Here is a 230686-nt window from a genome sequence, read left to right as displayed (position 1 = left end):
GAAACAAAGCCCTTTGATTTCAAATTTTTGCGATATACGTCAAATTATGTCGGATATGGCAAATATTGAACAACTTGCTAAGATATCTGCTCTGTCCTCTAAAACTTACCAGGCTAATAATAAAATGACCGACCGTAGCGATACTGCCATGCCACCGGCCAAGGGCAGCGCGGTTAAAGGGACTGCATTCTCGATTCTCGGTGCCATCAGCGTCTCTCACCTGCTTAACGACATGATTCAATCGCTGATCCTGGCGATTTACCCGATCCTGCAGGCTGACTTCAGCCTGAGCTTCGTGCAGATCGGCATGATTACTCTGACCTATCAGCTCACGGCTTCCTTATTGCAACCGTTAATCGGTTACTACACGGATAAACACCCGCAGCCCTATTCGTTGCCGATCGGCATGGGCTTTACGCTGTGTGGGCTGCTGCTGCTGTCCGTCGCCAATACCTTCCCGCTGGTGCTGCTGGCGGCGGCGCTGGTCGGCACCGGTTCCTCGGTGTTCCACCCTGAGTCCTCCCGCGTTGCTCGCATGGCCTCCGGTGGCCGACATGGCCTGGCTCAATCGTTGTTCCAGGTCGGCGGTAACTTTGGCAGCTCTCTCGGCCCCCTGCTGGCCGCGCTGATTATTGCGCCTTATGGCAAAGGTAACGTGGCCTGGTTCTCACTGGCCGCGCTGTTGGCTATTGTGGTGCTGTTGCAAGTCAGCAAATGGTATCAACATCAGCACCGGGCAACAAAAGGTCAGCCAAAAGCGTCCTCGACGGTGAAACCGCTGCCAAAACGTACTGTCACCTATGCGCTGGGCATCCTGCTGGTGCTGATTTTCTCCAAATACTTCTACTTGGCCAGTATCAGCAGCTATTACACCTTTTATTTGATACATAAGTTCGGCGTTTCCGTGCAGAATGCGCAGTTTCACCTGTTTGCATTCCTGTTTGCCGTAGCAGCAGGAACCATAATTGGCGGGCCTCTCGGCGACAAGATAGGGCGTAAATATGTTATTTGGGGCTCAATACTGGGTGCGGCACCATTTACGCTGGCTTTACCCTATGCTTCTCTCTACTGGACCGGCATTTTAACCGTCATTATCGGGGTAATTCTCGCTTCGGCATTTTCGGCCATTCTGGTTTATGCACAGGAGCTGATCCCCGGGAAAGTGGGTATGGTTTCCGGTTTATTCTTCGGTTTTGCTTTTGGTATGGGGGGATTAGGCGCAGCCGTTCTTGGTTATGTCGCAGATTTGACCAGTATCGAATTGGTCTACCAAATCTGTGCTTTCTTGCCACTGATCGGCATTATCACCGCATTACTGCCTAATATAGACCATAACTCGTAATACCCCTGATAAAACCCGGCTGAATCATTGCGCTCAGTCGGGTTATCTCCCGAACAAACCAATGTTATTTGACTTATTTAGTGTTAAATCCCCTTACTGCCCTGCCCAAAGCGGAATCCTCTGCTTTTTCGCAAAAAAGCTCAATTTAGCTAAGCAAGACGCGAACAAATGCAATAAACTAAATGTATCTTTTCGTAACTTTGTTGCGTTTCCCCTCTGCTGCCATGCATAGCTAGAAGGAGTCTGGATGCATAATTCAACACCCTTAATCACCACCATTGTCGGAGGGTTAGTACTTGCCTTCCTCCTCGGAATGCTGGCGAATCGCCTGCGCATCTCCCCGCTGGTGGGGTATCTTGCCGCAGGCGTGCTCGCCGGCCCTTTTACCCCCGGTTTTGTTGCCGACACCTCGCTGGCACCGGAACTGGCGGAAATCGGCGTGATCCTGTTGATGTTCGGTGTTGGCCTCCATTTCTCGCTTAAAGACCTCCTGGCAGTTAAACATATCGCTATTCCCGGTGCCGTAGCACAGATTGCCGTCGCCACTCTGTTGGGTATGGGGCTATCAAAGTTGCTCGGCTGGGATTTGATTTCCGGCCTGGTGTTCGGTCTCTGTCTTTCTACCGCCAGTACCGTGGTGCTGCTGCGTGCGCTGGAAGAACGCCAGTTGATCGACAGCCAGCGCGGGCAAATCGCCATTGGCTGGCTGATCGTAGAAGACCTGGCGATGGTGCTGACGCTGGTATTGCTGCCTGCGTTCGGCAACATGCTGGGCAATGACAACGCCAGCAGCGGCCAGTTGCTGACTGAGCTGGCAATCACCATTGGTAAAGTCATCGCCTTTATTGCGCTGATGATTGTGGTGGGCCGCCGGCTGGTGCCGTGGATCCTGGCGAAAACCGCCAGCACCGGCTCGCGCGAGCTGTTTACCCTTGCCGTGTTGGCACTGGCGCTCGGCATTGCCTATGGCGCGGTGAAGCTGTTCGACGTTTCCTTTGCCCTGGGAGCCTTCTTCGCCGGCATGGTGCTGAACGAGTCGGAGCTGAGCCATCGCGCGGCCCACGATACCTTACCGTTGCGCGATGCCTTCGCCGTGCTGTTCTTTGTGTCGGTCGGCATGCTGTTTGATCCGATGATCCTGATCAACGAGCCGCTGGCGGTGCTGGCAACGCTGGCGATTATCGTGTTCGGGAAATCGGCGGCAGCGTTCCTGCTGGTGAAAATGTTCGGCCACTCCAAACGCACCGCGCTGACTATTTCTGCCAGCCTGGCGCAGATTGGCGAGTTCGCCTTCATTCTGGCCGGCCTTGGGATCACGCTGGGCATGATGTCGGAGCACGGCCGCAATCTGGTGCTGGCCGGGGCCATCTTGTCGATTATGTTGAATCCGTTGCTGTTCACGCTGCTTGAGCGTTATCTGGCCAAAACCGAAACCATGGAAGACCAGATAATGGAAGAAGCGGTGGAAGAAGAGAAGCAGATCCCGGTCGATATGTGCAACCATGCGCTGGTGGTCGGCTATGGCCGCGTCGGTAGTCTGCTGGGGGCAAAGTTGGCCGAAGCCGGTATTCCGCTGGTGGTGATCGAGAACTCCCGCCCACGGGTGGAAGCCCTGCGTGAACAAGGCATCAAAACGGTGCTGGGCAACGCCGCCAATCCTGAAGTAATGGATCTGGCGCGACTCGACTGTGCACGCTGGCTGTTGCTGACCATTCCCAACGGTTACGAGGCCGGTGAAATCGTGGCTTCGGCACGTACCAAGCGGCCGAACATCGAGATCATCGCCCGTGCGCACTACGATGACGAAGTATCTTATATCTCCGATCGCGGGGCGAATCAGGTGGTGATGGGCGAACGAGAAATCGCCAACAGCATGCTGAATATTCTCAAACTGGATACGCTGAGCGAAGAAGAGAAGATGGGCGGTTGCCCGATCTGATCGGCGATTCGATATAAAAAAGGTCCGGCTTGCCGGACCTTTTGCTTTTTAGCGTTCCCAGTAAGACTCTTCCAGACTGTCTTCCCGCTCCGGCAGGCCACGCGTCAGGCGCGGCGAATGCTGATTCAGTACCTGATAGCTGACACGGTTAGCGTATTTACACACCTGTGCCAGCGAGGAATAGGTCAGATAGCTGCGAACGTGCTTGCTGGAGTTAGGCACGTTATTGCGGTGATAACCGTTGGCGGCGATATCATGCAGCAACGCCGACAGTGCGCCATCACCGGCACCGTTGGTGTTCATGATTTTCTCCGGCCCGCCCATGTAAGGCGCGATGTGCGAATAGATGCGGAACGGATTTTCACAGCTTTCACGGCGCATAGCGCGGCTGAACTCATAGCGGTTGAATTCGGCAATATGCCCCGGCAGCAGCGGATGCTGGGTTTCCCGCTTATTCGACTCTTCGGTATAACCCGCCATATACAGACCGTTTGGCCCGGCGGTGCACAGCACCAGATCCACCCATTCAAGCGCCATGTCAGAGGCAGTCAATGGATCGCTCAACCCGGTCAACTCCAGCGCTTCATCTTCGTTCATCGCCAGGATCGACACGTGTTGTTGCAGGAAGTCGCGCCACCATTGCGGGTTATCGGCGATCACGTACTTGGTGCCCAGCGTCAGTACCACCGGCACATCGTGCTTTTTGGCAAATTCAATTGCCTGCATGGTGGCAGCCGGCATCGGCTCCCCTTCCTTGCAGCGCACCAAATATGACGTCAGCACCAGCGCCGAAGCACCGGCAATCACCTCTTCCTTCACGCTTTCCGGCCGCAGTTGATTCATCTGCCCGGGGCTGATGGCAAAGGTCCGTTCGCCGCTTTCGCCGATCAGCGTAAAGCAGCGGCCAATAGCACCGTCAACCGCCTGCAGGTGGTTAAGATCGGTACGGCTGGAGGTGTTGCACAGATAGCGATAGGCGTAGCTGCCAATCTTGATATTGCTGCACATCACGCCGAGCAGAACGGAACGGTCGTCCGCCAGCACGGAGTAGTTGTGCAGAGTATTGCCGATGGTGCCGCCGGCAAATTGGTGGGTGATCAGATTATTGTCGATCAGTTCCTGATACAGCGCCTCGGCGACGTCATCCTCAATCACCAGGGAGTGCCCCAGGCTCAGACCGTAACGCTGGACGAAGGCATCGTCCACTTTGGCTTCGATATCCACCAGCGTCTGATCGATACCGACGATATAGGAGGTGCTGATTTCATTTTCAGGCTGAGCTTGCTGCAAGAGCGGATCGCGGGCGTTCACCGGAAAATAGTGTTTGGACTTACGTTTACCAGGAAATTTCATTTATTTGGCGGCAGTGGCAGTTAACAGGCAGAGAATGTTAGCACATTCCTGCCCGATTGATGATGACTGTCACTATTTTGCGCTCTGGGGATCAGAGGTGCTGCGCCACCAGTTGCTGCATCATATCAATGTGCGCCGGTTCGTCGTTCAGCGCAGAAATGTACTCAAACTTCTCGCCGCCCGCCTCGAGGAAGATTTCGCGGTTTTGCTCTTTGATTTCTTCCAGCGTTTCCAGACAGTCCGCCGAAAAACCTGGGCAGATAAGCTGAATATGTTTAACGCCTTGTGCAGGCAGGCCCTTGAGGGTTTCATCGGTATACGGCGTCAACCAGGGTTCACGGCCAAAACGCGACTGGTAGGTCATCATGACCCGATCCGGCGCCAGCGGCAAAGTGTCAGTCAAGGCACGTAACGTGTCTTCGCAGCGCTGCGGATAATCGTCGCCGAGGCGTGCATAGCGCTTGGGAATGCCGTGGAATGACAGCACCAGCCGGTCCGGTTGGCCATGCTCGGCAAACGAACGCTCCACGCTTTGACGCAATGCGGCGATGTAGGCCGGGTGTTCGGCATAGTCGCGGATAAAGCTGATCGACGGCAGGCGGCGATAGCCTTTCAATATGCGCGCCACGCCGTCCCACACGGCTGCACTGGTTGAACAGGAGTATTGCGGGTACAACGGCAGTACTACCAGATTGGTCACGCCCTGTGCCAACAGCTTGTCTATCGCTTCGCCCAGGCTCGGTGAACCGTAGCTCATGCCCAATTCAACCGGCGTGTTCGGCATACGTGCGGCCAATGCGCGCTGCTGACGGCGGCTGTAGACCAGCAGTGGTGAGCCTTCGTCCATCCATACCGACTTATACAGCTTGGCAACGCGCGGCGAACGGATCGGCAGGATCGCACCGTTGAGGATCGGCCACCAGATCAATGGGGCTGTATCCACTACGCGGTCGTCACTGAGGAATTCCTTCAGATAGCGTTTTACCGCCGACGAGGTCGGAGCATCCGGCGTGCCCAGGTTCACCAGCAATACTCCGTGTTTCTCTTGCTTCATCTCAGTTCCCCTTGATTCCTTGCAAGCTAACCCCCTGTTCTGGGTCAGGGGGTTAACGTCGATTAATGGCGCCTATTGTAACGGAAAAGCGCCTCGTCGGAACCGATATCAGCAACAGGCGTTGCCCATGATAAAGGGGAATGATATTAACTCTGCGCCAGTCGCCAGACCGCCGCCACATTACGCGCCGTCACCTCCAGGTTATCGGCCGCTTCCGCCAACGCTTCCTCCAGAGAGACAACGCGATCGAGCACCGAAAAAGCGGCGTCAATGCCGTGCTGGTGCACCACCTGATAATCTTTCGACAGGCTGCCGGCAATGCCGATCACCGGCAAACCAAAGCGTTTAGCCACCCGCGCCACGCCAATCGGCGTTTTGCCGTGGATAGACTGACTGTCCAGTCGCCCTTCGCCGGTGATCACCAGGTCGGCATCGCGCAACGCCTCTTCCAATTGAAGGGTTTCGATCACGATCTCAATGCCGGGGCGCAATCGGGCGTTTAGCATGCCAAGCAATGCCGCACCCATTCCCCCTGCCGCTCCTGCACCGGGCGCGTTGATAACCTCACGACCGGTAGCCTGTTCCAGCAATGTGCCGTAATGGCGCAGCGCCGCATCCAACTGCGTGACCATTTCCGGCGTGGCTCCCTTCTGCGGGCCAAACACCGCGGAGGCTCCGTTAGCACCACACAAAGGATTATCCACGTCGCAGGCCGCCGTGATGCACACCTGCTGCAGACGCGGATCCACCCCGGAAAGATCGATATAGGCCAACTGCGCCAGCGCGGCCCCTCCAGGCGGCAAAGCCTGTCGATTATCGTCCAGCAGTCTGGCCCCAAGCGCCTGCATCATGCCGGCCCCGCCGTCATTGGTGGCGCTGCCGCCAATGCCAAGAATAATCGTCTTAACGCCGCGATCCAACGCAGCCTTGATCAGCTCACCGGTGCCATAACTGGTGGTCATGCGCGGATCTCGCTGCGCTTTGGGAGCCAGATGCAACCCGGAAGCCGCCGCCATCTCGATAACGGCAGTTTCTCCCTCTCCCAGCAAACCATAGAAGGCCTGTACCGGCTGGCCCAACGGCCCAGTGACCGCGACCGTGACGATTTCCCCGCCCGTAGCTGCCACCATCGAATCCACCGTGCCTTCGCCGCCGTCCGCCATGGGTAGCTTCACATACTGTACCTGCGGGAAGATCTGGCGGAAGCCGCGTTCGATGGCTTCCGCCACCTCCAACGCACTCAGGCTTTCTTTAAACGAATCCGGCGCAATCACCACTTTTTTCAGCGTTTTCATTACTCTTCCTTATCCCGCCAGATTAAATACGCCAAACATCAACGCTGAGACGGCCGCGATGGTAAAACCGACCAGTGTTTCATAAGGCAGTAGCTTCAACCGTTGATGCACGGCCATATTGACGCTGCCGCCGGTGGCATGGAAGAAGCTGCCGTGCGGCAGGTGATCCAGCACCGTCGCGCCGGCATGGATCATAGCCGCCCCCGCCAGCCCGCTGACGCCCAGCTCCAGCAGAGTGCTGCTGAAGACCCCGGATGCCACGGCGGTACCGGCGGTTGTCGAAGCGGTGGCCATCGACATTAATGCCCCGGAGAGTGGGGCCAGCAGCCAGGCCGGCATGCCGGTGCTGGTCAACCCGCTGATGAGCACGTCCTTCAGCGAAGAGTTGGCGATAATGCCTGCCAGCGTACCGGTGCCAAGCAGCATAATCGCCACCGGCGCCATACGGGACAGGCCGGAAACCATAAACTGGTTGCACTGGCGGATGCGGCCCATCAGCAATGCGCCCACCAGACCGCCCAGCGGCAGCGCTATCAGCGGATCGATGGCAATACCGGCGATCGGCCGCAGCGACAGCAGAACAATGGCAACCAAGGGTGCGCTGATCGCCGCCGCAAAGCCCGGACGAATGCCTTCGGCTTGCTGCGTCAGCTCTTCCGCCATCACCTTATCGCCCTTATCACTCAAACGGCGGGCCAGCAGATAGGCCACGATTAATCCGCACAATCCTGGCACGATACCGGCCATCATCACCGAGGTCAGCGGCACGTTGAAGTTGTCGGCTGCGGCAATGGTGTTGGGGTTTGGTGACATCACGTTACCGGCCTTGCCGCCGCCGATCATCGCCAGCAGGATCGCCGCACGCGAGATCCCGGCCTTCTGAGCGATGGAAAGGGCAATAGGCGCCACGGTGATCACCGCAACGTCGATAAATACGCCCACTGCCGTCAGGATCAGTGTAGCTACCGCAAGCGCTAACAGCGCACGGGTTTCCCCGACTTTGCGGACGATGGTTTCAGCGATGGTGTGCGCCGCGCCGGACTCGATCAACACCCCGGCCAGCACCCCCGCCGCCAAAATGCGCATCACGGCATTGGTAATGCCCTGCGCACCGGTGATCATCAGCGTCACGGTCTGCACCAGATCGGCGCCGCCGCATAATCCGCCCGCCAGCGCACCGGCAATCATGCCGTAGGCAGGCGGGACCTTGCGTAAAATCAGAACGATAGCGACGACCAATGCCACCAGCGCCCCAAGCGTGGATACCGTTGTCATTATTGTTTTCCCCGTTGTTGGTGTGGGGAAAACATATCCTGAGCGCCGGACATTGGCGTGAGAGAAAGCCACAAAAACATGCGCGCGCACACAGCGGAAAGTTGTGGTTTTACACAACTCAGCCGTGCATCAGCATGCCGATATACAGCTGCAAGGCGTCCGTTAACTGATTGATTTTTAATTCAGTAATGGCTTCAATACGCTGCAGGCGATAGCGCAAGGTATTGACGTGAATATGAAGCTCGGCGGCGGTCTGCGTCTGATCACAATTCCGCGAAAAATAGTGCCTCAGCGTGCTGCGTAATACCCCTTTTTCATCCTGTTCGCCCAAAACCTGCCAGGGGCGGGAAAGCTCTTGAGCCCGCCAGTCTTCACCCAGATCGCACAGCAGTGACGGTAGCGGATAATCTTGGTAAAACAGCGTCTTGTGCCGTAACTTCAAGCGTTTCGCCATCGCCTGGGTGGCGCGAGCCGTCAGGCTTGAACGGTGCAACCCCGCTTCGCCGCTAAAGAAACCACCGACAATCAACCGCAGGTTGAAACGCGACTGAAGCTGGCTCTGCAACTGCTGCGCCTGTTTGCGCTCCTGCTTCACATTCCACTCCCCCTGCACCAGACTGGCAGGACGCAGCAGGATCATTTCGTTGAACCCGGTGATGGCGATCAGCGCTTCGCGCTGAGTCTGCTCCAGCTCCGTCAGCAATTCACGCAGCAGGTGCGGCTGTGTGTCCTGTAATTCGGCGATCCAGACAATCCGTGGCTGTTGCAGATCTAACCCCAGGTAGGCAGCCATAGCCTCCAGCGAGCCTGATGCCGGCTGCGGTTGCAGCAACTGATTGGCCAGTTCCTCGCGGTAGCGTTTTTCCCACTGATGTTGATCCAGCAACGCCGCCTGCTCCACCATCATTTCGGCCGCCATTTTCACCAGTTCGGCATAAGCACGTACCTGCCCGGGTTCACCGGAAATACCGATCACCCCTACCTGTTGGCTGTGAAAACTGAAGGGCAAATTGATGCCGGGCCGCACTCCCTTGAGGTGCGCGGCAGTCACCGCATCGATTTCCACCACCCGGTTTTCGGTCAGCGCCAGAACAGCGCCTTCATGACGCTGAAACAGGCGTGAGGGGTTGCCGGAAGCGATGATGACGCCGTTGCTGTCCATCACATTGACAGAATGGCTGATGATGCTCATCGCCCGCTGCACGATCTGGCGCGCGGTGGATTCTGCCAGCAAATGGGTTGGTCTGAGCATGCGGATTGTCCCCGGGGATTAAGATGGGGGAGTTATACGCCATTTCTCTCGGTGGATTAAAGGGCACAGGCGCAACAAGCCACGGCGATCACAATTCGGCGGGTAAATAATAAAAAAAACGCCAGGCGGATGAGGCCTGGCGCTATGCACAGCAATGAAAAACCGATTAGCCGAGGATGTTCGCCAGTTCGGCGCTCACTTCGGTCACTTTGCGGGTGCCGTCGATTTTACGGTATTGGGTGTTACCTGCAGCAGCTTCTTTGCTGTAGTAGGAAATCAGCGGTGCAGTCATCTGATGGTATTCCACCAGACGTTTACGTACGGTTTCTTCCTGATCGTCTTTACGAGTTGTCAGTTCTTCACCGGTCGCGTCGTCTTTACCTTCCACCTTCGGTGGATTGAATTTAATGTGGTACACGCGGCCAGAAGGGGCATGTACGCGACGACCAACGATGCGATCGATAATCAGCTCGTCCGGTACGTCAAATTCCAGCACGTAATCCACATTGATGCCGGCTTCTTTCATCGCGTCAGCCTGTGGAATGGTGCGCGGGAAACCGTCCAGCAGAAAACCTTTACGGCAATCTTCCTGGGTGATGCGTTCTTTAACCAGTGCAATGACCAACTCATCGGTCACCAGCTTGCCGGCGTCCATGATTTCTTTCGCCTGCTTGCCCAATTCACTGCCGGCCTTCACGGCTGCGCGCAACATATCACCCGTGGAGATTTGCGGAATACCGTATTTCTCCATGATGAATTGAGCCTGAGTACCTTTACCAGCGCCCGGAGCGCCCAGCAGAATGATACGCATTGCGTAAATCCCCTTGCTATGTAGTTTTTATAAAATTGCGAAAACGCTCAACCATACCATTTCAGGGGGGGCTGGCTCAAGGTACGCGAGGAAATCGATTGCGGCGCCAAAGGGAGGAAACAGAGAATAAAGCGCGGAAAATCGGCAGGAAAAACAAAAAAATACGCCCAAAATTCGCGGATTTTGGGCGTATATACTCGGAATTATGCGGACAACAGTTTATTCATACGACGGATAAACTGATTTGGATCCTCCAGGGTGCCGCGTTCAGCCAGCAGTGCCTGATCCAATAACAGATCAATCCATTCGGCGAATTGTTCGTTATCGCCCACATCGGATGCGCGTTTGACCAACGCATGCTCCGGATTCAGTTCGAAAATGTACTTCACCGCCGGCGCTTCCTGGCCCGCAGCGGCAAACAGCTTCGCCATCTGGGTGCTCATTTCGTCGGCATCGGTGATAACGATAGCCGGCGTGTCGGTCAGACGGTGCGTCAGACGCACGTCCTTCACGCGATCGCCCAGCAGGGTTTTCACACGGTCAACAAAGGGCTCCAGCTGCTTCTCGGCGGCCTTCTGCTCTTCGGTTTCGTCTGCCAGCTTGTCCAACGCGTCATCTGCCTTGCTGACGGATTGGAACGGCTTGCCGTCGAACTCGGTCAGGTAGCTCATCATCCATTCGTCGATGCGGTCAGAAAGCAGCAGCACTTCGATGCCTTTCTTGCGGAACAGTTCCAGGTGCGGGCTGCTCTTGGCGGCGGCATAGCTGTCGGCGGTGATGTAATAAATCTTCTCCTGCCCTTCTGCCATGCGGCCCACGTACTCTTCCAGCGAGACGGTTTGCGCCGAGCTGTCATTGTGGGTGGAAGCAAAGCGCAGCAGCTTGGCAATGGCTTCTTTGTTGCCACCATCTTCCGCCGGGCCCTCTTTCAACACCAGACCAAACTGCTGCCAGAACTTCTGGTAGCCTTCCGCATCGTCTTTAGCCAGTTTCTCCAGCATCTGCAACACACGCTTGGTCAGCGCACCGCGCAGGTTCTGGGTCACACGGCTGTCTTGCAGGATCTCACGCGAAACGTTCAGCGGCAGATCGTTGGAATCTATCAGGCCACGCACGAAACGCAGGTAGTTCGGCATGAACTGTTCAGCGTCGTCCATGATGAACACGCGCTGCACGTACAGCTTCAGCCCGTGCTTGTGATCGCGGTTCCACATGTCCCATGGCGCCTGGGCAGGAATGTACAGCAGGCTGGTGTATTCCTGCTTGCCTTCCACCCGGTTGTGGCTCCAGCTCAGCGGATCGGTAAAGTCGTGCGCGATGTGCTTATAGAACTCTTTGTATTCTTCGTCGGTCACGTCAGCCTTGCTGCGGGTCCACAGGGCTTGCGCCTTGTTGATTTTTTCCCAGGTGACGGTACCGTCTTCTTCGTTTTTGCTTTCAATCTCAACCGGCAGTGCAATGTGGTCGGAGTATTTGCCGATCACGGAACGCAGACGCCAGGCATCGAGATACTCATCTTCGCCTTCGCGCAGATGCAGGGTAATTTCGGTACCGCGATCTTCTTTGCTGATATCGGCAATGGTGTAATCGCCTTCGCCGACAGATTCCCAGAACACGCCTTGATCGGCCGGAGCGCCCGCGGCACGAGTGCGCACGGTGACTTTATCCGCCACGATGAACGCGGAGTAGAAACCCACGCCGAACTGACCAATCAGCTGGCTGTCTTTGGCCTGATCGGAACCGATGGATTCCAGGAAGGCTTTGGTACCTGACTTGGCGATGGTACCCAGGTTTTCAATCACTTCCTCACGGCTCATGCCAATACCGTTGTCGGCAATGGTCAACGTGCGCTGTTCTTTATCGAAGGAAAGGCGCACACGCAGCTCGCCGTCACCTTCATACAGCTCAGGCGTCGACAGTGCGCGGAAACGCAGCTTGTCGGCGGCATCCGAGGCGTTGGAGATCAGCTCGCGCAGGAAAATTTCTTTATTGGAGTACAGCGAATGAATCATCAAATGAAGCAGTTGTTTTACTTCAGACTGGAAACCACGGGTTTCTTGACCTTTCATACTCATTGATTACCTCAAAGACAATAGCTACCAAAAGCGAACAATGAGGATTAAGTGGGGACAAGGGCGTTGTTTTTCAAGCGGCTGGCGGGAAATTTTTGCAGATAGCTGACGGGGCCAAATAGCCCCATCAGAGGAAAACATCAAAACTTGATAACGTGACGACCGGCCAATGAATGCGACAACGTGGTGCCGTCGACCATTTCCAGTTCACCGCCCACCGGCACGCCGTGGGCTATGCGGCTGGCGACCACGCCATACTGGCCGCACATCTCGGCGATATAGTTGGCGGTTGCCTCACCTTCCACCGTCGGGTTGGTGGCCAGGATCACTTCGGTGATGTTTTCTTTTTCCAGCCGTTGCTCCAGCCGATCCAGACCGATATCACCGGGCCCAATGCCGTCCATCGGCGACAGATGGCCCATCAGCACAAAGTAACGTCCGGCAAACTGGCCGGTCTGCTCGATGGCGTGAATATCCGCCGGACTTTCCACCACGCAGATCTGACCGTTTTGCTGACGGCGCGGATTGGCGCAGATGGTGCAAACGTCCTGCTCGGTGAACGTACGGCAATCGGCACAGTGGCCAATCTCTGACATGGCGCGGGTCAGCGCCTGCGCCAGACGCATCCCACCGCTGCGATCGCGCTGCAACAGCTGGAACGCCATACGCTGCGCCGACTTCGGGCCAACGCCCGGCAGGCAGCGCAACGCCTCCATCAGTGTTTCAAGGAGCGGGCTGGTCTGCATTAGAACGGCATCTTAAAGCCAGGTGGCAGTTGCATGCCGCTGGATACAGACGCCATCTTCTCTTTCTGGGTTTCGTCGATACGGCGCGCAGCATCGTTAATCGCAGCGGCGATCAGATCTTCCAGCATGTCTTTGTCGTCTTCCATCAGACTCTGATCGATCTCCACTCGACGGCAGTTGTGCGCACCGTTGATGGTGACTTTCACCAGACCGGCGCCAGATTCGCCAGTCACTTCCAATTTGGCGACTTCTTCCTGCATCTGCTGCATTTTTTCTTGCATTTGCTGGGCTTGCTTCATCAGGTTGCCCAGACCGCCTTTACCAAACATAGTCGTCTCTCGTCGCTAGGGCCGCGCACTTTACGCGGCGTTTAAATGGGGCGAATACTCTCTTCATCCAGGTCTGCGTCGAAGAACCGGCGCAGCGTTTGGATATTGGTATCCGCAACGATCGACTGGCGCGCCTGCGCCAGTTTTTCTTCATAAATGGCTTGGCGCCACTCCAGCGGAGTCCGCTCCGCCGGATTATCGTCTTCCACCACGGTCAGTTCAACCGGACTGCCGTACAGCTCGGTGAGTGCATCGGTCAACACCTTCTGCGCCGAAGGCGAGTTCAGATGGCGCTGCGACGACCGCAGATGGAGACAAATTTTACCTGGTTCCAGCACTTCTTTAACCGCGTTCAACGCCAGTTGCTGCACCAGTTTTGGAATTTTCAGCTTATCGATTTCTGCCGCCCAGGCATCGCGTTCCAGCGACTCCACCACCAGCTTGGCTGACAGTTCGGGCGTTTTTTCATGCTCAAGAGCCGTGCGCAGCGCTTTTGGCGTCGCCAGCGGTTCCGGCTCGGCCTCTGGCTCGGTCTGTGCACGCCAGCGATAAGCTTCCGGCTTGGCCGGTTTTTGCTGAACAAGTTTTTCCGCCTGGCGCTGCTGGCTGCGCTCAGTCACGGAAGCCAACCGCTCCAGTGCTGAGTTTGCCGGCCGCGCTTTTCCTGGCGCCGCCGGTTCACTCTTTTTTGGTGTGGATGCTCCCTGCCGCAACAGCTGGGTGCGCGCCTTTAATAATTGCGCGGTGGCATCCGGTAAATTAGCCTGCTGATTATTCTGTGGCGCAACCTGGCCTAACGGCGGTGGCGCGTCCTGAAACTGTGGTGGTTGAGCCACCTGCTGAGCCTGCGGTTGCGCCATCTGCGCCGGTGCGGTTTGCACCATCGCCACCGGCTCAGGGATCACCGCTTTCGGGTGAAATGCCAGCGCACGCAGCAGGGTCATCTCAACCCCCATACGGCGATCCGGGGCAAAGGCCAGCTCTTTACGGCCGACCAGCAGGGTTTGGTAATAAAGCTGTACGTCCGTCGGCGGCAAAGTACGCGCCAGCTCACGCAGCCGCTGTTCAATGGCGGCGTAATGATTGTCCAGTACCGATGGCAACAGTTGTACCATCGCAATCCGATGCAGCAAGGCCAGCGTTTCGATCAGCAGGTTTTCCCAGTCAACACCGCGTGAAGCGGCTTGCGCGACCTGCGCCATCACCTTTTCGCCATCTGCGCTGACCAAAGCCTCGAGGATTGCCAGCGGCTGTTCGTCGTCCAACGTACCGAGCATTTGGCTGACGGTGGTGGTGGTCACCTGCCCTTGCCCCATCGCGATAGCCTGGTCGGTAAGGCTCAACGCGTCACGCATACTGCCGTCGGCAGCACGTGCTATCAGCTGCAGCGCGCGCTGGTCGCTGGTGATTTGTTCTGCCTGCAGAACCGTTTCCAACTGGTTGCGGATCTGCTCGACATCCAGAGCCTTAAGATGGAATTGCAGGCAGCGCGACAGGATAGTGACCGGCAACTTTTGCGGATCGGTCGTCGCCAGCAGGAATTTGACGTGAGAAGGCGGCTCTTCCAGCGTTTTCAACAGCGCATTGAAGCTGTGACGCGAGAGCATGTGCACTTCGTCAATCAGGTAAACCTTGAAGCGGCCGCGGGCGGGTGCGTACTGGACGTTATCCAGCAGATCGCGGGTATCTTCCACCTTGGTTCTGGACGCGGCGTCGATCTCGATCAGATCAACAAAGCGCCCCTGCTCAATCTCGCGGCAGTTGTCGCATTGACCGCACGGCGTGGCGGTGATGCCGGTTTCACAGTTCAGGCCTTTGGCCAGCAAGCGCGCAATGGTGGTTTTACCCACGCCGCGCGTGCCCGAGAACAGATAGGCGTGATGAATCCGCCCCAGCGAGAGGCCGTTAGCCAGCGCAGTCAGGACATGTTCCTGTCCGACAACATCTGCAAACGTTTGAGGGCGCCACTTACGGGCAAGAACCTGATAGCTCATTAATACCGGAAAAGTCGAGTAATCTGGAGGGTCATGCTAACACAGCCCCGCGGCGATCCGCGAGGCCGTTGTGGTAATGCAGATCAGTGGCCGGCGAAGTTGACCAGGCAGTAGCATTCAATACCCAAAGAGTTCAAACGCGCTTCACCGCCGAGATCCGGCAGGTTGATAATGAAAGCGGCGTCTTTAACCTCACCGCCCAGACGGCGGATCAGTTTTGCGGTGGCTTCGATGGTGCCACCGGTTGCCAGCAGATCGTCCACCACCAGCACTTTATCACCGGCACTGATGGCATCGGTGTGTATTTCCAGTTGGTCAGTACCGTATTCCAGCTCATAGCTTTCGCTGAGCGTCGCGCGCGGCAGCTTGCCCGGTTTACGCACCGGAACAAAACCTACGCCCAGCGCCAATGCGACCGGTGCGCCAAACAGGAAACCACGCGCTTCGGTGCCAACCACTTTGGTCACGCCCGCTTCGCGAAAGCGCTCAACCAGCAATTCGATGCTGGCGGCATAAGCCAGCGGGTTTTCCAGCAGGCTGGTGACATCACGGAACAGTATGCCCGGCTTAGGGTAATCCGGAATGGTTTTGATACTGTCTTTAATAAACTGAAGCTGCTGTGCAGTAGCGGTCATAATTATTGCCTGATAAAACTGCCTGATGACTTGCGCGCCGATCGTCTGGAACCCGATCCCGGCATAAACAGGGAATGGGAGGCCACCCGCGCACGAAAACGCCCAAATCTATGCAAACTGACGGACAAATGCAACTCTCCCCTGCATCTTTCAAAACGCAGCCTGAAAGCTATTGGATATCATAAGCCACAATCAGCGCTGTTTTTGTTGCGATAAGTCAACAACCGGCAAGCGCAACATGAAGGTCAGCAAAATAGCCAGCATCAGCAACAGCACTCCACGCACCCACCAGATTTTCACTAACCACAACGAAAGTGCGAATGTCAGCACAATCACCACCACCGCCTTCCATTTAGCCCCTGGCGGTAAGGCGCGATGCTGCTGCCAATGGCGCAGATAAGGCCCGAACCAGGAGCGGTACAAAAGCCAACTGTGGAAGCGTGGTGACGAACGGGCGAAGCACCAGGCGGCCAACAGCAGAAACGGCGTCGTCGGCAGCAGTGGTAATACCACGCCCAACGTCGCCAACACCACCGCTAACCAACCGAGGATAATCAATAACCAACGCGTCATGCGAGCCCTTGTCCATCAACCTGTCTGGCGTTACTTTATCACCGCCTTCCCCCGTGCCACCAGCCGCAACGGGCGGAATTATGCACGGCGCTTGTTTCACGACGCGATCGCGGGCAAGCTGAGCCCACTATCCCCACAATGGAGCCGACGTGAGCACCCAGCGTCTTTTAGAAGCGTTAGAACAACAAATCAAGGTATTGGCCAGCGAGATCACGCCCCGCGGCGACGCGCCTATCCCTCAGGCACGCTTCGATACTGCGCTGTTTTCTAACCGCGGTACACGGCTGCGCGATTATCTGGCCGAAGTGCAAAAGAACTTCGCCCAGTTGCAGACGGCGGCCAACGACAATCGCACCACTCAGGTGGCCTTTCTGGCTGAAAAGTTGCTGGCACAGCTCACCGCCCTGCAACGCGAGCTGGCAACCCAGACGCTGCGCCGTAAGAATCAGCCCAAAGAGGTGGCAGCGGTCGATCTGTATCACAAGCTGGCCGAACATCAGGATTATGAACGTCGGATCATTGCAATGATTCAGGATAGGGAAAGCCTGCTGGGAAGGCAGACGACGCTGGCGGCACAGCAAAAGCTTCAACATGAGCTGGCTGCGTTAGAAGGCCGACTGACGCGTTGCCGTCAAGCGCTGACGCGCATTGAGCGCAGTATTGAACGTAAAGAAAACGGTTTTTGAAGATTTATCACAATATTTTAATGATTATTCCCCCCAATCGGGCTTGTTCACTATACTCAGCCGAACGAAGTATCATTCATCTCAATTAAAACGTGGGTTTTATGTCTCTAGAAAATGCCTCACCAGAATTGCAACTGGCGGTAGATCTGATTTACCTGCTGGAATGCAATGAGATCGATCCCGCCACCGCGCTGGCGGCGCTGGATATTGTCAAACGGGACTACCAGGAAAAGCTGCAGCGCAACGGCGTTACCTCCCCATATCTGCCTGTCGGGCAGTGAAAAGGGTTCAGCCTGCGCTGAACCCAGGATCCTCGTTCTACTCCCCTACCGATGAGCCGTCCTTATCCGACGATAGCGTCCGTTTTACTTCCTGCACCTCGTTGCCCTGCTGATTGTGCAAATAGACCTCGAGTTGGTTGAAAGCAATGTTGATGTCGTTTTCGCGACACAGGCGTTCGATAGAGCGATTCAGTTCGTCAACGGTATAGCTGCGGTCGCGTAGCTCACGCACGTAAAGGCGCAGTTCATGATCCAGCGTGCTGGCACCGAAATTCAGGAAGAACACCTGCGGCTCCGGATCGCTCATCACGCGTGGGTTATCATGCGCCGCCTTGAGCAGCACCGCTTTCACCTTATCCAAATCGGAGCCGTAGGCCACCCCTACCTTGATTAAAACGCGGGTGATGGTGTCTGACAGCGACCAGTTGATCAGCCGTTCGGTCACAAATGCCTTATTCGGAATGATCACCTCTTTGCGGTCAAAGTCAGTGATGGTGGTAGCGCGAATGCGGATTTTGCTGACCGAACCAGAGAAAGTGCCAATAGTAATGGTATCGCCAATACGAATCGGCCGTTCGAACAGAATGATCAGGCCGGACACAAAGTTAGCGAAAATCTCCTGCAGCCCGAACCCCAACCCGACGGTCAAACCGGCGGCCAACCACTGCAATTTATCCCAGGAGACACCCAGCGACCCCAGCGCGGTTACTGCACCCACAGTGGTAATCAGGTAGGTGAGTATGGTGGTGACGGCGTAAGACGTCCCCTGCCGCAGCTGCAGCCGCGACAGCACCACCACTTCCAGCAGACCGGGCAGGTTGCGTGTCATCACGTAAGCGACAATCACCGCCGCTATCGCCACCATCATGTTGCCCAGCGTCACCGCCTGCGCCACGCTGCTGCCAGCGACAGTGGTGGTGTAATGCCACAGCGTAATGCTGTCCAGGTACGAAATGACCGTCACCAAATCTGACCAAATGCCATACAGGGCGCTGGCGAAGATAATAAACAGCACCATGGTGGTCAGACGCAGCGACTGCTGGTTGATCTGATCGAGCGCCAAAGGCGGCTCCTCAACCGGTTCAACCCCTTCAGCCCCCTCTTTCTCCTTCGCCAGGCTCTGACGGCGAGCTATCGCGCGGCGATAAGCCAGACGGCGCGCCGCGACGCTCAGCCCGCGAATGGCGGTCAGATAGACGATATTCCACAGGAAGAACAGATACAGGCTGTCGATCCAGCGGCCGGCTAACCGCAACGTGGTATAGAAATAGCCGGCGAACATCAGCCCCAACAGGATCAGCGGCGTAGCGGCAATGGCGGTGACAATGATCAGCCTTACCGCGTGCGAGCCCTTTTCACGCCAGCTGTCGCGGCACAACGGAAACACCAGCACCGCCAGCAGTGCCAAGGTCAACATCACCACCACCTGACCGATAACGTCTTCCACCAGCCGCAGTGGCGCTTTCTCGCCCAGCACCGACCAGAAGATCAGCGGTAGCAGCGCCAGTCCGAGGCGTACCGTCTGACGACGATAATGCGCACAAAGCTCAGAGGCGAAGTTGAAATGCCGTTCGCAGATGCCGCCAGGTGCCAGCGTGCGGTAGGTAAAGCCGAATATCAGCCAGAACAGCGCCAACTGTTGCGACAACGCCCAGAGAAAGTCACTGAGACCGATTTCTGCACGGTAACACCAGAACCCCACTCCCAACAGCAATGCCGAACCGGGCAGAACCTTCAGCAGAGTCAACACAATGGCCCTGGGGGTGTGCATCTGGCTATCACGCTTTAACTGCCCCACGTCATTGGCCAGTTTCTGCAAATGGGTGTCTATCAGCTTGTAACGCCAGCGCAACAGGCCGATCAGCAACAGCAGCGGGATCAGCATGACCAGTGAATTCAGTCCGCCCTGCAATATTTTGCCGAAGTCGACTTTGAAATCGAGCGCAGCCAGTTGATCTCTAACCGCCCCTGGCAAAGCTTTCAGCCACGCAAGATCGACCGGTTTGTTGCTGTTTACCCAGAAAATCTGCTGAGTCAGGGTATCGCGCAGCGAACTGTTAACGCTGGTTAACTGCTGTTGGTTGATCTGCAGGCTGATCGATTGTGCCAACTGATTACTGAGCTGTTTGTTTAACTGATCCAACAGCTCACGGCGCATATCGACGATTTCATTCAGAGCATCCAGCACGTCGGCGCTGGCTTTTTCTTTGCTGTCGGCGACCAGTTTGTTGATGTAATCGTCACCCTTGAACAGGTCGTCGCGCTGCTGGTTGATATCAAACTGTTCCAGGCGCAGATCGGCAATACGCGTGCCCATATCCGCCACCAACGTGCCCTGCGGCAGGCTTTGTTGCTGCTGATACAGAATGCGCGACAGCACCAGACTGCCTTTCAGCACCTGGATCTGCTCTTTGAGATTACGCTCCGCCTGCAGGCCGCGATCCAGCCAGTTCTTCACCCGAATATTCTGCTGGAACAGTACGTTGCTCTCTTCCGTGGCGGCAATCAGCCGCTGGCTGAGCTGGCGGTTAACGTCCAGCTCTTTGCTGACCAACTGGTCGTGCTGGATATCCGTAGCGTCTTCCGGATTCTGCGCCTCTTTGGCGGTTTTTTCCGACAGCGTCAGGCGCTTGCTGTTGACCACTTCTTGCAACAGTTGCACGTTGTGGTCGAGCGCATCGATATGCCCGGTCGTATAATCGCGCTGCTTCTGCAGCAAATCTTGCAGGGTAGTGTTGGCTTCCAGACTTTTGCGTTGCAGATCTATCTGCGCGTTGAGTAGCGTTTGCTCGGTGGCCAGCATCACCAGTTGGCTGTCACGCAACGAGTTTTGTCCCGGCGTCTGATCGTTGATCTGGTTACGAATTTCCTGCAGCCGCTGAGACGCGGTATACATGCTGCTCTGCACCCGTTCCGGTTGAGTCTGTAGCGAAACCAGCTGGCTGTTATAGGTGGACAGGTTTTCCTGCGCCGTCTGTAGGTCATCGAGCGTCTGGTAAAGCCGGGTTTCCAATTGGCGCAGGGAAAGCTGCAGCAGTTCGGCCCGGGCGGCCGCACTGTCGACCGGCGTTTTGAGCGCCGCCAGATCGTCGGTGACCTGGCGCAATTTGCCCGGTGCCAGCTGCAGCTGTTGCTTAAGCTGCGCGCCATCCTGCCTGGTGCGATCGATGGCATCCAGCAGTTCTAGGGTTCGGGTAAGGTCTTGCTGCGTGAGTTTATTGACCGGCGTCAGCGTCTTTTGCTTATTCAGCGCATCAAGCTGGCTTTGTATTTCACTGCGTGACGGCACATCGCCATTGAGTGCCGCATAGGCTGCAGGTTGGCAAACCGCACAGAAAGCGATCAACAAAAACAGGGCGAAGGCGCGGGAGAACTCCACACCGAACAACGACACGAGCGGCAGAAAAAGGCGTTTGGCTAACCTGCGATGCATGATTTGGCTTCGAATCAATAAAGAAGCCTAAAGATTATCACGATCGCAGAGAGCCAAAGAATAAGAAAAGCGTTGCGGGTGATGTACAAATGTCGCGGGCTTAGAAGGTCAATACTTTCTCCGCCGCCAACGTCCACTGTGCCAGTTCCACCAGCGTTCCGATTTCCACCCCGTCTGCCAGCGGCAGCCGACTGACTCCGCGCGCATCGGCACAGGTTTTACACAATTTCACCGGCACCTGCTGTGCGGTAAGAATTTCCAGCATTTGCTGCAGGTGATAGCCTTCATGCGGCTGCTGCCCGGCAATGCCCGCGACCACCGCATCGGACATCAAAAACAGTTTCAGGTTGAGATCGGTCTGCTGCTCTTTCAGCGCAATCGCCAGACGCAGCGCGTTAAACAGCGATTCGTGACCATAAGCGGCGCCATTGGCGATCAAGACAACGGATGACATGGTATTTCTCCTATAAATGATGATGTTCTGCACTCAACGGCTGTGCCACCAGCTCCCCCTCCTCCGGTTTTATTCGCAAGGTGGGGCTGAATTGGGCCATTTCGATAAATGAGTCGATCAACACCGCCGCCTCGGCTTTCAGATCAAAACTTTCCGGCATAAAAAGCCAGTTTTCCATCAGGCCGGTAATGTAGGCGCGCAGAATGATAGAAGCGCGGCGGGTATGTAAATCAGCCGGCAGTTGGCCGTGGCGCATACTGTTGCGCAGCACGGACTCAATACGGTCGTAACCTTCCAGATAGAGGACTTTACGGGCATCTTGCAACGGGAGCATCTCACCGACAAATTCACACTTATGGAAAACGATCTCCATCAGGGCACGCCTGCGTGCGTCATCTACCGTAGCCGTCAGAATATAAATTAGAATTTCGCGTAAAATACGCAGTGGATTCTCAGGGTACTTTGCCTGATACTCTAGTTCGAGATCGCCTATTTTCGACTCTGATAACTCCCAAACTTCGTTAAACAGGTCTACCTTATTCTTGAAGTGCCAGTAAATTGCGCCACGCGTCACCCCAGCAGCGGTGGCTATATCGGTGAGGGACGTTGCAGAAACGCCACGTTCAGAGAATTCTCGCACCGCAGCGTCAAGAATGTGCTGTCGAGTTTCTTGCGCTTGCTGTTTGGTTTTTCGTGCCATGGCGTTGTTTTTTCGGGGAAGTGAGATTTACATACATTCGTGTATGTATGTACCATAGCACGCACTAATAATTAACGCAGCAATGGGTTTTAAAGCTTGTGATCCATTGATCATTTTGAAATCGGACACTTGAGGTTTTTCTATGAACAAAAACAGAGGGTTAACGCCTCTGGCGGCAGTTCTGATGCTTTCAGGCAGCTTAGTGCTAACAGGATGTAACGATAAAGAAACCCAACAGCAAGGCGCCCAGGCACCGGCTCCCGAAGTGGGTGTAGTGACATTGAAGGCAGAACCTCTCAACATCACCACCGATCTTCCTGGTCGTACCGCTGCGTATCGTATCGCCGAAGTTCGCCCTCAGGTTAGCGGCATTATCCTGAAACGTAACTTCGTAGAAGGCAGCGATATCAAGGCAGGTACTTCCCTGTATCAAATCGATCCTGCTACCTATCAGGCAGCCTATGACAGCGCTAAAGGCGATTTGGCGAAAGCCCAAGCCAGCGCGTCTATCGCACGCGTGACGGTTAACCGCTACAAACCATTGCTGGGTACCAGTTACATCAGTAAGCAAGATTACGACACCGCAGTCTCCAACCTGCAGCAGGCGGAAGCCGCTGTTGTGGCTGCCAAAGCCGCTGTGGAAACCGCGCGCATCAACCTGGCTTACACCAAGGTGACTTCACCAATCTCCGGCCGTATCGGCAAATCTGCCGTGACCGAAGGGGCACTGGTCACTAACGGCCAAGCCACTGCTCTGTCTACCGTGCAGCAGCTTGATCCGATGTACGTCGACGTGACTCAGTCGAGCAACGACTTCCTGCGTCTGAAACAAGAACTGGCAAGCGGTGCGCTGAAGCAAGAGAACGGCAAAGCCAAAGTGAAACTGCTGCTGGAAAACGGCGCGCAATACGCTCAGGAAGGCACGCTGGAATTCTCTGACGTCACCGTTGATGAAACCACCGGTTCCATCACCATTCGTGCGGTGTTCCCTAACCCGAACGATACGCTGTTGCCGGGCATGTTCGTTCGCGCCCGTCTGGACGAAGGTGTGCGCAGCGACGCATTGCTGGTACCGCAGCAGGGTGTGACGCGTAACCCACGTGGCGATGCTACTGCACTGGTGGTAGGTGCTGACGACAAAGTTGAATTGCGTACGCTGAAGGCCGATCAGGCTATCGGCGACAAATGGCTGGTTACCGACGGTTTGAAAGCCGGCGACCGCGTGATTGTCACCGGCTTGATGAAAGTCCGTCCGGGCGCTCAGGTAAAAGTGCAGGAAGTTGACACTCAGGCGCAAAAGCAGCCGCAGTCTGAAGCGCAGAAGTCATAAAAAGGAGCCGGTAAGACATGGCTAAGTTCTTTATAGATCGCCCGATTTTCGCCTGGGTAATCGCCATCATCATCATGTTGGCGGGTGTGTTGTCAATAATGAAACTGCCGATTGCGCAGTATCCAACTATTGCACCACCGGCGGTCAGTATTTCCGCAAACTATCCAGGCGCGGATGCCAAAACGGTGCAAGATACCGTCACTCAGATTATCGAACAGAACATGAACGGTATCGATAATCTGATGTACATGTCTTCCACCAGCGATTCCTCTGGTAGCGTCACCATTACATTGACGTTTGAATCCGGTACCGACCCTGACATTGCGCAGGTTCAGGTCCAGAACAAACTGTCGTTGGCCACCCCGTTACTGCCACAAGAAGTGCAGCAGCAGGGCCTGAAAGTAGAAAAATCCAGCAGCAGCTTCCTGATGGTGGCCGGTTTCGTTTCCGACGATCCGAACATGACCCAGGATGACATTGCGGACTACGTAGCTTCCAACATCAAAGATCCTATCAGCCGTTCATCCGGCGTGGGTGAAGTGCAACTGTTCGGTGCCCAGTACGCCATGCGTATCTGGCTGGATCCGAACAAACTGAATAATTTCCAGTTGACCACTTCGGATGTCACCTCATCCATTACCGAGCAAAACAACCAGATCGCCGCAGGGCAGCTGGGCGGTATGCCACCGGTACCGGGGCAACAGCTGAACGCCTCGATCATCGCGCAGACTCGCCTGACCTCTCCTGAAGAGTTCGGTAAAATTCTGCTGAAGGTGAATAGTGATGGTTCTCAGGTTCGCCTGAGTGATGTTGCGCACATTGAACGCGGTGCAGAAAGCTACGCGGTAACCGCACGCTATAACGGTAAACCGGCAGCAGGTTTGGGGATCAAACTCGCCACCGGCGCCAACGCCCTGAACACCGCTAAAGGCGTAAAAGATGCACTGACCAAAATGGAACCCTTCTTCCCGCAGGGGATGAAAGTGGTTTACCCGTACGACACCACGCCGTTCGTTAAAATCTCCATCAACGAAGTAGTAAAAACGCTGATGGAAGCGATCTTGCTGGTGTTCCTGGTCATGTACCTGTTCCTGCAGAACTTCCGTGCGACGTTGATCCCAACCATCGCGGTACCGGTAGTATTGCTGGGGACCTTTGCGATCCTGGCGGCGTTCGGCTTCTCGATCAACACCCTAACGATGTTCGGTATGGTGCTGGCGATAGGCCTGTTGGTGGATGACGCCATCGTGGTGGTGGAAAACGTCGAGCGTGTAATGTCCGAAGAGGGACTGTCGCCGAAAGAAGCCACCCGCAAATCGATGGGCCAAATCCAGGGTGCGTTGGTCGGTATCGCCATGGTGCTGTCAGCGGTATTCGTACCAATGGCGTTCTTCGGCGGTTCTACCGGTGCCATCTATCGTCAGTTCTCGATCACCATCGTTTCCGCGATGGCCCTGTCGGTTCTGGTAGCGATGATCCTGACACCGGCACTTTGCGCCACCATGCTCAAACCGGTTCCGAAAGGCGATCATGGGATTAAAACAGGCTTCTTCGGCTGGTTTAACCGCATGTTCGAAAAGAGCACCAACCACTACACCGACAGCGTAGCCAATATTCTGCGCAGTACCGGGCGTTATCTGGTGATCTACCTGCTGATCGTCGTTGGCATGGGCCTGTTGTTCCTGCGCCTGCCGTCCTCGTTCCTGCCGGAAGAAGACCAGGGCATCCTGTTAACCATGGTTCAGCTACCGGCGGGTGCGACTGAAGCGCGTACCGCTAAAGTACTGGAAGAAGTCACCGACTACTTCATGACCAAGGAAAAGGACAACGTGGTCTCGGTGTTTACCGTAGCGGGCTTCGGCTTCAACGGTAACGGCCAGAACAACGGTCTGTCATTCGTCAGCCTGAAAGACTGGTCCGAACGTTCCGGTGAGCACAATAAAGTGCCTGCGATTGCCGGCCGCGCGATGGGTGCGTTCTCTCAGATTAAAGAAGGCCTGGTATTCCCGTTCAACCTGCCGGCGATTATCGAACTCGGTACTGCGACAGGTTTCGACTTTGAACTGATCGATCAGGGTGGCTTAGGCCATGAAAAACTGACCGAAGCGCGTAACCAGTTGTTGGGCATGGCTGCCAAACATCCGGACCTGCTGGTGGGCATGCGTCCTAACGGCCTGGAAGATACGCCACAGTTCAAACTGATCATCGATCAGGAGAAAGCCAAGGCGCTGGGCGTGAGCATCACCACCATCAACAGTACGCTGACTACCGCGCTGGGTGGCACCTACGTTAACGACTTCATCGACCGCGGTCGTGTGAAGAAGGTCTACGTTCAGGCTGATGCGCCATTCCGTATGCTGCCAGAAGATATCAATAAATGGTTTGTTCGTGGCGGCACCGGCCAGATGGTTCCTTTCTCCGCGTTCTCTACGGCGAAATGGGAATACGGTTCTCCGCGTCTGGAACGTTATAACGGCCTGCCATCCATGGAAATTCTTGGACAAGCTGCACCGGGTAAGAGTACCGGTGAGGCGATGAACATGATGGAAGAGCTGGCGTCCAAACTGCCGAGCGGTATTGGTTACGATTGGACCGGTATGTCCTATCAGGAACGTCTGTCCGGTAACCAGGCGCCTGCGCTGTACGCCATTTCGATTCTGGTCGTATTCCTGTGTCTGGCAGCGCTGTATGAAAGCTGGTCGATTCCGTTCTCGGTCATGCTGGTACTGCCGCTAGGGGTTATCGGTGCTCTGCTGGCAGCAACCATGCGCGGCATGAACAACGACGTTTACTTCCAGGTGGGGCTGTTGACCACCATAGGTCTGTCGGCGAAGAACGCCATCCTGATAGTGGAATTCGCCAAGGATCTGATGGAGAAAGAGGGCAAGGGTTTGATCGAAGCGACGCTCGATGCGGTACGTATGCGTCTGCGTCCAATCCTGATGACCTCACTGGCCTTCATCCTCGGGGTACTGCCGTTGGTTATCAGTAACGGTGCAGGCTCCGGCGCACAGAACGCGGTAGGTACCGGCGTTATGGGCGGGATGATTACCGCCACCGTGCTGGCCCTGTTCTTTGTTCCGGTGTTCTTCGTGGTGGTTCGCCGCCGCTTCGGCAAGAAGTCTGAAGACATAGAACACAGCCATCCGGTCGAACATCACTGATAACTCAGTGCTGTTTCCCTCCTGAAAAAAGGCCGCTTATGCGGCCTTTTTCTTTTGCTTCATCTGCTTAATGAAAATCACTCTCATTAATTTAGCTGCGGATGCATTTTGTACTTGATCCGCTCTGCCGTGCAGCGCATAATTATTGTTATAGTATAACATTACATGAGGGTGCATCATGAAAGCAGGTATCCATCCAAATTATCGTACCGTGGTATTCCACGACCTGAGTGCCAATGCCTACTTTAAGGTGGGATCGACCATTCACACCGATCGCACCATTGAGTTGGACGGTGAAAACTGGCCGTATGTCACTATCGACGTCTCTTCCGCTTCGCATCCGTACTACACCGGCAAGCAGAAGGAGTTCTCCAAAGAGGGCAGCACTGCACGTTTCCAGCAGCGTTTTGGCCGTTTTCTTGGCAAGAAGTAAAAGGGAATCAACATGCAGGTTTTGAGTTCATTGCGTTCGGCGAAGAATCGCCATCCGGATTGCAAAGTCGTGCGCCGCAAAGGTCGCATCTATGTGATCTGTAAAACCAACCCGCGTTTTAAAGCGGTACAGGGACGTAAGAAAAAGCGTTAACTTCCGTAGTGTCATCTGTCGCAAAGCCCCGTTGCTGCTCAACGGGGCTTTTTTTATGGAGAAAGCCGAAGTGTCATCAGTGTCCCCGCCATCATAACGGGGACATGAGGGTTTATTTCATACTGCTCAGTAAGGTATCAACATTGTGTTTAAATGCCTGCACGTAGTTCGCTGCCGGCCCCTGCGGTTGGGATAACGCCTCAGGATACAGCTCACCACCGGCTTTTGCCCCGGTCGCCGCAGCAATCTGCTTCACCAGTCGCGGGTCGGTCTGGTTTTCAATAAAGTAGGCGGTCACCTTTTCCTGTTTGATCTGCTTGATCAAACCGGCCACGTCGCTGGCGCTGGCCTCTGCTTCGGTAGAGAAACCGACCGGGGCAAGGAAGGTGACGCCATATTCTTGCCCAAAGTAGCCAAAAGCATCGTGGCTGGTCAGCACCTTACGCTTTTGCTGTGGTACTGCGGCAAACTGCGTTTTGGCCCACAAATCCAGCTTCTGCAACTGTTGGATATACTCTGCGCCGCGCTGGCGGAAATAATTGGCGTCTTCAGGATCGGCGGCAATCAGCGCGTTCATCACGTTTGTGGCGTACTGCACACCATTTTTCATGCTGTTCCAGGCATGAGGATCGGTGATCTCTTTGCCATCGTCTTCCATCTGGCGCGAATTTATTCCCTGCGATGCGGTGATGACCTGCCCTTTATACCCCGAGGCGCTAACCAGCCGATCGATCCAACCTTCCAGGCCTAAACCACTGACGAACACCACGTCGGCCTGTGACAGCACCTTGCTGTCCTTAGGTGAAGGCTCAAAGCTGTGCGGATCGCCATCCGGCCCCACCAAGGTGGTGACCTTAACGTGCTCCCCCCCTACCTGCTTGACGATATCGCCCAGGATGGAAAAACTGGCAACGGCATCTACGGTTTTCGCCATCGCCAACGGGCTGGACAGCAGAGCAGCGACTGCCAGCGTAATAGGTAAACGTTTCATACTTTCTCCTTGCACATGACACTTCTCAACGGCGCGCCAGGGAAAAGATCCCCCCACGCGTCCCAAACAGAATCGACCCAAAAAAGATCACGCTGGCACTGAGCACAATAGCCGGGCCGGCAGGCAACGAGGCATAATACGACCACTCCAGGCCGATCAAACTCGATAGCATGCCGATGCCCATCGCCACCGCCAACGTATGTGGCAGATTACGGGCCCAAAAACGTGCGCTGGCGGCAGGCAGCATCATTAGCCCTACCGACATCAAGGTGCCGAGGATTTGGAAACCGGCCACCAAATTGATCACGACCAGCGCTAAAAATAACCCGTGGATTAGTGCTAACCAGCGCGGGGCGCTAACGCGTAAAAAGGTCGCGTCGAAAGACTCAATCACCAGTGCGCGATACAGCGCCGCCAGCGACAAAAGTGAAAAACTGGCTATCGCCCCGACCATGAAAATGGCGTGCGTATCCACAGCAAGGATCGAGCCGAACAGCACGTGCAGCAAATCGACACTAGAGCCACGCAAGGAGACAAGTGTGACTCCCAGCGCCAGGGATCCCAGATAGAAACCGGCAAAACTAGCATCCTCTTTCAACGGCGTTCGACGACTGACAAGCCCGGACAGCATGGCCACGGCGAGCCCGGCGATAAATCCCCCCACGCCCATCGCCACCAGAGACATACCGGAAATCAAATACCCTATCGCCGCACCCGGCAGCACCGCATGCGACAGTGCATCACCCACCAGGCTCATGCGCCGTAGCAGTAAAAAAACGCCCAAAGGCGCGGCGCTGATCGACAAGGCAAAACAGGCCACCAGTGCACGCCGCATAAAACCGAAGGAAGCAAAGGGATCAATTAATGTCTCAAGCAACATCACTGCGCCCTCCTCTGCTGCACAGCGGAGCGCTGGCAATATTTAACGCAGGAATATGTTCCAACACGCTGTCGGCTTTACCCCAGTGGCAACACTCTGGGGTCAGCAACAGCGCCTGTGGGAAGTGATTCGCCACCATCGACATATCGTGCAATACGGCAATTACCGTTTTTCGTTGCTGATGCAAACCTGCGATCACCTGAAGCAATAACTGAACGGTGGAACTATCGATGCCGGTAAAGGGTTCATCCAATAAAATAAGCGGTGCCTGTTGCACCAATAATCGGGCAAACAACACCCGCTGAAGTTGGCCACCGGATAACTCGCCGACGGGAGTGCGCGCCATAGCGGTCATGTTTACCCTGTCCAGCGCCTCGCTAATCTGCCGCTTCGCGTGCTTATTCAACCCACCGAACATCCCACTGGTCGGCCAGCTCCCCATCGCCACCAGATCGCTCACCAGGATCGGAAACAGGCGATCCAGTTCCGCCTGTTGGGGTAAATACGCCATACGCGGTAATTTGTTGCCGCTAAAACGTAAGTTCCCGCCCTGCAGCGGTAAAAGCCCAGCCAGTGTTTTCAGCAACGTAGACTTACCTGCGCCGTTAACGCCAACCACGGCGGTCAGCGATCCCACGGCGAAATGCCCGCTAAGTGGGGGAAACAACGGCGTTCCGCCATAGCCGATGACGGCTTTTTGTAACGTTATCATGGCAGCGCTACCGCCCAATGGATGCCCAACCAGAGTAAGCCGAGCAGCAAAGCGGCAATACCGCAGCGCAGGCCTGCGGAAGCGGTGAACAGCGAGTTCAATGACGGCAGATCGCCATCTTGTGGTGTGGATGTCAGTTTCATGGCCAAACGAGAGAGAATTGATTGTTACAATATAACATCACAATCACTTCTGTGACTCAAGCACCCTCTCGGTGATTAATGCAACCGAACGTAACAATAAAGTGATACCAACGTTGACCTGCGCCATTTTTGGAACAGCAGCGGAACTCTTTCAGGGATATACTGAGAAACGTCAGGGTTATTAACCGGTAAACAACGTTGAGTTACTGTAAAAAAGCATCTGGTTAACGAAAAGTTTACCGACGTATGGATGAAAAAGGAGTAAGATTAATAGATAGGATCGCTATACGGTCAGGCATTAAATGCAGGTAACTCTTAGCTACAGCACAATGATAGAAGCACTTTCTGTTAAAAAACTAAAGAAAGTGATTAACGATAGAATGTCAGAGTTGGTGCCGGCATTGACCAGCGGCTTGAGTTTTTATTCAGAAAGCGCACGGTATAGTGAAGGTTCATTAGAAATACTTGATATTCATAAATTGAGCGACCACGAGTATTCAATGAGTTACCGCTATAAATGGACAATTTTCAACGCCTGTCTGGATATCAACGCCGAGGAATACATCAACGAAAGCGTGTTTTTTAGCGTGACTGAATCGAGCTTGTGCTTTGACATCATTGATAACTCCCGTCCATCTACTGCAGATGAATTGTAAGTTTACGTAATAACAGCAGGCCAGACGTGGAGAAATGATTTATATTCATTATATAGGAAGTTTATTTTATCACCGTCATTAAGCTACCTCTGTCCATGATGTAAATCAGCTTACTCACAGAGTGTTATCAACACCGAAATTAAGACTTACGGAGGGGATGATATGGATGAGTATTCGCCTAAAAGGCACGATATTGCTCAGCTGAAATTCTTGTGCGAAAATTTGTATGATGAAGGCATAGCCACGCTGGGTGACAGCCACCACGGCTGGGTGAACGACCCAACGTCTTCCGTCAACCTCCAGCTTAATGAGTTGATTGAACATATTGCTTCGTTTGTGATGAGTTATAAAATTAAATACATGGACGAAAGTGATTTATCGGAGTTAGTCGAGGAATATCTCGATGATACCTACACGCTGTTCAGCAGTTACGGTATCAATGATTCCGATCTGCGTCGCTGGCAAAAAACCAAGGCGCGATTATTCAGAATGTTCTCAGGAGAGGGCATCTGTACGACAATGAAATCTTAGGGGATAATTATCCCTAAATTATTCTATTCTACGGTTTATAACACCAAAGGTTATCATGACTAAAACTGATTATCTGATGCGTTTACGTAAATGCACCACTATTGACACCCTTGAACGCGTTATTGAAAAAAATAAGTATGAGCTTTCGGATGACGAATTGGAGCTGTTTTACTCTGCAGCTGACCACCGTCTGGCTGAGCTCACCATGAATAAGCTCTACGATAAAATCCCAACGGCCGTTTGGAAGTTCGTACGTTAATCAAGGCTCGAGATGCGTTGAGCCGATAGACTATCGGCCTCAATGTCAGGCAAATTCTCGTATTTATCTCATTGACTTACTGCACTTTCATCCGCCGTTGAAAATCCTGTAATAACAATTGGAAACAATCCTCAATTAATGCCGGGTGATTTCTGTGTGCACTGCGCATTAATGCCACGGTACGGCTAAGCATCGGTTGCTGCAGTTGAACCACGGTTAATTCATCGTCTTTCAAATGGGTGGTGTAAAGCTGAGGTAAAATAGCGACCGCTAATTCCGAACGTACCAATCCGTATAACGTCTCCAGAAAATCGACCTGGTAGCGTGCGATTAAATTCAGACGGTGGCTTTCTGCCAATGCCAGTACCAGCCGGCTGATATTCCCCTTGGAAAAAACCGCAATATCACGCCGGGCTAATTGCCGCCACGGCAGATGATGTGATTCAGCCAAAGGGTCATCACGGCGCATAACCACCACAAAGGGATCTTCCTGCAGCGGATATATCTCCAACGACTCCGGCACGGAACTATCGAGCGCCCCAATACCAAAATCAATCATGCCGTTCTCTAATTGCAGCAGCAGAGAATCATTAGTTTGATCGTGAAATTCTACCCTCAGCCGTGGAAAGTTCGCAGCCAGCAACTGTGGCACGGCCGGAAACAACAGCCTGCTGACCGAAGGTACCAACCCGATGCGCAAGGTCCCGTCGCCCCCCGCCAACATAATGCGCTGCATATCGTCAAAGGACGCCTGCGCCACATTCAGCAGCCGCTCGGCATGCGGCAAAATTGCAGCCCCCTGTTCGGTCAACGTCACCGCGGAAGCCGTGCGATTCACCAATTTTCCACCCAGCACCAACTCTATCTGTCGCAGCGCGCTACTTAGTGCCGGTTGGCTGATCGCCAAACGGTTCGCGGTATCGGTAAAATGCCGTAGCCGCGCCAGAGTAACGAAATATTGAATCTGCTTCAGAGACAGCGCGGGCAAGCGGCGCCAGGGTTCAGACATGTCAGGTTTCCATTCGCCAACCAAGTAAACGTTTGCGACAGCATAAACGTTTCTTATCAGGCAATAAATTAAATCATCTGTGCAAAGCCTGCCCGCCCCCCTAGAGTAACAACCCTGTCATCATGCCGGGTAATTACCATGACCACTCATTACACCAGCGCGGGCGAACGCCAACGCGCGGTGAAGGCCGCATTAGGCCAACTTCCTTTTGATTTGCTGCTGATGAACGCTGCGCTGGTTGATATGGCCACCGGTGAAATCCGTAGCGCTGATGTCGGCATCGTCGGCGCACTGATTGCCAGCGTTCATCCCTGTGGCACTATGACCGAAGCCCTTCAAACGCAAGACTTGGCCGGCGCATATCTGAGCCCCGGCCTGATCGACACCCACGTACACGTTGAAAGCTCGCACCTGCCGCCGGAAAAATACGCCGAAATCGTCGTTGCCCAAGGCACCACTACCATTTTCTGGGATCCACACGAACTGGCCAACGTGCTCGGCGTTGAGGGTGTGCGTTACGCGGTCGACGCCAGCCGTGGTCTCCCGCTCAGGGTGATCTGTGCGGCACCGTCAAGCGTCCCTTCCACTCCAGGTTTGGAAATGTCCGGCGCTGATTTCGGCGGTCATGAAATGGAAACCATGTTGGCCTGGCCGGAAGTCGGCGGGGTTGCCGAAGTGATGGACATGCACGGCGTACTGAACGGCAGCGAACGCATGCTGGAGATCCTCAACGCCGGGCTGAACAGCGGCAAGTTGATCGAAGGTCACGCACGTGGGCTGAGCGGCGCTCAGCTTCAGGCCTATCTGGCCGCGGGCGTGACGTCCGACCATGAGCTGACCTCCGGAACCGACGCGCTGGAGAAACTACGCGCCGGACTGACGCTGGAGATCAGAGGATCTCACCCTTACCTGCTACCCGAGATCGTTGCGGCACTAAAAACGTTGCCACACCTGTCCTCGCAGGTCACCGTCTGCACCGACGATGTGCCGCCGGATATGCTGCTGCAAAAAGGCGGCATTGTGGCGTTACTCAATATGCTGATCGAACAGGGGATGTCGGGAACCGACGTATTGAGGATGGCGACGCTTAACGCCGCTATTCGCCTGCAACGCAACGATCTGGGCTTGATTGCCGCGGGCCGCATTGCCGATCTGGTGGTCTTTGATTCGCTCACTCAACTGAGTGCGCGGCAGGTCTACGTCGCAGGAAAGCTGCTGGCGCAGAACGGAAAAATGCTGACACCGCTCAGTGCAAACCCGAAAGTGACGGTGCCGCGCGATACGCTGCGGCTCCCGCCACTGACTCCCGCAGATTTCATATTGAAAGTCCCGGCGATCCGCCACGGTAAAGCCACCCTGCGCCACATTAAAGGCGCGCGTTTTACCCAGTGGAACGAAACCACCGTCGAGGTTCGCGACGGCGAAGTGCAGATACCGGATGGCTTTAGCCTGATCTGGGTGAAACATCGCCATGGTCGCCACCAGGCCACCCCGCAACTGGCACTGTTGGAAGGCTGGGGGGAACTGCGCGGTGCCATCGCCACCAGCTACTCACACGACTCGCATAACCTGGTGGTTCTTGGCCGTGACGCAACCGATATGGCGCTGGCGGCCAATGCCCTGATCGCCTGCGGTGGCGGCATGGCCCTAAGTCAAAACGGGGAAATTCTGGCTCAGGTGGCGATGCCGATTGCCGGCATGCTTTCAGATTTGCCTGCCGCGGAATTGGCACAACAATTTAAAAAACTGCGCGATCTGAGCGCACAAATCGCCGATTGGGAACCGCCCTACCGGGTTTTCAAGGCAATCGAGGGCACCTGTCTGGCGTGTAACGCCGGGCCGCACCTGACCGATCTCGGCCTGACCGACGGCACCACGCGCCAAATTGTCGAACCACTGATCGCCTGCTGGGAAACCCCGGCGTAAAAATAATCATAATAACAATATATACCCTATGGATTTCTAGTTGCAGCTAGACAGGCACGCTCACTCATCCTCAGGCGCTTACTCAAGTAAGTTACTGGGGTAAGTGAGTGTTGCCAACAACGCTGCGGCTTGAAATACGACGGGTAGCAACGGAGATTGTCTATATGGCTGAGAATTCAGTAAATGCTCCAACACCAGGGGGCTGGCTGCAACGGCGTTTTCAACTGCATGCGCGGCAAAGCAATGTCAAAACCGAATGCCTGGCCGGTATCACCGGTTTTCTGGCTGCGGCCTATTTGTTGGTGGTAATCCCCGGATTGCTGGCCATCGGCGGCATGGATAAGGGCGCGGTGACCACCGGCACCATTCTGGTGTTTGTGATCGGCAGCTTGCTTATGGCGTTTTACGGTAATCTGCCGTTTATCGTTGGCCCAGGGATCGGCGGTTCGGTGTTGGTCGGCGTGACGTTGGCGGGCAGCGAAGGCATAGGTTGGCAGATTGGGCTGGGTATCGCCTGCTGGTCCGGCATTTTGTTTTTTGCCCTGACTCGTCTTGGGCTGCGCGAGGTGGTTACCCGCTCGGTACCGCAGTCCATCAAGCTGGGGCTGACCGCATCTATCGGATTATTTGTTGCGGTGCTGGGGTTCCGTAACGCCGGGCTGGTACTGGCCAATGCCAAATCCAATGCGCTGATGCTGGGTGACTTCACGGCACCCGGTGCGTTGATCGCCCTGTGCGGTCTGTTTCTGGCCATTGGCCTGCAGGCTCGACGCATCCCGGGCGCGATTTTGTGGGCGATCCTGGTCGCGACGCTGGTGGGTATTCCATTCGGCGTCACGCACCTTCCAGCCAGTCTGATGGCAATGCCACACTCATTGGCCCCAGTGCTCGGCCACGTCGATATGATTGGTGCATTGAATATCGCCTTCCTGCCTTACCTGTTTGTCTTTTTCGCCTCGGAGTTTTTCTCCACCATGGGCACCACGCTCGCCGTCGGCGGTGAAGCCGGATTACTGGACGAGCACGGCAACATGCCGCACATCAACCGGCCGTTTATGGTGGACTCGATCGCAGCGGCTCTCGGGCCGTGGGTCGGCATTCCAGCCGCCACGGCGCTGATCGAATCGTCAGCCGCTGCCGAAGCCGGTGGCAAGACTGGATTAACGGCGCTGGCGGCAGCCATCATGTTCTTGCTGATGCTGCTGTTTACCCCCATTGCCCTGATGATCCCGAAAGAGGCTACCGCACCGGCATTGATCCTGATCGGCCTAAATATGTTCAGTGGATTGCGTAAAGTCGATTTGGCCAACTTTACCGACGGCCTGCCGGTGCTGATGATGGTGATGATCACGCTGATTGCCAACAGTTTCGGCACCGGTATCGCAGGTGGGCTGCTGTTTTATATCATCATCAAGGTGATTGCCGGCAAATGGCGTGAAGTCCCGGTCGGGCTTTACCTGTTGGCTATCCCGCTGGCGTACTATTTCGCTACGCTGGTGAAGCACTGAGGTGAATTGCTGGCGAGCAATCGGCGCCGGCAGTTTTCCTACAGCGAGATTTTTGGGGCGATAGTAAATACGAGAGAGTAGTGAAAGAATGATTCGGCGCTGAAATTGGTGGAGGCCCTGCCAGCTTGCGCTGAAAGATAAAAACCCTTTTGATTCAATGCACTGCACATAGGTGTCACACCATTATTGTGACACCTGTAGGGAGGGAAATCAACGTTGGTAACGCTACGTGAAATCTGCGAGGTAGCGTGACCTTTAAGAGAGGGAAATTTTACGAACTGATAGCCTAAACTTTCATCATCTTTCCATGCAACTGATACCAGCCAAGCTTTCAAACCATCTCACATCGTCAAAATTATCCAATAGATAGCTGTATATAAATACAGTATAATGAGCGAAGCATATGAGCATTGACTCACCATTTGCTATAATGTTGCGAGGATAAGGGGAGGAAAAATGAACCTTTCAGGAACGATAGACAAGATAGGCTTATACATTCTTTCGATGTCGCTTCTTTTTGTATTTATCATAATCTTAAGTGTGAACATCCCAACGTTAGACAGCACGTACACTACAGCTAAGATACTTAAAGTTATTATTAAATCCAATATAGTTTCAATTGTATCTTTTGTGTTTATATTAATTGGTATAATTTTTTTCTATAGATTTAAAAATCATGCTAGCTTCAGCTCGTTAGACACATTTAAGATAGAAAGTTGTCAAAGTGAGGACTATGAGCAATTAACATTTTTATCTACTTACATAGCGCCCTTTCTGGGTTTTACTTTTGACGATGCACAAAAAAATGCTGCTTACTTTGCATTGATAATAGTTATCGGACTAATCATAATTAAAACGGACAAATATTATGCAAACCCAACTCTATCTCTATTCAATTACAAGCTTTATCGGGTAAAATACTCACATGCAAGTGTGAATCAGCAAAAAGATGCAATCGTGATCTCAGTGGATAAGCTAGCTGTTGGTGATGTAGTAAATTACCGTTTTTTTGACGAAAGATTTTGTATTGTGAGGAAAGCACATGGCAGATGTTGAAAATCTAAAAAAGAAGATCTCAGATATTATTGATAATTTTTCTGGTGTTAAACTTTTTTTCTTTGTAAAAAAAGATAATCAGATCCAGACCTTAGAGTCTAAAGTTAAAAATGATGCTCTTACTAAATTAAAAGAAGGGATAATACTACGTTTAAAAGAAGATGTAATTGAAAATGAAGAGTTATCAACCCCTCTTCTTTCTAATGCTGACGAACGAAAAAATGCATTATATTTGTTTGATTATGATGAAAAAGATCATCCAGAGGAATTTGATTGGCTCAAGCAAGCCAAGTTAACCCCACCTGACAACCAGAAATTTTATAATGTAAGTGATGACTTCTCTGACATCCATGCAATGGCAATAGTTTTGTATGGTAATAACTCTTCGATTGCATTATATAAACACAAATATAACCTAACCATTCTCAAGCAAACGCCTAAGGCATTGAATTTATTTGGATATCGTGATGGCCTCGAAGAGATAAAATCTGATGTCTTAAAAATTGATTTCGGGTTTGAGCTATTACTTATTGATGATGAGTTTTACGTTAAAAACATAAGAACTTTAGAAACCAGCATGCGGTTCCATGAAGTTATTACTAAATCGTCAAATGCTGCAATAGAGCTTATTAAAGAAATTGATATTTTAGAAGACTGTCAATACATCGAAAAAAGATCTAAAGAAATTGCTTTCGCTAGGAAACTTGCAAAAATATCAAAACATTCGCCAGTATTGGGAAAGGTTGATGTTGCCGACATTATTAGATTCGCTGGTAAACATGAATATCTGTCTACGAAACTAATAACAAATGAAGATGGTGATAAGTTTATAGTAAAAACACGAGCAGAGCAAAAGTATTTCATAAAGCTGTTAAGTGATGACTATTTAGACTCGGAACTTACAGAGCTAAAATATGAAAGTTTGGCAAAAGATATTTTGGGGTAATAATTAGGGGGCGATAGATAACTATGCCCCCATTTACATTTCAATTCCAATTATTGCCAGTTGTGGCCTGCATATTCAAAACGGTGTTCCTCTCATACTGGGCAATAGCCGCATCAGCTTTTACATCGATGAGGTTACTAAATCCGTATCCATCTGGCGTAACACTGATATTAGGTGTGACGTTCAGTGTTGGATTGAAAACGAGCTGTTGAGCTGGGTTGGCATATTGCGCGCTTCCGAATGTCCCCATAACCAAATTTTCTTTATTAAACATGGTGCTTGCCGCAGAACTATTAGCACCAAATCCAAAGAGGTCTTGAACTTGAGCTGGTATCCAATCCTTCCATGAACCATCAGCCCGAACTGTAGAGCCATCAGCCATAGTTACACCACCAGTTTTTAATTGGTCCCGTATCTCGTTAACTTTGGTAGTGGGGAGCCAGTCGATCAGTTTCATAATGGCATTAAACAGGGTTCCCATTGCAGTACCGAGCTGTTCAACCTGTGGACGCATAACACGGAATGCTTCGTTTAAATCCTCCGTACCAGTGATGCTCTTAGCCATCCCAACAACGAAACGGTTTTGTAAACTCTCCGCCCCCTGTTGTAGGGCCTGATTGAACTTGTACATGCTCTCAAGAGAATCCATATCTCCCGTGCGATAACTCAAGCCAGCGGCATTGCGCTGCGCCATTGTATCGGTTAATCCCCTACCGTCATTTTTGAACATGTCGTAGAAGTACATACCATCATTGGCATTATTTTCAAGTAGATGCTTCACCTGTGTTTGTGTTAACCCTAGCTGATTACCACGGTTAACCAACATATTCATGAGTTCCATCGGGCGATTTTCAAACGTTTGGATATCAGCCTTAGACAGCTGTAACTGGTTAGCAGCTTCCGTTAACCTTCCGCCCCCCATCCATTCACCCTTTTTATTTCGGGTAGCATTTGCGGTGAAATCCCCTACATTCTCTTCAGTGTCTTTCAGTGCATCCTGAACACGTTCAATATTGGTTTCCAATCCGTTCTGCCTAGCCCATTGAACCATGGCGAGTACAGCGTTAGGGTCAGCACCGGTTTGCTTTTTGATAGCATTCAGTTGATGTGCTTTGGTAGATGCAGTATCAAGGTTTCTGTAGCTTGCGTACCCTGCACCCACCGCAACAGCTGCACCTGTAGAGGCCAGTCCCAAGCCTAATAAGTAGTTGGAGCTTCCTGCTTTGCGGGGTGTTCCCTGTCTGCGGGAGATGTTCCTAGCGTTGCGGGCTGCTGCTGACGAGTTGGCCCTGAGTTGACGCATAGCCTCATTCATTTCGACCAGTTCAATTCGCCCTTCACGGTAGGCTTTAGTGATATCCCTCGCAGCCTGAATGTTTTTATACCTTTCAGCCCCTGATTGCCCCTGTAGGCGGTTAAGGTCGAAAGCAGCCTTTCGCATCGCCATAGTTGCTTTTAAATCACGGTCCAGAGCTTCCTTACGCTTCTTGGCTGCTGCCTGTGCCTGTTTGGCCTGCTGCGCGGCTAACGCTTTCTCAGCTGCGGCACGGCTGTTGTACATTTGCTGTGTTTGCCTCGCATATGTGGCGCTGTCCTGTGCGTTCCACGTGGCATTACCTACCATGCCAGTACCACGGCCAGAACCTGACTGTTTGGGCATAGTGATTTTGTAAGCTTTCTGTTGTTTAGCGGCTTCTACTTGAACAGCTTTAGTAATCTTTTTAGCTTCTGCAATTGCTGCTTGAGCATTAACTAACGAGCCTTTACCCATTCCTTTAGCCATGCCCTCTCTTAGGCGTTTCATCTCAGCCATGGCTTTTTTGAAACTTTGGGCATCTGTGGTATATACAATTTTATTATATAGCGTTGCCGCATTCACTTTTACTGCCATTTATTCTCCTATTATTTCACTCGTTGGTCTTCAATAGTTAAGGCTGTTGCCAAATCCATGCCTTGCTCCATCCGAGAAATAACGGTACTACGAGCTATCCCAAAAGCCCGGCACAATGCATTCAAGTTAACAATCTTTTTATTTAATGCTTCATCTAAACTCAGATTCATGAATTTAATGTGATTACTTTTTTCTATTACAAATCTCATAATGATAATTACCCCTATCGATAAATATAACGAAAGTCATTAAAAAGAAAGGAGCAGTTACGCCCCTTATTTTCCTGCTCCGCAGGTTTCATTTTATGAAAGTCACCGCGTGACAATTCTTTCATCAATAAATTATGCTGCGGTAGCGAAGACAATAGCCTGCGGCAGTTGCACCAGTGGCAACACTGAAGATTCAAAAGCAACCGTTGGGAATGCCCACTTATCATCCTGCGTGACATATTGATGGGTCTCACCCAGTTCTTGCCCCAGAGTCGCGTGCTTGACACCAACACCTGTATGCAACGTATATACTCCAGCGGACTCAGCGAATTTCGGGATGAATACCGCACCATTCTCACCGATATAAGCCTCTAACGCTGCATCACCAGTGACATCAACAAATGAGAACCCCTTGAATTTCCATGTGGTATACCCCGGTAGGGCCTCAGCAAATTGGGTGTAGAAGTTGCTTGGGTCGTTGCTTCCCAAGACATAAAGCATGGCCTGCGTAATTGATGGGTGATAACGTAGCGCGTTCGCCATATCCCCAGTACATAGCACCACAACAGATTGTAGATTGCCTGCCTGTTCCAAAGATGCCCGGCGGATTACACGCCACACATTATCAAGTTGTGCTGGGATATTCGCTGTATCAGAAATATCAAGAGTTGTAGTGGTTTTGCTCTGACCGAATTCGGTATAAAAGTTTAAGTCGCCTTGGTCTGCATAATCAGAGTATGCCATTCCACCGAGAATAGCTTCTTGGAGATACTTTTCTTTGGTACGGTCGTATGCCTTCACCTGTTCAATTGCGAGGTCACTCAATACCTCACCAATCGCCTGCTGACGTGCCATAGACTTGCGGCTGACATATTGCTCAACGTCGTGACTCTCCACGCTGTTAATAGCGGAGAAATACTTCATATCATAAAGATATGCCGCGCCAAACGGACGACGCACAGCATTAAAATCGGGATGCACAGAACGTTTATTCTCAAGAAGCATTTGCGTTTGGTCTGAAACTAGACGTTGAATTGCAACACGGTTGACTGCGTGGTTTTCCTGGGTAAACAGGTTCAAACTTGAAATGACAAAGTTCTCTTTTGGAACTGCGTTGTAAATGTCACTTGATAAATCGTAGACGTAGCCGTTTTGAGGATTAAGAATACTCATAAATTTTTTCCTTTATTATTATAGTTGGTGGATATTACGATGTGTATACGCCGCAGGTAGCGAACGAGAAACCTTGTGCAGAGAGCACGGCTTTCAGGGCGTTAAGGTCTTCGGTAGCTCCAGCGATCATCGCGGCATCAATTAGCACCACGCCGAAGGGACGAGCAGCACAAACAAACTCCTGTCCAGAAAACACCTTCTCGAGTACGACAATGATATTTGCTGATGTACTGGAAGTGGTAGCGAATGCACCTGTTGATTTGTCCAGAATAGAGCCTGCGAGGAAATCGCGAGTTGCTGGAACATTCAATTCAACCTTAATATCAGCCAGAAGGCTATCTGCTGCGTATGAAATCACATCGGCCTTACATAGGTCAGATGTATTATTATAAAATAGTGTCATAGTTCTCCCTGATGATTATTTAATTTTAAGTTTTTTGTTTAATGATGACATAAAATTGTCTTCGGTTTCTTTATTCAGCATTTTTACTACATCCTCAGACATAGAGGCTTCGATATTCTCAGCTTTTGCTTTTAGATATAATTCGTTAGCGAGTTCGACATCATCGACTAACAGGGTCACTGCAATTCGATTATCTTTCGCCTTTTTAATTTCGATTGATTTCATTTTTCATATCCTTTTTGAATAACTTTCAAAGTCACTTTTAACTTTTATTTATTGATTTATATATATTTTCTCATTGTTAACTCTTACTTTAAATGTGACTTTCATTAAGTTTCGCGGATACAAATAAAAATATAGCCCCCTCGTGGGGGCATATATTAACTAAAAGCATCAACAAGGAGAGTTTATTGATTTAGGAAGGGAATAATAAATAGCGAGTTGTCAGGCTTCTATCTAAAATCCCTAATCTAGGTGCTCTCTATCTGGAATGTGTCATCAGACAAACAAGCTTGAATTAGGTTGGGTGGTCAATGCCAATATTCCACCCGGAGCGCAGCGCCTACGCTACATAACGGTGTCTTACTCATTTTTCAGTGATAAATCCGTCAGTAACAAATTCAACACTATACGTTTTAACACTCGCCCAGAACTGGTCAGAACATCAGCGGCGTTATTTAACGCGAGAGGGTAAATTATTTATCCCCTCTAATATTATTTTAACAGTTTTCATTGTTTTTGTCAATTAAACATATTGACTTGCAATTATTTACGTGATAATGACTCGACCAATTCGCCAGCACTTTCCATATATTTCATCACAGAGACAGAAAGGAATGATGGGGCGATAATGTCTTGGTGTTTTTCGAAATCCTCGTATATTTCAAGCAATATAGCGTTAGCTTCACAATATGTGTTAACCACTCCCTCTACCTGCTCGGGGTAGATTGCCGTCCTTCCTACCAATATAGAGATCTGTTGCTGGAGGTTCGTCAGGTAAATAGCTTGGAACTTTTGCAGTTTAGCTTGAAATAGATTATTTATTTTATCTGGTGTAGTTTTAGTATTTTTAAATGCAAATAGTTTAGTGCTGCTTTCAATGTTCTCCATTTTAATTCCCCTTTAAATTGCTTTGTAATTATTTTCTAATTTCTTTAATGCTGCGCCTGTCAGTGTTAAATCCTGAGGATACTCAATCGATAACCTTCTGACCAACTTTACCGCTGACCTAAACTCACCTATCGAGGTTAAGAGTTTAATCATTCGTTTCTCAAACGGTTTATCATTTGCATCATAAATTTTGTATAGATATTCGAGTTCTAGGATTATTTCCTCCAACCCGTTGAGGATAGCGATTCCGTTTTTCACCAGTTTCTTCCTCAACAAAACACTGAACATGGTTTCGAGATTGGATAATAGCTCATGGTTACTCATTGCCAACCTCCCCCCCCGATTTCTGGTGCAAAACGTCCACGCAATAACCTTCGTACATCTCATTTTGCAATCTGTTCATTTGCAACCAACCGTTGTACTCGAGTTCTGAATAAAAACCGATGCTCTCCCATTTTTCGAGGTGTTGTAGGTGGTCAATACCAATCAACCGAGGGCGCGGTTTGAACACAACACCATCCATGGATGCAATAATTTCTCTTTCTTCTTCTGATAGCACCGGGGATAGTTTATAGCGGGGTTTAGGCTCCCTGCGAGTAACAGTTTCCCTGTTGTTTTTTTTACCTATCGCCCTGCGCTTCTTTTTAACATTATTAAAAATTGCGTAATCTTCCAGTTGACTCGAATTTGAATGACCGAATAGCCCAATAGAAATAACACCTCCAATTATTTTTTAATTTTAAATTTGATATTGTGGATTGAAAAGCAAAGATACATTACTGCTAAAAAATTTAGATAAAGCATAAGCATAATACCCCCTCAAAACGCTATATCCCCGTCATCCCATCCAGAAAAATAATCAGGTTCAATAGGACTGCTCCCTGGGATTTCTGTGGGTTCGGGCGCTGCTTGAACGGCTAGATTTGGCGTAGCGCGATGAGTCGCCTCGTGGCGGGTGCCTTTCCATTGGCTCTCTGACGGGCTTCCCGTAGTCAGGGATAAAACATCATCAATAGGAAGCACAATGTAACTGTTAGAGTATCCGAGGTTTTTTATTTTTTGGAGTAACCCGAGTTTTTCCAGATTGGTTATGGATTTTTCCAAAGTTCCTTTAGATACACCTAAATCATCAACCATCCGTTTTAGGCTGGGGTGCGCTGCTTTATCTCTTCCGTATACCTGCCAATGCAATAAATAGGAGTAAACGGATTTATCTCGTAGGTTAAAGTCCTCTTTTTTTCCGTCAACATAAAAATGGCTTATCGCATAAATTGGGTTATAGCTGTTAAAACTGTGATGCTGGTGATTTTTCTCTTGGTTTTTCTTCTCGGTCATTGTCCCTCATACGTAGGTTATTTGCTAATTCTTTTAAAGTGTGGCGGATATAAGTACCTATTGCGATCCCGTTAGAATCCGCATCCGCCTTTAATGTTTCAAATGTCGCTTTGTCCAATTTAATGTCCATAGTCGCCTTCCTCTTTTTATGTTTTCTTCTTACTGACTCTGATAAATCTCAATCGCTCTATAGGCAGCTGAATGAGCATATTCTGGATATGTTGGAATCCGCGATAACATCTCATCAACAGTTAGGATTTTATCTTTAAGCACACCCAAGAAGATATCGCGGCGGGTAGGTAAGTAGTCGGATGGGTAAGGTATTGTAAAGTTATTTTCGTAGATATTTTCAGTTGTCATTAGTCCTCAATAGTTGAATTGTTAAATCGTTTTTTATGCCACTCAATAAAAATGGATATTTCTTTTTTTAATACATAAGTAACGAATTGATCAGTTGTCATGCCGGACATATCTGCCATGGCCTCTAATGCGTCTATCTGCCCCGTAGTGAGATTAATATTGAAACCCTGACTCATTCACCCTCTCCATTTTTCAACGCTTCTAATCGTCGTGCGCTTTCTTGTACCCTAAACAGCGCAATCCCGAGACGGATTAGATTTTTGTATTCGGGGGATGTTGCGCTCGTTGGAGATAATTTATTAATTAAACGCCGCAGATTCTGGCTTCCATTGTAAATAGCGTTAGCGACATCCTGAGCGGTTTTAAATTTTCTGCGATTTGTCATACTCCTCCTGTTTTGGATGTAGAAAGACCCACCGAAGTGAAACCCCGGCAGGCTATATATAAAAGTTAGTTTACTTGTTACCTAAAGTTAATATATCATGTATAAGTGACAATGTCAATATATTATAATAAATAATTAACCAATTTTATTATATTTTTTATTTATTAGAATTTCAATGTGAATTATCGATATCTCTAAAAGCTCCTATAAGCCACGGTAGGCGATTCTTAGTTCGTTGATATACATCGACCTACCTAATACAGTAAAAAACGCTTACAGAGGCGTACAGGTCGATATAAAAGCGCTGACGGATACTCTCGCAGTTTAATAATCACCCGCCGCGCAAAAGCTGAGGAGTTGGCTGGCGTCGCTATGCCGGAGACACATTAATTCTAGGTATAGAGTACCGATTTATCTGGTTTATGACCAAATGGTCAAGTACTGTTTATGACCATATGGTCCTACAAGACTAACTTAGATCTTATTTATACTAACTTATAATTAATTACTAATAACTATTAATTTATAATTATTAAAATAAAATATCTTGTTTTATGGTCGTACCGACCATAGGTTTTAGTGCACACTGTGCACTGATATTTATGCCTGCGGCACATGAGCACATCAAACACGAATCAATAATGAATGTAATGAATTATTGTTTATGAGTGTTAAGGTTAGCTGGTTGAGCTGTTAAGCGCTAGCCTGCTGAACCTGTTACATAGTCGTAGTGCAGCGCACAATAAAATACATCGGCATGATGCCAATGGTAAGCACATCAATACCAATATTGCCATGCCGATAGATAGCATGACCGGGACGGGCATAAAGAATATCCAAAGACCATGTTTATGGCTGATTTACTATTAACCCTCTATCAGCCAATAAAAAAATAACCTTTGTAAATAGTGTCCATGCCGCAGGCATAAAAATCATGGTCATACTGACCATATATAATAATTATTAGATTAATAGTAATAGATTAATAATAGATTAGTGGTTACATGGGTAGTCACCCCCTACACACCCATATAGTCACCCCCATGCATACATGGGTAGTCACCCCGTAAATATGTGGGGGTGGTCACAATGGATCACCTCCCCTTTACATATGTATATAATTAACAATGAGACCCTCTCTCCTCTTTTGGGTCAAATCTTAAATTTTGGAATTTCGTTATACAGTACACTTAAAAAATGATTTATAGAACTTTCGTCGTCTCTAAAGTCAGATGTAAATCCTATCCAGTAGCCTTCACCATCACTGAGTAACTTGTAAAATGGCTCGTCATACTCTTCATCCTCAGATAAATATTTATAGGTGCGGAACACTATTGCATAACTTGACAATTTATTTATGAAATCCACTCTTATTTTCACAGAATTGAATAAAGATACCACGAAATACTTGTCTTCTTTACATTCCAAACTCAATCCTAAAAAATTATCTTTATCCAAAGACTCAATCCAATAAGTGACATCTTCTTTATACTCTGACCATAGAGTAGAGTATAGATTCAAGTTCTTTTTTAGCCCTTCTAAAAAAGCATAAACTTTATGATTATCAATGCATTCGAAATCAGAGGTAACATCTTTTACGCCCATAGCTTTAGCTCCTAGATATAGTTTTTATAAAAATCATGTTCAAACTTCTCTTAAATACACTCTAAATTCCACCTTAATTACTACATATTAACTATCGGTTTGTCACTATGAAATGTTGCCCTTTTCACCCCACATGTTACTTTTTCCCTTACCTAATCAGTATCCATGAAATATGATGTCGGAATACCTACCAAGCAGAATTATCTCCTTTTGAATGATTCGATTTATTGTTAATTTTTAGCCTCATTTTGGTGCATTAATGAATGACATTCATTCTCATCCATGAACGGCATGTTAGCCGCCTAGTTGATATGGATTCTCATGTAGAATGGTCATGCTGACTGTTGGTGTGTTTTGTGACTGAAACGTCTGAAAGGAACAAGGTGCGTGTTTTGGGTGGGGAGTTATGACTAACTTGTTCAGTGAGATTGTTGGATCAAAAGAGGGAGTTTTCTATCGATTAAAACCATTCTAACTTTAACTTTTAATAGTTAATTTGGTGCCTACACCCTGCCAGAGGGTGGCTAGGGGTTATAACTGCAATATCCAATGTGTAACAAAGGTGCGCAAAACAGTCATTATGTTAAAAATTGATCATCTATACAGTATATATACACTGATTTATAAAAATTTTTCTTTTTACCCTTGAACTCTTTTCTTTTGTGATATTTCAAAATCATAAATGGTAATAATTATCACTTCAATTTTAGAGCTAAGCACCGCTATAGCTATCCCTGGGGATTTACACTACATTTTATTGAATAGGACAAGATATCAAAGGTAATGCCATGAAAAACGCACTATACGCCATTCTACTGGCCTTTAGTCTCCCAGCCACAGCTTCAATCACCTTGATATTGTCAGAAGAACAGGAGAGCGCTGGAGGGGGAAAAATCTGCATCTATGAGAATAGTCAAAGGACAGAAACGACTACGGTTAGCGCTGGTCGCTCCTGCCCTAATACAAAGACGTTTGATGATGAATAACTATTACTTTTCTTTTTCAGCAATTTCCCTTAATTCATCCTCAATCAGACTTAAACAAGTATCATAACGTTCCATTGTTTCTGTATGAATTTTCTTTAACCCTTCACCTACCTCTGTGCCCATAGCTATCAAACCGGAACACCTTGCTTTGTAAACCTCACTGCTGCTTTCAGATGCCTCGGTTGCGACCTGCTCTATTTTATTTAATAGGTCATTATTCATTTTATATGAATCCACTAGACTTTTAGCACTACCGTAGAACCGAACTGTCTCTCTTAACGTAGCTTCTGAAACACACGATATTGCAAGAGCATTCTGCTCGTAAAATATAAAGTTGTTTTGTGTTATTGGAAAAATCATATAAAAAGGCTGACCACCTTGATAAGCCTCTATATTATTATAAGCTCTCGCCTTATATACCTCAAAGAGAGTTGTAATTTCAGCCTTCACTCCAACAAGGACATGCTTTCTTTTCTCAAGTGCAGCAGATTGTTGTTGTCTCTTATGCCTATGCCCCTCAATAAGAGTACCACCTAAAGTGAACAATCCACCTATAACGGCACCAACAAGGCCAGAAATTAAATTAGAGTCCATATATTATCCTTGCTGTATATAAACACTTAAAAATAAATTTTTAGTAACACCATGATATGTGCACTTCCCTTTTTACTCCCCATCTACTTCTTTTCTTTTGGTGGAATACTGAAGTCACAATCACTCTTATCCATAAATTTAAATGACTTATAATCTTTTGTCACAAGCACTGCGTCCGCATACACTTCTAAAACATCAAAACCTTTATTACAAACCAATGTAACACGAGTTGCATGTGACACTAAGCCACCAATATTATATAGTAAAAAAGCAAGAGCCAAAAACCAACTAAAGTAGTAATAATACCAGTGAATCTTTAATTTCCCTGCCAATATACTCGTCCCTGTACTATTAATCTCTTTAAGTTTAAAACTAGGTATCCATTTTCTCCAATCAGTACCTTTACCTCCAAAACTTATAGCAATATCCTGACGTAAATAAATCCATAAAACCATATAAGCAGGAATAATTGAAAACCAGTCACCACGTGCAAATGCGTTAATTGAAAAAATAAAAATAGTTATTATGAAGATTAAGTTTTTAGTAAGGAATCTTTTTACCTTTTCATAAAGGATAGTTTTTTCATCCTCTTTTCTAACTAAAAAATCTATCAACATACTAACCATGCTAAAAATCAAACATGAAAAGAAACCAAACTTCAGCATAATAGCCACGTCGATATTTATAAATTCATGCGGTATTCCTTTTTCTTGGTAATACCCTAAATAAAATGAATATCCAAAAGTATAAAAACATGCGGTTATTAATAACACCAAAATCCCATCAGATAATTTCATAGAAACGCCAACCTGAAAATTTATATTTTTCGTCAAAAAAAATAATATGACTAATTTATACCTATAGCAATAGTAATTACGTCATCTGTTGATGGTAAAACAGATGGAGTCACAACATCTCGACCAACTCTACCAACTGGCCTACATCAACATTTTTCCCATAGCGGTTATAAGTAATCGTCCCGTTGCTATGTCCAAGAAGCTGACTGGCAAACTGCTCCGCCACACCTTGCTCCTTCAACCTAGAGGCCGCGTAATGCCTTAGGCTATGAAACTCCGGCAATCCATGAGGCTTACGGAAGCTTCCAAACCACTTACTAAATTGATGTGAAAAAAGACCAAGGTGGGGTGACAGTTTAGGGAACAATCGAATCTCCTGTTTTTCAACATAGGCCAGCAACCCCGCCTCCAACAGCTTCGAACTGATAGGAACGAAACGCCTCGAACTGGATGTTTTCAGACTCTGCCCCTCGTTCAGATCATCGATGCGGAAACACCACGTACCGTTAACCTGCATTACGTCGTTTTTGTAGAGTTGGCAAGCCTCGTTTTGCCTCATACCAGAGTAGCGACAGATGAGAATGATCCACCGCCGCCACTCAACCATATCCTGAATTGCACTGTGTAACTGTTTCAGGTCATACGCCGTGTAGGCAGGTCGCCTATCCATTGGCGCGGTCGAATCTTTAACATTCATCCCCTCAAATGGATTTTTAATCTCATCATCCGTTCGCATGTTAAGCCACCGGAAGAACCCTGCGTTTTTCTTGATATATCGGTTTCTAGTTGATGCTGAACCTTCTAACGTATCCACATAATCAGCCGCACACCGTTTGCTGAATGGTTGTACTGTAGTCGCCAGATAGGCGTTAACGCAGCGCTCTATGGTGAGCAACTCACGCTCCCCCACCGCATCTTTCTTTGATGCTATATAGGCTTGCAGCTCATTCTTGAGATTGATTTTGGGTTGTTGGAGTTGTTGTGGTGCAGTCGCAGCAGGTGACATGTGTGCCGGGATGCCCTCGCTGAGGGGGAAAGGACGGGAAGCAAGGTAGAGCTGAACGCGTTCCAAAGCTTCACGCTTTGAACGGGTGCGGAGTGATACGCGGGTTTCCCGACGTTTTCGAGCTGTCAGGTAAATTCGGCGGTAGTACCAAATGCCATGACGGGAGAGAACGAGGTGAGACATAGTTAGCATCCTAAGTGATACACAAAAAGTGTGACACCTACGAAATCAATGCACTAAATCTCAATTAATAACTGATAAATCAATCAGTTACTGAAATTGGTGGAGGCCCTGCCAGCTACATCCCGGCACACACGTCACCTGCTGCGGCTGCTTCCTTCCGGATCTGACCGAGTTCACAAGTTAGTGTTGCGGGAGAACCAACAGGGCCCCCATTGACGGCTTCTGGTACTGCGAAGCGGTGGGCATTATCGGTGATGACCAGCCAAATAGCAAGCCAACCGGGGCCAACCGCTGTTTTCTTACCCACCTCGGCTGTGGCACACTTTGATCTTGGGATTTCGCCGCAGCAGGAACACAGAAATGGAATCAGAAGACGCCTCATTCAGCCAGCGGGTGTTTCACATCGTGGCCGCCATTCCTTATGGCAAAGTGACGACCTACGGTGAGGTAGCGCGTCTGGCCGGTTCACCACGTGCGGCACGTCAGGTGGGCGGCGTATTGCGTCGCCTACCGGAAGGCAGCAGCCTGCCCTGGCATCGGGTGATTAACCGGCACGGGCAGATTTCGCAGCAGGGCGAGGACTTCCAACGCCAACGTCAGGCATTGCTTGGGGAAGGGATCGTTTTTGGCGCCCACAGCACGGTGGATCTGTTGGTTTACGGCTGGCGCTGGTGATAAAAAAACAGCCTTTGGCCGGAGCGCAAAGGCTGTTGATAGCTTACTGCTTCAGGACTACCGGATTACGGCATCGCCGTTGGCGTTGCCTGAACCGGTATGCCTTGCACCGGAACCAGCAGCAGGTCGGCACGGGTGCCGTTACGGTTCACCACTTCCTGGATTGTGTCGGTAATAAAGATCAGCTGCCCATTAACCGTGATTGCCGCGCTCAGGATAATACGCGCATTAGGCTGAATATCAGCCGGGTTGAACGGCAATACAAAATTAAACGGCGCCTGCTTGCCGTCGGTGCGTACCGCACGCTGGGCGATCACTTTAGACGGAGCGTCCGCCAGTGAAGCATCAGAGAGCGTGACGGTCAGTATCGCATCCGGCGGCAGCGCAATGCGCTGGCGAATGTTAACCGAACCAGTCACCGCCGGGCCCTGAATCTGCGTTTGTGCAATCGCCGCGCTTCCCGCCGTTGGAGTAGGCACATTGCCACTCTTCTGGGCACAACCAGCCAGAGTGAGGGTTAATGCTGCAGCTCCACCTACGATTTGCCAGAGTTTCATGGATCGGTCTCCTTTTTTATTATCAACACGTTGGTGGCTTCCACCACCCCATTCATTAAAGTTAGCACAAAACACTGAAAAATCCATTTAACACTGCCTATTAATCACTTACCCCCCTAATAACGTTCAGTATTCAGCCAATTTTCTCTGTGCCATAACGCAATATATTGACGTCTTACCGTGATATTCCGCACACTGAGCAAAATGATTATTATAAGGGTAGTAACTTTATGAGCCAGGCACTGCAAAACCTCCTTGATCTGCTGGATCTGGAGAAAATCGAAGAAGGGTTGTTCCGCGGCCAAAGCGAAGATCTGGGGCTACGTCAGGTATTTGGCGGTCAGGTGGTTGGTCAGGCACTTTATGCCGCCAAACAGACGGTTCCGGCAGAGCGGAGCGTACACTCGTTTCACAGCTATTTTCTGCGTCCAGGCGACAGCAGCAAGCCGATTATCTACGACGTGGAAATCCTGCGCGACGGTAACAGTTTTAGCGCCCGTCGCGTCAGCGCCATTCAACATGGCAAGCCGATTTTCTATATGACCGCCTCTTTCCAAAGCCCGGAAGAAGGGTTTGAACATCAGAACACCATGCCGGATGTGCCGCCGCCGGAAGGACTGATGTCCGAATCGGACATTGCCCAAAAGTTGTCGCACATGCTGCCGGATAAAGTGCGTGAAAAGTTTATCGGCCAGAAGCCGATCGAAATGCGCCCGGTCAAATTCCACAACCCACTGAAGGGCAGCGTGGAAGAGCCGCACCGCTACGTTTGGTTCCGCGCCAACGGCACCATGCCGGACGATCAGCGCATCCACCAATATTTGCTGGGTTACGCGTCAGATTTTAACTTCCTGCCGACGGCGTTGCAGCCTCATGGCGTAGGCTTCCTGGAGCCGGGCATGCAGGTGGCGACAATTGACCACTCAATGTGGTTCCACCGCCCTTTCCGCATGGATGACTGGCTGTTGTACGTGGTCGAAAGCACCTCCGCTTCCGGCGCCCGTGGATTTGTGCGCGGACAATTTTATACCCGTGACGGCGTTCTGGTTGCCACTACGGTGCAGGAAGGCGTCATCCGCCAGCGCGAAGCCTAAGCAATTAACCTTTCAATGGAATGCCAGTCAGGTTGGCTGGCATTTTTGCTTTGTGCCTTCACAAATGGGCGGGCCCAGCTCAGTCAAGGGTTCCCGGTGCCAAATCCGGATGGTCTCTCAGCCACCCGATGACCTCAGCGGCCGCTCTGTTCGCGGGGAAAACGGGATAGAACACATGTTCAATCGTGCCATCCCTGATGATCAGCGTTAAACGCTTAATCAGCCGCATGCCTTCCACGTTCATCGTGGGTAAACGCAAGGCGTCGACCAATGCAAATTCAGCATCGCTCAAGATGGGGAAAGTCAGCCTGAGACGGTCAGACAGCTCTCTCTGATAATCCGTGGTTTGCGTGCTCAACCCAAAGATCCTGATCCCGAAGGTGGTAAACGCCTCCTTTTCGGCCTGAAAAGATAAAGTTTGCGCTGTGCAGCCACGGGCTCCGGGGATAGCGTCCCAACCTGCCGGCAGATTGCCGTGGGGCTCGCCGGTCCTCGGATAGGCATAAACAACCGTTCGCCCCGGCAAGATAGACAAGTCTACCCTCTCACCAAACGTTGAGTGAAAACGCAGGGCCGGCATCGGCATGCCGACCAGATGATCGGCCGCACCGTCATCCACCGGGCATGGCAGGTCGTCTGGCAATAACGCGGGATTGCCCATGTGATGTGTATTCGCCATGCTCTGACTCCCTATTCAAATGAAAATACTTCCTCATCGTTCGGCGAAGAGTTAACGCTTACTTTTTCATCACGGTGACAAAAGCATCAGAAAACTCAACCCTATCCCCTTGATTTACACTACTGAAATCGAGATCCCAGCAGGAATCAAACAGAACTATGACTGTTGACCCCATAGTGAAATAACCTATCTCCTCGCCCTTCTTGTAAAACAAACAATCATTATAAAAAGACTCATGGGTGTAGAGCCGGTTATAGTTGACCTTTCCTCCCCAAGCAGTGACTATCCCCCCCACCATAAATGCGCCTACAAAAATAACGGACATCCTGCCATGCTCCGTCATAAACTCACAAATCAGCCGTTCATTACCCACATATAATTCTTTATCATTTTTTACATTCTTCTCCCTGACCGATTTAAAATCTCCGGGACAATAAATGGTATTAATCAAGAAACCGTCGAACGGCATATGTACCCTGTGATAATCCTCCGGCGCCAGGTATATATTCGCAAAACGGCCGCCATTGTAGCCCTGCGTCATTTCATTATTAAAACCAAAAAGCCTAAAGATGGAATACTCAACCCCCTTAGCTTGCAGTAACGTATTCTCTTTTATCTCGCCATGGGCCCCCATACGCCCATCACAAGGCATACAAAGCTCAGTTGAATTCAATAAATTGACTTTATTCTTTGTTTCTTCGCTGAGCTCTCTGCAAAAAAAATCCTGGAAACTGCTGTAATCCTTGATGTTCTTCTTCTGGTAACGTGACAAATCGATTGACTTTGCCTTGCACAGGATAAAAATAAAAATATAGTGAACGTTAAAAAAACTGGCTTCACTCATCCGCTTCCCAATTTTGAATAGGTTTGTACGTAGCAGCGATAAAAAATCAACGTACCCTTTCATTTTAATCCTTTTTTCCATGCAATCTTGGCGACCAATCTTCAACAGCCCCAGTGAGCAATCTTTTCATAAACAGTTTCCGCCAAGAGGCAACCAAGGGTAATTCCAACATACTGGTCAGGGTTTCTTCATCAAGAGATTTAGTAAAAATAACTTTCATTATCTCCTGCAAACTCCATTTATCATTGGTCCTGTTAATCAAGGTAATTTCATCGCCCAAACCGACATTTCCCTGCTGAATCACCCTGAAATACCAACCGGTGCGGTAGTTAATTTGTAGCATTTCCGAAAAATAGGGAATGTCGAATCTGTCATTTAACTTCCAACAGGGTAATCGACCTTGTGAAACCTCCACTACTGCCGTCCCTATGCTAAAAATGTCGCCGACAAAGACCTGACTTTCATCCAAACCGATAGTGCTAAAATTCTCGCCAAATGCGCCGGCATTCTCGAAAAAGGGACAGTCGGGAAATTCTGCCTTCCACTTTTTATAATGTTCCAATGGATAAACGTGTACCGCCTTTTCCGGTCCGCCATGTACCTTCAGGTCGCCGATCTCATCACCCTCAATGCCTTCATAACCTACTGAAACCAGATGATTAACCTCTTTTTTGAATATGCCGGTAAAGCTGTCAGGACGAGTGAAAGGAACCACTTTTCCTACGTAAACAGAATTCACTATTCCTTTCATCGTTATCTCCCACTTAATACGTATTAATACAAATAAATAAAACAAACAGTACAAACCAAGGCCATTATAGAAAAAGCACTTGATAATGCAATTAATATAAGGTCAATAAAAACAGTGCGTTACTTAAAAAGGGGGAATATCGTTAAAAAAGAAAAAGGGCGATGTCTCCATCGCCCTTTCTGCATCATCATTATTTTTCGAGTTATTTAGCGCACTGCCCTTCTTCAAGGCTTATTGGTTGTAGGCACTCTCACCATGACTGTTGACGTCCAGACCTTCGCGCTCCTGCTCTTCCGGTACGCGCAGCCCGACGATAGCACCTGCCACTTTGAAGGCAATGAAAGCGGCCACTCCAGACCATACCAGCGTGATCACCACGCTCAACAGTTGGATCCACACCTGATGCCCCATGGTAACGCCTTCTGCGTACCCGGTTCCGCCCAGCGAGGCGGAGGTGAACACGCCGGTCAGCAAGCATCCGACGATGCCGCATACGCCATGTACACCGAACACATCGCAGGTATCGTCCACTTTCAGCCATTTCTTCAGCGTGACCACGCCCCACAGACCAGCAATGCCACCGACCAGGCCGATAATCAACGCCCCGCCAACCCCTACGGTACCCGCAGCTGGCGTGATGGCAACCAGCCCGGCGATACAGCCGGAACAGGCCCCCAGCAGAGAAGGTTTACCGCGCACAATCCACTCGGCAAAAGTCCAGGAAAGAATAGCGCCTGCGGTTGCCACTACGGTGTTCAGGAAAGCCAGGGCCGCAATGCCGTTAGCCGCGCTGGCAGAACCGGCGTTAAAGCCGAACCAGCCGATATACAGGATAGAAGCGCCGGTAAATACCATCGGCAGGTTATGCGGTTTGAAAGCTTCCTTACCGAAACCAGCACGCTTGCCGAGCAGATAAGCGCCCACCAGGCCGGCACTTGCCGCATTGATATGCACCACGGTGCCGCCGGCAAAGTCCAACGCGCCATCAGCAGCCAGGAAGCCACCGCCCCACACCATGTGGGCAATCGGCAGGTAGGAAATGGTGAACCAGATAGCGGCGAAAATCACTACCGCCGAGAAGCGGATACGCTCGGCAAAGCCCCCCACCACCAGCGCGACGGTGATACAAGCGAATGAACACTGGAACGCTACGTGGATCATCTGGCTAAAGGTCCCGGTGACGCTGTCAATGCCAATGCCTTTCAGCATCGCTGTCTGGAAACCACCGAAGAAGGCATTACCTTCGCTGAACGCCAGACTGTAGCCATAAAGCACCCACAGAACACACACCAATGCGAAGGTGACGGTGACCTGGGTCAGCATGGAGAGCACGTTTTTGGAGCGCAGCAAACCACCGTAAAACAGAGCGACACCCGGCAAGGTCATGAACAGCACCAAAGCGGTGCAAATCATCATGAAGGCGTTGTCAGCCTTGTCTGCGACCGCCGGAGCGGCCAGGGCCAAAGAAGGAACCATGGTTACCGTACTCAGGCCCAACATGGATAAAAGTTTTTTCATTATCAATCCATCCCCATTACTTTACTGAGCCTGTGATTACAGTGCTGCTTCGTCTGTTTCGCCGGTGCGAATGCGAATGACACGTTGCAATTCGGCAACGAAAATTTTGCCGTCACCGATTTTGCCGGTGTACGCTGCTTTACTAATCACATCAACCACTTCATCCAACTGATCGTCGGCGATAGCGATGTCGATTTTTACTTTAGGTAAAAAGTTGACGCTGTATTCGGCTCCGCGATAGAGCTCAGCGTGCCCCTTCTGGCGACCAAAGCCTTTTACTTCGCTTACGGTCAGCCCCTGAATGCCTACAGAGGATAGGGCTTCACGCACGTCCTCCAGCTTGAATGGTTTAATCACCACGGTCACCAGCTTCATATTGCCCCTCCACGAATTAAGCCCAAACTCACCCCGGTACGAGACTTATAAAGCAAAGGCTATGCCACAAATGGTTTTGTACGCGGATTCAGCAAATTAACCGGCAGGATGGGGATCTGGCATGCGACGAGCGGCTAATAGCGCGCGACCAACTGATGGGCTGATTAAATATTGCGCACTAATTTGGTGCGTAGCGCGTCGAAAAAGTGCAGCGAGAGGGATTTTAAACGGACTTGTGCCTGTTTGTGGTGCGTGGCGACAAAAGAAAGGGGCCGTTAAAACGGCCCCCAGATCATGCGGGTTGTGTTTCTTCGCGATTGGCAGCGGCCAATTCTTCACCCACCAGTTGCAGCTGGTACATCTGGTAGTAACGCCCCTGCTGAGCCAACAGTTGCTGATGATTGCCCTGCTCGACCGCCTGACCCCGGTGCAGAACCAGAATTGAATCGGCATCGACAATGGTCGACAATCGGTGAGCGATCACCACCAGCGTGGTATGTTCACGAATCAAACGCAGTGCACGCTGAATCGCTTGCTCAGTGCCTGAATCGATATTGGCGGTCGCTTCGTCGAGGATCAGGATCTGCGGCGCCTGCACCAATACCCTGGCCATCGCCAATAGCTGTTTCTGGCCCACCGACAGGTTGTTACCCTGCTCGCCCAGCCGGGTGTGAATCCCCTGTGGGAAGCTGCGTACCAGCTCAGCCAATTGCACCGTTTCCAGCGCCTGCCACACTATCTCTTCACTGATGTTACGGCCCAGCGTAACGTTGGCCAGCACCGATTCGGCGATCACCACCGGATCCTGCTGCACCATTGCCACCCCCTGCCGCAACGTACGGTGCGACAGGCTGGCCAGCGGACGACCATCGAGACGGACTTCGCCCTGATTGACCGGGTAATACCCCATCAGCAGGTTGGCCAGCGTGCTCTTGCCGCTGCCGGTATGCCCCACCAACGCCACAAAGTCCCGCGACGGCACCGACAGCGAAATATGCTGCAGCACCTTTTTGTCATCGCGGTAGGCAAAGCTCAGGTCTTCAATATCAATGCGGCCACTCTCGAGCGGGCGATCGTCCGTCCCATAGCTCTGTTGACGGCGATCCATCAGTTCGAAAATACGCTCGCCGGCCACCACCGCCTGCTGCAGAATCGACTGCTGCGACGTCAGCTCGATCAACGGCTCATTCAGACGCCCGAGGTAGTTGATAAAGGCATAGAGCACGCCCACGCCAATGCTTCCCTCACCGCTGAAGCCAAACAACATCAGCAGGCCACACAGCACCAGCGCCGAAAACAGGCTGAGCAGCGGACGCAACAGGAAACCATCCAGCCGCAGTGTCTGCATACGCGCGGTGTAGTGCGAACGGCTGGCGGCGCTCATGCGTTCACCAAAGCGGATCTGTTGGCGGAACTGCTGGATCACGCCCATGCCGTTGATCACTTCGTTAAAGCCGTCGTTGATGTCTGCCAGATAGCTGCGCACCCGGCGCACAATCGGGATGCTGTAGTATTGGTAAATGCCCATCACCACAAACACCGCCGGGAAGATGCAGATCGCCACCAGCGCCATACGCCAGTCCAGGCTGAACATCGCCACCAGCATGGCGCCAATCAGCGCAGCGCTTTTCAATACGGTGGACACTACCATGACGTACAGATCTTTAATCACCTCGGTGTCATTGGTCACTCGCGAGATCAACTGCCCCACCGGCTGCGTATCAAAAGCGCTGAGCGGCTGACGCAACGCGGCGTCCATCACGTCGGTACGCAGGCGTTGAACCACCCCGACCGCGGCCTGATTGAACAACAACGCTTGAAAATAGTGCAGCGCCGCCGCCAACAGCTCCAGCAGAATATAGGCCGCCGCCAGCCCGCAGACGATCATCAGCGGCAACTGGCCCTTAGCCACATAGTTATCGATAAAATAACTGATCAGGATCGGCCCGGCGACTTCCGCTGCCGCCGCAACCCACAACATCAACACCGCCAGCCCCAGAGGTTTGCGGTATGGCGATCCATAAGCCAGCAACCGTTTCAGCGTCGGCCACAGCTTTTGCATCTTATTCATTGGCCAGTATCTCCTCGCCGCTTTCCGGTGCCTCATCCAGCGCCGCTTCCAGTTGCTGATAGCGGTACATATCGCGGTACCAGCCCGGTTGGGCCGCCAGGGACGCATGTTCGCCACGCTGAGCCACGCCGCCGTGTTGTATCACCAGAATTTCGCTGGCTTCGGTCAGTGCCGAAAGCCGGTGCGCGCTGATAATCACCGTCCGGTTTTGTCCCCAACTGCGCAAATTGTGCAGGATTTGGTGTTCGGTTCGACCATCTACCGCCGACAACGCATCGTCGAGGATCAAGATTTCTGCATCCAGTAACAATGCACGGGCAATAGAAATACGCTGTTTCTGGCCACCGGACAGCATCACGCCACGCTCGCCCACTTCAGTTTCATAGCCTTGCGGCAGGCGCATAATGTCTTCATGCACGCTGGCCAACTGGGCCGCACGCTCAATCTGTTCCTGCGTCGCACCCGGATTCCCCAGCGCAATATTGTTGGCCACGCTGTCCGAGAACAAGAATGGCGTCTGACTCACCACAGACAGTCGCGAGCGCCAGTCGTCGAGCTTCACCTGGGTCAGCGGCAATCCCTCATAGCTAATCTGACCATCATCCACATCAAACTGGCGCTGGATCAACGACAGTAACGTTGACTTACCGGCACCGGTCGGGCCACACAGGCCAAGCATCTGACCCGGCTCCAGCTTCAACGTGACATCGTGCAACGCCGGGTGATGGTTGCCAGGATAGTGGAAGGATCGGATATCGACGGCCAGGCTGCCACGCCCCGCCGGCAATGGATGCTCACCGTCGGTCACTGCCGGCGCTTCCTCCAGCAGGCTGCGAATGCGGCCGTATGCCGCACTGCCGCGTTCAACAATGTTGAACATCCAGGCCAGCGCCAGCATCGGCCAAATCATCAGGCCGAGGTACATCACGAAGCTGGTCAGTTGCCCAAGCGTCAGGGAGCCATTGACCACCATCCAGCTGCCACCGCCGATAGCCAACAGATTGGCGGTACCGATAGCGATGTAAATCGTCGGGTCAAAACGCGCATCTACCCGCGCTACGTGCATATTTTTGGCGCCGGTTTGGGCGGCCACTTCGGCAAATTGATTGGATTGGTGATCCTCCAGACCAAACGCCTTAATCATGCGGATGCTGGTCATGCTTTCCTGCGCCTGATCGTTCAGGCTGGAGAACGCCGCCTGCGCCGATTTAAAGCGCTGATGCAACTGATCGCCGTAATACTTGATAACGATCGCCATGATGGGCATAGGGATCAACGAAAGCAGGGTCAACTGCCAGCTAATTTGGGTGCTCATCACCACCAGCACCGCCAAGCCCATTACCAGCGAATCGACCAGCGTCAACACCCCTTCACCGGCAGCGAAAACGACCCGATCGACATCATTGGTGGCGCGTGCCATCAGATCGCCGGTACGGTGGCGCAGATAGAAAGCCGGGTTCTGGCGGCTAAGCTGGCGATAGAAATTTTCACGCAGTTCGACGGCAAGCTGATAAGACGCGCCAAACAGCAACACTCGCCATACGTAGCGCAGCAGGTAGACCACCACGGCGGTACCGAGCATCAGCCCCAGCCATGCCATCAGCACGCCGCTGGACATCTGTTTTTCGGTAATACCGTCGACAATGATCCCCACCAGCTTGGGTGGCAACAGCTGCAGAATGGCAATGATGATCAACAGCACCACTGCCCCCAGGTAGCGGCGCCACTCGCGGCGGAAGTACCAGCCGATTTGGGTAAATAGTCTCACGCAGTTTTATTCCAGGATGTAGATGTAATAGTTTTTTCTCTCGATCTGCCTCAGCAGAGTAGGATACCACCGTTACTTTGCCAATTTGGTGAACTTTTCACTCAGGAACCGGCAGGGCGGTGGTGTATTTGATTTTTTCCATCGCGAAGCTGGAAGTGACGTCGATCAGCCCAGGTACCCCGTTCACCAAACGCTTGTAAAAGCTGTCGTAGCTCTTCATATCTGCCACTTCGACCTGCATCAGGTAATCGTACTCCCCCGCCATGCGGTAAAATGCCAGCACCTCCGGCATCTGCTGGGTCAGTTGCACGAACGTCTGATACCACTCGCTGCTGTGCTGCTGGGTTTTGATCAGCACAAATGCCGTCAGGCCCAACCCGAGTTTTTCATTATCCAGCAGCGCGACCCGCCCACGGATATAGCCTTCCTCTTCCAGCCGTTTCAGCCTTTTCCAGCAAGGCGTCGACGTCAGATTGACCGCATCGGCCAGCGCCTGCAGCGGCTGGGTGCAGTCCTGTTGCAGCATGCACAGTAACTTACGGTCTGTTTTATCTAACATATCGTCAACCAGGAGAAAAATTTTCTCTCATTAAGCGATTAAACAGGAAAAATGGCAATCCTTTTTTCCCGGCGGCAGGCTATATTATGCAGCAAATAAGCCCCCTATTCTGAGGCCAGACGATGACAAACTCTTGGGTAAAATATGCTATCGGTGAAATAGAAGCGGATTTCCAACGCTCCGCCGACACGCACCTGATCCGCCTGAACCTGCCCGAATTTCCCGGTATCTGCCTGTACCTGAAAGATGAAAGCACTCACCCGACCGGCAGCCTGAAGCATCGGCTGGCGCGCTCGCTGTTCCTGTACGGCCTGTGCAACGGCTGGATCACCGAAAACACCACGATTATCGAAGCCTCTTCAGGTAGCACCGCCGTGTCCGAAGCTTACTTCGCCCGGCTGATTGGCCTGCCGTTTATTGCCGTGATGCCTTCCTGCACGGCGCGCCGCAAGGTTGAGCAAATTGCGTTTTACGGCGGCCGCTGCCATTTCGTCGATCACGCGGCACAGATTTACGCGGTCTCCGAGCAGTTGGCGCAAGAACTGAACGGCCACTATATGGATCAGTTCACCTACGCCGAACGCGCCACCGACTGGCGCGGCAATAACAATATCGCCGACAGCATCTTCCGCCAGATGGCGCGTGAACCCTTCCCTGTCCCTAAACATATCGTGATGAGCGCGGGCACCGGCGGTACATCTGCAACGCTGGGACGCTATATTCGCTATCAGGGGCACGACACCCGCTTGACGGTCGTCGATCCGGAAAACTCGGTATTCTATGATTGTTTCCACCAGCGCGATCGCACCTTGATCGGCAGTTGCGGCAGCAGGATCGAAGGTATTGGCCGCCCGCGCGCCGAACCCTCGTTTATCCCGTCGGTGGTCGACAGCATGCTGCGCGTTCCGGACGCGGCCAGCGTTGCTACCATTCATTGGCTGGAAACGGTACTGGGCCGTAAAGTGGGCGCCTCCACCGGCACTAATGTGTGGGGCGCGCTGCAATTGGCGAAACAGATGCGGGAAAATGGCGAACAGGGTTCTATCGTCACCCTGCTATGCGACAGCGGTGAGCGCTATCTGGATACCTACTACAACCCTGAATGGGTGAGAAACAATATCGGCGATCTGACCCCGTATCTGGCGCAACTGGCAGACTTGTAATCGCACCCGGCAGGCGAAAAAAAGCCGGGTAAGTCATACCCGGCCGGCTGCTAATAAAGCCTCATAATTCGGGGGAATAGGTGAGGTAAGGTGAACGCAGCCAATGTTGCAAATAGTGAGCCACCGCCTGCTGTTCGCAATGGCCGATAACCTGTAGTTGTGGCAGTGAAGACTTCAGCTGCGGCAGGGCATTGCCCATCACCACGCCGTGCCCTACCGTCGCCAGCATTTCCCTGTCGTTCATGGCATCGCCAAACGCCATGCAGTCCGCCATCTTCAGCCCCAGATGGCGGCTCAACGTATCCAGCGCGGTGCCTTTGTTACACCCCAACGGCAAGACCTCCAGGCATTCATAGGCAGAGAAACAGAGATCAACGCGTGTTCCAAACTGTTCCCGTAGCTGAATCTGCAGCTTAAGCAGTTCCACATGTGGTCCAACGAAGCACACCTTGCTGTTGCCGAATGCCGGTAAACGACGCACTTCGGTAAGCTGATAACGGAAGCCGCTCAGATGATGAGCCCGCAACATTTCTTCCGGTACCGCAAACTCGGTCATCCAGCCTTCGTCTCGGAAGACGTGCATGCTGGCAACCGTATGCCAATGGGTGTGCAGCACCTCTTCGGCTATGTCAGCAGGCAAATCGGTGGCGTGAAGTTGTTGCCCCAGATGATCGTAAACCCGCGTACCGTTGCCTGTAATCAGATAGCCTTGCAGACCCAGTTGCGCCATGATCGGCTGCGCGTCCAGGTAGTGACGCCCGGTAGCGAAGGTGACAACCATCTCCCGTTCAACCAGTTGCTTTAGCACCGCCAGAGTTTCCGGCCCGACCCGGTGATCCGGTGTCAACAATGTGCCATCCATATCAAAAGCCGCCAGGCGATACATAAAGACCTCATGAATGTGAACGCGATTACAGTCCCTGCAGTATGAGATGGTATTTACGGAAGTAATAGTGAACAATTCTGGAAAACTGTTCCGGATTTCCATCATGCGCCTGACCCATCGTCTCAGCCAGTATCAACGCCTGTATCAACAGCTCGGCGCTGCGCCGGTGGCCATCACCATCGGCGAACTCGCAGCCCTGTTCTATTGCAGCGAACGCCATGCTCGCACGCTGGTACAACAGCTACAGGATCAGGGCTGGCTAAGCTGGCATTCACAGCCCGGTCGCGGCAAGCGGGCTCGCCTGCAGTGTTTGAAAACCCCGGACGAGCTGCGCGCCGCACACTTGCAGCGCTTACTGCATGACGGCGACCACCAGGGCGCGTTGGAAATGGCGCAGTTGGCGCCGCAGCATTTGCAGGAGTTGCTCAGCCCGCATCTCGGCGGCCAGTGGCAAGCAGGCAGCCCAACGCTGCGTATCCCCTATTACCGCACGCTGGAATCTCTGGATCCACTGACCCTGACCGGCCGCGCCGAACAACATTTGGTTGCCACCCTGCATGCCGGGCTGACGCGCTTCATTACCGGCAATCCTGAACCGCAATCCGATCTGGCCCATCACTGGCAAATCAGCCATGACGGCCTGCGCTGGCAGTTCTTCCTGCGCAGTCAATTGCGCTGGCACAACGGTGAAATGCTGACCGGCCAGCAGCTGTTGCAAACGCTGGAAAAGCTGCAACGACACCCTCGCAGTCGCCCCAGCCTGGCCAACGTTACGGCCATCAGCCTGCCGCATGCGCTGTGTCTGCAGTTTGATTTACAGCATCCCGACTACTGGTTGGCGCATCGTCTTGCGGAATTGCCTTGCCTGCTAACCCACCCGGAGGCCGCAGGCATTGGCGCTGGCCCTTTCAAACTGACGCTAAACGAGGCGCATTTGGTACGGCTGGAACAGCATCCGTTTTACCATTTGCAGCATCCTTATCTTGAGAGCATCGAGTATTGGATCACCCCGGAGCTACAGGTCGACGCGGCTTACACCAGTTGCCAGCACCCGGTGCGCATAACCATCGGCCAGCAGGAAGAGATGGCGCTGGCACGGCCGGTGCAACGCAGCATGAGCCTGGGCTGGTGCTATCTGGCGGTCAATTTGAAACACGGCGTGCTCAACGAAGCCCAGGGCCAAAAACTGCTGATGTTGATCCAGCAATCTGGCCTGTTGGCCAATCTGCCGGTACCAAACAGCGTCATCACCCCCAGCCACGAAATGCTGCCAGGCTGGGCCATCCCTCGGCATCAGGTCGATGATGAGATAGCCCTTCCCGCCAACTTGACGCTGCTGTATCGGCCACCGGTAGAACTGGAAACGTTCACTGTGGCTCTGCAGCAGCTTTTGGCACGCCACGGTTGCGAGCTGGAACTGCGTTATTACGCGGGTAAACGCTGGCAAAGCGCCGAACAAATCGAACAGGCCGACCTGCTGCTGGCCGATAACCTGATCGGTGAGTCACCGGAAGCGACGCTGGAAAGCTGGCTGCGGCAAGATACGCTGTGGCGCGGCATTCTGCCCGACGATCGCTGGCGACATCAGCAGCAGACGCTGCAGCAGATCCAACAGTTACCTGCACAGCAACCGCGTTATGAGCAGTTGAAAGAGTATTATCAGCAGCTGATGAGGGTGGCGATCATCACGCCTTTGTTTCACTATCAGTATCAAATTAGCGCACCGCCGCGCATTCATGGGGTTACCCTGACCGCCCATGGCTGGTTCGATTTCTGCCAGGCCTGGCTGCCGCCGCCGCTGGACTCGACAGAGCCGCTTTCCCCAGACTTAATGGGCCCGGCCCAGCGGTAACCCGCTATTTCTGCTACCATTGCTGCCGCAACGCATTTTTATCCTACCGCCCGAGTGTTCATCGGGTAGGGTCTCAGCACTAAATTGAGGTAATTTTATGAAACGCGCGGTTGTCGTTTTCAGCGGTGGACAAGATTCCACGACCTGCTTGATTCAGGCATTGCAACAGTACGACGAAGTTCACTGCGTCACCTTCGATTACGGTCAGCGCCATCGCGCCGAGATTGAGGTGGCTCAAGCGCTGTCGGTGGCCCTTGGAGCCAAAGCGCATAAACTGCTGGACGTTGGCCTGCTCAATGAACTGGCGATCAGCAGCCTGACCCGTGACAATATCCCGGTTCCGGCTTACGGCAGCACCGAGGCCAATGGGTTGCCGAGCACTTTCGTGCCGGGCCGTAATATTCTGTTCCTGACGCTGGCGGCAATTTATGCCTACCAGGTCGAAGCCGAGGCGGTGATCACCGGCGTTTGCGAAACCGATTTTTCCGGTTATCCCGACTGCCGCGACGAATTTGTCAAAGCGCTGAACCAGGCAATAGTGCTGGGCATCGCACGCGATATCCGTTTTGAAACGCCACTGATGTGGCTGAACAAGGCTGAGACCTGGGCACTGGCAGATTACTACCATCAGTTGGATCTGGTTCGGCAGGAAACCCTGACCTGCTACAGCGGTATTAAAGGCGATGGCTGCGGTGAATGTGCCGCCTGTCACCTGCGCGCCAACGGCCTGACGCAATACCAAATCAACAAAGCGGAAGTGATGGCGAGCCTGAAACAGAAGACCGGCCTGGTCTGAGTGAATAACGGCGGCAAACATTGCCGCTCGTTGCTTTACCCTTCTTCCGACAGCGTGAGCACCTGAAGGTGTTCGCGCAGTTGCCCTTCAATCGGCAACGCCCGCTGAGTTTTCAAATCGACGCAGACAAAGGTCAGCATCGCATCCGCGACCGGCGCGCCCGTGGCATCCTGCGTCACTTTTTGGCTCAGCACACCGCTTTTACCGTTAAGCTGCACCATCTGACTGTCGATACGCAACTTGTCCCCCAGCACCGCCGGCGTGCGGTAATTGATATTGATATTAACCACGATAAAGGCGATGTTGTTTTCCGTCATCCAACGGAAGCCCTCCTGGTTCTCCAGCCAATCCCAGCGCGCCTCCTCGAGAAATTCGAGATAGCGTGCATTGTTAACATGTTGGTAAACATCGAGATGATAACCACGGACTTTGATAAAGGTCTGATGCATAGGGAACGGCCACTCCTGCCTGGTGATTAGAGAAAGAAGGAGCCACTGATGGCTCCTTCACCCGTTTGGTCAAGTCGCCAAACTGGTAAGACCTGTAAAATGTAGCAGAGGAAAAAGGGCTGCATCGGCACTTTGCCATGCAGCCGTGATAGATATCACATTTTGAGCCGCGCACGGTTCCGTTCAAACAGGGCGGGCCCAATACCCGGCACTTCCTGAAGCTGCTCAATCTGCGTAAAAGGACCATTCTGCTCACGGTAGCGCACGATGCTTTCCGCTTTCTTCAAACCCACCCCCTTCAGTACACTGGCCAACTGCTCGGCATCGGCCTGATTGATACTGACCGATGCCTCATCGCCGATGCCGACTGCGGCTTCAGTGCCTTGCCCTGCTTTCACCGCCGGTGCTGATAATACCGGCTGACCGGTCGCGCTCTTTTCCTCAGCGGCCATCGATGGCCCGGCCAAGCCTATCAGGGCCGCGGCCAGCAAAACTTTGAGGCTGAAACCATATCCATTAACCGCATTCATTTCTGCAAGTTGCATGCTGTATCCTCCTTGTGTTTAACAGCAAGCTCACCTTGCCGCAGCGGATGAACTTCAGCAATTGGCGGATAACAGATATGGAAAAGGCCGCGAAAGCGGCCTTTTGGAATTGCATTGCGTTGCAGAAAACTGCGGCGCGTTACTGAGGCTGTTGCTGCTCAGCGGCACCCATGGTGATTTTGGCTTCTTTACGCAAGCTGGCCAGCAGCGAGTCAAAGGAGACGCCGGTAGCGCCTTCTTCCATTTTGCTGACGAAGGTTTTCATTTCGTCTGCGGACAGGCTGCCTGGCGTCACGGCATCAAGTGCAATCAGCACCACGTTGTCCTGACGGTCTTGCGACATGCCGTATACCGGTTTGCCTTCCTGCGGGTGCGGCAGCGCGAACACGCTCTGCACCAGTTGGCTGTCTTCCGGCGCGCGTGCCATCTTCTGCACGCTGCCAAAGCTCAGGCCGGCCGCTTTCATCGCTTCGTCGCCCTTGCCCTGTTTCAGCTCAACCAACAGCTTTTCGCCCTGCAGTTTCGCTTCCTGTTCGGCTTTGTTGCGCTTGACCAATTCCGCCACGCGATCTTTTACCTGATCGAACGGCTCAATGCCTTCTGGCTTGTGGCCTGAAACGCGGATCACGAAGGCACGGTCGCCATCAACGGTGATTACATCGGAGTTGCTGCCCGGAGAGCCGCCTTCGCCAATCAGTGAACCGTCGAAAATCGACTGGACGACAGGTTTGAAGTTCAGCGCAGCCGGAATGTTGTCGCGGGTGAACCAATCGGTCTGAGTCGCTTTCACACCGGCGGCTTCTTCGGCTGAGGCCAGAGATTCGTTATCGCTGGTCGCCGCTTCACTCACCTTTTGCTGCAGCGCGTAATAGGCGTCTACCGCCTTCTCCTGCTTAACCTGCTTAGCGATGGCATCACGCACTTCGCTAAGCGGCTTCACTTTTTCCGGCTCGATGTCGTTCAGACGTACGACCAGATAGCCCACAGAGGACTTCACTGCACCGGAAAGCTGGCCTTTTTCGGTCAGGTTTGCCTGTTTCAGCTCGTCTGCCGTGGTGTCCGGTTCCAGCCAGCCCAGCTCGCCACCGGTACGGCGTGAGATGATGTCGGTGGATTTTTCTTTCGCCAGGGTGGCGAAATCGCCGCCTTTTTTCAGCTCGTCCAGCACCGCATTGGCTTCCGCCTCGGTTTTCAGCTGGATCACGCTGTAATTCTTGCGCTCAGGCTGGCCGTAGCTGCTTTTGTGCTGGTCGTAATAGGCGCTGATATCCGCATCGGCTACCGTCACCTTGTCCTGCATAGAGGCGGCGTCCATCGGAATGTAGCTTACTTTGACCTGCTCCGGCGCAATAAAGCTGTTCTTGTTCTGGCTGTAGTAGTCTTTCAGCTCGTCGTCGGTCACGGTCTGCTTGGCCTGCAACGCTTTCAGATCCAGCGTAGCCAGGCGCACATCGCGCTGCTGCAGCACCAGTGACGTCATCCCTTGCGCTTCGGTTGGCAGGATGAAACCTGACTCGCCGAAGGCCTGGATCACCTGCTGATTAACCAACTGCTGACGCATTGACTGCGCAAAGTTATCGGCGGTGTAACCCATGCGGCTAATCAGATCGAGATATTTAGCGTTATCGAACTGGCCGTTTGTCTGGAAGTAAGGCGCTTTACGGATGGCTTCTTTCACCTGATCGTCGCTGACGCTCAGGCCTAATTTCTTGGCATATTGGTCCAGCAGCATGTTGTCGATCAGCTGTGACAGTGCCTGATGGCGCATCTGCTGCATATAGCCTTCGTTGCCCGCCAGTACGGAGAACTGGTCACCCAACTGTTGCTGCATGCGGCTGCGTTCGCTTTGGAAAGCCTGTTCCAGCTGAGCACGCTCGATCACCTGGCCATTGACCTTCGCTGCATAATCACCGGCACTCCCCTGATAGCTGACCACCCCTGTCAAAAGAAATGACAAAATGATCAAGCCCAGGATGATTTTGAGCACGACGTGATTAGCTGCCGCGCGTAAATTGTCCATCATAGTGTGACAACACTCCGCTGTGATGTGGATTAAAAACACCCTTGTGCAGGCGCGTTCCCTGCGACAAAAATAAAAAAAGCGCATCAATCTGATGCGCCTTATATCTTACCTTACCAGCACCGTTGCGTCAGGTGATTGTTTATTGCTAAACCCTGCAACGCTAAACGGTTAGACGCAAACAATCAGTTTACTGCGTCTTTCAGCGCTTTCCCTGCACGGAAGGCCGGAACTTTGGCTGCCGCGATTTTGATCTCTTTACCGGTCTGTGGGTTACGGCCAGTACGGGCAGAACGCTCACGCACGGTGAAAGAACCGAAACCAACCAGCGCCACGTCATCCCCTTCCTTCAAGGATTCGGTAACAGATGCAATCACTGCATCTAAAGCACGCACAGCTGCCGCTTTGGAAATATCAGCACCTGCGGCAATTTTGTCGATCAGTTGTGACTTATTCACTCTATCATCCCCTCTAGAATTCAATCGTCGCACCGGAAAATCCCTACGGTTGCGACAGCGCAGCTGTTATATCAATCCCATCGAACCTTGGCAAGCCACCGAAAGCGTGACAAAACGCGGGCCGACAGCTTTCTAACTTAGCGGTACAAAAAAAGACTGGCAAGTCCGAAATGACTTGCCAGCATAAGTTTTATCAATGGTTTTTGCGATTCGTCACTATTTTGCCGCTACCGGCAGTGCGCCGAAGGCCGGATTCTCCAACGCAAGGTTCAAAACCTCATCGATTCGCTGCACCGGATGAATCTCCAGATCGGCGATAACATTGTCCGGAATTTCTTCCAAATCGCGCTTGTTCTCATACGGGATCAGCACGGTTTTGATGCCGCCGCGATGCGCAGCCAACAGTTTCTCTTTCAAGCCACCAATCGGCAGTACCTGACCACGCAAGGTGATCTCACCGGTCATTGCCACATCGGCACGAACCGGGTTACCGGTCAGGCAAGACACCAGCGCGGTACACATAGCGATACCGGCACTCGGGCCGTCTTTCGGCGTCGCACCTTCCGGTACGTGCACGTGAATATCGCGCTTCTCGTAGAAATCAGCGTTGATACCCAGTTTGTCTGCACGCGCACGGACCACGGTCAGCGCAGCCTGAATCGATTCCTGCATCACTTCACCGAGAGAACCGGTGTAGGTCAGTTTGCCTTTGCCCGGCACGCACGCGGTTTCGATAGTCAGCAGATCGCCGCCCACTTCCGTCCACGCCAGGCCGGTGACCTGACCCACTCGGTTTTCGGTATCGGCACGGCCATAGTCAACGCGTTGCACACCCAAATAATCTTTCAGGTTGTCGCCGTTGATCTCGATATGCTTGATCTTCTTGTCCATCAGCAGCGTTTTCACCGCTTTACGGCACAGCTTGGAGATTTCACGCTCCAGGCTACGCACCCCGGCTTCGCGGGTGTAATAGCGGATAATGCCAATGATGGCGCTGTCGTCGACCGTCAGCTCACCTTTTTTCAGGGCGTTACGCTCAAGCTGCTTCGGCAGCAGGTGCTGCTTGGCGATATTGAGCTTCTCGTCCTCGGTGTAGCCGGACAGGCGAATCACTTCCATACGGTCCAGCAACGGCGCAGGAATGTTCATCGAGTTCGAGGTAGCAACGAACATCACGTCGGACAGATCGTAATCCACTTCCAGGTAGTGATCGTTAAACGCCACGTTCTGTTCCGGATCCAGCACTTCAAGCAATGCCGAAGCCGGATCGCCACGCATGTCGGAAGACATCTTGTCGATTTCGTCCAGCAGGAACAGCGGGTTTTTCACCCCGACCTTGGCCATTTTCTGGATCAGTTTACCCGGCATCGAGCCGATGTAGGTACGACGGTGACCGCGAATTTCCGCTTCGTCACGCACGCCGCCCAGCGCCATACGCACGTACTGGCGACCGGTCGCTTTGGCGATCGACTGCCCCAACGAAGTTTTACCTACGCCAGGAGGCCCCACCAGACACAGGATAGGCCCTTTGATTTTGCTTACGCGGCTCTGTACTGCGAGATACTCAAGAATACGGTCCTTGACTCGCTCCAGGCCATAGTGATCGATATCGAGCACTTCTTGCGCTTTAACCAGGTCTTTTTTAACCTTGCTGCGCGCATTCCACGGCACCTGCAGCATCCAGTCGATGTAACCACGGACCACGGTCGCTTCCGCAGACATGGGTGACATCATTTTCAGCTTTTGCAGTTCCGCCTCGGTTTTTTCACGCGCGTCTTTCGGCATTTTCGCCGCTTCAATCTTGCGCTTCAGCGCTTCATGCTCGTCCGGCGCGTCATCCATCTCGCCCAGTTCTTTCTGAATCGCCTTCATCTGCTCATTCAGATAGTACTCGCGCTGACTTTTTTCCATCTGCTTTTTGACGCGGTTACGGATACGTTTTTCAACCTGAAGCAGGTCAATTTCCGATTCCATCATCGCCATCAGGTATTCCAGACGTTCGGTGATATCGAACATCTCCAGTACCGACTGCTTGTCGCTGAGTTTCAGCGGCATGTGCGCGGCGATGGTATCCGCCAGGCGTGCAGCATCGTCGATGCTGTTCAATGACGTCAGCACCTCCGGTGGAATTTTTTTGTTCAGTTTGATGTAGCCTTCAAACTGATTGATTGCGGTGCGCACCAGGACTTCTTGTTCACGTTCGTCAATCGCCGGTGACTCAAGATATTCTGCCTGGGCGGCAAAGTGCTCGCCGCTATCGGAAAGCGTAGTAATACGTGCCCGCTGCAGGCCTTCTACCAGCACTTTTACCGTGCCGTCTGGCAGTTTTAGCATCTGTAAAATCGACGCTACGGTGCCGACAGAGAACAAGTCATTAATGCCAGGTTCATCCGTTGAGGCCTCTTTCTGTGCCACCAGCATGATCTTTTTATCATGATCCATTGCTGCTTCGAGGCACCGAATCGATTTTTCCCGGCCAACAAATAACGGGATCACCATGTGCGGATAAACCACCACGTCGCGCAACGGCAAGACGGGGATTTCAATGCGTTCGGAACGCTCAGGGTTCATAGAGCTCTCTCTTAAGTTTAACTTCCGCCAGGTTGAGGGGAATCTCATGAGACGCAAGCATCAAACGTTTCATAAAATCTGGTTAATGAGTATATGGGGATGAATCTCTTACATTCAACGGCAAGAATGCAGGAAAAAGAAATGGGGGATAAAATCCCCCATTTTCGCATTAACTTTCTGGTTTGACTGGCGAATTATTCGCCTGAAGCCTGAGCTTCCGGTTTGCCGTAAATCAGCAAAGGCTTGGACTGGCCGGCGATAACCGATTCATCGATCACCACTTTATCGACGCTGTCCATAGATGGCAGGTCATACATGGTGTCCAGCAACGCGCCTTCTACAATGGAGCGCAGACCACGTGCACCGGTTTTACGCGTCATGGCCTTCTTGGCGATGGCGTTCAGCGCTTCTTCACGGAACTCCAGCTCCACGCCTTCCAGATTGAACAATGCCTGATACTGTTTGGTTAAGGCATTTTTCGGCTCTTTCAGGATCTGGATCAGCGCTTCTTCGCTCAGTTCGCTCAGAGTTGCCACGACTGGCAGACGACCGATGAACTCAGGAATCAGGCCAAACTTGATCAGATCTTCCGGCTCAGCCTGCAGCAGCAGTTCGCCTTCGGTCGCTTTCTCAGCTTCACCCTTCACGGTCGCGCCGAAGCCGATACCGGAACCGGTATTGACGCGCTGACCAATCACCTTATCCAGGCCGGCAAATGCGCCGCCGCAGATAAACAGGATTTTCGAGGTATCAACCTGCAGGAATTCCTGCTGAGGATGCTTACGGCCACCCTGCGGCGGAACCGCGGCAATGGTGCCTTCGATCAGCTTCAACAGGGCCTGCTGCACGCCTTCACCCGACACGTCACGGGTGATGGACGGATTGTCTGACTTACGGGAAATCTTGTCGATCTCATCGATGTAGACAATGCCGCGTTGTGCTTTCTGCACGTCGTAGTCGCACTTCTGCAGCAGCTTCTGGATGATGTTCTCCACGTCCTCACCCACATAACCGGCTTCGGTCAGCGTGGTGGCGTCGGCCATGGTGAAAGGCACGTCCAGGAAGCGCGCCAGCGTTTCTGCCAGCAGGGTTTTACCGCTACCGGTCGGGCCAATCAGCAGAATGTTGCTTTTGCCCAACTCGATACCGTTGCTGGTATCGCCGTTACGCAGGCGTTTGTAGTGGTTATACACCGCTACCGCCAGCACTTTTTTCGCCTGCTCCTGGCCAATGACATAGTCATCCAGGTGGTGGCGAATTTCGTGCGGCGTCGGCAGCGCACTGCGCTCACGATGCGGGGCAACTTCTTTAATCTCTTCGCGAATAATGTCGTTACACAGGTCAACACATTCATCGCAGATATACACTGACGGACCGGCAATCAGCTTACGCACTTCATGCTGGCTTTTGCCGCAGAAAGAGCAGTACAGCAGCTTTCCTGAACCGTCTTTGCGCTTATCTGTCATCAGTAAACCTCTTCTTTAGTCTTTGTCCCGCAGGAATATCACGGCGGCAGTGCGCCCAAAACGCATACCGGGAACGCCGATTATGCTCACCAGAGCGAGCTGCGCCCGCTCTGATTACTATAGCCTATCGGCTCGCACATATACCTCGCCAGCCGCGTGGTACTTACTTGCGGTGCGTCAGAATGCCGTCAACCAGACCGTATTCTACCGCTTCTTCCGCGGTCATAAAGCGATCGCGCTCGGTATCGCGTTCGATCTGCTCCAGTGACTGGCCGGTATGTTCTGCCATCAGCTCGTTCATGCGTGCCTTCACCTTCAGGATTTCACGCGCATGGATTTCAATATCCGTCGCCTGGCCCTGATAACCGCCCAGCGGCTGGTGGATCATCACGCGTGAGTTCGGCAAGCAGAAGCGTTTGCCCTTGGCACCTGCGGTCAGCAGGAAAGAGCCCATCGAGCACGCCTGGCCCATACAAATGGTGCTGACGTCCGGCTTGATGAACTTCATGGTGTCATAGATTGACATGCCGGCGGTGATCACGCCACCCGGGGAGTTAATGTACAGGTAAATGTCTTTTTCCGGGCTTTCCGCTTCGAGGAACAGCATCTGCGCCACAATCAGGTTGGCCATGTGATCTTCGACCTGGCCGGTCAGGAAAATAATGCGCTCTTTCAGCAGGCGGGAATAGATGTCGTAAGAACGCTCCCCGCGTGAAGTCTGCTCTACCACCATCGGCACCAGGGCCATGTTAGGTGCAAATTGATCTCGTTCGCCACTGTATGACATTACCGTCTCCTAATAGAAATTGCCTTGGCGGCCAGGGTTACACCCTATTACACCGATTCTACTTGAGAACGGTCATGATGACTATGCTCAAGCATTCGACCCGCGCCACACGTACCCGACGGTTTTTCTCATACCGCGCACTCTGGCAAACAGCCCATACCCATCATCTTTCAAGTCGCAGCGTTCAAATCTGTTCCCGACAGATTTGCCGCTCACCCCAGTGACTTACTCGAGTAAGCGCCTGAGGATGAGCAAGCTGGGCGGCAAGCTGGGCGCCTGACTGCGACTTGAAAGCTATAGGGTATATATACATTTTACAGATTGGGGCCGCTGACAGAATTTCAAGCCCAACTGCGTATTTTAACGCGGCCAGCATTGTCGACGATGACCATCATGCCAGACTGTCCCAAGAGCAACAGGGTAAATATAGTGCATATTGTCACGCTTAACCTGAGATTAATCAGCTACGTGGCAAAAAGAAAAGCCCGCAACCGAAGGTTACGGGCTTTTTTAACGCCGGGACCGGCAAGCCAGCCCCGAAGGCGCGTTAGATTGCGCCCTGGCGTACAGACATTACGCCTGTTGAGTCTGGTTCATCAGCTCGCTGAAGGTAGTGGCTTTTTCAGTCACTTTCGCTTTTGCCAGCAGGGCTTCAACCGCTTGTTCTTCCAGAGCAACGTTGCGCATGTTGTTCATCAGCTCTTTGTTTTTGCTGTAGAACTCAACAACTTCACTTGGATCTTCGTAAGCGGAGGCCATTTCTTCGATCAGCGTCTTAACGCGATCTTCGTCAGCTTTCAGATCGTTGGTGCTGATCACTTCGCCCAGCAGCAGGCCAACAACTACGCGACGCTTAGCCTGCTCTTCGAACAGTTCGCGTGGCAGTTCCAGCGCTTGCTTCTCGTTGCCGCCGAAACGCTGTGCAGCCTGACGGCGCAGAACGTCAACTTCGCCGTCGATCAGCGCAGCAGGAACGTCGATTTCGTTAGCGCTGACCAGGCCGTCGATTGCCTGAGTCTTGATGCGGTTACGCACTGCGCCTTTCAGCTCGCGCTCCATGTTTTTACGCACTTCAGCACGCAGGCCTTCGATAGAACCATCAGCCACGCCGAAACGTTTGATGAATTCTTCAGTCAGCTCTGGCAGCTCACGCTCTTCCACTTTCTTCAGAACGATAGCGAATTTAGCCGCTTTGCCCTTCAGGTTTTCAGCGTGGTAATCTTCTGGGAAGTTAACGTCGATAGTGAATTCTTCACCGGCTTTATGACCGACCAGACCTTCTTCGAAGCCTGGGATCATGCGGCCCTGGCCCATAGCCAGTACGAAGTCAGAGGCTTTGCCGCCTTCAAACTCTTCGCCATCGATAGAACCGGAGAAATCTACGGTTACGCGGTCTTCAGCTTGCGCTGCGCGATCGCTGTCTTTCCAGGTCGCCTGCTGCTTGCGCAGGGTGTCCAGCATGGTGTCAACGTCGGCGTCGTTAACTTCAACAACCGGCTTCTCAACTTCGATGCTGTCCAGGCCTTTCAGCTCAACTTCCGGATACACTTCGAATTCAACCGCGAAAGTGAAATCTTCACCTTCTTTGTACTCGCCCGGCACGTAGTTTGGTGCGCCGGCCGGATTGATCTTTTCTTTGATGATCGCATCAACAAAGCTGCGTTGCATCGCTTCGCCCAGCACATCTTGACGAACGGAAGCGCCATAACGTTGCTCAACGATGTTCATCGGTACATGGCCTTTACGGAAGCCATCGATACGAACGCTTTTTGCCGCGTTGATCAGCTCTTTTTTAATAGCCTGCTTGATAGTATCAGCGGGTACAGTAATAGAGAGACGGCGCCCAAGGCCTTGAGTGGTTTCTACTGAAACTTGCATCTTGTTACCTCAAAAAAATCACAGTGCTCGGTCAACTCCGTTCCAAGAACCAGGACGGCTACATTACAGAACCGAGTTTCCTGATGACAGAAGCGTCCCGAAACCATTCCGGAAAAATAAGACGCGACATTATAGCGGCGCAAGCGGAGCGAGTCGAGGAAAGCAAGGCGGCGGCGGCGCGCTAAAACTCACACTTTTGCCGATTTGATCGCCAAAAGGCCGCCGAAGCCGACCCGGCCTTCGCTGCATTACGCATCGGCTATGTCGTCGTCAAAAACAGAAACGGCCCGCAGGCCGTTCCAAAATTCGTCTGTAGTAATACCCCAAATCGTGGTCAAAGTTCCACTGATACCGCAAATTTAGCCGTCAGGCCAAGGTTCCGGCCCCACGACAAGGCGGAGACGCCGGCACGGTATCCTGCAACCCTTCCCACTCTTTCAGGGTGTAGGTGTGCAACGCCAGCGCATGTACGCCATCCGCCAACTCCTCTGACAGCACGCCGTAAATCGAACGATGCCGCGTCAGGAAGCGTTCGCCAACGAAGCGATCGCTAACCAATACCACCTTGAAATGGCTTTCTGAACCCGCCGGAACGTTATGACGATAACTTTCATCAACGACTTCCAGATACGCGGGCTCAAACGCCGCCCTTAACTTTGCTTCTATTTGCTCGCGAATCATAGGATCTCCTTACTACACCGGCAGAGGACCGCCCCCATCTATTTCAATCTTAGCCGCTTTCGTCCCTTTTAGACCATTCCTCAGGTAAATTTCTCTTTTTTGCGGACAAAAAACGGTCAACATCCGCCGTCGCTTGAGGTTTATCTGATTGAGACGGCCAAAAAAGCATGTTTTTATCAACGGCAGGTAAAAATTTGTCACTCCATTGCGTTCTGCGCTTCCTCCGGCCGGCGGCGATGCTATGATGTCGACAATTTGTTGTTGGCTATCCCGCTCTGATTATTACAGAAAGCTTGCTCAAACCCGCTTCGTTAATATCGGCAGTTTGCGGCGGCTTAAAATCCATCGAGAATGAGACAGTAACTATGTTAAAAAAACTTTGCCTTCCACTGTTGGCCGCACTGATGCTGGCCGGCTGTGCCACCAGCAGCAACACCCTGAACGTGACGCCGAAGATCGTCCTGCCGCAGCAGGATCCGACCCTGCAGGGCGTGACCATCAGCATTAACGGCGCGGATCAGCGTCAGGACCAGGCGCTGGCGAAAGTGAACCGCGACGGCCAGTTGGTCACGTTGACGCCATCACGCGATCTGCGCTTCTTGCTGCAGGAGGTGCTTGAGAAACAAATGGGCGCACGCGGCTACATGATTGGCGCTGACGGCGCAGTTGATCTGCAAATCGTGGTCAATAACCTGTATGCAGACGTCTCCGAAGGCAACCTGCGCTACAACATCACCACCAAGGCCGATATTTCTATTACCGCCCAGGCCAAAAACGGCAACAAGCAGGTGAAAAACTATCGTTCAACCTATAACGTTCAGGGTGCCTTCACGGCAACCAACGAGAAAATCACTAACGCGGTCAACACCGTGTTGGGCGACGTTATTGCCGATATGGCGCAAGACACCAGCGTCAACGACTTCATCAAGCAAAACGCGCGTTAATCCGCGAACGCCTTGTGCCGCCCGAACCATCGGGCGGTGCAGACAGGGAACTCATGTCGAAACAGTATCTGAATATCTTTACCCAGCGTAATTCCGCCATCCTCCTGCTGCTGGGCTTCGCGTCGGGTCTGCCCTTGGCACTGACCTCCGGCACGCTGCAAGCCTGGATGACCGTCGAAAACATCGATCTGAAAACCATCGGCATTTTTTCGCTGGTCGGTCAGGCCTATGTGTTCAAATTCCTCTGGTCGCCCTTTATGGATCGCTACACCCCGCCCTTTCTCGGGCGTCGGCGCGGCTGGCTACTGATCAGCCAGCTGTTGCTGGTGGTGTCAATTGTGGCGATGGGATTTATGCAGCCGGCACAGCACCTGTGGTGGCTGGCGGCATTGGCGGTACTGGTGGCGTTCTGTTCTGCGTCACAGGATATTGTTTTTGACGCCTATAAAACCGATCTGCTGAGCGCAGAAGAGCGCGGCACCGGTGCCGCCGTCTCGGTATTGGGTTACCGGCTGGCGATGCTGGTGTCCGGTGGGTTGGCGCTGTGGCTGGCGGACCGCTACTTAGGCTGGCAGTCGACCTATTGGTTGATGGCCGGTTTGATGTTGATCGGTATTGTTGCCACCCTGCTGGCGCCTGAACCCGACGACAGCATTCCGGCACCGCGCACCATGGAGCAGGCGGTAGTCGCTCCGCTGCGTGATTTCTTTGCGCGTAACAATGCCTGGCTGATTTTACTGCTGATCGTGATGTACAAGATGGGCGATGCCTTTGCCGGCAGCCTGAGCACCACCTTCCTGATCCGTGGCGTCGGCTTCGATGCCGGTGAAGTCGGTCTGGTCAACAAAACGCTCGGCCTGTTCGCCACCATCGTCGGCGCGCTGTTTGGCGGCGTGCTGATGCAACGCCTCAGCCTGTTCCGTGCCCTGATGCTGTTCGGCATTCTGCAGGCGGTTTCCAATCTCGGCTATTGGATACTGGCGGTCACCGATAAAAACATCATGACCATGGGCAGCGCCATCTTCCTGGAAAACCTGTGTGGCGGCATGGGCACCGCGGCCTTTGTCGCGCTGCTGATGACGCTATGCAACAAGTCATTTTCCGCCACCCAGTTTGCCCTGCTGTCGGCGTTATCTGCCGTCGGACGGGTATACGTCGGGCCGATTGCCGGATGGTTTGTTGAAGCACACGGCTGGCCACTGTTCTATTTATTCTCGATCGTTGCCGCGGTGCCTGGTCTGCTGCTGTTGCACCTGTGCCGTCAGACGCTGGAATATACTCAACGTACAGATAACTTCATGCCGCGTACCGAATTCCGCCAATTTTACCGCTGGGCATTGCGCCTGCTGACGGTTGGCTGCTCCTTGCTGGGCCTGTGGCTGCTCCTGCTTATCACCAATGCGCTCGACTGGACCCTCTTGCCGAACCTGGCCGATCGGTTACTGCAGATGGGCGCCGCGCTGAGTCTGGTAGGTATTGCGATGGGGAGCCTGCTGGACTATCTGGCACTGCGTCGAACCCGGCTGGCCTGATCGAGTCGACCGGCCATCGTGCCGGTCGACAAAAACGCATCAGAGTGATGTATTTATTTAGTTAAAAAATATAATTCCTGTCCAAATTATTTTTTTATCCGAGTACGGCGCTCGGAAATAAAATTAAATTCACCTTTAAGACACAATTATTTTACATTAAATAAACCTTTCATTCGTATTTCAAAAAAACGTTTTCACCTGCAAGATTCATCATACCTTTAGTTTTCCTTAACATACGAATTACCCGGAACGATTCAGCGCGCCAACGCGTTGTTGCCATTAGTAAATTGTCACGTAGCGTGACATCTGTGACACCCTTAACAGAAAGTGTCAACAAGGCGCTGACACTCCCTTAAGCATGTTTACAGTACTGCAACCTTCCCGTAAAATGCCCGCACACATGAAACGACAATAGAGCCTTTGTAATTGAGGTCGTTAGATGAGACTTAAGAAATACAATAAAAGTATTGGGATGTTGTCATTAATTGCCTCCACTGTAATGCTCAGTGGTTGCAATATGGTATTGATGAATCCCAAAGGAGCAATTGGTGTTGAGCAACGGACACTGATTATCACTGCAATCGCATTGATGTTGATCGTAGTGATACCAGTTATCTTTATGGCGTTCGCCTTTGCCTGGAAGTACCGTGCTTCCAACAAAGACGCCAAATACAGTCCGAACTGGTCACATTCCAACAAGATCGAAGCGGTCGTCTGGACCATTCCTATCATTATCATCGCCATCCTGGGCACCATTACCTGGAAGACTACCCACGAACTGGATCCGTTCAAGCCGATTGTCACTGACAAAAAGCCGATGACGATCGAAGTGGTGTCGCTCGACTGGAAATGGCTGTTTATCTACCCGGAACAAGGTATCGCGACGGTTAATGAGCTGGCCTTCCCTAAAGATGTTCCAGTCGAATTCAAGATCACCTCTAACTCGGTAATGAACTCGTTCTTTATTCCTCAGTTAGGTGGGCAGATTTATGCGATGGCCGGGATGCAGACCAAACTGCACCTGATCGGCAATGAAGCAGGCAAATACGACGGTATTTCTAGCAGCTTCAGCGGTCGCGGGTTCTCCGGCATGAAATTCACCGCCATTGTCACCCCAACCGAAGGCGACTTCGATCAATGGGTTGCCAAGGTGAAAGCATCGTCGAATAACCTAAACGCCACCAGCGACTTTAACAAACTGGCAGAGCCGAGTGAAAACAACCCGGTCGAGTACTTCTCCAGTGTCAAACCGAATTTGTTCAAAGAAACTATTGGCAAATTCATGGGTGATATGGACATGCACAAAGGCGCTACCGCGCACGAAGGTATGGACATGAGCCAGGGTATGGACATGGGTGAACATGCTCACGCCGGAGCCGAGGAATAAACTGATGTTGGGAAAATTAACGATTGATGCGGTTCCGTACCACGAACCGATCATCATGGTCACCGTTGCTGCAATTGTTATTGGGGGCCTGGCACTGCTGGCGCTGATAACCTATTTCGGCAAGTGGAAATGGCTATGGAGCGATTGGTTGACTTCGGTTGACCATAAAAAAATTGGTATCATGTACATCATCGTGGCAATGGTTATGCTGCTGCGTGGTTTTGCCGATGCCATCATGATGCGTAGTCAGCAGGCGCTTGCGTCCGCCGGCGAGGCCGGATTCCTGCCACCGCACCACTACGACCAAATCTTCACCGCCCACGGCGTCATCATGATCTTCTTCATGGCGATGCCTTTCGTGGTCGGTCTGATGAACGTAGTGGTACCTTTGCAAATCGGTGCGCGCGACGTTGCCTTCCCGTTCCTGAACTCCCTGAGCTTCTGGTTCTTCGTGGTGGGCGTAGTGCTGATCAACATCTCTCTGGGGGTTGGTGAGTTCGCGCAGACAGGTTGGCTGGCGTATCCGCCGCTGTCGGGCAAGGAATACAGTCCTGGCGTCGGGGTCGACTACTGGATCTGGAGTCTGCAGATTTCCGGTATTGGTACCCTGTTGACCGGTGTGAACTTCTTCGCCACCATTCTGAAGATGCGTGCTCCTGGCATGCCTCTGATGAAGATGCCGGTGTTCACCTGGGCAGCTCTGTGTACTAACGTCCTGATCATCGTTTCTTTCCCAATTCTGACCGTAACCATCGCGTTGCTGACCCTGGATCGCTATCTGGGCACCCATTTCTTTACCAATGATATGGGCGGCAACATGATGATGTACATCAACCTGATTTGGGCCTGGGGTCACCCAGAGGTGTATATCCTGGTTCTGCCGGTGTTCGGTGTGTTCTCCGAAGTCACCGCGACCTTCTCGAGAAAACGTCTGTTCGGCTATACCTCACTGGTATGGGCAACCATCGCGATTACCGTTCTGTCGTTCATCGTATGGCTGCACCACTTCTTTACCATGGGGTCCGGCGCGAACGTAAACGCCTTCTTCGGTATTGCCACCATGATCATTTCCATCCCTACCGGGGTGAAAATCTTCAACTGGCTGTTCACCATGTACCAAGGCCGCATTCAGCTCAACTCCGCTATGCTGTGGACCATCGGCTTCATCATCACCTTCTCCGTGGGTGGTATGACCGGTGTTCTGTTGGCCGTGCCGGGCGCGAACTTCGTGCTGCACAACAGTCTGTTCCTGATTGCCCACTTCCATAACGTTATCATTGGTGGTGTGGTGTTCGGTTGCTTCGCGGGCCTGACCTACTGGTTCCCTAAATCCTTCGGCTTCACGCTGAACGAAAAATGGGGTATCCGTGCGTTCTGGTTCTGGATCATCGGCTTCTTCGTGGCCTTTATGCCGCTGTATGCTCTGGGCTTTATGGGTATGACTCGTCGTATCAGCCAGAACATCAACCCAGAGTTCCACCCACTGCTGCTGGTAGCGGCTGGCGGCGCGGCTCTGATTGCCTGCGGTATCCTGTGCCAAGTGATTCAGGTGTTCGTCAGTGTGCGTGACCGTGAGCAGAACCGTGACCTGACCGGTGACCCATGGGGTGCTCGTACGCTGGAGTGGTCGACTTCGTCTCCACCGCCGTTCTATAACTTTGCCGTAGTGCCACAGATTCATGACCGTGATGAATTCTGGGACATGAAAGAAAAAGGCGTAGCTTATAAGAAACCGGCTAAATACGAACCGATTCATATGCCGAAGAATACCGGTGCCGGTGTGATTATTGCTGGCTTCAGCCTGGTATTTGGTTTCGCGATGATCTGGGACATCTGGTGGATGGCGATCGCTGCCTTCATAGGTATGATCGTGACCTGGATTGCCAAGAGCTTCGATGAAGATGTTGATTACTATGTGCAGGTTGATGAGATCGAGCGCATTGAAAACCAACACTATGAACAAATCAGCAAAGCAGGCGTGAAACATGTCAACTGATACTCTGACTAACCATAACGCAGCCCATGCAGAGCATGGGCACCACGACGCAGGAGAGACCAAAGTCTTCGGATTCTGGATCTACCTGATGAGCGACTGTATTTTGTTTGCGAGCTTGTTCGCGACTTATGCAGTACTGGTGAACGGGACCGCTGGCGGTCCCACTGGCAAAGAAATCTTCGATCTGAAGTTTGTCTTGGTTGAAACCTTCCTGCTGTTGTTCAGCTCCATCACCTACGGTATGGCGATGATCGGCATGAACAAAGGCAAGGTTAGCAGCGTTAACACCTGGCTGTTCCTGACCTTCCTGTTCGGTCTGGGCTTCGTCGCGATGGAAATCTACGAATTCCATCACCTGATCGTTGAAGGCAATGGCCCGGATCGCAGTGCGTTCCTGTCCAGCTTCTTCGCGCTGGTTGCGACCCACGGTCTGCACGTAACTACCGGTCTGGTTTGGATCGTCATCATGATGATTCAGGTCAGCAAGCGTGGCCTGACCGCAACCAACAAAACCCGTTTGATGTGCCTGAGCCTGTTCTGGCACTTCCTGGACGTGGTCTGGATCTGCGTCTTCACCGTTGTTTACCTGCTGGGGGTTATGTCATGAGTCATTCATCCCATGAAACTTCTCACGGCGGCGCAAGCCACGGTAGCGTCAAGACCTATCTGATCGGCTTTATTCTGTCGATCATCCTGACGGTGATTCCATTTGCGATGGTGATGAGCGGTACCGCCTCTCACTCAACCATCCTGGCGGTTGTTGTTGGTATGGCAGTGATTCAGGTCGTCGTTCACCTGATTTACTTCCTGCACATGAATACCTCATCGGAAGAGCGCTGGAACCTGGTGGCATTGCTGTTCACCGCTATGATCATCGGTATCGTTGTTGTGGGTTCACTCTGGATTATGTACAACCTCAACATCAATATGATGGTCAGTTAAGAGTCGAGCTGCACGTGATGATTAAGCAATACCTGCAAGTAACTAAACCAGGAATTATTTTCGGCAATTTAATTTCTGTCGTCGGGGGATTCCTGTTGGCTTCCAAAGGAAGCATCGACTATCCCCTGTTTCTCGCCACCCTGGTGGGTGTCTCGTTGGTTGTCGCTTCGGGCTGTGTGTTTAACAACTACATTGACCGCGACATCGACAAGAAAATGGAGAGAACGAAGAATCGGGTGCTGGTAAAAGGCCTGATCGCGCCGAGTGTAAGCCTGGTTTACGCTACCGCCCTGGGTATTGCGGGCTTTGCGTTGCTGTATATTGGCGCCAACCCGCTGGCCATGTGGCTGGCGGTGATGGGCTTTGTGGTTTATGTCGGCGTCTACAGCCTGTACATGAAACGCCACTCGGTATATGGCACGCTGATCGGCAGCTTGTCGGGCGCTGCACCACCGGTTATCGGTTACTGTGCAGTCACCAACGAGTTCGATGCCGGTGCGTTGATCCTGCTGGCTATCTTTAGCCTGTGGCAGATGCCGCATTCCTATGCGATTGCCATCTTCCGCTTTAAAGATTACCAGGCGGCCAACATTCCGGTACTGCCTGTCGTCAAAGGCATCTCGGTGGCGAAGAACCACATCACCGTCTACATCGTGGCATTTATGGTTGCTACGCTGATGCTGACTTTGGGCGGCTACGCCGGCTACAAATACCTGATCGTCGCTGCGGCGGTGAGCGTTTGGTGGCTGGGGATGGCGCTGCGTGGTTACAAAGCCGAAAATGACAGCGTTTGGGCACGCAAACTGTTTGTGTTCTCGATTGTTGCCATTACCTCGCTCAGCGTGATGATGTCTATCGACTTCAGCGCTTCGGCCTCGCCGGAAACCTTGATGACTTACGTCTGGTAAGCCAAATCGTCTGTGAATGGGCCGCTTAGCGGCCCATTTTATTTGTCTCGCAGAAAAACCGACGAACTGTAATATCTGCTAAACAACATTAGATTTACCCCCCCTGCCCTTCACACTAAAATGACGCAGTTTTAACAGAAGCTATCCCATCAGGCGTTATCACCGATAACCTGACGGAATGGCTTTTAATGAGGTTTTAATGAACGATAATGCAATGACCCCGCTGGAACGACGGGCGACCTGGGGATTAGGAACGGTATTCTCACTGCGCATGCTCGGCATGTTTATGGTGCTGCCGGTACTGACCACCTACGGTATGGCGTTGAACGGCGCCAGCGAAACGCTGATCGGTATCGCCATTGGCATTTACGGCCTGGCGCAAGCGGTGTTCCAAATTCCCTTCGGCCTGATTTCCGACCGCATCGGCCGCAAGCCGCTGATTGTCGGCGGGCTGTTGATCTTCGCGCTGGGTAGCGTGATCGCCGCCGCCACCGACTCCATCTGGGGGGTGATCCTCGGCCGGGCATTGCAAGGCTCAGGGGCTATCGCCGCAGCGGTAATGGCTCTGCTGTCTGATTTGACCCGGGAACAGAACCGTACCAAAGCGATGGCATTCATCGGCGTCAGCTTCGGTATTACCTTCGCCATCGCCATGGTGGTCGGCCCGATAGTCACCCACGCTTTTGGTCTGCATGCGCTGTTCTGGATGATTGCCGTGCTGGCATTGGCCGGTATCGTCATCACCCTGGCGGTCGTGCCTTCCGCCAGCAGCCACGTGCTGAACCGCGAATCCAGTATAGTCCGTGGCAGTTTCAGCAAGGTGTTGAGCAATTCCCGCCTGCTGAAACTGAATTTCGGCATCATGTGCCTGCATATCTTGTTGATGTCCAGCTTCGTGGCACTGCCATTAGCGATGGAAAAAGCCGGTTTGGCGCCCAGCGAACACTGGATTGTCTATCTGGTCACCATGCTGGTGTCTTTCGCCGCCGTAGTGCCGTTTATCATTTATGCCGAAAAGAAGCGCCGCATGAAGCAGGTGTTTATGGGCTGCGTGGCGGTATTGTTCTGTGCTGAAGTGCTGCTGTGGCTGTCTGGCACGCATCTTTGGGGCATTATTGCCGGCGTTCAGTTGTTCTTTATGGCGTTCAACGTGATGGAAGCGATCCTGCCTTCCCTGATCAGTAAAGAGTCGCCGGCGGGCTATAAAGGCACGGCCATGGGGGTTTACTCCACCAGCCAGTTTATCGGCGTGGCGATTGGCGGCAGCCTGGGAGGATTTCTGTACGGCCTACAGGGCGCGGGATTGGTCTTTATCGCCGGGGCAGTTTTAGCCGCCATCTGGTTTATGGTCAGCAGTACCATGCAGGAACCGCCGTACGTGAGCAGCCTGCGTATTACGCTGTCGGAACTGGCAGTGAAAGACTCGGCGTTGGAAAGCCGCCTGAAGGCCCAGCCGGGTGTAGCAGAAGCGATTGTGGTGCCGGAAGAGCGCAGCGCCTACGTAAAGGTCGATACCAAGCAAACCAACCGCGGTCAGTTGGAAGCGCTGGTGAATTCGCTGTAAAGAAAAGGGCCGGCAAGCCGGCCCCCAGATTACTGACAAAGTCCTTTGCAGTTAAAAGTCCTGACCTTGGGGCTAATAAAAACAAAGGATTATATCTTCTGATTTACCCCAAACATCCGAAAACCACGTTTTTCGGGTGTTTGTCATCAGACTAAGGGCCGGCAAGCCGGCCCCATCAATATATTGTTCTTGGCGAAAGGATCAGTCGCGGAAGTTTTTGAACTGGAAAGGCTGCCCCAGATCGGCACCGCGCACCAGCGCCATCACGCCCTGCAGGTCATCGCGTGATTTACCGGTTACCCGTACTTCATCCCCTTGGATCTGCACCTGAACTTTCAGCTTGCTGTCTTTGATCAGCTTGACGATTTTCTTCGCCTGGGCGGCTTCAATACCCTGCTTTAGCTTGGCTTCCACACTGTAGGTTTTGCCGCTGTGGGTCAGCTCCTCGGGGATCTCCAGCGCGCCGCCGTCAATGCTGCGCTTGCTGAGTTTTTCACGCAGAATATCGAGCAGTTGCTGCACCTGAAAATCAGATTCGCTGGCGACTTTAATGCTTTCGTTTTTTTCGTTCAGCTCAAAGCTGGCCGGTACGTTACGGAAATCCCAACGGGTGCCAAGATCGCGCGTGGCGTTCTCAACGGCGTTACGTACTTCTTGCATATCAATTTCGGAAACAATGTCGAAAGATGGCATACTTCTTCCTCCTGAATTAGAGCCTAATGCGATAGGCGATTTCGATGCCGAGCATGATAACCGCTTTAGCGCCTCAGACAAAATTTGCCGGCCCCGCCGCGCAGCAGAAAAGTCTATAATTATAGGATAGATACTGGGCGTTCTTCCCGTTACCCCAAGGAGTCTGGATGAAAATAACTGTTCTTGGTTGCGGCGCGCTCGGACAGCTGTGGCTCTCCCGGCTTTATCAGCAGGGCCATGACGTACAGGGATGGTTACGAGTACCGCAACCCTTTTGCGCAGTGAACGTCATTGAGCCTGAAGGCCGCTCGTTCAACCGTAATTTGCCCACCAACGATCCTGAACATCTGGCCCAGAGCGAACTGTTGCTGGTCACGCTAAAAGCCTGGCAAGTCTCTGGGGCGGTTAGCGCCCTGCTGCCGAAGCTGCACCCGCGTTGCGCCATCCTGCTGCTGCATAACGGCATGGGCACGCAGGACGAGCTGCCGCCGAACAACCAGCCGATACTGCAGGGTACCACCACCCATGCGGCACGCCATGACGGCAGCACTATTATCCATGTTGCCGGCGGCACCACCCATATCGGCCCGACATCTCCGGCGGCGACTTCGCTCAGCCACCTGGCGGAAGTGCTGCATCAGGCACTGCCTGACGTCGCCTGGCACAACAACATTGCCTCGGCGAACTGGCGTAAACTTGCGGTCAACTGTGTGATTAATCCGTTAACGGCCCTGTATAACTGCCGCAATGGCGATTTGCAGCGCTATCCGGAACAAATTGAGGCCATCTGCCGTGAAGTCGCCGGCGTGATGGCGATGGAGGGTTACCATACCTCCTGCGAAGGCTTACAGCAGTATGTGATGGAGGTGATCCAGAGCACTGCGGACAACGTCTCTTCGATGCTGCAAGATATCCGTACTCAGCGGCATACCGAGATCGACTACATTACCGGCTATCTGCTGCGTCGCGCACGCAGCCACGGCGTGACTCTGCCGGAGAACGCGCGACTGTTTGAATTGATTAAGCGAAAGGAAAATGAATATGAGCGTATCGGCGCTGGTCTGCCTGGCACCTGGTAGCGAAGAAATCGAAGCCGTCACCACGATAGATCTGTTGGTTCGGGCGGGCATCAAAGTCACTACCGCCAGCGTAGCCGGCGATGGCGACCTGACTATTGTCTGCTCACGCGGCGTCAAGCTGCTGGCAGATGCGGCGCTGGTGTCTATTGTCGATGATCCCTTCGACGCGATAGTGCTGCCCGGCGGTCTGAAAGGTGCCGAGTGTTTCCGCGACAGCCCGCTGCTGGTGGAGAAAGTGCGTCAGATGCATCTTCAGGGCAATATCGTCGCCGCCATTTGTGCCGCACCCGCGCTGGTGCTGCAACATCACGATCTGTTCCCCGTCGGCAATATGACCGGCTTCCCGGGGCTGAAAGAACAGATCCCGGCCGATAAATGGATGGAACGACGTGTGGTATACGACGCGCGCGTTAACCTGCTCACCAGCCAGGGGCCGGGAACTTCGATGGAGTTTGCGCTGAAGCTGATTGATCTACTGCTGGGGAAAGCCAAAGCGGCGGAGATTGCCGCTCAGTTGGTCTTGATTCCGGGGATGTACGACTTTCGCGATTAAATCACAGGGGCGGTTAACCCGCCCCTGGATTGATTACGGACGGTAGACCTTGACGTTGTTGTAGCCCTGCTCCAGCAAATACAGCGCCTGCAAGCGGCTCATTACGCCACGCTCACAGTACAGCAGGTAGGTTTTGCTCTGGTCCAAATCGCCAAACTGGGTGCTGAGTTTGTAGAACGGCAGCGGTTTCACCTCAACCTGATCCAGCTTCAGCGGCTTGTCTTCCTGCTCGTCATTAGAACGAATATCCAGAATCACCTCGTCAGCGCCAAACGCCGCCACGGTTTCCACTTCGGTAACCTGTTCCTGCGTCTGCTCGGCGATGGTGCGGATGTCCACGTTCTTGGCTTCGCTGACCACGCGATCGAGAATGCTGAAGTCAAAGTGAGCTTCTTCTTCTTCGATTTTGGCTTTGACCGCCTTCACCGTTGGGCTTTTCGAGATCACGCCGCAGTATTCCGGCATAGTCTTGGCGAAGTCTTCGGTGCCAATCTCACGCGCCACTTTGATGATGTGCTCTTTGTCGTGGGAGATCAGCGGACGCAGAATCAGCGTATCGGATGCGTTGTCGATCAAACGCAGGTTAGTCAGTGTTTGGCTGGAAACCTGACCCAGCGCCTCACCGGTCACCAGAGCCTGCACGCCATAACGCTCCGCTATCTGTGAAGCGGCGCGCACCATCATGCGCTTAAGCACCACGCCCATTTGACCGTCTTCGACCTTCTCGAGGATCTCGCCGACCACAGGTTCAAAATCGATGGCGATAAAGCGCACCTTGTGCGAACTGGCAAAACGGTTCCACAGGTAGTGAGCCACCTGCCGTACGCCAATTTCATGCGCGGCGCCGCCCAGATTGAAGAAGCAATAATGCACGCGGCAACCACGGCGCATCAGCATATAGCTGGAAACGCCCGAGTCGAAACCACCGGAAATCAGCGACAGCACGTCTTCCTGAGTGCCCACCGGATAACCGCCAATGCCTTCACGACGGGCTTTGACCAGCATCAGCTTGTCGTCTTCGATTTCCAGGTTAACCGTCACCTGCGGGTGCGACAGTTTAACGCGCGCGCTCTCAATGTGCTGGTTCAGACCGCCACCGACGTAACGCTCAACGTCTTGCGAATTGAAGTCCTGCTTGCCGCGGCGCTTTACGCGCACGCAGAAAGTTTTCCCCTGCAGTTGCTCGCGGTAGGCTTCCAGCGTCTGCTCGAAAATATGGTGGATATCGGTATATTCGCGGTCTTCCACTTCCAGAATGTGATGAATGCCGGGAATGCGCGTTAACGCGTCGGCAATTACCGGCCGCTGGTTTTCATCTTTGGCGCGAACTTCGATATGATCCCAGTGACGGACGACCGCCAGTGTTTCATCATACTGCTTCAGGACGTTACGGATACTGGTCGAGAGGATCTTGATAAAGCGCAAGCGCACAGATTGGCTCTTGATGGTGATTTCCGGGAACAATTTAATGATAAACTTCATGGCGGTCTTTATTGTCAGAATTACGAGGGAAAAGGATTTACAATGTATATGCGATTGATAAAACCCACGGGGTTGCCGAATGTTTTATCAATCGCATTTGCGGCGCAGAGTATATCACTATCTGGTGAGCCTCGGTGCACAAAACCACACATGCGCGCCATGATTTGCCAATCAAGATCCGCTAGGATAGGCTCTGGCGCCACTGTTCACATGATGATGTAAAAAGAAAATTATGCCGAAAAAACCTGCACAATCAGACAGTACAGAGCAAAACGTCAGCTTTGAGAGCTCCCTCAGCGAGCTGGAAAACATCGTGACGCGTCTGGAATCGGGTGAGTTACCGCTGGAAGACGCGCTGAATGAATTCGAACGCGGCGTGCAGTTGGCGCGTCAGGGCCAGCAGAAGCTGCAGCAGGCGGAGCAACGCGTGCAAATTTTGCTTAACGACAGCGCCGATGATGCTGCGCTGACGCCTTTCACACCGGATGCCGAGTAATCACCATGTCCGAAACTGTCCAACAGACCGCTTTTTCTGACCAGTTGCAGGCCTTGCGCCAGCGGGCCGACCGCACGCTGCTGGATTTTATCGCACCGTTGCCATTCAACGATGGCAATATGGTGGCGGCAATGCGTCACGGTGCACTGCTGGGCGGGAAACGCCTGCGTCCGTTTCTGGTGTACACTACCGGGCAGATGTTTGGCGTATCATTGAATAATTTGGATGCTCCCGCGGCTGCGGTAGAATGCATCCACGCCTACTCGCTGATTCACGACGACTTGCCGGCCATGGACGACGACGATTTGCGTCGCGGTCAGCCAACCTGCCACATCAAATTTGGCGAGGCCAATGCCATTCTGGCCGGAGATGCGCTTCAAACGCTAGCATTCACCATTCTGGCCGATGCCGACATGCCCGATGTGGCGCTGCGCGATCGGTTGGCGATGGTTTCCGAACTGGCCACCGCGAGCGGCGTTGCCGGCATGTGCGGTGGGCAATCGCTGGATCTGGAAGCCGAAGATAAACAGATAGGTCTGGAAGCGTTGGAACAGATCCATCGCCACAAAACCGGCGCGTTAATTCGCGCAGCAGTTCGCCTTGGGGCCTTGGCCGCCGGTGAACCTGGCCGTAAAGCGCTACCGCAGCTTGACCGATACGCCGCCGCGATAGGCCTGGCGTTTCAGGTGCAGGATGATATTTTGGACGTGGTCGGCGAAACCGAAAAAATCGGTAAACGCCAGGGGGCGGACCAGCAACACGGAAAGAGCACCTATCCAGCTTTGCTCGGGCTTGACAGCGCGAAAGCAAAAGCGTGGGATCTCTATCAGGAAGCTTTAGCTGCATTAGACACTTTGGCAGCACAATCTTATAACACAGCGCCATTGCGAGCGTTAGCCAGCTTCATTATTGAACGCGACAATTAACGTGTGACGTTAACTCCTCTGATATGAGTATCGAATGAGTCTTGATATAGCCAAATACCCGACCCTGGCGCTAGCGGAAAATCCCGATGAACTCCGTTCGCTGCCGAAAGAGAGCCTGCCGAAACTGTGTGATGAACTTCGGCAATACCTGCTGGACAGCGTCAGTCGTTCCAGCGGCCACTTTGCCTCCGGGCTGGGTACCGTCGAACTGACGGTGGCGTTGCACTACGTGTACCAAACCCCCTTCGATCATCTGGTGTGGGACGTGGGTCATCAGGCTTACCCGCATAAAATTTTGACCGGTCGCCGCGACAAGATCTCCACCATTCGCCAGAAAAATGGCCTGCACCCTTTCCCATGGCGTGCGGAAAGTGAGTATGACGTGTTGTCGGTTGGTCACTCCTCGACTTCGATCAGCGCCGGTCTCGGCATGGCGGTAGCTGCGGCTCGCGAAGGCAAAAACCGCCGTACGGTTTGCGTTATCGGCGATGGCGCCATCACCGCCGGTATGGCATTTGAAGCCATGAACCACGCCGGTGATATCGATCCGGATATGCTGGTGGTGCTTAACGACAATGAAATGTCGATTTCGGAAAACGTCGGTGCGCTGAACAATCATCTGGCGCAGCTGCTGTCCGGCAAGCTTTACTCCACCCTGCGTGAGGGCGGTAAAAAAGTGCTGTCCGGCCTGCCGCCAATCAAAGAGCTGGTCAAGCGTACCGAAGAACACTTGAAAGGCATGGTCGTGCCGGGCACGCTGTTTGAAGAGCTGGGCTTTAACTACATTGGCCCGGTCGACGGCCATGACGTTCAGGGACTGGTCGCTACGTTGAAGAACATGCGTGACCTGAAAGGCCCGCAACTGCTGCATATCATGACCAAAAAGGGCCGTGGATACGCACCGGCAGAAAAAGACCCGATCAGCTTCCACGCGGTACCCAAATTCGATCCTGCCAGCGGTACCCTGCCGAAAAGTGCCGGCGGCCTGCCGACCTATTCAAAAATCTTTGGCGATTGGCTGTGCGAAACCGCAGCCAAGGACAGCTCACTGATGGCGATTACCCCGGCAATGCGTGAAGGCTCGGGCATGGTGCAATTCTCCCGCGACTATCCGCAGCAATATTTTGACGTAGCGATCGCAGAACAACACGCGGTGACCTTCGCTGCCGGGTTGGCAATTGGCGGCTACAAGCCGGTGGTGGCGATTTACTCCACCTTCCTGCAGCGCGCTTACGATCAACTGATCCACGACGTCGCGATTCAAAATTTGCCGGTGATGTTTGCCATCGATCGCGGTGGTATTGTCGGCGCTGACGGCCAGACTCACCAGGGTGCGTTCGATCTGTCATTCATGCGCTGTATCCCGACCATGGTGATCATGACGCCAAGTGATGAGAACGAATGCCGCCAAATGCTCTACACCGGTTATCACTATAACGAAGGCCCAAGCGCCGTACGTTATCCTCGCGGTACGGGTACCGGCGCGCCGCTGGAACCTCTTAGCGCGCTGCCGATCGGCAAAGGCGTTGTCCGCCGTGAAGGTGAAAAACTGGCGATCTTGAACTTCGGCACCTTGCTGCCGGAAGCTGCGCAGGTGGCGGAAGCGCTCAATGCCACGCTGGTGGATATGCGCTTCGTAAAACCGCTGGACGAACAGCTGGTGCTGGAGCTGGCAGCCAGCCATGACGCGCTGGTCACGCTGGAAGAAAACGCCATTATGGGCGGTGCCGGTAGCGGTGTTAACGAGTTGCTGATGGCCAAGCGTCGCGCTATCCCGGTACTGAATATCGGCCTGCCGGACAGCTTTATCTCACAAGGCAGCCAGGAAGAGGTGCGTGTCGATCTGGGTCTGGATGCCGCAGGGATACAGCAGAAGATTGAGGTCTGGCTGGCGCAATAATTTTCGCGCCTGATTTGACCGACGCCTCCGCATTGCGGGGGCGTTTTCATTTGCGTCGCCCGAAAACCCGCTACAGTTATAGTTCTGTGCTGATACCGGGAGGAAAGCATGAAGTATCTGAAACTGGGCAATACCGACCTGAACGTTTCCCGCATCTGCCTCGGCTGCATGACCTACGGTGAACCCGACCGTGGCAACCATGCCTGGACGCTACCGGAAGAAAGCAGTCGCCCGCTGCTGAAACAGGCGCTGGATGCCGGCATCAACTTCTTCGATACCGCCAACAGTTACTCAGATGGCAGCAGCGAAGAGATCGTCGGCCGGGCGCTGCGCGATTACGCTCGCCGTGACGAAGTAGTGCTCGCCACCAAAGTCTATTTCCCGATGAGCAATCTCGAGTCTGGGCTATCGCGCGCTAAAATCATGCAGTCCATCGACGATAGCTTGCAGCGACTGGGCACCGACTACGTTGATCTGTTGCAGATCCACCGTTGGGACTATGAAACGCCGCTGGAAGAAACGCTGGAAGCGCTGCATGAGGTGGTGAAAGCCGGCAAGGCGCGTTATATCGGCGCGTCTTCGATGTACGCCTGGCAGTTCGCCAAGGCACTTTATACCGCCGATCTGCACGGCTGGACGCGTTTTGTCAGCATGCAGGATCAGTACAACCTGATCCAGCGGGAAGAAGAGCGAGAGATGCTGCCGCTGTGCGCCGCCGAGGGCATCGCGGTGCTGCCCTGGAGCCCGCTGGCACGTGGGCGCCTGACCCGCCCATGGGGTGAAACCACCGCGCGACTGGTGTCCGATCAGGTCGGCAAAAACTTGTACGATGAAACCGAAGGCATTGACGCCATCATCGCCGAACGCGTGGCAAGCATTGCGCAAGAACGCGGCGTATCTCGGGCGCAAATCGCTTTGGCATGGCTATTGAGCAAGCCGGTCGTCAGTGCGCCAATCATCGGCGCGTCACGTCATGAACACCTGGAAGACGCCGTCGCTGCCGTCGATCTTGAATTAACACCGGAAGAGATAGCCGAGCTGGAAACGGCTTATGTGCCGCATCATGTGACAGGATTTGAATAGTACAGTGAGTATCAAGGGCGCAGCATGATGAACTGCGCCCTTGTCATCAGAACAGCCCGGCAGGCCAGTGATGACCAATCAGGTAGATGATACCGGCGGAAATCACCCCGGCGACGATGTCGTCGATCATAATCCCCATGCCACCGTGCACGTTGCGATCGAACCAACGGATCGGCCACGGCTTCCACATATCCAGAATGCGGAAAATCACAAAGCCCGCGGCAACCCACTGCCAGTCGTTGACCGGCAGCGCCATCAGCGTGATCCACATCCCGACAAATTCGTCCCAGACGATGCTGCCGTGATCATGGACCTTCATATCTTTGGCCGTCTGGTGGCACAAATAAACGCCGATGCAGATGCTGAACATCACCAGCAGCGAATAGAGTTGCCACGGCAGTTGGATCAACAACAACCAGAACGGGATCGCCGCCAGCGACCCCATGGTGCCCGGTACCACCGGTGACAAACCGCTACCGAAGCCGGTTGCCAACAGGTGCCACGGATTGCTCATCCGCAAGCGACGTGTTGCTTCATCCATGTTACGCCTGCCCTTCGCTGAAATGATCGAAACCGTGCCATGGCAGCTCAACCGCTTCATCGTTGCGATAGAACTTGATGCCTTCCGAAAGCGGGCCAATCTGACCAATGCAGGTGTAATCCGCGCCCAAATGGCTCAACGCCACTTCCAACGCGCCGCGATTGATCTCCGGTACGGTGAAGCACAGCTCGTAATCCTCTCCGCCGGTCAACGCCCAGCGTAACGCCTGTTCAGCATCGGTGTGGCTGCTTAGCGCCTGCGACAGCGGCAGCTCATCCAAATTGATGCGCGCACCGCACTCGGAGGCTTTCAATATGTGCTTCAGATCGGAAATCAGACCGTCCGAAATATCAATCGCCGAGCTGGCCAGATCGCGCAGCGCCTGCCCTTGCAGCACCCGCGGCTGGGGTCGCAGATGGCGCCCAATCAGGTAATCGCGAGCGTCAGCGTCCGCCACCTGCAGGCGATCCTGCAAAACAGCCAACCCGGCGGCACTGTCACCCAGCGTACCGGTGGTGTAGATCCAATCGCCAATACGTGCGCCGCCACGGGTCAACGCCCGGCCGGCCGGGATCAGACCGTGGATCGTCAGCGTCATGCTCAATGGGCCGCGCGTGGTATCGCCGCCAATCAACTGCATGCCGTAATAATTAAGTTGTTCGAACAGACTGTCGCTGAACGCCTTCAACCAGGGCTCATTCACTTCCGGCAGGGTTAATGCCAGTGAAAGCCAGGCTGGATCCGCGCCCATAGCCGCCAGATCGCTCAGGTTAACTGCCAACGCTTTGTAGCCGAGATCGGCCGGATCGATGTCCGGCAGGAAGTGAACGCCCGAAACCAGGGTATCGGTACTGACGGCCAAAAGCTGTTTTTCTGCCACTGTCAGGAGTGCGCAGTCATCTCCAATGCCCAACTGTACGTCCCGGCGCAGACTCTTAAACCGGTCAAAATAGCGGGCAATGAGGTCAAATTCGCCACATGCCATGGTCGATGTTCCAATAGAAGAAATTAAGGCCGGGGATACCGGCCTTAATTTTTTATTTTTTCTTGCGGATGCTTGGTGCTGCTTTATCCAGCACGCCATTCACAAACTTGTGGCTGTCTTCAGCGCCGAAGGTTTTCGCCAGCTCGATCGCTTCATTGATAGCCACCTTGTACGGCACGTCCTCACGCATTTTCAGCTCAAACAGCGCAATGCGCAGAACGGCTCTTTCCACCTGGCCCAGCTCTTCGAGCTGACGCGACAGGTAAGGTGCCATCAGGCCATCCAGCAGACCTGCATTCACCGCCACGCCGGACAGCAGCTCCCGAAAATAGGCGATGTCCACATCTTTGACATCTTGCTCCGTCAGGAACTGGTGTTCAACATCGGCAATGTCATTTTTAGACAACTGCCAAGAGTAAAGCGCTTGAACAGCGCACTCACGAGCGCGGCGACGAGCAGCAGGTTTCACGGAATTCCCCTTAACTAAATTCAGGCTTTAATAGCTTTGATAACATTAATCATTTCAAGTGCGGTCAGAGCAGCTTCAGCACCCTTGTTGCCCGCTTTGGTGCCGGCACGTTCGATAGCCTGTTCGATGCTCTCGGTTGTCAGCACGCCAAAGGCAACCGGGATTTCAGTGTTCAAAGAAACACTGCCCAGGCCGGAGCTGGCTTCGCCCGCGACATATTCGAAGTGCGCGGTGCCCCCACGGATAACGGTGCCCAGTGCAATAACCGCATCGTATTTGCCGGTGTTAGCCAGCACGCGTGCAGTCAGCGGCAGCTCGTAAGCGCCCGGGACCCAGACAACGGTGATGTTGTCGTCAGCAACCTGGCCAATGCGCTTGAGTGCATCGATAGCACCTTGCAGCAGGCTGTCGTTGATGAAATTGTTAAAACGTGCAATTGCGATCGCCACACGGGCATTTGGAGTAGCAACAACACCTTCGATAACTTTCATGGGCTTTCCTTAAAAATGGGTTCAATACCCCGCAGGGGGGCGGATTCTATCACATTCTTTATCTGCCTGCGCGGGCGGTTTTGTAAAACGCTGACCGCCCCGGCTCGCGGGCATTAAATTCAGTATTTTGCCTTCAACCGCAGCCGCAAATCGGGGCCAATTTGCCGTACTTCGCTGAAAACAAACTCCGGCGCATCGGCCAGACGCTCAAGGCCCGGCAGTTGACACAGACCGCGGCCATTATCGCCCAACAGTTTTGGCGCGATGTACAAAATGAGCTCATCGACCAGCCCCGCCTGCAGCAAGGCACCGGCGAGCTGTGCACCGGCCTCTACCCAGATCGAGTTCACCTGGCGTTTCGCCAGTTGCATCATCATCACCACCAGATCGACTCCGCCGCCGTGCGCCGGAAACGTCAGTTGCTCGACGTCCTGCGGCCAGGTTTGAGCGTCCGCCTGCAGGCGTGCCAACCAGGTTGCACCCGGCTGATTAACCACCCGATGCTGAGGCGTGACGCGATTTTGGCTGTCGAGGATAATGCGCAACGGCTGGCGCAGGTTTTCACGCGGATAAATGCTTTGAGTTTCGGCGTCCAGCTCATCCCAACGAACCGTCAGTGACGGATCATCAGCCAGCACCGTAGCGCTGGTGCTGAGAATCGCGGCGCTTTGCGCCCGCAACCGCTGCACGTCCTGACGCGCCAGCTCAGAGGTGATCCATTGGCTTTCGCCAGAGGCCATTGCCGTGCGCCCATCCAGCGAGGCACCCAGCTTCAGTTGTACATAAGGGAAGCCGGTGCGCATGCGCTTGAGGAAGCCCAGATTCACCGCCTCGGCTTCGGCCAGCATCACACCGTGGCGTACGTCCAGCCCGGCCTGCTGCAGCTTATACAGACCACGACCGGCGACCTGCGGATTAGGATCTTGCATCGCCGCAACCACACGGGTAATGCCGGCGGCGACCAATGCATCGGCACAAGGCGGCGTGCGGCCATGGTGGCTACAAGGCTCCAACGTGACGTAAGCCGTGGCACCACGGGCTTTTTCGCCCGCCATGCGCAACGCATGCACTTCCGCATGGGGTTCACCGGCGCGCAAATGGTAGCCTTCGCCGACGATTTCGCCATCGCGCACAATCACGCAGCCGACGTTAGGGTTAGGTGCCGTAGTAAAACGCCCCAGCCGCGCCAGTTCGAAGGCGCGCGCCATATACAATTCGTCGTTATGCATCAAAGCTCCCTTAGTCCTGCAGACGGGCGATCTCTTCGCCGAATTCGCGGATATCCTCAAAGCTGCGATAAACCGAGGCAAAGCGAATATAGGCCACTTTATCCAGTTTTTTCAGCGCATCCATCACCAGGTTGCCCACCAGTTTAGTCGGCACTTCACGCTCGCCGGTGGCGCGCAGTTGGGATTTAATGTGGTTAATCGCGTTTTCCACGTCGTCGGAGCTGACCGGGCGCTTTTCCAACGCTTTCAGCATGCCGCGACGCAGTTTGTCTTCGTTGAAGGGCTCGCGAACTTCATCGCTTTTTATTACCCGCGGCATCACCAGTTCAGCCACTTCAAAGGTGGTGAAACGTTCATTACAAACCAGACATTGGCGGCGACGGCGCACCTGCGAACCATCACCCACCAGGCGAGAATCAATGACTTTGGTATCAACGGCGGCGCAGAAAGGGCAATGCATAACACGTCCTGATAAACGTTTTCATAGTTAAGAACAGTTTACCCCGAAGTACGGTCACAACAAAGGCCGCCGGTTATTTGTTGCGAGCCCCTCTTCGAAATAGCGGCCCAAAAGGCGACGAACATGACTTTCCCCATCAGGCGGGCTAAGCTGATATCAGGAGATGTTGAATAGGAAATACCCGCCATGACAACCCGTTACCCCAAAATTTGCCTGCTCAGCGCACTGGTTCTGCTGGCCGGATGCGCACAAACTCGCGAAGTGCCGAAGCTGCGTAACCAGGTGGTTGAACTGAATCAGAAACTCACCATCCTGACCAATCAGGCCACGGCGCTGGAACAGCAAAACCAGCTGAATCAGAACTCCACCAGCGGCGTCTATCTGGTGCCTGCAGCCAATAATGCCGCCCGTCTGCACAGCAATCTCGGCGAACTGAGCGTGTCACTTAGCCACGTAAAAACCGAGGCTAACGGCGCCCAGGCCTTGTTGCACGTTCGCACCCTGTCACAAGCCTCCTTGCCTGCGTTCAAGGCGGTAGTGGAATGGGGCCAGCTAGATGCGGCCACCGGTAAACCGCTGACGGCCGATGCGCTTTCACAACCTATCGCCACCGCGGACTCGCTGCTGCCAAAAACAGAATACAGCTTTGAGCTGCGTTTCAGCGGCCTGACGCCAGAGCAATTGGGCTATGTGCGACTGCACAGCGTAGAGCCCACTACGGCCGCCGTCCCTCAGCACTAAGCTTTTGAATGCCCACTCCCGGCCTTGACCGAGCGTGGGCCTACTGCTTAGCTCAACCGCTGCAGCCTTGCCGGCAACCCCTGGCGCACCGCCGCGCCGCTGACCCAATCCAGCCAGCTATTGCTGATTTCGCGGGTCGGATCGGGCAAACCGAGGTCGTTGAGATTAATGCCGGCGGCAATGCGTGCATCCGCGGCCAACGGTTGACCATCCAGTGTGTGTGTCCGCGCGCCCATCTCACGATGGCCATAACCATGCTCAATAGCAATTACGCCAGGCATCACACCATCCAGCAGGCTGATCTGGGCTTCGACGCTGCCTCCCGGAGTCTGCAACCTGACCCGATCGCCATGCCGCAGCGCATAGCGTCGCGCATCGGCCGGATTCAGCGCCACCAGATTGACCGGTTTCACCGCACGCAAGCGATCGATCGGTGCCGTAGAGCTGCTCATCAGATGCGATTTGAACGACATCAAACGGAACGGCCATGCCTCTGGCGGATAGTGCTCCCCGACATCAGAGCCGTCGGCAAAACGCGGCGGGTAATAGGTCGGACATCCGCTATAGCGCTCTCCCGTCATCGCATGGCGGTGGCGGGCCACCTCTTCGTTCCAGATATTCAATCCCTTTTTCCACTGCGGGCCGGTTTCATCGCCACGCCAGGCCTGCTCATAAGGCGCAAAACGCCCACCGCGCGCCAGCAGATAGCCCACACGCAGTCGCTCATCCGCTTTCAACACGCTATCCAGCGCCGGTTGCAGGCGATCGACCCCGGTCAATCGCAGCTCGCTTTCCGTCACCTCGGGCAGCGGTTCACCGGCAAAGGCCACGTTGGCCGCCGCCCGCAGATAATAATCTTCGGCATTGTGCAGCCCGAAGCGGTTGCCCTGTGGATCCTGCAATGCGCCGTCGCCAAAGCCCGGTAAATCCATAGCTTTAGACAGCGCAATGACAAAGCTCTCCAGCGCCACCGGCTGCCCATCGGCCGTTTTCGCCGTACGTGACGGCACCACCGGCCAACGTGCAGTGCTCGCCCGCACCATCACGCCGGACCAGGGGGCGGTAAAGCCCCAACTCTCGAAGTTATGCGTATCCGGGACGATATAGTCCGCCAGCGCATTAGTTTCGTTAATAAAAGCATCGATCGCAATAAACAGCGGTAGCTGCCGAGGGTCCTTCAGCCGACGCTCAACCACCTCACGCAGACCGGCCACGCCATACAACGGGTTGCCCATATGGCTGATCCAGGCTTTTAGCGGGTAGGGATATCCCATCAGCGCCGGTGCCAACTGTTCGGTGAACTGGCCGGCCACGAACGGGTACCAAGGCCCGCGCGCCGGGTAAGGTTTTTCCCCTTGCTCGAGCTTGCGGCGATATTCGTCGGATTGTTCATACGCCTGCTTGCTGCGTGATAGCACCAATCCTTTCGGTTTCACCATGCCGGGAAACGTCTTGAGGTTATAGCGTGGCCCGTCGGCAAACTCTTTGAATTTGCCGCCGCCCACCGAAACACCGCCCTTAAGGTTCAGGTTGCCGATCAGCGCGTTGAGCATCATCACCGCCCAACTGTTATAAAAGCCGTTGCCGCTCATCATGCCGCCGTGAGCAATCACCGCCGCTTGCCGTTGGTAAGAGGTAAACTCTTTGGCCAGTGCGGCAATGGTCTCGGCACTGACGCCACAGCGCGCGCTGTATTCAGCCAGCGTAAAGCGCTCAGCCGCCTGTTGCAGACACAGGAAGCTCGAACGCACCCGAACCTGCGAACCGTCGGCCAACTGTAATGGCTGATCCACCCGCAACGGCCCCTGCAGCGCCAGGTTGGCCGCTACCGGCTGACCGCGTTGCTCATCCCATACCAAAGGCGAACTCTCTGACTCTCCTGGCATGCTGCCGTCCAGATGTGTCTGGCGCAAAAACTGTCCGCACAAGGGGTGATCTTCATCGGTGACTACCAGGTGCGTGGCATTGGTCCAGCTTTTTTCACCGGCGGCCTGCATTGCCACCTCGCCTGGCAACGCCAGGTAGTCTGCGTTATAACGTTCCTGTTCGATAATCCAGCGGATCATCCCCATGACCAACGCAGAGTCTGTACCGGGCAACACCGGCACCCAACGGTTGTGATCGTTGGCCAGGGTCGTGGTCAACGGCAATGCCGGAGCCACGACCACGTAACGAAACTCGTCGCGCATGCGGGCATTGGCCAGTTGGCGCCCCTGGCGCTTGAACGGGTTGCCGGACTGCGCCGGTGAAGTGCCGAGAAACAGGCCAAAGCGCAAATTATCCCAGTCCGGTTTGACGTGGGCATTGGTTTCCAAATCGCCCATTAAAGCCCCGGAACCGGCACGATAGGCCAATCCACAATAGGCACCATGATGACCGAAGTTACGTGTCCCGAAGGCGTTTTGCGCGAAACGTTTGATGAACGCGTCCCGGCCTTCATCGCCGGCATTGGTGACCAACAGTTGATTGGCCTTGGGGCCCAACGAAGGCTGAGCCGGATCGAGCGGCGTGTCGAGATCGCGGATAGCCCGCAGCCCCTCGATCGGCCCTTCGCCAAACAGATCGCCGCCCTCTACCACTTCCTGAATCAACTGTTCAAAGCTGATGCGTTGCCACTGCCCGCTGCCGCGCGGCCCTACCCGCTTCATCGGCTCCAGCACGCGGTAAGGGCTGGTTAATCCCTCCAGCAAGGTCGCGCCCCTGGCGCAGGCCGTCGAGCGTTGTTCAAGGCCCTCATCGCCCCCCAGACGGTTGAGCGCGTCCGCCACCGGCAAAGCGTAGGGAAAGTGACGATCGTGAGACAGCGGATGGTAAGGATTACCGGCGATCCGCAAGATCTGGTGGTTCTGGCGATCCACCCTGACCCGCACCCCGCATAGCGTCCAGCAGCCAAAACACTGGGTCATCGATACTGCCTGCTGTGGGTTGGCCTGCCAGCCATCGGGGTGTCGACGCCCTTCGGTCGGCAAGGCGTTGGCGCTGATCCTGTCCAGCGTCAATTTACCGCTGCTGCCGTCGCGCAGCCCGGTAAACACCTTCTGCACCATCTCGCTGTAGCTGGCGCCGAACAGCGTCAAGCCGCCCAGGGCCAGGCCGCCTTTTAACCACTGACGCCGCGTTGACTTAGCCATAATGTTTTTTCTCCATCAACTGATGCTGTAATTCACGGATCCCAATGATTAACGCTATCCACAAACCCAAAGTGCCCAGAATCGCCAACAGCCCTTCACTGCCGAGTGGTAGCACATAGGGATTGGTTAATATGTTGAACTTAGGCAACGTCTGGGTTTGCATCAGCAGCAGCCAACGCACACCCCAGCAGAGCAACAGCGCGACCATGCACTGGCCCAGCAACCCTTTTGCCCCCAGCGCTTGGCTGCGAACTCGCCAGGCCAGCGCCAACAACAATAAGATCGAGACGACAACGGCGATGCCGGCCAAACGCCAAACCACGCCTTGACTTGCCAAGCGATGCAACGCGGCAGAGGACGTGCTGCCATCCAGCCACCAGCCAAGGCAAGAGAAGCACAGCAACAGCAAACTCACTGCCTGATAGCCAGCCAGACGTGGCTGCCACTGCGGTTCGTGCCGCAACCAACAGGCCAACAGCGGCGGAACGGCCTGCACAGCGGTAAGCAACAGCAACCAGGGCAACCACAGGCTGTACCACAGCGGCTGCGCCCTGAGGACGGATACCTCGCGCCCGGTATAGAGCAAGATGCTGGCTGCCGAAAGCAAGGTGGCCAGCGCCACCCAACGTAGCCATTTTTCCTCGCGCCAGGCCGGGAATATCTGCAACCAACGCGCCCAGAATGGCAAGGTTTCCGCTCTCAACCGGCTACGCATCAGCAGCGCGAAATAGCCCATCACTAGCAGGGTAAACAGCGGCAAGAACAGCGAGCCGAGCGACATCCACGACCAGGGCGTAAAGTGCGCGTAAAAATGCCAGATACGGGCGGGTTGGTGCAGATCGGCACTCAGAGCCAATGGCGCGACTGTGCCGCTCACGACTGCCAACGAGACGGCGGCCAGTTCCAGCCGGACCGTTTTATTGGGTTCACGCCAGCGCAGCCAGACGGCAATAACGACGCTGCCGCAGGCCAAACCGATGAAGAAGAAATACTGCACCGCCCAGGGCAGCCAGGCGATCTCCTGCGGACGGGCCATGATTTCGCGGATCATGCGTGCACCTCCTGCCACAACGCCGGTTGCCCCCGGACATGGCTGACGAAAGCCTCATCCAGCCCCAGATAGAAAACCTGCGGATGCGTGCCCTGCTCAGGCTTGAGTACCTTGAGCTGAGGCTGGTGCTGTTCCAAAGTGCGCCTCAACACTCCCTGACGATCGTTAAGATCGCCAATCATCCGTGCGCCCCCGACACAGGATTCGACACAGGCCGGTAGCAGTCCGGCATCCAGCCGATGCACACAGAACGTGCATTTGTCCGCGGTTTGAGTTTCATGGTTGATAAAGCGCGCCTCATAAGGGCAGGCCTGTACGCAATAGGCACAGCCAACGCAACGGGTGTTATCGATCACCACAATGCCGTCCTGCCGCTGGAAAGTGGCCTGTACCGGGCAAACCGGCACGCAGGGCGGGTTATCGCAGTGATTGCACAGCCGTGGCAACAGCACGTTGGTGGTCGATGCCTGGCCCTCCAGGGTGACCTGATATTGCAGTACACTGGTGCGAAATTGCCCCTGAGGCAGTTGGTTTTCCACCGCGCAACTGACCGTGCATGCCTGACAGCCAATGCAGCGACGCAAATCAATCAGCATCGCCATGCGTTTTTCACCGTTGCCTTCGCGACGGGCCGGCTGTAACTGCCAACCTGACTGCGCCAGCGGCACCAGCGCAGCGCCGGCGGTGAGCGCACCTAGCCGTTGTAAAAACTGACGTTTCCCACTGTCCATTGATTTCTCCCAATAAGTACCTGCCGGGGAACTGATACAAGGGAGTGTAAAAAGGGCAACCGGTCGCCAATATTGTGGTTTACCACATTACCGTCGACGGCTTGATCCAGGACAATTCAGACCGGTGATGGGGATCATAAAAGCGGAGATGATGTGAAAAGAGCAGCGCTACTTCTGTTGCTGGGCAGTTGGTTGAGCTCAGCCTGGGCGGAACAATGGACGATAGCGGTGCTGGCGCTGCGTGGCGATGCCCATGCGCTGGTCCAATGGCAGCCATTGGTCGATCATCTTAACCGCCAGTTTCCCGCAGACCATTTCCAACTGTCGCCAGTAAGCCTCAGCGGTATGAAAGAGGCCGTCCGCAGCGAGCGCGTCGATTTTCTGCTCACCAACCCGGCTCAATACGTTCAACTGGATAACCGCTATCCACTGCGCTGGCTGGTTTCACTGCGTTCAGCCCAACCCCCTCTGCAGGGCTCAAGCAACGTCGTCGGCAGCGTCATACTGGTGCGCAGCGACAGTCCAATAACCACGCCCCGCCAACTGACCGGAAAGAACGTTGGTGCCGTCGCTAGCGATGCTTTTGGCGGCTACCTGCTGGGTTACAAAGAACTGCTTTCCGCGGGCCTAAACCCGGAGAAAGATCTGCAGCTGCACTTCAGCGGTTACCCGGCGGATGCTCTACTGTATCAATTGCGCGATCGGGCATTGGATGCGGTGATTGTGCCGGTTTGCCTGTTGGAAAAAATGCAGGCGGAAGGATTACTGCGTGCCAGTGATTATCGCGCACTGCTGGCGAAGCAAAGCGACCAGCGCTGCCTGACCAGCACCGAACTGTACCCTAACTGGTCCTTTGCCGCCTTAAACCACGTGCCGGACCGGTTGGCAGACGAATTAACTCGCCAGTTGCTGCAGATGAACACCCCCGGCTTGCCGGTTTGGGGAGCCCCGGCGTCATCACGTCAGGTTAATCAGCTGCTGCAGGATCTGAATATCCACCCGACGCAGCGTTCTCTCTGGCAGGAACTGTACCTTTGGGCACAGCAGCATTGGCTGCTGCTCAGTGGCATTGTCGGGGTGATGGTATTGCTCGGCGCCAATCATCTGTGGGTAGGTTATCTGGTACGCCGCCGCGGGCGCCAACTCGAACAAATGCATCAGACGCTACGTGCCAGAGAAACTGCTCTGGCCCGGGCGCAGCGCCTCAGCGCCCTGGGCGAAATGGCCTCCGGTTTTGCCCATGAGCTTAACCAACCGCTGGCGGCGATCCGCCACTATGCGGAAGGGTGTCGTATCCGTCTGGAGCGCAGCGACAACCAACATGAACTGCTGCCAATCCTTGAACAGATTGGCCAGCAGGCACAGCGTGGTGCGGAGAGTATCGTTAACTTGCGACGCTGGGCCAGCAAAACACCCCATGACGAAAATGCACAATGGCTGTTACTGCGCCCGCTGGTGGAACACGTCATCCAATTGATGCAAATAAAACAACAGCATCCGCAGTGCCGATTAACCATTAACATCCCGTCGCAGAGTCAGCTGTACAGCCAGGCGACGTTATTAGAGCAAGTGCTCACCAATCTGTTGAGCAACAGCCTGCAGGCGGGTGCCCGACAAATCACACTGCGCCACGAAGCCGACACGCATCAGCACCGGTTGATCGTTGAAGACGATGGCGGCGGCCTCAGCGACGAACAACTGGCACTGCCGTTCGTGCCCTTCCGCAGTACCAAACAGGAAGGTCTCGGGTTAGGGTTGGTGATCTGCCAGCGGCTGTTGAAGGGCCAAGGTGCAGAGCTGACGCTGGAAAATTACTTAGCTTCCCCACAACGACAGGGGCTGCGCGTGATTCTGCACTTCCCTGTCATTCAAAAGGATCCCAGCCATGGCGCTGATACATCTGGTTGATGATGATTTTGCCGTTACCGACGCCTGCCGCTTTTTACTCGAAGGGCTGAATTATCGGGTACAAACCTGGCACGACAGTCAAAAATTCATCGACAGCACCGATCCCTATCAATGCGGCGTCGTCATGCTGGATATCCGGATGCCGGGGATTGATGGGCAACAGGTTCATCAACAGCTGCGGCGGCAAAACAGTACGCTGGCAGTGGTGATCGTCACCGGTCACGGCGATATTGCCATGGCCGTGGAGGAAATGAAGCTGGGAGCCGTCGATTTTCTACAAAAACCGATCGCCGCCGCGCCGCTGATTGAAGCACTGGAGCGCGGCATTATCCATTCGCAACGTCAGGTTGAGCAACGCCAACGGCAACAGCTTTTCGGTGCGCTGACACCGCGCGAACGCGATATTGCCCGTGCGGTAGCCGCAGGAATGACCAACAAACAGATCGCCGAACATCACTTTATCGCGGTACGCACCGTCGAAGTGCATCGGGCCAGAGTGATGGAAAAAATGCAGGCGAGTAGCCTGGCAGAACTGGTGAACACGCTTAACCGACTAACGCTAACCAGTCTGGATTAGCGATTTTCAGGCAAAAAAATGCCGGTCGGGATAAACCGGACCGGCATCGTATTTCAACTCACCGACAGATTACGGCAAGAGAGAAGGCTGATCTGCGCCCTCTTTCTCCACTTTCTGCTGCAGCATGTGTTCACGTTTCATACCCAGCTTCAACGCCAGCGCGGACGCCACGTAGATGGAGGATACGGTACCGATAGACACACCGATCAACATAGCCAGAGAGAAGCCGTGCAGCATCGCGCCGCCGAAGATGTACAGCATCAGCACCACCATCAGGGTGGTACCGGAGGTCATCAAAGTACGGCTCAGCGTCTGGGTCAGCGACACGTTCATGATTTCGTAAGGCGTCCCGCGGCGGATCTTGCGGAAGTTCTCACGAATACGGTCGGAAACCACGATGCTGTCGTTCAACGAGTAACCGATAACCGACATCAATGAAGCGACGATGGTCAGGTCAATCTCGATATGGAACAGCGACAGCACGCCCAAGGTGATGACCACGTCGTGTGCCAGCGCGATAACCGCCCCCAGCGCCAAACGCCATTCGAAGCGGAAACCGACGTAGATCAGGATACTGATCAACGCCACCAGCAGCGCCATGCCGCCGTTTTGCGCCAGTTCGGTGCCCACGCTCGGGCCGACGAACTCTATGCGTTTTACGCTAGCGTTTTTGTCGACCGAATCGTTGATCACGCCGATCACTTTGTTACCCAGTTCCTGGCCAGCGGTACCGGTCGCCGGTGGCATACGCACCATCACGTCACGGCTGCTGCCAAAGTTCTGAATAACCGGGTCCTGGAACCCGGCTTTTTCCAGCGTATCGCGCATCAAATCGAGGTTGGCCGGTTTTTCCAGGCTGATTTCAATCACCGTACCGCCGGTGAAATCCAGACCCCAGTTAAAACCGCGTACCGACATAACGGCGATTGACGCGATCAGCAGCACCAGCGAGATGCCGAAGGCCACGTAATCCCAGCGCATAAAGTCATAGACTCTACGGCCGTAGTTGAGTTGTTCAACAGTATAATCCTGTGCCACAACGCACTCCTCAGATAGACAGCTTGTTAATGCGTTTGCCGCCGTAAAGCAGGTTGACGATGGCACGGGTACCGACAATAGCGGTGAACATGGACGTCGCCACACCGATTGCGGTGGTAATCGCAAAGCCCTTGATCGAACCGGTACCTACTGCGTACAGAATGATCGCGGTGATCAGGGTGGTGATGTTGGCGTCAACGATACTGGAGAACGCGCCTTTATAGCCCTCATGGATCGCCTGCTGAACGGAACGTCCGTTCTTCAGCTCTTCCTTGATACGTTCGTTAATCAGTACGTTGGCGTCGACCGCCACCGCCAGCGTCAGCACGATACCGGCAATCCCCGGCATGGTCAGCGTCGCCCCCGGCAGCAGGGACATCACGCCGACAATCAGCACCAGGTTGGCGACCAGCGCCGTGGTGGCGATCATGCCGAACTTACGGTACCAAACCACCATAAACACGATGGATGCCACCAAGCCCCACAAGCAGGCTTCCAGACCTTGGGTGATGTTCTGTTGTCCCAGGGTCGGGCCGATTGTACGCTCTTCCACAATCTGGATTGGCGCAATCAGCGCACCGGCACGCAGCAGCAGCGAAAGCTGACGTGCTTCGTTCGGGTTGCCGATGCCGGTAATACGGAAGCTGTTGCCCAGACGTGACTGAATGTTCGCCACGTTGATCACTTCTTCCTGTTTCACCAGAATCGCACGGCCATTGGCGTCTTTCTTGCCGCTGTCCTTGTACTCCACAAACAGGGTCGCCATCGGCTTGCCGATATTGTCCTTGGTGAAGTTGGACATCGCAGTGCCGCCGGCACTGTCCAGCGAGATGTTCACCTGCGGTTGGTTATATTCGTCGGTGCTGGAAGTGGAGTCGGTGATATGGTCACCGGTCAGGATCACACGCTTGTACAGCACGACAGGCTGGCCTTCACGGGTGTCTTTCACTTCTGAGTCGCCTGGAACACGGCCATTTGCCGCAGCCGTGACGTCAGCATTGGTGTTAACCAGGCGGAATTCCAGCGTAGCGGTAGCGCCGAGGATCTCTTTGGCGCGAGCGGTATCCTGAATGCCCGGCAGCTCGACCACTATGCGGTCGGAGCCCTGACGCTGCACCAGCGGTTCGGCAACGCCGAGCTGGTTAACGCGGTTACGCAGGATAGTGATGTTCTGCTGTACCGCGTATTCGCGCGCTTCGCTCAGACGGGCATCCGTCAAGTTGGCTTTCAGGGTGTTGCTGCCGTTGGCAGAGAACACCATATCGCGCTGACGCGGACTGAGGTAGCTGATGGCCTGATCGCGGGCAGCATCGTCACGGAAACGTACTTCCACACCGTTGTTGTCCAGCTTGCGGATAGACGCATAAGGAATGCCCTTTTCACGCAGCTCGCTGCGCAGGGTATCCATGGTCTGTTCCTGTAGCTTGCTCAGGGCAGTGTCCATGTCGACTTCCATCAGGAAGTGCACGCCACCGCGCAGGTCCAGACCGAGTTTCATCGGTTCGGCGCCCAGCATGGCCAACCAGGCTGGTGTGGCCGGCGCCAGGTTCAGCGCAACCACGAACTTGTCACCCAGTTCCGCCATCAGGGCTTCACGGGCGCGCAGCTGAATATCAGGATTGCTAAAGCGAGCCAGGATGGCGCCATTTTCCAGCGCAATCGACTTGCTCGTAATCTTGTCTTTTTCTAATACGGTACGGACTTGGTCCAGTGTAGTTTCACTGGCGGCGACACCGCGCGCGCCAGTGATTTGTACAGCCGGATCCTCACCATAGATGTTGGGAAGCGCGTAAAGCAGACCGATGAAGATCACCACGATCAGCATCAGATACTTCCACAAAGGATAACGGTTTAGCACGGCAATTCCCTTCGGGAAAACAAAATTACAGGGCCTTCATGGTACCTTTCGGCAGAACGGCCGCCACGAAGTCACGCTTGATCATCACTTCCGTGGTGTCGTTCAGCGCAATGGCGATAATGCCGGTGTCAGCCACTTTGGTCACGCGGCCAATCAGGCCACCGGTGGTCAGCACTTCATCACCCTTGCCGATCGAGTCCATCAGCTTCTTGTGCTCTTTAGCGCGTTTCTGCTGTGGGCGCAGGATCATGAAATAGAAAATCAGACCGAACACCACCAGCATAATGATCAGAGAGTACGGGCTTCCCTGAGCCGGAGCCCCTGCGGATGCGACGGCGTCAGAAATGAAAAAGCTCATTGAAATTCCCTCATTAAGTTATCAATTATTAATTCAAGCGTTTAAAGGTGGAATCGGTTTACCGATCCGACCGTAGAAATCCGCAACAAACAGCTCTAATTTACCCTGTTCAATGGCCTCGCGTAAACCCGCCATCAGGCGTTGGTAGTGACGCAGGTTATGAATGGTGTTCAATCGGGCACCCAGTATTTCGTTGCAACGATCGAGATGATGCAAGTAGGCGCGGCTGTAATTGCGACACGTATAGCAATCACAGTCTTTATCCAGCGGAGAAGTATCATCCTTGTGCTTGGCATTACGGATTTTTACCACACCGTCAGTCACGAACAGATGGCCGTTACGGGCATTACGCGTTGGCATCACGCAGTCGAACATATCGATACCGCGACGCACGCCTTCAACCAGGTCTTCCGGCTTGCCGACGCCCATCAGGTAACGCGGCTTATCTTCCGGAATTTGCGGGCAAACATGTTCAAGAATGCGGTGCATATCCTCTTTTGGCTCACCGACCGCCAGGCCGCCCACAGCGTAACCATCAAAACCGATATCCACCAGCCCTTTTACTGAAACATCACGTAAATCTTCGTAAACACCGCCCTGAATAATGCCGAATAACGCATTTTTATTATTCAGTTCGTCAAAACGCTGGCGGCTGCGCTGCGCCCAGCGCAGTGACATCTCCATCGAACGCTTGGCGTAGTCCCAATCTGCTGGGTACGGCGTACATTCGTCGAAAATCATCACGATGTCGGACCCCAGGTCATACTGGATTTCCATCGATTTTTCCGGGCTGAGGAACACCTTGTCACCGTTGATCGGGTTACGGAAATGAACGCCTTCCTCTTTAATCTTGCGCATTGCGCCCAGGCTGAACACCTGGAAGCCGCCTGAATCGGTGAGGATCGGGCCATGCCACTGCATGAAATCATGCAGATCGCCATGCAGCTTCATGATTTCCTGGCCTGGGCGCAGCCACAGGTGGAAGGTGTTGCCCAGCAGGATCTGCGCGCCGGTCTCTTTCACTTCTTCCGGCGTCATGCCTTTTACCGTGCCGTAGGTGCCGACAGGCATAAAGGCCGGGGTTTCCACCACGCCGCGGTCAAAGATCAGGCGGCCACGGCGAGCGCGGCCATCGGTAGTGTCTAATTCGTACTTCACAAAGCCTCCAGCATCAGAGAAACAGTCTGATGTCGTTAAAACAGGGCCGCGCCAGATGCGCAGCCCAGAAAATCAGGCGCCGACGGACTCTTGCTCCGCCTGCGGGTTACGGCTGATGAACATCGCATCGCCATAGCTGAAGAATCGGTACTGCTCGGCCACCGCCTGCTGATAAGCATTCATGGTGTTTTTATAACCGGCAAAGGCGGAAACCAGCATAATCAGCGTGGACTCCGGCAGGTGGAAATTGGTCACCAGCGCGTCAACCACCTGATAATGGTAGCCGGGGAAGATAAAGATGCTGGTGTCGCCGAAGAACGGGGCAATTAACGCCTCCTTGCTGGCGTTGGCGGCGCTTTCCAGGGAACGCACCGAGGTCGTGCCTACCGCCACCACGCGCTTGCCGCGAGCTTTACAGGCCAATACCGCGTCAACCACGTCCTGCGGCACTTCCGCATATTCGGCGTGCATGACGTGTTCTTCGATGGTTTCCACCCGCACCGGTTGGAAGGTGCCGGCGCCCACATGCAGCGTGACAAAGGCCATCTCGATGCCCTTCTCGCGCAGCGCGGCCAGCAGCGGCTCATCGAAGTGCAGCCCGGCGGTCGGCGCAGCGACGGCACCCGGCTTCTCGCTGTAGACCGTCTGATAAAGCTCGCGGTCAGCGTCTTCGTCCGGGCGATCGATATAAGGTGGCAGCGGCATGTGGCCGACGGCATTGAGAATAGTGAACACGTCGCGCTCATCGTTGAAACGCAGTTCGAACAGCGTATCGTGACGCGCCACCATGGTGGCGGCGATGCTTTCATCGTCGCCCAGCAGCAGGTCGGCGCCCGGCTTAGGCGCTTTAGAGGCGCGAACGTGCGCCAGCACACGATGGTCATCCAGCACGCGTTCAACCAGGACTTCAATCTTGCCGCCGCTGACCTTGCGGCCAAACATGCGGGCCGGGATCACCCGGGTATTGTTGAACACCAGCAGATCGCCGGCTTCCAGATTATCCAGCAGATCGGTGAATACGCCGTGCGTCAGCGCCCCGCTCGGCCCGTCCAACTGCAGCAAGCGGCAACCGCTACGCTCAGATTGGGGATAGCGGGCAATCAGGGACTCGGGAAGTTCAAATGAAAAATCGGCGACGCGCATGGGTATTCACTTCTTCAATTGTATATACCCTATGCATTTCAAGTTGCAGTTAGGCGGCCAGCTTGCCCATCTCCGGGAGCTTACTTGAGTAAGTGACCGGAGTGGGCAAGTGCAGCCAACAACACTGCGGCTTGAAAGGCGACGGGTATGTTGGTCATAAAAAACAGGCGGCCTAGTCTAAAGCTGTGGGCGGTCAGCGGCAAGAAATAAGGAGGATTTGCATGACTTCAGGTATAGTTGCCGGATGAATTTTCTCGCTCATCTCCATTTGGCCCAGCTTGCGGAAAGCTCGTTACTGGGCAATCTGTTGGCCGACTTCGTGCGCGGCAACCCCGCAGGCGAGTACGATCCCGAGGTGGTGGCCGGCATTATGATGCACCGCCGCGTCGACGTATTGACCGACAGCCTGCCGCAGGTCAAAGCCTGCCGCGACTATTTCTCTGCAGAACACCGGCGCGTAGCGCCAATCACGCTCGACGTGGTGTGGGATCACTTTCTGGCTCGCCACTGGCAGCAACTGGAGCCGTCCCTCAGCCTGCACGGCTTTACCCAGCAAGCCCGCAGCCAGATCGTGCCGCATTTGCCACTGACGCCGGCGCGCTTTCAGAATTTGAACGGTTATCTCTGGCCGGAACGCTGGCTGGAGCGCTACGCCGAACTGCCGTTTATCGGCAACGTGCTGGCGGGCATGGCCAGCCGTCGTCCACGCCTGGCGGCGCTGGCGGGATCTTTCGCCGACGTAGAGCGCAATTATCATCAGCTTGAAACACAGTTCTGGCAGTTTTACCCCCAGATGATGCAGCAGGCAAAAGAGAAAAAGCTGTAAGGTCAAACCAAACCCATTGAAAATGCGACGCTTTACAAGAAATTGCTTTTTAAGCCTTGCCCTTTTACGGGAAAAGGTTATTTTTAAAGCTCGCTAAATTTAATCAACGACTTTGATAGGTAAAAGCTATCTCATTGATTGGTCTTTTACCCTTTATTCACCCAGTCGTGGCCCCTATACTGGCCCTTGTTTTTACATCAACCCCTTAACACCTATTACAGGAGTAATTATGGTCCTGGTAACTCGTCAAGCCCCTGACTTCACCGCAGCTGCCGTACTCGGCAATGGCGAAATCGTTGAAAACTTCAACTTCAAGAAGCACCTGAACGGCAAACCGGCCGTCCTGTTCTTCTGGCCGATGGACTTCACCTTCGTATGTCCTTCTGAGCTGATCGCTTTCGATCACCGCTATGAAGAGTTCCAGAAGCGTGGCGTTGAAGTGGTTGGCGTTTCATTCGACTCAGAATTTGTCCACAACGCATGGCGTAAAACCCCAGTCGAAAATGGCGGCATCGGGGAAGTGAAATACGCAATGGTTGCTGACATTAAGCGTGAAATTCAGAAAGCTTACGGCATCGAGCACCCAGAAGCAGGCGTTGCCCTGCGTGGTTCTTTCCTGATCGACAAAGACGGCGTGGTTCGCGCTCAGGTTGTTAACGACCTGCCAATCGGCCGTAACATCGACGAAATGATCCGTACCGTTGACGCATTGCAATTCCACGAGCAGCACGGCGAAGTGTGCCCGGCTCAATGGGAAAAAGGCAAAGCAGGTATGGGCGCTTCTCCAGACGGCGTAGCTAAATACCTGTCCGAAAACGCTTCCAAGCTGTAATTTCAGCCCGTTAGCGTATCAACCGGCCCTCGTGGCCGGTTTTTTTTGCGCCAAATTAGGGCGTACTGCCCAGTTATCGTGCTTCATTTCCTTGTTTCCGCTCACATTTCCCCGGCGGTTTTCCGCGCGTATCCCTATCAGCAGCTAGTATCAATAACGCTGGCCCACTCTTTGCACGACACCGGTGGCAAGCCAAACACAATAAGAAAACTGACAGGGTAGGAATAACTATGTTTTTACAGAAATGGAGCAAGCCGCTGACCATGGCGGCGCTGCTGGTCAGCAGCAGCCTGTATGCCGCATCCAATCCGGCGGTCGAAGCCAAAAACGGCATGGTGGTAACATCGCAACATCTGGCCTCTCAGGTCGGCGTCGATATCCTGAAGCTGGGCGGTAATGCCATAGACGCAGCCGTGGCAGTGGGTTACGCGCAGGCGGTGGTCAACCCGTGCTGCGGCAACATCGGCGGCGGGGGCTTTATGACGGTGCACCTGGCTGACGGCACCGATACCTTTATCAATTTCCGTGAAACCGCGCCGGCGGCGGCCAATGCCAACATGTATCTGGATGCCGAGGGCAACGTGAAGAAAGGTGCCAGCCTGTATGGCTATCTGGCGGCAGGCGTGCCGGGTACGGTACTGGGAATGGAAACTGCGCGCGTTAAATACGGCAAGCTGAGCCGCGAACAGGTCATGGCGCCGGCCATCAAACTGGCGCGCGAGGGCTTTATTTTGACCCGTGCCGACACCGATATTCTCGATACGACCATCGCGCGCTTTAAGCAAGATCCGGAATCCGCCAAAATCTTCCTGCGCGCTGACGGCACGCCACTGCAGCCGGGCGATCGCCTGGTGCAAAGCGATTTGGCCAACACCCTGACCGCTATCGCCAAAGAGGGGCCAGACGCCTTCTACAAAGGCAAAATTCCCCAAGCGGTAGAGGCAGCAGCCAAACAAGGTGGCGGTATCCTGACCGCGGCCGATTTCGCCAACTACAAAGTGACCGAAACCCCGCCGATCACCTGTAGCTATCGCGGCTATAAATTTGTATCGGCGCCCCCACCCAGCTCAGGCGGCGTGACGCTGTGCGAAATCCTCAACGTGGTTGAGGGTTATGACCTGAAAAGCATGGGCTTCAATTCTGCAGCGGCAATCCATACCATGACCGAAGCGATGCGCCACGCCTATATGGACCGCAACACCTACCTTGGCGACCCGGAGTTCATCAAGAATCCGATCGACAGGCTGGTCAGCAAGAGCTATGCCGAAGAAATCCGCAAGAAAATCGTCGCTGACAAAGCTACACCGTCGGAAAACGTACAGCCCGGCATGGAACCCCACGAGAAGCCGGAAACCACCCATTACTCGATTGTCGATCATGATGGCAACGCCGTCTCCACCACCTATACCGTTAACGGCCGCTTTGGCGCGGTGGTGATCGCACCGGGCACTGGCTTCTTCCTCAATGATGAAATGGATGACTTCACCGTCAAGGTCGGCGAGAAAAACCTCTATGGCCTGGTGCAGGGTACTGCCAACAGCATTGCCCCCGGTAAGCGCCCACTATCGTCGATGAGCCCGACGCTGGTGACCAAAGACAATAAAATCTTTATGGTACTCGGCTCGCCGGGCGGCTCCCGCATCATCACCATCACCCTGCAGACCGCGCTCAACGTGATTGACCACGGCATGGCGCCGCAAGAGGCGGTAGATGCGCCACGTATCCACCATCAGTGGTTGCCGGATGAGGTTTACTACGAGCAGCGCGGCGTTTCTGCCGATACGCTTAAAATCCTTGCGGGTATGGGTTACAAGATGGTTGAGCAAACGCCGTGGGGCGCGGCCGAGCTGATTCTGGTGGGCCTGCCGGGTGCCGCGGGAGTCAGCCCGGCCAACTCCGGCAACGATTCAGCAGTGTCCGGCAAGGTGCGCGAAGGCTACCTGTACGGTGCCAATGACGTTCGCCGCCCAGCCGGTTCTGCCGTGGGGTATTGATCGGCTCATTGGGCGTGTGAACGCCCACTCACTGAATTAAGGGCCGGGATACCGGCCCTTTTCTGTCTTAACCCAGCCGCCGCCACAGGGTCACGGACTCTTCACCCAACTGCAGCGCCATCGCGTTTTGCGTGTCTTCCATTTCGCCCTTTCCTTCCAGCCGCTGCCATTGGCCTGCGGCCAGCAACGGCGTGTACGGCAACGTCACTGCACCGCTGCCAGCACGCTGCAATGCCACCAACACCTGTTCTTGTTGATAGAGACGCACAAATACCAAGGTCTCTCCGACCGCGTGCAGCACCTGACAGCCACCGCGACGCAGCGCCAGGCTCTGTTTGCGTAGCGCCGCCATACGCTGGAACAAAGCCAGCAGGGGCCGATCCCAGTGGCTCTCATCCCACGGGAAGGGTTTACGACAGAACGGATCGTTGGCGCCATCCAGGCCAATTTCATCGCCATAATATAAACAGGGCACACCGATCCAACTCATCAGCCACACTGCCGCCATCTGCATCCGCGCCCGGTTGCCCTGCAATAGCGTCAGAAAGCGCGCGGTATCGTGGCTATCGAGTTGATTGAACTGAATCAACTGGCGGCCATGCGGCAAGCCTGCCCGGTAGCCGTCCATCCATTGTGCACACTCCGCCGCCGACATCCGCACCGGGTGATGCGCGACGTCCAATCCGGCGAGGAACCCCCTCACCGGCAGGGCAAAGCCCATGTAGTTCATTGCCGCATCTTCAACACCGGCATGCAGCCAGCGCCGCGCATCGCCAAAATGCTCGCCCAGTACATAGGCCTGCGGATTTTCCTGCTTAACCGCGTGATAAATGCCTGCCAGATGCCGCAGGTTGCCGGTGGCCCCGCCGTTTTCACCCAGCATATGCACCACGTCCAGCCGCCAGCCGTCAATGCTGTAGGGCGGGCGTAACCAATGGCGCACTACGCTGCCCTCACCGCGATAAATTGCCTCCGCCACCTGGGGTTCGGCAAAGTTGAGCTTCGGCAGGCTGGCGTTGCCCTTCCAGTCAAGCGCACGGCCATCCGGGTAGAAATTAAACCAGCCACGATAGGGAGAATCCGGGTGGTGGCAAGCGCCGCTGTCGCCTTGCTGGTGACGATCAAACCACGGGTGGGAATCGCCGGTATGGTTAAACACTCCGTCGAGTACCAGTTTCATCCCCACCTTGTGAGTGCTCACTCGCAAACGTTGCAAGGCGACGTTGCCGCCCAAATAGGGATCGACCTGATAATAGTCTTCGGTATCGTATTTATGCACGCTGGGTGCGGTAAAGATCGGGTTCAGATAGAGCGCCGTCACGCCAAGTTGCTGCAGGTAAGGCAATTTTTGGCTAATGCCGTCCAGGTCGCCGCCATAGAAGGTGGACGCGGCGTGTCGGTCCTCAAGCGGCTGCTGCCAGTCACAGCGAACGACATCGCAGCCGGCGGCATGGTGACGATAGCTGCCGCTCTGAATGCCGTGTTCGCCGCCGCTGCTGGCAAAGCGATCGGGAAAGATTTGATAGAAAATCTGGTCGGCCACCCATTGCGGGCTGCTGTCGGGCACGTCGACGGCAAATTGCGTCAATTGTCCCGGCGGCGTCAGAGACTCTCCCTGTGGACCGAACCATTGCTGGCGGTCGGCCCAGACCAGTTTGAAGCAGTAACGGCGGGTTGCCTCGCCCTCATTCAGGGTCAGGCTGGCCTGGTATCGCTGCAACCCGCCAACCTGCTGCCCTTTCATGATCAGCAGCCATTCTTCATTGTCCGGCTCGGCGCGTAAAAAAACCTGTTCAGGCAGTTCATTGCCCTGTAACCACAGCGTGATATCCAGGCGTTGTCCCTTCTTCACCACAAAAGGCGGGACCGGTTGATGCCAGGCGTTAAGCATGACTTTCCTCCAGCTGTACAAAACGAAATCGACGACGTTATTCAATGCCACGAACAATGCCACGTTGAGTGTCAGTCCCCCTCCTCTCTGGCCGGTAAACTCGGGGAGGAGCCGGGGGGTGGAGATAAGCAGTCAGCGCTAACCCTATGTAAAAAAGGGTAAACAGCCGCACATTATGACCCGTAACCATTAGGCTAACGTCTTTTGAGTGTATTGGATATTTTTTGCGCATTTTTTAAAGGAGCGGCAATGCAACAACAGATAACCCTGTGGCTGGAAAAATTCGGACTGGAATTTAGCGGAGTCATGTCCCTGCTGATGGTGCTGGGACTGATCGTCCTGATTTCGGTAGTGATCCACCTGGTGTTGCACCGCGTGGTGTTGGCAGCAATCCAACGCCGTGGCCAACGGTCGCAGCGTGTCTGGCAGCAGGCGATCACCCAGTACAAGCTGTTCCAGCGCATGGCGCTGTTGCTGCAAGGGGTGATCATTAATCTGCAGGCGGTGCTGTGGCTGCACGCCGGCAGTGAGACTCAGGCGATTATTGTCACCGCCGCTCAGGTGTGGATCATGGGCTTCGCCCTGCTGTCGCTGTTTTCCTTACTGGACACGCTGCTGGCAATGCTGCGCCAAAGCCCGATCTCCAATCAGTTGCCGCTGCGCGGTATTTTCCAGGGCCTGAAGCTGGTCGCGGCGATCCTGATCGGCATCATGATCGTTTCACTGCTGATGGGAAAATCACCCTTGCTGCTGCTCAGCGGCCTGGGGGCGATGACTGCGGTGCTGATGCTGGTCTTTAAGGACCCGATCCTCGGCCTGGTGGCCGGCATCCAGCTTTCCGCTAACGACATGCTGAGCATCGGCGACTGGCTGGAAATGCCGAAATACGGCGCCGATGGCGCGGTGACCGACATTGGCCTGACCACGGTGAAAGTGCGCAACTGGGACAATACCGTGACCACCATCCCGACTTACGCGCTGATCTCCGACTCCTTCAAAAACTGGCGCTCCATGTCGGAATCCGGTGGCCGCCGCATCAAGCGCAGTATCAATATCGACACCACCAGCGTGCATTTCCTGTCGGAGGAAGAACAACAGCGCCTGAACCGTAACCCGCTGCTGCAACGCTACCTGAACGATAAAACGCAGGAGCTGAGCCAGCATAATCAACAGACTGGCGTAGATCTCAGTTCACCGCTCAACGGCCGCCGCCTGACCAATCTTGGCACGCTGCGCGCTTACCTGGTGGCCTATCTGCGCGCTCACCCCGGCATTCACCAGAATATGACGCTGATGGTGCGCCAGTTGGCACCGCTGCCAGAAGGTTTACCGCTGGAGATTTACGCTTTCACCAACACTACGGTATGGGCTGAATACGAGAGCATTCAGTCGGATATCTTTGACCATATCCTGGCGGTGATTAACGAATTCGATTTGCGGGTGCACCAAACGCCGACCGGTAACGACATGCGCAGCATGCTGAACCCCCTGCGACAGGCGGCAGACATTTCCTGACGCAGGCTGACGTAACTGTTTCTGCTGGTAATTATTCTCCGCCAATTGCCAGCAGATATCTCCAGCCTCTTTTCTTGCTCACCTAAAGCGGTGTTAATACGCTCACCCAGCCACCGGAAAGAAGAGATGCCATTGCTGAAACAGGTAAAACATCGGCTGTTTACCCTGCTGGCCACGCTGTTGTTCATCGGCTGTCTGCACAGCGCTTCGCTGGATGAAAGCCGCATGAGCCGTACTCTGCAACCGTCGCTTAGCGCCCTGAGCAGCAACATGCAGGATATTCGCGAAGTGCTGGCACGCTGTGCCGGCGAGGGGAAAGAGGAAAGGCTGAGCGACAGCAGCCTGCGTATCGAAGCGCGCGCCTCCGGTGACGACGAACCTGAGGAAAAGCATTAAAAAAACACCGGCTCATGGCCGGTGTTTTCATCTTCAATCCTGTTGCTGCGCCAGCGTCGCCAGCTTCTTCTGGCGGTTGACCTTGAAGTAATACCCCGCCAGCAGCACCGCCACCCACACCAGCCCGGCGTACAGCGATACGCGAGTCGTTGGGAAGTAACCAATCAGACCGATGATAAACACCAGGAAGATGATCGCTACCACCGAGGTAAACACCCCGCCGCGCAGTGGGAACGCCAGGCCTTTCACCTGCTCTTTGCTCAGACTGCGACGGAAGGCAATCTGCGAGAACAGGATCATGATCCACACCCACACGGTGGCGAAGGTCGCCAGTGAAGCAATCACCAGGAACACGTTTTCCGGCATGATGTAGTTGAGATACACCGCCAGCAACAGCGCCAGCATCATCACCACCACTGTGACCCACGGGATCCCGCGTTTGGACACCTTGCTGAACATCTTCGGCGCATGGCCCTGCTCGGCCATGCCGTGCAGCATGCGGCCAACGCCAAACACATCGCTGTTAATCGCCGACAGCGACGCGGTGATCACCACAAAGTTAAGGATGCCCGCCGCCACGGTAATGCCCATATGCTGGAAAGTCAGCACGAACGGACTGCCGTTGGTACCCACCTGATTCCACGGGTAGATAGACATAATGACAAACAGCGTACCGACGTAGAACACCAGAATACGCCACGGTACCGAGTTGATGGCCTTGGGAATGGAGGTTTTCGGGTCCTTGGCTTCACCGGCAGTGATACCGATAATCTCGATACCGCCGTAGGCGAACATCACCAACTGTAGCGACAAGATCATGCCGATAAAGCCGTTGCTGAAGAAGCCGCCGTTAGACCACAGGTTATGGATGCCGGTCGGCTGCCCACCGTTGCCAATCCCCCAGATGATGATACCGATACCGGCGGCAATCATGATGATGATGGTGGCGACTTTAAAGAAGGAGAACCAAAACTCCAGCTCGCCGAACACCTTCACGCTCATCAGGTTGATGGCGCCTATCACCAGCACCACGCTCAGTACCCAAATCCAGTGCGGCACCTCGGGGAACCACACGCCCATATAGATGCCGAAAGCGGTCACGTCGGCAATCGCGACGATCAGGATTTCAAAACAGTAGGTCCAACCGGTGATATATCCGGCCATCGGGCCCAGGTAGTCCTGTGCATAACGCGAGAACGAACTGGCCTGCGGGTTGTTGACCGACATCTCGCCCAGCGCACGCATGATGATAAAAGCGACGATGCCGCCGATCAGGTACGCCAGCAAAACGCTAGGGCCGGCCATTTTAATCGCGTCCGCCGAACCGTAGAACAGGCCGGTGCCGATAGCCGAACCCAAAGCCATAAAGCGAATGTGACGGGTGCTGAGACCGCGTTTTAGCTTATTGGGCGTGGGAGCGGTGGGTGACTGTTGTTGCATGAAAATAACCCGTGTTTTTTAAACGTAAAAAAGCCACGGACAAGTCCGTGGCCCAAAATTTAGCCGGGGGATTAGGAGTGCGCGGTCACTTCGGAACGCGTACAAACCCGGTCATAAATCGCGACCAGCACCAGCATCAACAGCGAAGGCGACAACCATGCCAGACCCTGTTCTGCCAGCGGCAGGTGATTGGTCCAATCCGGCAGCACTTGCTGGAAGGCGGACGCTTTCACCGCGTCAAGGATACCAAACAACAGGCTGACTAACATCACCGGCGCGATAATACGCGGCGCGCTGTTCCACCAACGCAGGGTGAAGCTCAGCACCACCAGCACGATGCACGGCGGGTAAATCGCGGTCAGCACCGGAATGGAGATTTGGATCAGATGGCTCAGGCCCAGGTTGGACACCACCATCGAGAACAGCCCCAGAATAAACACCAGCGTCTTGTAGGAGAACGGCAGATATTGGGCAAAGAACTCGGCGCAAGCGCAGGTCAGGCCAACCGCAGTCACCATACAGGCGATGAAAATCAGCGCCGCCAGGAAGAAGCTGCCCAGCCCACCGAAGGTGTTTTGCACGTAAGCATGCAGGATCACCGCGCCGTTGGTCGCATCGGGTACCAACACGCCGCTGCCGGAGCCCAGTTTAAACAGGCTCAGATAAACCAGCGTCAGGCCCACACCGGCAATCAGCCCGGCCAGGATGGTGTAACGCGTCAGCAAACCGGCATCTTTGACGCCGCGGGAACGCGCAGCATTAACGATGACGATGCCGAATACCAGCGCGCCCAGCGTATCCATGGTCAGATAGCCGTTGACGAAGCCGGAAGAGAAAGGAACGTTCTGATAAATGTCTGTCGCCGGGATAGGCGTACCTGCCGGCCAAACCAGCGCGGCGATGCCGAGCGCGCCCAGCGCAACAATTTTCAACGGTGCCAGCACGTGACCCACGGTGTCGAGCAGGCGGCCCGGATACAGCGAGATGCCGATCACCAACGCGAAGTACACCAGGCTGTAAATAAACAGCGGCATGGCGCCATCACCGGTCAGCGGTGCAATGCCCACTTCAAAGGAGACGGTCGCGGTACGCGGCGTGGCGAACAGCGGGCCTACGGCCAGATAGCAGACGGTAGCCAGCAGCAGACCGGCGCGACGGCCAATCGGCGAGCTCAGGGCGTCAATGCCGCCACCGACGCGCGCCAGGGCGATCACGGTCATCACCGGCAGACCGACGGCGGTGATCAGAAAGCCGATAGCTGCGGTCCAGACGTGTTCACCGGACTGTAAACCGACCATCGGCGGGAAAATGATATTCCCGGCGCCGACGAATAAGGCAAAGGTCATAAAACCCAATGCGATAATATCTTTTGACGTTAAACGATGACTCATACGATGTCGTGTTGCCTGTTCAAATGAAAAAAAATGCCCGATATGGAGGTAGCGTTAAGCCCCATCCGGTTGCCGGCTTGCCATTTCATCGCGAGACCAATAAGAGCAGAAAACGCATAACGTCCGGCGTTTTGTCCTTATTCGAAAGTGACCACTCATGATGATGGGCAGAGTTTTAGGAGTTATAAATGGAGGTTTAGTCCGACAACGGAGGCTAAGTTAAACGTTTATAGCGTTGAAAGGCAAGTCGCATGACAAAAAGCAGAGCTATCGACCAGATTATCTTTCGACACCAGTCGATCATAGGGGCTATCAATAAATATACAATACATGATTTGTATCATTTTTGAGCAACGCATTCACAAAACGTGAAGAAGATGCCTCATGACCGCGCGAAACCGCCAATAAACCACCAGTTTCCGCGCGGTCTGAACCGATTTTTTGCCCTACCAAACCTGCTCGGCAATATTCACCACGCTTTGCAGCTTATTCCACTGCTGCTGCTCACTCAGGCTGTTGCCCTCTTCAGTCGAAGCGAAACCGCACTGGGTGCTGAGGCAAAGCTGTCGACGATCGACAAACTGCGCCGCCTCTTCAAGTCTTTGTTTCACCTGCTCGGGGTTTTCCAGTTCCCCGTTTTTGGTGGTAATCAGGCCCAGCACCACCTGCTGTTTGCCCGGCTTGATAAAACGCAGCGGCTCGAAACCACCGGAACGCTCATTGTCGTATTCCAGGAAGAAAGCGTCGATATTCACCTGACCAAACAGGATCTCCGCCACAGGCTCATAACCGCCCTCAGAGATCCAGGTGGAGCGGAAATTACCGCGGCAAACGTGCAACCCGATGATCAGATCCTCCGGCTTGTCGGCGATCGCCGCATTCAGCACATCCGCGTAAATGCGCGCCAGAAGATCCGGATCCTCTCCACGCTCGCGGATCTGTCGCCGTTGATCGTCAGAGCACAGGTAGGCCCACACGGTGTCATCCAGTTGCAGATAGCGGCAACCGGCATCATAAAACGCCTTGATCGCCTCGCGGTAGGTCTGCGCCAGATCGTCAAAATAGGCGTTCAGATCCGGGTAAACCTGGCTGTCGATGGCCTTACGCCCACCGCGAAAGTGCAGCACACTCGGGCTTGGAATGGTCATCTTCGGCACCGCATCACCGGCGATGGCCTTCAGAAAACGAAAGTCCTCCAGCATCGGATGCTGCGGGTTGAAGCCCAATTTGCCGACCACCTTGATACTGCGCGCCCGCGTCTGTACGCCGTTAAACTGGATCCCCTGCTCCGCGTCGTAACCTTCCACGCCATCCAACCCCTCCAAGAAGTCGAAGTGCCACCACGCTCGACGGAATTCTCCATCCGTCACGACTGCCAAACCGAGATCTTTCTGTTTTGCCACCGCCAGACGGATCTGTTGGTCTTCAACTTCCCGTAACTGAAGGGCATCAATCTCGCCCTGCAGAAACTGTTGGCGAGCGGTTTTCAGCGCCGCAGGGCGTAACAGACTGCCGACAACGTCAGCGTGAAAGGCAGAATTACAATCGCACATAATATGACTCCCGCTAGCCGGCAAAAGCTCGGGCCTTTGCCTCAGTGATTTACAGTGTGAACTATTACGCCGGGTTATTAAATGGACTTCCAGACGTCTAGATGACTTATAATCAGCATGCTGTCACGTCGACTGACGGGCGGCAACGGAAGAATTTTCACAGGGGATGAAAGAAATTCATGTTGGGCACTCAAGGTGCCCAGAGGCAGGCTTATTGCAGGCCCAGCGCCAGGCGGGTTTTCTGCAGAGTCTGCGGCGGCAGTGGCAGATAGCCGTCGTGATTGACCAGATTTTGCCCGGTGTCCGACAGCACGCGATCGAGAAATGCCGCCGTCAGCGGCTCCAGCGGCTGATTGGGCGCTTTATTAATGTAAATATACAGATAGCGCGACAACGGATAGCTGCCGTTACGCACGTTGGCGTCATTTGGCGTCACATAGTTTTGGCCGGTCTCCGCTAACGGCAACAGCCGTACGCCGCTGGCGCGAAAACCGATGCTGGCATAGCCGATACTGTTCAGCGAACCGGCCACCGCCTGCACGACTGAAGCCGAGCCCGGCAGCTCATTGACGCGCGGCATAAAATCGCCGCCACACAGCGCACGCAGTTTGAAATAGCCGTAGGTGCCGGAGGCCGAATTACGTCCAAAACGTTGCAGCGCACGCTGTTGCCAATCACCGGTCAGCCCCAGTTCCCCCCATCTCGTCAAAGGCTGGCTCTCGCCACAGCGCAGAGTCGCGGAGAAAATTCGGTCGAGCTGCTGCAGATTAAGGCCGCGCAGCGGATTGTCCTGATGCACCAGCACCACCAGCGCATCGACCGCGACCGGTACCGCCAACGGCGCATAACCGTAACGATGCTCGAATGCAGAGACTTCCGCGGCCTTCATCGGGCGACTCATCGGGCCAAGCTGCGCTGCACCAGCCGCCAATGCGGTTGGCGCCGTGGAGGAACCGGCGGCCTGGATTTGCAGATTAACGTTGGGATAATGCTGGCTGAAGTCCTGCGCCCACAGCGCCATCAGGTTCGCCAGCGTATCGGAGCCGACGCTAGACAGGTTGCCGGACAGCATGCCATCCGGCTGTGCCAGCGCGCCTCGGCTTGCCAACAGCGCCAGGCAAAGCAACAGCCCTCGGGTGATTCGGATCATGCCAGCCTCTCGCGTTAATTTTTCACCGCATTCTCTGACAAAGCTGCGGGAACAATCAACCGGTTAGGCAAGGTAAAGATAAATCGGGTGCCGATGCCCTGCTCGCTAAGGATCTCCAGCCGCGCATCGTGGTGACTGAGCGCATGCTTGACGATCGCCAACCCCAACCCGCTGCCACCGGTCTGGCGTGAACGGGCTTTGTCGACGCGGTAGAAGCGTTCGGTCAAACGGGGAATATGTTCGGCCGCGATACCCGGCCCATTATCACTGACCTGAAACTGCGCGCCGCTTGGCGTCTGCTGCCAGCTGACCTCAATATTGGTGCCTTTCGGCGTATGATTGACGGCGTTATACACCAGATTCGACACCGCACTGCGAAGTTGGTCATCGTTACCGAACACTTTCAGCTGCTCATTCACCCGGAAGGTGATCTCGTGGTTGCCGCCGCTCAGCGATTGCGCCTCACGTTGTAACACCCGCAACATCAGGGGGATATCAACCCGCTCGTTCATTTCAACGTTAGGCGCCGCCTCGATGCGCGACAGCGTCAGCAGTTGCTTGACCAGTCCGTCCATGCGGCGAGTCTGCTCCTGCATGGTGCCCAACGCCTTACCGCGCAGCGAACCATCCAGCTCTTCGTCGCTCATCATTTCCAGGTAACCCTGCAATACCGTCAGCGGCGTGCGCAGCTCGTGGCTGACGTTAGCGAAGAAGTTGCGCCGAGCCCCTTCCAGTTGACGCATCTGGGTCACATCGCGGGCTACCATCAATAATTGCCCTTCGGAGTAGGGCATCACACGAAACTCGACGTAATGCTCGTTATTCAGTTGCAGCGTCAAAGGGCGGGAGAACTCCTGCTGTTGCAGATAGTGACTGAACTCCGGATAACGCAACAGGTTGAGAATGTGCTGGCCATTGTCTTCCGGCCAGCGGAAACCCAGCAAATGCTGCGCCAGCCCGTTGCACCAAAAGATATTGCCTTCGACGGTAGTCATCACTACCGCATCGGGCAGCGATTCCGCTCCGCTACGGAAGCGTTTGATCAACAGCGCCAGCTCACGACGCCGACGACGGTTCCGTTGCTGCATCTGATACAAGCCGTAAAACAGCGGTTCCCAGCTCCAGCGGCCAGGCGGCGGCGTCATGCTGCGGTCAACCCACAGCCAGTGGGAAAGTTTGAGTTGATTGTAGAAATTCCATACCAACGCCGCCAGCACGGAGGCCAGCAGCAGCCAGGGCAGATAACCGAAAATCAGCCCCAACAATAAGGCAGGCAGGCAGAAAAGGGCCAGCTCCAGGGCCAGCCTCTTCCAGGATAGACGTTCTAACACGGCATATTCTCCAGCGCGGCGCGATCAGTAGCGCGTTGAGAATCGGTAGCCGGTGCCCCGAACGGTTTGAACCATTTTGTCATGACCACTGGTCTCTAACGCCTTACGGAGCCGACGGATGTGCACGTCAACGGTGCGGTCTTCCACATAAACGTTAGTGCCCCAGACGTGATTAAGCAACTGCTCACGGCTATAAACGCGTTCAGGATGGGTCATAAAGAAGTGCAACAGCTTGAACTCGGTCGGCCCCATATCCAGCGCTTGTTCGTTAGCCATCACGCGGTGTGAGGAAGGGTCCAGGCTCAGCCCTTGCATTTCAATCACTTCTTCCACCGCCATCGGTGAAATACGGCGCATTACCGCCTTGATGCGTGCCACCAGTTCCTTCGGTGAGAAGGGTTTGGTGATGTAATCATCCGCCCCGACTTCCAGGCCGCGCACCCGGTCTTCTTCTTCACCGCGCGCGGTCAACATCATCACCGGAATATCGCGGGTCAGCGCTTCACGTTTCATATGTTTAATAAACTGAATGCCGGATCCCCCGGGTAACATCCAGTCGAGCAACACTAAATCAGGGAACGGCTCAGACAGGCGCGTCACGGCGCTGTCATAATCCTCAGCTTCCAACGGTTGGTAACCATTCTGTTCCAACACAAAGCACACCATCTCACGGATCGGCGCTTCGTCTTCCACCACCAGTATGCGTCTTGCCATCGTCAATCCTGCCAATGTGTTAGCGATCACAGTTGATTGCGGGCGCCATTATGCGTCAGTTTTGTGACACTTTTATGAAAAAAGCGGGCTGTTATAGGCAGTAAGCATAGCGATTATTTCCAACGTCAAAGAAAAATCATTCAGTTGTCATAATGATTGCGTCACGACAGCCGCCGCAACGCCCTTTATAATCACCGCCATTACCCTATCGTCCCGGGAGTGTCATGCGCCTGATCCACACCTCTGACTGGCATCTTGGCCAGTACTTTTTCACCAAAAGCCGCGCCGCCGAGCATCAGGCCTTTCTGCGCTGGCTGATCGAACAGATAGAACAACACCAGGTGGATGCGCTGATCGTCGCCGGGGATCTGTTCGATACCGGCTCGCCGCCAAGCTACGCCCGCGAGCTGTATAACCGCTTCGTGGTGGAACTGCAGCGTACCGGCTGCCAGTTGGTGGTGTTGGGCGGCAATCACGACTCCGTGGCCACCTTAAATGAATCGCGTGAATTACTTTCCTGCCTGAATACCACCGTGATCGCCAATGCGCAGAGCGAAATCGAACAACAGGTGCTGGTGCTGAATCAACACGACGGCCAACCGGGTGCGGTATTGTGCGCCATTCCTTTTCTGCGCCCGCGCGATCTGCTCACCAGCCGCGCCGGTGAGTCCGGGGGGCAAAAACAGCAGGCGCTGCAAGAGTCTATCGCCGACCACTATCACACCCTGTACCAGGCCGCCTGTGCGCGCCGTGATGCGCTGGGCTTGCCACTGCCCATCGTCGCTACCGGCCATCTGACCACCGTCGGCGTCACCACGTCCGACTCGGTGCGCGACATCTATATTGGTACGCTGGACGCCTTCCCCGCACAGGCGTTCCCGCCGGCCGATTACATCGCGCTGGGGCATATTCATCGCGCGCAAAACGTCGCCAAATCTGAACATATTCGCTACAGCGGCTCCCCTATCCCGCTCAGTTTTGACGAGTTGGGCAAGGCCAAAAGCGTGTTTATGGTGGATTTCGCGGCGGGTGCCCTGCAACAGGTCAGCGCGTTGGAGATCCCAAGCTTCCAACCGATGCAGCTCATTAAGGGAGATTTGGCGCAGATCGAGCAGCAATTACGGCTGTTCGCCGATTATCAGGGTGAATTACCGGTATGGCTGGATATCGAAGTGGCGACCCAGGATTACCTTAGCGACATTCAACGTCGCATTCAGCTGCTGGCCGATCAACTACCAGTAGAGGTCGTGCTGCTGCGCCGCAGTAAGGAGCAGCGTCGCCAGGCCATTGAACAGCAAGACAAAGAAACGCTCAACGAACTGAGCGTCACCGAGGTCTTTGAGCGGCGGCTGGCGCAGGAACCCGAGATGGCCGAAGCGCGCAAACAGCGAATGAGTCAGATGTTCCAACAGGTGGTCGAAGCCGTACGGCACCAGGATCAGGAGCCGAACCAATGAAAATTCTCAGCCTGAGATTAAAAAACCTCAATTCGCTGCAGGGGGAATGGAAGATAGACTTCACCGCCGAGCCCTTCGCCAGCAACGGATTATTTGCCATCACCGGCCCCACCGGCGCGGGTAAAACCACCCTGCTGGACGCCATCTGTCTGGCACTGTACCACCAGACGCCGCGCCTGAATGTCACGCCAAGCCAAAATGAGCTGATGACCCGCCACACCGCCGAGTCGCTGGCGGAGGTCGAGTTTGAGGTTAAAGGCGTCGGTTACCGCGCGTTCTGGAGCCAGCGCCGTGCCAAAAACTCCCCGGACGGCAACCTGCAGGCGCCGAAGGTGGAGCTGGCGCTGCGCGATGACGGCAAAATCCTGGCCGATAAAGTCCGCGACAAGCTGGATCTTACCGCCGCGATCACCGGACTGGATTTCGGTCGTTTTACCAAATCGATGATGTTGTCTCAGGGGCAGTTCGCTGCCTTCCTGAATGCCGATGCCAATGATCGCGCCGAACTGCTGGAAGAGTTGACCGGCACCGAGATTTACGGCCAGCTTTCCGAGCGCGTTTTCGAGCAGCACAAGCAGGCCAAAACCGATCTGGACGCGTTGCATCAGCGCGCCAGCGGCATTGAGTTGCTGAACGAAGAACAGCGCCAACAGCTGGAAAGCCAGCTCGTGGAGCTCAGTTCGCAGGAAAATGCCCTCAGCGAACAGACCCAGCGTCAGCAACGGGCGTTAAACTGGCTACAGCAATGGCAGCAGACGCAGCAGAAACAGCAGGAATACCAGCGTCAGTTGAGCGCCGTACAACAGGAGCAGGCTGAGGCAGAACCGCAACTTCAGCAGTTGGCGCGCAGCGAGCCGGCAGAGAAACTGCGCCCACTGCTCAACGAACGCAACCGCTGCCGCAGCGATCAACAGGCGCTACAACAGCAGATTGCCCAGTTGACGCAGCAACAGGAGCAACAGCTTGCCCAGATGACCCCGTTGCAGCAGGCAGTGGAACAAGCACGTGCGCAACTGCAGGCGCATGTCGAACACCAGCAGATCCAACAACGGCTGATCGACGAGCAGATCGTCCCGCTCGACCACCAGATAACCCAGTTGCAAAAAACGCAGACAGAACTGCAACAGGCCTGCAATGCCGCCACGCAACAGTACGCTCAGCAACAAGCGGAGCTGGAACAACTTGAGGTTTTACGAGCCCGGCTCACCGCCCAGGCCGGACAGCAGCAGGAGCAGCTTAACGGCCTCACTGCCGCACTGGCAGCGCAGCAACAGCAGCAAAATGCGCTGGAAGCCCAAGCCCCCCTAACAGCGCTGCGCCAACGTCAGACCGAACTGGCCGAGCTGCGTCCGGTGCGCCAGAAATTATTTACCCTCTCCTCGCTGTTTGGCCAGGTCAGCGAACGTCTGGAACAACAACGCAAGGAGTTCACGGCCCGTCAGACCCAGCTCAGCGAGCTTGAAAAGCAGCTTGAAGAAACACGCCAGCAGTACAAACAGCAAAAAGCACATCAGACGGACGTAGAGAAAGCCCTTGAGCTGGAGCAACGCATCGTCAGCCTGGAGGCGGAACGCGCTCGCCTGCAAACTGGCGAACCTTGTCCACTGTGCGGCTCAGCCGAACATCCGGCCATCGAACAGTATCAGGCGGTAAAACCCTCTGAGACAGCACTGCGTCTGGCCGATATGCGCGTCAAAACCGAGGCTTTGTACACCCAGGGCACCGAGCTGCGCACCCGCTGCGAAAGCCTGAAAGAGCAACTGCAGCGCCAGCAACATCTTATCGGCCAAGATGAACAACAGCTGGCCGCTCATCGTCAGCAATGGCAAACCCTCAGCACGCCTCTGGCGTTTGATTTTGATCTGCAGGACACCGCTCGCCTTAGCCAGTGGTTAAGCGACTGCGACAATGAGGAGCGTCAGGCTCAGGCCGGTCTGCTGCAACACGAGCAGGCAGCCCAGGCGGTACAGCAGGCTAAAGACCGGTTGGCCGCACTGCAGACACAGCAGCAACAGGCGCAGCAAGAAAAGGCACTGCTGGACGAGCGTTTCAAACTGCTGGAAAAAAGCCACGCCGAGGCCCAATCGCAGCAGCAACGCCTGCAGCAACAGCGTCAAGAAGCAGAGCAAGCTCTGGGCGAACAACGTACGCAGCGGCTGGCGCTGTTTGGCGAACAGCAAATCGTGCAGGTGCGTGAACAGCTGCGTGCCCGGCAGACGGCCTGCGAACAGGCTATACAACTGGCCGCAGAGCACTGGCAGAAGGCGCAGGAACAACGCGATCGTCTTGGCGGGCAACTTACCGGGTTGCAGCAACAGCTGTTGCACCTGGCTGAACGGCTGCAACAGGCGGAGCAAGATTGGCTGCAAGCGTTGTCCACCAGCGAATTCGACGACGAGGCAGAGTTCAACGCAGCGCTATTGAATGACGACCAGCGCCAACAATTGCAACGGCGCAAAGAGCAGCTGCAGCAACGGCAGGTTGAAGCCAGCGCCCTGCTGACCCAGGCCGTAGACAATCTGGAACAGCAACGCCAACAGCGTCCGGAAGGGCTGGATGAAAGCCAGGCCGATCCCCAAACCCTGGGCCAGGATCTGGCCGCGCTGGCACAGCAGCTCAAAACTCTGCAGCTCCGACAGGGTGAAGTGCGCAACCAGTTGGAAAGTGATGCCGCGCGCCGTCTCAATCAGCAGTCGCTGTTTGAGCAAATCAGCCAAAGTCAGCAACAGTACGACGACTGGAGCTACCTCAATCAGCTCATCGGCTCCAAAGAGGGGGATAAATTCCGTAAGTTTGCCCAAGGACTGACGCTCGATCATCTGGTGTACCTGGCCAATAACCAGTTGGGCCGGTTGCACGGCCGCTATCTGCTGCAGCGCAAAACCAGTGATGCACTGGAATTACAGGTGGTGGACACCTGGCAGGCGGACGCACTGCGCGACACTCGAACCCTGTCCGGCGGTGAAAGCTTCCTGGTGAGCCTTGCGCTGGCGCTGGCGCTGTCCGATCTGGTCAGCCACAAGACCAGTATCGATTCATTGTTCCTTGACGAGGGCTTCGGTACGCTGGATGCGGAAACTCTGGACACCGCGCTGGACGCACTGGACAGCCTGAACGCCTCCGGCAAAACCATCGGCGTGATCAGCCACGTTGAAGCCATGAAAGACCGTATTCCAGTGCAGATTAAGGTGAAAAAGGTGAACGGCCTGGGTATCAGCCGGCTGGAGCCGCAGTTCCGGCTGGAATAACGTGACCCTGAGCTCGGAAATGTGACCGTGGCGTCACTCCCCGGTCAAAAACATTGAGCCGCCGCTGACAAGGTTTATGATGCTATCGATAACAGGATTGTTACTGTAAATATACAGGCAAAACCTGACGCACGGGATCGCTCCTGGACGTCAGGTTTTTTCGTTTTCAGCATGCTGAAACATCCGGGAAAAACCATGAAGATCGCAAAAATACTTAATAATAACGTGGTGATTACGCTGGACGACCGTCAGGAAGAGACGGTGGTTATGGGAAAAGGTATCGGCTTTAAAAAGAAGGCTGGCGATCTGCTGGACGAAAACCTGATCGAGAAGGTCTTCACCCTTAACGGCAGCGAAATGGCCGAGCGCTTTAAAACGCTGCTGTCGGAGATCCCCCTGGCCTGCGTGACCACGGCCGACAAAATCATCACCCTCGCCCGCCAGCGCTTGCCGGGCAAGCTGCATAACATCGTTTATATCACGCTGACCGATCACATCCACTTTGCGCTGCAGCGCCATGCCCAGGGGCTGGATATCAAAAACGTGCTGCTGTGGGAAATCAAGAAGCTCTACCCGGCCGAATTTGCCGTCGGGCTGGAGGCACTGACGCTGATCGCCGAACGGCTGGGCACCACGCTGCCGGAGGACGAGGCCGGGTTTATTGCCCTGCACCTGGTCAACGCCCAGTTGAACGATGAAATGCACAACACCCTGCATATCACTCGCGTCATGCAGGAAATCCTGAATATCGTCAAATACCATTTCCGTTTTGACTACAACGAAGAAGCCCTGAGCTATCACCGCTTTATCACTCATCTGAAGTTCTTCGCCCAGCGTCTTCTGGGTAAAAACTACGTCGACAGCGATGACGACTCACTCTATCTGGTGGTCAAAGAAAAGTACCCTGACTCCTTCGCCTGCGCAGGCAAGATCAATCAGCACATCGAAAAAAACTATCAGCATCAACTCACGCGGGAAGAGATGATGTTTCTGACCATTCATATCGAACGGGTGCGCAGCGAAAGCGAGGCAAGATAGGTTTAGCGACGGGCGTCAAACACACGAATGCCGTACGGCGGAAACCAGCGTCAACCCTTCGGCCTGTGCCTGGGCGAGCAGCATGCGATCGAAATCTCCCAAATGCTGGCCGCGCTGACAAACACCAGATTAGCGGGGTCGGCGATTTGCTTTCTGGCCTTTTCCCCAGGCAGGCATCGTCTGTCAGCCACCACAGCAGCGCATGGGTATCCAGCAGCAGACGCCTCATTCATCAGCTGAGTTAGCTAAAGCACAGAGGGCGGTCCGGTTTTTATACGGTGAATGGATTAAAGCGCGAGCAGGCCCGCGCTTTTTTGCAACAGTTACACTTGCGGCCACAGCCAGGCTGCACCGCGTACGCCGCTGGAGTCACCGTGAACGGCTTTACGGATCGGGGTTTCACACTCGCCACCGAAAACCCAGGATTTCACCAACTGCGGCACACGCTGATAAAGACGGTCCACATTGCTCATACCGCCGCCCAACACCACCACGTCCGGATCAAAAATATTGATCACGTGCGCCAGCGATTTGGCCAACCGCAGCTCATAGCGGCTAATGGCTTGCTCCGCCAGGGTATCTCCCTGCGCCACCAGCGCCATGATCTCATGCCCCTTTAGCGGATTACCGCTCAGGCGCGCATAATCGGTGGCAAAGCCGGTGCCGGAGATAAAGGTCTCGATACAGCCCTGTTTGCCGCAGTAGCAGGGAACCTCTGCACGAAAACGCAGTTCGTCATCGTCCAGCCACGGCAGCGGGTTATGCCCCCATTCGCCAGAGATGCCGTTACCGCCCGAATGCGCCTGGCCGTTGATTGCCACCCCTGCGCCGCAGCCGGTGCCAATAATCACCGCAAACACCGTTTGTTTGCCGGCGGCCGCGCCGTCGGTAGCCTCCGAAACCGCCAGGCAGTTGGCGTCGTTGGCGATACGGACTTCACGCGCCAGCATCGCCGACAGGTCTTTATCCAGAGGCTGGCCGTTGAGCCACACCGAGTTGGCGTTTTTTACCAAGCCGGTATAAGGCGACAGCGTACCGGGAATGCCCACCCCGACCGATCCCTGCTGCCCAGTATTTTCTTCCGCCAGTTTCACCAGACCGGTGATGGCCTCCAGCGTTTGCTGATAGTCATGGCGCGGCGTGGCAATACGATGGCGGAACAGTTCCCGTCCGTCGTTGGCCAACGCGATCACTTCAATTTTGGTGCCACCCAGGTCGATACCAATGCGCACGATTTTTCTCCTCAATGCACAACAACGTTGCTACAGCCTAATGTAACCGGCTTTCGGGATCACCCCATTAACGCCGAGTGTGACGGCGATGGCAATTTCCGCATCAGAACCGCACCGGCTGCCGCTTATTAATTAGCCATCGGGTACACTGGATTTTATCAGTTAACCTATTGATAACATTTTTACGCATCATAAAATTCGGAGAGCAGCGATGAAACCTGCCATATTGATCGTCGACGACGATCCCGCTATCTGTGATCTGCTTTGTGACGTGCTCAATGAGCACGTGTTTACCGTACATGCCTGCCACCGGGGCAGCGAGGCGCTGACGCTACTCAGCCAGCAGCCGGATATTGCGCTGGTGCTGCTGGATCTGATCCTGCCGGACACCAACGGCCTGCTGGTGTTACAGCAGATCCACCGCCTGCGTCCGGATCTGCCGGTGGTGATGCTGACCGGTCTCGGTGCCGAGTCCGACGTGGTGGTCGGCCTGGAAATGGGCGCCGACGATTATATCGCCAAACCCTTTAATCCACGCGTAGTGGTCGCTCGCGCCAAGGCGGTTTTGCGCCGTACCGGTGCGCTGGCGTTGGAACCTGCCGCTGTCGGCCAGACCAGAGCGGAGGGCTGGCAGTTCAACGGCTGGTGTCTCGACACCAACCGCTGCACGTTGCACAACCCCCAGCACCAGGCTGTCGATCTGACTCAGGGCGAATACGGCTTGTTGCTGGCGCTGGTACAACATGCGCGTAAAGTACTGACGCGCGATCGCCTGCTGGAGCTGACCCACGGCGAAACGCTGGAGGTCTTCGATCGCACTATCGACGTGCTGATCATGCGGCTGCGCCGCAAGATCGAAATCAATCCGCACCAGCCCGAACTGATCCGCACCATTCGCGGGCTGGGTTACGTCTTTGCCGCCGACGTCAGCCAGCCGGTGGCTGCCGCCTGATAAAATCCTGCAGCTCCGGCAGCGGCCGAGCACCGTCGATAGCATTGGCGCACAGCAGATTGAAACGCGCACAGGCATGCGCCAGCTGCAGTGTCTCCACCAAAGGCCAGTCTTCATGGCTGGCATACAGCACGCCGGCGCAGAACGCATCACCGGCGCCAACGCTGCCGACGATTTCAGTTTGCCTCACCCGCCACGAGGGTTGCCAACGCGCTTCGCCACCGCTCTCCAGCCCGTAGGCCCCTTCCGGGCAATGGATCACCACCCGCCGCCGCACACCGGCCTGCAATAATTGTTCTGCGGCCTGCGCCATCAGTGACTGCTGTAACGAGCCATTAGCCGTACGCAGCGCCAGTCCGGTAAACTCACCGGCCTCCAGCTCGTTGATCACCAGATAGTCCAGCCAGCGCAGCGCCGGCAACACCAAAGACCGATAGCGAGGATCGCCCTGGCGCGACACCAGATCCAACGAAGTCTGGTAACCGCGCTGCTGCATTTGCGCCAGCAGGCGTGCGCTACGGGTGCCGAATTCCTCGTCCGGACAATCCAGGCTGTCGAGCAGCAGCAGATAGCCCAGGTGGAAAATTTTATGATTGCTGTGCAGCGCGTCAAAATCGCCGAGGTCCAACAACCGATTCGCGCCCGGCGCATGGAAAAAGGTCCGCTGTCCACCCGGCTCGGTCATCACCTGCGACATCGAGGTCATCGCCGTTTCGCTGCGACGCACCCGGCCGCTGTCGACTTGGTACTGCGCCAGCATTTGCAAAATATAGTCACCATCGGCATCGCAGCCGATCAGCCCCAGCGCCGCCAGCGGCAACCCGGTTTCCATGCGCGCCAGCGTCAGCAATACATTAAGCGGCGCACCGCCGGTAGCACGCTGGCTATGTTCAATCTCCACCAGCCAGCCCGGCTGAGGCCAATGCGCAATTTGATGGACATGATCCACCAGCATGTTACCGGCAGAAACAATGCCACACCGGCTCATCACAACCGCCCGGCGCTGCCGAAAATATGCATCTGCTGCTGCACCACTTCGCTGATCGAGCGCTCCACTGCCAACAGCACTTCGGCAAACTCATCATAAATCGCGTGACGCTGCGTCATCCGCTGTTCAATCGCCCCCAGTGCCGCTTGCGACATGCCGGTATAGAAGTTGATTTTGTGAATGCCCAGGCCGATGGCCCGCTTGAAGTCTGCATCGCTGATGCCGGAACCGCCGTGCAGCACCAAAGGAATGCCTGCCTGCTGCTGGATAGCCGCCAGTCGTTCGAAATCGAGCTTAGGTTCGCCCTTGTATTTGCCGTGCGCGTTGCCGATCGCCACCGCCAGTGCATCGATGTCGGTCAATTCGACAAACTCGCGCGCCCGCTGCGGGTCGGTAAATTTATTGCTGTCGGCCTCACCATACAGAGCACCGCCTTCGTCACCGCCGACGGCACCCAGTTCAGCCTCCACCGAGACGCCCACCGCATGGCACATGCGCACCACTTCCTGCGTTTGACGCACATTTTCTTCATAACTCAGGCCGGAACCGTCGAACATCACCGAGCTGAATCCGAGACGCAATGCCTGCACCACCGCCTCAAAATGCAGACCGTGATCGAGGTTCAACACCACCGGAATGTCGTGCTGCGCCGCCTCACTTTTGATCGCCGCGACCAAAGACTCCAGCGACACGTACTTAAAGTGGACTTCGGCAATATTGATGATAAAGGGCGATCGCGCGGCCTGCGCCGCGGCAAACAACGCGCGCAGAAAATGGCTGTCGAGCACGTTGAACGCACCCAGCGCATAGCCGTGTTGACGCGCGTGCGCTAACCCCTGTGCCAGTGAAATCAATGCCATGGTGCATCTCCTTAATCGATAAAGCGCAAGTATTCGTTACACAGCAACCACTGGGGCGGCTGATCCTCTTCGATCTGGCTAAAGCGGCTGAGCGGCGTCAGGAAACGGTTATCGTTGTCATCGTCATTCACCGTCGAAACCTCACCCACCAACACGTCGCCGAAACCTTCCTCGCCCCAAAAGCTGTGATAGATGCCCGGCGTCAGGCAGATGCTTTCCCCCGGCGCCAGCCGCAGGCGTGAACCGGGGGCATGAGTCTGTCGGCAACCGTCCAGGGTCACGGTCACCGGGCTGTCGGCCAGCCCTTCCTGCGGATCGGCGTTATGCAGCTCGACGATCAGGTTGCCACCACCGCGATTGATGATGTCTTCCCGCTTGCGCCAGTGGAAATGCATCGGCGTCACCTGTGCTTCGCGGCAATGCATGATTTTCTCCGCATAGCATTTGGCATAAGGTTGACCGCCGGGCGAACCGTTTCGCAACGTGAACAGCGTCAGCCCCTTGTGAGCAAAATCCTCGCCGCCGAACGCCGTGACGTCCCAGCCCAGCTTCAGGTCGAATACCTCCTGCCACGGCTGACGATCGAGCTGACGCCAAACGGTTGGGCTAAAGTGCGCAAAGGGCGGCAGATGGACGTCGAAGCGGGCAAAAAAATGCTGGGTTTGTTGCAGAATCTGGTTCACGGCGGAACGGTTCATATCGCCTCCGAAAGTGGGGATGAAATGAGGGGTCTGAGTAGCAGACCCCGCCGATAGCAGGTTATTTCACCGTCCAGCCTTTGTAGCTGCCGATATTGTTTTTATCGATCATGGTGACCGGGATCAGCACCGGCCCGGTTGGTGCGGGTTTACCCTGCAGAATTTCGTAACCGATCTCGACCGCCTTGGCCGCCATCACCTGCGGATCCTGTGCAGGGGTTGCCACAAACAGCGAGTTGCCGCGCTTGAGCGCCTCTTCGCCATCTGGCGATCCGTCTACGCCAACGATGAAGAACTCGCTGCGCTGCGCCTGCTTGGCGGCCAGATCGGCACCGATCGCCGTAGGATCGTTAATCGCGAATACGCCGTCGATCTTCGGATTGGCCGCCAACAGCGCGGTCATGATCTCCAGTCCGCCTTCGCGGCTGCCCTTGGCGTTCTGGTTATAGGACAGCAGTTTGATCTCCGGGTGTTTCTTCAGTTCGGTCATGCAGCCTTCTACCCGGTTCTGTACCGCGGACACCGGTGGGCCGTTGATGATCACCACGTTGCCTTTCTCTTTCAGGCGATCGCTGATGTATTTACAGGCCATGGCGCCGGCCTGGGTGTTGTCCGAGGTGATGGTGGCATCGGCACCTTCGGCCGCTACGTCAACCGCCACCACCACGATGCCGGCGTCCTTGGCGCGTTTCACCGCCGGGCCGATACCCTTGGAATCTGCGGCGTTCAGGATGATCATATCGACCTTGGCGGCGATAAAGTTATCGATCTGCGCCACCTGTTGACCGAGATCGTAACCGCTCGACACCAGCGTCACGTTAACCTTGTCACCGGCCAGTTCGCGCGCTTTCAGTTCCGCACCTTTGGTGATCTGCACAAAGAACGGGTTGGCCAGATCGCCCACCGTCACCCCTATCGATTTCAACTCTTTCGCCTGCACCAACGAAGCACTGCCGAGCGCGGCGGTAACCAGCAAAGCGGTAATCAATGGTTTGAAACGCATAGTGTTTTCCTCATTATTTTCTGAGATACGAAAAACCTGCCCCGGTGGGCGCCAACCAACCTTTCTTTCTCACTCAACCTTGCCCTATGGATTTCCAGTGGCAGCGAGTGCAAGTCACAACGCTGCGGCTTGAAAGAGGACGGGTAGATCAGTGTTGATAATTGCGGGTGCGGTACTTGTCGATTAACACCGCGATGATGATCACCGCCCCTTTGATCACCAACTGCCAAAAATAAGAAACGCCCATTAACGTCATGCCGTTGTTCAGGGTGGCGATAATCAACGCCCCTACCAGCGTGCCGGTAATGGTACCGATGCCGCCGACGAAGCTGGTGCCGCCAAGAATGACTGCGGCGATCGCATCCAGCTCATAGCCCATACCGAGGTTGCCGTTGGCGCTGTAAAGCCGGGAGGCGCTCATCACCCCACCCAACCCGGACAGCAAGCCGCTCATGCCATAGACGAACAGCAGCACGGCACCGACCTTGATCCCGGTCAGGCGCGCCGCCTGCATGTTGCCGCCTACCGCGTAGATATGAACCCCCAGCGTGGTACGGCGCAGAATGAACCAGCACACGGCAATCACCGCAAAGGCAATAATCACCAACCAGGGGATAGGCCCCAGGTAGGCGTTGCCGATCCATTCAAAACTGATATTGGAATTGATGATGGTGGTGCCGTCCGCCAGCAGGTAAGCGGCACCGCGCAGTGCGGTGTAGGTACCGAGGGTGACGATAAACGGCGGCAGGCCAGCGTAGGCCACCAGAAAACCATTAAACAGCCCCATGCCCAAACCGGCCAACAGCGCCAGCGGGATCGACATTCCAGCCATGCCAGGCATCAGTGACACCGCCATCGCTACTACCGCGGTGGTGCCCAGCATCGAACCGACCGAAAGATCGATGCCGCCGGTCAGGATGATGAAGGTCATGCCCGCCGCCAACACGATGTTGATCGACGCCTGCCGGGCGATATTCAGCAGGTTGGCATCGGTAAAGAAATTCGGGGCAACAAAGCCAAAAACCGCGACGATCAGGATCAATATCGGCAAGATACCGACGGTTTGCATCATATCGCCCAACAGTGCCCGTTTCAGCGTCGGATTTTTTGCGCCTGGCGGCAATGGATTCGAAGTCATGGTCGGCTCCTTGAGCGTAGGGATGGAATTATTCATGCGGTAGTCGCCTGCGGTTGGGTGGTGTCAACGCCGGTGGCCAGCGTCATGATGTTTTCCTGGCTGATCTCACCGCCGCCCAGTTCCCCGACAATGCTGCCTTCGTGCATCACGTAAACCCGGTCACTCATGCCGACCACCTCAGGCAATTCACTGGAAATCATCAGGATCGCCACGCCCTGCTGTGCCATCTGGCTCATGATGCGATAGATCTCGCTCTTGGCCCCCACATCCACACCGCGTGTCGGTTCATCGAGGATCAGGATCCGTGGGCCAATGGCTACCCAGCGTGAAATCAGCAGCTTTTGCTGATTACCGCCGGACAGGCCGCCGGCCCGCACCTGAGCATGTGGCACGCGGATATTCAGCAGGCCGATAGCGTCACTGGAAATACGCTGCGCCTTGCGGCGATTGAGCAGGCCATAGCGACCGTCACGTTCCAGCGTCGCCATCACGATGTTTTCATGCGCGGCCAGATCGAGAAACAACCCCTGCTCCTTGCGGTTTTCGGTGAGAAAGCCGATGCCCAGAGCAATGGCATCGCGCGGCGAGTGGATACTGGCCGGCTTGCCGTCGACTTCCACCGTACCGCCACTGGACTTGCGCACGCCGAAAATCAACTGCGCCAGTTCGGAACGACCGGCGCCCACCAGCCCGGCAAGGCCGACAATTTCACCGGCGCGGACCTGAAGGCTGACCGGCTTCACCTTTTTGCCGTCAGTCAGGCCGTGCAGCGTCAGGCGAGGTTCCCCCACCGGGATGCCCTGTTCCTTATTGAACAAATCGCTCAGCGGGCGGCCCACCATCATGCGCACCAACTCGCTGGCGGACAGCTTGTCGCGCATCAGGCTGCCAACATACTGACCGTCGCGCAGCACGCTGACGCGATCCGACAGCTCGTACACCTCCGCCATGCGGTGGCTGATATAAATGATTGCCATGCCTTCATCGCGTAGCCGTTTGATCAGCTCGAACAGTCGATGCGTTTCGCGTGAAGAAAGCGCCGCCGTAGGTTCGTCCATCACCAGAATGCGGCTGTTACGGTGCAGCGCACGGGCGATTTCCACCTGTTGCTGCTCGGCGATGGTTAATTTCATCACGCGATCGCCGGCGCTGAACTGCGCCCCCAAACGATCGATCACCTTCTGCGCTTCCAGCAACATCTGCCCGCGCTTCACCAGGCCGCCACGCTGGATCTCGCTGCCCAGAAAAATGTTTTCCGCCACCGTCAGATTCGGAGCCAAGTTCATTTCCTGGTAAATCAGCGTGATGCCTGCAGCCAGGGCATCTTTTGGCCCCTTGATGGCGAACGGCTGCCCATCGATAAAAATTTCCCCGCTGCTGGCGATATAAGCGCCGGCCAATATTTTCATTAAGGTACTTTTACCCGCGCCGTTTTCACCCATTAGCGCGTGGATCTCACCGCGATACACCGTCAGGTTGACGCCTTTCAGCGCATAGAACTGACCAAAACTCTTGGCGATGTTGTGCATTTCCAGAATCGGGGTCGCGCTCATCGTCATACCTCAGGTTGCGGTTCGGATGGCATGCAGTTAACCACGCATAAATAAATGCAAAATGTCAGCGCTCGTTCATCTTTGTCATATTGTTAATGGGACGGGGATTTATACTGCGAACAGTCAGTTACGGGGGATTCGATGCGCAGACTGCCTTTCCTTGCCGGCGCGCGTGGGCGCCTGTTGATGTTCAATCTGCTGGTGGTGGCGGTGACGCTGATGGTCAGCGGCGTAGCGATCTTCGGTTTCTACCATGCGGGCAAGCTGCAGGAACAGATGCAGGCGCAAACCCTGGCAGAAATGAACGGCAGCATGGCGCTGAGCCGGGATACCTCCAACGTGGCGACCGCGGCTATTCGGCTCTCGCAAGTGGTGGGTGCGCTGGAATACCAGAGCGAATCCGCCCGGCTGAAGCAAACGCAACTGGTGCTGCAAACCTCACTCAGCCGGCTGGCAGACGCCCCGTTGGCCCACAGCGAACCGGCGCTGGTCAAGCGCATCATCAGCCGCAGCAACGCGCTGGAAAGCAGCGTAACGCGCATGCTGGATCTGGGACACCAACGGCATCTGCAGCGCAATATCCTGCTCAGCGGGCTGTATCAGTCGCAGAGCACGCTGCGGCATATCGCCACCCTCAATCAGCGCAATAACCTCAACCAGCCCTCGCAGCCGCTGCTTAGCCAGATCGACCGGTTGCTGGCGATCGCCATACAGACCCCTACTCCCAAGGCCGCAGCCCAGCAGCTCGACAATGTTATGGCCTACTGGCCGCAACACAGCCCGGATGTCCTGGTAGACGAGAAAATGCGGCAGTTTCGGCTCAGCGAACAGCGCCTGCTGCCCGAAACGCTGGAGCTGGAGCAAAGCGACCTGGCCCTGGCCTATTACACCTACCATATCAAAGCGTTAGTGGCGATGCTCAACGACGATATCAACCTTTACGTGCAAAAGGTGGCCAACGAGTCGGAGCTGCGCACCCACCAGACCCATCATGAGCTCAGTTCCATAAGCTGGTTTATCGGCCTGTTCGCGTTGCTGGCACTGGTGATTACCGGCTTCGCCGGACTGTATATCTACCGCAATCTCGGTTCCAACCTGACGGCGATCGCCGGAGCCATGACGAGGCTGGCGCGCGGCGAACGTGACGTCAGCGTACCGGCGCTGCAACGCCGCGACGAACTGGGCGAGCTGGCTCGGGCATTTAACGTCTTTGCCCGTAACACCGCCTCGCTGGAGCAGACCTCCCGCCTGCTGAAAGAAAAAAGCACCCAGTTGGAAACCACCTTTCTGGCGATGCGCGACGGTTTTGCGCTGTTTGATAACGACGGTCAACTGGTGGTGTGGAACCCGCAATACCCCTTGCTGCTGGGGCTCAACGAACACCAGCTGCACCGCGGCTTGCACTACCGCGAGCTACTGCAACAGGTTACGCCACCGGCGGGGCAACGTTGGGAAGCGGTGCTGGCCAATCTGTCTAGCGAACTGCCACAGCCGCAGGAACTGCGCCTGAGCGATGGTCGTACCGTAGAGCTACGCTTCAGTCCGGTACCGAACCGTGGCGTGGTTAACGTGGTGCTGGAACGCACCGAGCGCAAAGCGCTGGAAGAAGCGCTGCTGCACAGCCAGAAAATGAAGGCGGTCGGCCAGCTCACCGGCGGCCTGGCGCATGATTTCAACAACCTGCTGGCGGTGATTATCGGCAGCCTAGAACTGACCACTCAACAAACGCAGGACGCACAGACCGAACAGCGCATTATTCGGGCACTGAAGGCCGCCGAACGCGGCGCACAGCTTACCCAGCGGCTGCTGGCCTTTTCCCGAAAACAGGCGCTGCACCCGCAGGCCATCACGCTGCAATCGCTGGTGGAAAATTTGCAGGAGCTGTTGCGCCATTCACTGCCCAGCACGCTCTCGCTGAGCATCGAGGCACAGCGCCCTGGCTGGCCTGCCTGGATCGATGCCAATCAGTTGGAGAACGCGCTCATCAACCTGGTGGTCAACGCGCGGGATGCGATGGAAGGCCGCAGCGGCGTGGTGAATATTCGCATCTACAACCAACGGGTGGTGCGCAGCGGCGGCAAAAAGCAGGACATGGTGGCGCTGGAAGTGATTGATACCGGCTGCGGCATGTCGGAAGAGGTGAAGGCTCAGGTGTTCGAACCCTTCTTCACCACCAAGGCGGTAGGCAGCGGCAGTGGCCTGGGGCTGTCGATGGTTTACGGCTTTGTCCGCCAGTCCGGTGGACGGGTACAGATTGAAACCGCGCCGGGCAAAGGCACGTTGGTGCGCCTGCAGCTCCCACGAGCGCCTACGGCGGCGATAGAGGAAGTTCCCGCCCCGCAGCTCGAAGAATGCAAGAACACGGATAATCTGGTGCTGGTACTGGAAGATGAAAATGACGTTCGCCATACGCTGTGCGAACACTTGCACCAGCTCGGCTACCTGACGCTGGACAGCGCGGACAGTCAGGAAGCTTTGGCGCTGCTGCGCCAGACGCCGGATATAGACATACTGATCAGCGACCTGATGCTGCCGGGCGAACTGGACGGCGTGCAGGTGATTGGGCTGGCGCGAGAGATTAACTCACAGCTTACCGCCCTGCTGATCAGCGGCCAGGACATCCGCCGTCAGCACGAAGAAAATCTGCCAAACGTTGAACTGCTGCGTAAGCCTTTCAGCCAGCGGCAACTGGCGTTGGCGCTGCAACGAGCACGACGTTCAAACGCGGACGGCGACGCAATTCGGAGGGAATGAGGCGATTTTTCGCCTCTGATTCGTTATTATGCCGCCCTGCTTTTGATGAATAAGCGTGCCAGGTGCACGCCCAGCCAGGGATAACATTATGCTGTGGTTTAAGAATTTGATGGTTTACCGTTTGAGCCGCGAAGTTGCGCTAAACGCGGATGAAATGGAAAAACAGCTCAGCGCTTTTGCTTTCACCCCGTGCGGCAGCCAGGACATGGCGAAAACCGGCTGGGTCTCCCCGATGGGCTCCCACAGCGACGCATTGACGCATGCGGTTAACGGCCAGATCGTCATCTGCGCACGTAAGGAAGAAAAAATCCTGCCGTCGCCGGTCATCAAGCAAGAGCTGCAGGCCAAAATTGAACGCCTCGAAGGCGAGCAGCACCGTAAACTGAAGAAAACCGAAAAAGACGCGCTGAAAGACGAAGTGCTGCACAGCCTGCTGCCGCGCGCCTTTAGCCGTTTTAACCAAACCTTTATGTGGATCGACACCGTTAACGATCTGATCATGGTTGACGCCGCCAGCGCCAAGCGCGCGGAAGATACCCTGGCGCTGCTGCGCAAAAGCCTGGGCTCTCTGCCGGTAGTGCCATTGACCATGGAAAGCCCGATCGAGCTGACGCTGACCGAATGGGTGCGTTCAGGTGAACTGCCGGCCGGCTTTATTATTCAGGACGAGGCGGAACTGAAAGCGGTTCTGGAAGACGGCGGCGTGATCCGCTGCAAGAAGCAGAACCTGATCAGCGATGAAATTGCGGTACATATTGAAGCCGGCAAACTGGTAACCAAGCTGGCAGTGGACTGGCAAGAGCGCATTCAGCTGGTGCTGGCGGATGACGGCTCGTTGAAGCGTCTGAAGTTCGCCGATACGCTGCGTGAGCAGAATGACGATATCGATCGTGACGACTTCGCCCAGCGTTTTGATGCCGATTTCATCCTGATGACCAGCGAATTGGCGGCGTTAATCAAAAACACCATCGAAGCTCTGGGTGGCGAAGCCCAGCGTTAAGTACACAAAGGCGCAAATCGCTGCGCCTTTGTTCCACATGAGTAGCTTCGCAACACAGATAGCATACCCAAATTAATTGGAGCTGCAGCTAGGCGGCAAGTGCGGGAATCCCCAGGAGCTTACTCAAGTAAGTGACTGGGGTGAGCGCATGCAGCCAACAACGCAGCAGCTTCAAGTAAGAAGGGTATGAATTACTTGCTCAAATAACGACACAGATAAGCGGTTGCATCAGCAACCTGCAGGTTGAACTCACTGTGGCCCGGTACGAAGAACTTCTCACCCGGCATAAACACCTGCCAGTCCGGCGAGCCCGGCAGCAGGACTTTCAACGCCCCGGTAATCACGGTCATTTCTTCCGGCTGGGCGGTGGTGAAGGTGTACTCACCCTCTTCCATCACACCGACGCTGGTAAGGCCGATGCTGCTACTATCGAAACCGATAGACTTCACTTTTCCGGCAAAATACTCGTTCACTTTCAGCATAGACTGGCACCCGCGTAATCAACTTTATGGGAAATCCATATTGGGGGATTGTGGTTGATCTGTCACTGGTTTTTCACGCGAAATGCGATCGCGACGCAGAGTAAAATTCTGCCGGGCAATGGCTCCTCAGCCTGCCACTCTGGATCCGCTGATAAAAACGCGCCAGACAGCCGCTGTCATTCGCCAGGATAAGGATTTATTCTATATTAAATCAGTTAATTAGCTCAGCCGCCAACTTGGCGACCAGCACGTTGGACAGCAGCACCGGTATTTCAAGCCGCGCCTGCAGGAAATCGCGATGCTGGCGGTGATAGCCGATGCAATCCAGCACAACCACCTGCGCCCCTTGTCGCTGCAACTCACTTGCTGCCCGTTCCAGCACCGCGTCGTCCGCCAGATAGGGACTGGCCACGGCGAAACAGGGCGGCGTCGCCAGCCGTTGCCATTTGCCTGCTTGCTGGCTGATTTGCTCCGCTACCGGCACCACAATGCCGACCCGATGCTGGCTGACAATGGCGGAAATCAGCGGCGGAATAATGCGATCCGGCTCCAGCAACAGCGCGCGTTCGGCGTGCAGTCGGCCAAATTCTCCGGTGCATAGCAGCAGGATCACTTCACAGCCCTCGGTTTCCAGCTCACGGATTTTCTGCTGCAACCCCTTTTCGACCCGCGAGGCGCCCAGCCTCACCTGCGTACCGTCCAACAAGCGTGAAACCAGCACCTTCTCACCGGCCATGGCAGCGTAGCCTTGGTCAATCTGGCCGAAGCTCAGTCCATCCAACAGCCCGACATGCCTCACCTGAGCCGCGGGCAGAAAGGCCGACAGCAGCGGCATGATGTCGTTACGCGGCGCCTGGCCGATAGTCAGCGTGGCAAATGAGGCATTCATCCGGTTATTTCCTTTTTTGCAGGTGGCTGAGGCTGCCGTACAACGCCAGCAACTGCGCGTACTCATCGGCCTGGTAAAACTGGCAAGTACCGCGCCCGAACTCTTTCGCCACTTCCACCGCGAACTTCACGGTCAGCGCAATATCCACTTCATGGCTGGCACCGGTACCGCAGCCCGGCACCACCGACTCGGTACAGATCGCTACGCCAACCACCGGCGCAGAAGTCGCGGTGGAAGGTTGCAGGATGCTGTTCAGGTGATGCACCCCATTGCCGTACGGCATAATGTCCTGCGTGGTGATCGGGAACGTCACCGCCGGACGACCGCTGGTCATCTCCATAATCCGCAGCAAGTCTTCCGCCACCCGCAGGATGTAGCCTTCTTTCACCGTCGGCGACAGCGCGTAACCTTTGTGATTGATGATGCGGTTGCCTTTGGTAGTGTCGATAGACAAGATTGCATCGGCTTCCGCCACCACTTCATTGTCGTTCATCGTCACGTCGTCGATCGGCGAATCCATAAAATCGACCGGATCGTGCGGGCGGGTTGGCGCGTCAGGGCAAATATGGGTGGTGATAATGACATCCCCCGGCAACACGTCCCCTTTGCGCTGCATTTCTGCCAGCTTCAACGCGCTGGCAATCGCGGCAATTGCCCCGTCGCCGTCGGACACCAAACCGATGCGCGTAGGCCGCGCACCGATACCGCCCAACCGGCCGACAATGCCCAGGGTTGGCGCATCCCCACCCTGGTTTTTACCGGCGCTGCCGGGGATATCGATGCGCACGAAATCGGTGGCGCCTTTCGGTCCGCTGGCACGCAACGTACTGGTCCGGATGCCGGGATAAGACGCAAACAGATCGACGACGTCCTGACCGCTCACGTAGGCATTATCTATTAATTCAAAAACCTGCAGCGTTTGTTGCAAACTCATAATCGGCTGACCTCACAATTTAACCGGGGGGTTATTTCCCTTTGCTGGAAAAAATCGAATTGAAAAAGTTGTACAACGCGTCACCGGCAATAAAACCGGCCGCCATGATCTCCATCGGCGTGCGGCCCTTGTCGCCCCAGCGACGGATAATCAGGATGCGCAGCGCAATGCCAAGGAGCACCGCCCACCCCGCCAACGCGTTGTTGATCAGCAGGCCCGTAGCTAACAGCACGCCGAGCTGGCGTTTGGGCCCGCCAATCAGCTGCACGATGGCCCCGGGAATGGCCCAGATCAGCAAGCTGAAGGCAATGCCCGGCTGCGCGCCCGCCTCGATGGTTTTGGCGTACACCCGCGCTACCGGTGGGATCAGGTCCTGCAGGAAGTAGCTGCTGTAAGCGAAGTACACCACCGGGATGGCAATAACAAAGGCGATCAAGGCGGCAAACAGTTGAATGCGACGCCCCAACAGCTCCTGCTGCAAATCTTTGCCGTAGCCGCGCAGAATAAAGCCGGCTTTCAGATCAAACCCCATGTCGGCAAACGCCGGGCCAGTGGCGGCGGTAAACCCGGTCAGCACGCACAGTGCCACCGGCGGAAAACCAATCAAAATGCCGATGATCAGGGTGATCAGCGCCACCGCAAAGGCCGGGAACCAGCCAGAGTGCATGGCGGCGATACCGACGATCAACTCATGCACAAAGGCGGCGAACGCGGCATAAATCACAAACAACACCAGCATGGTCAGCGACATCTCGCTATACAGCCCGCCGGCCAACGCCAGCATTGCAGCGATGACGATATAGCCAACGGCTCCCAGTCCCAGCGCCTTGCTGACTTCGCTATCTGCCTGGCTGTAACCGGCGGCGTCGACGTTTTTGCTACGGATCACCTGCACCACCTGGATCAACGCCACCAATCCGGCGCCAACCATTACCCCATGAGGAATAAAATGCGCATTGATGTCGAAACCCGCCATAGGTTCTGCGTAGGCGCGCAGCAGCAGGCCGACGCCAAACATCCCCAAAGCCCAAATATTGCCGATAAATGCGGTACCGAAGGCCGCCATCGGGATTTTAAGCATCGACCCGGCGATCCCCACCGCCACGCCCACCACCAGCAACCAGGCCTGTTTGCCCCCCCGATCGCCGGCCTTGATGGCTTCCGCCGCCGCAACGCCTGGCGGCCAGGCGTTGGCGGCAGGAAAGATTTTGGTGTCAAACATGCGATACAGCAGGTAGGCGTCAAGCAACATTGCCACGGCCACACCGCAAAACATCGGCAGGATCAGCTGCGGCTGCCCCATCACATAAGGCACGGCAATGGGCATCAGCAATGAATTGGCAGCGCCAAAGGTGGCGGAGGAAATCACCGTTTGCGCCAGGTTTTGCGTATGTACCGATCGATAACGCTGGAACATTTGCAGCGGAATGCGCGCCAATAGCATCGCGAACAGCGCCCCGATGATCGACGTATTGGGGGTCACGCCCAACGTAGTGATTAGCTGCACACCGATGATCGCCCCAACGATGGACAGAATCACCATCACCAGCAGCGTACCGATATCTTTCAACGGATTTATGGTGGTATTGGATTTCATAGAGTCAATTTCCCTGAATATTCGCTGGCGCATGGCAAAGGTCATTTTTCGGCGTCAGGCTGCCGTCGTAGTTCCGGTATTTGGAACTACGATTTGAATTAATAATTTTTTGACCCGTAACCTTAAGTGAAATAACTAACGAATTCCCTGGTGTTGGCTTTCATTAATTACTCCGTGCTAGCAGAACTATTTCGATGCGTTATTTGATCTGTTGCCAATAATCATCACCGAACTTTTCCGCTAATTGCCGAGATACCGTCATCAACGCTTCTAATACGGCAGGAGAAAACGGTTGTTCGTCCGCTTGGGTGGCAAAGGATAAACAGAGCCCCACCGTCTCATTGCGGTGTTTATTGGTCACCGCCGTCGCCAGCGAACTGATCCCCTGCAAGGTTTCGTTACGCGCCAGGGACCAACCCTGCCGTCGAATTTGCGCCAGCTTGCTCAACAACGCATCCGGCGATTGCGGGGCATTGGGCGAAGCCACACGGTAACCCGCGGCATAGCGCGCAATAGCCTGTTCATCGCTAGCACGCGCTAAAATTGCCCTGCCCACCGACGTTTCCGCCGCCGGTGAACGGCTGCCCGCCGGCGTCACTACCTGGAGGAAGTGACGGCCCGGGAACATGCGCATCACCATGATCTCCTGCCCCTCGAGCACCGAAACATAACCCGTGCAGCAAGTCAGTTGACTGAGCTGCACCATGCTGGCCGCCACGCTGTCCACCAGCGGCGTCGACAAATAATGGCTGGAAACCGATAACAGCAAGCGACCGATTTTATACAGCTTGCTGTCGGGATCGCGCTCCAGCATGCCCTGTGTTTCCATGGTCTGCAGCAGGCGCGATACGGTACTTTTCGGCAGCGCCAGTTGGTTCACCACATCGCTGAATGAAATACCGGGTTGCCCGTGCATCATTCGTTGTTGTGAAAATAACTTTAATACCGCTGCGGCATTTTCCAGGGTTGTCATGGCACGCCTAGTTCCACTATATGGAACTTAGTTCCTGTTCGATAATTAGAAACTAAAACTCGCACAACTTATCGTCAAGCAGTTTATTTTTTACGCCGTGGAAAATTAAAGAGAATGATGCTTTTGAAAATAAAATAGCGGACAGATCGCCAAAGTCATGAGGGAAATTAATTTGCACATCTACTTAAGCTGGGGGAAATATCAGCACAAGCTGCTGAAAACGCCATTCACCTGAGCAAACAAAATACGCTTTGCCGCCCCAGAATCAGAAGCGAGCGTTATGCAGACTGAAATCGATCGGCACAATTAACTCCACCACACCGTTATAGAAAGTGTCGCCCGGCAGCGTAGGCAAAACGAAACGCGTCTTTGGGATAACGTTTAAGGCGGTTGAGACGACTACGCCTGCTGCAACAACATCAGCATATGGCGTTGAAACAACGCCTGTAACTCGGAATTGGACATCTCTTTTCCCAGAAGTGAAACACCCAATGAGCGCGATAAAAATCACACAAATGATGATCAATAAAAGACTGGAAAACAGAGGCTATAGCGGTAAAAACAAGAAACCGGCTTTACGCCGGTTTCTGAGGGATAACGATTAGTCTTCCAACGCAGGGTCCTCATAGCGGTGCTTGGCATCCAACGCTTCCTGCTCGGTTGCATGCTCGCTGAGCAGCGTGTTGGGTTCTATATCGTCGGTGCGTACCTCGAAACGGTGCATATGCAAGCTGGGATCGCCCCGGTCAACGGCGACCACTCGGGCGGTTCTCGGATAGCCTGGTCGGTTATTTTCGCGCATGTTGATCTCCCGTGTGATTCCACAGGATTAAGTATAGCAGCGCGATTTATACCGACATGCGTGACCCCAGATCGCGATCGGCGTGATCGCCTTCCAGCAGTTGCGTCAGTTCATCGCAGGCGCAGATTTTGCCGTCACGTACGGTGAAATGCGCCAGTAGCTTAACCAGACTAAGGCTGCCATCGCGCTTTTCCACCCGCACCCTATGATGCGTCAACACCGAATCGTCCTGCCCGGCAATGGCGACCATCTCCAGCGTCATGCTGCGAGTCAACTGCTTGAGCAACGCCATATGTTGCACAAACTGCATGTAGTCCAGCGTCTTGCCGTCCACCTGTTGACGGTAATCCGCACTGAAAAGCTCAGCGATCAGCGTCGGCTGATGTTGCGGGGCGGCGACAACCTTTTGCAAGGCATCGAGCACCACGGCTGTGGGGGTTTTCGGGGTCATGGTCGATCTCCAGAATTGAATGACGCGGAGATCATAAAACGAACAGAGCATGACATAATAACCACACTCGGACTTTTTATACTGCAAATCGGCCAACCATTATGATCCTGCAGAGCCAGCGACTTTGGCATGAGAAAAAACACCTGACGCCCTGGCACCAGCATGCCAGCGGACAGATCTACCTGTTGACCCATGGCATGATGGCGTTGGAAACCCGGGAGCGCCAATGGGCAATGACCGCCGGCAGCATCGGCTGGCTGCCACCCAACTGTGCGCACCAGGCACTGGCATGCGGCAACGTCATCGGCTGGAGTCTGTATCTGCCGGAGTCCTACTGTGCGACGCTGCCGGCGCAACCGCATCTGAGCCCTGCCTCCGCATTGATTCAGGCGTTAATGGAACGTATTGCTCCTTTTGCCGGACAAGAGCTGGATCCGGCGCAACAACGCCTATTGCGGGTCTTGTTGGATGAGATTTCTGTGGAAGAGAGCGTACCGCTGCAATTACCGCTACCGCAGGACGCCAGGCTATTGAAAATCGCCCGAGCCCTGCTGAATGAACCCGCCAGCGCGCGTACCCAGAGTGAATGGGCCACCTGGGCCGGGGTGAGCGTGCGCACCCTCAGCCGCCGTTTTATCAGCGAAACCGGTGTGACCTTTGCCCGTTGGCGCCAGCAAGCACGGGTGATTCGCTCGCTGGAGCCGCTGTCGCGTGGTGAATCGGTCGGTCGCATCGCCGGCGAATACGGTTATGACAATGTCAGCGCCTATATTGCCGCCTTCCGTCAGCGTTTTGGCACCACGCCGGGGCTGTATTTTAGTCGGCCTCAGCCGGTAACAGCGCCTGACGCGTCGCGTTAAGAAACTGTTCTGACAGCGCATCACCCTGCGTTGCCCTTGCCAACGTCAGTGCCCCCACCAGCATCGCCATCTGCACCAGCGCCTGCTGTTGTCGTTGGGGTTGTTGTTCATCTGGCGAAAGCGACTCCAGCCGCGCCAACATGGCTTTCACACCGCTCAGGTAAGCCTGATGCACGGGTTTATCCGCCTCTTCGCGCGCCACGTCACCGGCCAGAGCGGCAACCATGCAGCCTTCGCCCGGGCAGTCGCGGTGCCTGACGTTCAGATAAGCGTCAACCAGAGTCTGTAAATTGTGCTGGTCGGGCTGACGGCTGGCGGTTTCCCAGCGCTGAGCGGATTCCTCTACCGCCCTGCGGCTGGCCACCGCCGCCAGTTCGTCCTTGGAAGCAAAATGGCCATAGAAGCCACCGTGCGTCAGCCCCACGGCCGCCATCAGATCGTTAACGCTGACGCCATTCAGGCCGCGTTCGCGAAAAAGCTGTGAAGACACCTGCTCAATCGCCTCGCGATTGCGCTCCATCTGCTGCTTTGAAACCCGTGCCATGGCGTTTTCTCCTTATCAATCAGGCATCATCTTAGGCTATCCACCGACAGCGCTCAATAGATGATGCCTTTCATCCAAAGAGTCAGGCGCGCGGGGTGCGCGGCGCGGCAAAGCGGGAACTGTCACCGCCCTGCGCACGCGCCAGCGTGTCAGCAATCTGCCGGTGAGGCGTGCCCGGTTCAATCGCGCTGACCCGATCCAGACGCGCCATCTGCTGCTCGTCCAACGTCAAATCAAGCGCCGCCAGCGTATCCTCTAACTGGTCCAGCGTGCGCGAACCCAGAATAGGGATCAGACTGGTGCTGGAATGCGCAGCCCTGTTGCGCAGCCAGGCGATAGCAACGTGGGTCGGCAGGGCCTGGTGTTCTTGCGCAATCGCCAGCACTTCATCCAGCAACGCGGTGTCTTTTTCGCGATGCACCAGGCGCCCTAATTCACTCAATCGACCAGCATCGCTATGGCGATACTTCCCGGTCAACAAACCACCGCCTAGCGGCGACCACAGGGTGGCGGCCATCCCCAGCGCTTCGGCCATCGGCAGCAATTCACGTTCTGCGGTCCGCTCTACCAGGCTGTATTCCACCTGTATACCTGCAATGCGCGCCCAGCCACGCAATTCTGCCAGCGTATCTGCACGGGCAATGCGCCAGGCTGGGAAGTTGGACAACCCGGCATATTGGATCTTGCCGGCGCGGATCAGATCGTCAAAGCTGCGAACGATCTCTTCAAGCGGCGTCAGGTTGTCGGAAAAATGCGCCCACAGCAGATCGATACGATCGGTTTTCAGCCGCTTCAGGCTGTTCTCTACCGAGGCAATCATGTTTTTGCGGCTGTTGCCGGTATAGGCAATACCCGCGTCCGGCGCAGCACCCAAGGTGTATTTAGTGGCGACCACGAAACGGTCGCGTTCGGCGGCGATGAAATCCCCTACCATCTGTTCTGACTGGCCGAATTGGTAAGTATCAGCCGTGTCGATAAAGTTGCCGCCGGCGTCGACATAACGATCGAAAACCTGTTTGGCCTGTTCTTTTTCCGAACCGTAGCCCCAGCCGGTGCCAAAGTTGCCGGTTCCTAATGCCAGTTCAGAAACGCGCAGGCCGGTATTGCGGCCAAAGGTGGTGTATTTCATGGTAAAACCTCACGATTACGTTGCATTTATCAAAATAGATGATGGTCATCATTATTTTATATATGTCACTCATCATTTATAAAAGCAAGCGCAATCTGCGGCGAAGGCAAAAACCAAGGGAAGATACGAAGAGATCGGGCACGCAGCGCGGTGCCCGAAAATGTCAGAGGGGATTACTTTACCGTTTCCAATTGCAGTACGGCGAGGATCTTTTCAACCACCTGCTGTGGGTTACCGGTGCCGTCCATCACGTAGTGCGCGGTCTCCTGATACAAGGCCTCGCGTGCGGCCAGCACTTCCAGCATCTCCTCAGCGATCGGACGACCGGTCAACGTGGGGCGTTGCGCGTCTTGCGGGTACTCTTCCAGCCGCTGCGCCAACACCTCGGCCGGTGAGCGCAGATAAATGACGGTGCCGTGCTTACGCATAAATTGACGGTTCTCTTCCGCCAGGATCGCCCCGCCGCCGGTGGCAACTACAGTTGACGGTTGGGTGACGATTTGCAGAGCAATGCTTTCACGGCGGCGAAATCCCAGCCAGCCTTCATTTGCGACCATTTCCGCCACGCTCATTTGCGTGGTCTGTTGCATAAACAGATCGGTATCGGTGAATTGATAGCCCAGCGCCAACGCCAGTGCACTGCCCACCGTGGTTTTACCGGCGCCGCGCGCGCCCACCATGAAAATGGTTTGTGTCATTACGGGTTGTCCCTTATACGGTGACTTGAATGCGTTAGCACGCCAGAATCCAGCGTGCAGATCGTGCGATGGCGTAGTTGCTGCATCATACCGCCATCAGCCTGTATTTCAATATTTACGATAGTGTAAATTCCATGGCACAGCGGCTGCCTGCGGCAAAACCCTGCGCCACCTCTTCCGCCAACCTTGCCCTCAACGACGAGCTGAGCCGTTCGGCGGCTATCGGACTAAACCCCAGACGCCGGTAATAAGGCGCATTCCAGGGCACGTCAATAAAAGTGGTTAGCGTCAGGCGCTGCGCGCCCGATAACGCGGCCTGTGCCGCAACCTCAACGAGCAGGTGGCGCCCGATGCCCTGACGTTGCCAGTTGGCAGCCACAGACAGTTCGGCGATATGCCAATCCTGCTGTTGCGGCACTACGGCGATAAAGCCGACAACCTCCCCCGCCGCACCTTCCGCCAGCCATTCATTCTGTCGCTGAATAAAATCAGCATGCTGCTCTGCGCTCATCACCGGACCTTCAGCGATAAAACGCCAGGCCGGTTGTTGATGGAACAGCTGCGCCGCCGAGCGCTCAACGGCTATCAGTTGAGCGATATCCTGCGGCTGCGCCAAACGGATTTGCAGGCTCATCGGGTTCTCCTTAACAACGGGGCCGGCTATTTAACCAGATTTCCCCGACGGCAGATACCTGCTCGCCGGGACGTATTCCTGTACGAAAAATCAGAAGTCGACACTGGCGCGCAGCACCACTTCTCGCGGTTCCCCTACCGCCACGCGCAAATTGCCGCCGCTGGAAGGGTAATAGGTTTTGTCGAACAGATTCTTCACGTTCAATTGCCACTTCACCCGATAACCCTGCACCGGCATGGTGTAAGCGGCGAAGGCATCGGCAACGGTGTAATTATCAAGACTGAAACTGTTGGCAGCGTCGCCTGGACGACGGCCAACATAACGCGCCCCTGCGCCAATGCGTACGTTGTCGCCGCTATACAGCCCTGGGGAACCCAGATCCTGCGTCAGGAACAGCGAGGCGGTATGGCGCGCCACGTTGGTCATCTCCTTACCCTTGTTGTCCGGGTCATCTACCACCCGCGCATCGGTGTATGCGTAAGATCCGATCATGCTTAACGAATCAGTGATGTTGCCGGCAACATCCAATTCCACGCCCTGCGAGCGTACGCGTCCGGCGGTTCGGGTGACGGTTTCACCACCCACCAGTTCGCTGACCATCACGTTACGTTTGGTGATGTCGAACAACGCCAGGGTCCCGGTAACGCCGTTGGGCAATTCGACCTTGCTGCCGACTTCCCAGGCCTTACCCTGTTCCGGCGGCAATGAGCCAATCTGGCTGGCAATGGACGAGTTTGGCTTGAAAGACTCGGTGTAACTGCTGTACAGCGACACATAGGGCGTCAGTTTGTAGACCACCCCGGCGCGCGGCACCAATTTGCCGTCGGAGCTGTCGGTGTTGGTGACAAACGGCCGCCCTTTACCGGCAAAAACGTCAAAAGCGTCATAACGCAGCCCGCCCATCACCAACCATTTATCGGTCAATTGAACGGAATCCTGCATAAACCAGCCGTAGCTGGTGAGGTTTTCACGCTGATCGCTGTCTTTGGCACTGACGGCGTTCGAGGTTGGCATCAGGCCATACACCGGATCATAGATATTGAAATCGCTGTTCTTCTTGCCACGGATCATATCGCCGCGGTAGGTACGGTTATCTTCAAAATCAAAGCCAAACAGCATCTGGTGGTTGATGCTGCCCCAGTCAACGTCACCGTTGAGCGACAGCTGTACCGCGTTGGCATGGCTGACAGCATGGGCGGTGGAGTCGGCCTGGCGCGACAGCACGCCGGTTTCAGGATCCAAAGCCAGCGCGCGCGCCTGATTGTCACTGTAACTGTTACGGCTATAGGCGTAGGTCAGAGAGCTTTTCCAGCTTTCATTCAGCACCTGATCAACCTGCAGGGTGACGCTGTCCTGATCGCCCCGCGTGGCGTTATAACTTTCGTCGAAGCGGCGGTCGCGCGGCGTATTTACCGGTTTGCCGGTGCGCGAATCAATGATGGTGCCGCGGTCAAACGGCACCAGATATTCCATATGTTCGTAGGCAACGCGTACCGTGGTGCTCTCGCCGTACCACATCAGCGACGGCGCAATCACCGTTTGGCGGTTACGGCCAAAGTTACGCCAGTAATCGGTTTCATCGTGATCGACAATCATCCGGTAGGCGAACCCGGAGGTGCCAAGCGGACCGGTGACGTCCAACTGACCACCGCCGCCCTTGAAGCTGCTGCCCCAGCCTTCCACATGGGTGCGCTGCTGCAGCTGCGGCTTTTTGGTGATCATGTTGATCATCCCGCCCGGTTCCCCCATGCCGTAAAGCATCGAAGCTGGGCCTTTCAGCACCTCAACCCGCTCAGTGGTCGGGGTAAAATTACGCGCCTGCACCGAACGCACGCCGTCACGCAAAATGGAGCCGTCGCGGTTATCACCAAAACCGCGCTTCATCACCGCGTCCTGGGTACCGCCCAAGGTGTTCGCCTGGGTAATGCCACTGACGTTATACAGCGCTTCATCCAGGCTGCTGACCGCCTGATCGGTAATCACCTGCTGCGGCACCACGTCGATTGCCTGCGGCACGTTCAGCAGGCTGGTCTCGGTTCGGGTGCCGGTCACACTGGTCAGCGGCTGATAACTTTGCACGCCCTTCGCAGAGGCCTGGCCGACCACCACCAGCGTTTCCCCTGGTTCTTTTTCGGCGGTTTTGTCGGCGCCGATCGCCGGAGCAGAAGCACAGGCCGCCAGAGGCAGTGCGCACCACCAGCCGCGCTGGGTATTATTCATTTTGTAACTGACTCCAATAGGTCCCTGAAAAAGGTAACGGCAAAAATTGTTGATAGAGTTGCTTAAAGGTCTGTTGCGGGTTGATGTCAGCAAACAGATCCGGGTAAAACGCTTTGGCGAACATTTCGACCGCCACGACGTGGTACGGGCTGAGATAGAAGTTGTGCCAGATACTCCAGGCCTGATGATTTTTTATCGCTTTCAGGTTGGCGAGCATCGGCTGTTTTTGCATGATCTGACGGAAGCTTTCATCCGCTTCCTGCTGGGTAACCAGCGGCCCCAGACGCAAATCGGAAAAGCGCTTACCCTGTGGACCGGCCATGCCGGTGGCAATGTAAATATCAGGATTGGCGGTCAGAATGGTTTCGGGGTTCAGTTCGCCATAAACCCCTTTGATACTGGCGCTGGCGATATTGTCGCCGCCGGCAAAGGTCAGCAGATCGCCGAGATTGCCATGAGCCGCGGTGGTGCAGCAGGTTTCACGCCGCCCGAGGTGCAAATGCAGCATGACCTTGGGCTTTGGCCCCCGATAGCCAGCCAGGCGCTGCTGGATCACCGCCATATGCTGCTGGTAGAAGTCGATAAACTGCTCCGCACGCTGCTGACGGTTAAGCACCTCACCCAGCAGTCGAACGCTGGGTACGGTGTTATGCAGCAAGCCGACCCGTAAATCGACGTAGATAACGGCAATACCCGCCTTACTCAGCGCCGTTAGCAGCAAATCGCTGTCGCCCTCCTCCTTCGCATAGCGGGCAAGGATCACCAGATCCGGTTTCAACTGGATCAGATTTTCAATGTTAACCTGGCGGAAGTTGCCCTTGCTGATAGAGGGTATGGCTTTGATCTGAGGAAATTTCTGCGTATACAGCTGCCAGCTTTGCGCATCGAAACGCGCCATGTCTTCCGGCCAGCCGACAATTCGTTGCGCAGGATTACCCGGCTCCAGCAACGCCAGGGTATACAACATGCGGCTTTCGCCAACCACGATGCGCTGCGGATTATCCGGCACCTCAACCTGGCGACCAGTGATGTCGGTGACCATTTTCGCCTGAACGTTAAAAACGCCAAGCAGCAAGGAAAACAGCAGTAACATGAGGGAATTGCGCATGGGTAAGCCGGATCGGTAAAATATGCGCGCATGATAATCACTCTCATTAACACTTTCAATCACAACGCTTGGCGGATCGGTTAAATCCGCTGAATCACGCTATTTCGGCGCTGATACGTGAAAAATCGCTGTAAATGCCGTTTTATAAAGTTAAAAAATCGGTCGATAATGCGATCTGTGGCAAGCCAGATTGCAGATAATTCAGGAGGTACCGAGATGACCCAACGTATTATTCCATTGGCGGAGTGCCCACAGTTCAGCGACGTTTGCGCCGCATGGGCGTTTGGTCAATGGGGTTCGCAACGCGGCGGTTCACTGGAACGCACGCGCCAACGCTTTGCCCAGTGCGCGCAGCCGAGCGAAGATTACACCACCCTGCTGGCGATCGAGGACGAACGCCCGCTGGGCATGGCCAGCCTGTGGCCGAGCGACGATCATCATCGGATGGACCTTTCTCCCTGGCTGGCCGGCGTATTCGTCCACCCGGATCACCGTCGCCAGGGAATTGCGCAGCGGCTTGAGGCAGCCATCGTGTTGTTGGCACGCCAGCGCAATCACCCCGTATTGCACCTGATCACTGATAAATCCGAGGCGCTGTATGCGGGTTGGGGCTGGCAGACCATCGAACGCCGACGGCAATATGATGGCGAAGTGGTGGTGATGGAAAAAAAGCTAGGCTAACGCGGCGTGCAAATGTAAACCAACGCCGGCGGGAAGTTGCGCACCACCCGCAGCCGCTTCCAGTGAAAATAGCGGGACAGCAGCTTTTCCGACAGGTGGCTGTACTGAAACAGCACCAAGGTTCCGTTGCGCGCGAGCAAACGCTGCTGGGCCTGCTGCAAAATACGCATGCTGATTTTTAGCGGGATCGACAGCAACGGCAGGCAAGAGAACACCACGTCATAATCGCCGGCCATCTCTTCAGCCGAGCGATCCATCACTTGCAGGCGACGATCGTCAATTTTCCGCAGTTGATGAACAAAATGAGATTGGATTTCAAAGGCCTCGAGCGAAGCATCTGCACGCATCCGGCCTAATATCCGTTTGGTCAGCACGCCGTCCGCCGCGCCCAGTTCGGCGATCGACAGCGCCCCGGTCCATTCAACCTGATTCAACATCGCCTGACATAGCCAGGGGGAAGAAGGTGCCAGCGTACCAATGGTGCGCGGCGAAGCCATAAACTGCTGGAGGTAGGAAAAGTGGTTTTTCAGTTGCAGCCGTGTCGCGTTTAACATTGGGGCCTCCTTAGGTTGAGTAGTCACCAATCTGACCCCAATTCCTTAAGTATTCATTAACATGTTTCCTAAAACCGCCGACACAGTTGTAATAAAATGCAACCGAGCGCAGATAAAAAAAAGGTGCAGAAATCATCATCGGGTAATCAAGCAATTGCATTACCGGTCAGATTATTATCCACACCCGTTTATTTTATCGGCCACCTGTTACAGTGGCCGAATTTTATTTACTGCAGACGATTAACGATATATTTCTGCATTACCGCGCCAGTTGCTGGAATCCCCCGGGGTGTCCAGCCCGATAATACGAATGCTGCTGGCGCCGTCCGCCTGAGCTTTTTCTTTCAGTGCGTGAACCGCATCGCCCGGAGAACCGCTAACGCCGGAAACCGACACTACGCCAAGGGATTGCATACCGCTGGCCTGCTCTGTATTGATCTGTTTTACCGATGACAGCGGCGCTGCAAAGGAAGAGAATGAAGCGGCTGCCAAAAGAACTGCTGCGATGCCAGGTAATAGTTTCATAATGAACTCCAGATATTTTTGTTTATTTTCTCGTATCAGTGGAGTTAATTATCTACCAGGCAATGAAAGCAGACGTAATCCAATGTAAAGAACATCAATCATTGTGATGAAAATAAGGAGGAAGTACGTGCAGGTATGTCTCTGGCAGGACAAAGTGGGTCTATACCGTCACTCTACCCCTGACAGATGACAATTTAAAGTCCGTTTGGACAGGGAATATAAAAACCGCCTCTTTTAAGATTCTTCTCCCCGCAACCACGACTGAACTACGCTATTTCTGAAGGTTATCATTATGGAAGGACTCCCTATGTCGCAAACCTTACTGCGTGTTCGTGATGGTCATGGTGCTTCGGTTTCGTTTTCGGAACTGCTGTTCGATCTGATTTACGTTTTTGCCGTTACCCAACTTTCCCACTACCTGCTGCACCATCTGACGCTGACCGGCGCGGTGGAAACGCTGCTGCTGTGGTTCGCCGTTTGGCTGGCCTGGCAGTACACCGCCTGGGTCACCAACTGGTTTAACCCGGATACCCGTCCTATCCGTATTCTGCTGTTTGGCATCATGTTGTTGGGCCTGTTCGCTTCTTCTGCTCTGCCACAGGCCTTTGGCGAACGCGGGCTGACTTTTGCGCTGTTTTACGTGGCGATCCAGGTGGGCCGATCGTGCGTGGTGCTGAACCTGCTGCCCGTCGACCATCCACTGAAACAAAACTTCCGCCGTATTCTTGGCTGGATGTGTATTTCAGCGGTGTTCTGGATCCTTGGCGGCCTGGCGGAAGGTCATAACCGACTGGTGCTGTGGGCCCTGGCCGTATTGTGCGAATACGTTTCGCCGATGTTCGGTTTCCGCTTACCGGTGCTGGGTCGCTCCGACAGCAGCAGCGAATGGACTATCGAAGGCCATCATCTGGCAGAACGCTGCCAACTATTCGTGATCGTAGCGTTGGGGGAAACCATTCTGATTACCGGTTCGACCCTTAGCGAAATGGAGTCCTGGAGCGCACCGGTGCTGATTGCCTCACTGGTCGCGTTTCTCGGCAGCCTGGCGATGTGGTGGGTCTATTTTGATACCAGCAGCAAAGCCGGCAGCCATGCTATCAGCCAGGCGGAAAACCCCGGCCAGTTGGGCGCTAACTTCCATTACGTACACGTGGTGCTGGTTGGCGCGATCATCGTCTGCGCCGTTGCGAATGAACTGGTGATCGCCCACCCCGACGGCCATATCGACAATGTGACGGCAGCAGTGCTGCTGCTGGGCCCGGCGATTTACCTGCTCGCCAACGCACTTTACAAGCGGTTGGTGTATCGTCGGTTCCCGCTTTCGCACCTGGTGGGATTGATCGCTTTGGCGGTATTGGCGCCGATAGCCTACCTCACCGATTTACTGATGGTGAATGGCCTGACCACGCTGATTATGGTGGCCGTCGCGGTGTGGGAGAGTATTTCACGCGCAGAACGCCGCAGGCCGGCGGCGTTCACTGATAAACCAGAAAACAGGGGGCAGTGCGCTATTGAGACGTCGCCCCCTGTTGCCTTATTTACTTCAGCGGTTGCGGTAGCGTCAGCACCCACAGCTCGCTAAGCGATTCCGGTTTCTCCAGCGGTTGCAGCTCGATACGGGTGGATACCGCTTTGCCGTCCAGGCTCAGGCTGCCCTGTTTATCCAGCTGATAATCGCCGATTTTCTTGGCCTTGGGCTGTGCGTCCACCAGCTTGGCCTGCAGGCCAAAATCGTTATCGTTAATCACCGCCAGGGTGCGATCGTCAATTAGCGACAGGCCCTCTACCTTCTCCTGTTGCCAACCCAATTTACGCAGATCCACCACTTCACGTTTCTGCGCCAGCTTCACGCCGCGCTTGGCGAGGTCTTTGGCATCGTCAAACTCCAGCGCCTTGCCTTGGCCGTCAAAAGCCGTCAGATCGCTCGCCTGGCTGAGATCGACCAGATAGATCTTATTGATCATCTGCTTGTCTTTGTCGCTGCCCTGCTCAACCAGCAGGATATGTTGGTTGTCCACCGCCACGATGTCACCCACCTTGGCATCTTTGGCTTTTTTATAGCTGTCGATATCGATCGGATAGCCGTACATGGCCGTTTTGCCGCTGGCCGGATCAAAACTGACCAACCGCGTAAACTGCGCCTTGTTTTTACTCTTGCCGTCGACGTCGAGCGTACTCTGCACCGCAGCCAGAATACGGCCATCCGGCAAACGAGTGATCCCTTCGAAGCCCCGGTTCGGCTGGCGCCACTTGATGATATTCGGTAACCCGCTGGCCACCGCTTGCTCCCCCTGCTCCGGGGTCGGGCCGTATTTGGCGAGGATCTTGCCCTGATTGTCGATATGGATCAGGAATGGACCATATTCATCACACAGCCAATAGCCGCCTTTACCGTCCGGCGTGATACCTTCGGTATCCAGCCCACGTCGATCGCTTTCCAACGTTTTCAGCGTGTCGCTCAGCGCTACTTCATTGGTTGAACCAATCAACCCCGCCGGTAGCGGTAATCCGCTGATAGGGCCTTGCTGGTCATGCAGCGGACGCAAGTTGCTGGCGACCGCCTTGCCGTCGCCAACACGAATATCCATCAGCAACGGCACAAACTGCGGATTAGCGAAGATTTTCGCTTCCTGATCGCCTACCGCAGGCGCGTCGGCATTCGGGCCGCGATCGGTCAACGTCGTTAACAGCAAGTCCTTACCCTCACGCCCATTGAATACCAGGCCCGATCCGATACCCACCGGTAATCCTTGCGGGAAATTCTTGGCGAATGCTCCCTGATAACTCACATGCTCGCCCCCCGGAAAACTGACAATATAACGCGCCACTTCAACGTCGGTGGCAGCATAAGAAAACAGGGGGAACAACGCGCTGATTAACAGCGAAACTGATTTTATTTTCATGATGTTGGCTCAGTGTTATGGGGGTAGAGTTGGCAGCTTGCTAAGGTATTAGTCTTACATGACAGCCTGATGACAAACGGACCTAATGCTATGAATTGCAGCAATAATTAAATATGGCAAATAGGAATTAGCAATTAACGCAGACAATTCGAATGGAAAAAACAGATAGAAAATCAAATTTAACCATAGCTATTTTCCGCTAAAAATACCTATACCACCTAAGCTTAGGGTAAATTCTTATAACAGCGATAAAAAAAACAGCAAACGCACGAAAAACCTAAGAATAGGGATGAAGTCGCATAGACAAAATTAATTCCCGGGGATTTAATACCCGCTGTTACTCAAGGTGCATTAAGAAATTACTTATAGAAACCTGCATTAATTTAAAAAGGTGTTCTATAGTTTTTAGTGCTAACGCCCGTTAGTATTTTCCGTGGGATGGAATCTATGTCAAAGCGACTTTTTGCCGAATTTTTTGGCACATTTTGGTTGGTGTTCGGTGGTTGTGGTAGCGCAGTATTAGCAGCTGCATTCCCACAACTGGGTATTGGTTTTCTTGGTGTCGCACTCGCTTTTGGTCTGACTGTAGTCACTATGGCTTATGCCGTTGGCCATATTTCTGGCGGGCACTTTAACCCGGCCGTTACCGTAGGTTTATTTGCCGGTGGTCGCTTCGCCGCGAAAGACGTTATTCCCTACGTGATTGCTCAAGTGATTGGCGGGATTGCTGCAGCGGCGGTGTTGTATTTGATCGCCAGCGGCAAAGCAGGTTTTGATCCTACCGGCGGCGGCTTTGCTTCCAACGGTTACGGTGAACATTCACCGGGCGGTTATTCTCTGCAATCCGCGATTGTTATTGAATTGGTATTGACCGCATTCTTCCTGATCGTTATTCATGGTGTGACAGATAAACGTGCACCGGCAGGATTTGCTCCGCTGGCCATTGGTTTGACATTAACGCTGATCCACCTGATCAGTATTCCGGTAACCAATACTTCTGTTAACCCGGCACGCAGTACCGGTGTTGCAATATTCCAGGGAACCTGGGCATTGCAACAGCTTTGGGTATTCTGGCTGGTGCCATTAGTCGGTGGTGCTATCGGCGGCCTGATTTATCGCTGCCTGTTGGAAGACAAGAAGTAATTTATACCCGGTAATGTTCTGTCAGGGCAGCCGCTATATCCAATGGACTTCCGGTTATCGCTAATCACGCGGTAATCGTAAAGATAAAGGGTATATAGGCTGCCCTGAAATTATTTATCCTCTGACCGCCTCAAACATCATAATATCGCTGGTGAATGAGCCGTCCGGCTGAATGGCAAAATGCTGCAGCACCTCTTCAGAAACCCCCTTTTGCAACGCTCGGATCGCGGTAACGAAATGCTCCGGCGTACGCATACGCGCGACCCAACTGCTGAATTCCAGGTATAACCTGTCCGACGTCACTTCCCGTACCAGCAGCCCTGATTCAGTCAGTAACCCCAACCATTCGCCCGGCGCATAATTGCGGACATGCGAAGTGTCGCGCAGCACCTCAACGGTTTGCAGATAGATATCCAGCAGCGGATGCCCCGGTGAGACCACATCCATAAAGATCGCTCTGCCGCCCGGTTTCAACACCCGGCGCACTTCGCGCAGCGCCTGGCCGACATCATGCCAATGGTGGGCCGAATAACGGCTAATCACCAGATCGAAGCTGGCATCCTCAAACGGCAGTGATTCCGCGACGCCCTGCTGCACCTGAATATTATTGAAACCTTTCTCTACCGCGGCCTGGCTCACTACCGCCAGCATTTGCGCCGACAAATCGTAGGCCACAACCTGGGCCACTTTCGCTGCGGCGCTAAAGCTGGCATGCCCGGCCCCACACCCCAGATCCAGCAGCCTGGCATCGGGATAAGGCTCCAGCAACTGAGACAGTCGCTGCAGATCCTTCCCCTGTGCATGAACTGCGCTGGTCAGATAGGCGCTGGCCTGCTCACCAAATTGACGGTCGACCGCATTTTTATGGCTGTTGCTGTTGCTCATATGTGCTTCCTTTTTTGTCTGGCTTGCGCCGGTGCCGGATGGCTTTTTTATTACTATAATCAGCTTAATATACGGGTACAATATGAGCAGTTATCCTAGTATAAACAGGTACCAGCCTATGCAATCTGAAGCCTTATCCGGCCCCAAAGCCCTCGGCGCTTTCCTGCGTGCGCACCGTGAACGCATCACGCCGGAAATGCTGGGTTTACCCACCGCACCACGCCGCCGCACCAGCGGTCTGCGCCGTGAAGAGCTGGCGCAAATCAGCGGTATCAGCGCCACCTGGTATACCTGGATCGAGCAAGGCCGCGAGGTATCCATCTCGCCGCATACGCTGGCGCGCATCGCCAAAGCACTGCGGTTAGGGCATGCCGAGCGCCACTACCTGTTTACCCTGGCGCGAGTCGCAGACCCCGAACAGGAACAGCCTCACGAAGCCGACAACAGCGCGGTGCTGCAAAGCGTTAACCAGGTGACGGTGCCTTGCTACCTGCTGGATATCACCTGGAATGTCGTCGCCTGGAACCCGGCGGCGGAAAGCCTGTTCTGTGGTTGGCTGGGCCAAGCCGCTACGCCCAATCTGCTGCACTTTATGTTTTTCCACCCGTTAGCCAAAACGCTGGTCAGCGACTGGGAGGAACGGGCACGCCGCGTGGTCGCCGAGTTTCGTGCCGAAACCAGCCACCATCAAAATACCGAAGAGATGCGCGCTTTCGTGCGCAACATGACGCACAACAGCGAAGCCTTCCAGCACTGGTGGAAACAGCATGACGTACTGGCACGCGAGGGCGGCGAGCGTACCTTCTCTCATGTGCAACACGGGGAGCTGCGCTATCGTCAACTGACGTTTAACCCATCGGAAAATAGCGGTCTGAAACTGGTGATGCTGATCCCTCTGACGTAACGGGTAACAAATTCATAAACAGGTTTACCTGCCATTTATTTATTGGTTCATCTAAACGCGCTAGGGTGACAGTTACCGATGATATCTATCATCCAGTATCGTTATTCATCTCCTAGAGGTAATCCTATGCAATCCGAAGAACAACGTCTTATCGATGGTCTGTTTGGCCGCTTGAAAGAAGCCGAGACCAAGACGGGCCAGAGGGATCTCCAGGCAGAGCAGCAAATCAACCAACACATCCGCGAACAGCCTTCCGCGCCTTATTACATGGCTCAGGCGATGATCATTCAGGAAGCGGCGCTGAAACAGCTCGACCAGCGGGTGAAGGATCTGGAGAGCCAGATTGCCCAACAACAGCAAAATAACGCTAACCAACAAAACAGCGGCGGCTTTCTGGCCGGGCTGTTTGGTGGCGGTAATCGCAACGCGCCAAGCCCGAGCGAGCAGTATCAGGCGCAACAGCAGAATAACGCGGCATGGAACAACCAGCCCCAGGGAGGCTATGCTCAACAGCAGCAGCAACCAGCCTACAGCCAACCGCAGCAGGCAGCACCTTCACGTGCCGGCGGGTTCCTCGGCGGGGCATTGCAGACTGCCGCCGGCGTGGCGGGCGGTGTGGTGCTGGCCGACATGTTGACCGGTATGTTCCGCCATTCACAACCACAGGAAATTGTTAATATTATCGATGAAACGCCGGCAACACCGGTGGATGACAGCGCGATGAATAATTTCGACGCGTCCAACAATCTCGATACCTTTAACAACGGCGGTGATAGCCGCTTCCTCAACCAAGATAACGGCTTCCAGAACGCGGATTATCAAAACGACGATAACACCGATTTCGCCGACGACGACTACAGCGACGACGATTCGTTTATCTGATCCTTCCCCCCCCTTTCCACCCGGAGAGGGGGGGGCTGTTTCTTCTTCCGCACCGCTGGTCTACAGTTAAACCTGTCCAATCACAGCAGGTTACGCAAGCTATGCCGAAGATGAACCCTATCGCCCCCTATGCAAGCACTCGCCTGTTGATGCGTCCGCCGGTGGCCGACGATTTGCCGCGTTTTTACGCCATTTTTGGCGATCCCGACACCCAGCGTTTTAATCCCGCAGGCCCCATCGCCAGCGAAGAACAGGCACGATTGGCGCTGACGGGGCGGATCGAAAATTGGGCGCAACACGGCTATGGCTCCTGGGCAATTGCACTGCGTGAGCAGCCGGAGTGGGTCATTGGCTTTGGCGGGTTGTCCTGGCGGCCGTTAGGGGCTCAGCGCACGGTGAATTTGGGCTATCGTTTTGATACGCAGGTTTGGGGCAGCGGCTTGGCCACTGAGTTGGCGCAGGCCTCGCTGGAGTATGGTTTCAAGCATCTGCAGTTGACAGAAATTTCGGCTATTGTGCGCGAAAAAAATCTGGCCTCATGCCGCGTGCTGGAAAAAGCGGGGTTACGTGTGGTCGATACTCTGGATGACGTGCCCGGCGATACGCCAAGCCTGGTTTACAGCATTACGCGCAGTGAGTATCAGGGCTGCTGAACCGGCGGTTCATCATTGATCTTCGCCAGCGCCCGACGGTAGGACTTAACCTTTTGGCGCTTCTTCAACCAGGTGGTGGTTGAGACAATAAAAATTAGCCCGGACATGGTCAGCACGCCGATCGGGTGGCCGTAAAACACCATAAGGGCGAAATAAATAGCGGAGACAATCGCCACCCATTTTGCCGTATTTCCCACCGCATTCTTCTCCTGACTCAAACGGCGGATGTACTCTTCTTCACTGATCCCCATACGCGCTCCTTTTTAGCTGAACGTTCCACTATATTGGGGCGGAATGATGATAATTCAATCGATTAAAGGGTAAAGAAGCGTAAAGCTCAGCGAGATTGCTCACGACGATGACGCAGATAACGCCCCGGCAAAACCTCTCCAGGCAACGCCGTGCCAGCATTACGGCCAAATAACCTATAGCGATTGCTCGCCACTGCATTGTAAAACCTATCCGCCAGGCGCTGCGGCAAAAAGCGCGCCAGCGCCAACAGGCGAAATGGCCAGCCAAGCTGACGCAACGCCTGAAAAAACGCCGCCGAACGCAACCAATGTCGGCCCGGTTCAAGATAAACGATGGAGTCAAAACGATCGGTGGGCAAGGCCAGCCAATTCAGGATTGCCTGACCTTCTTCGGATTGCACCGTGGCCAACAGGATCTTGCCCTGTCGATCGGCACGAATCAAAAATCTCACCAGCCCGTGACACAAATTACATTCGCCATCGAATAACAGCACCCGGTCACCGGGCTGGAGATAAGGGGGGAGCGTTGACGGATTCATCCTGCCTCCTGAGGTTTACCCCAGACTAACGCGCATTCCCCTTCAGAACCAGCGGGGCCGCTTACGGCACTGGGGACGCAGGTGGTACATCCGGCAATGCCACTACCGAGATTCGTACTTCGTAATGCTTGGCGTTACCGGCGGGGATCACCGAAGTCAGCTTATTGATGGTTTCAGTGGGATTATCGCTGGCGGAAGTCGCACAGAACAGCTCACCGCCGTGGCAGAAGCCCGGTTTAGGCATATGCCCACCAGGGAAAGGAGGTAAGCGGAACTGCTGTTCTGCAGGGGGGACGTTTTTTTCTACCGGAGCCGGAGCGGAAAGTGCGCTAACGCTGAACAGCGTCACGGCAGCCAGCACAGGAAGCGTCAGTACTTTGATTGCATTTTTCATGTTGTCGATCTCATTTGCCGGGATTGGGCCTAACCTACCCCGCCCCCGGCCGATGAGAAAGCCGCTTTTCACGACCTTTGCATCCCGATGATCTTTGCTTACATCCCTCCGCTAACGTGATGAAAGCTTAAGGATTGTGTAAAGGTCGTTCGGCTTTTCTTTCTATTTTGATTACTTGCCTTTGGTCAGCGTGCTGTAGCTGGTCATCAGGTTGCGGTAATCAGGAATGTGGTTGGAGAACAAGGCCCCCAGCCCTTCGACATCGTTGCGCCAGTCACGGTGCAGCTCACAAGCGACGCCAAACCAGGTCATCAGTTGCGCGCCTTCGGCTTCCATACGGCTCCAGGCCGATTGACGCGTCAGCTCGTTGAAGGTGCCGGAAGCATCGGTGACTACGAACACTTCGAAACCTTCGCTCAGGGCAGACAACGCCGGGAAGGCCACGCACACTTCGGTGACGACACCGGCGATAATCAACTGTTTGCGGCCGGTGGCTTTCACTGCCTTGACGAAGTCGTCGTTATCCCAGGCATTTATCTGCCCAGGGCGTGGAATAAAGGGTGCATCGGGGAATTGAGCTTTGAGTTCAGGGACCAGCGGGCCGTTGGGGCCGTCTTCGAAGCTGGTGGTCAAAATAGTCGGCAGGTTAAAATACTTCGCTAAATCACCCAGTGCCAGTACGTTGTTTTTAAAACGATCGGGATCGATATCGCGTACCAGTGAAAGCAGCCCTGCCTGATGATCCACCAGCAAAACGGCAGCCTGATCCTTATCGAGGCGTTTGTAATTTGCAGTCATGGTTTACTCCTGTGGGGTGTTGATTATTACGGTTAAAGGTTGCCTTGGCCGAGAGGCCAAAGTGCAGAGGTTACCTAAGTGTAGAACCGGATCCGGAGGTGTTTTTCCGGATCGGCTCTAAGGTGTGCGGTGAGGGCTTAGCCGGCGTGCTTCTCTGCCGTCATGCTGCCGAACTTGCCGCCGTTGAAGTCACGGAAGGCCTGCTGGATTTCCGCGTCGCTGTTCATCACGAACGGGCCATAACCGACGATAGGCTCATCGATCGGCTCGCCGCTCAGTACCAGCAAGCTGACATCATTGTTGGCTTCGAGGGTGATTGAATCCCCTGCACGGTCAAACCTGACCATTTGGGTTTCGCGCACCACTTCCTCACCGTTTACATGAATCGCGCCATGCAGTATCACCAGCGCCAGCGTATGCCCTTCTTCCACTGTCAACGTGGTGGTGTGACCGGCATTCAGCTTCATGTCCCAGACATTAAGCGGGCTAAAAGTACGTGCCGGACCGGCGTGGCCGCCGAAGTTACCGGCAATCACCCGCACCTGGCCTGCGCCATCCGCCAGTGGAACCACCGGGATATCCGCATTCAGCAGCGTCTGATAACCCGGCTCAGCCATTTTGTCCTTGGCCGGCAAGTTCACCCACAGCTGAACCATTTCCATGGTGCCGCCGTTGCGCGAAAAATCCCGTGAATGGAACTCTTCGTGCAAAATACCCGAGGCGGCGGTCATCCACTGTACGTCACCGGGGCCAATCACCCCGCCGCTGCCGGTGGAATCACGGTGCTCCACTTCGCCTTGGTAGACGATGGTGACCGTTTCAAACCCGCGATGCGGATGCTGACCCACACCACGGGTGCCGGAGGCAGAGCGGAACTTGGTTGGCGCAGCGTGATCCAACAGCAGGAACGGGCTCATTTCCGCCCCCAAATCGTTGTAGGAGAACAGCGAATTCACCAGGAAACCGTTGCCGACCCAGTGGGCTTCAGGGCTGTTGTAAATACCGAGGATCTTTTTCATCTTGAACTCCTGTTTCAGGTCTCACGACCTTAAGTTGATGTCAGAAGTTTAATCCTGCGGCGTTTGCCGCAGTAGTAGGCAAGATGTACACTCAGTGTTCTAGATATAGAACGATGATAAGGACAGGCGATGTTCACCGATTTGAACGATCTGTTTTATTTCGCCAGCGTAGTCGACCATCAGGGCTTCGCCCCCGCCGGCCGGGCGTTGGGTATCCCCAAGTCCAAACTGAGTCGACGCATAGCGCTACTGGAAGAACGCCTGGGCGTACGCCTGATCCAACGCTCGACGCGACGGTTTTCCGTCACCGACGTCGGTCTGAATTACTATGCGCACTGCAAGGCCATGCTGGTAGAAGCCGATGCCGCACAGCAAGCCATCGAACAAACCCGCGCCGAACCCTGTGGCACGGTGCGCATGACTTGCCCGGTGGCTATTCTGCACACTCGGGTCGGTAGCATGGTGGCGGCTTTTATGGCCGATTACCCGAAGGTCACGGTGCATCTGGAAGCGACTAATCGCCGGGTGGACGTGGTGGGTGAAGGCCTGGATCTGGCCATCCGCGTGCGGCCACCGCCGCTGGAAGACAGCGATCTGGTGCTGAAAATTTTGGCGCAGCGTACCTGGTGCATCGCCGCCAGCCCGGCACTGGTTCGCACCCTGGGCCCAGTGGAAAAACCGGAAGAGCTGCATAAATACCCCACCCTGGATCTCGGTCCGGCACGCGCACAGCACCTGTGGCAGTTAACCGGGCCGCAGGGAGAAAAAATGGAGTGGGAACACAGGCCACGGCTGGTGACGGACGATATGCTGATGCTGCGAACTGCGGCGATTGCCGGTGCAGGCATCGTGCAATTGCCGTCAATGATGATGCGTGACGATATGCTGCGCGGTGAGTTGGTGCAGTTGCTGCCGGGTTGGCAACCGCAGGGCGGCGTGGTGCATGCGGTTTACCCGTCACGCCGCGGCCTGCTGCCGGCGGTACGGATGCTGCTTGACTATTTGGGGCAGCAGTTCGCCAGCATCGAAGAGGAGTGATCAGGCGGTGATTTCGATGGCGTTACCGTCCGGATCACGGATGATCGCCTCATAAAAACCGTCCCCTGTCCAGCGTGGCGCCGCCTGCAGGATCCCCTCCTGCTGCGCGCGCTGCGCCAACTGATCGACACGGCTTTCCTCTCCCACCGACAAAGCAATATGCGCCCAACCCACACGTTCACTGGCCTGCTCCGCTGACAGCAGATCCGGCAAACTCATGATCTCCAGCGTTGGCCCCGCCGCAAGGCTGACAAAGCGGGAAACAAACCCCGGACGGTTCCGGCTAACGTATTGTTCCCCGGCAACGCCGTCAAAATACCGCTGCCAGAACGTCACCTGGGCATCAATATCGCGGGTCCAGAGTGCAACATGGGCTATTTTCATCTCAGTCTCCAATGGGTGAATCGCTGTACAACACTTTGCCGCCACTGTGCGTGATCTGCTGTTCGAGCTGCGGATGACGGCCAGGTGGCGTGACTAAATAATCGACCCGATTGGCGGGCAAAAAGCTGTAGGGGGCATAGGTGTTGAGTTTGTCGCCGGTGCATAGCACCGCCAAGTTGCCTGACCGCGCCAGCAGACGCTTCTTGAACTGGGCATCCTGATAATTCAGCGCCGAGAAACCGCAGCCCGGGTCATAAGCACAAATGCCGACGAAAGCGAGGTCAAAGTAAAAATCGTCGATTTCCTGTACCGCCTTGGCGTCCACACAGCCGCCAATGTCGGCATCCAGCTCGCCGCCGATTAAAATCGTGCGGATCCCCGGCTGTTCCAGCATTTTGCCGGCAATAGTCAATGCGTTAGTCACCACCGTCAGCCGCAAATCACGCGGCAACAGCTCGGCCAAATAAAGGTGCGTACTGCCGGCATCGAGGAAAATAACCTGCCCTTCCTTGACCAATGCCAGCGCAGCCAGCGCCAGTGCCTGCTTCTCGTCACCGCTCAATTGCAGCCTTGCGCTGATAGGGCCGGTTGCCGGCGTGGGTGCCAGCGCACCGCCATAAATGCGTTTACACAGGTTTTGTGCCGCCAACTGGCGCAGATCGCGCCGAATGGTGGCTTCGGTGGTGTTCAGGCGTTCCGCCATTTCAACCGCCAGCACTCGCCCCTGCTGCTGCAAGGTAGCGAGGATCGCGTCGTGGCGCTGATTGGGCAACATTTTGGACATTCGGCTTCTCGATGGCGAACAAGTGATCACAAATGTACACAAACGTGCATAAACGTACAAATTTTTATGCAACGCTACGAAAGGGCAGCGCTGGGCTAGACTGAAACTTTACGTCTCAAATAAAGGACTATTGATGACCTCAGCCGTGCTTTATACCTTATTCCCCGCCGCAGCAACCGTCATTGGCGCCGCCATCGCGCTGTACCGCCGCCCTGGCGATGCCGCCATGCGCATCATTCATCACTTTACCGCTGGTATCGTCTTTGCCGCGGCCGCGACCGAAATTCTACCCGACCTCAAGCAACAATCGCCCTGGGCAGTGCTGCTCGGTGGTGCCGCAGGTGTGCTGATGATGCTGCTGGTCAGGCGTTTGGGCGAACGAGCTCAGGGGCCGGTGGGCTTTGTGGCAACCGTCGGCGTGGATATTTTTATCGATGGCCTGGTGCTGGGCATCGCCTTCGCTGCCGGTGCAAAAGCGGGCCTGTTATTGACGCTCGCGCTAACGTTGGAAGTGCTGTTTCTGGGGCTGTCGATCGTGGGCGATTTACGTGATTTTTTCGGCCGACGGATAAAAGCCATGCTGGCGATTGGCGGCCTGGCTCTGCTGTTGCCACTAGGCGGTATGCTGGGTGCGCCGATTGCCATGCTGGGGGCATTCTGGCTAACCGCGTTTCTGGCCTTCGGCCTGATTGCCTTGCTCTATCTGGTCACGGAGGAGTTGCTGGTTGAGGCGCATGAAGGAGGTAAAGATACCCCGCTCGCCACCGCGATGTTTTTTGTCGGTTTTTTACTGCTGTTGCTGCTGGAAGAAGGGATGGGGTAACACGCAGGAATTTTACGGGGCTATTACCTCACCCCAAGTGATTTGGCTATACTGAGGCGAGCAAGGTTACCGCAGAACGTAACGGCTTGGGCGCTAAGGGAAAAGGATGCTGTCAAAAATTGCGAAGTGGCTATTTCAATTGCCGGGCAGGCTGTTTGGGGGCATTTTCAGGAGCCGCCTGACGATTTTTATCTTCTTTATGCTGATTGCCGCTGGGGTTTTCAGCGCCAAACGCTATCTGCGAGCCGATCAAAATGACGATGAGTTTGTCGCGACGGCTACCACAGATTACAACCGGGCCATCCAGCGTGAAATGCCGATGCGCGAAGCTCGCGAACAGTGTGGTGGCCCGCTGCATGACAATGCCGGGCAACCCTGGCCTCTTTCGGCCGGCTACCTGCATCAGCCGGAAGGCAAAGCCGCCAACCCACAGCAACAACTGACGCTGGATAATCAAAACAACAATTTTGCGGTGTTGGTCAAACTGGAGACGCCGGGCGCGCCACAGCGTTTGGCGGAAGTTTTTATTCCCGCAGCCGGCAGTTTTAATATCAAAACCAACCCGGCCGGGGAATACGTGATGAAAATTAAAAACATCAAAACCGGCTGTAACTTCCGCTCCAAACCTTTCACCCTGAGTCGTCATCAGGATTGGCGGCTGTCGCTGAAACTGCAAACGGACGGCAGTGTGCAATACCAGCCGATCAGCGACCGCGAGTTTTAATCGCGAGGCTTATTTCTTCACCGGATGATCGCGGCGGAATAATTCCCAGCTTTCGATTTCCTGACCGTTCGGCAAGGTACAGGTGGAATACTGGCCGTCAGCATTTTGCTTGGCGTTCAGCTTGCCGCCGATCTTGGTGCAATACACGTCCGCCGGGTTCGCCATGCCAATTGGTTTTACCTGCGGCGGCGGTGGCGCATCGTTAGATTTCATGCTGCAGCCCTGTAATATCGCCATCCCTGCCAGCAGGGAAACCATCAGAATTTTTTTCATTTTTTCTCTTACCACTCCCGGTCTATTTCACGTCGCAGATAGCCGGCCCGTTTGAAATACGGCGGGGAAAGTTAAAAACGGCGGCAGCCTGAGCATACCGCCGTTCAGGCTATCAGGAAATAAAGGACGCGCCCTGTTTCAGGACCAAATCACAGGCTTTTTGCTTCACTTTTTCAGTGATTTGCGAAGTGCCCAGGCTGTTCAGATCCAGACTCTTGCCTTCGCCGGTTTTCAGCAGACCGCCCAGCCCTTGCTGGTAGTCCTGGCTTTTGGCGTTCTCCGTGCTGGTGATGCCCAATTTGCTCAGCAGTTGGTCTTTCACCGCTTCGGTGCCGTTGGCCGACAGGACGTTATTTTTCACGCAGTACTGCAAGATGCCGGCCGCGTTGGTCATGCTGCTGGAGCTCAGCGCTTTGTCGCCACCGTTCAGTAAACCGGTCAGGGAAGACAGTGAAGTGCCACTGGTGCTGCCACCCGATTTACTCAGTTCACCGGCCGCGCTGCTGAGGGAATCCATCAGGCCGGCTGCCTGAGCGGCGCCGCAAGTCATGGCGGAAGTCAATGTCAGCGCCAGCAGTAAACGATGCTTGGTGTTCATGGGGTAAAGCTCCTGTTTATCTCGCCATCCTTTCAGCATCCCCCCTTGCCATTGGCAACAGGAGAAAGCGGATGGGCGAATCGAGTGCAATCAGCGCAATGCGCCGGGTCACCTCTTGGGACGTCACCCACGGCGACAAGTTCCTTTTAGCCGGCAATACGGCGTTTTTTTCAGAATTCAGGTAATTTTTTGGGCGAGGAATGTACAGCTAGGCGCTATGGGCCGCCAAACTGGGCGACCCGCGGGGGATCAGAACTGCCAACGCAGCCAGGCGAAGAACACGTTGCCGTTATTATAGGTACCGGGAATATAAGTGGCCTGGAAGGTCAGGCGCTTATAACCGATAGAAGCCAAAGGCAGCGGGGCCGGGATAGGAATGTAATTCCAGTTATCTCGCGCAGTGACACTGGCGGTGAAGCCCAGACCCAGACGGAAGTCCTTGTCGTCCAAAGGACGCCAGATCTTCTCATAAGCGTAACCGCCGATCGGCTCCCACTTATTGAATGAATCTTTGAATGCCATCAGATAGATACCGTGCCAGTCACCGTCGCTGTCGTAACGCGAAATACCATAGCCGGCGCCCCAGGGGCGCTCGTTGTACTTATCGATATGTTCGTCGTCGTAAGTCCAGCGGTTATGCCAGGTGATGGCCGGCAGATAAATGTCTTTATTCGGCGAGTTGTTCCAGGTTTCCGCCACGTTATCGGTGAAACGCTGCCACAACCCCGGTTTTTCAGCCTGCGCCGCGCTGCCATTTTCTGCACCAACCTCAGCGTAAGAAGGTAGTGCAGGAAATAGCAGCGCCACTGAGCAAGCCAAAATTGTCCGTTTAAAAAACATCATCAAACTCCTGTAAAAAATAAGGCCGGCGATTCTTACCGATCGACCCATCAAGATCAAGCTGTATCTTATTTATCCAACTGCTTTCTCCTACCTCGTTGTCACTTGGTTAAGTTTAGCCGCAGGTAAAGGGAAGCGCGCCCGGCGGGTCGACTCCGGGCGCTCAGGCTACTGCGCTCCCTATGCACCGTCTGTCGGAATACTCCGCAATCATGCCGCTGCCGAAGTAAAACCCGGCGGCTCACCAGCCTGCTAGAGAACTTCTTTCCTGATCTGAACGTAGCGAAATCTTTACTGCCGCCCAAAGAGCAACTGTAATCGCCGTCACGCTTTTCGTGGGTTCTCTCCCCCCATTTTGCGGCAATCTCAATAAGCTCAAGGCCCTGTCAGGCGACACGACTGTAAATTTGCAGTTACAACGCTGTTTTAGAGACCTGCAACGGCAAAAACGGATGACTTCCCACCGTCATTTTTAGCGGCAGGCAAAAGTACCGATGATCATCCCGCGCGCCATGTTCCGGCCACAGCCGCCATATTTCACATATCTATTACATTTGGTGAAAAATACCACCCACAACATCGCTGCGGTTAATCCCCCTCACCCCCAACGTAAACCCGCAAATACAACAAACTACCCTCTCATGCGCCCCACTCAACTTGAACAAGCCGATAGTTTAAATAATTGTTAAAGCTAACGAGCATGACCCGGTCTGCAAGGGCTGAACGTTTATTGAATTGCTCATAACACAACATCGCCAGCAAGTTATTTGCTGCTCTCTGCCTGATAAAAGAAAGATAAAAAATCCGGAGAAACACATGAAAATCACTATCGGGGCATTCATCCTGCAACAGCTCCGCACCCTGAACATCGATCGTATTTATGGCGTACCCGGCGACTATAATCTGGCGCTGCTGGAATTGATCGAGCACGACAGCAATATTGAATTTATTGGCAACTGCAATGAGCTGAATGCGTCCTACGCGGCCGACGGTTATGCACGGTTAAAAGGGGCTGGGGCACTGATCACCACCTACGGCGTCGGCGATCTGGCCGCGCTGTCCGGTATTGCCGGGGCTTACGCCGAGTCCGCACCGGTTGTCTGTCTGGCCGGTACCCCGCCGCTGCACGCAATGAAAAATCATGAGCTGCTCCACCACACGCTGGCGGACGGCAATTTTGATAACGTCATGAACTGTTTTAAACAATTCACCGTCGCCCAAGCGTTGATCACGCCAGAAAATGCGGCGATGGAGATCCCTCGCGTTATTTCCCGTGCCTGGACGGAAAAGAAACCGGTTTATTTACAGTTACCTTCTGATATTTGTGATGTGGAAATTGAAATCACTCAGGCAATGGTCGCGCCGCAATTGCCAGCCAGCGACCAATATAATGTCCAGTTGGCGGCCATGGCATTGCTGGCGCGAATAAAACAGGCAAAGAAATCGATTATTCTGGTCGACCAAATGGTGGATCGCTTTCAACTGCAGCAATTAGTGATCGAGGTCGCACATAAATTTGCCATTCCCCTCACCAATATGCCGACGGCCAAATGCATCATTCCGGAAACCACGCCGGGTTGGATCGGCGTTTACAGCGGCAACCTTTCGCGCCCCGAACTCTATGAACATATGGCGCACGCCGACTGCGTGCTGAGCTTTGGCGTTCGCCTGGTGGACTCGACAACCGGGTATTTTTCGCACCAGATCCCGGCTGACGCGCAAATTGATATTCAGCCGTTCTCCGTGAAGCTGGGCACCACCTCTTACCCAGCAGTGGCGACCGCCGACCTGTTGCAGGCGCTGCTGGCACTGGGTGAAGAGGTAACAGGCCACCCGCCGACGCCCCTGCCTGAAGCGCGGCATCGGTTGGCAACCCCCAGCGATGCCCCTATCGATCAGGCTTACTTATGGCAACGCATACAACGCTTTATTCGCGCCGATGACGTAATTGTGGTGGAGAATGGCACCTCGGGCGCGGCGATTGGCGGCATGCGTATGCCGGACGGTGTTCAGGTGGTCAATCAACCGATCTGGGGCTCGATTGGCTATACCCTGCCGGCGCTGCTGGGGACCATGATGGCCGCACCGGATCGCCGGCATCTGCTGTTCATTGGCGACGGTTCTTTCCAACTGACCGCTCAGGAAGTTTCCACCCTGCTGCGCTACGATCAGAAGCCGATTATCTTCTTGATTAACAATGATGGTTACACCATCGAACGTTATATTCTTGGCGAGAACTCGTCGTACAACGATATCGGCCCCTGGGACTATGCCAAACTGCCGGCGGTGCTCAATACCCAGGCGAAGCCGTTCAGCGTGGCGGTAGAAACTACCCACCAGTTGGAATTGGCGCTGGAACACGCCTCGCGTCAGGATCGGCTGGCCTTTATCGAAGTTAAGGTGCCGATGATGGACACCCCGCCGGTGATGAAGGAATTCTGCAACCGCTGCAATAACTTTAACTTCGGCTTGACCAACCCGCGTCGCGCTTAACCCCGTCAAGATCCGCCGTAGCTCAATGCGCGGCGGATCCCTCCAGACCTTGCACCACCTGCCGCTGTAAACTTTGCAGCAGCGGGTGTTGCCGCCGGTGGCCCAAACGCAACGCATGTGCCACCTTCGGCAAGGGTAACTTACGCTCAAATACCGTCTCGATCTCCACCCGCCGATCGACAGATTGCTGATTAAGCAGGCCAATCCCCATACCGGCAGAAATCGCTGCCAACATGCCGGATATCGAAGGACACTCCACCGAGACCTTGTGGGCAATGCCCGCGGCACTCAGGCACTCTTCAGCCAGCCGGCGATAAAAGCAGTCTGGGCCGTAACTGACCAATTTCACACAGTCACCAGGCTGAAAACGCCATCCTGGCGGCGCACACCAGTGAATTTTTTCCGTTGCCAGCACCACATCTTCGGTGCTTAACGCATCGCAAAACTGCTGATGCAGTACCAGGTCCAACTCTCCCTGAGCCAAAGCGTTACGCAATACCTGGCTTTGATCGATGACCAACTGCACGTCAACCTGCGGATGTTGATGGGTAAAGGTCGCCAACAAGGTGGCCAACCGGGACAGCGACATCTGCTCTGTGGCGCCAAAACGTACTGTCCCCTGCAATAACGAGGGGGAAAAATGCGCCAATGCCCGATCGTGTGCCTGCAAAATCTGTCGTCCATGCATCAACAGCGCCTCACCATCCACGGTGGCGATCAAAGCGGCTCCCTGGCGATCGATCAGAGTGCGGCCCAGCTGTTCCTCCAACCGTTTGATTTTCCAACTCACTGCCGACTGACTGAGATTTAGCTGTTTCGCCGCACGCGTCATGCTGCCGGTGTCGATTACGCTCTGCAGCGCCCGCAATGCATCGATGGATAAACGCTGGTTCATAAACGCCCTCATGACAAAAGTTGGATTGAATCACCATAACTTGTCATTGGCGTCATGAAAAGACGAGGGGTAGGGTGATATTCAACACGGTAATGGGGAGAAATCATCATGAGCGGCTTAACTTCTCAGGTTAATCAGCAGGTCATTATTCAAGGGCATCGGATTGCCACTGGCGTACAAGGGACGGGTGTGCCACTGGTGTTGGTACACGGAACCCCCGCCCATTCGATCATCTGGCGAAATTTGCTGCCCCGCCTGACGGTGGCCGGCTTCCAGGTTTATTACTATGATCTGCTGGGCTACGGCGCATCGGAACGCCCATTGTCCGCAGAGACCTCGATTATCGCACAGGCGGATTTACTGATCGCCCTGCTGAACCACTGGCAACTGGATTCCGCCCACGTATTTGGCCACGATATTGGTGGCGCGTTATCACTGCGCGCGGCCTTCGGGAACGCTAATCGCTTTCGCTCGCTAACCATTGCGGACATTTGCAGCTACGATTCCTGGCCTTCACCCACCTGGCGCAGCATCCGCGATAATTATCGTCAGTACGCCATCATGGACCCCTTACAACATCAACAAACCCTAACGCGTCAGTTGCAAATGGCCGTGTTCAACAAATCGCTGATGATGGGAGAGCTGTTGCAGAGCTATCTGGCCCCGATCGTTGGCGTGCTCGGTCAACCGGCCTTTTATCAGCAACAGATCGCCCATTATGATGCACGCTATACTGATGATTTCGCGCAGCGTCTGCCAAAACTGCGCCTACCGGTGCAAATCCTGTGGGGAGAAAACGATGAATGGCAGCCGGTCAGTTACGCCTACCGTTTACAAGCTGACATTCCCGGCGCTAGGCTGCAGGTGATCCCGCAGGCGGGGCATTTTCTTATGGAAGATGCACCGGAAGCCGTATCCCAACAGCTGGAGACCTTTATTCATTCACTTTAAATCGGGCGAATGCGCTCAGGAGAACACAATGCAATTGATAGGCATGCTGGATTCACCCTATGTGCGCCGCGTCGCTATTTGTTTGAAATTGTTGGAGATAGAGTTTGAGCACCGGGCAATTTCAGTGTTCAGCGGTTTTGACCGGTTTAAAGCCATTAATCCGGTGGTAAAGGCCCCAACGCTGGTGCTGGCCGACGGCCAGATCTTGATGGATTCTTCGCTTATCCTGGAATATGCCGCAGGTATCGCCCCCTCCGGCAGAGCTTTACTGCCAAACCAGGGCGCGGCGAGACTGAACGCCCTGCAGTTGAACGGGCTGGCATTGGTCGCCTGCGAAAAAACGGTGCAAATCGTTTATGAACAGCAGTTGCGTCCGCAAGAAAAGCAGCATCAGCCCTGGCTGGATCGTGTCCAGGGCCAACTGCAGGCGGCCTACGCCGAACTGGAAAAACAGTTGCCGCAGTCCGCCGTGTCACCATTTATGGGCAGCGCAGAGGTCAGCGTGGCGGTGGCCTGGGGCTTCACCCAACTGATGCTGCCCGGGCAGATCAGCGACCAGCAACACCCGACTTTGGCGGCATTTGCTGCTCAGGCCGAACAACACCCGGCGTTTATCAGCACTCCGCAGATTTAACCTGCCGAAGCGCGCGTCATGCAGCGTTGGCGCCGCTCATCCACCCGTTTGGCAAACCAGGCGGTGGTCAGCTTACGGGTGATTTTTGGGCTTTCCAACTGAATACCTGGCAGCATTTCCCGCGGCAGTTTCTTGCCGGTGGTTTTCTCTGCCAGCACATACACCCGCTCATACAGGTCGGTATCGGCAAATTCGGGTAGGTCCCCCTTCTCCAGCGCCCGGCGAATTGCCGGGTCGCTCATATTGAGCCGCTTGCCGAGGGTACGCACCGCCAGCTCGGTGGTGCCGGGTTTGTCGGTGCCGTAGTTAATCAAGTCGCCATCCAATGCCAACGGAATGCCCGTCGTGCGGCTGACTGCACTTTGGAAAGCGGCGTTGCGGCTGGCGTACCAACCGGCATTGAAGTCGGCGAAACGGTAGATCGGCTGGCTGTAGTCAGCCGGGTAACCCAACAGGTGGGCAATGCCGAAATACATGCCGCCGCGGCGGCTGAACACTTCACGGCGGATCGAGCCGTCGATCGGATACGGATAACCTTTGGCATGCGCTTCGGCAAAGGCGATGCTGACCTGCATCGGCCCGGCGGTATGCACCGGGTTCAGGCTGCCAAACAGCTTTTGCCCCATCGGCACCGAATCAATCATATCGTCAAAGATATCGCTCAGGTCTTTTTCGGTGCGCACCTTATCCAAACGCTCGCTGTAGCTCTTGCCGTTCGATGATTTGATCAGCAAAGCGGTATGCACCAGAAAGTTGGGAATATGTAACTGATCAGCGCGGCGGTCGATCTCTTTCCAGGCGATTTTGGGCAGCCCCGGCACCGGCGGATTGGCCTGGAAGGTCGACTCCTGCTCGGTTACTGCCAGCACTGAACACAGGTTTTGGTCGCTGGGCTCGATACCCTGTGCGGCAAAAGCGGCGGTGATATCGGTGGCCCAGCCCTGGCGATCGGCGGTGTTAGCCGGCATCAAACGCACCAGTTGAGCTTTGACGTCAGCCGGGCGTTGCACCGGTGAAGTCGTGGTGGTTTTCGTGGTACAACCGGCCAGCACCAGCAGCGCGGCCAGGCTCAACGGACGCAAGGTCATCGGGTTGATAAAACGGCGAATTGGCATCTTTTCCCTGATCGTTTTGACATACACTGCAGTGACGTTAGCCCAGCAGCGGACCCCGATCCAGTCTAAATGTGTTGATCCGGAGCTGAGAGCAGGCGTTTGCCAGGAAATACACCTTAAAGGAATGACCGCATGATTGAACTCAGAGATATGAGCTCGCAAGAATTCGAGCGTTACCGCGCACATGGAATCGAGGAATATGCTCGAGATCTGGAGCGAGCTCTGCAGCTGAGCCGGGAGTTGGCGCGGGTGGAAGCCGTGGCCACCTACGACGCCTCACTGCCCCAGGGGTTGGCGACACCAAACCACCGGTTGGTTTGCGCCCAACTGGCGGGTTCAGAAGAAAATATCGGTATCGTCTGGTACACCCTCAAACAACGCACCTACGGTAAGCAGCTGTTTGTCTATGATTTTGAGGTGGATACAGCCTGGCGAGGCAAGGGCTACGGCGAGAAAATACTTTGCGCAGTGCTGAAAGCCGGACGGATTGCCGGTGCGGAATATGCCGAGTTGGCGGTGTTTAACGACAACCCGACGGCGGTCAGACTGTATAACCGGCTCGGCTTCAAGAGCGTCAATACCCGAATGCATCGAAAACTCTAAACCCGGCCTTTCATGATCGCGGGCATTTTCAATGAGCCGATAAAGATGTATTTTATATGCAACATATAAAATCATTTTATTCGCCCACACCGGGGCAACGCAAAATTTAAGGAGAGACGCATGAATGAGCTGCTTTGTTATAAAACCCTGCCGGTATGGAACAGCGTGACGCTGCCGGAGAGTTTCCAGCAAAAGCACAACACCCAAAGCGGCACCTGGGCCAAACTCACGCTGCTGAGCGGCACCCTGACCTTTGCGTTGATGACCGAAGAGGGCGAAACTACCGAAACCTGGCAGTTCAGCCCTGAGAGCCAGCCGCCGTTTATCGAACCACAGCAATGGCACCGCATCGTTTCATTTTCCGATGATATGACCTGCCAACTGGCTTTCTACTGTTCACCGGAAGATTACTACCACAAAAAGCACCAACTGACGCGCACCCATTCCGAGGTGATCGAAGCCGTGCAGCGCATAAAACCCGGCAAAGCGCTGGATCTGGGCTGCGGCGGCGGGCGCAACTCGCTCTATCTCAATCTGAAAGGCTTTGACGTCACCGCCTGGGACAAACATGGCCCGTCGATCGACAACCTCAATAGCATCATCGATAGCGAAGGACTGACGCACATTCGCGCCAGCGTGCAAGACCTCAATGCTCACACCTTCAACGGCGATTACGACTTTATTCTTTCCACCGTGGTGTTTATGTTCCTCAGCCGCGAGCGAATTCCAGGGCTGGTAAAAAACATGCAGGACAGCACCCTGAACGGCGGTTACAACCTGATTGTCGCCGCGATGGATACTCCGGATTACCCTTGCAGTCTGCCCTTCCCCTTCACCTTTAAACCGGGCGAGCTGAAGGACTATTACGCCGACTGGGAAATCCTGAAGTACAACGAGGATGTCGGCCAACTGCACAAAACCGACGCCGCCGGTAACCGCATTTCGCTGCGCTTTGCCACGCTGCTGGCGCGTAAACCCTAAAATCCCTTCAATTGGCGCCGCTCGATACAGTATTGACCGGCGCCGACCTGTAGGAAATACGGCAAACAACATGAAGTTTAATACGTTGCCAACCCGCCGCTGCGGCGTTAGGATCGCGCCCGGCTACGGGTGTAGCCAGTGTTATTGGCTGTCAGTTCCGCGCATGGAGAGGTTATTGTGTTAGAGAGTTTTGGCGTCCTGAATCTTTGGACCTATCTGGCCGGGGTGGTATTTATCATCATTCTGCCAGGCCCGAATACGCTGTACGTACTGAAGACCGGTGTGACACGTGGCGTACGTGCCGGTTATACCGCCGCGCTGGGCGTGTTTATCGGCGATGCGATCCTGATTTTCTGCGCCTATATTGGCGTGGCTTCGCTGATCCGTACCACGCCGTTCCTGTTTACCCTGGTGCGTTTTCTCGGCGCAATTTACCTGCTGTTCCTCGGTGCGAAAATTCTCTACGCCACCTTTATCCAGAAAAATGCGGCGCAGCAACAACAGATTGAAGGCGGCCACAGCATCCTGCGCAAATCGCTGACGCTCAGCCTGACCAACCCGAAAGCGATCCTGTTCTACGTGTCGTTCTTCGTGCAGTTTATCGACTTCAACTATGCGCACACCGGCCTGTCGTTCACCATTCTGGCGCTGATCCTCGAATCGGTCAGTTTTATCTACATGACCACGCTGATCTTCTCCGGCGCGATGCTGGCGCATTTCTTTAACCATAAGAAAGGCCTGGCAAAACTGGGTAATGGCCTGATCGGCCTGCTGTTCCTCGGCTTCGCCACTCGTTTGGCTACCCTCAGCTCCTAGTTCGCCGCATTAACGGCTGATCCCCTCAGCCGTTTTCTCTACTCTGTCACGCACGACAAACCGAATGTCAGACAGACAAAAGCCCTCCTTCTGTGCCTGCTATAGACTTTTAAGGTTAACGATAGCGACCTTTTTTGTCTGACAGGAGGGCGTATGCCTGACAATAACGTAGCAGTGATGGACAGCGTTTCACGTTTTCTCGATCGTCATCATGGGCTGTATATCGACGGCCAATGGTGTGGTTCCACCGCCGAAGGCCGGCTGGCGGTGTATAACCCCGCCAATGGACAACAAATTTCCTCCACCGCCGACGCCAACGCGCAAGACGTCGCACGCGCCGTACAATCGGCCCATCAGGCGTTTACATCTGGGGTCTGGGCGCAACGTTTACCTGCCGAGCGCGAGCGTATTTTATTGCGCTATGCCGATTTGGTTGAACAACACACCGAAGAACTTGCCCAGTTGGAAACGCTGGAACAGGGCAAGTCGATCAATATTGCCCGTATGTTCGAGGTAGGCTGCACGCTGAACTGGATGCGCTACACCGCCGGGCTGACCACCAAGATCACCGGCCAAACCCTGGACGTGTCGATCCCCATGCCGCCGGGGGCCAAATATCAGGTGTATACCCGTAAAGAGCCGATTGGCGTGGTGGCCGGCATTGTGCCGTGGAACTTCCCGCTGATGATCGGTATGTGGAAAGTGATGCCGGCGCTGGCCGCAGGTTGTTCCATCGTGATCAAACCCTCGGAGACCACGCCGCTCACCCTGCTGCGCATGGCCGAATTGGCGACCGAAGCCGGCATTCCACCGGGGGTATTCAACGTGGTGACGGGTAAAGGTACCGGCTGCGGCAAAGCGCTGACCGAACACCCGCTGATCGCCAAAGTGAGCTTCACCGGCTCCACGCCGGTCGGCAAAAGCATCGCCCGCGCGGCGGCGGACCGGCTGACACGCGTGACGCTGGAACTGGGCGGTAAAAACCCGGCCATCGTGCTGAAAGATGCCGACCCGCAGCAGGTTATCGAAGGCCTGATGGCGGGCAGCTTCCTGAACCAGGGACAGGTGTGCGCCGCCAGCTCGCGGATTTATATTGAAGCGCCCATCTACGACACCTTGGTGGCCGGGTTCGAGCAGGCGGTGAAATCCCTGTCCGTCGGACCGGGCATGGATGCCAGTGCGCAGATCAACCCACTGGTTTCCAGCGACCACCGCAATAAAGTGGCGGCCTATCTGGACGATGCCAGATCCAAGCACGCTGAGTTGATCAGCGGCGCGACCGGGCCGGACTCGCAAGGGTTCTATATTCCGCCGACGCTGGTAATTAACCCGGACGACAAGCTGAACCTGACGCGCGAAGAAGTGTTTGGCCCGGTGGTCAATCTGATCCGCGTGGCGGATGCTGAAGAAGCGTTGCGCAAAGCCAACGACACCGACTACGGCCTGACCGCCAGCCTGTGGACCACCAGCCTGCAAGCGGCGATGGCCTTCACGCCACGAATTCAGGCCGGCACGGTGTGGGTCAACACCCATACGCTGATCGACGCCAACATGCCTTTCGGCGGCTTCAAACAATCGGGTAGCGGCCGTGATTTCGGCCCGGACTGGCTGGATGCTTATACCGAATCCAAATCGGTGTGCATTCGTTACTGAACAGCGCCTTAATCGCCAGTAGCGCCCTCCAGGGCGCTACTGATACTGCTTACGGTATTCGCTGGGCGAAACGCCAAAACGGCTTTTGAAGGCGGTGGAGAAATGGCTGTGATCGGCAAAACCCCAGTCATGGCCGATAGTGACCAACTTTTGCCGCTCAGGCGCCGTGCGTAGCACCTGAGCGCACAAATCAAGACGGCGGTGCTTGATATATTGCGCCACCACCAGTCCCTGACGGGCAAACATCCGGTACAGGCTGCGTACCGAAACGCCCAGTTCAACGGCGATCCACTCAGGCCGCAACTGCGGCGACTGGATATGCGTATCGATAAACGCCAGCGTTCGGGTGAAAGCCTGCGGGAAAACCTCCGCTCCCACTTCAGGTTCCACCAGCGCCGGGCGCAACAGAGTTGCCACGGCACTCAGTATCGCCTCGCTCTCCGGTGCGCTCATCTGCGCGTCCTGCATGCAGCCCAAGACCAGTTGCCGACTGAGGCGCGCCATGCTGCTTTGCCCATCCAGCCGTCGTGCGAATTGCAGATCGCTAAAACGTGCCGACCGTTCGAAATAGCTGCGCGGCATCAGTAATGAGATTTGGCGGGAGTCCTGTTGAAAGGTAAAACTGCTGGTACGTGAAGCATCGATCAGCGTGACGTCACCGGCGGACAAGACTGCCTGTCGGTCACCCTGCTCCATCAATGAACTGCCGCGCAGTTGAAAGACCGTGAAAAAATGCGAGCCGTCGCTGCGGTTAATTTCTTTTTGGGTTCGATACAGGCGGGTTTGCGTCGCATCCACCACGCTCATACGTAACGCGTGGGCACGAAATTCCTGCATCGCGCCGCTAAATCCCGGCCCCAGAGTTCGGGCGCAGAACCGGCCGCAGGCGGAGTTGATTTTCGCCAACCACTCTTCGAAGCCAACCTCCCTGACCGGTACGGAAATTGCCATGGATCCCCCCTTCACACATCAGCGATGGACGCGTTCGAACCGCAAGCGGCAATGAACAGAAAATCAACATAACAACCCAGTAACATACAAGCAATGCCGACAGTGGGATCTGGCGCTGGGATCACAAATTGCGCCTTATGGCTCCAGACATGAAAAACCCGGCCGTAGCCGGGTTGATAAAAACGGGAAAATCGGGAGGATTAAGGCTGGCTATCCAGCAGATAACGCACCACGGCCGCGTATTCTTTTGCATAGCCGTCAACGCTTTGGCTCGCCATTCCGGCATTATCGATTTTGTACTTGCCGGAGACATAAAACGAGGGGGTTGCCCGTACGTCCAGCGCTTTCACCGCTTCATTCTGCTTGGCAATCAAGCCCTTCACCAACAGGCTATGGCGCGCATTTTCATAGGCCGCGGCATCTACGCCGGCGGCGGCAAACACCCGCTGAATATCCTCTTCACTGTTGATGGCGCGCTTTTTTTGCAGCTCGTCGAACAGCAGGCCTTCGATTTTATCCTCGATGCCCATCACCATCGCGATCGACCAGGCTTCAGTCAGCTCATTGCCCAATTTGCCCATCAGGCCGACGTGATATTTGGTCAGCTTGGTGCCCTCAGGCAGGGCCTGGCTGACGCTGCTGCCAACATGGTAGGTTTCTGCAAACTGATAACAAGGGCCGCAATAAAAAGAGAAAAACTCCACCACCGCAGGGGCTGACGCCACCGGTTTATCCAGGCGAGAATATTGCTCGCCAGCACGGTAATCCGCCGCCACGGCGACAGCAGGAAGCAATAGCGCCAGGAGCGCACCGGCGAACAGCCGATTAACTTTAGCCAACATAACTACTCCAATTCAGATGAGAACATTGTCCCTAACGGCGGTGTTTATAATCAAATTATCGGAACAAGACCAGTTTTTATTACCTTGTGTTTATGTGGGATTGGCTCACATCAAGGAGCCATGCGGGCCGTCAGTGGCGTTCTGCGCCCCAGACGTCATGATACACAACCGCCCCAGAAGAGGCGGCAGCGAAATAAGTATGCCACTAATTAATAACAACATTGGTGAGTATGGATTCACTGCGGACAAGAAGACTTATGCCAAGAATACGCTGCGTCAGCCTTCACTGACGCAGCGGGATCACACTCAGTTTTTTGGCAGTTGAATACGGACAACGCTTTCCGGTTTTCCGGCTTTGGTGCTGGCTCCGTCATTCTTCACCGTCACGAACAGCACGTTGTTGCTGGTGTCCAGCGCCAGGCTGTTAGGGTGCGGCGGCAGTTCTACGGTTTGCAGGCGCTTGAGGCTGTTTGAATCAAACACCGTCAACGTACCTGCGCCATGATCGACGCGGATCCCTTTGCGGTTGGCGACGTACACACGCTGGTTGCGATCGTCCAACAGCAGGCCAATTGGCACTTCATCGGTCAGTTCGCTGGCTAACACTTTGCCGCTGTCCGCATCCAGCGCAAACACCCGGTGACCGCTGCTGCGCTTCACGTAGTCGCGCTCAAGGTGGGTATTGCGGTAGTTGTCGCGGTCGATCCCCTGATCCACCCCTAACAGACGGTTATTCTTCCCGTCGTACACCAGGTTCAGCAGCTGATCCGCTTGAATCTCTTTGGTAGAGGTGATCGCCAGGGTATCGGCATTCAGGGTAATCAGTTGCCCCTGCATGTTAGAGACAAATACGCGCCGTCCTTTCTCATCCAGAGTGATGCCCACCGCGTTGTAGCCGAAACCGGGGATCATTTTCTCCAGCTTTTGAGTCCGGGTATTGACCACAAACAGCACGCTATCTACCCCAAAACCCAACCCCGGCAAGAACAGGCGGCCGCTCTTCGCGTCATACTTCATTTCGCGGATGCGGTACTGGTAGTCCTCGGTGATCTTGAAGCGCTTAAGCTCCTTGAGCAGGAACTCCAGGCGCTTGCCGCTGATGCCGGCCTCCTTGTAGGTCTGCTCCAGCATCGTTTTTTCGGTCACTGGAATGCTGTCCAGCGCACGGTTGGTGGTGGTATCCACCACGCCGACCGAGCCATTGAACCCTTGAGTCAGATACAGCCGGTGGCCGGCATCATCCAGGGCTACGCCGAACCCCTTCACCTGCAGAGGGATCTCCGCCTGCACCGCCAACGTGGTCGGATCCAGACGCAACACGCGGGATTTCGCCTCTTCCTTCCAGTCCGGTGCGCTGACGAACAGCGACTTCTGGCTTGGGCTGTAGGCCATTTCCACCAGCGCCGACGACAACGGCTGGCGCTTGATATCCTGCTGAGTGATCCCTGCGTCACGGGCCTGCGCTGCGCCGGCCACCACCAACGACGTTGCAATCAACAGCGACAGTAAAGCGCGGGGTGTTCCTATTGTTCCAGACATCCGTTTATCTCCATGAAAGTAATAAAGTCAGTTAGGGTGAACAACGTTATTGCTGTGGCGCCGGCGGCAAGGCCGACAGTGGCATGTCCCCACCGGCCTGTTGGGCAAAGTGAGAGAACACGTGCTGAATAGTTGCAGCGATCAACCCCGCCTGTTGCGCGGTGTAATGATCGGTACGGTAGGTCATCATCACGCGCAGGGATTTCACGCCGTCGAGGTTTTCTTCCATCACTTCAAACTGCAAACCGAGCAGCGATTCGGTTTTCTCCGGCTCCACCTGACGATAGGCCACCGTGCTGCCGTCCTGCAGGGTAAATGCCCCGTTCAGCTTGATACGGCTGTGGATCTGAATGAACACTTCGAACATGTGGTTCTTGCGGTCGGCATGAGCGCCAAACAGCCCTTCTTCCACCAGATCGATAGGAATATCGGTATAAGGCATAGAACCGTTGATGGTGTTTTTCACCTGGTCAATCAGCCCAGCGACCGTCAGCTGGTCGGCGAAGCGCACCCGGTGCACCACCACCGTGGTGAAGTAGCCGATGGTGTCAAAGAACTCGGCGTCGTTACGGCCGGAGGTGGAAGTCCCCACCAGCAGATCCGTCGGACCGCCCAACAGGCGCAGCGCCGTAGTGATACCGGCGTAGACCACGTTGAACAGTGAGGCGTTGTTCTTCCTGGCCTGCGCGTACAACCCCTCAGCCACCGTTGGTTCGACGTCAAATTCCAGCCATCCGCCGTTGACGTCTGCATCGGCCGGGACTGCAGGATGGTGCGAAGGTTCCTGCTGGAACAGCGGCTGACCGACCGGCGCATCGCGCAGGTTATCGAGCCAATAGTCCAGGTGTTGCTGTGCGACGCCGCCGGCCTGCTGCTGCCGGGCAAAGGCATAAAACTGCGGTACTTCACCTTTCCACTGCGGCTTCTGCCCCGCCACACGGTGGCTGTAGGCGATGCCCAGCTCGTCCATCATCAGGTTCAGCGACCATTCATCCAGCACCACATGGTGGAACAGCAGCGAAAGCAGTTGCCGGCCGGTTGCCGCGTCACGCAGGAAGGTAGCGCGCAGCGGCAGCTCGCGGGTCAGATCAAAGCGGTGGTCGCCGGCCTTGGCCAACAGTTCGCTGGCGTTACCGGCCGGTGTTTCATGAGAGAAGTGGAACCACTCGAAATCGAGCAGTTCAGCCGCAGGCACGACCTGTTGGCGAACCTCCCCCTGATGTTCGATAAACAGTGAACGCAATACGCTGTGGCGCGTCATGACGTCGATAAACGCCTGACGCAGGGCCATTTCATCCACCGGTTCGAGGAAATTGATGGCGAAAGGCAGATTGAAGATCTCGTCGTGACCGAAGGCCTCGTACACTTTCCACAGGGAGTGCTGGGCCAGCGACAGCGGTGCCTGGACCACCTCATCCCGCTGCTGCGTATTGGGCGCTTGTACCGCCGGTGCCGTAACCGCCTGACGTTTGGCGTAGGCCGACAGTCCTCGGGCCGTGGCGTGACTGAACAGGTCGTTAATGTTGAGTTCGATACGGTGCAGGCTTAACAAGCGACCGATGACGCGGGTCGCGACCAGCGAATGCCCGCCGCGATCGAAGAAATCTTCATCGACGGTCATGTCCGGCGCCACCAGGGCATCGCGGAATTCCGCCAGGATCAATTGAGCGATTTCATCATTTTCTTGTTGTTGTGCATCCTCTCCCGCCAGGACAGCTTCGGGCTGGGCCAACGGTTGCTCAGCGGCAGGCAGCAGGGCTGTCGTGATCGTCCGTCCGGCGAGATAAGCGACGAACTGCTCCAGCAGGAACGGCGCGACATGCGGGGTCAGGCGCGGATCCGCCACTAACTCCAACACCATCGAGTCCGGCTCGGGCAGGCTCAAAGCCAGCATCAGCTCAAAAGGCGTATGCAGCGGCGGTAACAGCAGGCGTTCAGCGTTAACCCCATCCAACTGCAGCGCCACCGAAGGATCCGCCAGCCAGCTCACCAGAAGCTGAGCTAATTCTGGGTTGGGCGCTTCCGCCGTTTGCTGCGCCAGCAGTCGGCTTTCCGCCTCCTGATCCGCAGGCTGCAAGGTCAGGCGTTTCAATCGGCTGGCGCCCTGCCAGCCGTCCATGCCGTTTGCCTGTTGTGCGTCGTCGAGCGGCACGCACAACTGCACCGGTTGCCCGCCGGACTGAGCGGCGATAAAGCGGCCAAAGCGAACGGCGATCGCCGCCAGTAAGGTGGTTGGGTTATCGGTTACGGGCAAAATCTTGCGCGCTACGCGGGTCGCTATACGTACCCCGGCCTGCGCCAGACGCTCGTCCTGTGCTGCCAATTGTCGGTAGTCCCGCAGCGCTGTCGCATGGCGTGGCCACGGCAGAACCAGCTCCGTCGCTTCCGGCAATGGCGTATTCAGTACAACCGGCGACAGAGTGTCCGGGACTGGCAGGGGATCATGGCGATTATACAGCGCCGACAGCATCGTCAATAATTGTCGACACGACAGCCTTTCAGCCAAAATATCGTGGGCAACGACGCCCAGCACCGAACCGGCACCGGTAAACAGCAGAAAACGAACTGGTGCTTCGCTTGCCAACTCAAGAGGCGTCGCCTGCGCCTGCAACAGACGGCTTACCGCCTGCTGTTCGTCCGCCACAGGTTGAATGCTCACCGGGTTCAGCGTTGCGTTGCTGCGCAGTTTGCGTAAGCCTTGCTCATCGTCGAAATCGTAACGAACGTCCAGTTCCGGCATCAGCCGGGTCAGGGCTTCCAGCGCGCTGGCCAGTCTGCCGATATCCGGCTCGCCGCCCAGTCGCCAGGCCATCGCCTGCTGGCAACCGCCGTCGCCGCGCTGCTGGTGCATGAACCACGCCAACTCTTCCGCTTCGCTCAATGGCTGTGAGGCATCCGCCGCCCGCTCGCCCAGCGTCTGAAACGCCAGGTCCAGACGCTGGGCCTCGTCATCGCTGAGAATATTGTCAAAATAACCGCTCACTGCTCTATCTCCTTGTGCCCGGCCATACCGGAACCTCGGGGGGAACGCGGGTCATAAACAGGGGCGTATCCACCACAGATCGCTGACAAACTCGCGCAAGCGCCAACAATCCAAGGCGTGAATACGCCCCTGCTGCAGACCGATTGCTATCGCATCAGAATGTCAGTTCCAGCGCCGCACCGATCATGCGTGGACGCTGCTGAGTCGCGGTGTAGACGTCGTTGCCGCTGACCATCACGCGACGTTCCGAGTCAAACAGGTTCTGCGCATACAGGGTGGCGCGGCCATAGGCGAAGGTGTACGCCAGTTGAGTATTCGCCGACCAGTAAGAACCGATGCGCCCGCGAGAGTCATTGTCGTACTGCGAGTAGTAGGAGTCCGAGAACGCCACGTTGCCGCTCAGTTCCAACCCGGCCATCAACTGGTACTTGGCGCCCATGTTGGCGGTATAAGCCGGCGCACGCGCCAGTTCATGCCCATCTACGCCGCTGCCCGAGAACTTCTTGATCTTGGTCTTCAACAGACCGACGTTCGTGAACAGTTCGAAGTCCCAACGCGGCTGCCAGGTCGCCCCCATTTCCGCGCCGTAGGTTTCTACCTTGTCGGCATTGCGGATCACCGAGGAGTTCGGCCCCAGGGAATACGGCAGCTGCATGTCCTTGTAGTCGTTGTAGAAGATGTTGCTGGTCAGGATGACGTTGGCATCTTTCAGGTGGTGACGGGTGTACAACTCATAGTTCCAGACATATTCCGAACCATAGGTGTAATTAACTACCGGCGTGCCGATGGTGATGCCTGCGCCACCGGCGTTATAGCCGCGCGCCACCTTGGCGCCGTAGGTCTGGGTATCCGTCGGTTTCCAGGCTAGATCCAGCTTCGGCAGGAATACGTCGTAGGTTTCATCGAAATCGATACGCACGGCCTTGCTGCCGCCGGTACGCTGACGGTGCTCGCGTTCTAAACGGCTGGCGGCGGTGATATCCACCTTCGGCGTGATGGCGTAGGTCAGCTCGGCAAAGGCCGAGTTGGTGTCGGTTTTATCCTTGAAGGTCGAACCGCCGAAAATGTTAACGAACTCATCCTGCTTGGAGTGGAAATAACGCAACCCTGCCAGCCCGCGCAGGCGGCTGTCTGGCCCACCAAAACGCGCCACTGGCTCCACGTGCACCTCTTTTCCGCCGATATCGGCGTACGGCAAGGCATAAGCCGTAGGACGGTTAATATTGAAGTCGGTATAAATAACGCGGTTTTCCAGCGTCAGGCTGTCGGATTGCTCCCAGGACAGATCCCAAACGCCGCTGTTGGTGTTGCTTTTAAACACCGCTCGGCGCGGATCGTGGCGCAGGCTGGTCGGGTGAACCAGCGGGTTGAGGCTCTCGTTTTGCGGCGAGGTGCTGCCAAAGTGGTTAAAGGTCAGCTTGGTGGTCAGCTCGCGCAGGCCTGCCGGGTTGAACAACAGTTTGGCACGTGCGGTAGTGGCTTCAACCTCACGCGGATCGCCCACCGGCTCATAAGCAGGAAGATCGACATCGCTGCGGCGACGCTGGCGATCGACGCTGACGCGGAACGCCAGTTGATCTTCCACCAGCGGGCCTGAAACCATAGCGGACAATTGCGAAGAGTGCTGGTTGCCCGCACCGCCCTTGAAGGCACTCTCCCAATCGAAAGTGGGATCCTTACTGGCCATCACGATCGCACCGGCAATGGCGTTACGCCCCTGAATATAGCTCTGCGGGCCGAGGAACACTTCGACGCGATCCAGATCCCACAGCGACTGCGGGCCATAGGCCTGCTCGTTATAGGTCAGGGAGCGACCATCCAGAGACAAATTGAGGCGCGGACGGGTGCCGCTGAGGAAGGCGTTGGCGCCGGTGTTCGGGCCGGAACCGTCGATACCGCGCACGGTGGGCAGATCGTTACCGATGCCGACATCCATGACGTTGGCCGTCATGCGTAATAAATCGGGGATCTGCAACGCATTGGGCATAGCGGCGATCCGCTCACTGTCGAACACCTGCACGCTGGAGCCGGTGTCGAAAATGCTGCGCTTTATCTTTTCGCCGGTCACCAGCAGGCTTTCGGAGTCCTGCCAATTATCGTTACGTTTGCTGTCGGCGGCTTCCTGCACCTTGTCGTCCACTGCGGCGGCGTTAACACTGCCCACAGATAAAGAACAAAGACCCAGAAAGAGTGAGGAAAATGCCCCAATGGCCTGCAAGCCTGCTTTTTCCTTGTTTCCTACGATTTTATGCCTTTGAGCCGCTGAATGCTTGCTCATAGATGTATTCTCCTTTCATCCCAGATGCACAAAAATATGTTTTATTTCACATAGGTAACGACGCTGATTCTCACACTGACAATGGCATTGCGGCCTTCCTGACCTTGCTATTGCATATCCCTGCCGCAGACAGCCGCCCCACCCCAGATAAACCGGGGGCGGACGCAGATTTTTTGTCTGGAAACGTAAAGAAATGTTAATAATGATAATATTTTACATTTTTTAATGCAAATCATTATCAACTAAACAAATAAACAGGATACGGAACGAGTAAAGTGCTGAACGATAAAACGCAGTTATTGTGGGTTCTTTAAAACCAATAATTTCAATTAAAATGAATATAAAACATAATTATATCGGTATTAATATTTTCTATAAGCGAGCGAGAACCTCCCCTTTCCACATTACCCTTACCTTTTATACCAACAAATAAAAATAGTAATAATTTTCATTCCCATTAACATTGCAATATATTCTTACAGTCTCTCAATACTGATGGAAACCCGATGAAAGCGTTGACCACGATGCAGGCCGCCTACTGGGTAGGTCGGCAATCCGAAGCGCCGCTGGGGGGCGTATCCGCCCACCTGTATGCGGAATTTAACTGCTGCGACCTGGACGTCGAACGACTGAGACAGGCCGTTGCCGCCCTTTACCTGCATCACCCTATGTTGCGCCTGCACATCACGGCCGATGGCCAGCAGACCATCAGCCCCTGCGGCCCTGAGCATGGCCTGCATCTGGACGATTTCAGCCAGTTCGATACCCCCGAAGCGAGCCACCGGCTCACAGCCAAACGGCAGCAAAAAAGCAGCCAAAAACTGCCGCTGGAACAAGGTATCCCCTGCGATATCAGCCTCAGCCTGCTGCCGGGCAGCCACAGCAGGCTGCATGTTGATCTGGATATGATCGCCGGCGATGCCATGGGTTTCCGCGTGTTGATGGAGGATTTGGCGCGGTTTTATCACCAATGTCCGGCATCCCCCGCCGACAATGGCGTACCCTACTTTGACTATCTGGATCGTCACTATGCCGATACCGCGCTGCAGGCACGTCGCACCCGCGCTCAGGCCTGGTGGCGTGAACGCCTGCCTCAGCTGCCGCCGGCACCGCACCTGTTGCGCACACCGGATATTTGCCGCAGCGATCGGCTGGCGCTGCAACTGAGCGCGAGCGAAACCAAAGCGCTGGAAGATGCCGCCAGAGCGCACGGCATCACGCTGTCATCCCTGTTTCTGGCGCTGTTTGCCGTTACCGTCGGCCATGGCTGGAACATGTCGCGCTTCAGGCTCAACGTGCCGCTGTTCCACCGGGATGAAGCCAACCTCGCCACGATCATTGGCGACTTCTCTAACCTGGTGCTGCTGGGCGTGGAGCTGAACCCGGCTGAAAACTTGCCGGCTTTCAGCCGCCGCCTGATGGCCCAGCTGGCGGAGTTAATAGCTCACGCCGATTACCCCGGCGTCAGCGTGATGCGCGATTTGTCGCGCCTGCAAGGCAGCATGCAGCCTTCACCCGTCGTGTTTACCGCCGGGTTTGGCATCCGTGGCAAAGCGTTGTTTTCTGACAACGTCACCCGCACCTTTGGCCCGCTGGAGTGGGTAATTTCCCAGGGGCCACAGGTGGCGCTGGACGCGCAGGTGGCACACGCCAACGGCGGCATTCTGATCAACTGGGACGTCCGCCTGGACGCCTTCCCTGATCGGCTGTTGCCGCAGCTGTTCGCCACTTACGGCGCCTTGCTGAAACGGGCCGCCAACCGGCCGGACAGCTTTAATCAGCCACTTTCGCAGTGGTTGGCGCAATGCTCCCCAGCGGGCCAGGCACGTCAGATGCCGGTTCGCCAACTGCTGCACCGGCTGCTGGCGCGGGTCGCGCCGGACGCCAGGCTGGGTGACGATGACGATATCCGTACCCTGCAACTGCCGCAGGACGCTCTGATGGCCCTATTGGCGGTACTTAACAAATACCTGCCGGTGGCGCTGGCGCCGAAGGATATAGAGGCGAACCCGACTCCGGCCGCTCTTGCCGCAGTGATCTGCGAGCGAGCCCCCAATGCCGCCGAGGGCGCTCAACTGTTATTGCAGGTGCTGGCACCCAAAGCCTGATACCGATCCGGGCGCGTGGTCTCATGCGCCCTGCTTTCTATTTCGTGGGTTAGTGACAATCAATAGGGAAATACCATGGAGACACCATTAAGCGCACTGCAGCAGGCTTACCTGCTCGGGCGCAGCGAACAATGGCCCCTCGGCGGCGTAGCGATGCACGACTTTCGCGAATATCGCGGTCTGGGACTGGATTTGGCCCGCCTGGAAAGCCGATTGAGCGAACTGGTGCAGCACTATGCGGCGCTGCGCACTTGCATCGATACCCAGCGTTTCACCCAACACGTGCGGGCAGAGGCCACGCTGAATCTGGATCGGCACGATCTGCGTGCGCTCGACCATCAGGCAGCGCAACGCCAATTGGCTGACTTGCGCGAGCAATATTCGCATCAGCGCCACGATCCCGCGCAGCCGTTGTGGCGTATTGCCGCCATTCAGCTCTCGGAGACGCAGGACGCCACCGGCAGCCCCTACGACACCGTGATTTTCACCAGCTTCGACGCGCTGATCCTTGACGGCCAGGGTATCTCCACCGTCATCGCCCGGCTGTTCGACTACGCCCCGCTGCCGCCAGTCGTGCCGCCAAGCCCACCGGCTGCAGCCACGGCGGAACAGCGTCAGATTGATGCCGCCTACTGGCAAGCCAAGCTACAGGACGTCACCACGCCGTCGGCGTTGCCGTGGCGCACCCCGCTGACCAATATCAAATCCTCTCGCTATCGCCGCGCCAACCTGACTTTGCCGCGCGAGGTTCTAAAACAGTTCTCGCGCCTGGGATCCTCCCATGCCCTGCTGCGCAACAGCAGCCTTTCGGCTCTTATCCTCGATACGCTGGCGCAGTGGACCACCGACGGCGAACTCTGCGTCGGCGTGCCGGTGGCGTTTCCTGCGGCAAATGGTGCGCTCAGCAACGCCTCTACCTTTGTGGCGGTACGCTATTCCCGCCTGGGGGGCACCTTTATCAGCCGCGCCCAGGCCTTGCAGGACGACGTGCTGGGGGCGCTCGACCATCTGGCATTTTCCGGCGTTGACCTGGCGCGGCAGTTGCTAAACCTCAGCCAGGGTTCCCCGGCGCTGCCGGTGATCCTCACCAACTGCCTGGGGTGGGAGACGCTGCCTGGCAACGCGCCGGTTCGCTACCATGACGGCGTGACCCAGACGCCGCAGGTGGCGATCGATATCCGCCTGATGCAGGACGCCGACAAGAACCTGCTGCTGTGCGTCGACTACGCCGAGCAGGCGTTGGATGGCGAGCAAGTACAGGCGATGCTGGACGCATTGCAACGTCGGGTAATGTTGATGTGCCGGGACGGCGATGTGGAAATTCCCCCCGCGCAATTTATCGATTACCAACATTACCGCCATAACCACAGCGAGACGTCATTCAGCGCTTACCCTTATCTTGCGCAGTTGGCCGACAGGTTGTTTAACGATCCGCAGCCGCGCCCCGCGTTGATCTGCGACCAACTAAGCCTGACGTACCCGGAATTGGGCCAACGGGTTAGCGCAGTGATGGCAAATCTGCAACAGCATGGCCTGAAGCCAGGCAGCGTGCTGGCCTTGTATCTGGCGCGCAGCCCGGAGCATGTAACCATCTCACTCGCCTGTGCGCTGTTGGGCATTATCTGGGTGCCGATCGACATCAACTCACCGCCGGAACGTACCGCCTATCTGCTGACCAACTGCCGGCCGGATCTGGTGGTACACAAGGGTGAGCTGGACACCTCGTTCGGGGTTACGCCAGAAGAACTGCTTGACCCGACAGCGGGCGCCGCCAAGCGGCCGGACAGCCAGACGCTGACCGAGCGCAGCGTCAGCACCGAAGCCAGTTATTATCTGTATACCTCCGGTACCACCGGCAAACCGAAATGCGTGGTGCTCAATAACCGCGCCACCGCCAACGTTATCGGCCAGACCCTGCAGCGCTGGGCAGTCACCGCCGACGACGTGATGATTTCGGTCACGCCGCCGCACCACGATATGTCGATGTTTGATCTGTTCGGCTCGCTCAGCGCCGGTGCCACGCTGGTGTTACCGGCACCACATCAGGAAAAGGACGCCATCAGTTGGAACCAGTTGGTTGAGCGCCATGGCGTCAGCCTGTGGTGTTCGGTCCCCGCCATTCTGGAAATGCTGCTTACCTGTAAAACCGACGACAGCCTGCGTTCGCTGCGACTGGTGGCTCAGGGGGGCGATTACATCAAACCGGCGACGGTACAGCAATTGCGAGGCCTGCGTCCGGACATCAGCCTGTTCTCGCTCGGTGGCCCGACCGAAACCACCATCTGGAGCATCTGGCACCCGATAGCGCCGCAGGACACCGGCACCGTGCCTTATGGTCAGCCGCTGCCGGCTAACCAATACTTTATCTGCCATGATGACGGTACCCACTGCCCGACCGGCGTGGTCGGCCGCATCCACACCTCCGGGGTGAATCTGGCGCTGGGGTATCTGGAGGACGGTGATTTAAAACAACATGATTTCGTTACGCTGGAGGGGCCCGACGGGCAACCGCTGCGGGCCTTCCGTACCGGCGATCAGGGGTACTATCGCCCGGACGGCAATATCCTTTTCGCCAGCCGGGTGAACGGCTACGTGAAAATCCGTGGCGTGCGCGTTTCGCTGCCGGAAATTGAAGATGTGTTGCGCGGACACGAGGCTATTGTCGATATCGTGGTAGTGGATTACCCTGGCGGTGACAATGGCGAAGCGACGCTCGGGGCGATGTACCTCACCCACGACGGCAAACCGCTGTCGCTGGCGGCGATCCGCGCTTTTTCGACCGGCTACCTTCCTTGTACCCATATCCCGACACGCTTTATTCATACCGAGTTGCTGCCGCTGTCGGGTAACGGCAAGACCGACCGTCACCGCATCCGCGCAGCCTTCAGCGCCGATCGTGCCGCTCCGGGCCTGAATGCCTGTGCGGCACCGCTGCCGAGCGCGCCACCGGCGCACAGCGGCAAGATTCTGTCGATCTATTTAAAGGCCATCGGCGCAACGCCGCGCCCGGAATGGGGAGAAGAAACGGCCTTTATCAGCATGGGGTTGAAGCTGCCGCACATTCGCCAGGTGGCGGCGCAGCTTAACCAGGCCTTTGGCACCCAACTGCCGCCAACGCTGTTAATCCCCTGCAAAAATGCGCGGGAAGTGGCGGCATTGTTGGCACGTTAAACGGTTCAAACTAAAAGGGGCTGCATGCAGCCCCCTATCACCTCATTCAAACTTATATCGGGTCGAGTATGGCCCCAACCATTACGCTGATCCTTCGACCATCAGGCGGGCACCGCCACCAGTTCGCCGAGCGCCGTCTCCAGCGCTTCTTCCCGCAACGCACGCAATAAAAACGCCTGCAGGTCACGCCCGTAGTCTTCGATCCCATCGCAGGCAAACTGCTGCACGTAAACATCGATATCCAGGTGCAGATCGCCAGCATCGGTGCGCCCGCGGAAGGTCAAGTTAGCGCCGTCGCCAGATCCTCCTGCCAGTACCCGTCGCGTACAGGTGCAGCCGCTGAAACCGGCGGGATCAAACGGCTGGACGTTGATAAACGGCGAGATAAACAAACGAGAGGCCGGCGTCACACCGCGATCTGCGGCAATGTGCCGCAGACGGTAACCTGCGTGGCTGCGCAGCTCACGCAGCATCTTCGCCATGCCCGACAGAAAATGGCCCAAAGTCTCTTCCGCACGCAGCGACACCAAAAGCGGCAGCGTATTGACCGCCAGCGCCGGCGTATTGGTGGCCTGGCTGCTGCGGCGGTTCATCACCGGCATCCACATGGTGCGCGAATCGCCCTTATCATGCGGCAACGGCGGCAAGGTAAAGAACAGCCAGGCGGCGGACAGGGAAAGCAACAGATCGGGCCAACCGATACCACTACGTTCCGACAGCCAACGCAACCGCTGCGGGATCTCCTCCGGCAACGGCGTGCTGGTACTCAGGGATTTCACGCCATATTCCCTGCCGCCTTTGCGCACCGTTGGCAAGGTCTGCGACGGCGGCAAATACCGCTGCCAAAAATACCGGTCTTTAGCGCAGCGTTCAGAAGCCACATAGGCCAGTTCATGGTGCTGAAAAGCATGAATCTCGCCCAATGCGTGCCCTGCCGCGCTGTCGTCGAGGAAATGCGTATACAGCGCGGCACAACGATGTTCAACCAACGCCATGCCAAAGCCATCAATCACAATATGGTGGGCGCGCACGTACCAAATAAAATGCGAAGGCCCCAGCCTGATCAACCACACCGCGGCCACCGGCTGGCTGCACAGATCCAGTGGTTGATCGACATCCGCCTGCATCAGCCGCATCGCGGTCTGGTAAGGATCGGGCTGTGCCTGAAGATCAAGGCGATTAAGTTGCGGTATTGCCTGGGGATCATAACGCTGCTGCGGCAAGCTCTCGCCAGTGCCGCCGTGAAAACGCAATGCAAACGCCTGCGTTTCCGCCATCGTCTGAGTGATAGCCCGACACAGCGCCTCTTCATCTACCGCGCCGCGTAGTTCGGTGACGTGAGCGACGGTGGAAAAAGGCTGTCCGGGGTGCAAGGTAAATTCGTCCCAGAAGTCTAACTGCGCCGGTGTCAGCGGCAGCCATTCAGTAGCCAAAACAGTTTCCGACATGTTACCTACCTTTGATAAGCCATAAACAAATGTTGAAACAACGGAAGCGAAAACCCCGCTGCCGCCGATAACGGCCAAAAGCGAGGTAAATGGCGGACACGGTTGGATGACCAGCCCAAGGGCTGCCCGGCGTGATCCTTATTATTGTGTTGTGGTTGGCGTGCTTGACCTCCCTGGCGCACGTAAAGCGAGACGGCGCAGCCACCTTTTCCAAGGCCAGGGCAACGCACTGAAGATGTTTCGGTTTGGTTACAAATGAAAATGATAATAACACTTATTATCATTTTCATGAATATAGAACAACCTGTTCATGCTGCAAACTTAATTGACGTGGAGAGTGCGCCTGAGGAGTGACCGAGGATTAAATGGCGGAGGATGAGGGCTACAAACCAACAAAACAGGAACCTTCTGGGGCGGTAAAAACAAGTACCGCCCCGGTCTAACGGCATGCACCTGCCATTATTGGTAAATTACCGCTACGCCGTGCAGTTTATTGCCTCCGCTGGCGGAAATAATGCGGTACGAACTCGCCCCGGCCTGATCGGCTTTCTTCGCCAATTGCTTTTCCAGACCTGAGAGCGTCAGTGCTCCGCTGGCGGAGACCACGCCGAGTTTAGTCAGCCCCTGCTCGGAACTGACGCTGTTGGCTGCAAAGCTGCTGGTGGACACCACCGCCAGGATAAACGCCGCCATGACATATTTAATCGCTTTCATATAACCACCTCATTAGATTGACCAGACCAGGTTCTGCCTGGTGAGGTGATTCTAAGTGGGGGTTGCTGACCCCAAAGTGACTCGTCGATAACATTTTTGTCAGACAACCGAAAAACCGGGGTTATTTACCTAAGCATACAATTTCATCGGCTATCTTGACGCCCGGCCGGTCTGCGGCCGTCGAACAATCGTTATTCCTCAGTTCCCATATTCGCGATCAATCACTTATATTTAAATTGAGGGCTGCCTGAATGCCACAGCGGCGGCAGTGTCCTCAATCAACCTGAGGGAGCCATCCATTTTATGCGTTTAAAACAAAGCACTGCGGGTCTGTTGTTGGCAGGAACCGGCCTGTTGACCACGGGCTGCGCACTGGCCGCCACGGATACTCTGGTCTACTGCACCGTAGCCTCGCCCGAATCTTTCAACCCGCAGCTTTCCAGCTCCGGCACCACCTTTATCGCCACCTCGCAGGTGCTGTACAACCGCCTGCTGACGCTGCGTGAAAGCGATAAAACCCCGGCGCCCTCACTGGCGACCGAGTGGACCATCAGCCCGGATGGCAAAACCTACACCTTTACGCTGCGCAAGGGCGTGAAGTTCAACAGCAACAAATACTTCACCCCGACGCGCGATTTCAACGCCGAGGACGTGGTGTTCACCGTGATGCGTCAAAAGGACCCCAATCATCCGTATCACAAGGTGTCCGGCGGCAACTACGAGTACTTCACCGACACCGGGCTGGACAAGCTGATCACCAAAGTGGAGGCGGTGGATAACGACCACGTGCGCTTTACGCTGAGCCAGCCTAACGCCGCGTTCCTCGCCGACTGGACGATGGACTTCGCCTCGATCCTTTCCGCCGAATATGCCGATGCCATGCTGAAAAAAGGCACCCCGGAATATGTCGATAACTGGCCGATCGGCACCGGTCCGTTTGCGCTGCAGCAGTACAAACAGGACTCGCTGATCCGCTACATCGCCAACCCGCATTACTGGCAAGGCGAAGTGGCCAGCAAACACCTGATTTTCTCCATTACGCCAAACCCGGAAACCCGGCTGGCCAAGCTGAAAACCAACGAGTGTCAGATTATCCCTGCCCCGCTGGCGGAGCAGTTTGACGCCATCAAGAGCGACAAAAACCTGCAGTTGCACAACATCGACGGCCTGAACGTCGGCTATCTGGCGTTCAACACCCAGAAGAAGCCGTTCGACAACGTGTTGGTACGCCAGGCTCTGAGCTATGCGGTGGACAAAAAGGCCATCGTTGCGGCGGTATTCAAAGACAGCGGCACGCCGGCCTATTCGATACTGCCGCCGGGCATGCTGGGCTATAACGACAAACTGCCCGAGTACGCTTACAACCCGGAAAAAGCGCGTGAACTGCTCAAGCAGGCCGGGCTGGAGAAAGGGTTTGAGACCGACATCTGGTCGATGCCGGTAGCCCGCCCTTACAACCCGAATTCACGCCGCATCGCTCAGATGATCCAAAACGACTGGGCGAAAGTGGGCGTAAAAGCCAAAATCGTCACCTGGGAATGGGGCCAGTATCTGGCCGGGTTGCGCAAAGGGGAACAGCAGAGCGCGCTGTATGGCTGGATGTCGGATAACGGCGACCCGGACAACTTCGCTACCCTGCTCAACTGCGCCGGCGTGCAAACCGGTGCCAACGCGGCACGCTGGTGCGACAGCAGCTACGACAAGCTGATCCAGCAGGCGATTAAGGTTAGCGTCCCGGCCGAACGTGCCAAGCTTTATCAGCAGGCACAGGTGATTTTTGCCCAGCAGGCTCCGCTGCTGCCGCTGGCTAACGGCAAGGTGTTCTACGCCACCCGCAGCAACGTCAGCGGCTATGTGGTTGACGTTAACGGCAGCGACTTTGCCAAGGCCAAGATCAACTGAGTGAAAGTGTGGCACCCGCGTTGGGTGCCACACCGGCAATCCGCCGGATGAAATTCTCATCCGGCGCTTTTCTCTCCTGTAACATTTGGTTACTCTCATCAACACTGTGATTTAACATCAAAAGGTAACCCGGTGCAGAACTCTTATATGCCGATGCAGATCCGTCTGCACTGGCTGGTGGCGATCCTGCTGGTCGTGACCTGCACGACGATTGAGCTGAGAGGGCTTGCCGTACCGGGCACCCCGGTGTGGTACGTGCTGGTGGTGACCCATTTCAGTTGCGGAGTGACGGTATTTGTTCTGATGATCGCCCGCTTGTTTCTGCGCTGGCGCCACACCAGCCCCGCTATCGAGCCGAAACCGGCAAAATGGCAAACTGGCGTAGCCCATCTGGTACACAGCCTGATTTACCTGCTGCTGCTGACGTTGCCGATTCTGGGCGTCTATTCCCGCTATTTGGGGGGGAAAGAGTGGTTTTTATTCGGCTTGCCGATGCCCTTCGCCGAGATTGCCGACCGACCGCAAGCGCGGACGATTATCGGCTGGCATAAGACGCTGGCGGCTTTCGGCTATTGGCTGATCGCGCTGCATGCCGCCGCAGCGCTGTTCCATCACTATATCGTTAAGGACAATGCGCTGGTGCGTATGCTGCCTTGGTTGAATCGGCGTTAGGTTAGCTGCCCTGTTATGCACCACCCGCAGCTCACTTTTCTTGCGCTGGTGGGGGTATCACGTATGGAAAAAGGCATCACTCAGGCCAAACTGGCCGAAGCGCTGGGACGCCCGCAGTCGTTTATCGCCAAGGTTGAAAACGGCGAGCGCAAGCTGGATGTGGTGGAGTTTGCTGTTATTGCCCGGCTGCTTGGGGTGGGTGCTGGAGCGGTTATTGAGCGGATTGGCGGGCGATTTCATTCTTGTAATCGAACCTACGACCTTCGCATTACGAATGCGCTTATCAGTACATATCCGGGCGCGATGAGCAAATTAGGCACTCCATAGCTATTGAAGAGTGTCACCGGTCCGGTGCATTCCCTGCCTTATAGTTGAACGCCCACCCAGAAAGCTTTGGCAGCGAAGAACGAGTTATCCAAGTGTATCTGTTTAAGGAGGAACTAATGTCTCATTCATCATCGAGGACAAGAGTTTTGGATACGGCAAGGCCCTTGGCACACAGAGCTTCTCACGCACGAAGTTGTGCTAACCATGTGGCAAACAGGTTAGGAATTACCCGCAGTGAGCTTTTGATAAAAGTTGAGGAAGATTCTGGGGCAAGTTTGGTATCACCACAAACCGAAGAAGAACTGATGAAAGCGTTCTATTATATGGAAAACCTTTAATATTGGGCCGCTATGATCGAGGAGCAGACGTAAATTTCTCATTGGCACACAACTCACAACAGAGGTATGTTATTAACAAGGAAAAGTGATATTTAACGATTCATTTAATTATTATCAGTTAGGTTTAAAAAGGAGTTTTTGTGGCTTTATATAACATTTCCAACAAAACATTGACACCTTTAGAGAGAACTACGTTTTCTATTGAAGGATTGCAAGAGCGTTATGATTTGCAAGAGGCAATTAAAAATAACATCACCATATTGGCACCTGATTGTCTTGTCATCGCCGAAGAATTCTCTGATTGGGAAGATAGTCGCCGAAGGATTGACATATTAGCTATTGATAAACAGGCAAACCTTGTAGTAATAGAGTTAAAGCGTGACGAGATTGGTGCTCATATGGAGCTCCAAGCATTGAGATATGCGGCGATGATATCTACTATGAGTTTTTCTAAGGCATGTGAATATTATCAGGCCTATCTTCATAAAAACAATATTGATATCGATGCTAAAGAAAAAATACTAGACTTTGTTGAACTTCAAGATACAGAGCTTGTCGACTTTGGAAAAGATATAAGAGTCATATTGGCATCGGCTGGATTTAGTAAGGAACTTACTACTACGGCAATCTGGCTAAGGGATAAAGGCGTTGACATTAGCTGCGTAAAAATAACACCTTATAATTTCAAAGGTGAAGTTCTAATCAATGCAGAGCAGATAATACCGGTCCCCGAACTGAACGAATACCAAGTTAGATTTAGAGAGAAGCGTATAGAGCAGATTGCCAGCTCTAAAAAATCAGAGAGGGATTATTCAAGTTATAGATACAAAGGACTTGTCCTAAACAAAAGAAATCTTGCATTAGAAATTTTTACTGATTGGATAGAAAAGAATAATCCTGCTAACTTCGATGAGCTGAGAAAAAAATTATTTGGCGTCATAAAAAACCGTACGATAGCTCTAGCTGAATGTATTAGTGATGAGAGAAAAAATCGATACCACATGAATGACGATGATCTGATTGAGCTCGAATCAGGTGAAGTAATAGTAATATCCAACCAATGGGGTATAGGTAACATTGAACGAGTTTTGGACTTTTTTAGCAAAGATGGCTTTGTTGTCGAAAAAGTTGAGGTTGAATAGAAATAATACCTTTTTTATTTTTAGTATAAAACATCTGAGAGATGTTCTACCCAACATTTATTAACACACCATAGTGTTAATAACGTCCACTCCTGGCACAGAGCCGACTTTCAGAATAGTTTCTTTGGGCCTGCAACAATGCCAGTTCTGGTATGACCCAGCATACAAAAAGGGCGCAGCATGCTGCGCCCCTACATGAAATCTCAACGCCATACTAAACGTTAACTGCGAACCAAATCGTCGCCGTAGCCGATCCACTTGTAGGTGGTCAGAGCGTCCAGGCCCATTGGACCGCGGGCATGCAGTTTCTGCGTGCTGACCGCCACTTCTGCACCCAGACCGAACTGGCCGCCGTCGGTGAAGCGGGTGCTGGCATTCACATATACCGCACTGGAGTCCACCGCACGCACAAAGTGCTCGGCGCTGCTCAGTGAACGGGTGAGGATCGCGTCGGAGTGGCTGGTGCCGTGGGTACGGATATGGTCGATGGCCTGATCGATATCGTCCACCAGCGCCACGTTCAGATCCAACGACAGCCATTCGTCGTCATAATCTTCTGCCGCCACCGCCACCACCGTTGCCGGGCCGTCTTGCAGCAGCGGCATGGCATTCTCCGCCGCGTGCAGGATAACCCCCACCGCCGCCATTCTGGCACTCAGCGCCGGCAGGAACTCTGCGGCGATGTTGCGGTTCACCAGCAGCGTTTCCAGCGAGTTACAGGCGCTTGGGCGCTGAATTTTGGCGTTCTCTATCACCGTCAGCGCCTTGTCGAAATCAACGCTGTCATCAACGTAGGTGTGGCAAACGCCGATACCGCCAGTGATCACCGGGATGGTCGACTGTTCGCGACACAGCTTGTGCAGCCCCGCGCCACCACGTGGGATCAGCATATCGACGTAGCGATCCAGGCGCAGCAGTTCATTCACCAACGCGCGATCCGGGCTGTCGATAGCCTGTACTGCCGCCGCCGGTAGGCCGCACTGTTCCAGCGCCTGCTGGATCACTTTCACCGTCGCCTGATTGGTATGGTGGGTTTCTTTACCGCCACGCAGGATCACCGCGTTGCCGGTTTTCAGGCACAGGCTGGCAACGTCGATGGTGACGTTTGGCCGTGCTTCATAAATCACGCCAATCACGCCCAACGGCACGCGACGGCGTTCCAGTTTCAGCCCGCTGTCCAGCAGGCTACCGTCCAACACGTGGCCGACCGGGTCGTTTAAACGGCACACCTGGCGCACATCGTTGGCGATCGCCGCCAGTCGCGCCGGGGTCAGTAGCAGGCGATCGAGCAGCGCTTCGCTCATCCCGCTGGCGCGTGCCTGCGCCATATCCTGCTCGTTAGCCTGCAAAATCACTTCGCTTTCGGCTTCCAACCGGTCGGCGATGACCGACAACACCTGGTTTTTCTTCGCCGTGCTCAGCACCGCCAGTTGCCAGGAAGCCTGTTTGGCGGCTTTCCCCATTTGCTCTAGCATGCTCACTCCTTAACTGACTATCATATCGTCGCGGTGCACTGCCACCGGGCCGTATTCATAACCGAGAATTTCGCTGATTTCCTGCGAGTGATGACCGGCAATCATACGCATCGCGTCGCTGTTATAGCGGCTGACGCCGTGGGCCAAATCGCGCCCCGCCAGGTTACGGATGCGGATCACTTCACCACGGGAGAAATCGCCTTTCACTTCGCGAATGCCCTTCGGCAGCAGCGAACTGCCGCGCGCCATAATCGCATCGACCGCGCCGTCGTCGACGGTAATCTCACCCGCTGGCGGTGCGCCAAAGATCCAGCGTTTGCGGTTTTCCAACGGGGTTTCCAGCGCGTGGAAACGCGTGCCCACCGGTTTACCTTCAATAACGTCCGCCACCACGCCCGGCTTGCTGCCAGCGGCAATGATCACGTCGATGCCGGCGCGACAAGCCACGTCGGCAGCTTGCAGCTTGGTGCCCATGCCGCCGGTGCCCAGGCCGGAAACGCTGTCGCCAGCGATGGCCCGCAGCGCATCGTCGATGCCGTGCACTTCACGGATCAGTTCCGCCTGCGGGTTATTACGTGGATCGGCGGTGTACAAGCCTTGCTGATCGGTCAGCAACAGCAACTTGTCGGCCCCGGCCAGGATCGCCGCCAGCGCAGACAGGTTGTCGTTGTCGCCCACCTTGATTTCTGCGGTCGCTACCGCGTCGTTCTCATTGATTACCGGCACGATACGGTTGTCCAGCAGCGCGGTCATGGTGTCACGCGCGTTGAGGAAGCGTTCACGGTCTTCCAGATCGGCGCGCGTCAGCAACATCTGCCCGACGTGGATGCCGTAAATGGAAAACAGTTGCTCCCACAGTTGAATCAGCCGGCTCTGCCCGACCGCCGCCAGCAGCTGCTTGGAGGCGATGGTGGCGGGGAGTTCGGGGTAACCCAAATGTTCGCGCCCGGCGGCAATCGCGCCGGAGGTGACGATAACGATGCGGTGACCCGCTGCATGCTGTTGTGCGCACTGGCGTACCAGTTCGACAATGTGAGCACGGTTAAGACGCAGCGATCCGCCGGTCAACACGCTGGTGCCCAATTTCACAACCAGTGTCTGGCTGCCGTTCATAGTATTTCTGCCGTGTAATTTATCCGTCATCTTTCAAGCTGCAGCGTTGTTGGCTACTCGCAATCCCCCCAGTCACTTACCTTGGTAAGCTCCTGCGGATTCCTGCACTTGCCGCCTAGCCGCAACTCGAAAGCTATAGGATATGATGAGAATAAGAGTGCAAAGGACTTTGTAGCAGGAGAGACGCGTTATGCCAACAGGCACAACGCGAAATCAGCAGAATACTTGTGGTCTAACGGGGTCAGGCGGAAAGTTTAATCAGTTTCTCTTTGAAATTCTCGGCCGGTTCAAGCGTCAGTTCCATGGTGGTCAGCAGCTCGCCCAGACGACGGTGGAAATCACGCAGAGTGGTTTCCAACTTGGTTTTCACTTCAGCATCTTTAATCTTTTCCGGCGTCCAGTGCCCATCTTTATCAAACAGGCCAAACTGATAGGCGTAGGTGAAACGCGTATCTTCGGCATGCAGTTCGATCCACCAACCCCAGAATTCGCGCTTCTCTGGAGCGGGCTTAACATTGACGCACACGGCTAAACAATCAAAGAAAAAACGGTCGTTCTCACACTGCCCTTCACGCAGGTACGGCCCCAAGCTGGCGAAACGTTTCATTAGTCGGCTTTTAGGGTGACCACTCGGTAACGTCATTCTTTAACCTCCTCAATGTAGACCACTCTTTTTAACAAACTGTTAAAATTTAGCAACTAATTAACGCATTTTATCTTTCATCCAGTGGGTCATTTGCAGCAACGCCTTGTGGAAACTGCTGTAGACAGGGGCGCGCGGTATGGCGATCAGTTTGCCGTCCAGCGAGGACGATGCGATCAGCTGCGCTTCTTCTTTCGGGCTGAGCGGATCCTGATCCCAGTAACCGGCCAGCATTGGCGTCGGGCAACGGCGGCCCAACAGCCCTTGGGTTTTCAGCGAATAACTGTTCAGCTCCACCTTCAGCACGTTATCCGACGCGTTGGCCATCCCCATCCGGCTGGCCAGCACATCCATGTACATGTCCGGCACATGCTGTTGCGTTTTGCTGTCGCACAGCAGGCGATGCACCACCGGCCCCAGACAAGCCACGCCCCGCAGCCGCTGTGGCTCCAGATAGGCCAGACGTACCGCCACGTTGGCACCAAAACGGAAGCCAAACGCGGTGACGCGCTGATGATCGACCCACGGCACCGAGGCCAGTTGGATCAGCACCTGCTGATGCAGGAAGCTGGAATCTTGCGTCAGCTTCCACTTGTATGAGGAGCCGATGGAAGGCATATCGATGGTCAGCATGGCGATGCCGTGCGGTGCCAGATAATCGCGGAACAGGCGGTGATAGTCAGTTTGCAGCGTGTCCAGACTGCCACACATCAACACCGTCGGGAACGGGGCCTCGCCCTTTTCCGGCAGGTGCAGGAAGCCATTGATGCTGCTGCCGCCCTCAATGCGGAACTCCAGCTCTTTCAACTGATAAGGCAGCAACAGCGCGGCTTCTTCGTAAGCCCGACAGGAGAGCGCTTCGGCCTGCTCGGCAAGTTCGTCCCCTTTCAGGTGCGGGTAGCCGGCGATGCTGTAAAAATTGGCGGCGTTGAGCCAGTGCTGACCGCCGATCAAAGGATCCTGCTGTTCCAACGCGCTCTGTTGCCAGCGCATGCCCTGGTGTACCCATTCGTAAATCCAGTTGCCGTTACGGTAACCGACCACGGTATCCAGCCATTTGTCGTTGGTGTGCTCCACATCGGCGACTGCGATGCGCGCCAGCACTTCGTTGATTTCGATCGGATCAACGCCGCGCCAGGCCCACAACAGCGGGTTAAGCATGCGATACCAGTTGCTGACGGTGTTGCCTTCCAGCGTGGAATGCAGATCGGCGCTGACTTTGTTGCGCGCGCGCATCACCAGCGTCGAGGTCTCAGGATGTTTAAATGAGGGTTTGAACAGAATTTCAGAAAGGTTGGCTTGTGCCATGGTAACAACAGCCTCCGTAAATCTGGCTATAGGCCGCAAACAGCCTAATCAACTGGAGGTAGTGTACCTAACTCTGGGGCGATAAACCAAAATAACGAAAACGCCCGGCGAAACCGGGCGTTTTAATGGAACAGCCTGTCGAACTTAACGACCGCCGATCGGTGGTACGAAGGTCACCGCCATATCCCATGGCTGTTCGATCCAGGTATCCTGTGGGATATCAACCACATAATCGTCCACCAGCGGGCGACCTGCCGGCTTGGCGAAGATGGTGACGAAATGCGCTTTCGGGTACATCTCGCGGATGGCTTTTGCAGTACCACCGGTATCCACCAGATCGTCGATGACGATAAAGCCTTCACCGTCGCCTTCAGCGCGCTTGAGCACTTTCATTTCGCGTTGGTTGTCATGGTCATAGCTGGAAATGCATACGGTATCCACATGGCGAATACCCAGTTCACGCGCCAGTAAGGCTGCCGGCACCAGGCCGCCGCGGCTTACGGCAATAATGCCTGTCCATTGGTCTACGGGCAGCAGGCGGTGAGCCAGTTTGCGCGCTTGCATTTGCAGCATGTCCCAGGTAACAACGTATTTTTCGCTCATAGAATGGTGTCCCAGCCAGCCAGGGTGTGGCTTATTCAGTAATCAGGGGAAAAAAGGTTGCGCGAGATTATAGAGACTGGGCGCGCCGAATACCAGTTGTACCGTGGAAATCATAAGTATTTCCTCTGGTGATTGATGCTGAAAAAATGAACTGCAGCGCAGCAAACTAGTGTGATCAAGCGCTTAAACAGCACAATTCGGGACGGGCACCGCCCGGTAGAAAGTGATATTCTCTGGAGATCGTGCCAAAACCGCACAGATGCCCCTAACCCTAACCGAGCGGTATTCCCGCTATGCCGTGAATGCCGTTACAGGAGACTTATTGTGTCTGAATTGTCTCAACTTTCGCCACAGCCGCTGTGGGATATTTTTGCCAAAATCTGCTCTATTCCACACCCTTCTTATCATGAAGAAGCGCTGGCGCAGCACATCCTCGAATGGGCCAAAGAGAAAAACCTCCACGCCGAGCGTGACCAGGTAGGCAATATCCTGCTGCGCAAGCCGGCCACCAAAGGCATGGAAAACCGCAAGCCGGTTGCCCTGCAGGCGCACCTGGACATGGTGCCGCAGAAAAATAACGACACCGTGCACGACTTCACCAAGGATCCGATTCAGCCGTATATCGACGGTGAGTGGATCAAAGCGCGCGGCACCACGCTGGGCGCCGACAACGGCATCGGCATGGCCTCCGCGCTGGCGGTGCTGGCAGACGATAGCGTCGAGCACGGTCCGCTGGAAGTGCTGCTGACCATGACCGAGGAAGCCGGCATGGACGGTGCATTCGGGCTGCAGGCTAACTGGCTGCAGGCGGATATCCTGATCAACACCGATTCCGAAGAAGAAGGCGAGATCTACATGGGTTGCGCCGGCGGTATTGATTTCATCACCACCCTGCCGCTGCAGCGTGAAGCCGTACCGGCCGGTTACCAGACCCTGAAGCTGACGATCAAGGGCCTGAAAGGCGGCCACTCCGGCGCGGATATTCACGTCGGTCTGGGCAACGCCAACAAACTGCTGGCGCGCTTCCTGTTCGATAATGCCGCGGCGTTGAATCTACGTGTGCTGGACCTGAATGGCGGCACCCTGCGCAACGCCATCCCGCGTGAAGCTTCTGCCGTGGTTGCCTTACCGGCAGCTAAGGCCGATGAGCTCAAAGCACTGAGCCAGGCGTTCCTGGCCACCCTGCAAAATGAGCTGTCCGCTAAAGAGAAGAACATCACCGTTCTGCTGGAGCCAACCACCAGCACGTCTCAGGCGATGACCGCAGACAGCCAACAGCGTTTCCTGGCACTGCTCAACGGCACGCCAAACGGTGTGATCCGCATGAGCGACGCGGTGAAAGGCGTGGTGGAAACCTCACTGAACGTGGGCGTAGTGACCACCAGCGACAGCGAAGCAGAAATCATCTGCCTGATCCGTTCGTTGATCGACAGCGGTAAAGATTACGTGGTCGGCATGCTGACCGCGCTGGGCCAGTTGGCCAACGCCAAAGTGGCCCCGAAAGGCGGCTACCCTGGCTGGCAACCGGACGCTGACTCACCGGTCATGCATTTGGTACGCGAGATCTATCAGGATCTGTTCAACAAGACGCCAAACATCATGGTGATCCACGCGGGGCTGGAATGCGGCCTGTTTAAAAAGCCGTACCCGAATATGGATATGGTGTCGATTGGGCCGACCATCACCGGGCCACATTCGCCGGATGAGCAGGTGCATATCGAAAGCGTGGGCCTGTACTGGAAACTGCTGACGGCACTGCTGAAGGCTATCCCAGAGCGCGCGTAATTTGCCGGGTTCGGTGTACTGAACCCTAAAAAATACCGTGCTGTGCAAGCAAGGGTGCAATATTGCATTGCGCCCTTGTTATTCCCACGGCAGCAACAGCTGGCGCTCTAGCTGCGGATCCAGCAGCGTCACGTGCAAGCCTACCAGCCGCACCCCACGCCCTTCACGTCTTTCGCTCCATGCCTGACGCGCTACATTGATCAAATCGTCTTTATTCAGTACTGGCCAAACGTGTTCCTGCGTTGTTTGCTGGAAATCCTGAAACTTCAGCTTTACGCCTTGGCGGGCGATATGCAGATCCGGTTTTACCTTGCGCAAGCGCATTTCCAGCTCCGGATACAGTTTGTCGACGATCAGCGCTTCGCACTCTTCCCAGGCATGAATGTCCTCCGCCAGCGTGCGTTCTACCCCCACCGACTTGCGCAGCCGCTCTGGCGAAACCTCACGCAGATCGATGCCCTGACAGCGTTCCCAAAGTACGCGGCCAAATTTGCCAAAGCGCTTTAACAACGCCGCCAGATCGTACTGCTGCACGTCGGCGCAGGTGATCAACCCCACTTCTTCCAACCGTTTGGCGGTCACTTTTCCCACGCCCGGGATTTTACTCAACGGCAGTTGCTGTAAAAACGCGGGAACCTGCGCCGGAGTAATAACGTATTGGCCGTTCGGCTTATTCAGCTCCGAGGCGATTTTGGCAAGGAATTTGATGGGCGCGACACCGGCAGACGCGGTGAGGTTCAGTTCATCGGCTATCGCCTGGCGGATTTGTTCGGCGATCAGCGTCGCCGAGCCGTTGCACTGGCTGCAGTCAGTGACGTCCAGATAGGCTTCATCCAGAGACAGCGGTTCGATCAACGGGGTGTAGCGGGCAAAAATTTCACGGATATGCAGCGAGGCTTCCTTGTACGCCGCCATGCGGCCGGGCAGCAGCTTAAGGTGCGGGCAAAGCTTGAGCGCCATCGCCGTCGACATGGCACTGTGTACGCCATAGCGACGTGCAGGATAGTTGGCGGTGCTGATCACCCCACGCCGGTCGGCGCTGCCGCCAATCGCCAACGGAATATCGCGCAGGCTGGGATCGTCGCGCATTTCTACCGCCGCGAAGAAGCAGTCCATATCGACATGAATGATTTTACGCATCGCCCCTCCAATAACACTGTATAAGTATACAGCCAATAATGGAAAGCTCAAGCCTCGGCAAAACTCGGATCAGCTCGGATAAAACAGGGTTTCACCCAATTATCTTCGACTTGTTAAAAAAGCGTAATTTTTGAATAGTACGCTGTGGCAAATTAATCGCCTCAGATATTGATAACAATAAACCTTGCACAGGAAGGTGCCCTACATGAAAGCATTATCGGTCTATTTATTCGCTTCAGCATTATCCCTGATATCCCTTGCCGCGAGCGCAGCCCCTGCCATTATTGCGCACCGCGGTGGCACTGCCGACGCACCTGAAAACACTCGCGTCGCAATTGAAACCGCACTGAAAAACGGCGCCGACGCCATTTGGATCACGCTGCAGGAATCCAAAGACGGCGTTATCGTGCTATACCGTCCCTCAGACCTGAAAGCGCTGACCAACCAACAGGGCCTGGTCTCCGCTTACACCGCCGAACAACTGGCGAAAGTTGACGCCGGCTGGTCATTCGCCAAAGGGGAAACGCACCCGTTCCGGGGGAAAGGCATTGGCATTCCTCGGCTGGATGAAATACTCAACGACTTCCCCAAGGTCAATTTCTATCTGGACATCAAGTCACCGGATGCCAATCCGGCCCAGTTCGGTAAAACCTTGCTGGCAACCCTGGAAAAAACCGACAGCCTGAACCGCACTCGCGTCTACTCCACCGATGCCAAATATTTGCAGGCGCTACCGCCGGCTATCAAGCGTTTCGAAACCCGCGATGAAACCCGCGACCTGCTGGCGAATATCAGCCTGTCACACCTGTGCGAACTGAAGCCGGATAACCAGAAGCCACGCTGGTACGGGTTGGAACTGAAACGGGAAGTGGAAGTGGTGGAGAAATTTACCCTGGGCGAGGGGCGCTCCAAGGCGTTTCTGACCTGGGATAAAGAATCGATCGACTGCTTCCGTTCGCAAGGCCCAGCGCACATCATTCTGTTTGGTATTAACACCCCGGCAGACTACCAGCAGGCGCTGGCGCTTGGGGTAGACGGGGTGATGGTCAACTCACCGGCCGATGCGAAAAACTTTCGCCAGGCCAAATAACCGATAAAAAAAGGGGCGCTGCATGCGCCCTTTGTAGTCAGATAATCCGATGCTTTTCCAAGTCAGATAATCCGGTGCTTTTCCAACTGCTGCTGGCGCAACGCCTCTTTCTCCAGGCGTTTTTTCCGCGCATCGCAAGGTTCCGGACAGTCGCAGACCTTATCCATCCCCAGCGCCGAAATGCCGCCGCAGCTGCCCTGCAGGCTTTTACGTTTAAACACGTAGCCCAGGGACATACCGCCGACAATCAGCAGAAACAACACGAAGGTGGCGACAAATACCGTCAACATAGCGACCTCACGAGTGCTTGTTCAAATAGGGTTTAAACGCCTCAGAGTAGCGCTCTTCAAAACCGGTGGCAGTTTTCACAATCATGAACACCGGGATCCCCATCAGGTTCGCCAATGCCATGCCGCGTTCCGGCCCCAGTACGTTTAATCCGGTCGACAAACCGTCTGCCGCCATGCAGGTTGGGCTCAACACCGTGACCGACACCAGGTGGTGATGGATCGGCCGGCCGGTGATCGGATCTATAGTATGCGAATACCGCACGCCATCCTGTTCGAAATAGTTACGGTAATCCCCCGAGGTGGCTATCGACATCTCACCGGGTTGGATCACCAATTGCGCTTTCTGCTCCATGCCGGCGGTCGGCCGCTCAATGGCGATACGCCACGGTTTATTCTCACCGTTGTGGCCGCGAGTGCGCACCTCACCGCCAATATCGACCATGTAGTTTTTCACCTGCTGCGACTGCAGGTACTGAGCAATGACATCCACCCCGTACCCCTTGGCAATCGAGGAAAGATCGACATACAGCTCCGGAATGCGTTTGACCAACGCGTTGCCCTGTACCGACAGCTTGTCGATGCCAGTCCAGGCGCGGCGCTGCTCCAGTGCGGCGGCGCTCGGCACCTTGTCCGGTCGCCCTTCAGGCCCGAAGCCCCACAGGTTAACCAGCGGCCCGACGGTTACGTCCAGCGCGCCGTCGGTAACGCGGTTGATACGCAGCGCCTCCAGCACCACTTCTGCCGTCGCGGCCGACACCGGGAAGGTTTTATCCACTGCGCGACTGGCGTTGAAGCGGCTCAGTTCCGAGCCAGGACGATAGGTGGACATTTGGTCGTTCACCAACTCCAACCGCTTGTCGATCTCTGCCTGTATCTTGCCGGCGGACGGCGTGTCGTCGCCGGTGACGTAGCGGATCGAATAGGAGGTCCCCATGGTTTTACCCTCGAGATTCACCTGCTCCGGCCCGCAACCGGTCAATAACAGGGTGGCGCTCAGCACCACCGTCGTCATCCAGCCCTTCATTGCCCCTACGCGCATTTAGCCACCAAAGTCATCCAGCATGATATTTTCGTCTTCGACGCCCAGATCTTTCAGCATCTTGATCACCGCGGCATTCATCATTGGCGGACCGCACATGTAGAATTCGCAGTCTTCCGGCGCCGGGTGGTTGCGCAGATAGTTTTCCAATAGAACATTATGGATAAAGCCGGTGTAACCCGTCCAGTTATCCTCTGGCTGCGGATCGGAAAGCGCCACGTGCCAGGTAAAGTTTTCATTCTCTTCCTGCAACCGGTTGAAATCGTCCTCGTAGAACATCTCACGCAGCGAACGCGCGCCGTACCAGAAGGTGATTTTGCGCTTGGACTTCAGGCGATTGAGCTGGTCAAAGATGTGTGAACGCATTGGCGCCATGCCGGCACCACCGCCGATAAAGATCATTTCGGCGTCGGTATCCTTGGCAAAGAACTCGCCGAACGGCCCGGAGATAGTCACCTTGTCACCGGCCTTCAGCGACCAGATATAGGAAGACATAATGCCCGGCGGCACGTCAGGATCGCGCGGCGGTGGCGTAGCGATACGCACGTTGAGCATGATAATGCCCTTTTCATCCGGATAGTTTGCCATGGAATAGGCGCGCACCGTGGTGTCATTCACCACTGAGCGATAGCGGAACAGGTTGAATTTGTCCCAGTCGCCGCGGTACTCCTCCGGCACATCGAAATCGGCATAGCTGATGTCGTGCGCCGGCGCCTCGATCTGAATAAAACCACCGGCACGGAACGGCACGTCTTCACCGTCAGGAATTTTCAGCTTCAGCTCTTTGATAAAGGTGGCTTTGTTATCGTTGGAGATAACTTCGCACTCCCACTTCTTCACGCCAAAGATTTCTTCCGGCAGCTCGATTTTCAGGTTTTGCTTCACGTTCACCTGACAGGCCAGGCGGCAACCCTCTTTCGCTTCACGCTTGTTGATGTGCGACAGTTCAGTCGGCAGGATATCGCCGCCGCCCTCTTTGATCACCACCCGGCATTGCCCGCAGGAACCGCCGCCGCCACAGGCGGACGAAACGAAGATCCCCTGGCTGGAGAGCATATTCAGCAGCTTGTCGCCCGCCGGAGCGGTAAAGCTTTTGTCCAAATCGCCATTCACTTCCACCGCAATATCGCCGGTGTTCACCAGCTTCGATTTGGCGAACAAGATCAGCAATACCAGCACCATAACGATGGCGGTAAACATCGCGACGCCTAAAATAATTTCCATAAATTCTTCCCGCCTTTACAACTGAACACCGGAGAAGGACATAAAGCCCAACGCCATCAGCCCGGTGGTGATAAAGGTAATGCCCAGGCCGCGCAACCCTGCGGGGACATTGGCATACTTGAGTTTTTCGCGGATCCCCGCCATCGCGACTATCGCCAACATCCAGCCCGTGCCGGAACCGAAGCCGTACACCACCGATTCGGCGAAGTTGTAGTCACGTTGCACCATGAAGGACACACCGCCGAAGATGGCGCAGTTCACGGTGATCAGCGGCAGGAAAATGCCGAGTGCGTTGTACAGCGACGGGAAGAAGCGATCGAGGATCATCTCCAGAATCTGCACCAGCGCAGCAATCACGCCGATAAAGGTGATGAAGTTGAGGAAGCTCAGATCAACGCCTTCCACCAGCGCGCCATCACGCAGGATCAGGTTGTAGACCAGGTTGTTCACCGGCACGGAGATGCCGAGCACCAGGGTAACCGCAATCCCCAAACCAAAGGCGGTCGAGACCTTCTTCGATACCGCCAGGAAGGTACACATCCCCAGGAAGAACGCCAACGCCATGTTCTCTACGAACACTGCGCGTACAAACAGGCTGATATAATGTTCCATCGGCCATTACTCCTTTTCGATCTGCGCTGGTTTCAGGGTGCGGAGCGCCCAAATCAGCAGGCCGATGATAAAGAACGCGCTCGGTGCCAACAGGAACAAACCGTTTGGCTGATACCAACCGCCGTTCTGTACCGTTTCCAGCACCGGGATGCCGAACAGCTTGCCGGAACCGAACAGCTCACGCAGGAAGCCAACCAGCACCAGGATCACCCCGTACCCCAGCCCATTGCCGATACCGTCCATGAAACTCTCGATGGGCGGCGACTTCATGGCATAGGCTTCGGCGCGCCCCATCACGATACAGTTGGTGATGATCAGGCCAACGAACACCGACAGCTGTTTGGAAATCTCGAACGCATAGGCGCGCAGCAGCTGATCGACCACGATCACCAGCGAGGCGATAATCGCCATCTGCACGATAATGCGCACGCTGTTCGGAATATGGTGACGGATCAACGAAATAAAGAAGCTGGAAAACGCCGTAACCAGCGTCACCGCGATGGTCATCACCACCGCCGTTTCCAGCTTGGTGGTCACCGCCAGCGCGGAGCAGACGCCCAACACCTGCAGGGCGATCGGGTTGTTGTCGAACAGAGGCCCTAAAAGGACCCGTTTAATCTCTTTGGAATCAGCCATTTTTCAGCGCTCCTTCACGAACTTTTTTCAGGAACGGGCCAAAGCCGTGCTCGCCCAACCAGAAGTCAAAAGTATGCTGCACGCCGTTGGAGGTCAGCGTGGCGCCGGACAAGCCGTCCACCCCGTGTTCATCTCCCTGACGCGCTCCGCCTTTCACTACGCGGATCGCCGGTTGCCCGTTATCGTCAAACAGCTTTTTACCGACCCACTGCTGGCGCCAGCTGGCATTCTCAACCTCACCACCCAGGCCCGGGGTTTCCCCTTGCTGGTAGTAAGTAATGCCTTTCACCGTGTTACCGTCATTATCCAGCGCAACAAAGGCGTACATCATTGACCACAGGCCCGTGCCGTAAACCGGCAGCACAATTTTGTTCACTGCGCCGCTGTCGTCACGCACCAGATAGATTTCTGCCTGGTTACTGCGGCGTTTGATGCCCGCCGGATCGTCAGCCGCTGGCAACGCCGCACTTTTGCTGTCATCACGCAATGCCGCAGCCAGATCGAACGCCGCTGCCTTGCCGGTAACAAACTCACCACTGTTTAAATCCAGCAACCGGGGTTCGATGCGTTGGGTGAACAGCGTTTTGACCTGCTCGCCCTCCATTTTCGGTTGCAGCAGGCCAGCCACATCGAGGATATTGCGCTGCTTGTCGAGCAGCTTTTGTTCCTGCTGTTTGGACTTCAGGCCGACGGCGGAACCCGCCACCACCACAGAACACACCAGGCACAACAGCAGTACCACCAGCAGCGTTTTACCGATGCTGTCGTTTTTAGATTCATTCGCCACGGGCTTTTCTCCGCTTGATGTTGGCCTGCACCACCAGATAATCGAACAGCGGCGCGAACAGGTTGGCGAACAGGATCGCCAGCATCATGCCTTCCGGATAGGCCGGATTGACCACCCGGATCAGCACGCACATCACACCAATCAGGATGCCGTACCACCATTTCCCCTTATTGGTGAACGAGGCGGAAACCGGATCGGTGGCCATAAAGATCATGCCGAAGGCGAAACCACCTAACACCAGGTGCCAGTACCACGGCATGGCGAACAGCGGGTTAGTAGTAGAACCGATGGAATTAAACAGGAAGGCGGTAGCCATCATGCCCAGCATCACGCCGGCGACGATGCGCCAGGATGCCACACGGCCGAACAGGATTATCGCCCCGCCAAGCAGGATCATCAGCGTGGAAACTTCCCCGACGGAGCCGGGAATGTTGCCGAGAAACGCATCCATCCAGCTGATTGACTGGCCGGTAGCGACGTTGCTCAGACTGTGCGCCCCACCCGCGCTCCATTGCGCCAGCGGCGTTGCGCCGGAGAAACCGTCGGCGGAGGTCCACACCAGGTCACCGGAAATCTGCGCCGGATAAGCGAAGAACAGGAAAGCGCGCCCCGCCAATGCCGGGTTAAGGAAGTTGCGCCCGGTGCCGCCGAAAATTTCTTTCGCCACCACCACGCCGAAGGTAATCCCCAGCGCGGCCTGCCACAGCGGCAGCGTGGGCGGCACAATCAGCGCAAACAGAATCGAGGTAACAAAGAAACCTTCGTTAATCTCGTGCTTGCGAATGATAGCGAACAGCACTTCCCAAAATCCGCCGACCAGAAACACCACGGCGTATATCGGCAGGAAGTAGCAGGCACCCAGCACCATTTTGCTGACCCAGCCGGCGTCCGCCGCCAAAGAAGCCCCCAACCATTGCGCCAGCCGGTAGTGCCAGTCGCCCGCTAATACCTGTTGCAGCTGATCGCCGCTGTAGAGGTGATGCAGCGCCGGAATGGCCTGTTGGCCAACGTTGTACATACCCCAGAACATCGCCGGGAAAACGGCCAGCCATACCAGGATCATCATGCGTTTCAGATCGATGGCGTCGCGCACGTGCGAAGCGCCGCGTGTCACCAAACCCGGGGTGTAAAACACCGTCGTCGTGGCTTCAAACAGCGGGTACCACTTTTCCAGCTTGCCGCCCGGAGTGAAGTGATGCTCGATTTTGTCAAAAAAGTTCTTCAGGCCCATCGGTTATCCTTCCTGCTCAATCTTGGTCAGCACGTCGCGCAGCACCGGAGCGTATTCATACTTGCCGGGGCAGACGAAGGTGCAAAGCGCCAGATCTTCTTCATCCAGCTCCAGACAGCCCAGCGCCTGTGCACTGTCGCTGTCACCCGCCAGCAGGTCACGCAGCAGCAGCGTCGGCAGAATGTCCAGCGGCATCACCCGCTCATAGTTGCCGATCGGTACCATGGCGCGTTCGCCACCGTGGGTGGTGGTCGAGAAGGCGAACAGCTTGTTTTTCAGGAAATGGCCCAGCGTGGTGCGGGTGATAGAGAATTTATCCGGCGACGGCGCGATCCAGCCGAACAGCTGTTTATCACGCCCTTCTTCCAGCACGGAAACCTGCGAGTGGAAACGACCAAGATAGGCGTTAGGGCCGGCGACGTGGGTGCCGCTCAGCACCGAGCCGGAAATCACCCGATTTTCACCGGCTTTAAGACGGCCGGCGGTCAGTTCATCGAGACTGGCCCCCAGGCGGGTACGCAGCAGCTGTGGCTGTTCCACCTGCGGGCCGGCCAGCGCCACCACCCGATCGGTATCGAGCTTGCCGGTAGTGAATAGCGTCCCTATAGCGATCACGTCCTGATAACCGATATGCCAGACGGTTTTTTTCAAACTGACCGGTTCGAGGAAGTGGATATGGGTCCCCACCAACCCGGCAGGATGCGGGCCGGCAAACTCGTTATAGGTCACCTGTGCATCCGGCTGCTTGCCCAGGTTCGCACCTGATGCGTGACAGACGTGGACTTTACCGTCGGTCAAGCGTGCCAATACCGATAACCCGGCGTTAAATGCCGCCAGTTGTTCGGTAATGATCACCAACGGATCGGCAGCCAGCGGCTGGCTGTCCATGGCGGTAACGAATATGGCACGCGGCGTCGTTCCCGGTACAGGGGTTTTGCTGAAAGGGCGGGTGCGCAACGCCGTCCACAAGCCGCTGGCGATCAGTTCGCTTTCGACCTGCTCGCGCGGCAACATGGCCAGTTCCGCCATCGGGTAATGGGCAAACTCCAGCTGTTCGTCACCGCCATTTTCGATGGCGATCACCACCGACTGCAAAACGCGCCGTTCACCACGGTTGATGGCTACGATCCGGCCGCTGGCTGGCGCAGTGAAGAATACGCCGGGGGTCTTTTTATCTTCGAACAGCGCCTGACCTTTCTTAACGCTATCGCCTTCCTGCACCAGCATGGACGGGCGCATTCCGACGTATTCTTCCCCAAGCAGGGCGACATGCTGAATGATTGGGCCGTCATGAATTGCCTGAACCGGTGTTCCGGCAATGGGCAGATCTAACCCTTTTCTGATTTTAATCATAAGATTTATACGATGTTGGTTAGTTTCACACGTCTTACCGGCCCCAGAGGCTGGTGCTGACGATGCCTGGATGATGAGACTGCATCAGCAGCCTCTGGGTTAAGCGCAACGGCATCACGCTCAACATGAAATCTTTCGCACTGACAAAATGGGGTCGCGAACATTCCGTTGATTAACTCCTGGATCCATTTTTGCGCGCTAAAAACGCTGTTAATACTTTGTTGCCGCAGGGGTGATTCAATCCCCCCGAGAAGTAAGCTCAACACCTCATTCTGCGGACGTAACAGCAGATTAATTCGAGCCGGGATATTAACATTTTTCACAACATTTTTCTGCGCTGGGCAGTGACCTGAGTCAAGCAAACGCAATTAAATTTTCGCTGTTTTACACCACTAATCGTTAAAATCTGCCTGTCGATTCACTTTTATCGAAGTTTGTAGTTTTTTTATACACATCGCATATTGCTAAAAAAGAACACGCTGGTAATCTGACGGTGTTTTAAGACCGTAAAACAATAATCAGTGGCATGTTGGCCATGTTTACATTGAGCCAGCAGATAAATATAAGCAGGAATAATAATGAGCAAAATCGCGTTGTTGTTTGCGATGCTTTTTTCTATGCCGATGATCACGGCCTGCAGCGCCAGCGAGCAGGTTCCCGAGGCGCCGGTGGTTAAGCAGCAATTAGTGGGTTCACCGGTTTATATTCAGATATTCAAAGAAGAACGCACGCTGGAGTTGTATGCCAAAATGGGCAATGAATTCCGCCTGGTGAACTCTTTCCCTATCTGCAATTTCTCCGGCGGCCTCGGCCCGAAACGTCGTGAAGGTGACTTTAAAAGTCCGGAAGGCTTTTATAGCGTCGACTCGCGCCATCTGAAACCCGACAGTAAGTATTATCGGGCAATAAATATCGGCTTCCCTAATGATTACGATAAATCACAGGGGTATTCCGGCGCTTATCTGATGATCCACGGTGAATGTAAATCGATTGGGTGTTACGCGATGACCAACACCTATATGGATGAGATTTATCGTTACGTCGAAGCCGCGTTCGCTTATGGTCAGAGCCGGATTGATATCAGTATCTACCCGTTCCGCATGACCGATCAAAACCTGAAGCGACACAGTTCGTCTAACTACATCGCTTTTTGGCGCCAGTTGAAGCCGGGTTATGACTACTTCGTCAAAAACCATCAACCGCCAATGGTGGGGGTATCCAACGGTCAGTACGTGCTGGGCCAACCGTTGATGAGCAGCAGCCAGATGACGCAGTATGCGTCAACCACGGCTCCCGCTGTCAGCACCAATCCCTTCGCTCAGGCCAAGCCGCTCACCGAAGTGAAATAACGCGAATTCGCCTGGTGCGATCTTGTGCCAGGTTTCATTCGCCGTCAGCGGTTGGGTGGCAATCACCGTGACCACATCGTTGGGTGTGGTCTGCTGCTGGAAATCAATCTCCACGTCCTGATCGAGTAACGTAGCTTTGCCGAATGGCGCACGACGCGTGATCCAATACAAATTGGTGGAGCAGTACGCCATCACAAAACGCCCGTCCGACAGCAGCATGTTGAATACCCCTTTCTGGCGTAGTTGATCCGCCAACAGCGCGATATAGCGGAATACCGGCGGCCAACGGCTCGGAGTGCGTGGGTATTTCAGGGAAAGCTGGTGCAGCAACCAGCAGAAAGCATATTCGCTGTCAGTCTGGCCGACCGGACGGAAGTTGCCGGTTTCCAACTGGCGATAGCCTTTCAATTGGCCATTGTGCGCGTAGGTCCAGTTACGGCCCCACAGCTCACGGGTAAAAGGGTGTGTATTCTCCAGCGCCACTTCACCGCGATTAGCCTGGCGGATATGCGAAACCACCGCACAGGACTTAATCGGATATTCTTGCACCAGACGGGCGATCGGCGAGTCGAAACTCGGCTGGGGATCTTTAAACGTGCGGCAACCGTTCCCTTCATAGAAGGTAATGCCCCAACCATCTTTATGTGGCCCGGTACGGCCACCGCGCTGAACCAGCCCGGTAAAGCTAAAGCAAATATCGGTCGGTACGTTTGCGCTCATCCCGAGCAGTTCACACATCGCTTGCCACTCCTTAACCACCCTGACGCCGTCTATTGGAGCGCAGCACGCGAACCCCAATACAATATTAGCGGGGGCTGTGCGCCCCCTAAAGCCGTTAAGCCTTAACCATCTCTTTTTCGATCAGCTGAATCAAGATGTGGATCGCTTTGATATGAATTTCCTGGATGCGATCGGCGTAACCGAAGTGCGGTACGCGGATTTCCACGTCTGCGGAACCGGCCATTTTGCCGCCGTCTTTGCCGGTCAGGGTGATCACTTTCATCCCTTTGGCACGTGCCGCTTCGATAGCTTTAATGATGTTGCCGGAGTTACCTGAGGTGGAAATGCCCAACAGTACGTCGCCTTCGCGGCCTACCGCTTCCACATAGCGCGAAAACACATACTCGTAGCCGAAGTCGTTGCTGACGCAAGACAGGTGGCTGACGTCGGAAATGGCAATTGCCGGATAGCCTGGGCGGTTTTCACGGTAGCGGCCGGTCAGCTCTTCGGCAAAATGCATGGCGTCACAGTGGGAGCCACCGTTACCGCAGGAAATGACTTTCCCGCCGGCTTTGAAGGAATCGGCCAGCAGCACTGCCGCGCGTTGAATGGCGTCGATATTGGCATCGTCATTGATAAATTTCGCCAGGGTATCGGCCGCTTCGTTCAGTTCACTGCGAATAAGGTCGTGGTACATGAGGAACCTCTTGTTATCGTCAATCTTCCGCCCCGCAGTGTACCGGATCGGGGAAAAACCGAGAAGCACTCTGAGTCAAACAGCGCCTTCGTTGAGGTGCCGCTGAGGTTTTTGATGATTGGTGCGGTCAGATTGTGACTTAAGTTGTAATTAAACTGTAAATGCATTGATAAAAATATGGGCTTGTACTAAAACCTATTACATACACACAACAGGTCAGACCTCTTGCCACTTTGGAGCTTCTTATGATGGTTCTTAGTATTGTTGTTTTACTGGCACTCATTGGTGTGGTGTTCTATCACCGAGTGAACCTCACCCTCAGTAGCCTTATCCTGCTGGCATACACCGCCGCCATGGGCGCCATCGGTCTTTGGACCTTCTGGATGCTGCTGCCGCTGGCGATTATCCTGCTGCCGCTGAACATCACGTCACTGCGCCGTTCGATGCTGTCTGCACCGGCGCTGCGTGCGTTCCGCAAGGTAATGCCGCCTATGTCCACCACCGAAAAGGAAGCGATCGAAGCCGGTACCACCTGGTGGGAAGGCGATCTGTTCCGCGGGACGCCGGACTGGAACAAGCTGCATAATTACCCGAAACCACAGCTGACCGCCGAAGAGCTGGCGTTTATTGACGGCCCGGTGGAAGAAGCTTGCCGCATGGCCAACGACTTCCAGATCACTCACGAACTGGCCGATTTGCCGCCGGAACTGTGGGCGTACCTGAAAGAACACCGCTTCTTCGCAATGATCATCAAGAAAGAATATGGCGGCCTGGAATTCTCTCCTTATGCTCAGGCTCGCGTGCTGCAAAAACTGGCTGGCGTTTCCGGCATTCTGGCGATCACCGTTGGCGTGCCGAACTCCCTCGGTCCGGGCGAACTGCTGCAGCATTACGGGACTGACGAGCAGAAAAATCATTATTTGCCGGGCCTGGCGCGCGGCGACGAGATCCCTTGTTTCGCCCTGACCAGCCCGGAAGCGGGTTCCGATGCCGGCGCTATTCCGGATGTCGGTACCGTCTGCATGGGTGAGTGGCAAGGTGAGCAGGTGTTGGGCATGCGCCTGACCTGGAACAAGCGCTACATCACGCTGGCACCGGTGGCGACCGTGCTGGGCCTGGCGTTCAAACTTTATGACCCGAACCACCTGCTGGGCAATAACGAATCACCGGGCATCACCTGTGCGCTGATCCCAACCAGCACTCCGGGCGTTGAAATCGGTAACCGTCACTTCCCGCTGAACGTGCCGTTCCAAAACGGCCCTACCCGCGGTAACGACGTGTTCGTACCTATCGATTACATCATTGGCGGGCCAAAAATGGCCGGTCAGGGCTGGCGCATGCTGGTTGAATGTCTGTCGGTAGGCCGTGGCATCACCTTGCCTTCCAACTCCACCGGTAGCGTGAAATCCATGGCGTTGGGCATTGGCGCTTACGCCCATATCCGCCGTCAGTTCAAAATCTCGATCGGCAAAATGGAAGGCATCGAAGAGCCACTGGCGCGTATCGCCGGTAACACCTATGTGATGGATGCCGCGGCTACGCTGATCACCAGCGGCCTGATGCTGGGCGAGAAACCGGCGGTGCTGTCGGCCATCGTGAAATACCACTGTACCCACAGAGGCCAGCAGGCAATCATCGATGCAATGGATATTGCCGGCGGTAAAGGCATCATGCTGGGCAAATCCAACTTCCTGGCCCGTGCCTATCAGGGCGCGCCTATCGCCATCACGGTGGAAGGCGCGAATATCCTGACCCGTACCATGATGATCTTCGGTCAGGGCGCTATCCGTTGCCATCCTTATGTACTGGATGAAATGGCGGCAGCGCAAAATAACGACCTGAACGCCTTCGATAAATCGCTGTTCGGCCATCTGGGTCACGTAGGCAGCAACAAGGTGCGCAGCTTCTGGCTGGGCCTGACCAACGGCCGCACCAGTGGCACACCGACCAAAGACGCGACTCGTCGCTATTATCAGCAGTTGAACCGCCTGAGCGCTAACCTGGCGCTGCTGTCGGACGTTTCTATGGGGGTGCTGGGCGGCAGCCTGAAGCGCCGCGAACGTATCTCGGCCCGTCTCGGGGATATTCTCAGCCAAATGTACCTGGCTTCCGCTACGCTGAAACGTTTTGAAGACGAAGGCCGTCAGAAAGAAGATTTACCGCTGGTTCACTGGGGCGTGCAGGACAGTCTGCACCAGGCGGAACAAGCGTTGGACGATCTGCTGCGCAACTTCCCGAACCGCTTTATCGCCGGTGCGATGCGCTTCGTGATCTTCCCGTTCGGCCGCGTGCATACTGCACCTTCTGACCGTCTGGATCATCAATTGGCCAAGATCCTCCAACAGCCGTCTGCCACCCGCAGCCGTCTGGGGCGCGGTCAGTATCTGACGCCGAGCGAGCATAACCCGGTAGGCCTGTTGGAAGCCGCATTGGAGGACGTGATTGCCGCAGAGCCGATTCACCTGCGTCTGTGTAAGGAGAGTGGTAAAAACCTGCCATTCACCCGACTGGATCGTTTGGCACAACGGGCGCTGGAAGAAGGCAAAATCAGCGCCGATGAAGCGAAGATCCTGGTGAAAGCCGAAGAGAGCCGTCTGCGTTCCATCAACGTGGATGATTTCGAGCCGGATGCGCTGGCGGCCAGCAAGCCGGAAAAGCCGCTAAAGCAGGATAAGCGCCAGAAGCATACCGAAGCCGCGTAACGGCAATAAACACGTGCACTCAGGGGCGATAATCATCGCCCCTTTTTTATTTCCACTGAGAAATGCGCAGCCGTTCGCAACGTTACCAGAACGGCTAATTTAACCCTGGGGATTATCGGATAGACTGCCGGTGGGTGCTCTGGATCTTTCTGTCCGGAGCTTGAGTTTAGTCGAGGATAGAAAGAGAAAGGCCCCGAGTCGATACATCAACCCGAGGCCACTCTGAACGTCTAAGCAACGTCAGGTTAGCCTCTTACCCGCCGGAAGGCAAGGATAAGGAGGTCAAAAATGCAGCAGGAACGGGTCGTTCTTAGGCTGATGATTATCTGCATAACGCTTATCGCGCTGATGTGGATCACTCGCGGTTCACTGTGTGAATTGCGCATCAAACTGGGGGACACGGAGGTTGCAGCCATTTTGGCTTACGAACCCGAACGGTAAGGCAACCCAACGGCGGGGCTCGCCCCGCCTGTTGGTTGTTACGACAGATCCATGAGCACCCTTCCTCGCCGCATCCGTCAGGCTGCTAGCCGTTTTGGCGAATGCGCGCCAGCAGTGCATCGATATGTTCGATCTGCGACGCATTAACGATCAGCGCTCGGCCAAGGCTCAATGCGTGGCGCTGGCATTCTGCACGCATCTCGGCATCGCTAATACTGTCCAGATCGGCCACGTGTGCCAGACCGATAGTGCGGCGAATCAGTTCGCTGCCACAATAACCTACCGCATCCGTCCACACCTGCTGCAGGAACTGCTCGGCGTAACCTGGCACCGCCAGCGCCGGCTCACGAGTGTATTGGTGGCACAGCGCCAGGAAGCGATCGGCAAAAATCAGCCAGAGTTCACGCACATCCTGCAGGCGTTGTTCTCGCCCGGCGGCGGCGTCACGCGGCCCTAACAGCCCCGGCAGACCGCAGTAGTTCAACAACAGATTGCCCAAGGCGCTGCCGACGTCAAACCCGATCGGCCCATAGAAACCAAACTCGGCGTCTATCGCCTTCAACTTGCCTTCCGCAACAAAAATTGAGCCGCTGTGGATATCGCCGTGCAGCAACGCTTCCGCCTTGCTCAGAAAGCGATGTTTCAGTCCAGCCACCGCCAGTTTCAACGCGGAATCGCTACGCAGCTCTAGCACCTGGGGCAGCAGCACCGGGTCAAACTGATTACGCTCATGATCGATATAGGGATCGGTAAAGAAAAGATCTTCGGTGATCTGGCACAGTTCAGGGTTGGTGAAGCGACTAACTTCGGCCTTTTTTGCCTGTGCCGTCTGATAAAAGTCGGAGGTATGGAACAGGGTCTGCGCCAAATATTCCGCCAATTGCCCGGCCGCCAGCGGGTAATAGTGGCCCTTGAGCAATTCACTGCGCCAGATATGGTGGTCGGAAAGATCTTCCTGCACCATCACCGCCAGCTCGGGAGCATGATGCAACACTTTTACCGTATGTCTTGGGCAAAAACCGCCGTGGATCAACAGAGTTTCCGCTTCGATCCGTGCCCGATCCAGGGTCAGTGGCCAGGATTCGCCCACGCAGCGTACATACGGCAGCGCCTGTTTAACGATCACCCTGCTCACGCCATCGCGATCGCGGATCTTGAACACCAGGTTCAGATTGCCGTCACCAATCTCGTCAGCGCTCACCAGCGCCTGCGGATCGGCTAACTGTCCGTATTGGCGAGCATACTCAACGGCATCGGCAGCAGTAAACGTACGATAATGCGACATTCCCAACCCCTCTTTCCTGTCTCTCTGACACATCGATTATTATTTTTTAGACGTAAAAGCATTTGGACGTCTATACATCTGGAAGTCATGTTGGCAGAATAGCTTTCCAGATGCAATAACTACGCAACAAGGAATTAACCGCCGATGCAAGCGCTTAACACCACCAGTTTGACCCTGCGTGACAACCGACTTTGGATCCTCGATCAGCAGGCTTTGCCGCAGGAAAAACAGTGGCGAACCTGCGACAGCGTAGAGGAACTGGTTGATCATATTCATACCTTGCGGGTGCGGGGCGCACCGCTGATCGGCCTGTCCGCCAGCCTGCTGTTGGCCCTGTTGGCAGAACGTGGGCTGCCGCGTGAACAGCTTGAGCAGGCACTGATCACTCTGCGTGCTTCAAGGCCGACGGCGGTCAATCTGATGAACAATCTGGACCGCATGAAGCTGGCGCTGGCGCAACCGCAATGGGTGCCGACGATGGTGGAAGAAGCCTTGCGGCTAGTGGAAGAAGACCGCAAATTGTGCGATCGCATTGCCGACCACGGGGCCGAACTGGTAAAACCCGGCAGTCGCCTGCTGACCCATTGCAATACCGGTGGCTTGGCGACCGCTGGCGTCGGTACTGCCATTGGTGTGCTACTACGCGCCCATCAGCAGGGCAAAGTGCAGCAGGTGTGGGTGGATGAAACCCGGCCGCTGCTGCAGGGTGGCCGTTTGACCGCCTGGGAGCTGGGCGAGTTGGGTATTCCTTATCGGTTAATTTGCGACTCCATGGCTGCCAGTCTGATGGCGCAGGGCCAGGTCGACGCCGTATGGGTGGGGGCCGATCGCATCGCTGCCAACGGTGACGTTGCCAATAAAATAGGCACCTACAGCCTGGCAGTCCTGGCGCATTACCACAACATCCCCTTCTACGTTGCCGCCCCGCATACAACGCACGACCCCCACTGTCCGAACGGCGCAGCCATCCCTATCGAGCAAC

General features: G+C 54.9%; 215 protein-coding genes, 1 other RNA gene, 1 pseudogene and 1 other annotated feature (1 of these 218 cut by a window edge). Of the genes and pseudogenes, 77 read left to right on the top strand and 140 right to left on the bottom strand.

Annotation, left to right across the window (positions count from 1 at the left end):
• Positions 1 to 124: 124 nt before the first annotated feature.
• On the top strand, positions 125 to 1342 hold the full coding sequence (locus AAZT04_RS01395) for an MFS transporter (protein WP_048759552.1): 1218 nt from the start codon (positions 125 to 127) through the stop codon (positions 1340 to 1342).
• A gap of 247 nt (positions 1343 to 1589) precedes the next feature.
• On the top strand, positions 1590 to 3281 hold the full coding sequence (gene ybaL, locus AAZT04_RS01390; protein WP_041414282.1) for a YbaL family putative K(+) efflux transporter: 1692 nt from the start codon (positions 1590 to 1592) through the stop codon (positions 3279 to 3281).
• A gap of 48 nt (positions 3282 to 3329) precedes the next feature.
• Here the strand turns inward: ybaL and AAZT04_RS01385 are convergent, their stop codons facing one another.
• From AAZT04_RS01385 to AAZT04_RS01330, 12 genes are all read right to left on the bottom strand, one after another.
• Positions 3330 to 4634, bottom strand: coding sequence for an inosine/guanosine kinase (locus AAZT04_RS01385; protein ID WP_020825541.1), 1305 nt, complete (start codon positions 4632 to 4634; stop codon positions 3330 to 3332).
• Between the two features lie 91 nt (positions 4635 to 4725).
• Positions 4726 to 5688, bottom strand: coding sequence for a ferrochelatase (gene hemH, locus AAZT04_RS01380; protein ID WP_020825540.1), 963 nt, complete (start codon positions 5686 to 5688; stop codon positions 4726 to 4728).
• 146 nt (positions 5689 to 5834) lie between these two features.
• Positions 5835 to 6983, bottom strand: a complete 1149-nt coding sequence (locus AAZT04_RS01375; RefSeq protein WP_434678760.1) for a glycerate kinase — start codon at positions 6981 to 6983, stop codon at positions 5835 to 5837.
• 9 nt (positions 6984 to 6992) lie between these two features.
• Entirely contained in the window at positions 6993 to 8258 is a 1266-nt protein-coding gene (locus AAZT04_RS01370) for a GntP family permease (RefSeq protein ID WP_197820159.1), read from the bottom strand.
• A gap of 118 nt (positions 8259 to 8376) precedes the next feature.
• Complete coding sequence (locus tag AAZT04_RS01365; protein ID WP_234528990.1) at positions 8377 to 9510, bottom strand: sugar diacid recognition domain-containing protein; 1134 nt, start codon at positions 9508 to 9510, stop codon at positions 8377 to 8379.
• Positions 9511 to 9676: 166 nt separating this feature from the next.
• Positions 9677 to 10321, bottom strand: a complete 645-nt coding sequence (gene adk / locus AAZT04_RS01360; RefSeq protein WP_020825536.1) for an adenylate kinase — start codon at positions 10319 to 10321, stop codon at positions 9677 to 9679.
• Between the two features lie 203 nt (positions 10322 to 10524).
• Entirely contained in the window at positions 10525 to 12390 is a 1866-nt protein-coding gene (gene htpG, locus AAZT04_RS01355; RefSeq protein WP_020825535.1) for a molecular chaperone HtpG, read from the bottom strand.
• Between the two features lie 143 nt (positions 12391 to 12533).
• Complete coding sequence (gene recR / locus AAZT04_RS01350) at positions 12534 to 13139, bottom strand: recombination mediator RecR (RefSeq protein ID WP_129941065.1); 606 nt, start codon at positions 13137 to 13139, stop codon at positions 12534 to 12536.
• Positions 13139 to 13468 carry a YbaB/EbfC family nucleoid-associated protein gene (locus tag AAZT04_RS01345; protein ID WP_020825533.1) on the bottom strand — a complete coding sequence of 110 codons (330 nt, stop codon included), beginning with the start codon at positions 13466 to 13468 and terminating at the stop codon, positions 13139 to 13141. Before AAZT04_RS01345 ends, recR begins: the two co-directional genes overlap by 1 nt.
• A 41-nt stretch (positions 13469 to 13509) precedes the next feature.
• Positions 13510 to 15462, bottom strand: a complete 1953-nt coding sequence (gene dnaX / locus AAZT04_RS01340) for a DNA polymerase III subunit gamma/tau (RefSeq protein WP_046374335.1) — start codon at positions 15460 to 15462, stop codon at positions 13510 to 13512.
• Positions 14113 to 14177: a sequence feature (DnaX frameshifting element), on the bottom strand. (Overlaps the previous gene by 65 nt.)
• A gap of 83 nt (positions 15463 to 15545) precedes the next feature.
• Positions 15546 to 16097 carry an adenine phosphoribosyltransferase gene (gene apt, locus AAZT04_RS01335; RefSeq protein ID WP_020825531.1) on the bottom strand — a complete coding sequence of 184 codons (552 nt, stop codon included), beginning with the start codon at positions 16095 to 16097 and terminating at the stop codon, positions 15546 to 15548.
• A 192-nt stretch (positions 16098 to 16289) separates the two neighbouring features.
• The gene (locus tag AAZT04_RS01330) at positions 16290 to 16670 is read right to left on the bottom strand and encodes a DUF454 family protein (RefSeq protein WP_020825530.1); all 381 of its coding nucleotides are present in this window, start codon (positions 16668 to 16670) and stop codon (positions 16290 to 16292) included.
• A gap of 149 nt (positions 16671 to 16819) precedes the next feature.
• On the opposite strand from AAZT04_RS01330, the gene priC reads away from it, so the two are divergent.
• Together priC and rsmS are read left to right on the top strand one after the other, a co-directional pair.
• On the top strand, positions 16820 to 17356 hold the full coding sequence (gene priC, locus AAZT04_RS01325; protein ID WP_020825529.1) for a primosomal replication protein PriC: 537 nt from the start codon (positions 16820 to 16822) through the stop codon (positions 17354 to 17356).
• 101 nt (positions 17357 to 17457) lie between these two features.
• Positions 17458 to 17637, top strand: coding sequence for a pleiotropic regulatory protein RsmS (gene rsmS, locus AAZT04_RS01320; RefSeq protein ID WP_020825528.1), 180 nt, complete (start codon positions 17458 to 17460; stop codon positions 17635 to 17637).
• A 37-nt stretch (positions 17638 to 17674) separates the two neighbouring features.
• Here the strand turns inward: rsmS and mscK are convergent, their stop codons facing one another.
• From mscK to acrR, 3 genes are all read right to left on the bottom strand, one after another.
• Complete coding sequence (mscK, locus tag AAZT04_RS01315; protein WP_020825527.1) at positions 17675 to 21070, bottom strand: mechanosensitive channel MscK; 3396 nt, start codon at positions 21068 to 21070, stop codon at positions 17675 to 17677.
• A gap of 100 nt (positions 21071 to 21170) precedes the next feature.
• On the bottom strand, positions 21171 to 21524 hold the full coding sequence (locus AAZT04_RS01310) for a DsrE/DsrF/TusD sulfur relay family protein (protein WP_116691053.1): 354 nt from the start codon (positions 21522 to 21524) through the stop codon (positions 21171 to 21173).
• A gap of 10 nt (positions 21525 to 21534) precedes the next feature.
• The gene (gene acrR / locus AAZT04_RS01305; RefSeq protein ID WP_197820158.1) at positions 21535 to 22224 is read right to left on the bottom strand and encodes a multidrug efflux transporter transcriptional repressor AcrR; all 690 of its coding nucleotides are present in this window, start codon (positions 22222 to 22224) and stop codon (positions 21535 to 21537) included.
• A gap of 142 nt (positions 22225 to 22366) precedes the next feature.
• On the opposite strand from acrR, the gene sdeX reads away from it, so the two are divergent.
• From sdeX to ykgO, 4 genes are all read left to right on the top strand, one after another.
• Entirely contained in the window at positions 22367 to 23554 is a 1188-nt protein-coding gene (gene sdeX / locus AAZT04_RS01300; RefSeq protein ID WP_020825524.1) for a multidrug efflux RND transporter periplasmic adaptor subunit SdeX, read from the top strand.
• A gap of 17 nt (positions 23555 to 23571) precedes the next feature.
• A complete protein-coding gene (sdeY, locus tag AAZT04_RS01295; protein ID WP_046374338.1) occupies positions 23572 to 26718 on the top strand; it encodes a multidrug efflux RND transporter permease subunit SdeY in 3147 nt (1048 codons plus the stop codon).
• Positions 26719 to 26896: 178 nt separating this feature from the next.
• Positions 26897 to 27151 carry a type B 50S ribosomal protein L31 gene (locus AAZT04_RS01290; RefSeq protein ID WP_046374339.1) on the top strand — a complete coding sequence of 85 codons (255 nt, stop codon included), beginning with the start codon at positions 26897 to 26899 and terminating at the stop codon, positions 27149 to 27151.
• A 12-nt stretch (positions 27152 to 27163) separates the two neighbouring features.
• The gene (gene ykgO, locus AAZT04_RS01285; protein WP_012005563.1) at positions 27164 to 27304 is read left to right on the top strand and encodes a type B 50S ribosomal protein L36; all 141 of its coding nucleotides are present in this window, start codon (positions 27164 to 27166) and stop codon (positions 27302 to 27304) included.
• A gap of 112 nt (positions 27305 to 27416) precedes the next feature.
• On the opposite strand, the gene AAZT04_RS01280 is transcribed toward ykgO, so the two are convergent.
• Genes AAZT04_RS01280 through AAZT04_RS01265 form a run of 4 tightly spaced genes read right to left on the bottom strand, consistent with a single transcriptional unit; the run spans position 27417 to position 30030 of the window.
• The gene (locus AAZT04_RS01280) at positions 27417 to 28295 is read right to left on the bottom strand and encodes a metal ABC transporter substrate-binding protein (protein ID WP_020825520.1); all 879 of its coding nucleotides are present in this window, start codon (positions 28293 to 28295) and stop codon (positions 27417 to 27419) included.
• Between the two features lie 25 nt (positions 28296 to 28320).
• Positions 28321 to 29178, bottom strand: a complete 858-nt coding sequence (locus tag AAZT04_RS01275) for a metal ABC transporter permease (RefSeq protein WP_041414279.1) — start codon at positions 29176 to 29178, stop codon at positions 28321 to 28323.
• Positions 29165 to 29887, bottom strand: coding sequence for a metal ABC transporter ATP-binding protein (locus AAZT04_RS01270; protein ID WP_262033201.1), 723 nt, complete (start codon positions 29885 to 29887; stop codon positions 29165 to 29167). The genes AAZT04_RS01275 and AAZT04_RS01270 overlap by 14 nt, the downstream gene beginning before the upstream one ends.
• Positions 29884 to 30030, bottom strand: a complete 147-nt coding sequence (locus AAZT04_RS01265; protein WP_020825517.1) for a hypothetical protein — start codon at positions 30028 to 30030, stop codon at positions 29884 to 29886. The genes AAZT04_RS01270 and AAZT04_RS01265 overlap by 4 nt, the downstream gene beginning before the upstream one ends.
• 302 nt (positions 30031 to 30332) lie before the next feature.
• On the opposite strand from AAZT04_RS01265, the gene AAZT04_RS01260 reads away from it, so the two are divergent.
• From AAZT04_RS01260 to AAZT04_RS01250, 3 genes are all read left to right on the top strand, one after another.
• Positions 30333 to 30686 carry a hypothetical protein gene (locus tag AAZT04_RS01260; protein ID WP_242507317.1) on the top strand — a complete coding sequence of 118 codons (354 nt, stop codon included), beginning with the start codon at positions 30333 to 30335 and terminating at the stop codon, positions 30684 to 30686.
• A gap of 162 nt (positions 30687 to 30848) precedes the next feature.
• Entirely contained in the window at positions 30849 to 31217 is a 369-nt protein-coding gene (gene tomB, locus AAZT04_RS01255) for an Hha toxicity modulator TomB (RefSeq protein WP_020825515.1), read from the top strand.
• A 55-nt stretch (positions 31218 to 31272) separates the two neighbouring features.
• A complete protein-coding gene (locus AAZT04_RS01250; protein WP_020825514.1) occupies positions 31273 to 31476 on the top strand; it encodes an HHA domain-containing protein in 204 nt (67 codons plus the stop codon).
• Between the two features lie 76 nt (positions 31477 to 31552).
• Here AAZT04_RS01250 and AAZT04_RS01245 read toward each other — a convergent pair whose 3' ends face one another.
• Entirely contained in the window at positions 31553 to 32485 is a 933-nt protein-coding gene (locus tag AAZT04_RS01245) for a LysR family transcriptional regulator (RefSeq protein ID WP_020825513.1), read from the bottom strand.
• A 138-nt stretch (positions 32486 to 32623) separates the two neighbouring features.
• Between AAZT04_RS01245 and AAZT04_RS01240 the strand changes: the two genes are divergently transcribed.
• The 4 genes from AAZT04_RS01240 (at position 32624) to kwaB (ending at position 37921) form a co-directional block, all read left to right on the top strand.
• A complete protein-coding gene (locus AAZT04_RS01240; protein ID WP_434678749.1) occupies positions 32624 to 34411 on the top strand; it encodes an adenine deaminase in 1788 nt (595 codons plus the stop codon).
• Between the two features lie 164 nt (positions 34412 to 34575).
• Positions 34576 to 35919 (top strand): NCS2 family permease, encoded by a 1344-nt coding sequence (locus AAZT04_RS01235; RefSeq protein WP_116691057.1) that lies wholly within the window; start codon positions 34576 to 34578, stop codon positions 35917 to 35919.
• Between the two features lie 456 nt (positions 35920 to 36375).
• Positions 36376 to 36975, top strand: a complete 600-nt coding sequence (gene kwaA / locus AAZT04_RS01230; RefSeq protein WP_434678746.1) for an anti-phage protein KwaA — start codon at positions 36376 to 36378, stop codon at positions 36973 to 36975.
• On the top strand, positions 36962 to 37921 hold the full coding sequence (kwaB, locus tag AAZT04_RS01225; RefSeq protein WP_434678744.1) for an anti-phage protein KwaB: 960 nt from the start codon (positions 36962 to 36964) through the stop codon (positions 37919 to 37921). The genes kwaA and kwaB overlap by 14 nt, the downstream gene beginning before the upstream one ends.
• A gap of 40 nt (positions 37922 to 37961) precedes the next feature.
• Here the strand turns inward: kwaB and AAZT04_RS01220 are convergent, their stop codons facing one another.
• The 17 genes from AAZT04_RS01220 to ffs form a co-directional block, all read right to left on the bottom strand.
• Complete coding sequence (locus AAZT04_RS01220) at positions 37962 to 39812, bottom strand: hypothetical protein (protein WP_434678742.1); 1851 nt, start codon at positions 39810 to 39812, stop codon at positions 37962 to 37964.
• A gap of 11 nt (positions 39813 to 39823) precedes the next feature.
• On the bottom strand, positions 39824 to 40021 hold the full coding sequence (locus AAZT04_RS01215; RefSeq protein ID WP_434678740.1) for a hypothetical protein: 198 nt from the start codon (positions 40019 to 40021) through the stop codon (positions 39824 to 39826).
• Positions 40022 to 40153: 132 nt separating this feature from the next.
• Positions 40154 to 41194 carry a major capsid protein gene (locus tag AAZT04_RS01210; RefSeq protein ID WP_434678738.1) on the bottom strand — a complete coding sequence of 347 codons (1041 nt, stop codon included), beginning with the start codon at positions 41192 to 41194 and terminating at the stop codon, positions 40154 to 40156.
• 34 nt (positions 41195 to 41228) lie between these two features.
• Entirely contained in the window at positions 41229 to 41597 is a 369-nt protein-coding gene (locus AAZT04_RS01205; RefSeq protein ID WP_434678736.1) for a hypothetical protein, read from the bottom strand.
• A gap of 15 nt (positions 41598 to 41612) precedes the next feature.
• Positions 41613 to 41822, bottom strand: coding sequence for a hypothetical protein (locus tag AAZT04_RS01200; protein WP_434678734.1), 210 nt, complete (start codon positions 41820 to 41822; stop codon positions 41613 to 41615).
• A gap of 540 nt (positions 41823 to 42362) precedes the next feature.
• Positions 42363 to 42707 carry a hypothetical protein gene (locus AAZT04_RS01195; protein WP_434678732.1) on the bottom strand — a complete coding sequence of 115 codons (345 nt, stop codon included), beginning with the start codon at positions 42705 to 42707 and terminating at the stop codon, positions 42363 to 42365.
• Between the two features lie 12 nt (positions 42708 to 42719).
• Positions 42720 to 43031 (bottom strand): hypothetical protein, encoded by a 312-nt coding sequence (locus AAZT04_RS01190; RefSeq protein ID WP_434678730.1) that lies wholly within the window; start codon positions 43029 to 43031, stop codon positions 42720 to 42722.
• Between the two features lie 495 nt (positions 43032 to 43526).
• Complete coding sequence (locus AAZT04_RS01185; protein ID WP_434678728.1) at positions 43527 to 44042, bottom strand: helix-turn-helix domain-containing protein; 516 nt, start codon at positions 44040 to 44042, stop codon at positions 43527 to 43529.
• Complete coding sequence (locus AAZT04_RS01180) at positions 43993 to 44172, bottom strand: hypothetical protein (RefSeq protein ID WP_434678726.1); 180 nt, start codon at positions 44170 to 44172, stop codon at positions 43993 to 43995. The genes AAZT04_RS01185 and AAZT04_RS01180 overlap by 50 nt, the downstream gene beginning before the upstream one ends.
• 29 nt (positions 44173 to 44201) lie before the next feature.
• Positions 44202 to 44402, bottom strand: a complete 201-nt coding sequence (locus AAZT04_RS01175; RefSeq protein ID WP_434678724.1) for a hypothetical protein — start codon at positions 44400 to 44402, stop codon at positions 44202 to 44204.
• A complete protein-coding gene (locus AAZT04_RS01170; protein ID WP_434678722.1) occupies positions 44402 to 44578 on the bottom strand; it encodes a hypothetical protein in 177 nt (58 codons plus the stop codon). Before AAZT04_RS01170 ends, AAZT04_RS01175 begins: the two co-directional genes overlap by 1 nt.
• Positions 44575 to 44787, bottom strand: a complete 213-nt coding sequence (locus tag AAZT04_RS01165) for a hypothetical protein (RefSeq protein ID WP_434678720.1) — start codon at positions 44785 to 44787, stop codon at positions 44575 to 44577. Before AAZT04_RS01165 ends, AAZT04_RS01170 begins: the two co-directional genes overlap by 4 nt.
• A gap of 1152 nt (positions 44788 to 45939) precedes the next feature.
• Positions 45940 to 46392 (bottom strand): hypothetical protein, encoded by a 453-nt coding sequence (locus AAZT04_RS01160; protein WP_434678718.1) that lies wholly within the window; start codon positions 46390 to 46392, stop codon positions 45940 to 45942.
• A 989-nt stretch (positions 46393 to 47381) separates the two neighbouring features.
• A complete protein-coding gene (locus AAZT04_RS01155) occupies positions 47382 to 47972 on the bottom strand; it encodes a hypothetical protein (RefSeq protein ID WP_434678716.1) in 591 nt (196 codons plus the stop codon).
• Between the two features lie 83 nt (positions 47973 to 48055).
• The gene (locus tag AAZT04_RS01150; protein ID WP_434678714.1) at positions 48056 to 48769 is read right to left on the bottom strand and encodes a hypothetical protein; all 714 of its coding nucleotides are present in this window, start codon (positions 48767 to 48769) and stop codon (positions 48056 to 48058) included.
• Between the two features lie 109 nt (positions 48770 to 48878).
• Positions 48879 to 49958 (bottom strand): tyrosine-type recombinase/integrase, encoded by a 1080-nt coding sequence (locus tag AAZT04_RS01145; RefSeq protein WP_434678712.1) that lies wholly within the window; start codon positions 49956 to 49958, stop codon positions 48879 to 48881.
• A gap of 106 nt (positions 49959 to 50064) precedes the next feature.
• Positions 50065 to 50161: signal recognition particle sRNA small type (gene ffs, locus AAZT04_RS01140), an RNA gene on the bottom strand.
• Positions 50162 to 50318: 157 nt separating this feature from the next.
• Here ffs and AAZT04_RS01135 point away from each other — a divergent pair.
• Positions 50319 to 50633: an MGMT family protein gene (locus AAZT04_RS01135; RefSeq protein WP_020825510.1), complete on the top strand. Its 315-nt coding sequence runs from the start codon at positions 50319 to 50321 to the stop codon at positions 50631 to 50633.
• Positions 50634 to 50698: 65 nt separating this feature from the next.
• Here AAZT04_RS01135 and AAZT04_RS01130 read toward each other — a convergent pair whose 3' ends face one another.
• A complete protein-coding gene (locus AAZT04_RS01130) occupies positions 50699 to 51190 on the bottom strand; it encodes a YbaY family lipoprotein (protein ID WP_020825509.1) in 492 nt (163 codons plus the stop codon).
• Between the two features lie 230 nt (positions 51191 to 51420).
• Here AAZT04_RS01130 and tesB point away from each other — a divergent pair, with 230 nt between their 5' ends.
• The gene (gene tesB, locus AAZT04_RS01125) at positions 51421 to 52284 is read left to right on the top strand and encodes an acyl-CoA thioesterase II (RefSeq protein ID WP_020825508.1); all 864 of its coding nucleotides are present in this window, start codon (positions 51421 to 51423) and stop codon (positions 52282 to 52284) included.
• 79 nt (positions 52285 to 52363) lie between these two features.
• On the opposite strand, the gene AAZT04_RS01120 is transcribed toward tesB, so the two are convergent.
• From AAZT04_RS01120 to AAZT04_RS01085, 8 genes are all read right to left on the bottom strand, one after another.
• Positions 52364 to 52963 (bottom strand): peroxiredoxin, encoded by a 600-nt coding sequence (locus AAZT04_RS01120; RefSeq protein ID WP_242507318.1) that lies wholly within the window; start codon positions 52961 to 52963, stop codon positions 52364 to 52366.
• 58 nt (positions 52964 to 53021) lie between these two features.
• A complete protein-coding gene (gene asd, locus AAZT04_RS01115) occupies positions 53022 to 53807 on the bottom strand; it encodes an archaetidylserine decarboxylase (protein ID WP_161800659.1) in 786 nt (261 codons plus the stop codon).
• A 64-nt stretch (positions 53808 to 53871) separates the two neighbouring features.
• Entirely contained in the window at positions 53872 to 54558 is a 687-nt protein-coding gene (locus tag AAZT04_RS01110; RefSeq protein WP_020825505.1) for an MOSC domain-containing protein, read from the bottom strand.
• A 231-nt stretch (positions 54559 to 54789) separates the two neighbouring features.
• Positions 54790 to 56076 (bottom strand): ammonium transporter AmtB, encoded by a 1287-nt coding sequence (gene amtB, locus AAZT04_RS01105; RefSeq protein ID WP_020825504.1) that lies wholly within the window; start codon positions 56074 to 56076, stop codon positions 54790 to 54792.
• A gap of 36 nt (positions 56077 to 56112) precedes the next feature.
• On the bottom strand, positions 56113 to 56451 hold the full coding sequence (gene glnK, locus AAZT04_RS01100) for a P-II family nitrogen regulator (RefSeq protein ID WP_012005549.1): 339 nt from the start codon (positions 56449 to 56451) through the stop codon (positions 56113 to 56115).
• 292 nt (positions 56452 to 56743) lie between these two features.
• Complete coding sequence (locus AAZT04_RS01095) at positions 56744 to 58522, bottom strand: SmdB family multidrug efflux ABC transporter permease/ATP-binding protein (RefSeq protein ID WP_048759593.1); 1779 nt, start codon at positions 58520 to 58522, stop codon at positions 56744 to 56746.
• Positions 58515 to 60290: a SmdA family multidrug ABC transporter permease/ATP-binding protein gene (locus AAZT04_RS01090; RefSeq protein WP_048759595.1), complete on the bottom strand. Its 1776-nt coding sequence runs from the start codon at positions 60288 to 60290 to the stop codon at positions 58515 to 58517. The genes AAZT04_RS01095 and AAZT04_RS01090 overlap by 8 nt, the downstream gene beginning before the upstream one ends.
• Positions 60291 to 60387: 97 nt before the next feature.
• Positions 60388 to 60849 (bottom strand): Lrp/AsnC family transcriptional regulator, encoded by a 462-nt coding sequence (locus AAZT04_RS01085; RefSeq protein ID WP_044548705.1) that lies wholly within the window; start codon positions 60847 to 60849, stop codon positions 60388 to 60390.
• 122 nt (positions 60850 to 60971) lie between these two features.
• On the opposite strand from AAZT04_RS01085, the gene AAZT04_RS01080 reads away from it, so the two are divergent.
• Complete coding sequence (locus AAZT04_RS01080; RefSeq protein ID WP_020825500.1) at positions 60972 to 62012, top strand: PLP-dependent cysteine synthase family protein; 1041 nt, start codon at positions 60972 to 60974, stop codon at positions 62010 to 62012.
• 61 nt (positions 62013 to 62073) lie between these two features.
• Here AAZT04_RS01080 and cof read toward each other — a convergent pair whose 3' ends face one another.
• Positions 62074 to 62898 (bottom strand): HMP-PP phosphatase, encoded by an 825-nt coding sequence (gene cof / locus AAZT04_RS01075; RefSeq protein ID WP_115059842.1) that lies wholly within the window; start codon positions 62896 to 62898, stop codon positions 62074 to 62076.
• Between the two features lie 103 nt (positions 62899 to 63001).
• Here cof and AAZT04_RS01070 point away from each other — a divergent pair, with 103 nt between their 5' ends.
• Both AAZT04_RS01070 and queC read left to right on the top strand, forming a co-directional pair.
• On the top strand, positions 63002 to 64750 hold the full coding sequence (locus AAZT04_RS01070) for an SgrR family transcriptional regulator (RefSeq protein ID WP_434679510.1): 1749 nt from the start codon (positions 63002 to 63004) through the stop codon (positions 64748 to 64750).
• Positions 64751 to 64847: 97 nt separating this feature from the next.
• Complete coding sequence (gene queC / locus AAZT04_RS01065; protein WP_020825497.1) at positions 64848 to 65546, top strand: 7-cyano-7-deazaguanine synthase QueC; 699 nt, start codon at positions 64848 to 64850, stop codon at positions 65544 to 65546.
• A gap of 35 nt (positions 65547 to 65581) precedes the next feature.
• Here queC and AAZT04_RS01060 read toward each other — a convergent pair whose 3' ends face one another.
• The 9 genes from AAZT04_RS01060 to bolA form a co-directional block, all read right to left on the bottom strand.
• Positions 65582 to 65995 carry an acyl-CoA thioesterase gene (locus AAZT04_RS01060; protein WP_020825496.1) on the bottom strand — a complete coding sequence of 138 codons (414 nt, stop codon included), beginning with the start codon at positions 65993 to 65995 and terminating at the stop codon, positions 65582 to 65584.
• Between the two features lie 155 nt (positions 65996 to 66150).
• Positions 66151 to 66540 carry a ComEA family DNA-binding protein gene (locus AAZT04_RS01055; RefSeq protein WP_129982667.1) on the bottom strand — a complete coding sequence of 130 codons (390 nt, stop codon included), beginning with the start codon at positions 66538 to 66540 and terminating at the stop codon, positions 66151 to 66153.
• Between the two features lie 139 nt (positions 66541 to 66679).
• On the bottom strand, positions 66680 to 68563 hold the full coding sequence (ppiD, locus tag AAZT04_RS01050) for a peptidylprolyl isomerase (RefSeq protein WP_020825494.1): 1884 nt from the start codon (positions 68561 to 68563) through the stop codon (positions 66680 to 66682).
• Positions 68564 to 68745: 182 nt separating this feature from the next.
• Positions 68746 to 69018, bottom strand: coding sequence for a nucleoid-associated protein HU-beta (gene hupB / locus AAZT04_RS01045; RefSeq protein WP_434678704.1), 273 nt, complete (start codon positions 69016 to 69018; stop codon positions 68746 to 68748).
• 216 nt (positions 69019 to 69234) lie between these two features.
• Positions 69235 to 71589 carry an endopeptidase La gene (gene lon, locus AAZT04_RS01040; RefSeq protein WP_434678702.1) on the bottom strand — a complete coding sequence of 785 codons (2355 nt, stop codon included), beginning with the start codon at positions 71587 to 71589 and terminating at the stop codon, positions 69235 to 69237.
• A 194-nt stretch (positions 71590 to 71783) separates the two neighbouring features.
• Positions 71784 to 73055 carry an ATP-dependent protease ATP-binding subunit ClpX gene (gene clpX / locus AAZT04_RS01035; protein ID WP_020825492.1) on the bottom strand — a complete coding sequence of 424 codons (1272 nt, stop codon included), beginning with the start codon at positions 73053 to 73055 and terminating at the stop codon, positions 71784 to 71786.
• A 163-nt stretch (positions 73056 to 73218) separates the two neighbouring features.
• Complete coding sequence (gene clpP, locus AAZT04_RS01030; RefSeq protein WP_020825491.1) at positions 73219 to 73842, bottom strand: ATP-dependent Clp endopeptidase proteolytic subunit ClpP; 624 nt, start codon at positions 73840 to 73842, stop codon at positions 73219 to 73221.
• A 573-nt stretch (positions 73843 to 74415) separates the two neighbouring features.
• Positions 74416 to 75720, bottom strand: coding sequence for a trigger factor (gene tig, locus AAZT04_RS01025; protein WP_020825490.1), 1305 nt, complete (start codon positions 75718 to 75720; stop codon positions 74416 to 74418).
• Between the two features lie 366 nt (positions 75721 to 76086).
• Positions 76087 to 76401, bottom strand: coding sequence for a transcriptional regulator BolA (bolA, locus tag AAZT04_RS01020; RefSeq protein WP_004940361.1), 315 nt, complete (start codon positions 76399 to 76401; stop codon positions 76087 to 76089).
• 365 nt (positions 76402 to 76766) lie between these two features.
• Here bolA and AAZT04_RS01015 point away from each other — a divergent pair, with 365 nt between their 5' ends.
• The 8 genes from AAZT04_RS01015 to AAZT04_RS00980 all read left to right on the top strand — a co-directional run bounded on the left by AAZT04_RS01015 (position 76767) and on the right by AAZT04_RS00980 (position 85674).
• On the top strand, positions 76767 to 77345 hold the full coding sequence (locus AAZT04_RS01015; RefSeq protein WP_006319785.1) for a lipoprotein: 579 nt from the start codon (positions 76767 to 76769) through the stop codon (positions 77343 to 77345).
• 53 nt (positions 77346 to 77398) lie between these two features.
• Positions 77399 to 78877, top strand: a complete 1479-nt coding sequence (gene ampG, locus AAZT04_RS01010) for a muropeptide MFS transporter AmpG (RefSeq protein WP_020825489.1) — start codon at positions 77399 to 77401, stop codon at positions 78875 to 78877.
• Positions 78878 to 79316: 439 nt separating this feature from the next.
• The gene (gene cyoA, locus AAZT04_RS01005) at positions 79317 to 80264 is read left to right on the top strand and encodes a cytochrome o ubiquinol oxidase subunit II (protein WP_041414273.1); all 948 of its coding nucleotides are present in this window, start codon (positions 79317 to 79319) and stop codon (positions 80262 to 80264) included.
• Between the two features lie 4 nt (positions 80265 to 80268).
• Positions 80269 to 82260 (top strand): cytochrome o ubiquinol oxidase subunit I, encoded by a 1992-nt coding sequence (cyoB, locus tag AAZT04_RS01000; RefSeq protein WP_427692032.1) that lies wholly within the window; start codon positions 80269 to 80271, stop codon positions 82258 to 82260.
• A complete protein-coding gene (locus AAZT04_RS00995) occupies positions 82250 to 82867 on the top strand; it encodes a cytochrome o ubiquinol oxidase subunit III (RefSeq protein ID WP_334647699.1) in 618 nt (205 codons plus the stop codon). The genes cyoB and AAZT04_RS00995 overlap by 11 nt, the downstream gene beginning before the upstream one ends.
• Positions 82864 to 83202 (top strand): cytochrome o ubiquinol oxidase subunit IV, encoded by a 339-nt coding sequence (locus AAZT04_RS00990; RefSeq protein WP_020825485.1) that lies wholly within the window; start codon positions 82864 to 82866, stop codon positions 83200 to 83202. The genes AAZT04_RS00995 and AAZT04_RS00990 overlap by 4 nt, the downstream gene beginning before the upstream one ends.
• A gap of 17 nt (positions 83203 to 83219) precedes the next feature.
• The gene (cyoE, locus tag AAZT04_RS00985) at positions 83220 to 84110 is read left to right on the top strand and encodes a heme o synthase (RefSeq protein ID WP_020825484.1); all 891 of its coding nucleotides are present in this window, start codon (positions 83220 to 83222) and stop codon (positions 84108 to 84110) included.
• Positions 84111 to 84309: 199 nt separating this feature from the next.
• On the top strand, positions 84310 to 85674 hold the full coding sequence (locus AAZT04_RS00980; RefSeq protein WP_434678696.1) for an MFS transporter: 1365 nt from the start codon (positions 84310 to 84312) through the stop codon (positions 85672 to 85674).
• 201 nt (positions 85675 to 85875) lie between these two features.
• On the opposite strand, the gene AAZT04_RS00975 is transcribed toward AAZT04_RS00980, so the two are convergent.
• A complete protein-coding gene (locus AAZT04_RS00975) occupies positions 85876 to 86367 on the bottom strand; it encodes a YajQ family cyclic di-GMP-binding protein (protein ID WP_020825482.1) in 492 nt (163 codons plus the stop codon).
• Between the two features lie 167 nt (positions 86368 to 86534).
• Between AAZT04_RS00975 and panE the strand changes: the two genes are divergently transcribed.
• Both panE and yajL read left to right on the top strand, forming a co-directional pair.
• Positions 86535 to 87446: a 2-dehydropantoate 2-reductase gene (gene panE / locus AAZT04_RS00970; RefSeq protein ID WP_334647697.1), complete on the top strand. Its 912-nt coding sequence runs from the start codon at positions 86535 to 86537 to the stop codon at positions 87444 to 87446.
• Entirely contained in the window at positions 87409 to 87999 is a 591-nt protein-coding gene (gene yajL / locus AAZT04_RS00965) for a protein deglycase YajL (RefSeq protein ID WP_020825480.1), read from the top strand. The genes panE and yajL overlap by 38 nt, the downstream gene beginning before the upstream one ends.
• 33 nt (positions 88000 to 88032) lie before the next feature.
• Here the strand turns inward: yajL and thiI are convergent, their stop codons facing one another.
• Complete coding sequence (thiI, locus tag AAZT04_RS00960) at positions 88033 to 89481, bottom strand: tRNA uracil 4-sulfurtransferase ThiI (RefSeq protein ID WP_020825479.1); 1449 nt, start codon at positions 89479 to 89481, stop codon at positions 88033 to 88035.
• Between the two features lie 232 nt (positions 89482 to 89713).
• On the opposite strand from thiI, the gene xseB reads away from it, so the two are divergent.
• From xseB to AAZT04_RS00940, 4 genes are all read left to right on the top strand, one after another.
• Complete coding sequence (gene xseB, locus AAZT04_RS00955) at positions 89714 to 89977, top strand: exodeoxyribonuclease VII small subunit (protein ID WP_020825478.1); 264 nt, start codon at positions 89714 to 89716, stop codon at positions 89975 to 89977.
• A gap of 5 nt (positions 89978 to 89982) precedes the next feature.
• Complete coding sequence (gene ispA, locus AAZT04_RS00950; protein WP_020825477.1) at positions 89983 to 90903, top strand: (2E,6E)-farnesyl diphosphate synthase; 921 nt, start codon at positions 89983 to 89985, stop codon at positions 90901 to 90903.
• A gap of 34 nt (positions 90904 to 90937) precedes the next feature.
• Entirely contained in the window at positions 90938 to 92803 is a 1866-nt protein-coding gene (dxs, locus tag AAZT04_RS00945; RefSeq protein WP_020825476.1) for a 1-deoxy-D-xylulose-5-phosphate synthase, read from the top strand.
• 108 nt (positions 92804 to 92911) lie between these two features.
• Positions 92912 to 93886 (top strand): aldo/keto reductase, encoded by a 975-nt coding sequence (locus AAZT04_RS00940; RefSeq protein WP_115059858.1) that lies wholly within the window; start codon positions 92912 to 92914, stop codon positions 93884 to 93886.
• A gap of 46 nt (positions 93887 to 93932) precedes the next feature.
• On the opposite strand, the gene pgpA is transcribed toward AAZT04_RS00940, so the two are convergent.
• The 6 genes from pgpA to nrdR form a co-directional block, all read right to left on the bottom strand.
• Positions 93933 to 94427: a phosphatidylglycerophosphatase A gene (pgpA, locus tag AAZT04_RS00935; RefSeq protein WP_041414271.1), complete on the bottom strand. Its 495-nt coding sequence runs from the start codon at positions 94425 to 94427 to the stop codon at positions 93933 to 93935.
• 1 nt (position 94428) lies between these two features.
• Positions 94429 to 95412 carry a thiamine-phosphate kinase gene (thiL, locus tag AAZT04_RS00930; RefSeq protein ID WP_048759611.1) on the bottom strand — a complete coding sequence of 328 codons (984 nt, stop codon included), beginning with the start codon at positions 95410 to 95412 and terminating at the stop codon, positions 94429 to 94431.
• A gap of 52 nt (positions 95413 to 95464) precedes the next feature.
• Positions 95465 to 95881, bottom strand: a complete 417-nt coding sequence (gene nusB / locus AAZT04_RS00925; RefSeq protein WP_020825472.1) for a transcription antitermination factor NusB — start codon at positions 95879 to 95881, stop codon at positions 95465 to 95467.
• Between the two features lie 20 nt (positions 95882 to 95901).
• Positions 95902 to 96372 carry a 6,7-dimethyl-8-ribityllumazine synthase gene (ribH, locus tag AAZT04_RS00920; protein WP_012005513.1) on the bottom strand — a complete coding sequence of 157 codons (471 nt, stop codon included), beginning with the start codon at positions 96370 to 96372 and terminating at the stop codon, positions 95902 to 95904.
• 119 nt (positions 96373 to 96491) lie between these two features.
• Complete coding sequence (gene ribD, locus AAZT04_RS00915) at positions 96492 to 97601, bottom strand: bifunctional diaminohydroxyphosphoribosylaminopyrimidine deaminase/5-amino-6-(5-phosphoribosylamino)uracil reductase RibD (protein ID WP_174573823.1); 1110 nt, start codon at positions 97599 to 97601, stop codon at positions 96492 to 96494.
• A 10-nt stretch (positions 97602 to 97611) separates the two neighbouring features.
• Positions 97612 to 98061, bottom strand: a complete 450-nt coding sequence (gene nrdR, locus AAZT04_RS00910; protein ID WP_004949256.1) for a transcriptional regulator NrdR — start codon at positions 98059 to 98061, stop codon at positions 97612 to 97614.
• 186 nt (positions 98062 to 98247) lie between these two features.
• On the opposite strand from nrdR, the gene AAZT04_RS00905 reads away from it, so the two are divergent.
• On the top strand, positions 98248 to 98802 hold the full coding sequence (locus AAZT04_RS00905; protein ID WP_020825470.1) for a DUF3251 domain-containing protein: 555 nt from the start codon (positions 98248 to 98250) through the stop codon (positions 98800 to 98802).
• Between the two features lie 47 nt (positions 98803 to 98849).
• On the opposite strand, the gene ttrA is transcribed toward AAZT04_RS00905, so the two are convergent.
• Genes ttrA through ttrB form a run of 3 tightly spaced genes read right to left on the bottom strand, consistent with a single transcriptional unit; the run spans position 98850 to position 103715 of the window.
• Complete coding sequence (ttrA, locus tag AAZT04_RS00900) at positions 98850 to 101933, bottom strand: tetrathionate reductase subunit TtrA (RefSeq protein WP_434678689.1); 3084 nt, start codon at positions 101931 to 101933, stop codon at positions 98850 to 98852.
• Positions 101926 to 102984 carry a tetrathionate reductase subunit TtrC gene (gene ttrC / locus AAZT04_RS00895; RefSeq protein ID WP_129982663.1) on the bottom strand — a complete coding sequence of 353 codons (1059 nt, stop codon included), beginning with the start codon at positions 102982 to 102984 and terminating at the stop codon, positions 101926 to 101928. Before ttrC ends, ttrA begins: the two co-directional genes overlap by 8 nt.
• Positions 102981 to 103715: a tetrathionate reductase subunit TtrB gene (ttrB, locus tag AAZT04_RS00890; RefSeq protein ID WP_129982662.1), complete on the bottom strand. Its 735-nt coding sequence runs from the start codon at positions 103713 to 103715 to the stop codon at positions 102981 to 102983. Before ttrB ends, ttrC begins: the two co-directional genes overlap by 4 nt.
• 153 nt (positions 103716 to 103868) lie before the next feature.
• On the opposite strand from ttrB, the gene ttrS reads away from it, so the two are divergent.
• The gene (gene ttrS / locus AAZT04_RS00885) at positions 103869 to 105623 is read left to right on the top strand and encodes a tetrathionate respiration histidine kinase TtrS (protein WP_434678688.1); all 1755 of its coding nucleotides are present in this window, start codon (positions 103869 to 103871) and stop codon (positions 105621 to 105623) included.
• Complete coding sequence (ttrR, locus tag AAZT04_RS00880) at positions 105601 to 106200, top strand: tetrathionate respiration response regulator TtrR (RefSeq protein ID WP_434678686.1); 600 nt, start codon at positions 105601 to 105603, stop codon at positions 106198 to 106200. The genes ttrS and ttrR overlap by 23 nt, the downstream gene beginning before the upstream one ends.
• A 69-nt stretch (positions 106201 to 106269) precedes the next feature.
• Here ttrR and secF read toward each other — a convergent pair whose 3' ends face one another.
• From secF to queA, 5 genes are all read right to left on the bottom strand, one after another.
• Positions 106270 to 107238, bottom strand: coding sequence for a protein translocase subunit SecF (gene secF / locus AAZT04_RS00875; protein ID WP_020825464.1), 969 nt, complete (start codon positions 107236 to 107238; stop codon positions 106270 to 106272).
• A 10-nt stretch (positions 107239 to 107248) separates the two neighbouring features.
• Positions 107249 to 109096 carry a protein translocase subunit SecD gene (gene secD / locus AAZT04_RS00870; RefSeq protein ID WP_071844576.1) on the bottom strand — a complete coding sequence of 616 codons (1848 nt, stop codon included), beginning with the start codon at positions 109094 to 109096 and terminating at the stop codon, positions 107249 to 107251.
• Between the two features lie 25 nt (positions 109097 to 109121).
• The gene (gene yajC / locus AAZT04_RS00865; protein WP_004949246.1) at positions 109122 to 109454 is read right to left on the bottom strand and encodes a preprotein translocase subunit YajC; all 333 of its coding nucleotides are present in this window, start codon (positions 109452 to 109454) and stop codon (positions 109122 to 109124) included.
• A 33-nt stretch (positions 109455 to 109487) separates the two neighbouring features.
• The gene (tgt, locus tag AAZT04_RS00860; RefSeq protein WP_020825462.1) at positions 109488 to 110612 is read right to left on the bottom strand and encodes a tRNA guanosine(34) transglycosylase Tgt; all 1125 of its coding nucleotides are present in this window, start codon (positions 110610 to 110612) and stop codon (positions 109488 to 109490) included.
• A 72-nt stretch (positions 110613 to 110684) separates the two neighbouring features.
• Complete coding sequence (gene queA, locus AAZT04_RS00855; RefSeq protein WP_020825461.1) at positions 110685 to 111755, bottom strand: tRNA preQ1(34) S-adenosylmethionine ribosyltransferase-isomerase QueA; 1071 nt, start codon at positions 111753 to 111755, stop codon at positions 110685 to 110687.
• Positions 111756 to 111999: 244 nt separating this feature from the next.
• Here queA and AAZT04_RS00850 point away from each other — a divergent pair, with 244 nt between their 5' ends.
• The 3 genes from AAZT04_RS00850 (at position 112000) to ggt (ending at position 115407) form a co-directional block, all read left to right on the top strand.
• Entirely contained in the window at positions 112000 to 112581 is a 582-nt protein-coding gene (locus tag AAZT04_RS00850) for an ACP phosphodiesterase (RefSeq protein WP_020825460.1), read from the top strand.
• Positions 112582 to 112810: 229 nt separating this feature from the next.
• Positions 112811 to 113413 carry a peroxiredoxin C gene (locus AAZT04_RS00845; protein WP_020825459.1) on the top strand — a complete coding sequence of 201 codons (603 nt, stop codon included), beginning with the start codon at positions 112811 to 112813 and terminating at the stop codon, positions 113411 to 113413.
• Between the two features lie 230 nt (positions 113414 to 113643).
• Positions 113644 to 115407: a gamma-glutamyltransferase gene (gene ggt, locus AAZT04_RS00840; protein ID WP_020825458.1), complete on the top strand. Its 1764-nt coding sequence runs from the start codon at positions 113644 to 113646 to the stop codon at positions 115405 to 115407.
• Between the two features lie 67 nt (positions 115408 to 115474).
• Here the strand turns inward: ggt and malZ are convergent, their stop codons facing one another.
• Positions 115475 to 117298 (bottom strand): maltodextrin glucosidase, encoded by a 1824-nt coding sequence (malZ, locus tag AAZT04_RS00835; RefSeq protein WP_434678681.1) that lies wholly within the window; start codon positions 117296 to 117298, stop codon positions 115475 to 115477.
• 249 nt (positions 117299 to 117547) lie between these two features.
• Between malZ and AAZT04_RS00830 the strand changes: the two genes are divergently transcribed.
• Positions 117548 to 118813, top strand: coding sequence for a mechanosensitive ion channel family protein (locus tag AAZT04_RS00830; RefSeq protein WP_046374368.1), 1266 nt, complete (start codon positions 117548 to 117550; stop codon positions 118811 to 118813).
• A 132-nt stretch (positions 118814 to 118945) separates the two neighbouring features.
• The gene (locus AAZT04_RS00825) at positions 118946 to 119209 is read left to right on the top strand and encodes a hypothetical protein (protein ID WP_048759760.1); all 264 of its coding nucleotides are present in this window, start codon (positions 118946 to 118948) and stop codon (positions 119207 to 119209) included.
• A gap of 33 nt (positions 119210 to 119242) precedes the next feature.
• Here the strand turns inward: AAZT04_RS00825 and proY are convergent, their stop codons facing one another.
• The 6 genes from proY to phoB all read right to left on the bottom strand — a co-directional run bounded on the left by proY (position 119243) and on the right by phoB (position 126788).
• A complete protein-coding gene (gene proY / locus AAZT04_RS00820; RefSeq protein WP_020825454.1) occupies positions 119243 to 120649 on the bottom strand; it encodes a proline-specific permease ProY in 1407 nt (468 codons plus the stop codon).
• Between the two features lie 71 nt (positions 120650 to 120720).
• Positions 120721 to 122040: a branched-chain amino acid transport system II carrier protein gene (brnQ, locus tag AAZT04_RS00815; RefSeq protein ID WP_020825453.1), complete on the bottom strand. Its 1320-nt coding sequence runs from the start codon at positions 122038 to 122040 to the stop codon at positions 120721 to 120723.
• Between the two features lie 446 nt (positions 122041 to 122486).
• A complete protein-coding gene (locus AAZT04_RS00810; RefSeq protein ID WP_116691187.1) occupies positions 122487 to 123593 on the bottom strand; it encodes a cobalamin-independent methionine synthase II family protein in 1107 nt (368 codons plus the stop codon).
• Positions 123594 to 123804: 211 nt separating this feature from the next.
• Positions 123805 to 124743 (bottom strand): PstS family phosphate ABC transporter substrate-binding protein, encoded by a 939-nt coding sequence (locus tag AAZT04_RS00805; protein ID WP_046374370.1) that lies wholly within the window; start codon positions 124741 to 124743, stop codon positions 123805 to 123807.
• A 14-nt stretch (positions 124744 to 124757) separates the two neighbouring features.
• A complete protein-coding gene (gene phoR, locus AAZT04_RS00800; RefSeq protein WP_020825450.1) occupies positions 124758 to 126074 on the bottom strand; it encodes a phosphate regulon sensor histidine kinase PhoR in 1317 nt (438 codons plus the stop codon).
• Between the two features lie 24 nt (positions 126075 to 126098).
• Positions 126099 to 126788 (bottom strand): phosphate response regulator transcription factor PhoB, encoded by a 690-nt coding sequence (gene phoB, locus AAZT04_RS00795; protein WP_020825449.1) that lies wholly within the window; start codon positions 126786 to 126788, stop codon positions 126099 to 126101.
• A 224-nt stretch (positions 126789 to 127012) separates the two neighbouring features.
• Here phoB and sbcD point away from each other — a divergent pair, with 224 nt between their 5' ends.
• The 3 genes from sbcD (at position 127013) to licT (ending at position 132531) form a co-directional block, all read left to right on the top strand.
• The gene (sbcD, locus tag AAZT04_RS00790; RefSeq protein ID WP_129982437.1) at positions 127013 to 128245 is read left to right on the top strand and encodes an exonuclease subunit SbcD; all 1233 of its coding nucleotides are present in this window, start codon (positions 127013 to 127015) and stop codon (positions 128243 to 128245) included.
• On the top strand, positions 128242 to 131493 hold the full coding sequence (gene sbcC, locus AAZT04_RS00785) for an exonuclease subunit SbcC (RefSeq protein WP_434678676.1): 3252 nt from the start codon (positions 128242 to 128244) through the stop codon (positions 131491 to 131493). Before sbcD ends, sbcC begins: the two co-directional genes overlap by 4 nt.
• A gap of 195 nt (positions 131494 to 131688) precedes the next feature.
• Positions 131689 to 132531 carry a BglG family transcription antiterminator LicT gene (gene licT, locus AAZT04_RS00780; RefSeq protein WP_041415225.1) on the top strand — a complete coding sequence of 281 codons (843 nt, stop codon included), beginning with the start codon at positions 131689 to 131691 and terminating at the stop codon, positions 132529 to 132531.
• A gap of 323 nt (positions 132532 to 132854) precedes the next feature.
• On the opposite strand, the gene mak is transcribed toward licT, so the two are convergent.
• Complete coding sequence (gene mak, locus AAZT04_RS00775) at positions 132855 to 133763, bottom strand: fructokinase (protein WP_048759636.1); 909 nt, start codon at positions 133761 to 133763, stop codon at positions 132855 to 132857.
• A 211-nt stretch (positions 133764 to 133974) separates the two neighbouring features.
• On the opposite strand from mak, the gene AAZT04_RS00770 reads away from it, so the two are divergent.
• The gene (locus tag AAZT04_RS00770) at positions 133975 to 134715 is read left to right on the top strand and encodes a response regulator (RefSeq protein ID WP_129982439.1); all 741 of its coding nucleotides are present in this window, start codon (positions 133975 to 133977) and stop codon (positions 134713 to 134715) included.
• Here AAZT04_RS00770 and AAZT04_RS00765 read toward each other — a convergent pair.
• From AAZT04_RS00765 to AAZT04_RS00740, 6 genes are all read right to left on the bottom strand, one after another.
• Entirely contained in the window at positions 134690 to 135706 is a 1017-nt protein-coding gene (locus tag AAZT04_RS00765; protein WP_207214200.1) for a carbohydrate kinase family protein, read from the bottom strand. The two genes, AAZT04_RS00770 and AAZT04_RS00765, sit on opposite strands and share 26 nt — an antisense overlap.
• On the bottom strand, positions 135703 to 136563 hold the full coding sequence (locus AAZT04_RS00760; protein ID WP_020825441.1) for a ketose 1,6-bisphosphate aldolase: 861 nt from the start codon (positions 136561 to 136563) through the stop codon (positions 135703 to 135705). The genes AAZT04_RS00765 and AAZT04_RS00760 overlap by 4 nt, the downstream gene beginning before the upstream one ends.
• An 11-nt stretch (positions 136564 to 136574) precedes the next feature.
• On the bottom strand, positions 136575 to 137261 hold the full coding sequence (locus AAZT04_RS00755) for a D-lyxose/D-mannose isomerase (RefSeq protein ID WP_122077464.1): 687 nt from the start codon (positions 137259 to 137261) through the stop codon (positions 136575 to 136577).
• 61 nt (positions 137262 to 137322) lie between these two features.
• Positions 137323 to 138264 carry an ABC transporter substrate-binding protein gene (locus AAZT04_RS00750; protein WP_048759639.1) on the bottom strand — a complete coding sequence of 314 codons (942 nt, stop codon included), beginning with the start codon at positions 138262 to 138264 and terminating at the stop codon, positions 137323 to 137325.
• Between the two features lie 148 nt (positions 138265 to 138412).
• Complete coding sequence (locus AAZT04_RS00745; protein ID WP_044548626.1) at positions 138413 to 139402, bottom strand: ABC transporter permease subunit; 990 nt, start codon at positions 139400 to 139402, stop codon at positions 138413 to 138415.
• A gap of 32 nt (positions 139403 to 139434) precedes the next feature.
• Positions 139435 to 140955 carry a sugar ABC transporter ATP-binding protein gene (locus AAZT04_RS00740; RefSeq protein ID WP_020825437.1) on the bottom strand — a complete coding sequence of 507 codons (1521 nt, stop codon included), beginning with the start codon at positions 140953 to 140955 and terminating at the stop codon, positions 139435 to 139437.
• Between the two features lie 141 nt (positions 140956 to 141096).
• Between AAZT04_RS00740 and AAZT04_RS00735 the strand changes: the two genes are divergently transcribed.
• Positions 141097 to 143709 (top strand): ATP-binding protein, encoded by a 2613-nt coding sequence (locus AAZT04_RS00735; protein WP_129941093.1) that lies wholly within the window; start codon positions 141097 to 141099, stop codon positions 143707 to 143709.
• Between the two features lie 88 nt (positions 143710 to 143797).
• A complete protein-coding gene (rdgC, locus tag AAZT04_RS00730) occupies positions 143798 to 144709 on the top strand; it encodes a recombination-associated protein RdgC (protein ID WP_129982441.1) in 912 nt (303 codons plus the stop codon).
• 191 nt (positions 144710 to 144900) lie between these two features.
• Here the strand turns inward: rdgC and ppnP are convergent, their stop codons facing one another.
• The 7 genes from ppnP to AAZT04_RS00695 all read right to left on the bottom strand — a co-directional run bounded on the left by ppnP (position 144901) and on the right by AAZT04_RS00695 (position 150837).
• Complete coding sequence (gene ppnP / locus AAZT04_RS00725; RefSeq protein WP_020825434.1) at positions 144901 to 145191, bottom strand: pyrimidine/purine nucleoside phosphorylase; 291 nt, start codon at positions 145189 to 145191, stop codon at positions 144901 to 144903.
• Positions 145192 to 145402: 211 nt separating this feature from the next.
• Entirely contained in the window at positions 145403 to 146080 is a 678-nt protein-coding gene (locus tag AAZT04_RS00720; protein ID WP_349526071.1) for an AroM family protein, read from the bottom strand.
• Positions 146081 to 146084: 4 nt separating this feature from the next.
• Entirely contained in the window at positions 146085 to 147014 is a 930-nt protein-coding gene (locus AAZT04_RS00715; protein WP_434678669.1) for a DUF1177 domain-containing protein, read from the bottom strand.
• 31 nt (positions 147015 to 147045) lie between these two features.
• Entirely contained in the window at positions 147046 to 148611 is a 1566-nt protein-coding gene (locus AAZT04_RS00710) for an OPT/YSL family transporter (protein ID WP_217330872.1), read from the bottom strand.
• A 199-nt stretch (positions 148612 to 148810) separates the two neighbouring features.
• Entirely contained in the window at positions 148811 to 149584 is a 774-nt protein-coding gene (locus AAZT04_RS00705) for an IclR family transcriptional regulator (RefSeq protein ID WP_129982444.1), read from the bottom strand.
• A gap of 601 nt (positions 149585 to 150185) precedes the next feature.
• Positions 150186 to 150386, bottom strand: coding sequence for a YaiA family protein (locus tag AAZT04_RS00700; protein ID WP_020825429.1), 201 nt, complete (start codon positions 150384 to 150386; stop codon positions 150186 to 150188).
• A gap of 46 nt (positions 150387 to 150432) precedes the next feature.
• Positions 150433 to 150837, bottom strand: a complete 405-nt coding sequence (locus AAZT04_RS00695; RefSeq protein WP_197820108.1) for a nuclear transport factor 2 family protein — start codon at positions 150835 to 150837, stop codon at positions 150433 to 150435.
• Positions 150838 to 150938: 101 nt separating this feature from the next.
• Between AAZT04_RS00695 and AAZT04_RS00690 the strand changes: the two genes are divergently transcribed.
• The gene (locus AAZT04_RS00690) at positions 150939 to 151697 is read left to right on the top strand and encodes a helix-turn-helix domain-containing protein (protein ID WP_232103162.1); all 759 of its coding nucleotides are present in this window, start codon (positions 150939 to 150941) and stop codon (positions 151695 to 151697) included.
• Here AAZT04_RS00690 and AAZT04_RS00685 read toward each other — a convergent pair.
• The 6 genes from AAZT04_RS00685 to AAZT04_RS00660 form a co-directional block, all read right to left on the bottom strand.
• Positions 151654 to 152241: a TetR/AcrR family transcriptional regulator gene (locus tag AAZT04_RS00685; protein ID WP_128864401.1), complete on the bottom strand. Its 588-nt coding sequence runs from the start codon at positions 152239 to 152241 to the stop codon at positions 151654 to 151656. The genes AAZT04_RS00690 and AAZT04_RS00685 overlap by 44 nt on opposite strands.
• 82 nt (positions 152242 to 152323) lie before the next feature.
• Positions 152324 to 153370, bottom strand: a complete 1047-nt coding sequence (locus AAZT04_RS00680) for an aldo/keto reductase (RefSeq protein ID WP_048759653.1) — start codon at positions 153368 to 153370, stop codon at positions 152324 to 152326.
• 173 nt (positions 153371 to 153543) lie between these two features.
• On the bottom strand, positions 153544 to 154068 hold the full coding sequence (gene aroL / locus AAZT04_RS00675; protein WP_434678664.1) for a shikimate kinase AroL: 525 nt from the start codon (positions 154066 to 154068) through the stop codon (positions 153544 to 153546).
• 115 nt (positions 154069 to 154183) lie between these two features.
• Positions 154184 to 154702 (bottom strand): GNAT family N-acetyltransferase, encoded by a 519-nt coding sequence (locus AAZT04_RS00670; RefSeq protein WP_434678663.1) that lies wholly within the window; start codon positions 154700 to 154702, stop codon positions 154184 to 154186.
• Positions 154703 to 154792: 90 nt separating this feature from the next.
• Positions 154793 to 156922: a TonB-dependent siderophore receptor gene (locus AAZT04_RS00665; protein ID WP_434678661.1), complete on the bottom strand. Its 2130-nt coding sequence runs from the start codon at positions 156920 to 156922 to the stop codon at positions 154793 to 154795.
• Positions 156915 to 158030, bottom strand: coding sequence for an ABC transporter substrate-binding protein (locus AAZT04_RS00660; RefSeq protein WP_434678659.1), 1116 nt, complete (start codon positions 158028 to 158030; stop codon positions 156915 to 156917). The genes AAZT04_RS00665 and AAZT04_RS00660 overlap by 8 nt, the downstream gene beginning before the upstream one ends.
• Positions 158031 to 158246: 216 nt before the next feature.
• On the opposite strand from AAZT04_RS00660, the gene AAZT04_RS00655 reads away from it, so the two are divergent.
• Positions 158247 to 158711, top strand: coding sequence for a GNAT family N-acetyltransferase (locus tag AAZT04_RS00655; protein ID WP_020825420.1), 465 nt, complete (start codon positions 158247 to 158249; stop codon positions 158709 to 158711).
• On the opposite strand, the gene AAZT04_RS00650 is transcribed toward AAZT04_RS00655, so the two are convergent.
• Positions 158708 to 159265 (bottom strand): class I SAM-dependent methyltransferase, encoded by a 558-nt coding sequence (locus AAZT04_RS00650; protein ID WP_020825419.1) that lies wholly within the window; start codon positions 159263 to 159265, stop codon positions 158708 to 158710. The genes AAZT04_RS00655 and AAZT04_RS00650 overlap by 4 nt on opposite strands.
• A gap of 240 nt (positions 159266 to 159505) precedes the next feature.
• Positions 159506 to 159790, bottom strand: coding sequence for a DUF1471 domain-containing protein (locus tag AAZT04_RS00645; protein WP_020825418.1), 285 nt, complete (start codon positions 159788 to 159790; stop codon positions 159506 to 159508).
• A gap of 307 nt (positions 159791 to 160097) precedes the next feature.
• On the opposite strand from AAZT04_RS00645, the gene AAZT04_RS00640 reads away from it, so the two are divergent.
• Positions 160098 to 161372, top strand: a complete 1275-nt coding sequence (locus tag AAZT04_RS00640) for a low temperature requirement protein A (protein ID WP_434678656.1) — start codon at positions 160098 to 160100, stop codon at positions 161370 to 161372.
• On the opposite strand, the gene AAZT04_RS00635 is transcribed toward AAZT04_RS00640, so the two are convergent.
• On the bottom strand, positions 161329 to 162693 hold the full coding sequence (locus AAZT04_RS00635; protein ID WP_116691200.1) for an esterase-like activity of phytase family protein: 1365 nt from the start codon (positions 162691 to 162693) through the stop codon (positions 161329 to 161331). The two genes, AAZT04_RS00640 and AAZT04_RS00635, sit on opposite strands and share 44 nt — an antisense overlap.
• Before the next feature lie 447 nt (positions 162694 to 163140).
• Here AAZT04_RS00635 and aqpZ point away from each other — a divergent pair, with 447 nt between their 5' ends.
• Positions 163141 to 163836 (top strand): aquaporin Z, encoded by a 696-nt coding sequence (gene aqpZ / locus AAZT04_RS00630; protein ID WP_041414261.1) that lies wholly within the window; start codon positions 163141 to 163143, stop codon positions 163834 to 163836.
• Positions 163837 to 163950: 114 nt separating this feature from the next.
• Here aqpZ and AAZT04_RS00625 read toward each other — a convergent pair whose 3' ends face one another.
• Positions 163951 to 164721 (bottom strand): class I SAM-dependent methyltransferase, encoded by a 771-nt coding sequence (locus AAZT04_RS00625; RefSeq protein WP_434678654.1) that lies wholly within the window; start codon positions 164719 to 164721, stop codon positions 163951 to 163953.
• A gap of 118 nt (positions 164722 to 164839) precedes the next feature.
• Here AAZT04_RS00625 and AAZT04_RS00620 point away from each other — a divergent pair, with 118 nt between their 5' ends.
• From AAZT04_RS00620 to AAZT04_RS00610, 3 genes are all read left to right on the top strand, one after another.
• On the top strand, positions 164840 to 165625 hold the full coding sequence (locus AAZT04_RS00620) for a helix-turn-helix transcriptional regulator (RefSeq protein ID WP_261103839.1): 786 nt from the start codon (positions 164840 to 164842) through the stop codon (positions 165623 to 165625).
• 126 nt (positions 165626 to 165751) lie between these two features.
• Positions 165752 to 166507 carry a DUF2076 domain-containing protein gene (locus AAZT04_RS00615; protein ID WP_434678652.1) on the top strand — a complete coding sequence of 252 codons (756 nt, stop codon included), beginning with the start codon at positions 165752 to 165754 and terminating at the stop codon, positions 166505 to 166507.
• 101 nt (positions 166508 to 166608) lie between these two features.
• Positions 166609 to 167160: a GNAT family N-acetyltransferase gene (locus tag AAZT04_RS00610; protein ID WP_020825411.1), complete on the top strand. Its 552-nt coding sequence runs from the start codon at positions 166609 to 166611 to the stop codon at positions 167158 to 167160.
• Here AAZT04_RS00610 and AAZT04_RS00605 read toward each other — a convergent pair.
• The 5 genes from AAZT04_RS00605 to AAZT04_RS00585 all read right to left on the bottom strand — a co-directional run bounded on the left by AAZT04_RS00605 (position 167148) and on the right by AAZT04_RS00585 (position 170161).
• Complete coding sequence (locus tag AAZT04_RS00605; RefSeq protein ID WP_046374395.1) at positions 167148 to 167411, bottom strand: hypothetical protein; 264 nt, start codon at positions 167409 to 167411, stop codon at positions 167148 to 167150. The two genes, AAZT04_RS00610 and AAZT04_RS00605, sit on opposite strands and share 13 nt — an antisense overlap.
• Positions 167412 to 167497: 86 nt before the next feature.
• Complete coding sequence (locus AAZT04_RS00600) at positions 167498 to 167950, bottom strand: thiol-disulfide oxidoreductase DCC family protein (RefSeq protein WP_046374396.1); 453 nt, start codon at positions 167948 to 167950, stop codon at positions 167498 to 167500.
• A 61-nt stretch (positions 167951 to 168011) separates the two neighbouring features.
• Entirely contained in the window at positions 168012 to 168344 is a 333-nt protein-coding gene (locus AAZT04_RS00595) for a hypothetical protein (protein ID WP_129982455.1), read from the bottom strand.
• Positions 168345 to 168515: 171 nt separating this feature from the next.
• The gene (ycaC, locus tag AAZT04_RS00590; RefSeq protein ID WP_020825407.1) at positions 168516 to 169142 is read right to left on the bottom strand and encodes an isochorismate family cysteine hydrolase YcaC; all 627 of its coding nucleotides are present in this window, start codon (positions 169140 to 169142) and stop codon (positions 168516 to 168518) included.
• A 137-nt stretch (positions 169143 to 169279) separates the two neighbouring features.
• On the bottom strand, positions 169280 to 170161 hold the full coding sequence (locus AAZT04_RS00585; protein ID WP_046374398.1) for a pirin family protein: 882 nt from the start codon (positions 170159 to 170161) through the stop codon (positions 169280 to 169282).
• Positions 170162 to 170290: 129 nt separating this feature from the next.
• On the opposite strand from AAZT04_RS00585, the gene AAZT04_RS00580 reads away from it, so the two are divergent.
• Complete coding sequence (locus AAZT04_RS00580) at positions 170291 to 171199, top strand: LysR family transcriptional regulator (protein WP_260629507.1); 909 nt, start codon at positions 170291 to 170293, stop codon at positions 171197 to 171199.
• On the opposite strand, the gene AAZT04_RS00575 is transcribed toward AAZT04_RS00580, so the two are convergent.
• Both AAZT04_RS00575 and AAZT04_RS00570 read right to left on the bottom strand, forming a co-directional pair.
• Complete coding sequence (locus AAZT04_RS00575; protein WP_020825404.1) at positions 171200 to 171583, bottom strand: VOC family protein; 384 nt, start codon at positions 171581 to 171583, stop codon at positions 171200 to 171202.
• Between the two features lies 1 nt (position 171584).
• Entirely contained in the window at positions 171585 to 172367 is a 783-nt protein-coding gene (locus AAZT04_RS00570) for a DeoR/GlpR family DNA-binding transcription regulator (RefSeq protein WP_116691206.1), read from the bottom strand.
• A gap of 133 nt (positions 172368 to 172500) precedes the next feature.
• Between AAZT04_RS00570 and AAZT04_RS00565 the strand changes: the two genes are divergently transcribed.
• Both AAZT04_RS00565 and AAZT04_RS00560 read left to right on the top strand, forming a co-directional pair.
• The gene (locus AAZT04_RS00565; protein ID WP_020825402.1) at positions 172501 to 173190 is read left to right on the top strand and encodes a ZIP family metal transporter; all 690 of its coding nucleotides are present in this window, start codon (positions 172501 to 172503) and stop codon (positions 173188 to 173190) included.
• A 106-nt stretch (positions 173191 to 173296) separates the two neighbouring features.
• Entirely contained in the window at positions 173297 to 173914 is a 618-nt protein-coding gene (locus AAZT04_RS00560; RefSeq protein WP_129941104.1) for a hypothetical protein, read from the top strand.
• A gap of 9 nt (positions 173915 to 173923) precedes the next feature.
• Here AAZT04_RS00560 and AAZT04_RS00555 read toward each other — a convergent pair whose 3' ends face one another.
• From AAZT04_RS00555 to pagP, 3 genes are all read right to left on the bottom strand, one after another.
• Positions 173924 to 174187, bottom strand: coding sequence for a putative hemolysin (locus AAZT04_RS00555; protein WP_020825400.1), 264 nt, complete (start codon positions 174185 to 174187; stop codon positions 173924 to 173926).
• A gap of 112 nt (positions 174188 to 174299) precedes the next feature.
• Entirely contained in the window at positions 174300 to 174785 is a 486-nt protein-coding gene (locus AAZT04_RS00550) for a DUF2501 domain-containing protein (protein WP_020825399.1), read from the bottom strand.
• A 249-nt stretch (positions 174786 to 175034) separates the two neighbouring features.
• On the bottom strand, positions 175035 to 175628 hold the full coding sequence (gene pagP, locus AAZT04_RS00545; RefSeq protein WP_170868519.1) for a lipid IV(A) palmitoyltransferase PagP: 594 nt from the start codon (positions 175626 to 175628) through the stop codon (positions 175035 to 175037).
• 813 nt (positions 175629 to 176441) lie between these two features.
• Between pagP and AAZT04_RS00540 the strand changes: the two genes are divergently transcribed.
• Positions 176442 to 178118: an alpha-keto acid decarboxylase family protein gene (locus AAZT04_RS00540; RefSeq protein WP_434678645.1), complete on the top strand. Its 1677-nt coding sequence runs from the start codon at positions 176442 to 176444 to the stop codon at positions 178116 to 178118.
• Positions 178119 to 178140: 22 nt separating this feature from the next.
• Here AAZT04_RS00540 and AAZT04_RS00535 read toward each other — a convergent pair whose 3' ends face one another.
• Complete coding sequence (locus tag AAZT04_RS00535; RefSeq protein WP_434678643.1) at positions 178141 to 179013, bottom strand: LysR family transcriptional regulator; 873 nt, start codon at positions 179011 to 179013, stop codon at positions 178141 to 178143.
• Positions 179014 to 179121: 108 nt separating this feature from the next.
• Here AAZT04_RS00535 and AAZT04_RS00530 point away from each other — a divergent pair, with 108 nt between their 5' ends.
• Positions 179122 to 179964, top strand: coding sequence for an alpha/beta fold hydrolase (locus AAZT04_RS00530; protein ID WP_434678642.1), 843 nt, complete (start codon positions 179122 to 179124; stop codon positions 179962 to 179964).
• A 28-nt stretch (positions 179965 to 179992) separates the two neighbouring features.
• Complete coding sequence (locus AAZT04_RS00525; protein WP_434678641.1) at positions 179993 to 180598, top strand: glutathione S-transferase; 606 nt, start codon at positions 179993 to 179995, stop codon at positions 180596 to 180598.
• Here AAZT04_RS00525 and AAZT04_RS00520 read toward each other — a convergent pair.
• Positions 180595 to 181713, bottom strand: coding sequence for a DUF1615 domain-containing protein (locus AAZT04_RS00520; RefSeq protein ID WP_434678640.1), 1119 nt, complete (start codon positions 181711 to 181713; stop codon positions 180595 to 180597). The genes AAZT04_RS00525 and AAZT04_RS00520 overlap by 4 nt on opposite strands.
• Positions 181714 to 181845: 132 nt before the next feature.
• Here AAZT04_RS00520 and AAZT04_RS00515 point away from each other — a divergent pair, with 132 nt between their 5' ends.
• The 4 genes from AAZT04_RS00515 (at position 181846) to AAZT04_RS00500 (ending at position 185766) form a co-directional block, all read left to right on the top strand.
• Positions 181846 to 182316 carry a GNAT family N-acetyltransferase gene (locus tag AAZT04_RS00515; RefSeq protein ID WP_434678638.1) on the top strand — a complete coding sequence of 157 codons (471 nt, stop codon included), beginning with the start codon at positions 181846 to 181848 and terminating at the stop codon, positions 182314 to 182316.
• A 120-nt stretch (positions 182317 to 182436) separates the two neighbouring features.
• Positions 182437 to 183297 (top strand): SAM-dependent methyltransferase TehB, encoded by an 861-nt coding sequence (gene tehB / locus AAZT04_RS00510; RefSeq protein WP_434678636.1) that lies wholly within the window; start codon positions 182437 to 182439, stop codon positions 183295 to 183297.
• A gap of 177 nt (positions 183298 to 183474) precedes the next feature.
• Positions 183475 to 184113 carry a leucine efflux protein LeuE gene (leuE, locus tag AAZT04_RS00505; RefSeq protein ID WP_020825394.1) on the top strand — a complete coding sequence of 213 codons (639 nt, stop codon included), beginning with the start codon at positions 183475 to 183477 and terminating at the stop codon, positions 184111 to 184113.
• A gap of 153 nt (positions 184114 to 184266) precedes the next feature.
• Positions 184267 to 185766 (top strand): aldehyde dehydrogenase family protein, encoded by a 1500-nt coding sequence (locus AAZT04_RS00500; protein WP_176983604.1) that lies wholly within the window; start codon positions 184267 to 184269, stop codon positions 185764 to 185766.
• A gap of 36 nt (positions 185767 to 185802) precedes the next feature.
• Here AAZT04_RS00500 and feaR read toward each other — a convergent pair whose 3' ends face one another.
• From feaR to AAZT04_RS00475, 5 genes are all read right to left on the bottom strand, one after another.
• Positions 185803 to 186717 (bottom strand): transcriptional regulator FeaR, encoded by a 915-nt coding sequence (feaR, locus tag AAZT04_RS00495; RefSeq protein ID WP_197820090.1) that lies wholly within the window; start codon positions 186715 to 186717, stop codon positions 185803 to 185805.
• A gap of 200 nt (positions 186718 to 186917) precedes the next feature.
• Entirely contained in the window at positions 186918 to 187559 is a 642-nt protein-coding gene (locus AAZT04_RS00490) for a DsbA family protein (RefSeq protein WP_434678633.1), read from the bottom strand.
• Positions 187560 to 187865: 306 nt separating this feature from the next.
• Positions 187866 to 189098: a YncE family protein gene (locus AAZT04_RS00485; RefSeq protein ID WP_434678631.1), complete on the bottom strand. Its 1233-nt coding sequence runs from the start codon at positions 189096 to 189098 to the stop codon at positions 187866 to 187868.
• Between the two features lie 46 nt (positions 189099 to 189144).
• The gene (locus AAZT04_RS00480; protein WP_434678629.1) at positions 189145 to 192081 is read right to left on the bottom strand and encodes a condensation domain-containing protein; all 2937 of its coding nucleotides are present in this window, start codon (positions 192079 to 192081) and stop codon (positions 189145 to 189147) included.
• 154 nt (positions 192082 to 192235) lie between these two features.
• Positions 192236 to 194359, bottom strand: a complete 2124-nt coding sequence (locus AAZT04_RS00475) for a TonB-dependent receptor (protein WP_048759690.1) — start codon at positions 194357 to 194359, stop codon at positions 192236 to 192238.
• Between the two features lie 506 nt (positions 194360 to 194865).
• Here AAZT04_RS00475 and AAZT04_RS00470 point away from each other — a divergent pair.
• The gene (locus AAZT04_RS00470) at positions 194866 to 196467 is read left to right on the top strand and encodes a condensation domain-containing protein (protein ID WP_434678626.1); all 1602 of its coding nucleotides are present in this window, start codon (positions 194866 to 194868) and stop codon (positions 196465 to 196467) included.
• 75 nt (positions 196468 to 196542) lie between these two features.
• On the top strand, positions 196543 to 199638 hold the full coding sequence (locus AAZT04_RS00465) for an amino acid adenylation domain-containing protein (protein WP_434678624.1): 3096 nt from the start codon (positions 196543 to 196545) through the stop codon (positions 199636 to 199638).
• Between the two features lie 101 nt (positions 199639 to 199739).
• On the opposite strand, the gene AAZT04_RS00460 is transcribed toward AAZT04_RS00465, so the two are convergent.
• Positions 199740 to 201086, bottom strand: coding sequence for a condensation domain-containing protein (locus AAZT04_RS00460; RefSeq protein ID WP_434678622.1), 1347 nt, complete (start codon positions 201084 to 201086; stop codon positions 199740 to 199742).
• A 459-nt stretch (positions 201087 to 201545) separates the two neighbouring features.
• Positions 201546 to 201800, bottom strand: coding sequence for a multiple stress resistance protein BhsA (bhsA, locus tag AAZT04_RS00455; RefSeq protein WP_020825385.1), 255 nt, complete (start codon positions 201798 to 201800; stop codon positions 201546 to 201548).
• A gap of 303 nt (positions 201801 to 202103) precedes the next feature.
• Here bhsA and AAZT04_RS00450 point away from each other — a divergent pair, with 303 nt between their 5' ends.
• From AAZT04_RS00450 to AAZT04_RS00435, 4 genes and pseudogenes are all read left to right on the top strand, one after another.
• Positions 202104 to 203702, top strand: coding sequence for an ABC transporter substrate-binding protein (locus AAZT04_RS00450; protein WP_434678619.1), 1599 nt, complete (start codon positions 202104 to 202106; stop codon positions 203700 to 203702).
• 147 nt (positions 203703 to 203849) lie between these two features.
• Complete coding sequence (gene cybB, locus AAZT04_RS00445) at positions 203850 to 204374, top strand: cytochrome b561 (protein WP_261158551.1); 525 nt, start codon at positions 203850 to 203852, stop codon at positions 204372 to 204374.
• A gap of 15 nt (positions 204375 to 204389) precedes the next feature.
• Positions 204390 to 204602, top strand: a pseudogene (locus AAZT04_RS00440) (helix-turn-helix domain-containing protein); the annotation flags it as partial.
• A 577-nt stretch (positions 204603 to 205179) separates the two neighbouring features.
• Positions 205180 to 206181 (top strand): membrane protein, encoded by a 1002-nt coding sequence (locus AAZT04_RS00435; RefSeq protein ID WP_020825381.1) that lies wholly within the window; start codon positions 205180 to 205182, stop codon positions 206179 to 206181.
• Positions 206182 to 206402: 221 nt separating this feature from the next.
• Here AAZT04_RS00435 and proA read toward each other — a convergent pair whose 3' ends face one another.
• The 5 genes from proA to gpt form a co-directional block, all read right to left on the bottom strand.
• Positions 206403 to 207656 carry a glutamate-5-semialdehyde dehydrogenase gene (proA, locus tag AAZT04_RS00430; protein ID WP_261158381.1) on the bottom strand — a complete coding sequence of 418 codons (1254 nt, stop codon included), beginning with the start codon at positions 207654 to 207656 and terminating at the stop codon, positions 206403 to 206405.
• A gap of 9 nt (positions 207657 to 207665) precedes the next feature.
• Positions 207666 to 208769, bottom strand: coding sequence for a glutamate 5-kinase (proB, locus tag AAZT04_RS00425; RefSeq protein ID WP_020825379.1), 1104 nt, complete (start codon positions 208767 to 208769; stop codon positions 207666 to 207668).
• A gap of 241 nt (positions 208770 to 209010) precedes the next feature.
• Positions 209011 to 209412, bottom strand: coding sequence for a sigma factor-binding protein Crl (gene crl / locus AAZT04_RS00420; protein ID WP_041414255.1), 402 nt, complete (start codon positions 209410 to 209412; stop codon positions 209011 to 209013).
• A gap of 60 nt (positions 209413 to 209472) precedes the next feature.
• Positions 209473 to 210720, bottom strand: a complete 1248-nt coding sequence (gene frsA / locus AAZT04_RS00415) for an esterase FrsA (protein ID WP_044548514.1) — start codon at positions 210718 to 210720, stop codon at positions 209473 to 209475.
• Positions 210721 to 210864: 144 nt separating this feature from the next.
• Positions 210865 to 211323, bottom strand: a complete 459-nt coding sequence (gpt, locus tag AAZT04_RS00410; RefSeq protein WP_044548512.1) for a xanthine phosphoribosyltransferase — start codon at positions 211321 to 211323, stop codon at positions 210865 to 210867.
• A gap of 324 nt (positions 211324 to 211647) precedes the next feature.
• On the opposite strand from gpt, the gene pepD reads away from it, so the two are divergent.
• A complete protein-coding gene (pepD, locus tag AAZT04_RS00405) occupies positions 211648 to 213108 on the top strand; it encodes a beta-Ala-His dipeptidase (RefSeq protein WP_048759707.1) in 1461 nt (486 codons plus the stop codon).
• 78 nt (positions 213109 to 213186) lie between these two features.
• Here the strand turns inward: pepD and dinB are convergent, their stop codons facing one another.
• Positions 213187 to 214248: a DNA polymerase IV gene (gene dinB / locus AAZT04_RS00400; protein ID WP_046374422.1), complete on the bottom strand. Its 1062-nt coding sequence runs from the start codon at positions 214246 to 214248 to the stop codon at positions 213187 to 213189.
• A gap of 205 nt (positions 214249 to 214453) precedes the next feature.
• Here dinB and AAZT04_RS00395 point away from each other — a divergent pair, with 205 nt between their 5' ends.
• On the top strand, positions 214454 to 215338 hold the full coding sequence (locus AAZT04_RS00395) for a glycerophosphodiester phosphodiesterase family protein (RefSeq protein ID WP_020825373.1): 885 nt from the start codon (positions 214454 to 214456) through the stop codon (positions 215336 to 215338).
• Positions 215339 to 215400: 62 nt separating this feature from the next.
• Here the strand turns inward: AAZT04_RS00395 and nqrM are convergent, their stop codons facing one another.
• From nqrM to AAZT04_RS00350, 9 genes are read right to left on the bottom strand one after another with little or no spacing between them, the layout of a single operon-like run.
• On the bottom strand, positions 215401 to 215628 hold the full coding sequence (gene nqrM / locus AAZT04_RS00390; RefSeq protein WP_427691855.1) for a (Na+)-NQR maturation NqrM: 228 nt from the start codon (positions 215626 to 215628) through the stop codon (positions 215401 to 215403).
• A 7-nt stretch (positions 215629 to 215635) separates the two neighbouring features.
• Entirely contained in the window at positions 215636 to 216667 is a 1032-nt protein-coding gene (locus tag AAZT04_RS00385) for an FAD:protein FMN transferase (RefSeq protein ID WP_434678614.1), read from the bottom strand.
• Positions 216668 to 217891: an NADH:ubiquinone reductase (Na(+)-transporting) subunit F gene (gene nqrF, locus AAZT04_RS00380; protein ID WP_044548498.1), complete on the bottom strand. Its 1224-nt coding sequence runs from the start codon at positions 217889 to 217891 to the stop codon at positions 216668 to 216670. It abuts the gene before it with no gap.
• A gap of 15 nt (positions 217892 to 217906) precedes the next feature.
• Entirely contained in the window at positions 217907 to 218503 is a 597-nt protein-coding gene (nqrE, locus tag AAZT04_RS00375) for an NADH:ubiquinone reductase (Na(+)-transporting) subunit E (RefSeq protein ID WP_012005400.1), read from the bottom strand.
• 6 nt (positions 218504 to 218509) lie between these two features.
• A complete protein-coding gene (locus AAZT04_RS00370) occupies positions 218510 to 219139 on the bottom strand; it encodes an NADH:ubiquinone reductase (Na(+)-transporting) subunit D (protein WP_020825369.1) in 630 nt (209 codons plus the stop codon).
• Positions 219132 to 219926: a Na(+)-translocating NADH-quinone reductase subunit C gene (locus AAZT04_RS00365; RefSeq protein ID WP_020825368.1), complete on the bottom strand. Its 795-nt coding sequence runs from the start codon at positions 219924 to 219926 to the stop codon at positions 219132 to 219134. The genes AAZT04_RS00370 and AAZT04_RS00365 overlap by 8 nt, the downstream gene beginning before the upstream one ends.
• Positions 219916 to 221157, bottom strand: coding sequence for an NADH:ubiquinone reductase (Na(+)-transporting) subunit B (locus AAZT04_RS00360; RefSeq protein WP_020825367.1), 1242 nt, complete (start codon positions 221155 to 221157; stop codon positions 219916 to 219918). Before AAZT04_RS00360 ends, AAZT04_RS00365 begins: the two co-directional genes overlap by 11 nt.
• Before the next feature lie 3 nt (positions 221158 to 221160).
• Positions 221161 to 222510: a Na(+)-translocating NADH-quinone reductase subunit A gene (locus tag AAZT04_RS00355; RefSeq protein ID WP_048759715.1), complete on the bottom strand. Its 1350-nt coding sequence runs from the start codon at positions 222508 to 222510 to the stop codon at positions 221161 to 221163.
• 5 nt (positions 222511 to 222515) lie between these two features.
• Positions 222516 to 222833, bottom strand: coding sequence for a hypothetical protein (locus AAZT04_RS00350; protein ID WP_123905311.1), 318 nt, complete (start codon positions 222831 to 222833; stop codon positions 222516 to 222518).
• Between the two features lie 255 nt (positions 222834 to 223088).
• Between AAZT04_RS00350 and dpaA the strand changes: the two genes are divergently transcribed.
• Positions 223089 to 223859: a peptidoglycan meso-diaminopimelic acid protein amidase gene (gene dpaA / locus AAZT04_RS00345; RefSeq protein WP_020825365.1), complete on the top strand. Its 771-nt coding sequence runs from the start codon at positions 223089 to 223091 to the stop codon at positions 223857 to 223859.
• Here dpaA and AAZT04_RS00340 read toward each other — a convergent pair.
• Both AAZT04_RS00340 and lpcA read right to left on the bottom strand, forming a co-directional pair.
• On the bottom strand, positions 223791 to 224597 hold the full coding sequence (locus AAZT04_RS00340) for a class II glutamine amidotransferase (RefSeq protein WP_020825364.1): 807 nt from the start codon (positions 224595 to 224597) through the stop codon (positions 223791 to 223793). The two genes, dpaA and AAZT04_RS00340, sit on opposite strands and share 69 nt — an antisense overlap.
• Before the next feature lie 97 nt (positions 224598 to 224694).
• Positions 224695 to 225276: a D-sedoheptulose 7-phosphate isomerase gene (gene lpcA / locus AAZT04_RS00335; RefSeq protein WP_004949058.1), complete on the bottom strand. Its 582-nt coding sequence runs from the start codon at positions 225274 to 225276 to the stop codon at positions 224695 to 224697.
• 245 nt (positions 225277 to 225521) lie between these two features.
• On the opposite strand from lpcA, the gene fadE reads away from it, so the two are divergent.
• Positions 225522 to 227978 (top strand): acyl-CoA dehydrogenase FadE, encoded by a 2457-nt coding sequence (fadE, locus tag AAZT04_RS00330; protein WP_434678608.1) that lies wholly within the window; start codon positions 225522 to 225524, stop codon positions 227976 to 227978.
• Between the two features lie 288 nt (positions 227979 to 228266).
• Complete coding sequence (locus AAZT04_RS00325; RefSeq protein WP_041414251.1) at positions 228267 to 228419, top strand: Hok/Gef family protein; 153 nt, start codon at positions 228267 to 228269, stop codon at positions 228417 to 228419.
• An 85-nt stretch (positions 228420 to 228504) separates the two neighbouring features.
• On the opposite strand, the gene mtnK is transcribed toward AAZT04_RS00325, so the two are convergent.
• On the bottom strand, positions 228505 to 229704 hold the full coding sequence (mtnK, locus tag AAZT04_RS00320) for an S-methyl-5-thioribose kinase (RefSeq protein ID WP_434678606.1): 1200 nt from the start codon (positions 229702 to 229704) through the stop codon (positions 228505 to 228507).
• 144 nt (positions 229705 to 229848) lie between these two features.
• Between mtnK and mtnA the strand changes: the two genes are divergently transcribed.
• Positions 229849 to 230686 carry the 5' portion of an S-methyl-5-thioribose-1-phosphate isomerase gene (gene mtnA, locus AAZT04_RS00315; RefSeq protein ID WP_046374428.1) on the top strand. Its footprint extends 191 nt past the window's final position, so the window shows 838 of its 1029 coding nt (coding positions 1-838); its start codon is at positions 229849 to 229851; its stop codon lies beyond the right edge, outside the window.

The organism is Serratia sp. Je.1.23.a (assembly GCF_051129805.1).
In the GTDB taxonomy this organism is placed as follows: Bacteria; Pseudomonadota; Gammaproteobacteria; order Enterobacterales; family Enterobacteriaceae; genus Serratia; species Serratia liquefaciens.
This window is presented reverse-complemented; position numbering and strand designations above follow the sequence as displayed.

Bases quoted from the DNA above. Each gene is read 5' to 3' on its own strand.
- AAZT04_RS01215 (WP_434678740.1), bottom strand. From the start codon at position 40,021: ATGAGATTTGTAATAGAAAAAAGTAATCACATTAAATTCATGAATCTG.
- AAZT04_RS01095 (WP_048759593.1), bottom strand. From the start codon at position 58,522: ATGAATAAGATGCAAAAGCTGTGGCCGACGCTGAAACGGTTGCTGGCT.
- ttrA (WP_434678689.1), bottom strand. From the start codon at position 101,933: ATGGCTAAGTCAACGCGGCGTCAGTGGTTAAAAGGCGGCCTGGCCCTG.
- AAZT04_RS00635 (WP_116691200.1), bottom strand. From the start codon at position 162,693: ATGAAAATAAAATCAGTTTCGCTGTTAATCAGCGCGTTGTTCCCCCTG.
- queC (WP_020825497.1), top strand. From the start codon at position 64,848: ATGAAACGCGCGGTTGTCGTTTTCAGCGGTGGACAAGATTCCACGACC.
- proA (WP_261158381.1), bottom strand. From the start codon at position 207,656: ATGCTAGAGCAAATGGGGAAAGCCGCCAAACAGGCTTCCTGGCAACTG.
- AAZT04_RS00650 (WP_020825419.1), bottom strand. From the start codon at position 159,265: ATGTTAAACGCGACACGGCTGCAACTGAAAAACCACTTTTCCTACCTC.
- ycaC (WP_020825407.1), bottom strand. From the start codon at position 169,142: ATGACTGCAAATTACAAACGCCTCGATAAGGATCAGGCTGCCGTTTTG.
- yajL (WP_020825480.1), top strand. From the start codon at position 87,409: ATGAGCGTATCGGCGCTGGTCTGCCTGGCACCTGGTAGCGAAGAAATC.
- AAZT04_RS01130 (WP_020825509.1), bottom strand. From the start codon at position 51,190: ATGAAACTCTGGCAAATCGTAGGTGGAGCTGCAGCATTAACCCTCACT.
- kwaA (WP_434678746.1), top strand. From the start codon at position 36,376: ATGAACCTTTCAGGAACGATAGACAAGATAGGCTTATACATTCTTTCG.
- AAZT04_RS00580 (WP_260629507.1), top strand. From the start codon at position 170,291: ATGTTCACCGATTTGAACGATCTGTTTTATTTCGCCAGCGTAGTCGAC.
- AAZT04_RS01270 (WP_262033201.1), bottom strand. From the start codon at position 29,887: ATGATAACGTTACAAAAAGCCGTCATCGGCTATGGCGGAACGCCGTTG.
- AAZT04_RS01165 (WP_434678720.1), bottom strand. From the start codon at position 44,787: ATGACAAATCGCAGAAAATTTAAAACCGCTCAGGATGTCGCTAACGCT.
- AAZT04_RS01110 (WP_020825505.1), bottom strand. From the start codon at position 54,558: ATGAAAGGAATAGTGAATTCTGTTTACGTAGGAAAAGTGGTTCCTTTC.
- AAZT04_RS01205 (WP_434678736.1), bottom strand. From the start codon at position 41,597: ATGACACTATTTTATAATAATACATCTGACCTATGTAAGGCCGATGTG.
- AAZT04_RS00370 (WP_020825369.1), bottom strand. From the start codon at position 219,139: ATGGCTGATTCCAAAGAGATTAAACGGGTCCTTTTAGGGCCTCTGTTC.
- pgpA (WP_041414271.1), bottom strand. From the start codon at position 94,427: ATGGATGAAGCAACACGTCGCTTGCGGATGAGCAATCCGTGGCACCTG.
- nqrF (WP_044548498.1), bottom strand. From the start codon at position 217,891: ATGGAAATTATTTTAGGCGTCGCGATGTTTACCGCCATCGTTATGGTG.
- AAZT04_RS01250 (WP_020825514.1), top strand. From the start codon at position 31,273: ATGACTAAAACTGATTATCTGATGCGTTTACGTAAATGCACCACTATT.
- clpP (WP_020825491.1), bottom strand. From the start codon at position 73,842: ATGTCATACAGTGGCGAACGAGATCAATTTGCACCTAACATGGCCCTG.
- AAZT04_RS00525 (WP_434678641.1), top strand. From the start codon at position 179,993: ATGCAATTGATAGGCATGCTGGATTCACCCTATGTGCGCCGCGTCGCT.
- thiL (WP_048759611.1), bottom strand. From the start codon at position 95,412: ATGGCATGTGGCGAATTTGACCTCATTGCCCGCTATTTTGACCGGTTT.
- amtB (WP_020825504.1), bottom strand. From the start codon at position 56,076: ATGAAAAAACTTTTATCCATGTTGGGCCTGAGTACGGTAACCATGGTT.
- AAZT04_RS00660 (WP_434678659.1), bottom strand. From the start codon at position 158,030: ATGCGCAATTCCCTCATGTTACTGCTGTTTTCCTTGCTGCTTGGCGTT.
- AAZT04_RS00700 (WP_020825429.1), bottom strand. From the start codon at position 150,386: ATGCGCGAAAATAACCGACCAGGCTATCCGAGAACCGCCCGAGTGGTC.
- cybB (WP_261158551.1), top strand. From the start codon at position 203,850: ATGCCGATGCAGATCCGTCTGCACTGGCTGGTGGCGATCCTGCTGGTC.
- acrR (WP_197820158.1), bottom strand. From the start codon at position 22,224: ATGGCACGAAAAACCAAACAGCAAGCGCAAGAAACTCGACAGCACATT.
- AAZT04_RS00465 (WP_434678624.1), top strand. From the start codon at position 196,543: ATGGAGACACCATTAAGCGCACTGCAGCAGGCTTACCTGCTCGGGCGC.
- cyoE (WP_020825484.1), top strand. From the start codon at position 83,220: ATGATTAAGCAATACCTGCAAGTAACTAAACCAGGAATTATTTTCGGC.
- ykgO (WP_012005563.1), top strand. From the start codon at position 27,164: ATGCAGGTTTTGAGTTCATTGCGTTCGGCGAAGAATCGCCATCCGGAT.
- AAZT04_RS01060 (WP_020825496.1), bottom strand. From the start codon at position 65,995: ATGCATCAGACCTTTATCAAAGTCCGTGGTTATCATCTCGATGTTTAC.
- kwaB (WP_434678744.1), top strand. From the start codon at position 36,962: ATGGCAGATGTTGAAAATCTAAAAAAGAAGATCTCAGATATTATTGAT.
- AAZT04_RS00595 (WP_129982455.1), bottom strand. From the start codon at position 168,344: ATGAAAAATGCAATCAAAGTACTGACGCTTCCTGTGCTGGCTGCCGTG.
- sbcD (WP_129982437.1), top strand. From the start codon at position 127,013: ATGCGCCTGATCCACACCTCTGACTGGCATCTTGGCCAGTACTTTTTC.
- dpaA (WP_020825365.1), top strand. From the start codon at position 223,089: ATGAGCAAAATCGCGTTGTTGTTTGCGATGCTTTTTTCTATGCCGATG.
- AAZT04_RS01160 (WP_434678718.1), bottom strand. From the start codon at position 46,392: ATGGGCGTAAAAGATGTTACCTCTGATTTCGAATGCATTGATAATCAT.
- AAZT04_RS00645 (WP_020825418.1), bottom strand. From the start codon at position 159,790: ATGAAACTATTACCTGGCATCGCAGCAGTTCTTTTGGCAGCCGCTTCA.
- AAZT04_RS01370 (WP_197820159.1), bottom strand. From the start codon at position 8,258: ATGACAACGGTATCCACGCTTGGGGCGCTGGTGGCATTGGTCGTCGCT.
- AAZT04_RS00555 (WP_020825400.1), bottom strand. From the start codon at position 174,187: ATGAAAAAAATTCTGATGGTTTCCCTGCTGGCAGGGATGGCGATATTA.
- dnaX (WP_046374335.1), bottom strand. From the start codon at position 15,462: ATGAGCTATCAGGTTCTTGCCCGTAAGTGGCGCCCTCAAACGTTTGCA.
- ispA (WP_020825477.1), top strand. From the start codon at position 89,983: ATGTCCGAAACTGTCCAACAGACCGCTTTTTCTGACCAGTTGCAGGCC.
- AAZT04_RS01265 (WP_020825517.1), bottom strand. From the start codon at position 30,030: ATGAAACTGACATCCACACCACAAGATGGCGATCTGCCGTCATTGAAC.
- AAZT04_RS01080 (WP_020825500.1), top strand. From the start codon at position 60,972: ATGACAAACTCTTGGGTAAAATATGCTATCGGTGAAATAGAAGCGGAT.
- AAZT04_RS00540 (WP_434678645.1), top strand. From the start codon at position 176,442: ATGAAAATCACTATCGGGGCATTCATCCTGCAACAGCTCCGCACCCTG.
- AAZT04_RS00605 (WP_046374395.1), bottom strand. From the start codon at position 167,411: ATGGGGATCAGTGAAGAAGAGTACATCCGCCGTTTGAGTCAGGAGAAG.
- AAZT04_RS00685 (WP_128864401.1), bottom strand. From the start codon at position 152,241: ATGGCACGGGTTTCAAAGCAGCAGATGGAGCGCAATCGCGAGGCGATT.
- clpX (WP_020825492.1), bottom strand. From the start codon at position 73,055: ATGACAGATAAGCGCAAAGACGGTTCAGGAAAGCTGCTGTACTGCTCT.
- AAZT04_RS01310 (WP_116691053.1), bottom strand. From the start codon at position 21,524: ATGTCATCCGTTGTCTTGATCGCCAATGGCGCCGCTTATGGTCACGAA.
- AAZT04_RS01145 (WP_434678712.1), bottom strand. From the start codon at position 49,958: ATGTCTCACCTCGTTCTCTCCCGTCATGGCATTTGGTACTACCGCCGA.
- AAZT04_RS00710 (WP_217330872.1), bottom strand. From the start codon at position 148,611: ATGAAATCCAATACCACCATAAATCCGTTGAAAGATATCGGTACGCTG.
- ttrC (WP_129982663.1), bottom strand. From the start codon at position 102,984: ATGATCCGCGAAATCATGGCCCGTCCGCAGGAGATCGCCTGGCTGCCC.
- apt (WP_020825531.1), bottom strand. From the start codon at position 16,097: ATGACCGCTACTGCACAGCAGCTTCAGTTTATTAAAGACAGTATCAAA.
- AAZT04_RS00560 (WP_129941104.1), top strand. From the start codon at position 173,297: ATGCTGTCAAAAATTGCGAAGTGGCTATTTCAATTGCCGGGCAGGCTG.
- AAZT04_RS00460 (WP_434678622.1), bottom strand. From the start codon at position 201,086: ATGTCGGAAACTGTTTTGGCTACTGAATGGCTGCCGCTGACACCGGCG.
- AAZT04_RS01220 (WP_434678742.1), bottom strand. From the start codon at position 39,812: ATGGCAGTAAAAGTGAATGCGGCAACGCTATATAATAAAATTGTATAT.
- AAZT04_RS01365 (WP_234528990.1), bottom strand. From the start codon at position 9,510: ATGCTCAGACCAACCCATTTGCTGGCAGAATCCACCGCGCGCCAGATC.
- lon (WP_434678702.1), bottom strand. From the start codon at position 71,589: ATGAACCCTGAGCGTTCCGAACGCATTGAAATCCCCGTCTTGCCGTTG.
- AAZT04_RS00640 (WP_434678656.1), top strand. From the start codon at position 160,098: ATGTCGCAAACCTTACTGCGTGTTCGTGATGGTCATGGTGCTTCGGTT.
- AAZT04_RS00980 (WP_434678696.1), top strand. From the start codon at position 84,310: ATGAACGATAATGCAATGACCCCGCTGGAACGACGGGCGACCTGGGGA.
- tesB (WP_020825508.1), top strand. From the start codon at position 51,421: ATGAGCCAGGCACTGCAAAACCTCCTTGATCTGCTGGATCTGGAGAAA.
- yajC (WP_004949246.1), bottom strand. From the start codon at position 109,454: ATGAGCTTTTTCATTTCTGACGCCGTCGCATCCGCAGGGGCTCCGGCT.
- rdgC (WP_129982441.1), top strand. From the start codon at position 143,798: ATGCTGTGGTTTAAGAATTTGATGGTTTACCGTTTGAGCCGCGAAGTT.
- cyoA (WP_041414273.1), top strand. From the start codon at position 79,317: ATGAGACTTAAGAAATACAATAAAAGTATTGGGATGTTGTCATTAATT.
- AAZT04_RS00395 (WP_020825373.1), top strand. From the start codon at position 214,454: ATGAAAGCATTATCGGTCTATTTATTCGCTTCAGCATTATCCCTGATA.
- AAZT04_RS01330 (WP_020825530.1), bottom strand. From the start codon at position 16,670: ATGACGCGTTGGTTATTGATTATCCTCGGTTGGTTAGCGGTGGTGTTG.
- ggt (WP_020825458.1), top strand. From the start codon at position 113,644: ATGTTTTTACAGAAATGGAGCAAGCCGCTGACCATGGCGGCGCTGCTG.
- AAZT04_RS00550 (WP_020825399.1), bottom strand. From the start codon at position 174,785: ATGAACACCAAGCATCGTTTACTGCTGGCGCTGACATTGACTTCCGCC.
- ttrB (WP_129982662.1), bottom strand. From the start codon at position 103,715: ATGGACAGTGGGAAACGTCAGTTTTTACAACGGCTAGGTGCGCTCACC.
- AAZT04_RS00750 (WP_048759639.1), bottom strand. From the start codon at position 138,264: ATGCGTTTCAAACCATTGATTACCGCTTTGCTGGTTACCGCCGCGCTC.
- AAZT04_RS01190 (WP_434678730.1), bottom strand. From the start codon at position 43,031: ATGAGTAACCATGAGCTATTATCCAATCTCGAAACCATGTTCAGTGTT.
- AAZT04_RS01280 (WP_020825520.1), bottom strand. From the start codon at position 28,295: ATGAAACGTTTACCTATTACGCTGGCAGTCGCTGCTCTGCTGTCCAGC.
- sdeX (WP_020825524.1), top strand. From the start codon at position 22,367: ATGAACAAAAACAGAGGGTTAACGCCTCTGGCGGCAGTTCTGATGCTT.
- lpcA (WP_004949058.1), bottom strand. From the start codon at position 225,276: ATGTACCACGACCTTATTCGCAGTGAACTGAACGAAGCGGCCGATACC.
- nrdR (WP_004949256.1), bottom strand. From the start codon at position 98,061: ATGCATTGCCCTTTCTGCGCCGCCGTTGATACCAAAGTCATTGATTCT.
- AAZT04_RS00810 (WP_116691187.1), bottom strand. From the start codon at position 123,593: ATGTGCGATTGTAATTCTGCCTTTCACGCTGACGTTGTCGGCAGTCTG.
- AAZT04_RS00755 (WP_122077464.1), bottom strand. From the start codon at position 137,261: ATGAACCGTTCCGCCGTGAACCAGATTCTGCAACAAACCCAGCATTTT.
- AAZT04_RS01240 (WP_434678749.1), top strand. From the start codon at position 32,624: ATGACCACTCATTACACCAGCGCGGGCGAACGCCAACGCGCGGTGAAG.
- proB (WP_020825379.1), bottom strand. From the start codon at position 208,769: ATGAACGGCAGCCAGACACTGGTTGTGAAATTGGGCACCAGCGTGTTG.
- aqpZ (WP_041414261.1), top strand. From the start codon at position 163,141: ATGTCAAAGCGACTTTTTGCCGAATTTTTTGGCACATTTTGGTTGGTG.
- AAZT04_RS00500 (WP_176983604.1), top strand. From the start codon at position 184,267: ATGCCTGACAATAACGTAGCAGTGATGGACAGCGTTTCACGTTTTCTC.
- AAZT04_RS00665 (WP_434678661.1), bottom strand. From the start codon at position 156,922: ATGAATAATACCCAGCGCGGCTGGTGGTGCGCACTGCCTCTGGCGGCC.
- ybaL (WP_041414282.1), top strand. From the start codon at position 1,590: ATGCATAATTCAACACCCTTAATCACCACCATTGTCGGAGGGTTAGTA.
- AAZT04_RS01375 (WP_434678760.1), bottom strand. From the start codon at position 6,983: ATGAAAACGCTGAAAAAAGTGGTGATTGCGCCGGATTCGTTTAAAGAA.
- bhsA (WP_020825385.1), bottom strand. From the start codon at position 201,800: ATGAAAGCGATTAAATATGTCATGGCGGCGTTTATCCTGGCGGTGGTG.
- bolA (WP_004940361.1), bottom strand. From the start codon at position 76,401: ATGATTCGCGAGCAAATAGAAGCAAAGTTAAGGGCGGCGTTTGAGCCC.
- AAZT04_RS00450 (WP_434678619.1), top strand. From the start codon at position 202,104: ATGCGTTTAAAACAAAGCACTGCGGGTCTGTTGTTGGCAGGAACCGGC.
- sdeY (WP_046374338.1), top strand. From the start codon at position 23,572: ATGGCTAAGTTCTTTATAGATCGCCCGATTTTCGCCTGGGTAATCGCC.
- AAZT04_RS00735 (WP_129941093.1), top strand. From the start codon at position 141,097: ATGCGCAGACTGCCTTTCCTTGCCGGCGCGCGTGGGCGCCTGTTGATG.
- queA (WP_020825461.1), bottom strand. From the start codon at position 111,755: ATGCGCGTCGCCGATTTTTCATTTGAACTTCCCGAGTCCCTGATTGCC.
- fadE (WP_434678608.1), top strand. From the start codon at position 225,522: ATGATGGTTCTTAGTATTGTTGTTTTACTGGCACTCATTGGTGTGGTG.
- AAZT04_RS00770 (WP_129982439.1), top strand. From the start codon at position 133,975: ATGAAACCTGCCATATTGATCGTCGACGACGATCCCGCTATCTGTGAT.
- AAZT04_RS00385 (WP_434678614.1), bottom strand. From the start codon at position 216,667: ATGCGCGTAGGGGCAATGAAGGGCTGGATGACGACGGTGGTGCTGAGC.
- nqrM (WP_427691855.1), bottom strand. From the start codon at position 215,628: ATGTTGACGGTATTTGTCGCCACCTTCGTGTTGTTTCTGCTGATTGTC.
- AAZT04_RS01170 (WP_434678722.1), bottom strand. From the start codon at position 44,578: ATGAGTCAGGGTTTCAATATTAATCTCACTACGGGGCAGATAGACGCA.
- AAZT04_RS00720 (WP_349526071.1), bottom strand. From the start codon at position 146,080: ATGAATGCCTCATTTGCCACGCTGACTATCGGCCAGGCGCCGCGTAAC.
- feaR (WP_197820090.1), bottom strand. From the start codon at position 186,717: ATGGCAATTTCCGTACCGGTCAGGGAGGTTGGCTTCGAAGAGTGGTTG.
- aroL (WP_434678664.1), bottom strand. From the start codon at position 154,068: ATGACACAAACCATTTTCATGGTGGGCGCGCGCGGCGCCGGTAAAACC.
- AAZT04_RS01085 (WP_044548705.1), bottom strand. From the start codon at position 60,849: ATGTTAGATAAAACAGACCGTAAGTTACTGTGCATGCTGCAACAGGAC.
- ppiD (WP_020825494.1), bottom strand. From the start codon at position 68,563: ATGATGGACAATTTACGCGCGGCAGCTAATCACGTCGTGCTCAAAATC.
- ppnP (WP_020825434.1), bottom strand. From the start codon at position 145,191: ATGCTGAAAGTGAACGAGTATTTTGCCGGAAAAGTGAAGTCTATCGGT.
- AAZT04_RS00360 (WP_020825367.1), bottom strand. From the start codon at position 221,157: ATGGGCCTGAAGAACTTTTTTGACAAAATCGAGCATCACTTCACTCCG.
- AAZT04_RS01200 (WP_434678734.1), bottom strand. From the start codon at position 41,822: ATGAAATCAATCGAAATTAAAAAGGCGAAAGATAATCGAATTGCAGTG.
- AAZT04_RS00515 (WP_434678638.1), top strand. From the start codon at position 181,846: ATGATTGAACTCAGAGATATGAGCTCGCAAGAATTCGAGCGTTACCGC.
- AAZT04_RS00990 (WP_020825485.1), top strand. From the start codon at position 82,864: ATGAGTCATTCATCCCATGAAACTTCTCACGGCGGCGCAAGCCACGGT.
- AAZT04_RS01195 (WP_434678732.1), bottom strand. From the start codon at position 42,707: ATGGAGAACATTGAAAGCAGCACTAAACTATTTGCATTTAAAAATACT.
- AAZT04_RS01185 (WP_434678728.1), bottom strand. From the start codon at position 44,042: ATGACCGAGAAGAAAAACCAAGAGAAAAATCACCAGCATCACAGTTTT.
- AAZT04_RS01260 (WP_242507317.1), top strand. From the start codon at position 30,333: ATGCAGGTAACTCTTAGCTACAGCACAATGATAGAAGCACTTTCTGTT.
- AAZT04_RS01175 (WP_434678724.1), bottom strand. From the start codon at position 44,402: ATGACAACTGAAAATATCTACGAAAATAACTTTACAATACCTTACCCA.
- gpt (WP_044548512.1), bottom strand. From the start codon at position 211,323: ATGAGCGAAAAATACGTTGTTACCTGGGACATGCTGCAAATGCAAGCG.
- AAZT04_RS00655 (WP_020825420.1), top strand. From the start codon at position 158,247: ATGACCCAACGTATTATTCCATTGGCGGAGTGCCCACAGTTCAGCGAC.
- adk (WP_020825536.1), bottom strand. From the start codon at position 10,321: ATGCGTATCATTCTGCTGGGCGCTCCGGGCGCTGGTAAAGGTACTCAG.
- AAZT04_RS00690 (WP_232103162.1), top strand. From the start codon at position 150,939: ATGATCCTGCAGAGCCAGCGACTTTGGCATGAGAAAAAACACCTGACG.
- hemH (WP_020825540.1), bottom strand. From the start codon at position 5,688: ATGAAGCAAGAGAAACACGGAGTATTGCTGGTGAACCTGGGCACGCCG.
- AAZT04_RS01155 (WP_434678716.1), bottom strand. From the start codon at position 47,972: ATGGACTCTAATTTAATTTCTGGCCTTGTTGGTGCCGTTATAGGTGGA.
- AAZT04_RS00620 (WP_261103839.1), top strand. From the start codon at position 164,840: ATGCAATCTGAAGCCTTATCCGGCCCCAAAGCCCTCGGCGCTTTCCTG.
- AAZT04_RS01210 (WP_434678738.1), bottom strand. From the start codon at position 41,194: ATGAGTATTCTTAATCCTCAAAACGGCTACGTCTACGATTTATCAAGT.
- ribD (WP_174573823.1), bottom strand. From the start codon at position 97,601: ATGCATAACGACGAATTGTATATGGCGCGCGCCTTCGAACTGGCGCGG.
- AAZT04_RS01120 (WP_242507318.1), bottom strand. From the start codon at position 52,963: ATGGCGAATACACATCACATGGGCAATCCCGCGTTATTGCCAGACGAC.
- AAZT04_RS00845 (WP_020825459.1), top strand. From the start codon at position 112,811: ATGGTCCTGGTAACTCGTCAAGCCCCTGACTTCACCGCAGCTGCCGTA.
- AAZT04_RS00680 (WP_048759653.1), bottom strand. From the start codon at position 153,370: ATGAAATACACCACCTTTGGCCGCAATACCGGCCTGCGCGTTTCTGAA.
- ttrR (WP_434678686.1), top strand. From the start codon at position 105,601: ATGGCGCTGATACATCTGGTTGATGATGATTTTGCCGTTACCGACGCC.
- dxs (WP_020825476.1), top strand. From the start codon at position 90,938: ATGAGTCTTGATATAGCCAAATACCCGACCCTGGCGCTAGCGGAAAAT.
- AAZT04_RS00485 (WP_434678631.1), bottom strand. From the start codon at position 189,098: ATGTCTGGAACAATAGGAACACCCCGCGCTTTACTGTCGCTGTTGATT.
- dinB (WP_046374422.1), bottom strand. From the start codon at position 214,248: ATGCGTAAAATCATTCATGTCGATATGGACTGCTTCTTCGCGGCGGTA.
- recR (WP_129941065.1), bottom strand. From the start codon at position 13,139: ATGCAGACCAGCCCGCTCCTTGAAACACTGATGGAGGCGTTGCGCTGC.
- AAZT04_RS00740 (WP_020825437.1), bottom strand. From the start codon at position 140,955: ATGAGCGCGACCCCGATTCTGGAAATGCACAACATCGCCAAGAGTTTT.
- mscK (WP_020825527.1), bottom strand. From the start codon at position 21,070: ATGCATCGCAGGTTAGCCAAACGCCTTTTTCTGCCGCTCGTGTCGTTG.
- AAZT04_RS00830 (WP_046374368.1), top strand. From the start codon at position 117,548: ATGCAACAACAGATAACCCTGTGGCTGGAAAAATTCGGACTGGAATTT.
- cof (WP_115059842.1), bottom strand. From the start codon at position 62,898: ATGTATCGCCTGGCGGCTTTTGATATGGATGGCACATTGTTGACACCG.
- AAZT04_RS00535 (WP_434678643.1), bottom strand. From the start codon at position 179,013: ATGAACCAGCGTTTATCCATCGATGCATTGCGGGCGCTGCAGAGCGTA.
- AAZT04_RS00805 (WP_046374370.1), bottom strand. From the start codon at position 124,743: ATGATCCGAATCACCCGAGGGCTGTTGCTTTGCCTGGCGCTGTTGGCA.
- rsmS (WP_020825528.1), top strand. From the start codon at position 17,458: ATGTCTCTAGAAAATGCCTCACCAGAATTGCAACTGGCGGTAGATCTG.
- AAZT04_RS01245 (WP_020825513.1), bottom strand. From the start codon at position 32,485: ATGTCTGAACCCTGGCGCCGCTTGCCCGCGCTGTCTCTGAAGCAGATT.
- panE (WP_334647697.1), top strand. From the start codon at position 86,535: ATGAAAATAACTGTTCTTGGTTGCGGCGCGCTCGGACAGCTGTGGCTC.
- AAZT04_RS01055 (WP_129982667.1), bottom strand. From the start codon at position 66,540: ATGCAACTTGCAGAAATGAATGCGGTTAATGGATATGGTTTCAGCCTC.
- AAZT04_RS00615 (WP_434678652.1), top strand. From the start codon at position 165,752: ATGCAATCCGAAGAACAACGTCTTATCGATGGTCTGTTTGGCCGCTTG.
- proY (WP_020825454.1), bottom strand. From the start codon at position 120,649: ATGCAACAACAGTCACCCACCGCTCCCACGCCCAATAAGCTAAAACGC.
- AAZT04_RS00470 (WP_434678626.1), top strand. From the start codon at position 194,866: ATGAAAGCGTTGACCACGATGCAGGCCGCCTACTGGGTAGGTCGGCAA.
- AAZT04_RS01135 (WP_020825510.1), top strand. From the start codon at position 50,319: ATGGAATCAGAAGACGCCTCATTCAGCCAGCGGGTGTTTCACATCGTG.
- AAZT04_RS00585 (WP_046374398.1), bottom strand. From the start codon at position 170,161: ATGAAAAAGATCCTCGGTATTTACAACAGCCCTGAAGCCCACTGGGTC.
- AAZT04_RS01070 (WP_434679510.1), top strand. From the start codon at position 63,002: ATGCGCCTGACCCATCGTCTCAGCCAGTATCAACGCCTGTATCAACAG.
- phoB (WP_020825449.1), bottom strand. From the start codon at position 126,788: ATGGCAAGACGCATACTGGTGGTGGAAGACGAAGCGCCGATCCGTGAG.
- AAZT04_RS00490 (WP_434678633.1), bottom strand. From the start codon at position 187,559: ATGTTGGCTAAAGTTAATCGGCTGTTCGCCGGTGCGCTCCTGGCGCTA.
- AAZT04_RS00575 (WP_020825404.1), bottom strand. From the start codon at position 171,583: ATGAAAATAGCCCATGTTGCACTCTGGACCCGCGATATTGATGCCCAG.
- AAZT04_RS01345 (WP_020825533.1), bottom strand. From the start codon at position 13,468: ATGTTTGGTAAAGGCGGTCTGGGCAACCTGATGAAGCAAGCCCAGCAA.
- thiI (WP_020825479.1), bottom strand. From the start codon at position 89,481: ATGAAGTTTATCATTAAATTGTTCCCGGAAATCACCATCAAGAGCCAA.
- AAZT04_RS00565 (WP_020825402.1), top strand. From the start codon at position 172,501: ATGACCTCAGCCGTGCTTTATACCTTATTCCCCGCCGCAGCAACCGTC.
- AAZT04_RS00625 (WP_434678654.1), bottom strand. From the start codon at position 164,721: ATGAGCAACAGCAACAGCCATAAAAATGCGGTCGACCGTCAATTTGGT.
- tehB (WP_434678636.1), top strand. From the start codon at position 182,437: ATGAATGAGCTGCTTTGTTATAAAACCCTGCCGGTATGGAACAGCGTG.
- nqrE (WP_012005400.1), bottom strand. From the start codon at position 218,503: ATGGAACATTATATCAGCCTGTTTGTACGCGCAGTGTTCGTAGAGAAC.
- htpG (WP_020825535.1), bottom strand. From the start codon at position 12,390: ATGAAAGGTCAAGAAACCCGTGGTTTCCAGTCTGAAGTAAAACAACTG.
- AAZT04_RS00520 (WP_434678640.1), bottom strand. From the start codon at position 181,713: ATGCCAATTCGCCGTTTTATCAACCCGATGACCTTGCGTCCGTTGAGC.
- AAZT04_RS00905 (WP_020825470.1), top strand. From the start codon at position 98,248: ATGACAACCCGTTACCCCAAAATTTGCCTGCTCAGCGCACTGGTTCTG.
- ampG (WP_020825489.1), top strand. From the start codon at position 77,399: ATGTCGAAACAGTATCTGAATATCTTTACCCAGCGTAATTCCGCCATC.
- asd (WP_161800659.1), bottom strand. From the start codon at position 53,807: ATGAGTGAAGCCAGTTTTTTTAACGTTCACTATATTTTTATTTTTATC.
- xseB (WP_020825478.1), top strand. From the start codon at position 89,714: ATGCCGAAAAAACCTGCACAATCAGACAGTACAGAGCAAAACGTCAGC.
- glnK (WP_012005549.1), bottom strand. From the start codon at position 56,451: ATGAAGCTGGTGACCGTGGTGATTAAACCATTCAAGCTGGAGGACGTG.
- AAZT04_RS00530 (WP_434678642.1), top strand. From the start codon at position 179,122: ATGAGCGGCTTAACTTCTCAGGTTAATCAGCAGGTCATTATTCAAGGG.
- sbcC (WP_434678676.1), top strand. From the start codon at position 128,242: ATGAAAATTCTCAGCCTGAGATTAAAAAACCTCAATTCGCTGCAGGGG.
- AAZT04_RS00475 (WP_048759690.1), bottom strand. From the start codon at position 194,359: ATGAGCAAGCATTCAGCGGCTCAAAGGCATAAAATCGTAGGAAACAAG.
- AAZT04_RS00670 (WP_434678663.1), bottom strand. From the start codon at position 154,702: ATGAGCCTGCAAATCCGTTTGGCGCAGCCGCAGGATATCGCTCAACTG.
- cyoB (WP_427692032.1), top strand. From the start codon at position 80,269: ATGTTGGGAAAATTAACGATTGATGCGGTTCCGTACCACGAACCGATC.
- AAZT04_RS00995 (WP_334647699.1), top strand. From the start codon at position 82,250: ATGTCAACTGATACTCTGACTAACCATAACGCAGCCCATGCAGAGCAT.
- tig (WP_020825490.1), bottom strand. From the start codon at position 75,720: ATGCAAGTTTCAGTAGAAACCACTCAAGGCCTTGGGCGCCGTCTCTCT.
- AAZT04_RS00940 (WP_115059858.1), top strand. From the start codon at position 92,912: ATGAAGTATCTGAAACTGGGCAATACCGACCTGAACGTTTCCCGCATC.
- AAZT04_RS01015 (WP_006319785.1), top strand. From the start codon at position 76,767: ATGTTAAAAAAACTTTGCCTTCCACTGTTGGCCGCACTGATGCTGGCC.
- brnQ (WP_020825453.1), bottom strand. From the start codon at position 122,040: ATGAGTCATCGTTTAACGTCAAAAGATATTATCGCATTGGGTTTTATG.
- pagP (WP_170868519.1), bottom strand. From the start codon at position 175,628: ATGATGTTTTTTAAACGGACAATTTTGGCTTGCTCAGTGGCGCTGCTA.
- AAZT04_RS00355 (WP_048759715.1), bottom strand. From the start codon at position 222,510: ATGATTAAAATCAGAAAAGGGTTAGATCTGCCCATTGCCGGAACACCG.
- AAZT04_RS00745 (WP_044548626.1), bottom strand. From the start codon at position 139,402: ATGACTTCGAATCCATTGCCGCCAGGCGCAAAAAATCCGACGCTGAAA.
- licT (WP_041415225.1), top strand. From the start codon at position 131,689: ATGAAGATCGCAAAAATACTTAATAATAACGTGGTGATTACGCTGGAC.
- frsA (WP_044548514.1), bottom strand. From the start codon at position 210,720: ATGGCACAAGCCAACCTTTCTGAAATTCTGTTCAAACCCTCATTTAAA.
- AAZT04_RS01395 (WP_048759552.1), top strand. From the start codon at position 125: ATGACCGACCGTAGCGATACTGCCATGCCACCGGCCAAGGGCAGCGCG.
- AAZT04_RS00695 (WP_197820108.1), bottom strand. From the start codon at position 150,837: ATGACCCCGAAAACCCCCACAGCCGTGGTGCTCGATGCCTTGCAAAAG.
- AAZT04_RS00600 (WP_046374396.1), bottom strand. From the start codon at position 167,950: ATGAATCCGTCAACGCTCCCCCCTTATCTCCAGCCCGGTGACCGGGTG.
- AAZT04_RS00325 (WP_041414251.1), top strand. From the start codon at position 228,267: ATGCAGCAGGAACGGGTCGTTCTTAGGCTGATGATTATCTGCATAACG.
- AAZT04_RS00715 (WP_434678669.1), bottom strand. From the start codon at position 147,014: ATGAGTTTGCAACAAACGCTGCAGGTTTTTGAATTAATAGATAATGCC.
- AAZT04_RS00850 (WP_020825460.1), top strand. From the start codon at position 112,000: ATGAATTTTCTCGCTCATCTCCATTTGGCCCAGCTTGCGGAAAGCTCG.
- AAZT04_RS01150 (WP_434678714.1), bottom strand. From the start codon at position 48,769: ATGAAATTATCTGATGGGATTTTGGTGTTATTAATAACCGCATGTTTT.
- AAZT04_RS00975 (WP_020825482.1), bottom strand. From the start codon at position 86,367: ATGCCATCTTTCGACATTGTTTCCGAAATTGATATGCAAGAAGTACGT.
- AAZT04_RS01235 (WP_116691057.1), top strand. From the start codon at position 34,576: ATGGCTGAGAATTCAGTAAATGCTCCAACACCAGGGGGCTGGCTGCAA.
- AAZT04_RS00760 (WP_020825441.1), bottom strand. From the start codon at position 136,563: ATGGCATTGATTTCACTGGCACAGGGGTTAGCGCACGCGCGTCAACAC.
- AAZT04_RS01180 (WP_434678726.1), bottom strand. From the start codon at position 44,172: ATGGACATTAAATTGGACAAAGCGACATTTGAAACATTAAAGGCGGAT.
- tomB (WP_020825515.1), top strand. From the start codon at position 30,849: ATGGATGAGTATTCGCCTAAAAGGCACGATATTGCTCAGCTGAAATTC.
- mtnK (WP_434678606.1), bottom strand. From the start codon at position 229,704: ATGTCGCATTATCGTACGTTTACTGCTGCCGATGCCGTTGAGTATGCT.
- AAZT04_RS01290 (WP_046374339.1), top strand. From the start codon at position 26,897: ATGAAAGCAGGTATCCATCCAAATTATCGTACCGTGGTATTCCACGAC.
- AAZT04_RS00340 (WP_020825364.1), bottom strand. From the start codon at position 224,597: ATGTGTGAACTGCTCGGGATGAGCGCAAACGTACCGACCGATATTTGC.
- crl (WP_041414255.1), bottom strand. From the start codon at position 209,412: ATGACGTTACCGAGTGGTCACCCTAAAAGCCGACTAATGAAACGTTTC.
- AAZT04_RS00570 (WP_116691206.1), bottom strand. From the start codon at position 172,367: ATGTCCAAAATGTTGCCCAATCAGCGCCACGACGCGATCCTCGCTACC.
- AAZT04_RS01385 (WP_020825541.1), bottom strand. From the start codon at position 4,634: ATGAAATTTCCTGGTAAACGTAAGTCCAAACACTATTTTCCGGTGAAC.
- AAZT04_RS00705 (WP_129982444.1), bottom strand. From the start codon at position 149,584: ATGACAACCCTGGAAAATGCCGCAGCGGTATTAAAGTTATTTTCACAA.
- ribH (WP_012005513.1), bottom strand. From the start codon at position 96,372: ATGAAAGTTATCGAAGGTGTTGTTGCTACTCCAAATGCCCGTGTGGCG.
- AAZT04_RS00610 (WP_020825411.1), top strand. From the start codon at position 166,609: ATGCCGAAGATGAACCCTATCGCCCCCTATGCAAGCACTCGCCTGTTG.
- malZ (WP_434678681.1), bottom strand. From the start codon at position 117,298: ATGCTTAACGCCTGGCATCAACCGGTCCCGCCTTTTGTGGTGAAGAAG.